Here is a 225852-nt window from a genome sequence, read left to right on the forward strand (position 1 = left end):
TCAGACTGCCTGGAGAAATTTCGAGCTTACCAGCCCCAGCCGCCCCAGCCGCCGCCCCAGCCAGCGCCCCAGCCGCCGCCCCATCCGACGTAGGGATCTCCCCATCCGCTATAGGCGCTCGGGTAATAGCCATAGCCATAGCCGTAGGGGTAGCCATAATAATCGCCGTAAGCGCTCGACGCCGCGAGGCCGGCGCCCAGCAGTCCGAGACCGACGCCCGCGGCGACGGCGGCGCCGGGGTTGTAGTAGCCCCGCCGATAGGCGTAGCCACGGCCGCCGCGATAGCCCCAGCCGCGACGATACCAAACATTTTCGACCGGGCTCGAAGGTGCGACAATTAACCGATCGGGCGCGCTCATCGGCCCGGCGATCGCTTCCGGAACGGCGGTCGCCAATGTCGCGCTGCAGAGCGCGCCGGACAGCGCCAATTTCAGGCCTTTTCGCATCGTTCATCCTCCTCCTGGCGCGGCGTCCCGCCGCGCTGCGCCGCAAGCTCCCCTGGAGCTCACGCCGCACTAACAACCTACTTAGGCGCAAATTGATCCGCTGCGAGAGGCTGAAACGTGACTTTTTTTGGCGTTTACCTTAAGCGCCCGACGTCGCCGTCGGACGCCGACGCCTCGGCGCCGATATCGTGGATGAAATCCAAGAGCCTGCATCGAAAGAAATCGCGCACGCGAGCGGCGGTCGCCGGATGCTGCTCCAAAATCAAATGAAACAATGGCCGCAGGATCTTAAGCACCGTAGCCGGCTCCTGCGCGATCGCGGCCGCGGGGCGCGTCGACGGCGCGAGGAGGGCGGTTTCGCCGATCAGCGTCCAGGGCCGAACGATCTTCGACTGAGGACGTCCGTCGTTTGCGGCGATCAGCGCGATCGACCCCAAGGTGAGCACATAGCCGCCGTCCGACATTTCGCCGCGTTGAAACAGGACGTCGCCGGCGCGCAGCAGGCGCGTTTCTGTGGAAAGCGCGAGCATACGCAGGGCGTTGGGCTCGAAGATCGAAAAGAGGGGGATGCGCGCGAGATTGTCGATATCGTCCAGCGTCATGTCACTTTGTTCGGCGTCCCCCACGCTATCTCTATATGCGCCGGCGGCGCGGCGTAAGCGTCAAGACGCGGGGTCCTCTTCGCTGGCGGCGAGCCGGTAGCCGTCGCCTTCGGTTTTGATCCAGCGCGGCCGTTCGGGCGACTGTTCGAGCTTGCGTCTCAGACGGTGAATGTGCGTTTCGAGCGTACGGGTCGACAAATTCGGACCATAGCCCCACACGTCGCGCAGCAGCGCCGCGCGAGACACCGTCGCGCCGTGCGCGCGCGCCAGCCGCGTGAGAATCGCCGTCTCCTTTTCGGTCAGTTTTAAGCGCGCGCCGGAAGGCGCCCGCAGTTCGCCGGCCTCGAAATGATAGGGGCCGACAGCCGCCCGAGACGGCGCCGCATCTAGCAGCGCGACCAATTCCGCAAAGCGGAAGGGGCGCGTCACGACGGCGTCCACCCCCTGCGGCGGCGATGTCGGCGCGTCGGCGATCAGCACGACGCGCGTCACGCAGCCCCGCGCGCGCGCCTCGGCGAGCGCCTCTGGGTCGCAATGGGCTTCGTCCAGGACCGCCGCATCCGGCCAATCCTCTCCGGGCGCGCCGATCCGGCCCTCGCGCAGCGCATAGCGGCCGAGCGCGGCGAATTGCTCGACGAGCGTCGCCCGCAACTGGGGTTCGGCGGCGATGACCAGAGCGCGCGGAAAGAACATCGGCCGGGGCCGCTCCTCGCTTCGAAGAGAATATTCCTGCTATAGGCGGTCAGACGCGCCGGCGCGCGGCAGCATATAACGCATCATGCCTCGACGAACGAACCGGACGAAATCTGCCGGACTGGCCTTGCTGCGCGTCACGCGGCGCATAGGCGGGCGCTCGCACGAAGGGCGGCTGATCGCAGGGACGCTCGTTCTCCCCTGCGCGCTGGGCCGCAGCGGCGTTGCGCGCAACAAGCGGGAAGGCGACGGCGCGAGTCCGGCCGGCCGCTGGCCGCTCCTCTATTTTTACCTGCGCGCGCCGGCGCCCCTGCGTCTGCCATGGCGGCGCACGCGGCCGCACGACCTCTGGTGCGACGATCCGCGCTCCTTTCTCTATAACAAACCGCTGCGGGCGCCCTCGCGCCTCGGCCATGAGGAAATGTGGCGAAAGGACGCGCTCTACGACGCCGTCGGCGTGATGGGCTACAATCTTCGTCCTCGGCTGCGCGGTCGCGGCAGCGCGATTTTCTTTCATATCGCCACGGAAGATCTTTCGCCCACAGCCGGCTGCGTCGCATTGCGCGCCCGCGACATGGCGCGGCTTCTGCCGAGGTTGCGGCGCGGCGCGATCATCGAGGTGCGCTAGCCGCATACGCGATTGTAAGAACTACTATCATTTAGCTGATGCAAGTCCCTGAACGGGCGCGTTTTGCAGCGATCCGCGACAGTCGGCGCATGAGCATACGCGGCGGTTAAGCAAGGCGCTGTGCGCTCTAGGAGGCAATTACGATCATTGGCTCCGCCGATAGAGGCGGAAATGTGTTTTTGAACCTTGTCGCCAATATCTCAAAAAACCACCATTACGTAGGCTTTCAGCCCTTGTCTGAGCGTTATGCGATCCCCACCTACGCTCCATCCAATAGATGGAGGCGAATTATGCCATTCGTTACGCTAACCCCCAGCGAAATAGCTGTCTTAATGAGGCAAGACCCGTCCAGGAAGAATCGCGGCGGGTGGCAACGCCTGATCGTTACGCTCCAAGAAAAACTGGATGCAGCGACAGGCGCGCTTTTCCTGGATCGCAAGGACCTTGAGCGGATACCGCGTTACGCCTTTGATTATAAGAACGGCGGATGGGAAAATTATTTGAAGGCCGTCTTTCGGCGAACGCTTGGCCCGAAGCTTGGGAGGCCGTAGGAGAGATAGGTCAACTCTCGCTACGGCACGACTTCATTAGTGCTGGGCAGGTAGTCGCCTAAAAATCGACACGCCACGGAAGCGATGGTTTGTGCTCTTCCACATTCCGATCGTCGCTTCCAGAGCAAAGGCGTCCTTCCGATACATTGGAAGTACTTGATCCAACCAAACGACATGCGCGCCTTCGGGCAAACGCTGTAAGGCGCGCATTACCGTGTTACGTTTTACCATGCTAGTCCCGTAGTGCTCGCAATCTTCAACGCTGTAAGGCGGGTCTGCGAGAACTAGATCATATTTCTGGAGCGGCACATTTTCGAGTCGCTGCGCATCGTCGATATAGGTCGGCTTGAGTTCCGGATTAATATCTACGGTGTCGCCGGGGAAAACGCTTAAATCAACCTTCCCGCTGAAAAGGTGCAAGACCTTTTCCTTTTCTGGGAAAAGCGCTTTGACGCGCTTCAAATATCCAGCCGGATATCCTCCGTAATATTCAGACTTTACCCGATAGTCGTTGCCCATGATCCAGGTGCCGACAACGCGGCCATCTCCTGATGCGAACAAACTGCGCGGGAAACCCGTCTTAGCGACATAGTTGTCTATTCGATTTTCCCACCGCATGGCGTGCTCCAAAAAAACTGATTCGGAGTTTCTGCCATCTTGATTGAGAAAAGTACAGCGCTGTCTTCAGCGTGGTGATTCAATTTGCGACAGATGGGCGCAATTTTCATTTGCGTCGTCCCAACCGTCAAACCACGCCTCCCAAAACGTTGTTCCGTAGTGGTCATCCTCATATGGATTTTCGTGACGCTGAATGCCAGCTTCAAAAGCTTGGCACCCGCGTAGGTATGGTTCGTTGTCGTTTGCTTCAATCTGCATCTGGACCTCAACGGTTCCGTTCAAATGGTGCAAGCGCTCCGCTACCAATATCTTTCCACTGGGACGATACCGGCCGGACAAGTCATGGATAATGGCCAGGCTCATTGGGCCGGCGCGTCGGGATAGTCGCGCTCGCCCATGATCGCCGAGCCGACCCGGACATAGGTCGCCCCTAACTGGATCGCGAGTTCGAAATCCGAACTCATCCCCATGGAGAGTTCGGCGATTCCGTTGCGCGCGGCGATGTCGGCGAGCAGCGCGAAATGCGGAGACGCCTGTTCGCCCACGGGCGGCACGCACATCAGCCCTTCGATGTTCAATCCATACGCGTCGCGGCAGGCGGCCAAAAAACTGTCGGCGTGTTCGGGAAGGACCCCGGCCTTTTGCGGCTCGGCGCCGGTGTTGACCTGAACGAAAAGCCGCGGGCGCTTGCCGGTCCTGGCGATTTCCTCGGACAGCGTCTTGGCGATCTTCTCGCGGTCGACGCTTTCGATGACGTCGAAGAGCTCCACCGCCTCACGCGTCTTATTCGACTGCAGCGGGCCGATGAGATGCAGCTCGATGTCCGGATATTTTTCGCGCAGCTGCGGCCATTTCGACAAAGCCTCCTGCACGCGGTTTTCCCCGAAGACGCGATGGCCCGCTTCCAGCAGCGGAATCATCTCCTCGGCCGGAAAGGTCTTGGTGACGCAGACGAGGCGAATGGAGCCAGGATCGCGGCCGCAGTCCACTGCAGCGCGGCGAATCGCTTCGCGTGTCGATTCAAGGCGATCGGCGGCTCCCATGGCGCGAAAATCGCGATTTCGGCGGCCGGGTCAAGCGCCGAATCTTTTACGTCTTCGCAGCGCGGAACTTCGCGCAGTCCGGCGCGTTAAGCTTCCGGCGGGGAAGGCGCGGGATTGTCGCGACGTTCATGATTGAGAAACGCGTCCCGTCTACCAAGATTGCTCCCACTGAATTGGAGGCCGACGATGGTCAATGACAGCCTGACTTACGACGGGCGCATGATGCATTTGCATCATCTGCGCCGCAAATGGGGATGGATCGTCGCGCTCGGCGCGCTCATGCTCGCCGGCGGACTGTTTGCGCTCTATGACGTGACGACCGCCACGCTCGTGACCGTGTTCTATGTCGGCGCGGCGATGCTCGTCGCGGGCGCGATGGAGATCATCACCGCCGTTCAGATCCGGCCCTGGACCAGGGCGCTGCTGTGGGGCGCGATCGGGATCATCACGATCGTCGCGGGCTTTCTGGTCTTCCGCGATCCTTTGCTCGCGGCGGTGTCGCTGACGGCGATCATCGGCGCCGCGCTGGTCGTCGCCGGCCTGTTCAAGCTGATCCTCGCCTGGCACATCCGCGACGTCGGCCCTTGGGGCCTCGTGGCGTTCTCGGGCGTGATCAGCATTGTGCTGGGCGGAATGATCCTGGCCCAGTGGCCGATGTCCGGCCTCTATATCCTTGGCCTCTTCCTCGCGATCAATCTGATCTTTGAGGGCGTCAGCTGGATCACCGTCGGGCTTTCGGCGAAGGCCTGAGTTCATGGGGAATTGTCGGGGGCCGCGCTTGCGGTCCTCGAGCTTTTTCGCGGCGCCGCGAACGGCTCCTGCCTTTGACATCGCTTGGGCCGCCCGGCATTAGAGGCGCAATCCCGCAAGCCTTTTGACCGGACGCGCCAGCCAGATGAGACCCGAACGCTATAATTTCGCCGAGGCGGAGCCGCGCTGGCAAAAGATTTGGGAAGAAAAACAGTCTTTTAAGGCAGGCGACCGCGCCGGCGCGCCCAAATATTACGTGCTCGAGATGTTTCCCTATCCCTCGGGCCGGCTGCACATGGGCCATGTGCGCAATTACTCGATGGGCGACGTCATCGCCCGCTTCATGCGCGCCAAGGGCTTCGACGTCCTGCATCCGATGGGGTGGGACGCCTTCGGCCTTCCCGCCGAAAACGCCGCGGCGCAGACCGGCGCGCCGCCCGCGCAATGGACCTACGCCAATATCGCGGCGATGCGCGCGCAGCTAAAAACGCTGGGCCTGTCGCTCGACTGGTCGCGCGAGATCGCGACCTGCGATCCCGACTATTACAGACATCAGCAGAAGCTCTTCCTCGATTTCCTCAAAGCCGGCATCGTCGACCGCAAGAAATCGAAGGTGAACTGGGACCCGGTAGATATGACCGTGCTCGCCAATGAGCAGGTCATCGACGGGCGCGGCTGGCGCTCGGGCGCGCTGGTCGAGCAGCGCGAGCTGACGCAGTGGTTCTTGAAGATCACCGACTATTCCGAAGAGCTGCTCGCCGCGCTCGACGAGCTTGAGCGCTGGCCCGACAAGGTGCGGCTGATGCAGCGCAACTGGATCGGGCGCTCGGAAGGCATGCTCGTGCGCTTCGCGCTCGCGCAGCCGCTCGGAGACATGCGCGAGATCGAGGTGTTCACCACCCGCGCCGACACGCTGTTTGGCGCGAAATTCGTCGCGCTTGCCGCGGACCATCCGCTGGCGAAAGCCGCCGCGCAGAAGGACCCGGCGCTCGCCGCCTTCGCCGACGAGTGCCGGCGCGGCGCGACATCCGCCGAAGCGATCGAGACCGCGGAAAAGATGGGCTACGACACGGGGCTGCGCGTCGTTCATCCGTTCGATCCGAATTGGACGCTGCCGGTCTATGTCGCGAATTTCATTCTGATGGACTACGGCACGGGCGCGATCTTCGGCTGCCCGGCGCATGACCAGCGCGACCTCGACTTCGCGACGAAATATGCGCTCGGCTTCAAGGTCGTGGTCTGTCCGCAGGAACTGGCCCCCGAAGAACTCGAAAAGCGGATCGCCGAAAACGGCGAAGCCTTCGAGGCCGAGGGCAGGCTGGTCAATTCCGCCTTTCTCGACGGCATGGCCGTGCAGCAGGCGAAGGAAGAGGTCGCCAACCGGCTGACGACGACGGCGCTGTTCGACCGGCCGCAAGGCGCGCGCAAGGTGAATTTCAAGCTGCGCGACTGGGGGATTTCGCGCCAGCGCTATTGGGGCTGCCCGATCCCGATCATCCATTGCGAGACCTGCGGGCCGGTCCCGGTTCCCGAGGCCGATCTGCCGGTCAGGCTGCCGGAAGACGTCTCCTTCGACCAGCCGGGCAATCCGCTCGATCGCCACGCAAGTTGGAAGAACGTCCCCTGTCCCTCCTGCGGCGCGCCGGCGCGGCGCGAGACCGACACGATGGACACGTTCGTCGACTCGTCCTGGTATTACGCGCGCTTCACCGACCCGCACAATGAGACGGCGCCGGCGGGCGCCGAGGCGCTCGCGCGCTGGCTGCCGGTCGATCAATATATCGGCGGCATCGAGCACGCGATTCTGCATCTTCTCTATTCGCGCTTCTTCGCGCGCGCCATGCGCGATAGCGGCCACGCCGCGGTCGCCGAGCCCTTCGCCGGACTCTTCACCCAGGGCATGGTCGTGCATGAGACCTATCGCGCGCCGGACGGCCAATGGGTCGCGCCCGACGCCATCCGCATCGAGTCCAGGGATGGCGGCCGCCGCGCCTTTCTCATCGACGGCGATGTGGAGATCGACATCGGCCCAATCGAGAAAATGTCGAAGTCGAAAAAGAACACGGTCGACCCCGACGACATCGTCGCGAGCTATGGCGCCGATACGGCGCGCCTGTTCGTTTTGTCCGACAGTCCGCCCGATCGCGACGTCGTCTGGTCGGACGAGGGCGCGCAGGGCGCCTGGCGCTTCGTCCAGCGCCTGTGGCGCCTGACCGGCGAACTCGGCCGGGTGGCGGCGCCCGTCGGGGCCGAGCCGCCGGCGGCGTTTCACGATCTCGCGCTCGTCGTGCGCAAGGCGACGCATCGTTCGATCGCCCAGGCGAGCGAGAATATCGAGCGGTTGCGCTTCAACAGCGCCATCGCCCGCATCCGCGAATTCGCCAATGAGCTGACGAGCGCGCTCGACGCCGTGACCGAAACGCCGGTTCCCGCCGATCTCGCCTTCGCCTTCCGCGAGGCGGCGGACGTCCTCGTTCGGCTTGTCGCGCCGATGACGCCGCATGTCGCCGAGGAATGCTGGGCCGATTTGGGCCACAAAGGTCTGGTTGCTGAAGCGCCTTGGCCGGCGGCCGATCCTACCCTGTTGGCCCAGGAGATGATAAGCCTGCCGGTGCAGGTCAACGGCAAAAAGCGCGCCGAAATTCTTGTCGCCCATGACGCCGACGAAGAAACGATTCGCAAAGAAGCTTTGGCGCAAGATGGCGTTCAGCGCGCCATGGAAGGCAGACCGCTGAGGAAGTTCATTCTCGTTCCGAAAAGGATCGTCAATGTGGTCGTCTAGCAAATCGGCAGTCGGCAGGTCGGCAGTCGGCGCGCGTCCTACTGCCGAAGACCGACCGCCGACCGCCCTCTTCCGGCAAGTGATGGTTGTCGTGGCGGCGCTGCTCGCCCTGCCGCTGGCCGGCTGCATCCAGCCGCTTTACGCGCCGGCAGGATTTGGGCTCGACTCCGCGCCGCTCGCGGCCGAACTGCAGTCGATCGCGGTTGACGAAATTCCGCAGCGGCTCGGCCACTATGTCCGAAACGAGTTGATCTTCGGTCTGAACGGCACCGGCTCGCAGCCGCCGCCGCGCTACCGTCTGATGGTTGTGCTCCGCGAGCGCGTGCAGACGCCGATTCTCGACACCGTGACTGGCCGCGCCACCTCGGCGACGGTGATCGTCGACGCCGAATATCGGCTGGTCACCTTGCCTGATGAGGTGGAGGTCACCAAAGGCGTCGCGTTCAACATCGCAAGCTACGATCGTTTCTCGAACCGCTTCTCCAATGTGCGCGCCGCGCGCGACGCGGAGATCCGCAACGCCCGGGTCATCGCCGAATCGATCCGCACCAGAATCGCCACCGTGCTCGCCACGCGCCTGTCGCCTGTCCCGCCGCCCGCCGTCGTTCGCTATTGACGGCGGAGACGGACAACAGCGCCTCATGACGGCGGTCAAGAATCGCGACGCCGAACGCTTCATCGCCGCCCCGCCGGAGGGCCTTTTCCTTTTTCTTGTCTTCGGTTCGGACGCCGGAATGGTGCGCGAGCGCGCGCTCGCGCTCGTCGAAAAACGCGTCGACGATCGCCGCGATCCGTTTCAATTCGTCGAGATGAGCGGCGATGGCGTCGCCGCCGATCCGCTTGCGCTGCTCGACGAGGCCAACACCACGCCGCTCTTTGGCGGACGGCGCGCCATCCTTGTCGAGACCGGCGCGAAATCCGTCATTCCGGCGCTGACGTCGCTGATCGGCGCGCCGCCGGCGCATTGCACGATCGTGCTGACGGCCGGCGCGCTGCGGCGCGACTCGCCGCTGCGCAAGCTGGTCGAGGGCGCCAAGCAGGGCGCGGCCATCGAGTGCCAGCCCGATGCGGAAGCGGATTTGCAGGCGCTGATCGATCGCAGCCTGCGCGAGGCTGGTCTGGTCGCCAGTCCCGAGGCCCGCAGCCTGCTCCTCGGCGCGCTGGGCGAGGACCGGCTGATGAGTCGCGGCGAGCTTTCAAAGCTCGCGCTCTATATGCACGGCCGCGAACATGTCGAGGCCAAGGACGTCGAAGCGATCGTCGCCCATGCCTCGAACATCGCGTCGGATCGCATGGTGACGGCGGCTTTCGCGGGCGCCGCCGATGTCGGCGCGGCGCTCGACGCGTATTTTGCGCAGGATGGCGACGCGCAGCAGCTTCTCATCGGCGCGCTGCGCTACGCCGTGGCGCTGCATCGCGCCCGTCTCGCCATGGAGCGCGAGGGCGGTCGACCCGACGCCGGCGTCTCGGCGCTGATGCGCGCCGGCTTCGGTTTCATGCACCGCGCGCAGATGGACGAGCAGCTCAAGAGCTGGTCGTCCGCGCGTCTTGGCGCGCTGATCGAGCCGCTGCGCGCCGCGCAGACGCGGGCGCGCGCCAACGCCGGCGTGGCGCAAATGGAGGCCGAGCGCGCGCTGTGGAACGTCGCGCGCGCGGCGCGGCGATAAAGGGCCGAGTCAGTCCCGGTCCGGCGCGCCGGGAGGAAAATAAGCGCGATAGGGTCTTGCTTCGTCGACGGCTCTCGCGAAGGAGGGGCGCGCGAGAAGCCGCGCGCGATAGGCCTTTGCATTGACGAGCGCGTTGTCGATGGGGTGCGTCCAATCGGCGTAGAAAAGCGCTGGGGCGGCCGCGCAATCGGCGAGCGAGAATTCCTCTCCCGCCGCCCATTCGCGGTCCTTCATCTTGTCGTTCAGCCAGCCATATGCCGTGTCCAGCGCCCGACGCGCTTCAGCGACGCCAAATGAATCGCGATCCTCTTCCGCACGCAGACGATCAAACACGATTTTTTGCATCGGCGTCATGATGTAATTGTCGAAGAACCGATCCAAGAAGCGGACCTCGACCGCCGCATGCCGGTCCGTCGGCAGGAGAGGGCTTCGGCCAGGATGATGGAGGTCGAGGTATTCGATGATGACGCTAGCCTCCATGACGCTGCGATCATCGTCGAGCAGAAGCGGAAAGCGCTTGATCGGCCAAAGGCCGATCCATTTGGCAGCCGCTTGCTTGTCCTCAAGCGACCGAAACTGGAAGGGCGTCTCGTTCTCGTAAAGCGCAATAAGCGCCTTTTGCGTATAGGACGAAAACGGATGCCCGTAGAGCTTCAGCGTCATCACGCTTTCTCATCGAGCAGAGGCTCGAAGCCGCCAAAGATCATCCGCTTGCCGTCGAAGGGCATGTCGCCGAGCGCCTTCATGCGCGGATCCTCATACATTTTCTTGTGGCTCGCGTCGCGTATGTCCTTCGACGGCCAGACAATCCATGAGAAAACCACCTGCTCGCCGGATTGCGCGGCAACCGCGCGTTTGAAGTCGGTGAGCTTGCCGTCAGGCAAATCGTCGCCCCAGCATTCCATCAGTTCCAGCGCGCCGAATTCCTTGAAGATCGGCCAGGCGAGTGCGGCCATTTTCCTGTAGGCCTCCTTGTTTTCCGCCGGTACGGGAATCACGAAACCGTCGACATAGCTCATTGCGCCGCTCCTTCTTTCTGACACGCCTTTGAGGCGGCCTCGGCGTCCATCCACATAATCTCCCAGATATGACCGTCGAGATCTTCGAAGCTGCGGCCATACATGAAGCCGAAATCTTGGGTCGGCGTCGGATCCGCCGCGCCGCCGGCGCGCGTCGCATTCTCGACGAGCGCGTCGACATCGGCGCGGCTGTCGGCCGAGATACAGATCAGGACTTCTGCGGTCCTATGCGCATCGGCGATCTGCTTCGTCGTGAACTGCCGAAATTTCTCATGCGTCAGAAGCATTGCGTGAATCGTATCGGAGAAAACCAGGCAGGATCCGGTGTGGTCGGAGAACTGCGGGTTCTTCCTGGCCCCGATCGCCTCGTAGAAAGCGGTCGCCTTGGGCAGATCGGCGACCGGAAGATTGACGAAGATAAGCTTGGACATGGACGCTCCTCTCGCAGCCGTTGCCGAAGCTACCGCATAAGTTATAAAATGCAACAATGAAGTTAGAAAAACTAACTAAAAGGCCGCGCGCGGCGCGCAAAGACCCTGCCGCGCGGCGTTACGACGACGCCTGCGGCGCCGCCCATGCGCTTGATCTGATTGGCGAACGCTGGGCGCTGCTGGTGATGCGCGAATTGATGTTCGGCCCGAAAAGATTCAGCGACCTGCGCGCCGATCTTCCCGGGATCAGCGCCAATGTGCTGACGCAGCGGCTGGAGCGACTGGAGGAGATCGGCGCGCTGAGCCGGCGCAAGCTGCCGCCGCCGGCGGCGAGCCATGTCTATGAACTGACGCCCTGGGGCTATGAGATCGAGCCGGCGTTAAGCGTGCTCGGCCGCTGGGCGGCGCGCTCGCCGCTGCACGACCCGACGCTGCCTCTCAGCGCCGCCTCGCTGATGCTGTCGTTCAAAACGATGTTCGACGCGAGCAGGGCGAAGGGGTTGAACGCGCGCATCGGCTTTCGCATCGGCGACGAGACGTTCCTCGTCCATATTCATGGCGGCAAATGCGACGCCGCGCGGCAAGCGCTAGATGGCGCCGACGTCGTCTTCGCCGGGCAGGCGAGGGCGATCGCCGCGGCGGTCTATGGCGGCGCGCCGCTCGAGGCGCTTGAAGCGGAGAAGGCGCTCGCCATCGAGGGCGACCGCGCGCTCGCGAAACGCTTCACCGGGCTCTTTCCGCTGCCGCCAAAAGCGTGAGGATTACGCCGCGCTGGCGAGGCTCTCGAAAAGCGCCGAGCCGTCTGTCCCGCCGACCAGCGGGTCGATGAGATTTTCGGGATGCGGCATCAGGCCGAGCACATTGCGCCTTTCCGAATAAATGCCGGCGATGTCGTTGCGCGAGCCGTTGGGATTGGCGTCGCCGCCGACAGCGCCAGCGGAATCGCAATAGCGAAAGGCGACGAGGCCTTCGCCCTCCAGACGCTCGATCGTGGCGTCGTCGGCTTCGTAATTGCCCTCGCCATGCGCAATGCAGACTTCGATCGTCTGGCCCTTGGCGTATTGCCGCGTAAAGGCGGTGTCGTTGCACTCCACCCGAAGATGCTGCATCCGACAGACGAAGCGCAGATTGGCGTTGCGCATCAGCACGCCGGGCAGCAGGCCGCTTTCGCAAAGAATCTGGAAGCCGTTGCAGACGCCGAGCACCAGTCCGCCGCGCGCGGCATGCGCGCGCACCGCGTCCATGATGGCGGCGCGGCCGGCGATCGCGCCGCAGCGCAGATAGTCGCCGTAGGAAAAGCCTCCGGGCAACACCACAAGGTCGGTTCCGGCGGGCAGCTCATGGTCGGCGTGCCACAGCATCGCCGGCGGGCGTCCGGTCGCCTGTGTCAGCGCGCGGGCCATGTCGCCTTCGCGATTGGAGCCGGGAAAAACGACGACGGCGGCTTTCATGGGCGTGTCCTGAGCGAAAACTCGGCAGATCGGCAGTCGCCAGATCGGCAGTCGTAAGAGCTGCTCCGACTGCCGACGCACGAAGCCCGATCGCCGCGCATACCCTCACACATCGATCTGATAATTCTCGATCACCGTATTGGCGAGCAGCTTCTCGCAGGCGGTCTGCAACTGCGCCTTGGCGGCGACGGCGTCGGCGCCGGCGAGCTCCACGTCGAACACCTTGCCTTGCCGCACGCTGGCGACGCCTTCGACGCCGAGCGACTTCAGCGCGCCCTCGATCGCCTTGCCTTGCGGATCGAGGACGCCGGATTTGAGGGTGACGACGACGCGGGCTTTCATGCGCTGTTCCGAGTTCAGAAGATGGCCGAACGGTTACTGGCTCGACGCGCGAAGCGCAAGCCGGCCTTAGAGCAGACCCGTGCCGCGGTAGATGTCGCGTAAAGGCAGTCGTGCGCCGATGACGGGCAGGTCGAGCTCGCTTTCAGCCGCCTCGAATCGGCGCTCGGCGAAACCATTGGCGCGATCGAAGGAGACGACTTCGACCGCGTCCTGCGCGATGACCACATATTGCAGGAGCGAGGGCAGCGTCGCATAGGCTTTCCGCTTCCAGCGCAGATCCTTGTTCGCTGTGGACGGTGAAAGAACCTCAAACGCGACAATCATATCATTGCATTCGACGCCAGTGAGCGTCGCGGGTCGAATCAGAACGTCAGGAACTGGCACGCTGATGTCGGAAATGCGAACGCCCAGCCCCGGCAGCACCTCCCAGGGAGCGCCGGTCTCGCGCGCCAGCGCATCGAGCAGCACCGTGAGATCGCGAATGATCGTCTGATGCAGACGGCTGGCGGAAGCGTTCAAGACCAGCTCCCCTTCGATCAGCTCCCATTTTTCGTCGTCGGGGCGCGTGGCCGTGAACGCGAAGAATTCCTCCGCGCGCATCGGACCTGGTTCGAGATGAGGAACGCCCATGGCGGCCCTTCGGGGATCTCCTACTGCACCAGTTTCGGCGCGCCGGTGCGGATCGTCTCGTTTTCCTGCATGATGCCGAGACGGCGCGCGACTTCGGTATAGGCCTCGACCAGCCCGCCCAGATCGCGGCGGAAGCGATCCTTGTCGAGCTTGTCGTTCGACTTGATATCCCACAGCCGGCAGCTGTCGGGCGAAATCTCGTCGGCGACGACGATTCGCATCATGTCGCCCTCCCAGAGCCGACCGCATTCCATCTTGAAGTCGACGAGGCGGATGCCGACGCCGAGGAAGAGCCCGGAAAGGAAATCATTGACGCGGATGGCGAGCGCCATGACGTCGTCGATCTCCTGGGGAGTCGCCCAGCCGAAGGCGGTGATATGCTCCTCGGACACCATCGGGTCGTCGAGCGCGTCGTTCTTATAGTAGAATTCGATGATCGAGCGGGGCAGCTGCGTGCCTTCTTCCATCCCGAGGCGCTTGGCCAGCGAGCCGGCCGCGACATTGCGCACGACGACTTCGAGCGGGATGATCTCCACCTCGCGGATGAGCTGCTCGCGCATGTTCAGCCGGCGGATGAAGTGGGTCGGCACGCCGATGCTGTTCAAATGCTGGAAGATATATTCGGAGATCCGGTTGTTGAGCACGCCCTTGCCGTCGATCACCTCATGTTTCTTCGCGTTGAAGGCTGTGGCGTCGTCCTTGAAATGCTGAATCAAGGTGCCGGGCTCCGGGCCCTCATAGAGGACCTTGGCCTTGCCCTCGTAGATGCGGCGTCGGCGGTTCATTGGGATCAACCGGGGCTTGAGGAAGTCCATCTGGCGGGTCGTCGCTCCTCCGAAGTGTGAACGCTTGCCGGCTTCTGGGCGGCTCTCAGGGAGCGGCGGCGGGCGAGCGCCCTGCCGCGAGCACCGGCGGTCGTAGCGTCTTTGGCGGCCAGTGACAAGCCGACAGGGCACTCTATCGCAAAGGGAAAGACGATACAATGAAACTGACAGGGCGGCGGCCCGGCGGCGGCGCCCCCGGGGGGCCTCTCGAACGCGCGGGCGCCCCCAATTTGAGCAATTGGCCGGCGATTTCCCGGCGCGCCCGCTCGCCCCTGCAACGCTCAGGGCGCAAACGGAAGCCGCCTTGGCTACTTCCAGCCGGCCTGTTTCTCGCAGTCCTGCCGGGCCTCGGGATTGGCCTTTTCCCATTGGGTGACGGACCGGGTTTCGTCGTCGTCCATCTTCTCGTTCATGCATATGCAATAGGCGCGGATAATGGCGGGCGTCCCGCCTTCCTCGCCCTTGTTATCGCTGATGCATTGATTGATCCATTTGATGTCGTCGCTCGTCATTTTCTGGGCGAAGGCCGGGCTCGTAAGGGCCAAGGCGGATAAAACAGCGCATGCAAATTTCTTCATGAAGCGCCCCTGCTTTGTCCGATCGCCGGACGAAAACTCCACCCACGACAAATAGCCGCATCGGCGCCTTTTGCAATTCGGCGCCTATCCGCGCGGGCGCGCGCTGCGTGGCGGGCAGGGGGCGGTTTCGTCGCGGCCAGGACCACGCTTTCCGGCATTGGCTTTGCGCGCGAATACGCATATATCGAGCCCACGCCGATGCGGCGCATGATCGCCGAGTCCTGATTTAAGAACAACCCGGCCGAGGATGGACATGAGCACGTTCGACCAGCGCGAAGATTCCTTCGAAAAACGCTTTGTCCATGAAGAGGAGCTGCAGTTTCGCGCCGAAGCGCGCCGCAACAAGCTGCTCGGCCTCTGGGCGGCCGAAAAGCTCGGCAAGACGGGCGCCGAGGCGCAGGCCTATGCGGACGCCTTGGTCGCAGCGGAAGTCGCCGCCGACGCCGATGAGCGGGTCGTGGCTTTGGTCAAGAAGGATTTCGAGGCGGCGGGCGTGAACCAGTCCGAACATCAGATCCGCCGCACCATGGATGAGATGCTGACCAAGGCGAAGGCCGAGATCAAGGCCGGCGAATAGCCGCGGCCGACGGCCTTTATTCATCTTTTTTGGCGATCGTCGCTTATGCGCGATTCGCCCGTCAGAGCGCCCCGACAGAAGCCGCTTCCCGACGCCTCCTGTTTTCAGGCGGCGCCGGCCATCGCCGAGGAAGCGGCGCTATGGCTGCGCTATCTTGCCGGCGAGCGGCGCGCCTCCCGGCATACGGTCGACGCCTATGGCCGGGACCTCGCCGCCTTTTTGGGATTTCTGGCGCAGCATACGGGTGAGCGGCCGGACGCGGCCGCGCTTAAGTCGCTTCAACCGGCCGACCTGCGCGCCTTCATGGCCAAGCGTCGCCGCGACGGCTTGGAAAGCCGGTCGCTGCTGCGGGCGCTCGCGGCGGTGCGCAATTTTCTGCGTTTTATCGAGAAGAAGGGCCTGGCCCGCTCAGATGTTTTTGGCGCGGTGCGTCCGCCCAAGCGCCCGCACAGCCTCCCCAAGGCGCTCACCGTGCCCGACGCCCGCGACATCGTCGACCCCGAGCAGAGGGCGGGCGAAGCGCGCGAGCCCTGGGTGATCGCGCGCGACGCCGCCGTGCTGGCGCTGCTCTACGGCGCCGGCCTGCGCATTTCAGAGGCGCTGTCGATCGGAAGCGCCCAGGCGCCGGTCGGCGCCGTCGACCGCGTCACGATCCTGGGGAAGGGCGGCAAGAGCCGCACCGTGCCGGTGATCGCGCCGGTGCGCGCGGCGATCGAATCCTATCTCGCGCTCTGCCCCTATGATCTCGCCGGCGGGCCGCTGTTTGTGGGCGCGCGCGGCGGGCCGCTCTCGCCGCGCATCATCCAGCTCGCCGTCCAGCGCCTGCGCGGGGCGCTCGGCCTGCCCGAAAGCGCGACGCCGCATGCGCTGCGTCATTCGTTTGCGACGCATCTTCTGGGTCGCGGCGGCGATCTGCGCACGATCCAGGAATTGCTCGGCCACGCCTCGCTGTCGACGACGCAGATTTACACCGCCGTCGACAAGACGCGGCTTCTCGACGCCTACCGTTCGGCGCATCCGCGCGCGAAGTGAGACTGAAGGCCGCGTGAAAGCCCTGAGGAGCCGCGAACGCCACCCTCCCCTTGATGAGGGGGAGGGTCGCATTGCGCAGCAATGCGGGGTGGGGTGACAGTTTTGATGACTCCGTCGATAGACGAGCCGTGCGCTTAAGGGCATCTTTGCGGCTTGGCTCCACCCCACCCCGGCGCTCCGCGCCGACCCCCCGCAAGGGGAGGGGGGAAGGTCGACGCTATGGGCCAAGGGGGCCGATCCGGGCGGCGAGAGGAAGTTCGAATGTTCAGCCGCGCGCCGATCGTCGCGCTGATATTGCTCTTCGCTGGCGCCGGCCTGATGGCGCGCGCCGCCGCGCCGGACGTCTGCAAGGGCGTGTTCGCGGTGGGCCCTTATCTAGCCGCTTTTTTCGCGACCCAAGCTCATGAAGAGGGAACGGCGCAGCGCTATTGCCGGGAAATCCCGAGTTTCGGGCCGACCCATTTGTATATCGAGATCGCCGCGCGCGAGGACGATCCGACCCGTCCGCCGCAATTCGAGGAGATCAAGGACCTCGACATCGAGGCGCGGCTCTATTGGGCGCGAAACGACCTCAAGACGCCCGAACTGTTAAAAACCTATCGGGCGCATGGCGTCGCCTCGATCTCCTTCGACTATGATTTTTCCGAGGACGGCAAATATGTCGTCGGCGTGAGCATTCGGAAGCCGGACGGCGCGGTGCATGAAGGCGAATATATTTTCTTCGTCATCGCCGCCGCCGAGTCGGGCCTTGTCCTCGCCGTCGTCGCCGCGCTTTTCCTTGTCGGTTTCGCCGTCCTTGTCTGGCGGCTGAGAAAGCCGCTTACTCCACCGGCTCCACCGCGCTGATCTCGATGCCAAAGCCCGAGAGCCCGACGAAAGCGCGGGGCTTGGACGACGAGGAGCGCAGACGGATCGAGGAAACGCCGAGATCCTTCAAAATCTGCGCGCCGAGACCGACGTCGAGCCATTGCCGCTTGCGCGTTTCCTCCGCTCTTTCCTCCTCGTCCTTCTGGCGTCCGACGATATTCGCCGGCACGCCGGCCGCGCCGTCGCGCAGATAGACGAGCACGCCGCGCCCTTCGCGGGCGAAGCGCGCCAAAGTCTTCTTGATCGTCGGCGCGCCGCACATCACATCGGAGATGATGTCGGCGCGATGCAGGCGCGTCGGCACGTCGCGCCCGTCGCCGATGGCGCCCAGAACGAAGGCGAAGTGCTGCACGCTGTCGAAGGGCGTCACATAGGCGTGGCCGATCATCGCGCCGGCCTCCGTCTCGACCGGGAACGTCGCGACGCGATCGACGAGCTTTTCGCGCGCCTGCCGGAAGGCGATAAGATCGGACACCGACACGAGTTTGAGGTTGTGCGCGCGCGCGAATTCCTCGATCTGACGTCCGGTCATCACCGTGCCGTCGTCATTGGCGAGTTCGCAAATGACGCCGACCGGCGGCAGGCCGGCAAGCTTGCACAGATCGACGGCGGCTTCCGTATGTCCGGAGCGCATCAGCACGCCGCCGTCCTTGGCGATCAGCGGGAAAACATGGCCGGGCCGCACGAAATCGCTCGCGCCCATATTGCCATTGGCGAGCGCGCGCACCGTATTGCAGCGCTGCTCGGCGGAAATGCCGGTGGTGAGCCCGTGGCGCGCGTCGACGGTGACGGTGAAGGCGGTGGCGAGCGGCGCGTCGTTTTCCGCCACCATGGGCGCAAGATGCAGACGGCGCGCCGCCTCGAGCGTGAGCGGCGCGCAGACGATGCCGCTCGTATGGCGGATGATGAAGGCCATTTTATCCGGCGTGCAGAGCGACGCGGCGACGACGAGGTCGCCTTCGTTTTCGCGATCGTCGTCATCGGTGACGACGACGATCTCGCCGCGCGCGACGGCCTCGACGGCTTCAGTGATGGAATGGGACAATGAGATCTCCGGAACCCGCCGCTTGCGGCGCCTGCGTCGCATATCTAGCCTTGCCGCGACGCCGTTTCAAACCAGCGGCCGCGCAGCTTTCGCAATTGTCATTCCCGACGCGCGGCGCGCGATCGGGAATCCTGTATAAAGCCGGCCATTCATGGCGTTGCTCTGGATTCCCGGTCAGGCCTGCGGCCTGCGGGGAATGACATCGTCCCCAAGTCGGCGCCTCCGGATGGTGGTTCCGACGATAGGAAGAAAGGAGGAGGCGTTTGCTCGTTGCGGAGCTGATGACGCGCATGATGCGCGTCTTTTCAAAAGCGCTCGCGGCGCTAGGACTGGCGCTTTTTGTCGCATCCGCGGCGACGGCCGAGCCCGGCCCCTGCGCCGACATCGATGACGCCGCCTACACAATATGCGACTTCGATGCGCGCAAGAGCGACATTCGGCTGTTTCTGCGCGACGAAAAAGGCGAGATCTATGGCGGGTTTGGGCGGCTTGCGGATGGGCTGGCGAATAAGGGCGAAACGCTCGTTTTCGCGATGAACGCCGGCATGTATGCGGAAGATCGCAGCCCGGTCGGCCTCTATGTCGAAAACGGGCGCACGCTGAGCGGCGCAAATACGCGCTCCGGCGCCGGCAATTTCCACCTGAAGCCGAATGGCGTGTTCTGGGTCGACGGCGCGCGGGCCGGCGTCGCCGAGACGGCGCGCTTCCTAAAAAGGCCGCAGCGGGCGCAATTCGCGACTCAATCAGGACCGATGCTCGTCATTGGCGGGCGCATACATCCCCGCATTCATGGGGACGGCATGTCGCAGAAATTCCGCAACGGCGTCTGCGTTCAAGACGGTCATCTCGTGCGCTTCGCGATCTCCAACCGGCCGGTGACATTCTATGAGTTCGCGCTGCTTTTTCGCGATCGCCTGCATTGCTCCGACGCGCTGTTTCTCGATGGCGGCTCGGCGTCGGCGCTTTATGCGCCGTCGCTCTCGCGTCACGACCGTTTCGCGCCGACGATGGGGCCGATCGTCGGCGTCGTCGAAAAGGCGAAGCGCTAGCTCAGTCGGAGAAGCGCCGCATTGAGCTTGTCGATGCGGGAAGCCGTCTCTTCGCGCCGTTCGCGGTGTTCGTCGATCACCTCTTCTTCGGCCTTGGCGAGGAAGCCCTCATTGGCGAGTTTGGCGTCGAGCTTCTTCAACTCGCCTTCGAGCTTAGCCGTCTCTTTCGCCAGTCGCGCTCGTTCGGCGCCAAGGTCGATCACGCCTTCGAGCGGCATGGCGGCGACGCCGCCGCGCACGAGAAGCTGCGCCGAGGATTTCGGCGCGGCGTCGGCGAAGCCCAGCCGCGAAAGCCGCGCCAGCTTGCGGATCGTCTCGTCCCAGCGCGTCGCGCGCGCTTTCAGCGCCTCGTCGGCGCCGATCAGCAGCAGCTCCGTCTCGCTGGTCAGATTCATTTCGGCGCGCAGCGAGCGCGTTTCCGAAATAAGGTCGACGACCCAGCCGATTTCCTGTTCGGCTTCTGCGTCTTCGAGTCCTTCGAGCGACGGCCAGGCGGCGAGCGCCAGCATCGTCTCGCGTTTGGGACCCTCGGCGCCCTTGATCGCCCAAAGCTCCTCGGTGAGGAAGGGCATGAAGGGATGCAGCAGCGCATAGATCTGGTCGAGCACGAAGGCGGTCGTCGCGCGCGTCTCGTCCTTGTCAGCGCCGTCGGCGCCTTGCAGCAGCGGCTTGGCCAGCTCGACATACCAGTCGCAGAAGACGCTCCAGACGAAGCGATAGGCGGCGTTGGCCGCGTCGTTGAAGCGATAGGCGTCGATCGCCGCGCTCACTTCCGCCGTCGTGCGCGCCGCCTCGCCGACGATCCAGCAGTTGAGCGTGATTCTGTTGGCGCGCGGATCATAATTTGCGACGCGCGCGCAGCCGTTGATCTCCGCGAAGCGCGAGGCGTTCCACAGCTTCGTCGCGAAATTGCGATAGCCCTCGACGCGCTGCGTGGAGAGCTTGATGTCGCGTCCCTGCGCCGCCATCGCGGCGAGGGTGAAGCGCAGCGCGTCGGCGCCATATTCATCAATGAGATGCAGCGGGTCGATGACATTGCCCTTCGACTTACTCATCTTCGCGCCCTTCTCGTCGCGAACGAGCGCGTGGATATAGACGTCGCTGAAAGGGACCTCATCCATGAAATGGAGGCCCATCATCATCATGCGGGCGACCCAGAAGAAGATGATGTCGAAGCCGGTGACGAGGGCGCTCGTCGGATAGTAGCGCGCGAGTTCGGGCGTCTTCTCGGGCCAGCCGAGCGTCGAGAAGGGCCAGAGCGCGGAAGAGAACCAAGTGTCGAGAACGTCTTCGTCGCGCCACAAATAGACGATGCTGCGTCCTTCGCGTCGAGCCGCGACCGAATGTAGGGCCGCGCTCGCGGGGTGAGACTCGAACCCGATTTCCTCACAACCATAATATTGTTTGGCTTCAGCCTGTACCGCCTCCTCAGATTCAGCGACGAATACCTTGTGCGGATTTAGTTCTGCTGCGAGTTCCTTGTTACGATCGTGGATGCCAACGTGATAAAGACGATTAATGCCATCAGGGTGGTCATTAGGTAGTTCCGGTCCATACCAGGCCGGGATGCGATGGCCCCACCAGAGCTGACGCGACACGCACCAGGGCTGAATGTTTTCGAGCCATTCGAAATAGGTCTTTTCCCAATTCTTCGGCACGAAAGTCGTGCGGCCGTCGCGCACCGCTGCGAGCGCCGGCTGCGCGAGAGTCTTGGCGTCGACATACCATTGATCGGTGAGTCGCGGTTCGAGCACCGCGCCCGAGCGGTCGCCATGCGGGACCATATGGGTATGGGGCTCTATCTTCGCGAGATAATTTTCTTCCTTCATCTTTGTAACGATGCGTGCCCGCGCCTCGAAGCGGTCACACCCGTCAAACTCTTCAATTCTTGAGTTCAGGCCTTGGTGTTCAGGCTCGCGGAGATCAAGCTCATCAATATCGATAATTTGTTCGTCGATTGCGTCTACAAATGCGTTGAAAGCAAGATTGCCTACCAAATGCATGCGTGCGTCTGCATACAGCACGTCAATGCGCTCCAACGAATGTCGCTTGCCAACTTCAAAATCATTGAAATCATGCGCCGGGGTAATCTTCACCGCGCCGGTACCCTTTTCGGGATCGGCATATTCGTCGCCCACGATCGGAATGGGTCGGCCGACAAGCGGAAGGATGACATGCCGCCCGATTAGGTGTTTGAGCTTGTCATTTTCGGGATGCACAGCGACGCCTGTATCGCCCAGCATCGTTTCCGGGCGCGTCGTCGCCACCTGAATGAATGTCGCCGCATTGTCCGGATCGTAGGTTTCGCCTTCGAGTGGATAGTTGAAATAGTAAAGGTGGCCGTTAGGGTTTTTGCTCAGGACTCTCGCGAGTGCTTCGGCATCGAAGGGCGTTTCGTCACCACGCGACCATTTGAATGACCCGCGACATTCCACCTGGACGACCTCCAGATCGGAGATCGCCGTGTGCAGCGCCGGGTCCCAATTGACGAGACGCTTGTCCTTGTAGAGCAGCCCGTCGCGATAGAGCTGCACGAAAACCTTCACCACCGCGCGCGACAGGCCTTCATCGAGCGTGAAGCGCTCGCGCGACCAGTCGCAAGAGGCGCCGAGCCGCTTCAGCTGTTCGACGATCTTGCCGCCCGATTCCGCCTTCCATTCCCAGACGCGCGCGACGAATTTCTCGCGTCCGAGTTCGCGGCGATGCTCCTGGCGCTCCATCAGCTGGCGCTCGACGACCATTTGCGTCGCGATGCCGGCGTGGTCGGTGCCCGGCTGCCAGAGCACGTCGTCGCCCTTCATGCGCCGGTAGCGAACGAGAATATCCTGCAGCGTGTTGTTGAGCGCATGGCCCATATGCAGGCTGCCGGTGACGTTCGGCGGCGGAATGACGATGGAATAGGGCTTAGCCTGCGCGCGTTCGGGCCGTCCGGCGCGAAAAGCTTGCGCCTCTTCCCATGCCTCGCGGATGCGCGATTCAATTGCGGCGGGAGCGAAGGTCTTTTCCATGGTCATTTGGCAGGAGCCTTTTGGCCCCCACCCTGTCCCTCCCCCGCTTCGCGGGAGAGGGGACGCTAACGATCGGCGTTTCGTCGCACGTCAGTGAAGGCTCGAATCTACTCCCTCTCCCGCGAAGCGGGGGAGGGTGGGGGGGTTACGCCAGCGCCTTGAGCGCGCCTTTGCCGGCGTAGATCGCCGCGTCGCCCAGCTCCTCCTCGATGCGGATGAGCTGGTTGTATTTGGCGGTGCGGTCGGAGCGGGCGAGCGAGCCGGTCTTGATCTGACCGCTGTTCGTCGCGACGACGAGATCGGCGATGGTGGAATCCTCGGTCTCGCCGGAGCGATGCGAGAAGACGGTGGTGTAGCCGGCGCGGTGTGCGGTCTCGACCGAAGCGAGCGTCTCGGTCAGCGTGCCGATCTGATTGACCTTGACGAGCAGCGAATTGGCGACGCCCATCTTGATGCCCTCGTTGAGGCGCACGACATTGGTGACGAAAAGATCGTCGCCGACGAGCTGAACTTTGTCGCCGATCGCGTCGGTGAGCTTCTTCCAGCCCTCCCAGTCGTCCTCGGCCATGCCATCCTCGATCGACACGATCGGATAGGCGCTGGCGAGCTTGGCGAGATAGGCGACCTGCTCGTCGATCGAGCGCGTCACGCCCTCGCCTTCATAGACATATTTGCCGTCCTTGAAGAATTCCGTCGCGGCGCAGTCGGAGGCGAGATGCACGTCGACGCCCGGCTTGAAGCCCGCCGTTTCGATCGCCTTCATGATGAAGTCGAGCGCCGCTTCGGCGGAAGGGAGATTCGGCGCGAAGCCGCCCTCGTCGCCGACCGAGGTGCTGAGGCCCGCCTTTTTCAGCGCCGACTTGAGCGTGTGGAAAATCTCCGCGCCCCAGCGGATGGCGTCGCGCACATTGGGCGCGCCGGTCGGCATGATCATGAATTCCTGGAAGTCGATCGGATTATCGGCATGCACGCCGCCGTTGACGATGTTCATCATCGGGGTGGGCAGAACTCGCGCCTGCACGCCGCCCACATAGCGATAGAGCGGCAGGGCCGAGGCCTCGGCCGCCGCCTTGGCGACCGCGAGCGACACGCCGAGAATGGCGTTGGCGCCGAGCCGCGCCTTGTTCGGCGTCCCGTCGAGCTTGATCATCGCCTCGTCCAGGCAGACCTGTTCCTCAGCTTCGAAGCCGAGCAGCGCCCCGGCGATTTCGTCGTTGACGTTGTCGACGGCCGCGAGCACGCCTTTGCCGAGATAGCGTGATGCGTCGCCATCGCGCTTTTCCGCCGCTTCATGCGCGCCGGTCGAGGCGCCGGACGGCACCGCCGCCCGTCCAGACGATCCATCCTCCAGGGTGACGTCGACCTCGACGGTCGGGTTCCCGCGAGAATCCAGAATTTCGCGGGCGTGGATGTCGACGATCTCGGTCATGGGTGCCTCTTCATGATGCGGCGCGGAGCGGCGCGACTTCTTAGACCTATTGCGCGGTCCCGAAAAGCCTCAGCCGCAAAAAGGTTCTGCGTCCGCTGCGCGCTTTTATGGGATCTGTGCTGCGCCGCGGCGACGGCGCGCCAGCGAAATCCGTTGACTGGGGAGGGGCCCTCCCTATCCTTGAGCTTGGAGAATGAGCGGGCGTTCGCCGCCAAGCGCGACGGGGTCGGCGGGAGATTCGGATGGCCCTCAGCACAACGCGATTCGCGCGCGGCGTCGTTTTCAGCCTTTGCCTGGGGCTTTGGAGTCCGGCCGGCGCCTGGGCGCAGTCGCCGGAGCATGTCGCCGCCGCCAAGGCGACGTTGGAGAAATCCCCCGTCCGCGGCGATTGCGCGCCGGCGCAGGAGGATTTCCTGGGCTGGCCGGCGAGCCTCGTGCAGCGGTGCGAATATCAGCATGAGGGCATGCCTGGCCTCGCCTATGTGCTCGACGTCAAGCCGGAAACTCTGGCGCGCTGGGTGGAGGCGGGATGCGGCGCGCTGATGGTCGGCGCCGGCCATTGTTTCGACCGGACGTTGAAATGCGCGCTCGACAGCACAGGCGCAAGCTTCGTGATCGGCGGCAATCTGATCGCGGCGCGCGGCGGCGTGAAGCAGAATCGCTTTTATCGCAACGGCGTCGCGATCGTTGCGCCCAAAAGCGGCACGCCGGGCGCCGTGCCGATCGCAGAGCAGGAGCAGATCGCGCATATGCCGGAAAAGGACGTCTCGGCGATGCTCGAGCGCGGCGGCGTCGCCTTGTGGAACACCATGCCCTATCAATTCGCCGTCAAGGCCCTCGAATTCGCCGTGCCGGCGGAGATGAACACGCCGGACCGGCGGGAGAAATGGCTGGAAATCGTGCGCGTCGAAATGCTGAAGGCGCTGGAGAGCCCGGAAAATCGCTTTCTCTCCGGCTGGATGTCGGCGCATCCGATCACGCTGCGCGCGGGGGAATGCCCGGACTCCCGCGACCCCTGAGCTGTTTGGCGCTTGACGCGACGGCGAATGCGCCTTTGTTAGCGCATGACTAGGTTACGCGCATGACCAAGACGCATCAGGGCGCCGCGCTGCTCGGCCGCATGGCCGCGCTGCCGGCTTCGCCGGACGAGGCCGAACTCGATCTCGTGCCCAATCCTCACAAGGACGCGACCTATCTCGTGCGCTTCACCGCGCCCGAGTTCACCTCGCTCTGCCCGGTGACCGGCCAACCGGATTTCGCGCATATCGTCATCGACTATGTCCCCGCCGAATGGCTGGTCGAGTCGAAGGCGCTGAAGCTTTACCTTGGAAGTTTCCGCAACCATGGCGCCTTTCACGAAGACTGCACGCTGCGGATCGCGCGCGATCTCGTTGCGGCGATGACGCCGAAATGGCTGCGCATCGGCGGCTATTGGTATCCGCGCGGCGGCATGCCGATCGACGTCTTCTGGCAGACCGGCGCCCCGCCCGAAGGGCTGTGGCTTCCTGGCCAGGGCGTGCCGCCCTACCGGGGGCGAGGCTAGGCTTGGGCGCGCCAAGGTCGAGCCTTGTGCGTCCGGCGGCAAATCACCTATGGGTCGCTGTGGTGGTCCTGACCAAGAGACCGTCCGATCGCGGGGCCCAGAGACGATGAAGCTTCGGACATTTTTCTCGATCTTCTTCCTGTCGCTCGTCGCGCTCGCCGGCGGCAATCTGGCGCTGGGCGTTTTTCTCGAAAACGCACAGAAGGATCTGGAGACGTCGCATCGCGAATTGCAATCATTGACCACGCTTGCCGAGGATTTGGTTTTTTCCTCGCAGTGGCAGACGCGCTTTGCGCGCGGTTATATCTCCAGCAACGATCCGAAACGAATCGAGTGGTACAACATCATCGGCGACATTCTCAACGGCGAGGTCGCCCGGCCGAAAGACTATAACTTTGGCTACTGGGATCTCGTGAACGGCGGAATCATTCCGCCGCCCGAGACGAAAAGCGAGGGCGCAGTTTCGATCGAAGAGCGCTTCTTAAGCCAAAATGTCACCGCGCATGAATTGAACAAGCTCAAGGAAGCGCAAAGCTTTTTGGACAAAGTGATTGCGATCGAACGCGCCGCAATGCATGCGGTGGATGGCGACTTCGACGACGGCGCTGGAACCTATTCCCGCAAGGGCAAGCCCGATCGCGCCTTGGCGACAAAGCTGTTGTTCAGCGACGAATACCGCAAGCTCAACGGAGATCTAACGCTGCGCATCGCGCAGATGCAGAACTTGATCCGGCAGCGATACGCCGGGCGAATTTCCCGGGAACAGGCGTTCGCCAACCGATTGTTCGCAGCCAATTCTTATTTGAACATCGGCTTGTTTGGGGTGGTCGTTCTGTCGCTGATCTTCTTGCGCAACCGCTTCGCGGTTCGAGCGTCGCACCTCATGTCGGTCGTTCGCGAGATTGGAGCGGGAAATCTCGCGGCTCAGGCCTCGGTTTTCGGGAGCGACGAGATCAGCGAACTCGCCACCACCGTCAATACGATGGCCGCGAATCTGAACGTCGCTTTCGACAGACTCGAAGACAAGATCAAGCTTTCTGGCAAAGCCTTGTCGGACCTTGAGATCGAACGCTCCCGTTCGGAAAAGCTGCTCCACAATATTCTTCCGGCCGCGATCGCCGAGCGACTGCGTGGCGGAGAGGAGACGATTGCGGAAGTTTTCCCTGAGGTCACGGTGTTTTTCTCCGACATCGTCGGATTTACGGGACTTTCGGCGAAGCTTGGTCCGCACGCCACCGTCAATATGCTCAACGTCCTCTTCGAGAAATTCGACGAGCTCGTCGAAAAACACGGCGTCGAAAAAATCAAGACGATTGGCGACAGCTACATGGTGGTCGGCGGAGTCCCGAACCGGGACCCCTTGCACTGTCAGCATATCGCGGATTTCGCGCTGGAAGCGCAAAGCTACATCATGAGCTACGCAGAAGAGGTTCCTTACCCGCTTCAAATGCGCATGGGCGTGCACACCGGCACGGTGGCGGCCGGCGTCGTGGGAAAAAAGCGATTTTCCTACGATCTGTGGGGCGACGTCGTGAATGTCGCGAGCCGATTTGAATCGACGTCCAAGCCCGACAAGATTCACGTGTCCGAAGCGGTGAAGGTGCGTCTCAGCGACGACTACCTGTTCCTGGATGGCGGAACCGTCGAAATGAAAGGCAAAGAGCCGGCGCGCTCTTTCTTCCTGATCGGCAAAAAGGCGCAGATGCCCAGCGTTCTGGAGTTCGCGGCCGCTAGCGACGCGGTCGAAACGCCAACCCGACTGCGCCGGGATAATCCTTCGTTTGCGCCTGGCTCCGATAAATGAGCATCGAGATAAGCCAACTCGCGATCAGGATCGCGGCGATGGCAAAGCCGAAATTGGCAAGATTGTCGTTAAGCCCTTGAACGAGGCGCCAAACGCCGCCTTCGAATCCGAGCTTGTCGCCGATCAGGCCGAGCGCTTCGATGCCGCCGATGAAAATGGCGACGATCACCGACATCGCGGTCATGACCAGATTGTACCAAAGTTTCCTCAGCGGATCGTCGAACGCCCAGCCGTAGGCTCCAGTCATCACGAGGCTGTCCGTGGTGTCCATTAGGGTCATGCCGGCGGTGAACAGCGCCGGAAACACCAGAATCGTCGAAAAAGACATGCCTTGCGCGGCCTGCGCCGCCGAAATGCCGAGCAGGCCGATCTCCGTCGCCGTGTCGAAGCCCAGCCCTAGCAGAAATCCAACGACATACATGTGCCATGACCGCGAAACGAAGCGGAACAGCGGGCGGAAAACCCGGGTGAACAGGCCGCGTCCGTTGAGCAGGCGGTCGAGGTCCTCTTCGATGACCGGTTCGCCAAGTCGGGCGCGGTTGTAGGCCGACCAGATGCCCCTGAGCAGGAGAAGATTTGCAAGGCCGATGACGATGAGGAACGAAGCCGACGCCATCGTGCCGATCGCGCCGCCGATGGCTTGGAAGTCATGCGCCTCGCCCTGCATGGCCACGGCCGCCGCCGCCATCGCGACCGACGCGAGCGCGACGAAGGTGGAGTGGCCGAGCGAGAAGAAGAATCCGACCGAATAGGGCGTCTTGCCGTCCTGCATCAATTTGCGGACGACATTGTCGATGGCGGCGATGTGGTCTGCGTCGAAGGCGTGGCGAAGGCCGAACATAAAGGCCAGAACGGCGGCCCCCATCAAACCCGGCCGATCGGAGAAGGCGGTCCACGCCCAAGTCCAGGCCAAGACATTGGCCGCGAGGATCACGCCATAGGTCGCCGCAGCCTTGGCTTTGAAATTGTCGCCTTGGTCATCGAAAGGATTGAGCGCCATGACCCCCGCCCGGCTGAGCAATAGAGATCTTTACCCGTAATCGCTTAATTATGAAAGTTCATACGGGCGACGCGCGGGCGAGGACGAATGGTTGACTGAGTGGCTACGAGTAGCCACTATCTGCCCCATGACGATTGTTTCGATCAAAGACGCCAAAAATCGCCTGACCGAACTTGCTCGACAGGTCGAGAAGGGCGAAACGATCGTCGTGACTCGGAATGGGAAACCGGTGTTCGATCTGGTTCCTCATCAACCCAAACGCGGGTTGCGGCTCGAAGCCGTCGACGAATTCAAGAAACGACACGGCCTCCGGTCCATCGTCACTTTCATCGCTGAGGATTTTGACGCGCCCTTGCCGGAAGATTTTCTGCTGCGCCCGCTGCCGGATGATGCATGAGGCTGCTGCTCGACACGCATATTCTGCTGGCGTTGATTGAAAACCGTGTCGCCGAGTTCGGATCGCACGTGCAGTCTTTGCTGACGAGTGAAGATGCGGAATTTCTGGTCAGCGTCGCGAGTCTTTGGGAGATCGCGATCAAGTGGCGGCTGGGCAAACTCGAACTAACGATAAATCTTGAGACGCTTCCAGAACTGCTGGAAGCGATGGGGATCGAGGTCCTTTCGATTAACGCGCGGCATGCGCTCGTCGCGGTCAAACCTGAGCCGCCTACGCGCGACCCGTTTGATCGCCTGTTGCTGGCGCAATGCAAAATCGAGGAGTTGCGCCTCCTGACCGTCGATCGCGCGCTTCTCGACCATCCGTTGGCTGCGCGCAAGGCTTAGCGGATCGCGCTCGCCAGTCGGTCTCTTGAGCAAGATGGTTTGCTCAGCTTCGATTTTGATAGAATGCGCGGTCAGGCGGAAGCGCCGGGGATCGACATGCTGTCGGAAGAGAAGATTGTCGAGTGGCGGCTCTGCGCCCCTTCGCTGCGGGAAGCGGAGCTCTCCGGCGGCGAAACGCTGTATCGGCAAGGCGAGGAGCCGAGCTTTCTCTATTGTTTGATGCGGGGCGTCGTCAGGCTTTCGCATCTTGCGGAAAGCGGCGCGCAGATCACGCTCGCCATCGCGGGCGCCGGCGAACTCTTCGGGCGCGTTTCGCCGGGGAGAGCCTCGGCGCATGCGGCGAGCGCCATCGGCGAAGCGCGCGTCCTGATGTTCGCCCCTTCGGACGTGGCCTGTCTCGTCGCGAACAGCCCATCCTTCTCGAGCTTCCTCAACGCCGGACTGGAGGCGTCGCGGGAACGCGCCGAGCGCAGGCTGATTGACCGCCAGACCAAGACGGTCGCGGCGCGGCTGATCGAGACGCTGGGAGAGCTTGCGCTCGCCTTTGGCGCGCCCTGTCCGCATGGCTATTCGCTCGAGATCAGGCTCACGCAGCAGGACATCGCCGATCTCGTCCATGCGAGCCGCCCGGTCGTGACGCGGATCATGAACGATCTGCGGCGCGACGGCGCGCTGGACTATCGGCGCGACCTCATCTGCGTCAATCACCTCGCGCTGAGATCCCTCGCGCAAGAAAAGCCCCTCAATCTGTCATCAAGGTGACAGACCGCCTCCGCGCCGCGCGCTAACGAGAGGCGGAGGCGGCCGAGCCGCGCCGCCCCAATGCGGAGAAACCACAATGAAACCACTCACGGCGCGCCTGCATGGCTATCTCGACTATCTGACGGTTGTGATTTTCCTCGCCGCGCCAAGCGTCCTTGGTTTCGGCGGCCTGCCGGCGCAGCTCTCCTGGCTGCTCGCGGGCGTGCATTTGGCGATGACGCTCGTGACGAAATTTCCGCTTGGGCTCTTTCGGCGGCTGGCATTCGCGCTGCATGGCTGGGTCGAACGGATCGTCGGCCCGGCGCTCATCGCCATCGCTTTTCTTCCCGATATCTTCAGCGTCAAGCCGGCCTTCGCCTTTTTCGCGGGCATGGGCCTTATCATTATCGCGGTCGGCTGGCTGACGGATTATGCGGAGGCGAGTTAGGCAGCGAATGGATCGGCCCGCTTTGATCAGCGGACCGCCTTCGCCAGCCGGTCGAACGCCATCAGCCCCCTGACCATCGTTTCAACTTCGCCGAGCGGGACTTGCGTCGCGCGGTCCGAGATCGCCGCGCCCGGATCGGGATGCGTCTCGATGAAAAGCCCCGCGACGCCGACGGCGACGGCGGCGCGGGCGAGAGTCGGGACGAAGCGGCGATCGCCGCCGGATGACGCGCCATGCCCGCCCGGCTGCTGCACGGCGTGCGTGGCGTCAAAGACGAGGGCCGCGCCGGTCGTTTCCCTCAGAATCGGCAGGGCCCGCATGTCGGCGACGAGCGCATTATAGCCGAAGCTTGTCCCGCGTTCGGTGACGAGGACGCCGGCGGCGCCGGCGTCGCGCGCTTTCTCGACGGCGTGGATCATGTCCCAGGGCGCGAGAAACTGCCCCTTCTTGATATTGACGGGACGTCCGGTTTTCGCCGCCGCGACGATGAGATCGGTCTGCCGGCAGAGAAAGGCGGGTATTTGCAGCAGGTCGACGGCCTCGGCGATTCGCGCGCATTGCCCTGCTTCATGCACGTCGGTCGTCACCGGCAGGCCGGTCTTCTCTCTGATTTCAGCGAAGATCGGCAGGGCGGCCTCAAGCCCGACGCCGCGCGCGGCGTCGCCGCTGGTGCGGTTCGCCTTGTCGAAGGACGCCTTGAAGACGATTCCGATATTCAGCCGTTCGCCGAGCCCGGCGAGTTCGCCGGCGATTGCGAGCGCCATGTCGGCGCTTTCCAGCGCGCAGGGGCCGGCGATCAAGGTCAGGGGCAGATCGTCGCCGATGGCGACGCGCCGCGCGCCATGTCCAATGAGAACTCTGGTCACGGCGCGCCTTGTCTCACATTTTGATCAGCCGCGCGACTTCGGCGCGCAGCGCCGGCAGGACCTCGGCCTCGAACCAGGGATTGCGCTTCAGCCAGCCGCTGTTGCGCCAGGACGGATGGGGGAGGGGGAAGATCAGCGGCGTCGTGTTCTGGAATTCGCGCCAGCGCGCGACAATCTGCGAAACGTTCGCGCCTTTCGGCAGCGCATGGCCGAGCCGTTCGAAATGATAATCCTGCGCATATCGGCCGATCGCGACGACCGTCTCGATCTGCGGCAGCGATGCGAACAGCGCGTCGTGCCAGCGCGGGCGACATTCGGCACGCGGCGGCAGGTCGCCGCCGGCGGCGTCGTAACCCGGAAAGCAGAAGCCCATGGGGACGATGGCGATGCGCGAGACGTCGTAGAAAGTCTCGCGATCCACGCCCAACCAGTCGCGCAGACGATCGCCGGAAGGATCGTTGAAGGGAACGCCGGTCTGATTGACGAGATTGCCGGGCGCCTGGCTCGCGAGCAGCAGCCGCGCGCTGGGCGAGACGCGCAGCACGGGACGCGGCTCATGCGGCAGTATCGCGCCCTCAGGCGTTTCCGCGCAGAGACGGCAGGCGCGGATGCGCGCCGTGATCTCCTCGAGTTTCCTGCCGGACATGCGTCGCGTCATTACGGCACGACGCTCGGACGCGCCGAGATGTCCGCGCGCCAGCGCGAAAGATGCGGCAGGTCTTGAGGAATATCGACCCGCGCGGCCTTGGTCAGGTCCATGGCGACGATGGCGGTGATGTCGGCGATGGTGAAGTCATCCGAGGCGATGAAGCGCCGCGAGGCGAGTTCCCCATCGAGGAAGCGCATCATCTGCTGCGCGCGCGGCCGCTGCAGTTCGGCCACTTGCGGCAGCTGCGGCGATTCGAGTTTCGCGAGCGCCGGGTGGCTGTGACGAAAAGCGAGGCCCACCGGCGTGAACAGGCGGAATTCCACTCGGCGCTGCCACATCTCGACGAACGCCTGTTCGCGCGCGTCGCGGCCAAGGAGCGGCGGTGCGGGGTAAAGCGACTCGATGTAGCGGCAGATGGCGACGGATTCGGTGAGCGTCGCGCCGTCGTCGAGAACGAGCGCCGGGACTTCCTCGAGCGCATTGACGGCCGCATAGGACTCCTGCTTGTGCTCATGCGTCATGAGGTTGACGTCGCGAACGGGAATCGTGACGTTCTTCTCAGCCAGGAAAATGCGAACCCGCCGGGGATTTGGCGCCAGTGGCGTATTATAGAGCAGCATCTCCGCCTCGGTATCGGCTCGAATATGGGTGGATCGGACGCGGTTGGTGAGGGCGCCGTCAAACTTTCAAGAGGCGCGCCCGCTGGGGGCTCGCAGTTTCGCAGCCGTAACGTAAGTTAGGCGCGATGACGAACGATCTCCCGACTCACGCCTCCGCCGCGCTCGTGCTGTTTTCCGGCGGGCAGGATTCCACGACCTGCCTCGCCTGGGCGCTCTCGCGCTTCGAGCGGGTCGAGACGGTCGGATTCGATTACGGCCAGCGCCACCGCGTCGAGCTTTCGCGTCGGGCCGGGTTGCGCGAGGGGCTCGCGCGGCTCTCGCCGCTGTGGGCCGAGCGGCTTGGCGAAGATTCCACGATTTCGATCGAAGCGCTGGGCGCGATCTCCGAGACGGCGCTGACGCGCAACGCCGAGATCGCCTTCGCCGCCGACGGGCTACCCAACACCTTCGTTCCGGGGCGCAATCTGCTGTTTCTGACCTTCGCCGCGGCGCTCGCCTATCGGCGCGGGATCGCCGATCTCGTCGGCGGCATGTGCGAGACCGACTATTCCGGCTATCCCGACTGCCGCGATGAGACGATCCGCGCCATGGCGCAGGCGCTCAGCCTCGGCATGGATCGCAGCATGAACATTCATACGCCGCTGATGTGGATCGACAAGGCGGCGACCTGGCGACTGGCGGAATCGCTCGGCGGCGAACCGCTGGTGGGGCTCATCGTCGAGGAAACCCACACTTGCTATCTCGGCGAGAGGGGCCGCCACTTCGATTGGGGCTATGGCTGCGGCGAATGCCCGGCCTGCAAGCTGCGCGCCCATGGCTGGGAGAAATTTCGCGCTGAAAGCGTTCGCGCGACCGCTTGAGACCTGCCCGACCCGCTCGACTGTGGCAGGAGGGCCACAGTCGGCGCTGACGTCATCACGCCGAACGAAGACGCATTGACAGGCTTCAGCCAGCTCTTGTTATGTTATAACATATTCACCGAGAGCGGGCGTCGATGAGAAAGAGCGTTTTGGTTGGCGCAGCGGCCGGCGGCGCAGTCGTCGGGATTTTCACCAGCGTCGCGGGCGCCGTGGCTCAGCAGGCCTTGCCGCCGATCGAAGTTGGCGCCGTGAGTCCGATTAAACGCGCCAAGATCGTCTCTCCGCCACAGACCCCCCCAGCGCCCGGCGGGCGCAGCCGCAGCGTCGCGGGCCCGAGCGGACCCGAGCCGCGCGAGCCGGCCGTGGCGCCGCAAGGCGTCCTTCCCATCGTCGCCGATCAGTTCGCGACGGTGACGGTCGTCACCAATGAGGAGCTGCGGCGCTCGCCGGGCGCGACGCTTGGCGACGTGCTCTTCGCCAAGCCGGGCGTCACCGGATCGACCTTCGCGCCCGGCGCGGCGAGCCGTCCGATCGTGCGCGGCCTCGACAACTACCGGGTGCGCATCCAGGAAAATGGCGTCAGCAACAGCGGCGTCTCGGAACTCGGCGAGGACCACGCCGTGCCGCTAGATCCGGTCGCCGCGAGCCAGGTCGAGGTGGTGCGCGGTCCGGCGACGCTGCGCTGGGGCTCGCAGGCGATCGGCGGCGTCGTCAACGTCGAGAACAACCGCATCCCCACGGCCTTGCCCTGCCGTCTTGCTTTCATCCCTACGGCTGAAACGCAAGGTTGCTCGGTCGTCGAGACTCGCGGCGCGGTGATGACCGTCGACAACTCGCTGGAAAACGCGACGCTGCTCGACGTCGGCCGCGGCAACGTCGCTTTCCACATGGATGTCCATGGCCGTCGCAGCAGCGACTACCTTATTCCCGGCTACCCCTATCTTTTTCCGCCGGATCCGCCGCCGCCGGTCTTCGGACGCCAGCCCAATTCGTCCATGCGCTCGGCCGGCGGTTCGGTCGGCGGCTCTTATTTCTTCGACGGCGGCTTCGTCGGCGTCGCCGTGACGCAGTTCAACTCGCGCTATCACATCCCCGGCATTGAGCCGACGGAAACCAATACGCGCATCGAACTTCGCCAGACGCGCGTGACGACCAAGGGCGAGTTCCGTCCGCAGTCGGCCTATGTTGAAGCCGTCCGCTTCTGGGCGGGTCTGACCGACTACAAGCACCACGAACTCGCCAATGAGGAGGGCTTCAACGGCGTTCAGCAGACCTTCACCAACAAGGATCTCGAGGCGCGAGTCGAAACGCAGCTTCGCCCGGTCGACCTGTCCTTCGCGACTCTGACAAGCGCCTTCGGCATTCAGGGCATGCATCAGATCCTGACCTCGCCAGGACGTGAGGGCGGGCTCTTCGACCCCAATCGGACGCGCAGCGTCGCCGGCTATTGGTTCAACGAATTCAGACTGACCGACACTTCGAGAATGCAGCTTGCGGGACGCATCGAACATGCGACCGTCTCCGGCGCATTTCCCGATCTCCTGATCGCGGGCGAAGCGCCCGAACTCTTCGTCGAGCCCGGGGCGCAAATCGCCCGCGTGCGCAATTTCACGCCGAAGAGTGGGGCCTTTGGGTTCCTCCAGGATCTGCCGGAAGGCGTCGTCGCCAGCCTGACGGCGCAATATGTCGAGCGCGCGCCGCGCGCGCCTGAACTTTTTTCGCGCGGGATCCATGAGGCGACGGGGACCTTCGACATCGGCAATCCCAATCTTGGCATCGAAGGGGCGAAGACGATCGAAATCGGCCTGCGGCGTCCGCTCGGCCCCTTCCGCTTCGAGGCGACGGCCTACCTCACGCGCTTTGACGGCTTCATCTTCCGAAATCTCACCGGCGCGGTCTGCGAGGGCGACATCGCCAGCTGCGCCTTCGACGGCGAGGGCGATCTGCGCCAGGCGTTCTATGCGCAGCGCAATGCGCTCTTCCGGGGCGGCGAGTTTCAAAGCCAGCTCGACGTCGCGCCGCTGGCGGGCGGCGTTTTTGGGGCGGAGCACCAGTTCGACGTGGTGCGGGCGACATTCGTGGGCGGCGGCAACGTCCCCCGCATTCCGCCCGTTCGGCTCGGCGGCGGATTGTTCTGGCGAGATTCGAATTGGCTCCTGCGGGTCAACCTCCTGCACGCCTTCGCGCAGCGCAACATCGACCCAACCAATGAAACGCCAACCAAGGGCTACAATTTGCTGAGGGCTGAAATCAGCTACCGCATGCTGCTCGATCCGGGCGATCCGCTGAGCCGCGAATTGAGGCTGGGACTCGTCGGCGACAATCTCCTCAACGAGGACATCCGCAACAGCGTCTCCTTCCGTAAGGATGAGGTGCTGCTGCCGGGCGCCAATCTGCGGTTTTTCGCGAATGCGCGCTTTTAAACGCCCGAGGCAGAGCGATCGGGGAAGGGCTTTCTCATCCTGAGGAGCGTGCGCAGCACGCGTCTCGAAGGACGAGGGAGCCCGTTTTCGCATATTTTTCCTCACCCTCGTCCTTCGAGACGCCGCCGTCGATCTCGGGCCTGCCCGAGATCGACATTAAATTCGCAAGTCTGGTAAACCCGACTTGCGGCGGCTCCTCACGATGAGGGTGAGGAAGACAATCCTTCGCCTGATTCCACTGGCGCCCGAGGCGTTTCGGCTTGATCGCCGGGGCGAAATAGGGCATAGGCGGGGCCAACGAAGCGCTGGGCGTATCCCGGCCAGTTCACTATTGCCGGGGTGAGATCGATGAAAGTCCGCAATTCCTTGAAATCTCTGCGTTCGCGCCATCGCGCCAACCAGATCGTGCGCCGCAAAGGCCGCGTCTACATCATCAACAAGGTGCAGCGGCGCTATAAGGCGCGCCAGGGCTGAGCGCCGCCACGCCTGTTGTCCAGACGCATGAAGAAGGGCCGGAGCGTCAGCTTGCGGCCCTTTTGCATTTCTAGAGCGCTTCCCGATCACATGGAATCATGTGATCGATAGGGAATCGCTCAAAATCAAAACGTTGGAGCAGGTTCTCATCGAAAAGTCCGTCAACTTTTCGATGAGAACCTGCTCCAAGGGCCGCGCCGCCGCGTTAAACGCCGCCGTCTTCCGCAACGCCCATGAGGGCCAGCACATGCGCGTTGACGCTGCGGCTGAGAGCGTCGACGTCATAGCCGCCTTCGAGCATTGAGACGATTCGGCCGCCGCAACGCCGGTCGGCGATATCCATCAGCCGTTTGGTCGCGTCGCCGAAGTCCGTCTCCCGGAGCCGCAGGCCGCCGAGCGGATCCCGCTCATGGGCGTCGAAGCCCGCCGATATCAGGATCAGATCGGGCGCGAAATCGCGCACCCGCGGCAGGATCCGGTCGGCGAGCGCTTCGCCGAAAGCGTCCCCCGTCGAGCCGGCGAGCAGCGGCGCATTGACGATGTTGTCATGGTCGCCCGTGTCATTGCGTCCGCCGGTGCCGGGATAAAAGGGCGCCTGATGCGTGGAGCAGAACAGCACCTTGTCGTCGGACCAGAAAATCTCTTGCGTGCCATTGCCGTGATGGACGTCGAAATCGACGATCGCCACCCGTTCCGCCCCATGCGCCGCCAGGGCGTGGCGCGCGGCCACCGCGACATTGTTGACGAAGCAGAAGCCCATCGGATTGTGCACGCCGGCATGGTGTCCCGGCGGCCGGACGGCGACGAAGGCGTTGTCGGCCCGTCCCGACATCACCTCATCCACGGCGGCGACAGCGCCGCCGGCGGCGCGCCAAACCGCTTCGATCGTCTTCGGACACATCAGCGTATCGCTGTCCAGCGCCGAATAGCCTTCGCGCGGCGCCGCGCGCTCGAGGGCCGTGAGATAGGCGCGCGGATGGACGCGCTCCAGGGATTCCGCTTGCGCTTCAGGCGCATTCATCCGGCTCAGGGACGCGAATCGCGCGTGCTCCAAGCCGCGCTGGATCGCCCGCAACCGCTCGGGGGCTTCAGGATGGCCGGGACCCATCTCATGAAGGAGCCCGCTTTCATGTGTGATGAGGAGGGTTTTCAATGCTGCGACGCAATCCGAGCGGGCGACGCTACGCCAGTCAACGTCATGATTTTCCGCCTTCTCCGGCTTTCTGTCCATGGAAAAGAAATCGTAAAGCTCGAGGGCGGCGCGCCGGTCAGCGTGGCGCCGGCGCAACAGTAAGGGAATAATTCGGAAGACGTGATCCCAGCGCCAAAGTTCATGATAAGAAAATCGTAACAACTGTTTTGCGGCGGGAAGGAGTGCCCGAAATGAGTTTCAGATATGTGACGGCGGCGTCAGCGCTTCTTGCTGTCTTTTTGGCTGGCTGCAACGGGGGGACGCCTCTTCCCGATCCGAGGCTTAACGGCCGCGACGCCGAATTCATGGCGCTCGCGCCTAAAGCTGGGGTCAGTTCGCAATACGAACGCTACCTCGTCGACTATAAGACGAACGAGCCCGTCGGTTCGATCATCGTCGATAACCGCTCGAAGTTCCTCTACTATGTCATGCCGGGCGGCAAGGCCGTGCGCTACGGCGTCGCCACCGGACAGGACGCCATGGCCTTCACCGGCCGGGCCTATGTCGGCGGCATGCAGGAATGGCCGCGGTGGATCCCGCCAAAGGACATGCTCGAGCGCTGGCCGCATCTGCAGCCGACCGCGGACGCCGGCGGTCTGCCAGGCGGTCCCGACAATCCGCTCGGCTCGCGGGCGCTCTACCTCTATCAGAACGGCAAGGATACGCTCTATCGTATCCACGGCACCAATGAGCCGGACAAGATCGGACAAGCGGTGTCCTCGGGCTGCATTCGCATGCGCGACATCGACGCGATCGATCTCTACAACCGCGTGAAGGTCGGCACGAAAGTCGTCGTGCTCTAAGCCTCTCGCCACACTTCGTTAAGCTTCCTGCGACGCCCTCCGCCCAGCGCGAGGGCGTCGTCTTTTTGCCGTCAGACGGCTCGCCCGTCGCTCGGCCTGACCGCAGCCCGAGCGAAACCGGCCGTAGACCGGTCGCGCATGTGCGCCGTCGCACTGCGCCAGGGTCAAGCGGACCTTAATGTCGCGAATGTTCGCAGGGTGCGGGCGACCAAAGTGGGGGATTGATTATGCGTCCGACGACAAGCATGGGCTGCTTAGTCCTGGTGGTCTGCGTTCTCTTGCTGGAATTCGCCGGCGCGGGCGCTTACCTCGCGTCGTCCGCGCAAGCGAAACCCTCGGATCCTTGCTACGGCTACGCGATTTGCCAGTAAAATTTTCGTTCGTTCCCGCGATGTGTGGAACGCGCGCCCGACATCTGCGTTTCTTTTCTGAAAGGCCGGCGCGCCCCAATCAACGCTCGAAAGAGCGGAGAGTCGGAGCGCCGCGCCTTTCAAGTTTTCATATGGAGCGAGAGGCGGAAGGCTGGGCCCGTCATGCGCAATTTGGTTTTATATGTGTTGATGTTGTTCCTGTTCGCGGCAAGCGTTGCAAGCGCCACGACGATTCTCTCTCGGCCGTCGCCCAGCGACGACGATTTCTGCTTTGGATACGCGATCTGCGAATAGTCACGCCGAAAGTTTCTGACGCGCGCGTTCACGCAAGCGCGCGACGCCGCGCGTCAGCGAGCCGGCGTCAACGCCGATAAGCGCTTCTATTCGCCTGCACATTGCGTCGGCGGTCTGACGGATGCGCTGTTTGAACGGCGCGACCAGTCGGGCCGCCCAGGCGCGAATCGCGATGACGACCGAATAGATCTGACGGAAGCGGTCGAGCTGCATCAGCTTGTCCCGGCAGATGTCGAAAAGAAACGACATGACGCCGAGCGCCAGCGTTTTGGCGAGAAGGATCGCCAAAAGCCCCGTGAACACATGTCCATGCGCGATTAACCCAAAAGCGATCAGCTTGGCCGGGAGAATCGCGAACGCTGGCGCGACAAATATCCCTAATGTTTTTAACGGCGTAAGCGTCGCAACGAAGTCCTTGAACCGCCGTTCGTAGCGTTCAAGCCCAAGCGCGCGTCCAAGAGCGTGCAGCCATTGGCTGAAATGATCCCACAGCCAGGTTTCGACCAGAAAGAGGAGGGCGAGCGTGAACCAGAACGCGTCCTTCAGACGCTGTTTCCAATTTTCCATACGTCTTCCTCTCACAGGCGGCGGGTGCGAAGCTCAAGCCCCGGCAATCGCGCGGGGCCGACACGGCTCAAATGTGGATGGCGCGTTTGGCGACGGCGAAGGCCGCCTCGCGCATCGCCTCGGAGAGCGTCGGATGGGCGTGGCAGGTGCGCGCGAGATCTTCCGCCGAGCCGGAAAATTCCATCAACACCGCAGCTTCAGCGATCAATTCGCCGGCCGCGGCGCCAAGAATATGGACGCCGACCACCCGGTCGGTCGCGGCGTCGGCGATGATCTTCACGAAGCCGTCGGTCGCGCGCATCGCGCGCGCGCGGCCATTGGCGGTAAAGGGAAATTTGCCGATCGCAACCTCGATCCCGCGGGATTTGGCCTCTTCCTCGGTCATGCCGACCGCGGCGACCTCCGGCATCGTATAGACGACGCTCGGAATGACGCCGTAATTCACATGCCCCGCCTGTCCGGCGAGGATTTCGGCGACGGCGATGCCTTCGTCCTCCGCCTTATGGGCGAGCATCGGTCCGCGCACGACGTCGCCGATCGCGTAGACTCCCGGAACATTGGTCGCGAAGCCTTCGTCGATGACGATGCGCCCGCGCTCCAGGGCGACGCCGGCGCCCTCTAATCCGAGGCCCTGCGTGAACGGAATGCGGCCCGTCGCGATGAGCACGGCGTCGGCCTCGATCGTGTCGGACGTCGCGCCGTCGACCGACGAATAGGAGACGACGGCGCGCTCGGCCTTGCCGGCTCCCTCGCGCCGCACGCCTGTCACCTTGGAGGCGAGGCGGAACGCGAAGCCCTGTTTTTCGAGGATCTTCTGGAAGCGCGCGGCGATCTCGAGATCGAAGCCCGGTAGAATGCGCTCGAGATATTCGATCGCAATCACTTCCGTCCCGAGCCGGCGCCAGACCGATCCAAGCTCGAGTCCGATGACGCCCGCGCCGACGACGGCCAGCCGCTTCGGCGTCTTCGCCAAGGCCAAGGCGCCGGTCGACGAAAGGATCAGCTTTTCGTCGACCGGAATCTGCGCGCCGGCGGCGTCGCGCAGCGGCGCGACGGCGGAGCCGGTGGCGAGGACAATGTTTTTCGTTTCCAGCGTCTGAACGGCGCCTTCCGCCCCGACGACCTCGACCCGCCCGACGCCCTTCAGCCGGCCGACGCCGCGAAACGACTCGATCTTGTGCTTTCGAAACAGGAAGGCGACGCCATTGACGTTCGCGCCGACGGTGTCGTCCTTGTGCTTCATCATCGCCGCAAGATCGAGACGCGGCGGATCGACCATGACGCCGAGCGGCGCCAATCCATGCGCCGCCTCCGCGAACATATGCGACGCGTGAAGCAGCGCCTTCGACGGAATGCAGCCGACATTGAGGCATGTGCCGCCGAATGTCGGGTCCTTCTCGACGACGGCCGTCTTCAATCCAAGTTGCGCCGCGCGGATCGCGCAAACGTAACCGCCTGGACCGGATCCGATCACGATGAGATCGTAGGTCATGTCATCCGCAATTCAAAAATGGCGACGCTTCCAAGACGCGCTTCTCAGATAAACGCATCCGCGATGAACTTTGGCTAAACGCGCCTCTCGGAAATCAGGCGGCGGCCCAGACGTAGATGAGCGTCGCGACCAGGCCGAGCGCGGTTTGACCCAGCTCCAGACGCCCCCAAAGGTCGATGACCTTGCGCGCCTCATGCGCCGCGTCGGCCTGGATCAGCGCCAGGATGCGGTTGTTGAGCGGCACGATGGCCAGATAGGTGTAGGGCCAGCTCGCGATGGCGAGCAGCGCGCCGAATAGCCATCTGACGTCATCGAGTTCGCGATAGGCGATGAAGCCGAAGAGGGCGGCAAGCGCGGCGAAACTTGCGAGCACGATGAAGCCGCGGTGATCGGAGGGCTCCCACTCCTTGATCAGCGCGTCGTCAGTAAGCGCAAGCCGCGCCGGCTGTTCGACATAGTTGACGTAGAGCGAAGCGCCGGTGAAAGCGCCAGCCGTCGCGAGCGCAAGCGAACCAATAATCATTGAAGCGTCCTTTGGCGGTCGGCGCATCATTCGGCGTTCCTGGCGAATCGACCCCGACCGCCGACCCGCCGCCGTCATTCTTTAAGCTGACTCGATCGCTTCCTCGTCGCAGACGACGCGGGAGTTGCTCTCGGCTTCAGCGGCGACGTCGATTTTCACCGCCTTCACCGCATCCTGCTCTTTTCGGCGATCGGTGAAATGGTCGAAGAACACCCTCATGGCGCGATCGACGCCATAAGGATTGATGCGTCGCGTATCTTCCCGATAGAACATCGGCACGTTCGGAGAAACCGTGGCGAGATCATAGGACGGGAGATAGGCGATGTTCGGCCTTGCCCGGACCACCTCGTCGGCAGCGGCGCGCAAAATCGCCTTCACGGCGCAGTTCGATTCGATGACGTGCCGATCTTCGTAGGTCGCGATAATGCCGACAGGCGACACGCTCAGCACGATGCGAACCTTGGGATTGACCTCGCGAATGAGGTCGACGGCGGCCATGAAGTCGCGCACGACTTCGCTGACCGTCATATTGTAGAACTCGTAGACGCCCGGATCCCAGGTTCCGCCGGCGACGCCCGGCGCAAGCTGCAGGATCGCGCCATCCGGCTTGTGGCGCCAGGTCTCGGTGTGGCCGAATGTGAAGACGAAGACGTCCATCGTCTCGAGCATGTGGCGGACCGCGGCGAGATGCCGCGCGCGATCGGCGCGCATCTCGTCGACAGTGGCGTATCCGTCCGGTTCGATGCGCGGCCGGAACGGATCGACGACGCGGCCGTCTTCCGGACGGTTCCAGAAATCGAGTTGCGGCGTGAAGCGTCCATAGGCGCGCTGGATCAATTGCAGCAGCTGCGCGGTCGTGTAGAGATTGCCGTAGCGGCAGGAATACATCGAGTAGTTGCGGCGCAGCGCTTCATCGGCGGACATGCCGGCCGGCGGCTGCTCGGCGAGATAATAATGGAATCCGCTCGCCTGCAGGCGCATCGCGATCTCCTGCGCGAAGCAGCTGCCGCCTGTGGCGACCTTGTCCTGCGGCGAAATCTTGAACGGCGTGCGAATGATCGGATCGAGCGCGAAGGGCGGCAGCGAGGTCACCGCCTTGCGCCAAAAGCGATGGTCGGGTAGGGAGCTATAGGGGTTCTCCGCCATGGTCGCACTCCTTTCTGATCCGCCCGATGGTCGCGGATCGAGATTTTCCCGCGTCGTTCGCGAGCCGCCTTCTGGCGTCGCAACATAGACGGCGCCCGCCCGCTTGTCACCCGGCGGCGCCGCTGAGAACGCCCGCGCCGTCGCCAATTCATGAAAGACCGCATGTTAACGCAGGTTGACAGACAGATTCTAAAATCCTGGCGTCAATACGCCATCGAGCCGAGGATCGCGAAATTCACCGGCCGCATCATGCGCAACACCGGGCCGCGGATCGCCATCATCGGCAACTGCCAGAGTTTCGGCGTCGCCTATGCGATGAAAGTGCTCGATCCGAGCGCGACGGTCGATCATTTCTCGATGATCGCCCGCGCCCGCTCGACGATGGGCCTCTTCGTCAAGACGCTGGAGACGTACGATTACGTCTTCTCGCATGACTTTCTTGACGGCCATGTGCGCGGCGGCGGATCGGAGGAACTACGCCAGCGTCTGCCGAAAACGATCATGTTTCCCGCGATCACCTTCGCGGCCTTCCATCCCGATCTCGTCTATATTCACGATCTGTCGCGCATGCATGGTTTCGTTTGCGGGCCGATCGGTCCCTACCATTCGGCGATCGCGCTTTTCGCCTATCGGAAGGGCCTGTCGATCGAGATGGCGAACGCGCTCTTTAACGAGAACGTCTTTGACGCGCTCGGCTATTTCGACATGTGGAACGACGCGTCGCGCGAATTGCTCGATGCGACGCGCGACAGATATGGACTAGACCTTTCGGCCGAGCTGATGAACTGGTCGCGCCGGGGCGTCTTCATGTACAGCACCGTGCATCCGATGAGCTTCGTGCTGTTCGATCTCTCCAAGAAGCTTTTCGAGAGGGTCTCACTCAAGCCGCGCGCGGTGAATTTCAACTATTACGCCATCCATGACCTCGCGCGCAGCGAGATCTTCCCGATCTATCCGCCGATCGCCAAGCGTTACGGGGCGCAGGGCGGCTACATGTTCAAGCTGCAGAACCACCATATCTCGACGACCGTCGGCGACTTCCTGACGCTGCCGCAGTACATCGCGTCCTGCTACAATATCTACGGCAAGCACGATCCGTCGCAGCTCAGCAATCCGCGCGTCGACGCCTGGCTCGCCGACGAGGCGACAAGCGGATTCCTGATGAGATTGGCGCGGGAGAATTTCGTCGCGGGCCTCGCGCCGACCCTGTGAGCTGCTTGCGTCATTCCCAACGCGCGCAACGCGCGCGATCGGGAATACAGAGCAAGATCAGCCTTCGTGGATCGATTCTGGATTCCCGGTCAGGCCTTCGGCCTGCCGGGAATGACAAGCTCCATGCGCGCGGATAACCGCGCTATTTCCAGCGCGTGTCGAATGTCGCGAGGTTGAAGGGCGGCTTGTAGGGATGCAGCGGATTTTCGCCGCTGAAGGGCGTCGCCACGGTGAGAATGCGCTCGCGATGTTTCAGGGGCGCGAAACCCGAAGGGTCAAGCGCGCCGGTGAAGCCGATAAGATGCGCCGGATCGACATTGAGCTTGAACCCCGGCGGCGGACGCATCCAGCTCTGCGCGGCCACATCCATATAGGCCGTCTTCAGCATATGGTTGAGGCCCCACTGCGTCGGCACGAAGCAGGATTTGGCCGAATCCGACATGTCCCAATAATAGGTGTCGGGTCGCAATTCGAGCGTCGCGTCGCCTTCGAAAATCGCGATTGATCCTTCGTGCATGAGATGCCGCACTTCGGCGAAACCCGCGAAGGGGTCGACGAGATGGTAATAGACGCCCAGGCAGAGGATGATGTCGAAAGTCTCGTTGAGCTTCGAGGCTTCGTAGATCGAGACGCTCTGATTGATCTCGACGTTTGATTTGAGGAGTTTCTTGGCGAGACGCAGTCCGGCGCCGCTCGCCCAATTCTGGCTCACGTCGTCCGTGGCAAGAACGCGCTTGGCGCCGCGCCGCTCGGCGTAAAAGCTCCAGAATCCGTCCCAGCAGCCGATTTCGAGCACGCTCTTGCCGGCGAAATCGATCTTGTCGAGTTCGCTCTCGATGAAGCGCCAGATGCGACGGTGATCGTCGGCTTGCGACACGCTGAGGGCGCGCAGCCCGTCTCCGAAATCGAACTCATGATACCAATGAATGGCGTCGATTTCTTTTTGCAGCGCTTCGCGCGAGGCTGCGTCCTGCACGTCCATCGAATGTCCTTTGGATAATTGCGTCAGGCGCGCGAAAGCGTCCACTCTGATCGCGCGGCGAGGGCGCGGAGTTTGCCTTTATTCCGCGCTCCATGCAAGGTGAGGACGCGCCGTCCCGACGCCGTCGAGACTCTCCATGTCCAGCGCGAAAGCGCGAATGCGCGGCGCGATCTCGTCGCGAAAGCGCGAGCCGTTGAAGACGCCGTAATGGCCGACGCCTTTCTGCACATAATGGCGCTTTCGGGCGGCAGGAATGTTGGCGCAGAGATCCAGCGCGGCTTCGGTCTGGCCGACGCCGGAAATGTCGTCTTTTTCGCCCTCGACGGCGAAGAGCGCCGTGCGGCTGATCGCTTTGAGGTCGATGAGATTGCCTCGGTGGCGCAACAGGCCGAGCGGCACCTGGTGGCGGACGAACACGCGATCGACGGTTTGAAGATAGAATTCCGCGGTCAGATCCATCACCGCGAGATATTCATCGTAAAAATCGCGATGCCTTTCGGCGGAGTCGCCGTCGCCCTCGACGAGATGGTTGAACATTTCGAGATGCGCCGAGATATGGCGCTCGAAATTCATCGACATGAAGCCGGAGAGCTGCAGAAAGCCCGGATAGACTTGGCGTCCCATCCCCGCGTGCGGAAACGGCACGGTGTGGATGCAGTGGCTGCGGAACCAATCCATGCCGCGCTGCTGCGCCAGCTTGTTGACGGCCGTCGGATTCACCCGGGGGTCGATGGGGCCGCCGATCAGCACCATCGATTCCGGAACGTCGGGATCGTTGTCCGCCTCCATCGCGGCGATCGCGCAGATGAGCGGCACCGAGGCCTGACAGACGCCAAGCGTATGCAACGGCGTTTGGGTCGCGTCCAATGCCAGGAAGCGCATGATTTCGCCGAGATAATCTATGTAATCGTCAAGATCGAAGGAGCCGTCGACGAGCGGCACCGTTCGCGCGTCGCTCCAGTCCGTGACGTAGACGTCGTGGGTTGGCAAGAACGCTTCGACCGTGCCGCGCAGCAGCGTCGCATAGTGGCCGGACATCGGCGCGACAATCAGCAATTTCGACTGTCGGGGCGCCGGACCAGTGAACAGCCGCTTGAAATGCAGCAGGCCGCAAAAGGGGCGGCTCCAGACGACTTCCTCGAGGATCTCGACCTCGGCGCCGTCGACAACCGTCGTGTCCAAGCCGAACAGCGGTTTCCCGTAGCGGCGAGTCATGCGCTCGAACAGCTCCGCCGAGGCGGCGACGTTGCGGCCGAACGACGTATGATGCAGCGGATTGAGCGGATTCTTCATCGCGTGCAACATCGCGTCCGACGCGGCCCGCGCCGGTGCGAAAGCCAAGTGCAACATTTCGTAGAGCTGGTAAGACATACGGTCCATCTTTACGCTTCTCCCCGCCACCCCCGTCGCAGCGCCGCGCTGCGGTTTCATGTTGCACTGCACAATCAGCTTATAACACATTCAAGATGGGCAAAGTTAGAAAACTGGCGAGCAGAGCTGTGGCCCACGGACCTGAAAATTTGCAGTTCTGTCATACTCTCGCAGTCAAGGCCCCGACTGCAAGCAAAAACCAGAGCGTGGCGGTTGAAATCTGATAGAGCGCCAAAGCGCGGCGAATATCCGCCGCATTGGCTTCGCGCCGACCGTCGCCAAGATTCGCGCCGTCCACCGCCTCAGCCCCGCCGTAGGCGCGTGGCCCGCCGAGCTTGAGGCCAAGCGCCCCCGCAGCCGCGGCTTCGGGCCAGCCGGCGTTGGGCGAGACGTGATGCGGCGCATCGCGCCAGGCCGTGGTCAGCGCTTTGGCCGGGGACGCGCCCTTCATCGCCAAGGCGCCGATCGCCAGCAGGCCCGCCGATGCGCGCGCGGGAAGAAAGTTCATCACATCGTCGCAGCGGGCCGCGGCCCAGCCGAAGGCGCGATGGCGCGGCGACTTGTGGCCGATCATGCTGTCGGCGGTGTTGACGATCTTATAGGCCAGCGCGCCCGGCAGGCCGAAGAATGCGAGCCAGAGCGCCGGCGCGACGACGCCGTCGGAGAAATTCTCGGCGAGGCTCTCGATGGCGGCGCGGGCGACGCCGGAGGCGTCCAGCGCCGATACGTCGCGGCCGACGATTTTCGCCACCGCCGCCCGGCCGTCTTGCACCGAAATCGCCAGACCCTCGGCGACCGCGGCGACATGCGCATGAAGGCTGCGCTGCGCCAGAAGGCTGGACGCAAGCACAGCGAGCGCAATCCAGCCGAGTGGAAGCGCGAGCGCCGCGCGTTGGATCAGCGCGCCGCTCCCAACGGCGACGACAAGAAGCATGGCGAGCGCGAGGGCGCCTGTCGATCGTCGACGCGCGAAGGACTCGCCCTCACGGTTCAGCCCCCGATCGAGCCCGGCGATCAGCGCGCCCATCCATGTCACCGGATGGCCGATCCTGCGAAAAAGCGCGTCCGGATAGCCGGCGCCCGCCTCGATGGCGAGCGCCAGAAGCGCAACGCCGAAATTCACCGTCCAAAAAGCGCGGTGATCGAGGCCTTGGCGAGCGCATTCTGATTAATGGTGAAGCCCGCGATGGCGGTGCGGCCATGAGCGGCGTCGCCGAGCGTTTCAGTCTTGAGCGCATAGACGGTGAAGACGTAACGGTGCGGCTTGCCGGGCGGCGGGCAGGGGCCGCCATAGGCCTTGTCGCCGAAGTCGGTCTCCAAATGATGCGCGCCGGGCGGCAGATTTTTGCCCGACGCGTCGCCGGCGCCCCGCTTCAAGCCGCGAGCGTCGGCCGGAATATCGACCACGAGCCAGTGCCAGAAGCCGGCGCCGCCCGTCGGCGCATCGGGATCGTGCACCGCGACGGCGAAGCTCTTGGTGCCGGGCGGCGGGTCGCTCCAATTGAGCTCCGGCGAGACGTTCTCGCCGGTGCAGCTCATGGAATCATAGACATGCGCCATATCGATCGTCTTGCCTTCGGCGATGTCGGGACTTGTGAGTTCGAACGCCTGGGCGCCGCTCGACTCGGAGGCGGCCAGCGCGATAAGGCCGAGAAAGGATGAAACGCTGCGCAACATGTAAGCGTGCTCCTCGAATCTGGAAAATCGCCGCATCTTTAGCGGATTGGCGCGCCGGTGTCGCGCGCTCGCGCTTCGCGGTAAAGAGGGCGCATGAGCGATGCGGGAAGCAGGCGTCCTTTGCGCCGCGGCTGGACGACGGGCGCCTGCGCCACCGCCGCGACGCGCGCCGCCTTCGAGGCGCTGATGACGCGCGCGCCGCCGCCCGACCCGGTCGAGATCGCGTTGCCGTCGGGAAAGCGCGTGGCTTTCGCGCTGGCGACCTTCGAACGGGACGCGGATGTCGCCCGCGCCGGCGTGGTCAAGGACGCCGGCGACGATCCGGACGTCACCCACGGCGCGCTTGTTTGCGCGCAAGTGCGCCGCGGCGCTGCCGGCGCCGGCGTGCGGTTTTTCGCGGGCGAGGGCGTCGGCGTGGTGACGCGTCCGGGGCTTCCGCTGGCGCCCGGCGAGCCGGCGATCAATCCGGTGCCGCGCAAGATGATGGTCGAGACGATTATCGAGGCGAGCGCGAAGATCGGCGTCGGCGCGGACGCGGACATCGAGATTTCGATCCCCGGCGGCGAGGAGCTCGCCAAACATACGCTCAACGGCCGACTGGGGATCGTCGGCGGACTCTCCATTCTCGGCACGACCGGAATCGTGACGCCCTTTTCCTGCGCCGCCTGGATCGACAGCATCCATCGCGGCGTCGATGTCGCGCGCGCCAGCGGTCTGGCGCATGTCGCCGGAACGACCGGCTCGACTTCCGAAGCCGCGGTGAAGCGACTTTATGATCTGCCGGAGACGGCGCTCATCGAAATGGGCGATTTCGTCGGCGGGCTGTTGAAATATCTTCGCACGCATCCGGTCGCGCGCGTGACGATCGGCGGCGGCTTCGCCAAAATGACCAAGCTCGCGCAAGGACGGCTCGATCTCCATTCGGGGCGCTCGAGCGTCGATTTTGCGCGGCTCGCCCAAACCGCGCGCGAGGTCGGCGCGGGCGAAGAGATCGCCGCGCTCATCGAGAGCGCCAACAGCGCGCTCGAAGCCTTGCAGGTCGCGCGGAGCGCCGGGGTCGACCTTCCGGTGCCGATCGCCCGCGCCGCGTGGAGAACCGCCGCGCGGGCGCTCGATGCGGCGGAGAGCGAATTGGAGGTCATCATATTCGATCGCGAGGGGGCTCTGCTTGCCCGCACGGCGCTCCAAAGAGCCCAGACATGAACGAAAATCCGCACCTTACCCTTGTGCTCGGCGGCGCGCGCTCAGGCAAAAGCGCTTACGCGGAAAGTCTCATCGTCACGCATCCGTCGCCCTGGACCTATATTGCGACGGCGGACATTCTCGATGAGGAAATGCGCGCGCGCGTCGACGCGCATCGCGCAAGACGCGGCGAGGATTGGCGCACGGTCGAAGCGGCGCAAGCGCTCGTCGAAGCGATTCGGGAGGCGCCAGTCGATGGGCCGCTGCTGATCGACTGTCTCACGCTCTGGCTGAGCAATCGGCTGCTCGGCGGCGCTGATCTTTCGCGCGATCGCGCCGCGCTTGTTGAAGCGCTGTCGTCCCGCTCGGCGCCGACCGTCGCCGTCTCGTCCGAGGTTGGATTGTCGATCGTGCCGGACAATGCGCTGGCGCGTTCTTTCCGTGATGCGGCAGGCGAATTGCATCAGGCTGTCTCACGGCGTGCGGGAAGCGTCGCGCTTGTCGTCGCGGGCAATCCGCTGATCGTGAAGGGTCATCGGAGCGTCTGATTTTTGGCGTTCTGTATAGATTTGGTCTTGGAGGCGGGTATCGATCTTGGCGCGTATTGAGCTTGGGGCGCGTAATTTGAAGGAGAGAATTCATGTGCAACAGTTTGCTTAAATCAAAAATCCTTGTCGCTGTCGCCATCGCGGCCCTTTTTGCGATCGAAGCTGCGTCGGGCGCCGAGCGCCTGCCGGCTTACGGCGCAAATCTGTCCGAGACTTCCGTGTCAGGGCTTTCATCGGGCGCGGCGATGGCCTTGCAGTTCCATGTGGCGCATTCCGGCGTTGTCAAAGGCGCGGGGATCATCGCTGGCGTGCCGTACGATTGCGCGGAGCAGAGCTCTAATCGCGCGACCGGCAATTGCATGAAGCCGGACGCCGCCCACCCTGTCCCGGATCCGGCGCATCTTACGGATATCACCGACTCGCTCGCACGCTCCGGGGCGATAGACGATGTCGCCAATTTGAACGATGCGCGCGTCTGGCTGTTTTCCGGCCGCAAGGACGGCGTGGTGCTTCCCGTCGTGATGGATGCGGCGCGCGATTACTATGCGTTTTATGTGCCGCCGGACCGCATCGTCTATCGAAACGACATCGGCGCCGGCCACGCCATGGTGACCGAGGACTATGGCGACAAGGACTGCGCCGCGACCAAGGCTCCGTTCATCGTCGATTGCGACTTCGACGCCGCGAAAGCCTTGCTCGAACAGATCTACGGTCCGCTCAATCCGCCGAGCGCAGAGCCCGCCGGAAAATATGTCGAGTTCGATCAGAAGGAATTTCTGCCCGACGGCAATCCCTACAATCACAGTTTAAGCGATGTCGGCTACGCCTATGTGCCGCATGTCTGCGCCTTGGAGACGTGCCGCGTGCATGTCGCGCTGCATGGCTGCAAACAGCAGGCCGCCCAGATCGGCGACGCCTTCTATAAGAACGCCGGCTACAATCGTTGGGCGGATACGAACCACATCATCGTCGTCTATCCGCAAACCATCAGCCGCTGGGGCTGGGGTTGGCCGTTCTATACGTTGAATTTCGTGTGGAACCCCAACGCCTGCTGGGACTGGTGGGGCTATGACAACGCCGAGCACCACACCAAGAAAGGTCCGCAGATCGCCGCCATTCGCGCGATCGTGGACCGGCTCGCGACGAAGCCGTGAGTTGGCGCATCCCTTCTCTTCACGGGAGAAGGGAGCGCCTTATGCGCCGGCCGCGTTCAGCCCTTTCTCCAGATCGGCGATGATGTCGTCGATATGTTCGATGCCGATTGAGAGCCGCACATAGCCGGGCGTGACGCCGCTCGCGAGCTGCGCCTCCTCGGCGAGCTGCGAATGCGTCGTCGTCGCCGGATGGATGGCGAGGCTGCGCGCGTCGCCGATATTGGCGACGTGATAGAACATCTGCAGCGCGTCGATAAATCTGCGGCCGGCGTCGAGACCGCCCTTCAGTTCGAAGCCGAGCAGCGCGCCATAGCCGCCCTTCAGATAGGCGTCGGCGCGCCGGCGCATCTCGCCTGTCTGCTGCGAAGGATGAATGACCCGCGTCACTTCGCTGCGCTTACTCAAGAAGTCGACGACCTTCTGCGCGTTCTGCACATGACGCTCCATGCGCAGCGTCACCGTCTCGACGCCCTGCAGCGTGAGAAAAGCGTTGAACGGCGAGGGCGCCGGACCGAGATCGCGCAACAGCGTCGCGCGCGCCTTGATGATATAGGCGACCGGCCCGATCGGCTTGACCGCCTCGACCCAGACGGCGCCGTGATAGCTCGGATCAGGCGTATTCAGCGCCGGCTGACGTTGCGGAAATTTCTCCCAGTCGAAATTGCCGGAGTCGATGATGGCGCCGCCGATCGACGTGCCGTGGCCGCCAAGATATTTTGTGGTCGAGTAAACGACGATCGCCGCGCCATGATCGATCGGCCGGCAGAGGATTGGCGCGGCGGTGTTGTCCATGATCAGCGGAACGCCGAGCTCCCGGCCGATCGCCGCCACTTCGGCGATCGGAAACACCGTGAGTTTCGGATTAGGCAGAGTCTCGGCGTAATAAGCGCGCGTGCGATCGTCGGTGGCGCGGCGGAAATTCTCGGGATCGGCCGGATCGACGAATCGCACTTCGAGGCCCTGGTCCTTCAGCGTATTGGCGAAGAGGTTCCAGGTGCCGCCGTAAAGGTCGGTGGACGAGACGACATTGTCGCCGACGCGCGCGAGATTTTGTAGCGATAGCGCTGACGCCGCCTGTCCAGAGGCGAGCGCCAGGGCCGCCACGCCGCCTTCGAGCGCCGCGAGCCGCGCCTCCAAGACGCCGGTCGTCGGATTGCCAATGCGCGTATAGATGTGGCCGAGTTCTTTGAGCGCGAAAAGATTGGCGGCGTGCTCGGTGTCGTGAAACTGATAGGAGGTCGTCTGATAGATTGGCGCGGCGACGGCGCCGTTGGTCGCATCAGCGCGCCAGCCGGCGTGGAGCGCAATCGTTTCGGCGTGCTTGCTGTCGACGGCCATCATCTTCCTCCTGGCGTGAGCGTAAGCTCCATAAATCAAAGAAAACGCCTGCGCTACACGGCGCGCCATCGCCATTGCTAGTTTTCCTCCCTCCTCCATTTACCCGCGGGCGAATATTGCGCATTGGCGCCTCTCCAGGGAGTTCGACATGAAGACGAGAATTGCCGTCATCGGAGGCCTTGCCCTCGCTTTTCTGGCGCCTGCGGCGTTGGCCGAGGAGGAGCCGCAAGGGCAGTCTCCGCAGCAACAGTCGGATCAGCAGCCGCAGCCGCAGCAACAGGAGCAGGGCGTGACGTCGGGGCCGGCCGCCGGCGCGCCAGTCGAGCCTTCGGGATCGGTGCAGAAGGACAATCCCAAAGCCGAGGAGGTCAATCCAAGCGGCGTTTCCGGCCCAAGTGGAACCTCGGCCGGCGCGCCCGCGGTGGAGGGCAAGAAAGGAACCCAGAGCGGGCAGGAGTGGACCCCGCCCGAAGAGATCCGGCGGAAGAAGGGGCCAAGTTCGTAGCGTCAGTTCGAACTGCGATCAGCGGCAAGAAAACACGAGTCTGGAATCGCCATGTGTGAATCGATCGGCGGCTTCGCGACGCATGGGCCGAACTCAGCGTCGTCAGAGTCGCCGATCGCCTTTTGCGCAATGAAGGCGAATCCAACACGCGAATTCAAGCTTGGCGTTATTCCTTGAGTCGAGGAACTCGCCGACTATAATCCGCCCGGGCCATAGATGAGCGCAACCCCGCGACTCGGGCCCAATCCAAAGGGGGATTCGCCATATGAAAAAACTACTGCTGTTGACGGTCGCAATCGCTGCGGGCGCAATGTTCGGCGCGCCGGTCCGCGCCGAAGATCAAAGCGAAACGCCCGCTGCGGTAAGCGAAGCGCCCGCTGCAGCGAGCGCAGCGCCTGCCGAAACGGCGGCGCCCAGCGCGCCCGCTGAAACGAGCGCTCCGGCCGCCGAGAGCAAGCCGGTCATACCCCCCGATTCGGAGTGGGTGCACCCCACGAAGTGACTTTCTAACGGACTTTCATTGCTGCATTTCCCGACTCTTGGGAGATGCAGCCCTCCGCCTCAGCATTCCACCAGGACATCTCTGTCGTCGTTGTATGCGCGTGCGGCGCAGGCGAGCGCGAAGGCATATTCCAGCGCCGTGTCTTCAAGCGCTTCGAAACGGCCCGAGGCGCCGGCGTGGCCCGCGCCCATATGGGTGAACAGCAGCACGGGGCCGCCGCCGCTCATCGTCGCGCGAAGCTTCGCGACCCATTTGAGCGGCTCCCAATAGGTGACGCGCGGATCGGTCACGCCGGCGATCGCGAGAATCGGCGGATAGTTCTGCGCGCGCACATTGTCGTAAGGCGAATAAGCGGCGATGCGATCATAGGCTTCGGCGCTGGCGATCGGATTGCCCCACTCCAGCCATTCGGGCGGCGTCAGCGGAAGGTCGTCGCGCAGCATGGTGTTCAGCGTATCGACGAAAGGCACGCTGGCGATGACGCCGGCGAACAGCTCCGGCGCCGCGTTGGCGACGGCGCCCATCAGCAGACCGCCCGCCGATCCTCCCTGCGCGACGACGCCGCCTTCGCGCGTGTAGCCGGCTGAGACCAGATGCCGCGCGCAATCGATGAAGTCCAAGAAGCTGTTTTGCTTCTTCTCGAGCTTGCCGTCCTCGTACCAGCGCCAGCCCTTGTCCGTTCCGCCGCGAATATGGGCGCGCGCATAGACGAAGCCTCGATCGACGAGCGATAGCGCGTCTTCGTTAAAGCTCGCCGCGAGCGCGTAGCCATAGGCGCCATAGCCATAGAGCAGCAGCGGCGCGCCGTCTCCGCCGGGCGTGAAGTCGGCGCGATGCAAGAGCGTGATCGGCACGATTTCGCCGTCGCGCGCCGTCGCGAACAGGCGCCGCGTCACATAGTTCTTTGGATCGTGTCCGGAGGGAATTTCCTGACGCTTGCGCAGGATGCGCGTGCGCGCAGCCATGTCGTAGTCGTAAGTCTCGTCGGGCGTCGTCATCGATGAATAGGTGAAACGGAGGACATCCGTATCGAATTCGAGCCCCGGGTCGAGCGACAGCGCATAGGCGTCTTCTTCGAAATGGATCGCATGTTCGTCGCCGGTCGCGAGCGCGCGGATGACGAGCTTCGGCAACGAGTTCTCGCGAAGCAGCCAGACGAGATAACGCGCATAAACGGTGAAGCCGTCGATCATCGCGCCGTCGCGATGGGCGACCACGTCCTTCCAGTTTTCGCGGCCCGGCTCGGCGAGCGGCGCGACGGAAATGCGAAAATCATCGGCGCCGTCGGCGTTGTTGCGAATATAGAGAAGGTCGCCATGCGGCTCGACGCCGTAGCGCAGTCGCGGTTCGCGCGGCGCGACAATGCGCGGCGCCGGATCGTCTTCGCGAAGGTCGATCAGCCAGCATTCCGTCGCGTCATGGCCGTGGATGGACACAATGGCGAAACGCTTGCAGCGGCTTTCATGCAGGCTGACGAACCAGGCGCTGTCGGTTTCCTCAATGATCAACGCGTCGTCGGCGGGATCGGCGCCCACCTCGTGTCGAAACACCTGCGCGGTGCGATGGTTCTCGTCGATCAGCACATAGTAAAATGCTTTCGAATTGGCCTGCCAGACAATGGCGCCGTCGCTGTCGCTCACGACGTCGGCGCGGTCGATTCCCTCGCTCAGCGCCCTGGTGCGGATGTCGTAAAGCTCCGATCCCGCGTCATCGACGCTCCAGGCAAGCTGCGCGTGATCGGGCGCATGCGCCGCGTCGCCGATGTCGAAGAAATCGTGGCCCTTGGCGAGCGCATCGCCGTCGAGGAGCACGGTTTCGGCGCCGCCTTCCCGCGGCGTCCGGCAGTAGAGCGGATGTTCCGCGCCTTCATGAAAACGTTCGTAATAGGCGAAAGGCCCGTCGGGTTCGGGCACGTCGCTGTCGTCCTCCTTGATGCGGCCGCGCATTTCGGCCACCAGCGCTCTCCGCAAATTCTCGAGCGGCGCCATGACGCAATCGCAGTAAATGTTTTCCGCCTTGATCAGTTCGGCGATGTCGACGGGAAGCGCATCGGGATCGCGCAGCACCTCGCGCCAGTTTTTGGCGGCCAGCCAGTCGTAGGGATCATCGAGCACGCGGCCATGAATGACTCTGCGCGTGTGGCGCTGCGCGGCGACGGGCGGCGCCGCGCCCGCGAGTTCGAATCGCCATTCCGATAATTTCGCCGCCGTGTCGCGGGCCATGGCATCCTCCGCCGATTTCGTCAGAGGCTTTTATCACCGCGTGGCCCGCTGCGCAGCGATCTCTCGGGCGGATGGGAGCGAAGCAATTTGTAAATCAATCGCGCCTTAGCCTTGCGGCAATGACCTGTCCGCTTTTGGATAAGGAGCGATTCATGCGTTACTCCCATGCTGCGCTCAGTCCGGTTTCCGTCGGCGAGCGAAGGATTTCCCGCCCCAGCGACATTCCGGCGCGCCGCGCGTCCATGCTGCGCCGGCTCGCATGGAAGATCGTCTATGTGAGCTTCATCGCCGGCGCCGCGATCTATGTGTGGTGGCGGCGCTAGGCGTTTTGGCGCTGCTGCGCTGCATCAAAGACAAACTGTCATAAATCGCCTAAGCTTGAGGCGTGGCCGACGAATATACGCGCTCGCGCGTGATGGAGTCGCGCCGCGACCTGGATCAACATGTGGCGTTGCGGCGCGCCTCGAAGCAAAGAAGAAACTTAAAATGTTCACCAATATGAAAAGCATTGCCGCTGGCGTTTTTTGCGTCAGTCTCTCCTTAGGCGCCGCCGCGCTCGCCGAGCCGAAGGCGTCCACGCCGACTGACGCGCCGACCGCCTGGGCGCCGCCCGCCGAGATCGCGCCGAAGAGCGCCGCGCCTGCGGAAGCGCCCGCGCCAAGCGCTGAAGCGCCCGCCGCCGCTGCGCAGCCTGCGAGCGCCGCGCCGGTCAGGACGCATGCGGAGAGAGAAAAAGACTGCCGCGCGCAAGCCGACGCCAAAGGGCTTCACGGCAAAGACCGCAAGCACTTCAAGACCGACTGTCTGAAGGGATGATCGGCGCGCCGGTCGCTTTCCGGCGGCCGGCGGCGCTAGAGCAGGTTCCGAAAAAGTTGACAGACTTTTTCGATGAGAACCTGCTCCAACGTTTTGATTTGGAGCGATTCCTTATCGATCACATGATTCCATGTGATCGGGAAGCGCTCTAGTCTAGTAGACGCGGTCGATGCAGAAGTCGACGACTTCGAGCAGCGCGCTCTTCCAGGGCGATGCGGGAAAAATCTCCATCGCGTCGCGTGCGATGGCGCCGTAATGCGTCGCGCGCTCGATCGTGTCGTCGAGCGCCTTGTGCTTCTTCATCAGACCGCAGGCGGTCTCGACGTCGCCGTCCTTGATCTCGGCCTGTTCCAGCGTGCGCCGCCAGAACTCGCGTTCTTTTTCATTGCCGCGACGGAAGGCGAGCACCACGGGGAGCGTGATCTTGCCCTCGCGGAAGTCGTCGCCAATGTTCTTGCCGAGCTTGGCCGACGAACCGCCGTAATCGAGCGCGTCGTCGATGAGCTGGAAGGCGATGCCGAGATTCATGCCGTAGCTGCGGGCGGCCGCCTCGTCGGCCTTCGGCTTGCCGCCGAGCATCACCCCGACTTCGGCCGCGGCGGCGAAAAGCTCGGCCGTCTTGCGGCGGATGACGCCCATATAGGCGTCCTCGGTCGTGGTCGTGTCCTTCGCGGCGTTGAGCTGCATGATCTCGCCTTCGGCGATCACCGCCGCCGCCTGCGAAACGACGGTGAGCGGCGCGATGACGCCGGGCTCCACCATCATCTTGAAGGCGTGGCCGAGCAGGAAGTCGCCGACCAGCACGCAGGTCTGATTGCCCCACAGCATGCGGGCGGCGATCTTGCCGCGGCGCATGTCGCTTTCGTCGACGACGTCGTCATGGAGCAGCGTCGCCGTATGCATGAATTCGATGCCGGCGGCGAATTTCAGATGCCCATCGCCCCTGTAGCCGCACATGCCGGCGGTGGCGAGAACGAGCATCGGCCGCAGACGCTTGCCGCCGGCGGAGATGAGATGGTTGGCGACCTCGGGAATCGTCGTGACGTCGGAGCCCATGCGCTGAATAATCAGCTGATTGGTGCGCTCCAGGTCGGGCTTGATGAGTTCGAGGAGGCTGTCGAGGCCGGCGTCCTTTTTCTCATCGAGCGGAATGACGATACCCACGGACCCCCCTTAAGCCTTGCGCTTTGTCGCGGGAACTTACGGCTTTGGGATGGAGGCGGCAAGTCACGGCGGAGGCGGCGCGCAACCACCTCCCTTGAAGGGGAGGGTGGGGCGGCCCCCTCCCTGTCCCTCGCCCGCTTTGCGGGAGAGGGGACGCTCACGAGCGGCGCTGAATGGCGATGAATGGCGCGAACGCAGCGCGAAGCCGGCGCGGATAAAGCAGCGTCGCGATTGATGAAGCGCCGAGTCTTGCTCCCTCTTCCGCGAAGCGGGGAAGGGGGCCCGGCGCGACGCTCTTGCCCGCCGCGCCGCATCATGTGAGATTTCACGCTCCTATGAAAGACGCGCGTTTGGACGATTTTCTCGACGGACGCCTGCGCCTGCGTCAAAGCGCCGCCGGGCATCGCGCCGGCACGGACGCCGTGCTGCTCGCCGCGGCGACCCCCGAAGACCAGGAGGGCTTCATTCTCGACGTCGGCGCCGGGGCGGGCGCGGTCGGGCTGATGGCGGCGCTGCGCGCCCCTCGCGCGACCATTGGACTTGTGGAGATCGACCCCGAGTCTTGCGCGTTCGCGCGTGAAAACATCGCCGCAAATGCGCTTGACGCAAGGGCGACAGTTTACGAAGCCGACGCGCTCGCCGCGAAATCGCGCCGCGCGGCTGGACTGATCGACGAAAAGGCGGCGCTCGTGCTCACCAATCCGCCGTTTCACGACGCCGGCAAAGTGCGCGTCACGCCCGACGCGGCCAAGGCGCGCGCCCATGTCGCCAGCGCGCCGCTCGTCGACTGGATGCGCGCCTGTCTCGCGCTGCTCGCGCCCGGCGGAAGTTTCGTGATGATTCACCGCGCCGACGCGCTCGCCGAATGTCTCGCGGCTGTCGAGGGCAGGCTAGGGGGCGTGTCGATCCAGCCCATTCACACCCGCGCCGAGGCGTCGGCGACGCGCATTCTTCTCGCCGGCGTCAAGGGCTCGAAAGCGCCGCTGTCGATCTTGAAGGCGATCGTTACGTAGCGGTTTTCACTACGATGCTGCCTCGCCTCACCCTCATCCTGAGGGTCCGCTTCGATCGGAAATCGAAGCGGCGTCTCGAAGGAGGAGGGTGAGGAAAGCTTATGGCTTCTCCTCCTTCGAGACGCGAGCTTCGCTCGCTCCTCGGGATGAGGAAGCCTGCGACGCGCTTGCGCGCTCGATAAGGGACTACGCCGCGCGCTGCGACGCCGCGGGCGGGTTTGAGAGCTGCGGCTCCCAATAGTCGCCCTTGGCGAACATGTGCCGCGCCTGCGCATATTGGAACATGATGCGCGCGACGATGGTGATGGTCTCGGGCTTGCGCACGGCGGCGCCCCAGACCTTGTTCCACATGCGGCCTTCCGCCTCGCCCATCTTGCGCACGTCCATGCCGACCTGCATCGCCTGCTGTTCGACCTCGCGCAGCGATTTGGGATCGAAAGGCTGCGGCGCCGGCGCCTTGCGGTGGCGGCCGAAGGTTTGGATCATGTGCAGCATGCGTTCGCCGAAGGCGGCCGGGGCGTAGATCGCGTTGCAGAGATTCTGCATGCCGTCATGCAGCTCCTCCATGCTCATCGTCTGGCACTGGATGTTGGAGCTCCACGGCACCGCCTGAGTCTCGACGCCGCCGGTGATGAGGCGGCCTTCGCGGGTGATGCGGTCGAAGAGCGGCGTGGCTTCCGACGCCATCAGCGCCCCGAGGCTGAAGATCGGGATCGGCGTCGCCATGGCGAATTCATATTGCTGGGCGAACACGCCGGGGCCGTCATGGTCGAAGCCGACGATCATGCCGCCCATCACCGACATGCCGTGGTCGATGAGCTTCTGGATTTCGTCGACGAGGCTGATCTTGAGATTCTGCCGTTTGCCGGTTTCGCGCAGGCTTTCGACATTGGGCGTCTCGATGCCGACGAAGACCTGCGTCAGGCCCGCCGCGACGCACATGTCGAGCAGCTCCTCGTCGCGCGTCGCGTCGATGGAGATCTGCGTGACGAACTCCATCGGACGATCGCGGCGCCAATGCGCGATCGCCGCGAGCAGCTCCTTGCAATGCGCGCGGTAGGCGGTGAAATTGTCGTCGGCGAGAAAAGCCGTGCGATAGCCCGCCGCCCAGAGCGCGTCGAGTTCGGCGAGGACGTTGGCGATCGGCTTGTGGCGCTGCTTGCGCCCCAGATATTGGATGACGTCGCAGAATTCGCATTCGAACGGACAGCCGCGCGAGGTCTGCACCGCGCCGAGAATCGCGCGGTCGTTGCGATACAGGTCCCAGCGCGGCGCCGGCGAAGCGGCGAGCGACGGCTTGTCGCCGACATAGCCGTCCTTCGGCTTGCCGGCGCGAAGATCGGCGAAGAGCTCGCCGGCGATTTCCTCGATCTCGCCGCTCACCAGCACGTCGCAGTGGTCGCGCAGCCGCGCCGGCGACAGGCTCGCATAGGGGCCGCCGATGATGACCTTCTTGCCGCGGCGGCGGAACTCGTCGGCGATGGCGATCATGCGCCCGCGCTGGCTGACCTTGCCGGTGATCGCGACATAGTCGGCGGGATGGTCGAAATTCACCGGTTCGACCTGCTCCTCGCAAAGTTCGAAGGCGAAGTCCTTCGGGGCGAGCGCGGCGACGGTCGCCGTGGCGAGGTCCGCCATCATCACGCCGCCCGGCGCGCCGGAGGCCGCGAGCGCCTCGCCGCCGAAATAGGTTGGAAAATCGCCGGCGGGATTGATGAGATAGATCGAAACGGTCATGAGTGAACTCAATGGCATGTTGTTGTAATGCTATTTGATCTCGATTGGCGCGACAAGACGGATGCAAAAGGGTTGGCTGGCGCCGTCCAACTGAGCGCCTCGGCGCCCGCAAACATAGGATTCAAGCCCAAAAATCAGTTAGATCGACCACGAACCACGAGGCTGGGCCGGGATCGCCCAACCTTGCGGCATGCCGTCCCGTCTCACTTCATGTCTCTTTTTTTGCAAGATGCGCGTCGCGGCCGGCTTAAAAATCGTCCAGCCCCAATTCCCGCCGCCGCCGCTTCGGCAAGTTTTGCGCGACGATGCAATGCGACTGGCGGACGTAGTCCTTCAGTTCGTTGTCGGAGAGGCCCGGCTTTGCGTAATGCTGAATCCACGTCATGCCGCGTGAGGCGAGGTAAGGCGCGCCGCGAAGACCGGGCCGCGCCTTCAGCATCTCGAAGGCGAGAGGGCTCACTTTGAAAGAATATGCGGGAGCGTCATGCGCCCAGCCGCCAATGGCGAAGACCTTGCCGCCAACTTTCCAGACATGCGAGCCGCCCCATTGCACGACATGCGTCGTCGCCGGCAATGCGCCGCAAAAAGCGTTGAATTCGTCATAAGTCATTCGCGCCTCTTATGGCGCGACGAACGCCGCGCTTAGAGATGCGCGACGACGGCGAGCCGGCGGACCTCCCCGCTCTTATAGGCGCGCAGGAAGGCCTGATAGTCCCGGAACGACACGCAGCCGTTCGAATCGCCGTTCGGGCCGAGCATGTAAGTATGCGCGAGAAGGCCGGCGCGGCCGAAGATCGCGCCCTCGCCGCCGACCGGCGTGAGGCGCAGCGCCTCGACGCCATGGAACAGCGCTTCGCGCGGCTTGAGATCGTAAAGATGCGGCGGCGTCGCGCCGCGCATGCGCAGATGGACGTAGCGCGGATCGTCGAGATGTTCGCGCAGGCCGGAATGCGCCTCGAGTTTCGCGCCGTTGGGCAGATAGACCGTATGCGACGAGATGTCGTAGACGGCGGTGTAGCGGTCGTAGCGCGCCGCAGGTCCGACCGCCGCGCCGGCCGCCCCGCCGAGGATGCCGGATTTCAGATCGGAAAGCGTGCCGCCGCCGTCGGTGGCCGCATAGGCGAGCGCCTGGCCGCGCGGCTGCTGCTGACGCGCCTCCTGCGCCGATTGCGCGGCGTCGCCGAGCCCGAAGAATTTCTCGAAGATCGAGCGGTCGTCCGGCCCCGAGCCCGGCACGACGGTGGTGCGCGCCATGCGGCGCAGCGATCCTTCATAAAGGCCGCGATTGGCTACGGTGAGCTCCACCGGGCGGCGCGGCGGCAGCGGCGTCTCCTCCGCCGCGGCGAGTTGCGCGCCGTCGAGGTCCTGGCGCTCGGGAACGATGGCGGGCGGCGTTTGCGCCGCGGGCTGGATGCTGGCGTCGAGCGCGCCGCGCAGCGTCGGTTCAGCGAACGCCTGCGTCCGCCGCCGGCCGCCGAGGCCGACGATGGCCCCGTAGGGGTTTTGCGCGCCGGAGGCGCTTTGCGTGAGGGACGCCGCGGCTGTCTCGGAGCTGACGGTCGCCGGGCGCTGCGACAGCGCCCACCATCCCGCCGAGAGGCTCACCGCGAGCGCGACGCCGGCGATGACCAGATGAGACGAGCTCTTGCGAGAATAAATACGGCGATCCAAAGAAAGAAAATCGATTGGCGCACCGATCCCTTGCATCATCCGCCCCTACCTCCGATTTACTCTTCCGTCGCAAGGCTCTGAGCTTCGCTGACATTTGCGCGAAATCGCGTCAAAGTTCGGCGAAAGCCAGAACTGCACGGAACGCCTTCACATATTCTCACCAGAACTAAGCGGCCTTGCTTTGGCTGCTTTAGGGCGAATTCTTGTCCGCCGTTTACGGTAAAGACGAATAGTTAAGGCTTTGAAAACGCCGGCTTTCGCGAAATGTCCCGGCAGGGCGCGCCCAAGTGTGCCGCCGCTTTGGCGCCCAGATTGGCGCTCCGCCGCAGGCGCGCTTTGGTTAAGCGCGAGGGCGAAAGCTTCGCAGCTTCAAAGTCTTTCTGAAAAGGGGACGCGGTCTGACTATTAGAAGCGCCAATCGGATGCAAGGTTGGCCGTAACGGGTGCGCCGAGAGGGGTCGGCGCAGTCGTGGGGTGCGACATGGCTGCGGGGGGAGATTTCGGAACGGCTACGCTGAGAAGGGCGGCCGCATCGCATGACGACATCAATGCCCAGCGCGGTTGGCGCCGAATTAAAGACCGGGACGTCCGACGCGGCGAGCCGAAAATTCGTCGGTCGATTTTCATAAGCGGGCAATTCCAGCCGATTCCATCGCCCGCGCGATTCGCTACGCGATCGAGCAACCGGCGGATGTGGATGTGAACCAGATCATGGTGTGCCCGACCGTGCAGGAGTTTTAAGGATTTTGGGCGATGGCCGCGAGGTTGTGTGTCCGACTAGTATTAGTCGTAACCGGTATCTTCTTCTGTATTACGCCCAGCGCGTTGTTTAGCAGTCATTTTTTTATATTTAGCGATCAGCTCCGGCGTTATCCACTCGTGCGATGAGTTATTATGATCCCATCGAATAAATTGGTGATAGCGCTTGGTAAACGCATGTAAAACCGTTTCGTACTGAACCATAACGAGCACAGCATCACTTGTTTGCGGCAGCTCTTGATCATCCAATAAATCCAAGAATTTTCCTTCCGGCTCTTTTTCGAGGAAGCCTTTCAAGTCTGTCAGAACACGGTTTATAATTTTTACCTTTCCCGTATTCAACGTCGCATCCGGCTTTTTTTTGGAAAGCTCACGAACCTCGCGAATCAGACCTTTGAATATTTCGTTAGTGGCAACGTAAGCGGAGACGGCCGAAGTCGTCGTGATGTGATTGAAATCAGTCACTTCTTTCCTACCTTCCTGGGCGGGCCTGAAGGAATTTCTGATGGCTCTCCATCCACAATATACTGCCACCTCCCGTCTAAAATTACATTGTCTGAACGATATCGCTCGACTTCTTCCATATATTGCGAAAGAATCATTGTCACGTCGCTTGTGGTTGGAACATCATCTGGATCAAACTGGTCGAAATGGTCAAATGGCTTGTAGCGGTCCCCTAGAACGGCGTTTGCAGCTGCGATAACCTTGTTTATCAGATTCAATTTGAAGGAGTTGAGCGAGTCGTTCGGTGACTTCTTCGCTAAAATTGAGATTTCGGTGTATGCTCCGTCAAGCTGCCCAATTACTTTCTATAGGTTTTCTACGTCCGCTTCCGTCTTCATTGTTTTCTCCACTATGGGCACAGCCGCCGATACTGAGCATAGCTTCTGATCATTACGTCAATCGGGTGTCGCTGCTTGCTATCAAATACCTCAACCATTTGCTCAAGGTCTGTGTCAGTTAATGCGATCAGCGCCTTGCGTTGCCCTGACCACAGATCAATCGTGCGTTGTTGCTCTGGCCTCTTCAGTGAGTTCCGTGTTACGAAAACTCCGAATTTACCCAGGCTTTCGTGCAGGTAGCGATTAAGTTGGTCGATGTGCTCGCGACTGATTTGAGCTACGTTTTTCATCTCAAATGTTATCTGTCGTGAGCCATAGTCGCTCATAATCTCGCGCAGAAACTCGTGAGACCGGCTGTTATAAAAAATCAGATCCCGAATGCTTACGCCGCTGTCCGTTCGAGCTTGCTCTTGCGCAAAATCAAGATGCGGGTATAGCAACGTTGGTAAAAGTTCGCCAATAGCACGCTCATATTTAATGTCTGCGCCCCCCTCTTTACCCGTGGGGAGTCTTTTAATTTCGTTCAATTTTCGGCGCGCTGAAATGACAGGAATCTGTGTGAAAAGCGGATCGACAGCACAGCTGTCAGCAGTGCGTTCTCGTTCCCTTACATATGCGTCCACAACACCGTAATTTTCTCTATTGTATGTTAAGACCTTTACGCGTGTCAGTTCCTCCCCCTCGTGCGCGATGTCGTCTTGAGGGCATGAATCCCGAAAATAGGCTTCATAATTTATCCAGGGGACATGTCTTAGCCACCGTTTTGGAACTAGCAATAGAGGCTTTCCGGTTTCGGGGTGAATGGGGACGGTGGTTCTAATCGTTTCGAAGGCTTTATTTTGGGGGTTGTAAACTGCGGGAACCTCTGTCTCCTGCATCGGAATTTCTAGGTTTGCGCACTCTTGATGCGTATAGTCGATTAAAAAGCTTTTCATAAATGAACATGCAATATCGCTCACACGATCCTTGCTAATGTCATCAATGAAAAGCTGTATCTCTTCAAAATGGCGGAACCCATGATCTCGGTAATAGGGAATGCGGTTGAACAGTGAAACCACTTCAGCAGCTCTGTCGCGGCCAATGCGCCGGCCATTTCTTGTCGCGGAATTTCCTAACCCGACTTCTTCGCACTCTGATGCTAAAACGATTTGGCTAATGGCCTCGTCCTCGCGCCCTTGCTTCGCTAGGACCCCAAGATGGTTGAATCCGGCCACCAGCATCTGATGCAGCCCTTTGTCCTGAAAGGAGGGCGACTTCCACAGAAGGAATGGATCGACGAAAAGAGGAATGTCCTCATTCAGAAAGGGGATTGCGAAATCGAGTTCATATTGCGGAATGTATACGTTGTGGAATTCGGTAAACCGAGGCCGAATAAGCAATGGGCTTGTATCCTGTTGGGTCACGACTCGACTTTAAGAGGCGCGACATACGCCCAAGTCGTAACAACTGCAAAGTAAGCAGTTGACCAGTTTGTGCCATACACCTAAGCGATTCGTCCACCTAACTTGGATCCCCATGCCGCTCTCCTCCCCCCACCTCTCCCCCATCCGCTCCTTCCAGGGGCTCATTCTGACGCTCCAAAACTTCTGGGCGGCGCAGGGCTGCGTGATTCTGCAGCCCTATGACATGGAGATGGGCGCGGGCACCTTTCACCCCGCCACGACGCTGCGCGCGCTCGGGCCGAAGCCGTGGCGCGCGGCCTATGCGCAGCCCTGCCGGCGCCCCAAGGACGGGCGCTATGGCGAGAACCCCAACCGCCTGCAGCACTATTATCAGTTCCAGGTGATCCTCAAACCCTCGCCCCCCGATCTGCAGGAGCTCTATCTTGCTTCGCTCGCGGCGATCGGCATCGATCCCAAGCTCCATGACATCCGCTTCGTCGAGGACGATTGGGAAAGCCCGACGCTCGGCGCCTGGGGGCTCGGGTGGGAATGCTGGTGCGACGGCATGGAGGTCTCGCAGTTCACTTACTTCCAGCAGGTCGCGGGCTTCGAATGCGCGCCGGTCGCCGGCGAACTCACCTATGGGCTGGAGCGACTCGCCTGCTATCTGCAGGGCGTCGACAGCATCATGGAATTGAATTTCAACGGCCGCGACGGCGACGAAAAAGTCACCTACGCCGACGTCTTCCTGCAGGCCGAGCAGGAATATTCGCGCCACAATTTCGAGGCCGCCGACACGGGAAAACTTTTCGAAGATTTCAAGGACGCCGAATCGGAATGCGAGCGCTTGCTGCATTTTGGCGCGGGCTCGGGCGACGAGATGCATCTCATGGCGCTGCCGGCCTATGACCAATGCATCAAGGCGAGCCACGCCTTCAATCTTCTCGACGCGCGCGGCGTGATCTCGGTGACCGAGCGCCAGAGCTATATTTTGCGCGTGCGCGAACTGGCGAAGGCCTGCGGCGCCGCCTGGCTGCGCACGGCGGGCGGCGGCGCGAACGGATAGTCGTTCGCGCTATTGCGAAAGCCAAAGACGACGCCCACTTCGTAAGCAGTAAGGCGTTCGTCATGCGCGTTGGCGCACATCTTCCAAGATCATCGCCATGCATAACTAAGCGCGAGACGGGAAACCGTCTTGCGCCGTTGGCGAGTAGCGGCGCGTGCGCGCCTGTCCTGTCTTTTGCCAGGAACCCAAGAGACATGGATGGGCGCGCGCTTCTTGACGATGTGCCTGTTTCGTTCTAGTGATGTTCCGTGTTCATCCCGATCAGCGGATCGCGCCATGTATCAGCCCCGTCATCCGTCTTTCAGCCTCTCGCGCAGCGCTTTTGGGCGAACGCTTGAGGATCCCGCGCCGCGCGGCCAGGCGCTGCAATCGCTCGCCGAGACGGATTCGCTGCGCGGCCGGTTCTTTTCCTGGCGCGGCGCTTCTGGCCGCCGCTATGTGTGCTCGGTGTTTCAGGCGGGCGAGGACTCTTTCGTCGCCGACGTGACGAATGGCGTCGTCATCGGCGTGGCGCGGGAGGGCGCGGCGACGCGGCCGGTCTGCGTCTTTCTGGCGCAGGAGCGCGTCGCGGGCGACCGTCAGGCGCTGCGCAGAATGGCGCGGGAGCTCGGCGTCGCCGAATGGCACGTGCATTTTTGCGCCGACGCCGCGTCGCTGCGCGACCTTTCCGCGTCGCTGCTCAACTGATCCGGCGGACCTGTTGGGCGGCATCGGTTTGAACGGCTCGCTGTCATTCCCGACGCGCGGAGCGCGATCGGGAATCCAGAGCAAAACCAGCGTTCTTGGATTGGCTCGGGATTCCCGGTCAGGCCTGCGGCCTGCTGGAATGACAAGGTCAGGGCGACGGATCAGGCGGACCGTCTGTAGCGTAAGCGTTGCGTCGCGAGTTTTGTGCGCGCAAGCGTTGCGTCGTTGCGCAAAAGCGTGGTGCAAAAGCGTTGCGTATGGCGTCGCGTCAAAGCGGCGTCGGCTCATCGCCGGCGCCGCCGGTCGCGGGCCCGGATCTGCACGACTGACGATCGAGCCGGCGGACGATTTCGGCGAGTTCGGCGTCATGGATGTCGAGCCGCAGCAGATGTTCGTAGGTGTTGCGCACATAGGCGGGATTGTCGCCATTGAGGCCGACGCCCTCGGCGATCAGGCGAATCATCTCGTCCTCCGGCAGCCGGCCGGCATATTGGATATGCGTGCGGTCGACCACATAGGCGAGGGCCTTGGCGCAGCCGCCGTCGACGAATCGCACGCCGAGCGTTTTCTCCAGATAGACCGAGGTGACGAGCTCGCGTTCGCGCAGATAGCGAATCGTTTCGGCGCGGTCGCGCCCCGCGATCTTGAAGGCGACGCCCTGGCAGGAGCCGCCGCGATCCAATCCGAGCACCAGTCCCGGCCGCTCCGGCGTGCCGCGGTGGACATGCGAGAAGATGCACAGCGCCCGGTGATAGCCGTGCACCCAGGCGAGCGCGCTGTCGATGAAGTCAAAGCCCGGCCGCCACATCAGCGACCCGTAGCCGAACACCCAGAAATCTTCGTCCCGCGGACTGGCTGAACCCATTCTTCGCCTTTTAAGCCTCGCGATTACGTATGCGGCCAAGCCGCAGCGTTTGGTCGAGCGTCGCTCCTTTGACCTCGTCCTTCGAGACGGCTCCTTCGGAGCCTCCTCAGGATGAGGTCAAAGGAGCGACGTTCCCCGTTCTTAGCGGAGCAATCGCCTTCTCATCCTGCGGCGACAATGGATTTCCTCATCCTGAGGAGCCTGCGCCCAAGTCGGGCTTGCCCGACTTGGGCGTCAAATGCCGATCTCGGTAAACCCGAGATCGGCGCAGGCGTCTAGAAGGACGAAGAAAGCCATTGGCCAAGCGCTCCTAAGAACGAGGTCTCTTTCCCATTTTTTCCGCCGCAATCCTGCGATGCAATGAAAATGTGATTCGGTGGCGAAATGCGACGCGCATCCGTCTCGGGAGCGCCTTTCGTTAGAGCCTACCCACAACATATCGCGTCGGTTTTCTTGCTTTCCCCTGCAGTTTGTGGCGGTCTTTAGGCAATGAAATTCGAGCGCCTGCGCCTTCTGGGCTTCAAGAGCTTCTGCGAGCCGACCGATTTCCTCATCGAGCCGGGCTTGACCGGCGTCGTCGGCCCCAATGGCTGCGGCAAGTCGAATCTCGTCGAGGCCCTGCGCTGGGTGATGGGCGAAAACTCCTATAAAAACATGCGCGCGTCGGGCATGGACGACGTGATTTTCTCCGGCGGCGGCTCGCGCCCGGCGCGCAATCTCGCCGAAGTCGGGCTTGTTCTCGACAATTCCGCGCGCACCGCGCCGGCGGCCTTCAATGACGCCGACGCAATCGAGGTGACGCGGCGAATCGAGCGCGAGCAGGGCTCGACCTATCGGATCAACGGCCGCGAGGTGCGCGCCCGCGACGTGCAGCTTCTCTTCGCCGACGCCGCCACCGGCGCGCGCTCGCCTTCGCTCGTGCGCCAGGGCCAGATCGGCGAGATCATTTCGGCGAAGCCGCAGGCGCGCCGCCGCATTCTCGAAGACGCCGCCGGCGTCGCCGGGCTGCATTCGCGCCGGCATGAGGCCGAGCTTCGCCTCAACGCCGCGTCGGAAAATCTCACGCGCCTCGAAGACGTGCTGAAGCAGGTCGACAGCCAGGCCGACAGTCTGAAGCGCCAGGCGCGACAGGCCACGAAATACCGCGGCCTTGCGGCGCAGATCCGCAAGAATGAGGCGCTGGCGGCGCTCGTCGCCTATCAGCTCGCCGCGCAGCAGCTGCAGGCGGCGGCGGCGAAGCTCGACGCCGGCCGGCGCAGCGTCCAGGAACGCACGCTGGAGCAGGCGGAGGCGGCGAAGTTCCAGGCCGTCGCCGCGCATGAGCTGCCGCCGCTGCGCGAGAAGGAGGCGGAAGCCGGCGCGGCGCTGCATCGGCTCGTCGTCGCGCGTCAGGCGCTCGAGGCCGACGAGCAGCGCGCTAAGCAGCGAATCGCCGAGCTTCAGCGCCATATCGAACAGTTCGGCCGCGATCTCGAGCGCGAACGCGCGCTGATCCAGGACGCGGCGGAGGTCGCGCAGCGGCTTGAGGACGAGCGCGCCGCGCTCCACGGCGGCGACGCCCACGACGCCGGCCGCGAGACCGAGGCGCAGGCGCGGCTCAGCGAGATAGAAGCGGCGCTGGCGGCGACCGAGGCCGAATTGTCGAACGCGCAGGAGCAGCTCGCCGGCGTCAACGCCAGGCGCGCGGCGCTAGAGGGAGCGCTGCGCGACGAAAATCAGCGGGTCGCGCGCTTCGAGGCGGAGCTGACCCGCATCGAGACGGAATTTGCGCTGATCGCCGGGCAGGGCGGCGGCGCCGAGGAGGTCGAGCGTCTCGCAAAGGCTTTCGAACAGGCGGCGCAGGACGCGCGCGCCGCCGAAGAAACGACGCAGGAGACCGAGGCCGCCACGCGGCGGGCGCGCGACGCCGAGACCGCCGCCCGCACGCCATTGGAGCCGGCGGCGCTGCGCGCCCAGCGGCTCGAGACCGAGATCCGCACGCTCGAACATCTGCTGCAAACCGGCTCCGGCGGCCTCTGGGCGCCGGTGGTCGAGAGCATGACCGTCGAGAAGGGCTATGAGACCGCGCTGGGCGCGGCGCTCGGCGACGATCTTGACGCCTCGGCTGATGATTCGGCGCCGGCGCATTGGTCGGTGACGTCCGGGGAGGGCGATCCTGCCCTGCCCAACGGCGTGCGCGCGCTCGCCGCGCTTGTCGACGCGCCGCCGGCGCTGCGCCGCCGCCTCGCGCAGATCGGCGTCGTGCTGCGCACAGAGGGCGAGAGCCTGCGCAAACTCTTGAAGCCTGGCCAGCGGCTCGTCTCCAAAGAGGGCGACCTGTGGCGCTGGGACGGCTTCACCCAGGCCGCCGAGGCGCCGACCGCCGCCGCGCGTCGCCTCGCCGAGAAGAACCGGCTCGCCGATCTGCGCGTCGAAGCCGCCGCCGCGCGCGCCGCGGCCGATGCGCTGACTCAAGCGCTGAACGGCGCGCGCGAGGCCGCGCGAGCGGCCGCCCAGGCCGAAGCGGAGGGGCGCGACGCGCATCGCCGCGCCCGCGTCCGCTTGGAGGAAGCGCGCGAACGCCATTCGACGGCGGAGCGTCGTCAGGCGCAGATCGCTCAGCGCCTGTCGGCGCTGCAGGAAGCCAAGGCGCGAACGCTCGCCAATCGCGACGAGGCCGCGCAAAAGCGCGCGAATGTGACGCAGGCGCTCGACCAGCTTGAGGAGCCGGCCTTTCTCGCCGGCGCGTTGGAGAACTTGCGCGGCCGCGCCATGGCCGAGCGCGCCCAGGCCGGCGAGGCGCGAGCCGCGGTCGCCTCCCTGCGCCACGAAAGAGCGGCGCGCGCGTCGCGGCTCGCGGCGATCGCGCGCGAGGCCGCGTCATGGGCGGAGCGTCGCGACCGCGCGCAGGACCGCATCGGCGAATTGGAAGAGCGGCTGGCGACGGCGCAGGAGGAACATGCCCGCATAGGCGACGCGCCCGACGCTTTTATCGGCCAGCGCCGCGCGCTGATGAATGCGCTCGAAGAGGCCGAGGCCGCCCGCCGCGACGCCTCCGACGCGCGCGCTGCCGCCGAAACGCGTCTCGCCGAAGCCGACCGCGCCGCCCGCGCCGCGCTCGAGGCGATGAGCGCCGCGCGTGAAGAGATGGCGCGCAGCGAGGCGCAGCTGGAGGCCGCGCGCCAGCGCGTCGCCGACGTCGAGCGCGCCATCGCGCATGATCTCGAATCGACGCCGCAGGCGCTCGCCCAACTCGCCGAGGTCGAGGACGGCGACGATCTGCCGGAGATCGCCGACATCGAACGGCGGCTGGAGAATTTGCGCGCCGACCGCGAACGGCTCGGCGCCGTCAATCTGCGCGCCGAGGACGAACTCGCCGAGGTTGAGGCGCAGCGCGAAAAGATGATCGCCGAACGCGACGATCTTTCGGAAGCGATCAAGAAATTGCGCGCCGCGATCGCCAGTCTCAACAAGGAGGGGCGCGAGCGCATGCTCGCCGCCTTCGACAAGGTCAACGCGCATTTCAAGGAGCTGTTCACGCTGCTCTTCGACGGCGGCGCGGCCGAATTGCAGCTTGTCGAAAGCGACGATCCGCTCGAAGCCGGCCTTGACATTCTCGCGCGCCCGCCGGGCAAGAAGCCGACGACGATGACGCTGCTGTCGGGCGGCGAGCAGGCGCTGACCGCCATGTCGCTCATTTTCGCGGTCTTTCTGACCAATCCGTCGCCGATCTGCGTGCTCGACGAGGTCGACGCGCCGCTCGACGACAGCAATGTCGAGCGCTTCTGCGATCTCTTGGAAGAGATGCGCAAGAAGACCGACACGCGCTTCGTCACCATCACCCATAATCCGATCACCATGGCGCGCATGGACCGGCTGTTCGGCGTGACGCAGGCCGAGCGCGGCATCTCGCAGCTCGTCTCGGTCGATCTCGAGCAGGCGGAGAAATTCGCGCTGGCGAGTTGAGGGTTTGAAAGCTTTGGTTTGGTCTGAGTTGCGAAAGCGGTCGCTCGAAGCCAAAAGCTTTCGCTTTGTCGCCGCTGGCGTGTTTCGGCGCTCGATGTCGCCACGTAAGCGCTTCGACCGTTCGCCGCGCTAAATGTCCCGAATATGCGCTCGGCTTGCGGCTTATGCGCGTTGACGATGTGACCGGGCGAAACTGACATGACCAGAAGCGAATTCGTTCTGCGTTCGGCGATTTTCATTGCGCTCGCCCTGGCGCCGTTTCTCATCTGGCTGCTCTTCGACGTCATCGTGCTTGCGACAGGCGCGGTGCTCGTCGCGACGCTCATTCATCTCGTCGCAACGCCGCTCCTGAAGATCCGCCTGCCGCGCGGCGTGGCGCTCACGCTGTCAGGCCTGCTGATCGCCTCGATCATCGGCGGAACCTTCTATCTCTTCGGTCGCACCATGGCTGGCGAGTTTCACGACGTGCTGCGCCGCGCCGAGCAGACGGCGGACGCGATCTCGCTCGAAATCGCCCGATCAGGACTCTCCGAATACCTGCCGTCCTCCTTCGGCGAAAATATTTCGCTGTCAGCTCTCATCGGGCGCTCGTTCACCGTCAGCATCGAGGCCGTTCTTGGCGCGCTCGTGGCTTTTTTCGCCGGCGTGTTCATCGCCGGCGAGCCGGCGCTCTACAGTGAAGGCTTCACGCTGCTGTTCGCGCCGCGCTGGCGCGAGAGAGCGCGCGAAACGCTCGGCCATGTCGCCACCGCGCTGCGCCGCTGGCTGCTCGGTCAGATGATTGAAATGGTCACCATGGGCGTCATGGCCGGCGTGGCGGTCTGGCTCATCGGCCTGCCGTCGCCCTTCGCGCTTGGCGCCATATCGGGACTCTCGGAATTCATCCCCTATATCGGGCCGATTCTGGCGATCTTTCCGTCCGTCGCGGTCGCGGCGACGATCGGCCCCTATACGATGCTTTGGACGATCCTCGCCTATCTCGCCATTCATCAGCTCGACGGCAACATGATCATGCCGCTCATCCAGCGGCAATTGGTGCGCGTGCCGCCGGCGCTGATGCTGATTTCGATCGCGACCTTCGGCACGCTGTTCGGGCTCGGCGCGACGATCTTCGCCGCGCCGCTGACGGTCGTCCTCTATGTCGCGGTGATCAAGCTCTATGTGCGGGATACGCTCGGCGAGTCGACGACGCTGCCGGGAGAGAAGGCGTAACACGCTCCACTTGAGGGGCATCGTTGCGCCGAACGCGCGGGGTGAAGCCCTTCTCCAATGATTGCCTATGACGTGCGGCCATTTCAGTGCGCAAGGCCGCCGCGTCCTGCGCGCGCCTCGCGCGCCGACGCATCCGGAATGATCGAAAGTAGGAATGTCGCAAACTTCGTCTGCTGGTCGCCTCATCCGGAGCGACGACGAACGCCTCCATCAGCGGGTGCGAAGCGCAATTTTGTCGGCGCTCCTGATCCAGGCGCCCGCGACCCACAGAGCCGCGCCTGTATAGAGGAGCCCGGCGGGAACCCACATGATCAGACCGGCGAGTTGCTGGTCTTCAATCGCCGTCAGTCCCCACGCGTCGGCGTTCGCGCTCTGACGCGCGGACCAGAGCCGTTCCGACAACGTCAACAGAACCCCAAGGAAACCGCTCTGCACGATGGTGAAGAACAAGCAGAAGAGGACGAGACCTTTTTGCGGCGAGAGAAGCATTGCGCGCCAGAAAATCAGCGCGGATGCGAGCAAGCAGGCATGTTGCACGACATGCGTGGCGCGATCTTGGAGCGCGAGCTCGTAGAGGCTCGACGCATGCCAGATCCAAACGACCATGGCGTGCTGAAGCGTTGCGAAGAGCGGCTGCATCGCCGCGCTCCAGGCGGCCTGGAGGCCTTTTCTCAACCTTGTCGACATCTTCAGCAGAGCGCGCGGCAAAGCCCAGGCGAAGGCCGCGAAGGGCCGTCCGAAAATCAGCAGGGGCGCGACAATCAGAATCGCCCATTCATGTTCGATCATGTGAGCGGCGAACAAGCCGGCCGAAAGTTCGCGCACGGCCGGCAAATAGAGCAAGGCGAGCGCTCCCCAACCAGCTGCGAACATGAGCGCTTGAGCGCGCGTAACGCCGCGGACTGCGCCGGCGCGCCGCCATAGCTTCGCGGCGCCGAATGCGTAAATCGCCGCAAAGGCCATCAGGACGGCGAGACTGGTGAACTCAAGAGCGTCATACTTCGCCCCGCTATGCGCCGCCGCGGGCGCGCAAGGCAAGAGGAAGACAAGACTCAAACGGGAGCGCTTCACCGCTCGCATCCAAGCAGCAGAACCGCCGAGCCTTGCAGCAGGATGACCGTGGCGAAGAGCGCGCCAAGAGCGGCGGCCACCCCGGCCAACAGCGCGTGCGGCGCGCCGTCCCGATCGGCGGCGAGCGCTTTGTAGGAGAGCGCCGAGAGACCGGCGCCGCAGATCGCCAAAACGGCGAGCGTCGCCGCCAGCGACAGAAGCGCAACCCAATGACGCGCGCAGACGGTGGACGCGATCGCGTAGCCCGCCAGCGTGTAGACGCCCCACGCGCCCGGCCCCAACGCGAGGCCCGCCCAACTCAATTGCGCCGCGGCGCGCTCGCGCATGCGCTCATTCCTTCTGAAACCAATAGATCACGAAATAGAGCGGGACCCAGGCTCCGACGACGAAATTCCAATAGAAAGCATTGTCGCTGACGTCGCTGAAGCGTTTGCCGCGGCCGTGTTTGGTGAACATGAGCGCGGAGAGAACGAGCGTATCGCCGACGTCGGTGATGAGATGCGTCGCATGCAGGCCGAGCAAGAACCACAACATCGAGCCGTAGGCGTTGACGTACCACTTTGTCGGCAAGTTGTAGAATTCATAAAAGCGAATCGCGATGGCGACGAGCCCGATCGCCGACATCAGCAATAGGCCTGCGCGCACGGCTTTGAGGTTTTCCGCTCTCGCCAGCCGTTCAATGCTCAGATTCGGCCAAAGACTGACGAGGAGGAGCGCGAACATCAATGAGCCTGGCCAATGGCCGGGGAGCGGGCTGGGAGGCCATCGCACGGCGAGCGCCGCGAGATAGAAATAAGCGCCGATCGCCATGGCGAAGGCCGAGCCTTCGATCGCTATGAAGGCGAGCGTCCCCCACCACGTCACAGCCTTTGCGCCAAATCCATAGGTCGGCAGCGGGCGCAGGTTGAGGGCGGGCCGCGTCTTCATCACTTGTCCTCCGCAATGTGCTTCGGCCAGAACCAGCCAATCAATGGCGCGGCGACGAGCGCGCCGCCCCAGACGACCGCCCAAGGCGTGAAGATCGAGCCCACGAATGTAATCGTGACGGCGATGGCGGCGATGAGGGGCCAGATGGAGGAGTCGGGCGAGCGTTCGCGCAGTTGCGGCGTCGCTTCCGACAGCGAGGTGACGACCAGCTCGCGATAGCCGACCGCGAGTCCTGTAACGACTGGCAAGGGATCGTCGCGCCACAGCGGCGTTCGACGATCAACGATCGGAATGCGATCGAAATTTTGCGGCGGCGGCGGCGAATCCGTCGCCCATTCCAACGTCGAAGCGTTCCAGGGGTTGGCTGGAGCGGGCGCGCCGTTGCGCCAGCTCATCGCGACGTTCCACAAAAAGATCAGAAAGCTCGCAAAAAATGCCAGCGCGCCAAGGCTTGAGAGCTGATTCAGCCCGTCCCATCCCAGCTCGGGCTGGTAGGTGTAGACGCGTCTCGGCATGCCCATGAGCCCGAGAATATGCATCGGGAAGAACGCGACGTTGAATCCGATGAACGCCGTCCAGAAGTGCCAGCGCGCCAAGCGCTCGCTCAGCATGACGCCGAGAAGCTTCGGAGCCCAATAATAGACGGCGCCGAGCAAGGGAAAGACCGCGCCGCCGATGAGCACATAGTGGAAATGCGCGACGACGAAATAGGTGTCGTGAACTTGCGTGTCGATCGGAACCGAAGCGACCATGACGCCGGTCATGCCGCCGATGACGAAAATGAAGAAGAAGCCGAGCACGAACAAAAGCGGCGCCGACAGGCGCGGCCGGCCGAGCCAGAGCGTTGCGATCCAGCAGAAGATTTGCACGCCGTTCGGCACCGCGATCAGCATGCTCGAGGCCGTGAAGAAGCTCGCGCCGAGCTGCGGCAGGCCCGTCGTGAACATGTGATGGACCCATAGTCCGAACGACAAAAAGCCGACGGCGATCAATGACAGCACCAGCGCCAGATAGCCGAACATCGGCCGGCCCGAGAACGTCTCGACGATCGCCGAGACCATGCCGGTCGCGGGCAGAAAGATGATGTAAACCTCGGGGTGGCCGAAGATCCAAAAAAGATGCTGCCAGAGCACCGCGTCGCCGCCGCCGGTCGGATCGAAAAAATGCGTCCCGATGAGACGATCCATGATCAGCATGGTCGAGGCCGTCACCACGGCGGGCATCGAGAACACCACAAGAAAGGACATGACCAGCATCGACCAGACGAACAAGGGTATGCGGTCGAGCGTCATGCCGGGCGCGCGCTGCTTGAAGACGGTGACGATGATCTCCACCGCGACGGCGAGCGCGGCGACCTCCGTGAAGGTGATCGTCTGCGCCCAGACGTCGCTGCGCTTGCCGGGCGTAAATTGCGGGCCGGAGAGCGGGACATAAGCGAACCAGCCGACGTCCGGGCCGACATTCATGACGAAGGCGATCCAAAGGAAGGCGCCGCCGGCGAGATAGATCCAGTAGCTGAAGGCGTTGAGACGCGGGAAGGCGATGTTGCGCGTGCCGACCATCAGCGGAACGAGGTAGACCGCGAAAGCCTCCATCACCGGCACGGCGAAGAGAAACATCATTGTCGTGCCGTGCATGGTGAAAATCTGATTATAAACGTCCGGCCCGATGACGCCGGCTTCCGCGCGCGAGAGCTGCAAGCGGATCAACACGGCGAGAAGTCCGCCAAGGCATAAGAACGCGAAGGCGGTGATGATGTAGCGCCGCCCGACGATTTTATGATCGACGCTCGATAAGGCCCCCAGGAGACCCCGCGGCGTGGACCACACGCGCGCGAGACGCGACGTCAGGGCCGCTCCGTCGACGTCGTCATCGCGCAGGTCGCGTTCTTCAAACTCGGCGAGGCTCACTCCAAACTCTCCAAATAAGCGACGAGGGCGTTGAGCTCTTGCGGCGATAGAGGAAGGAGCGGCATGTGCGACCCCGGCTTGAGGTGCTGCGGGTCGGCGATCCAGCCCGCGGTGGCGCCGCGCGTTCTCGGCAAGACGGCGGCGGCGAGCGTCCTGCGGCTGGCGAAATGGGTCAGATCGGGTCCAACCAGGCCATTGGCCTTGGTCCCGCGGATGGCGTGACAGGCGAAGCAGGCGCGCGTGTTAAAAACGTCCTGTCCGAATCTTTGCTCGTCAGTCTGGGGCGCGGAGGCAGAGTTTGCCTGGTCTATGCGCCAATCCTCGAAGCGCTCGGGAGTTTCGACCACGACGTCGAGGCCCATATGCGCGTGTTGCATTCCGCAAAACTCGGCGCATTGCGCGCGATAGACGCCTGCCTGGGGCGCGCGAATCCTAAGCTCGTTTACGCGTCCGGGGATCAGGTCTTTTTTCCCCGCAAGGCTTGGCGCCCAGAAACTATGGATAACGTCGGCGGACTCCAGATTCAAAGCCACGTCCCGACCGGCTGGAAGACGAAGCTCATTCGCCGTGACGAAGGATGGATTTGAACCATCATCGGCGTAGCGCAGCTCCCACCACCATTGATGTCCGATGATGCGGACGAGAAGAGGCGCATCGCGGCGCTGCATCTCGCGCTGTTCGGCGAAGCTTACAAATGTCAGACCGACGACGATGAGGCCTGTGAGTCCCGCGCAAACCGAAACGACGACGCTCGCGACGCGCTCGTTGGATTTCCTGTCGTCGTCTCGACGCCGCAACACGGCGATCGCCAAGGCGATCATGACGACCAGCCAGACGGCGCCGAGAAGGACCACAAACACCCAAATCAGCGAGAGCAAATGTTGCGCGTCAAGGGCGTGCGGCGAGAGCGCCGACTGTCGATCGCTACAGGCCGCGAGTGCGCCGGAGAGAGCAGCAAGAAAAACTTTGCGCGGCGCTCGCATCGTGTCTTTACCGACTTTGCAGCGCGGAGTGGCGAACGCGTCACTCCGACATTTTCGCCCTTGTCCCTGCTACGGGTAAGCTCATGGCGACTGGTAAATTCCGCTTGCCTCTGTCGCGTAACGCGCAGGCAACGCCTGTGTTCCATTCCGCAGCAACGACTGCACGGGAAGACTGCGCAAGCTCAAGTGTGGAACGCTCTGTTTCAGCGTCATGCGCGCAACGCGCTCTCGGTAAAAAAAGCATGCCCCTAAATGAATCAGGAACGAAGTCTCTTCCCGCAAGTTCATTGATACCGACGGGGCCGATGCGGCTGCGCCGTTTCCCACGAGCTTGAACCGTGAGCCTAGGAGCAATCATGTTCACGCATAACAAGAAACTCCAATATACGGTTCGGGTGTCCGAGCCTAATCCGGTGCTCGCCAGCCTGATGCTCGAACAATTCGGCGGTCCGCAGGGAGAACTCGCGGCGGCGATGCGATATTTCACGCAGGCGATCGCCGAAGACGATCCGGGCCGACGCGACATGCTTTTCGACATCGCCACCGAGGAGCTCAGCCATCTCGAGATCATCGGCAGCATCGTGTCTATGCTGAACAAGGGCGCCAAGGGCCAGCTTGCGGAGGCGACGCAGTCCGAGGCGGATCTGTATCGCTCCGTCACGCAGGGCGCCGACAGCCACACGCAGGCGATCTTGTACGGCGGCGGCGCGGGCCTGACCAATTCTTCGGGTGTTCCCTGGACCGCGGCTTATATCGACACGATCGGCGAGCCGACGGCGGACCTGCGATCCAACATCGCCGCCGAAGCGCGCGCCAAGATCGTGTATGAGCGGCTCATCAACGTCACCGACGACGCTGGGATAAAGGAGGCGCTCGGCTTCCTCATGACGCGTGAGATCGCCCATCAGATCTCCTTCGAGAAGGCGCTCTACGCCATTCAACCCAACTTCCCGCCCGGCAAGATGCCCGGCATGCCACAGTTCTCGCATCTCTATGTGAACACGTCGCAGGGGGCGACCGATCTCAAGGGTCCCTGGAACACAGGCGAGAATTGGCAGCGCATGGACGATGTGCTCGGAGGCATTCCGCTTGACGGCGGCGACGGCGCGGCGAGCGTGCATTTGGGATCGTCGCAAAGCGAGGACCTCGCCAATTACGCCGCGCGAACAAAATCCAACCCCGGGTCGAATCCTGTGACGGGCGCGGATCTGGGCAGCAGCGGCGGCGCCGAAGCGCGGCACTCGCCCGCCGAATGACCAAGCTTTGGACGCCGGCGGCGGCCGGCGTCCAACACGTCGACAGCACATGGCTGAGGCAGGCAATGACCGCTCTGGTGACGAAGGAAACGCGCTCTTCGAAGCTGGCCAATTTTCTCGGCTGGTTCTCGATCGCAATAGGACTCGCCGAACTCTTCGCGCCCCGCCGCGTCGGCCGAATGGTTGGCGTCGAAGGCGATGGGAGCCTCCTGCAGGCCTATGGCCTGCGCGAATTTCTTGCCGGCGTCGGCATACTTGCCGCACGCCAGAAAGCGCCGTGGCTTTGGGCGCGCGTTGCGGGCGATGTGCTGGATATGGCGACCCTCGCGCCAGGCCTCTACAGCATTCGTAGGAATCGCCAGCTGGCGAGCGGGCTCGCGGTGGCCGCCGTCGCCGCCATCGGGCTGCTTGATCTATACAGCGCAGCTCAGGCGCAGAGTCAGCGTTAAGCGACGACAGCGTCAAACGGGCCGCACGAGAGACATGCCGGCGCGAGCCGCGCTCGCGGCATGTAGGCGTGCGTCTTGATCTTTCCGCTTTCAGCAAGCAGAGGCCGCGACGCGATCGGCGGCCCCATAAGCTCAGACAAAGATAATACGCTTATCTGCTGTCGTTAAACTTGTCCTTTAGCTTTTCGCGTAAGCACAAGGTTAAGAAATACTGTCATTTTCCGATACGTTTGTGGGAACCTTCTCTGTAGCCACTGGTTCAGCTGCAATAGCAGCAGCTGGTTCAGGCGCAATTTGAGGAGACCCGTTCATGGCCGAAGGAAAAACCACCGTCGACCACGACGCTATTCGGAAATGGGTGGAGTCGCGAGGCGGCTCTCCCTCGCGCGTAAAGGGAACGGGAGGGAAGTCCGACGCCGGCCTGCTTCGCGTTGATTTCGGCCCCGCGGAGGAGGGACTGGAAAAGATTTCCTGGACGGAATTCTTTGAGACGTTCGAGCGCAACAAGCTTGCCTTCCTCTATCAGGACGAAGACGACAGTCGCTTCAATAAGCTCATCCGCCGCGACGGCAAGTGACGGGATAGAGCCTATGGCGAAAGTCCTCATCACCGGCGGAGCCGGCTTCATCGGCAGCCATGTCGCCCGCGCGTTGGTCGCCCGCGGCGACGACGTGCGGCTCTTCGACGGCCTCATTGATCAGGTGCACGGACGCGCGAGCGCCAGCCTGCCCGACGACGCCGAACTGATGGTGGGCGACATTCGCGACGCTCGGCGCGTCGCCGAAGCGCTCGAGGGCGTCGACGCGGTGATTCATCTCGCCGCCGAGGTGGGCGTCGGCCAAAGCATGTATGCGATCGAGCGCTACGTCGGCGTGAACGATCTCGGCACGGCGGTGTTGTTGCAAGCGCTCATTGAGCGGCCGGTGCGGCGCGTGGTGGTGGCCTCCTCCATGAGCATTTATGGAGAGGGGCTTTACCAGGACGCCGAAGGCCGAGCGGTCGAGGACGTCGAACGCTCGGCTGTGACGCCCGGAACTTGGGATCTGCTCGACGGCGCCGGAAAACCGCTGCGCCCGATGCCGACGCCGGAGTGGAAACGGCCGGCGCTGGCCTCGGTGTATGCGCTCACCAAATATGTGCAGGAGCGTCTGACTCTCAACGTATGCGGCGCCTACGGCATGGAGAGCGTCGCGCTGCGTCTGTTCAATGTTTACGGCCCCGGGCAGGCGCTCTCCAATCCCTATACGGGCGTGCTCGCCATCTTCGCCGCGCGGCTGCTCAATGGCCGGCCGCCGCTCGTGTTCGAGGACGGGCGCCAGCGGCGCGATTTCGTCCATGTTTCCGACGTCGCGCGCGCTTTCCTCCTGGCGCTCGATGCGCCCGCCGCCGATGGGGAAGTCTACAACATTGGCAGCGGCGAGGATCGGTCGGTGCTGGAGGTCGCGCAGTCGCTGGCGCAGGCGATGAACCGGCCGCAGATCGCGCCGGAAGTCACCGGCAAATTCCGCACGGGCGACATCCGTCATTGCTTCGCCGACATCTCCAAGGCGCGGGCCGAACTCTCCTTCGCGCCCGCTGTCGACTTCACGGCGGGACTCGCCGAACTGGCGGAGTGGCTGGCGCAGCAGCACGCCGTCGATCGTGCGGAAGAGGCGCGGCGGGAGCTGGAAGCGCGGGGGCTGGTCGCATGACGTTAGCGGCGCCCGCTCCGATTGGCCTTTCACCCGTTTTGATCACCGGAGGCGCGGGTTTCATTGGCGCCAACCTCGCCGATCGGCTCGCGCAGGACGGCGAACATGTGCTCCTGCTCGACAGCCTTGCCCGCCACGGCGTCGAACGCAATGTCGACTGGCTGAAGGCGCGACATCCCTCCAAGATTTCCATGGTGGCCGCGGATGTGCGCGACCTCGGAGCCTGCGCCGACGCCGCGAGCAGCGCGAGCGCGGTCTTCCACTTCGCCGCGCAAGTCGCCGTGACCACGAGCCTCGTCGAACCGCGCGAAGACTTCTCGGTCAACGCGGCGGGCACGCTTGGACTGCTCGAAGCCCTGCGCGCACGAGCGACTCGCACGCCGCTGATCTTCGCGAGCACCAACAAAGTGTACGGCGATCTCGCAAACATTCCCCTCGACCTCAAGGACGGTGCGTATCGTCCGGCCGACGAATTGTTGGCCAGGCGCGGCATCGCCGAAAGTCAGCCGCTCGATTTCCACACGCCCTATGGCTGCTCGAAGGGAGCCGCCGAGCAATATGTGCTCGATTACGCCCGGTCGTTCGGACTGCCGACGGCCGTGATGCGCATGAGCTGCATTTATGGCCCGCGTCAGATGGGCACCGAGGATCAGGGGTGGGTCGCGCATTTCCTGCTCAAGATCGCCGCCGGGGAGCCGATCACGATCTTCGGCGACGGCCATCAGGTGCGCGACATTCTGTTCGTGGACGACGCCGTCCAGACATATGTCGAGGCGCGGCGCCGGATCGGGCGCATCGCCGGACGCGCCTTCAACCTTGGCGGCGGCGCCGCCAACGCCGTCACTGTCCGAGATGTGATCGCGCGCGCCGAGGCTCTCCTGAACCGCCAGGCGGCGATTGACTTCCAGCCCTGGCGCGCGGGCGACCAGCGCTACTACGTCTCTGACACGCGGCAGGTTCGCGCTGCGCTCGGTCTCCCGGCGCCGCTCGGCTGGCGCGAAGGAATGGCGCGGCTCGCCGACTGGATCAGGTCGAACGAAAATGCGGAGCTTTCCGCGCCCACCGCCTTCGAACAGGTGGGGACGTGAGCATGCGCGTCGCTCTCGTCAATCCGCCCTGGAGTTTCGAACATTCGATCTATTTTGGCTGCCGCGCCCCGCATCTGCCTCTGGAGCTTGGCGCCTCCAAGGCGTTGCTGGAGCAGGCCGGGCATGACGTCGCGATGTACGACGGGCATCTCCTCGGGATGACCGATCGCCAGCTCGCAGACGACGTGAAGGCGTTCGGCGCCGACGTCATCGTGGTGACCACTGCGCCGTCCTATCTCTTCTGGCGCTGCGCGCCGCCGGAGCTGCGCGCGCCGCGCGCATTCCTGCTGGCTCTCGATGATTGCGGAGCGCGCACCGTCGCGGTCGGACCGCATGGCTCGGTCACCCCCGCCGCGGCGCTCGCCAAGCTCGGCGTCGACATCGTCGTGCGAGGCGAATGCGAGGAGGCGCTGACGGAGATCGCCGCCGGCGGGGAGCTTGCCGAAATCTCCGGCCTCGCGTTCAAGCAGGGCGACGCGATCCGGATCACCGGAGGTCCGCGCGCGACGTCGTTCACCGATCTGCCTGCGCTCGCTTGGCCCGACGCCTGGATCGACGCGCATCGCCATCACCATCATCGCTTCGACGCCGAGCCCGACGGCCCCGGCGCGGAGGTGGAGTCATCGCGCGGCTGTCCCTATCACTGCAGCTTCTGCGCCAAAATCGACTTCCGCGACGCCTACCGCCGGCGCGACCTCGCGCCGCTGCTCGCGGAGATCGATCGGCTGATTGGGCAGGGCGTCGCCTATTTCTATTTTATCGACGAGATTTTTCTGCCGCAGAAGGCCCTGCTGGAAGCGCTGGTGGAGCGGCGAACCCGCTTTGGCGTCCAGACCCGCATCGATCTGTGGAAACCCGAGATGCTGGATCTTCTCGGGGCGGCCGGCTGCGTTTCGATCGAGGCCGGTGTCGAGAGCCTGACGCCGGAAGGACGGGCGGCGCTGGACAAGAACTGCCGCATGTCCACCGACGAACTCGCCGAGCGCCTCATTTATGCGCGGCGCCGCGTTCCCTTCGTGCAGGCCAATCTCATCGAGACGCCGGCGGATGATGAATCCCTTGTCTCGCGTTGGCGGGAAAAGTTGCGGGGATCGGGCGTCTGGGCGAATGATCCCGTGCCGCTCTATCCCTATCCGTCTTCGCCAGATTACCGCCGCCTGTGGGGCGAGCCGGACGGAGACGCGTGGGAGCGCGCGCACGAATATTACCTGCGCCAGTTCGACCGTTTCAGCGACATCCAGGAAGAACATCCTCTCCCGCTGCGCGCATTGGAGGCGGCATGCGCGCATTGCCGTTGAACCTCTTCATGACGGCGGATGCGGTGGGCGGAGTCTTCACCTACGCGCTCGATCTCGCACGCGCCTTATCGTCGCTGCAGGTGCGCACCACGCTCGCGGTTCTCGGCCCCGCTATGTCCCAACGCCAGCGCGACGCCGCGGCGGCGACGCCGGGACTTTCCGTCATCTGGCTCGATCTTCCGCTCGATTGGCTTGCGCCGTCGGCGCACAGCATTGCGTCCGCGGCGGAGGGGCTCGCGGATCTCGCGCGCAGCGCAGGCGCCGACATCGTCCAGTTGCATGCGCCGTCCCTCGCGGTCGCCGACTATCCATCTCCCGTCGTTAGCGTCGCGCATTCCTGCCTCGCGAGCTGGTGGGCGGACGTCAAGGGCGGCCCGCTTCCGGCCGACTTCGTTTGGCGCACGCGCCTGTGGCGCGACGGCGTCGCCCGAACCGACGCTCTCGTCTGCCCGAGCCACGCCTACGCGCGCGCGGTCCGGCGTCTCTATGGCGCGCGGCCGCTCGTGATCCACAACGGACGCGAAGCGCCGCCCGCGCGACCCGATGCCGGCGCAACGGACGCTTCGCCTTTCGCCTTCACCGCCGGTCGGCTCTGGGATGAGGGCAAGAACGTCGCGACGCTCGATGCGGCGGCGCCCGACATGGCGTCGCCGCTTCTTCTCGCCGGTCCCGCCGAAGGGCCGCATGGCGAACGTTTTGCGCCTCGCCACGCAATGGCGCTTGGTCCCCTCGACGCGGACGCCATTCGCGATCGCCTCGCCCGCCGACCGGTCTTTGTCTCGGCGGCGCTCTATGAGCCCTTCGGCCTGTCGGCGCTGGAGGCGGCGCAAGCCGGATGCCCGCTCGTTCTCGCCGACATACCAACCTTCCGCGAGCTGTGGGAGGGCGCGGCGCTGTTCGTTCCGCCGCGCGACGCCAAGGGATTCGCCCAAGCCGTCAATCGGCTCGGCGCGCGTGCGGAGCTTCGTCAGCGGCTTGGCGCCGCGGCTGCGGAGCGCGCGCGCGTCTACAATCTCGACGCCATGGCCAGCGCCATGGCCAGTCTCTATCGCGCGCTCGTCATCCGCGTCGGACGGCAACGCGCGCGCCTGGGCGGAGCGGCCGCATGAAGATCGTCTATTTCAGTCATTCGCTGCTGTCCTGCTGGAATCACGGCAATGCGCATTTTCTGCGCGGCGTGCTGCGAGAGCTCGTCCACGCCGGCCACAAGGTGCTCCCGCTCGAGCCGGCGTCGTCCTGGAGCCTCGCGAACCTTCTCGCCGATCACGGCGACGTCGCGCTTCGTCCCTTCCGCGCCGCCTATCCCGAGCTGAAGCCGGCGCGTTGGTCGTTCATGGAGGAAATCGAGGCTGCCGTCAGCGACGCCGATCTCGTCGTCGTGCACGAATGGAATGACCCAGAACTCGTCGCCAGGCTCGGACGCATGCGCGCCGATGGCGGGCGCTTCCTCCTCCTGTTCCACGACACGCATCACCGGGCGGTCAGCGATCCCGACGCCATCCGCGCCTTCGATCTTTCGGGGTATGACGGCGTCCTTGCCTTTGGGGAGGCGCTGGCGGCCGTCTATCGCCGGTGGGGGTGGGGCGATCGTGTCTTCGTCTGGCATGAGGCGGCGGACGTGCGGCGCTTCCATCCGCCGCTGCAGGAGGCCGCTCGCCAGGGGCTGGTCTGGATCGGCAATTGGGGGGATGGCGAGCGCAGCCGCGAAATCGAGGAATTCCTGCTGAAGCCGGCGGCCGACGCAGGCCTGCCGTTGGACATCTATGGCGTGCGCTATCCTCAGGCCGCCCTCGAGCGGCTGCGCGGCTATGGCGCCAGCTACCGTGGCTGGCTCGCCAATGCGCAAGCGCCCGAAGTTTTCGCCAAGCACATCGCCACCGTCCATGTGCCGCGAAGATTTTATGCGACGGCGCTGCCCGGCATCCCCACGATCCGCGTCTTCGAGGCGCTCGCCTGCGGCGTCCCGCTGGTCAGCGCGCCCTGGGAGGACAGCGAAGGTCTCTTCGCGCCGGGCGAAGATTATCTCGTCGCGCGCGACGCGGCTGAATGCGCCGCGCATCTTGCGCGGCTGCGAGACGATGAAGACCTGCGGCGCGGCCTTGCGGCGCGAGGCCTCGAAACCGTCAGAGCGCGCCACACGTGCGAACGCCGCGCGACCGAGCTGATGGCGATCGTCGCGCGCCTCTCCCCCAAGCTCGAGGAGAGCGCGGCATGAAGATCGCCTTCTACGGATCGAGCCTGCTGTCCTCCTATTGGAACGGCGCCGCCACCTATTATCGCGGCCTCATCAAGAATCTCGCGGCGCTTGGGCACGCCGTCACCTTTTACGAACCAGACGCCTTCGATCGGCAACAGCATCGCGACTTGGATCCGCCGGACTGGGCCAATGTCGTGGTCTATCCGGCCACCACTGAGGGCGTGCGGCGCGTGATCGCCGAGGCCGCCGCGGCCGACGTGACGATCAAAGCGAGCGGCGTCGGCGTCTTCGACGACGCGCTCCTTGAAGGCGTCGTGTCGGCCTCGCGTCCCGGCGCTTTGCGGCTGTTCTGGGACGTGGACGCGCCCGCGACGCTCGCCGAACTTCGGCGCTCGCCCGCCCATCCGCTGCGGCGAATGCTGCCAGCCCTCGATATGGTGCTCACCTATGGGGGCGGCGCGCCCGTGGTCGAGAGCTATGAAAGCCTTGGGGCGGCGCGCTGCGAGCCGGTCTACAACGCGCTCGATCCGGACACCCATCGCCCTGTTCCTGCGGACGCCCGGTTCACATGCGATCTGGCGTTTCTCGGCAATCGCCTGCCGGACCGCGAGGAGCGCGTCACCCGCTTTTTCCTCATGCCGGCCGCGCGGCTGAAGGACCGGCTCTTTCTTCTCGGCGGCAACGGGTGGGATGACCGCGCGGTCCCCGCCAATGTGCGCAAGATCGGCCATGTCTATACGCGTGACCACAATGCTCTGAACTCGAGCGCGTTGGCCGTGCTCAACATCGCGCGGGACAGCATGGCCGAGATGGGCTTCTCGCCGGCGACTCGCGTGTTCGAGGCGGCCGGGGCCGACGCCTGCCTCATCACCGACGCCTGGGAAGGCGTCGACCTGTTCCTGAAGCCTGACGAGGAAATTCTGGTGGCGCGAGATGGCCTCGACGTCGCCAACCAGCTTGCCGAGCTGACTCCGGCGCGCGCGCGCGCCATTGGCGCGGCGGCGGGGCGGCGGATCCGCGCCGAGCATACCTATGCGCGCCGCGCCGCGCAGGTCGACGCCATCTTGCGGGACGCGATCGCCGAGAGGCGGGAAAGGGCTCTGGCATGAAGAGCTTCGATCTCGTGGTTCTCGGACTCAGCCTGTCCTCGTCCTGGGGAAACGGACACGCCACCACCTACCGCGCGCTTCTGAAAGCCTATGCGGCGAAGGGCCGGCGCATCCTGTTTCTTGAGCGGGATCAGCCTTGGTACGCTGCGAACCGCGATCTTCATGCGCCGGATTTCTGTGAACTCGCCCTCTACCGGAGCCTCGACGAACTCGCCGGCTTCCGCGATGTGATCGCGGCGTCGCGCGCGGTGATGGTGGGCTCCTACGTGCCCGATGGGGTTGACGTCTCGAAGTTCATACAGGCGGAGGCGCGCGGCGTCGTCGCCTTCTATGACATTGACACGCCGGTGACGCTCGCCCGGCTCGAAAATAATGATTGCCCCTATCTGTCGCCTGAGCTGATCCCCGGCTTCGATCTCTATCTGTCCTTCACCGGCGGACCGACGCTTGGCCGTATCGAACGCGATTACGGAGCGCAGGCGGCGCGCGCGCTCTATTGCGCCGTGGATCCGGCGGCCTATCGGCCGCTCGAGGTCGCGCCTCGCTTCGACCTCGGCTATCTCGGCACCTATGCGGAGGACCGGCAACCGATGCTGGAGGAATTGCTCATCGAGCCGGCGCGGCGCGCGCCGGACATGATTTTCGCCGTGGCCGGTCCGCTCTATCCAGCTGACATCGAGTGGCCGGAAAACGTCTTGCGGATCGACCACATTCCGCCGGATGAGCATGCGGCCTTCTACGGGGAGTGCCGGTTCACCCTGAACGTCACGCGTCAGGACATGGTGCGCGCCGGCTTTAGCCCGAGCGTTCGCCTGTTCGAAGCCGCCGCCTGTGGAACGCCCATCATCTCCGACGCTTGGGAGGGCCTTGAGACCCTGTTCGCGCCGGGCGACGAGATCCTCATCGGGCGCTGCGCCGACGACGTGCTGCATTCGCTTCGCACCCGTGAGACTCCCGAACGAATCGCAATGGCGCACCGCGCTCGTTCGCGCGTCCTTGGCGCCCACACGGCGGCTCACCGGGCGAGCGAACTCGCCCAATACATCGCGGCCGCGGCGCGACAGTACGCCGCCGCTCCCGCATGACCGGCGACCAGTGGAAGGAGTTGCCATGGCCTACGCAAACGAAAACATCGCGCTAGTCGCCGGGGGCGCGGGTTTCATCGGATCGCATCTGACCGATGCGCTGCTTGCGCGCGGATGGCGTGTCCTCGGGCTCGATAATTTCATCACCGGCCGCTATGAAAATTTGCGGCACCTCGAACGCGAACCGCGCTTCGACCTTATCGAGGCCGACGTCACCGATCCGCCGCCGGCGAGGCTGACCCGATCCGGCTGCCGACTGTCCTATATCTTCAATCTCGCTTGCGCCGCCTCGCCCCCGCACTACCAGGCCAATCCGGAACACACGCTGATGACCAGCGTCGTCGGGACGCATCATCTTCTCGCCCTCGCCCAGGCGCACGCGGCGAGGTTCCTGCTCGCCTCCACCAGCGAGGTCTATGGCGACCCGCAGGTGCATCCCCAGCAGGAGAGCTATTGGGGCCACGTCAATCCCACGGGTCCGCGCGCCTGCTACGACGAAGGCAAGCGCGCCGCCGAGACGCTGACCTTCGATTATTTCAGGGCGAAGCGCGGCGACGCGCGCGTGGCGCGCATCTTCAACACTTATGGTCCGCGCATGCGCGCCGACGATGGGCGCGTGGTCTCCAACGCCATCACCCAAGCCTTGTCGGGAGACGACATCACCATCTATGGCAGCGGGGAACAGACCCGCTCCTTCTGCTATGTCGACGATCTGGTGGAAGGCCTCATCCGGTTGATGTTGCACGAGGGCGATTATCGCGGGGCGATCAATCTGGGGAATCCGGCGGAGCTGAAAGTCAAGGAATTGGCCGAGCAAGTGGTGCGTCTCACCGGCACGCATTCGGCCATTTCCTATCGCCCGCTGCCGGTCGATGATCCCCGGCGACGCCGACCGGATATCTCGATCGCGCGCAAGGTGCTCGGATGGACGCCGCAAGTGCCGCTGCCGGTCGGGCTGAAGCGCACGATCGCCCATTTCGCGGAAGTCGCCGCGCGGGAAGCCGCGCAGCTGCCGCTCACCAAACGGCGCACGCGCAGGGAGAAGTCCGGCGCGCCCGCTGGCGAACTCCGGGGACCGGCGGCTGGGTGAGCCGTCATCGATCTCGCGTGTCTGCTACTGCCGCAAGGCGTCTCTCACCGCGGAGCCAATCTGCATAGAGAGATCACGATTGATCATCGACTGCGACGGTCGAATTGATGTAACCGGTAGGAAGTGCGACCGGTCTCCCTTCTCTTTTCTCGCGATCACTGTTTCCGTATCCGGGGAGCCGAGCGTAATGATCAACTCAAATGTGTCTTTACGCCTCGCCGCAAACAAAGGCGCTGATGACGTTGAGATGCGAACCAGGTTCCACGTGGGCGTCGCGCTCGCCGAAAATTCGACGATGAAGGATACGTCGTGCGAAAACGTCTTTATCGGATTGTCCTTAGAATATCCCAACTCCTTTATAAATTCTGGAGGACATAGGCCCTCATCATCACTGTCTGAGCCGATATCATAGCCTAGAATTGGAACGACGGTTGACTCTCGCCTCGCCGGCACGCCGATGAAGGCGCACCTCTTTATCGGCTCCAGCACATCGTCGAGCCATTCCCGCAACTTCAGATCGTTCCCAATCGTGAAGCCTCCGATGCGATAACAGCCTTCTCCTGAATCTCGCTCCGCCGTGAGCCAGAAATCCTTATTGAACGGATAGAAAAACTCAACGTCTTCGACACGCACTGCATCAGCAGAAACCCCCGCGCCCAAGCCAAAATCGTAGCTTTGCCCAACGTTTCGCGGCAATGTCATCGTCTGGTCCTCGAGCAAGTCAGGCGCGTGCCAGATATGTGCGAGGGGAAGATTGGGAGTGTGAAACGTGACGCCGGGATTGAAGGAACCCAGCGTGTCAAAAGTGAACTTAAAATGCATCAGCGACGACCAATTTCTAAGCCATTCCAGGCGACGCCCAAACACCGGGTCATTCACCTGACTGTAAACCGCTTTTCTTATCTCGCACTGCACGCCTCGAACGACTGCATAGAACAACGCCTTCTTGTTCGGATGGCCGATGAGCCCTTGAGCCTCTATCGGTATGCAGCCTGCGATGCTCCATGCTGCGATCGCCGTAGCGGTCAGAGCCGAGATGGACTTAAAAATCTCTTTGCGGTGCTGAAACATGGTTGGATCTCGAAAAAGAACTCTCGAAGAGAGTTAAATGTGCAAAGGCTCTTATGATCATCATTAGAGCTCCAACGCAACCAGCGAGACGAGAAGCGACGATATTCCTCAATCGCTGTGACTTTGATGATACACAGTCAATTCTAGGGCTCGGCCAGACATGCAGGCCATTGCAGACTCTCGGCCCGAGGTAGAGCGGCCTCCTGGAACGCATCGATGTGCGATGTCAGAGGCCGAATCGACTCCAAAATCTATCGCAACGCGAGCTGCGCCTCGCAGCTTTCCGTCGCGCGCGCCGACCCCGCATATCGTCGGACCATACGCGCGCAGAATTCCGCAAATTCCTCAGGCGCCGCGGGAGCGCTGGTGTGATGCGGCGCAAGCCCGCGATGCTCGGGCGTAAAGCAGAAGGTGACGGTCACGTTGAAATCTTCGAGCGACCGCATCATCCGGTCGAAAAAGGCGTCGGCGCCAGGCTGGAAGCTGTCCGCCCATGACAGGCCGGTGCGCAGATCGGTGACGCCGAGACGCTTCATCCAAGCGACGGCTTCGTCGAGGCGCGGGTCCTCGAAATGGAACCATTGGACGAGGCCGAAAGCCGGCGTATGCCGCGCGAAGACGTCGAGGGCCGGCTTTGGCGTTCCGTCGGCGCGGATGAGCCCCATGTGGAAGTGCCGATAGTATGAGGAGCCTTCCGCTTCCTTGTGGCGCGTCGTGGCGCCCCAGGCCTCGGGAAGATCGAACAGGCTGTACCAGTGAAGGCGGGGAGCGCGTCCCCTTAGAAGTTCGGCGGTGCGCGCCATGCCCCAGGCTTGAACCTCGTCGGCGCCGAAGCTCGAAACGCCAACCTCGCTCACCCAGACGGGCAAGTCGGTGATCGCCTTGATTTCCGCGATTTTCGTGGGCCACTCCTGGATCTGCCACAGGTTCCAATCCAGCGGAAAGCCGTGCACGGCCACAGCGTCCACGTGGTCCAGCACCCCGCGCGCCTTCATGTTCGCAATGAAACCCGGATCGATGGGCGAAATGCCGCCGAGCACTCGCGTCAGATCGGCGTTCTCGGCGCGGATCGCCTGACCGGCGAGGATCGCCATTTCGGCGAAGAGCGTCCAATCAGGATCGAGCTCGGGATCCCAATGCGACTTGTTGTTGGGTTCGTTCCAGATCATCGCCGCTTCGATCATGCGGACGCCCCCCGCGCCGGATAGACCGCGCCCTCTCCCGCGGGACGTCCCGCGCATTTGCACAAATAGACCTCCTCTTCCGGGTGACCGATCAGTTCGAATCCGGACGAGCGCAGCATCGCTTCGACGCAGGCGCGGTTCGGCGCCCACCAATTTGTCGGATCGTGCGCATAGCGATGTTCAATGAAGTGCAGCTTGGGATAGCTGGGCGCATCGAATGCATCCGTCGCGAAGAAGGCGGCGTCCTTAGGCGTCTCCTCCACCTGCATGCTCCCGCGCAACATGCACTGAAACACCATCATGCCGCCCACCACGTGTTCGCGCACGAGATCCAGCGCGAGAAGCGGATGGCGCAGATGGTAGAGCACGCCCATGAAGAGGACGACGTCGAAACGCTCCTGAAGGCCCGCGACGTCATAGACCGATAGTTTCTCGAACCGCACGTCGAGCCCGGAGACTTCGGCGGCAAATTTCGCCTGAGCGAGATAGGCGTCGTCAAAATCGATGCCGAGCACGCGATCGGCGCCGCGCCGCTTCATTTCGAGACTGTAGAATCCCGCGTTGCAGCCGATGTCGAGAACGGAGCAGCCGGTGAGATCCTGCGGAATGCTGTCGGCGAAGCGTCGCCACTTCGTCCGTGGATAATCTCCGAGAAAATGGTCGGGGGCCGTCTTTACTCCGCCGAGGTCGAGATTGTGAAACCAGGGGCCGAGCGCTGCGACCTGCGCCTGGATCTGTTCGGTCGAGAAATTCATGCGCGCCTCGCGGGATTAAGTCCCCTCACCACACGACTTCGTTCAGGCCGGCGAGCCGCATGCCTGTCGGACCAGCTCTGACTTTCGTGATCGAGGCGGGGTCGACGTCGAAGAGACGGTAAGCGTCGAGCGGCAGCCCGAGCACGTAACAGACCGCGGCCTTGATCACGTCGGCATGGCTGACGAGCGCGATGCATGCGGCGTTTGGCGCGCGCGTCAACACTTCCATGTGCCGCACGATCCGCGTCTGAACGTCGCTCATGCTCTCGCCGGCGGGCGTGCGCGCCGTCGCCCGCGCCTCATTCCATGCGCGAAAAAGCGGATCGGCGTCGAGTCGGGCGAACTCCTGGCCTGACCATCGGCCGAAATCGATCTCGTCAAGAGCGTCAACCGTCCGCGGCTCCGCGAGCCCGCTGGCGTCGGCGATCGCCCGCGCGGTTTCCTGCGTGCGCTCCCTGGGGCTCGCTTCGACCATATCGAGCCGTTCGCGCCGCAGGCGTGCGGCGAGTCGCGCCGCCTGGGCGCGCCCCGTCGCGCCAAGTCCAACGCCGGGCGAACGGCCGGCTAGAAATCCGCCTATGTCGTCATAGGCCGCATGTCGTACGAGAAGAATCACGCTCACGCCTGCAGTCTCAGGCGCGCTGGCGGCGCGTCGGCGCCGTCGATGAAGCGCTGTGTGCGCTCGCGCGCCTCCGCGTCGGTGAACTGCTGCGGCGGAGATTTCATGAAATAGCTCGAGGGTCCGATGAGCGCGCCGGCCTCGCCACGATCCATGGCGAGCTTTACGCACCGCGCCGCGTCGATGACGATGCCGGCGGAGTTGGGCGAATCCCAGACTTCCAGCTTCACTTCCGCCGATATGGGAACGCCGCCGAACGCCGTGCCCTCAAGTCGGATGAACGCAAGCTTCCGATCCGTGAGCCAAGGCACGAAGTCGCTGGGACCGATGTGGATGTCGCCGTCGGCTAGCGGTTCAGGACACTGGCTGATCACAGACTGCGTTTTGGAAATTTTCTTCGAAACGAGCCGCTCGCGCTCCAACATGTTCTGAAAGTCGGCATTTCCGCCGACGTTGAGCTGGTAGGTGCGATCGAGTTTGACGCCGCGTTCGGCGAAGAGGTTGGCGAGCACGCGGTGAACGATGGTCGCGCCGACCTGACTCTTAATATCGTCGCCGATGATCGGCAGGCCTTTCGCCTCGAATCTCGCCCGCCATTCGGGACGCGAGGCGATGAACACCGGCAAGCAGTTGACCACCCCGCAATGCGCCGCGAGCGCCTGCTCCATATACCATTCCGCCGCGCGCTGCGATCCGACCGGCAAATAGCAGATCAGCACATCGGTGCGCGTTTCCCGCAGCACGCGCGCGACATCGCAGACAGGCGCGTCGGATTCCTCGATGACATCCTCGAGGTATCGGCCGATCCCGTCGAGCGTCGGCCCCCGGAGGACCCTCACGCCGATCGGCGGCGCCTGAGCGAATATGTGGGTGTTGTTGGGCGCGGCGTGAATCGCCTCGCAAACGTCGCGCCCCACCTTTGTCGCGCTGACGTCGAAGGCCGCGGAGACCTCAATGTCCGCCACGCGATATCCGCCGAGGTTGGGCGTCATCAGGCCGGGCGCCTGCGCGTCGGCGGAGGCCCGGCCGTAATAAGCGATGCCCTGCACCAGCGAGGACGCGCAATTGCCCACGCCGACGATCGCTATGCGGAGTTTTCGCGCGCCCAGTTTCCGCTCCGCTGTTGCCGAGACCTAGAGCGCTTCCCGATCACATGGAATCATGTGATCGATAAGGAAGCGCTCAAAATCAAAACGTTGGAGCAGGTTCTCATCGAAAAAGTCTGTCAACTTTTTCGGAACCTGCTCTAAGGAACTACACAGGATCAAACCTCGGGCGCGTCATGTTGTTCCATTCGTCGCGACTTCGCTCGTGACGAAGGCGCGCCTGCGTCGCGCATGAGACCCAATGATCGGCTCAAGCGCTCAACTTGATCGAAGGCCGTTCCGAGCGGGCCTCGTCCGTAGGTCAGCGCACCATAGGCGGCGGCCGCGGCGCGCGCCCAAAGCAGATAGATCCAAAGCGCGTCGAGGCGCCGGGCGAGTAGGTAGACGCGATGACTCCACACGGCGATATGGCGTCGCGCGCGATAGACGAGTTTGCGCCGGAACGGGAGATTGCGATCGGGCGCAATCCGCTTTCGCGGCTGTATGGCTCGGCGGCCTTTGACTCGCAGAGCGAGCCGATAGGCGAGGCCCTCCCGCCGGTGCCGCAGGCCCGCATCCTGCGTGCGCACGACGAAGTCGGCGTCCACCTCCTGAAGCTCCACCCTGGCTTCCTTGATGGCGCGCTCGAGAAGGCTCTGGATCAAGGGCGATCGAACGACGACGACATTCACGCCGCGGCCATCCGAAGCGTAGGGCTCAAGCCAAGCGTCGCCGAAGGAGATGTCCGCGGTCTCCGCGACCACGTCGTCGCAGAATTCGCAAGCGGAATTCTGGAAGAATCCAGCGCCCCAGTCGCCGTCGACGAGATTCCACCAGTCCTCTTCGCGCGGCGCGCCGTCCAAATGCGAGATGTGGGCGCGATACCAATTGGCGGGGCGCTCGGGATTTTTGAGTCGATAGTCGATGCCCGTCATCCGCCCGGGCGGAACGCCGAGCTGCCAGGCGAAGCTCTCGCCGAGGCGCGCGCTTTTCATGTGGCCGCAGAACAATCCCAACAGGAAGGCGATGCGCGCGCGAAGCAGCGGATCGCGACGACGCAGCAGGTGGATCGCCTTGATGAAGCAAGGAACGCCGACCACGGCGTAGCGCCCTGGCGTCTCGCGTATCTCGGCGATCACCCGCGAAAGCTCCACCGGATGGTAGCGGGACTTCGCTCCCGCGCGCACATCCTCGACGTTGCGCGACAGGCGATAGTCGAACAATCGGCCGTCGGGCGGGGGACTTTGCACGGCGGCGATATGCGCCACGCCGTCGACAAGTCCCCTCCGCAACAGCTCGACGGCGACCCAGCTCACCAATCCGCCAGAGCTCCCCGCTGCGCGAAAGCCGTCCTCCGCCGCATGTCCGACATAGGCGGCTTCGAAACGGCCGATCAGCGGGTGGCTCGACGCAGCGTGTGCGAAACGCCGGGTCGAAATATCGTCCTCATCGGCTGCGTGCGGAGAAAATGGACAGATATGCGCGACGTTACGATTCGCGCCGGCGCGCGCTGCGCTTCGCGGCGCCAGCTCTCCATAGCGATCCAAAGTTAACGCGACGCCGTCGCCGGCGCAGGCCCCGCAGCCGACGCACAGTCCGGAGCGGCGCATCGCGTCGGCGGTGAGGCGTGGACCTTCGTCGTTCACTGCGCGCCCTCACGCCAGAATGCGATCGAGAAACGCCTCGGAACGCGCGCGCATCAGGGAAATCCGCGCATAGACCGAGGCGTCCGGCGGAGCCGCCATCGCCTCGTCGAGAGCGTGCGGCGCAGACTCCGGCACGAGGTGCCGATGAGCGCCAAGCAGAGCGGCGAGATCGCGCACCTTGTTGGCGCGATAGCGGGACGCGGCGCATGCAAAAGGCTTTCGGTCGAGCAGCGCGAAGACGCAGCCGTGAAAGAAATTGGTCGCCACCGCCGCGGCGCTCGACATGAGCGCGCGAAAGGCTTCGGGGCCCGCCTCAATCCTCTGCTCGTCCGCCCAGTCATTGCGGTAGCCGACGCTGACGAGACGCAAGCCCTGCCGACGCGCTAAGCCAATCACGCGCTGCGTGAACCACTCTGGAAAGCCGTGACCGTAAACAGCAAGGTAGCGACGCTCGGCGCCGGCCGGATCGCTGTCGCCGGGCGCCGGCGGGGAGAGCAGACAAGGGTCGAGCGCCAGCTCCGGCGCTGGCGAATCCACGTCTTCGAGAAGCCGTCTCCCGCTTTCCTCGCGCACCGATATGGCTTCGAAATTCGCGAGCCAATTTCGCCATGGGGCGCCAATATAGTCACGCTGATAATTTCCGAAGCTCGCCGCATAGGCGGCGCGCCGCAGACCAGGAACGCCTTCTCCAAAGAACAGCGGCCAGCCGCCGTACCAGGGGTGATCCAGGTTGAAGACTTCGTCGCTGCCCACAAGAACGATCTCGCAGGTTTCGCTCTTCTGAGGTTGATCAAGCGGAAAGCGCGCCGATCTCGGCAGGCGCTGCACAGCGCAGCGGAAGGCTCGAATTTTTTGAACATAGCGCGGGATATCCTCGCTGCGCGTCGCGGTCGGCAGCGCCGGCGACAGCGCGCATTGGAGCTCCGCGCGTCGTACGGCTTCGGACACATGGTCAAGGAGCACAGCGGCGTGGCCGCGCCGCTCCAGCCACTCAAGGAGGCATCGCGCCTGCCAGTAGGAGCCGTAGTTGACGCAGCGATGAAATGTCAGGACGCCGATCTTGTGCCGCACAGTTCAGCTCCCTCGTGAACGGCGCCCCGCGCGATCAACCGGCGGGTCAAGGCTTTGTTCCGGGGCCGGCGTTCGCGTGCGAAGACTGATCGAGGCGACGTTCATTCGCCGCGGCTCTCATGAAACTATTTCAGCGTGTAAAGATATGCCGTGATATTGCGACTTTGCTCTTCGCTCAGATTCATATTGGGCATGGCGTTCCCCGGCACGAATTTCTGAGGGTCCTGAAGCCACGCCATCATATTTTGCGGCGTGTTGCGGAGAACGCCGGCGAGATAGATTCTCCTGCTGATGAAGTCGAGCGGCGGACCCACGCGCCCGTCGGCCCCAGCGATACCAGGAATCTTGTGGCAGGAGCCGCAACCAACGTCTCGGATCTCGGCGGCGCCGCGCGCCGGATCGCCAGCGACCGGCCCGCTCAACGACTCCGAGGCTTCGCTCTGGCGCGCCGACAACGCCAAGCATAGTGCGAGAACTGCGCAGAACGTCGTAGACGCGGCGGCGCCTTTGCGCAGAGCGCTCTGTTCAGGCCAGGGGCAGTTCAGGGTGAGCGCCGTATAAGGCCGATGTCTCATGGACGGCGGCCGCCCGGCTTTTGGCCAAAGTTGAAACGCTGCGTGTAACTCCAGGGCTTAGCGGTCTCGATGAATTCGGCGGGAGTCTGTTCGATCTTCAGCGCATCGCGCGAGATCGTTCGCCCCCAACCTTTGCTCGGCGCCTGGCTGATGCTCTCCACATAGGCGACGAGGTCCCAGATGATCTCGTTGGACAGCATGGCGCCCCATGCAGGCATGCCATTGGGCCGGCCATGATAAATGCTGAGATAGATGTTCACCGGCTCGCCGCCGTAGATGAAGATGCGGTTGCTGAGCGCAGGCCCCATGCCGCCGCCGCCATTTGGCGCGTGGCAGCCGACGCAGTTGAAAGTGGTGAAATAGGACATGCCCCGCTGCAGGGCTTGCGGGTCGCCTTTCACAGGATTGTCGATCGGGGGCTGCGGCGGCGGATCGCCGGGCAGAAGGGTCGTCACAGGCGCGCGAAGATATGTCTCGTTCGCCTGATAAAGGCCGATCGCGGGCGCAGGTTTCTCATTGGTCGATTGCGCGGCGGATGTCTCCGGCGATTGCGGCGCCGGCCGTGGCGCCGGCTGAGGGGTTTGCGCCGGCTCCGCCTGCGTCGCGGGCGGCGCCGTGCGTCCGACAGGATGATGCGTGCGCGCGAATGCGGAGTCGGCCGATACGCCGCCCAGCGTCAGCGTGAGCGCAATGGCGGCGTAGGGTCGCAGGCGCATCGGCGTCGTCCTAATCTGCAGGCTCTCGCACGGACGGGACGCCGAAGCTCGCGAGCAGCGCCGCAATCTCGTCGCTCTTGCGTTGGAGAACGTCATCGAGTCGCCGCTTGAGCGCGTCGTCGCCTTTGCGCACGCCCATGGCGATGGCGAATGAGAAGCGCAGCGGCGCGAATCGCCGCGTCTCCGTGATCGGCGTCACGCGCAGCGGCGCGGCGGCGTGAAGCGCGGCGTAGCCGGCGAGCGGCCCCCATGCGGCCGCGACGTCGATATCGCCTGTCGCAACCGCCTCGATCAGACGCGCGGGCGGCGAGTCTTGCCGATAATCGCCATAGACCGTGAATCCCACGACATTGTCGACAATCCCAAGCTCGCCAAGCGCGTGCGCCGGCGGCGTGTTCATCCCGTCGTCGCCGATCAGGTGCACGCCGATTTTCAACGCGCGAAGACTGGGATCTTCCAGCGACGAGATGGAGATATCCCGGTCGGCGCGCGACACGAAGACATAGCTTGATCGATAGTAGGGACGCGTCGTTTCGACGAGATCATAGTGCGCGGGCACGCCGATGATTACGTCACAGACGCCGGCCTTGAGGGTGTTGCGGACGAAGCCGCGCCGCTGGGCCCACCAGACATAGGAAACCGATTTACCGAGTTCGCGCGCGACGAGCTGGGCAAGCTTGTTTTCAAATCCGCGCTCCTGCGAATCCGAGAAGGGCAAATTGTTCGGATCGGCGCAGACTCGCAGATCATCGGCGCGCGCGCGCCCTGCCCAGACTGCGAAAGCTAAGGCGAAGAGAACCCGCGCGGCATGGCGTTTCACGGCCGGCCTCCCGGCGCCGCCGGGGCTTCCGCAGGTCGCTGCGTCGCCTCCTTGCTGAGCGAGAAAACCAGCAGCGTTCCGCCGCCGACAGTGTAGAGCGGAAGGTCTTGCGAGGCGCCGGTAAACCCTAGCGCGCCATTGCGCACGCGGGGATCGACTTCAGCGTTGGCGACGACGCCAGGCCAGCCGCCAACGCCAGAAAGGATCGCGACATACTGGACGCCGTCATTGCCGACGAAGGTGACCGGCTGTCCTATCAGTCCCGAGGGCGCACGAATCTGCCAAAGCAATTTGCCCGACCGCGCATCGACGGCTTTGAACATCCTGTCCATCGTGCCGTAGAAGGCGACGTCGCCCGCCGTGACCAGCGCGCCGCTCCAGACAAGCTGATTTTCCGTAATGGACCAGACCTTGGCGCGTTTGACCGGGTCCCAGGCCATAAATTCGCCGCGGTGTCCGCCCGGGCCGGCGTACATATCCACGGTGGCGCCGACAAATGGCGTGCCGGCGATATAGCTCACGTCGCTTGTTTTGAAGTTGGCGCAAAGATGCTGGTGCGGCACATAGAGAAGCTTGGTGCGCGGCGACCAGGCTGTGGGCTGCCAATCCTTGGCGCCCGGCGGCGCGGGACAGATATTCTCGATCGTCTTATTTAACACCGGCTCCAAGGCATGGTTGGGTTTGATGCGGCCCGTCTTCAGATCGACGCCCTCGTAAACCGTTATCGTATCATATGGTTCGGCGAGAGAACTTCGCCTGTCTCGCGATCCATCACATACATGTAGCCGTTGCGGCCGGGGTGGATCAGCGCTTTGCGCTTTGCGCCGCTGATCTCCAGATCGACGAGCACATTCTCGTTGACCTCGTCGTGATCCCAAAGATCGTGCGGGCTCACCTGATACGCCCATTTCGCCATGCCCGTATCGGCGTCGCGCGCGAAGATCGTGCTTGTCCAAAGGTTGTCGCCGGGCCGTTGATTGGAGTTCCACGGCCCTGGATTCGCGGTGCCGTAATAAATGAGATTGACGCTCGGATCGTAAGACAGCCAACCCCAGACCGTGCCGCCGCCCGTCTTCCATCGATCGCGCGGCCAGGTATCGACGCCGCGGTCCTTTCCTTTCATCCAATCGTAAAAGGGCCTGAAATCGGCGCCGATCAGCACTTCGGAATCAGGGCCGGTCGAATGGGCGCGCCACACGATCTTGCCGGTGTTCTGATCGACGGCGGTCAGCCATCCGCGAACGCCCAGTTCGCCGCCGCTGTTGCCGGCGAGCACTTTTCCTTTGACCGCCAGCGGCGCCATGGTGATCGTCTCGCCGAGATTGATGTCGCCGAGTTTTGTCACCCATAATTCGACGCCCGTGCGCGCGTCGAGCGCGACCATGTGATTGTCGAGCGTGTTGAGAAAGATCTTGCCATTGTCATAGGCGAGGCCGCGCGTCACTACATCACAACAGGCGACGCCCTTCGCCGCGACGTCTGGTTTTGGCGCGTAGGACCATTTGAGCTCGCCGCTCGCGGCGTCGAGCGCAAAAACCTGATTGGGACGCGGGCCGTCATAGGGCGCCGCGACATATAAAACGCCATCGACGACAAGCGGCGCCGCTTCCTGTCCCCGATCAACGCCAACCGAAAACGACCACGCAAGCTTTAGCTGAGAGACATTCTCGGCGTTGATCTGGTCGAGAGCGCTGTAGCGGGTATTGGCGTAGTCGCGCGAAGCGATCGGCCAGTTCTTTTCATTGGCGACGAGATCGGAAAGATCGGGCTGGGCCGATGTCGTGGTGGGTGCGAATAGCCACAGCGCCACGCTGAAAAACCAGGAAAGGCGCCATGCCGCGCAAGAGCAGGGATGAAGCCGAAACGTCGCCCTTAATGAGCATAAAGGCGACATGGCTTGCTCCGCATCGCAACGCTATCGGAATTAGAGCGCACGCAAGATGCGGCAAGAGCGGACAAGGCGCATGCAAGCTGAGCCGGCGCCGGTCCAAGACGCATCAAATGCATTGGCGCGCCCACGCGCCCGATCATGGCCGCCGCGCGACGTTGATCTGTGACCCCGAACGATGTGTTGGATGCTTCGGTCATTTCGTTGCTCGCGCCTGAGCGGAGGCGGCCGGGCGGGGGCTTCGCGCGTGTCGCCGGCGCGATGTCGGATGCAGCGGTCGCCACCGGCGAGCGGCCCGGACTTGCGGTTGGTTTGATCGCCGCGACGGCGAAAGCGCACTCGGCGATAGTGCAGGTCCGCACAGCGGCATTTTGCCGCCGTCGTCGCGCCGTAGTAATTGAGTTGCAAGAACCGCTCATGGATTGGCGCACGCCGGTAATGGATTATTGCGAGAGGCAGAGTTCGGCCTTCTGGGCGGAGCCGGCGAATGCGTTGAGCAATTTCGCTTTCGTGATCGCCGCCGCCAGCGCCTTTCTGCTTTGGCGACGGCGGGGCGGGGCGGATTATCCCGCGCTCGCGCTGATCGTCGTGACCGCGTCGGTCGGCGTCGGCAGCTTCATCTTCCATACGATCGCGACGCGCGGCGCCATGCTGCTCGACGTCATTCCGATCGCGCTCTTCATCTACGGCTATTTTCTGCTGGCGCTTCGCCGTTACTTTCGTCTGTCGATCGTTTTGGCGACGGCGGTCACGCTCGCCTTCGCGGCCCTGTCCTTTTTCGCGACGACCGTGGACGCGCTGAACGGTTCGGTCGGCTATCTGCCGGCGCTCGCCGCGCTGGCGATCTTCGCCGCGCTGCTGTGGACGTCGAGAGGACAGCGCGAGACGGGACGCACACTTGCCGCCGCCGCGCTCATTTTCGCATTCTCGCTGGTCTTTCGCACGATCGACCGCGCGATCTGTCCCGCCTTTCCGCTCGGCGCTCATGTCCTGTGGCACATGCTGAACGCCTGCGTGTTGTGGCTGCTGCTGCGCGCGGCCATCTTCGCCGGACCGCGCCCGGACGATCAGGCGAGCCCGATCCAGAACGCGAAGGAGCCGACCGCCGCGTGAGAGGCGGTCAAAGGCCAGACGTTGCGCGTGAAAAGATAGGCCGTGCTCCACGCGACTCCGGCGAGAAACGTGTTGGCGAGCAGGACGGGATCGCCATAGGCGCCATGCATCAGCGAAAAGACCGCCGAGGAAAACAGCACGTAATGGCGTCCGCTCATCTGCAGCCGATCGGCGATGAGCTTGGGGACCGAGCGGCAGACGATCTCCTGGCAGGGGCTCGACACGAGCACATAGAAGGGCGCGAAGGCGATCCAGTTCGGCTCCGGGGCCGAATGGCTCAGGAACTGCGCTTCGACGACGACTCCCGCTAAAAGAAGACAGGTCAGCGCGCCGCAGATCAGCCAGACGCGCGCGCCTCGGGGGGCGCCCAGACCGAGTTCGGCGAAGGAATATCCGCCGAGCACGCAGGCTGCGATGCAAAGGCCGGAAACGACAAGCAGCGCCTCGAAGCGAATTTGAAACGACAGCGCGCCGGTGGCGATCGCGAGGCTCGGCGCGAGCAGCAGGACCAGGAAGGCGACGAGGGGCGCCAGGGATCGTAAGGGGAGCGTCATAAAAGCGTAACATACAAACCGCTGTCACAGTTCCGCGCCCACGCCCTCCGGCAATTTGCCGCGCCGCGGCGCCTCGTCGGAGAGCAGATGTGTCCGCTCCGACAAACATGCTTTCATTTCAATTGGTTATCAAAACGACCCTCGCCTTGACTAAATGAATGACCGGAAATATGTTGCGCGCGGCTCGAAAGGATTGGCCGCAAGCCGAGAGTTTCGCGCCGTCTCCCGAACGGTTCGACTTTTCCGTCGCGCGGCGTCGCGCCATCGTTCAATTTTTGCGCATGGCGCAATCTGCGAGGCGACAACGCCGATGAGCGACGAAAACGAGGAAGACGCGGAGCGCGCGGCGCTCAACGCGCGGCTCGAAAAGCTCAACGCGGCCTTGCGCAAGGTCGACGAAGAGCAGGCCGCCGAAGTCGCGCCGCGGGCGGAGCGCAAGGGCTTCACGCGCGCCATGCGCGTCGGCCTTAACGCTTTTTCCGAATTCGTCGGGGCGGTGTTGGTCAGCGCCGTTATCGGCTGGCAGGCGGATCAGTGGCTTGGCACGGCGCCATGGCTTCTGATCGTGATGCTGGGACTGGGCGTCGCGGCGGGATTTTGGAACGTCTATCGCGTGGCGAAGCCAAAAGCGCCGGGCGAAGACGAGAGCAGGTTCTGAAAAAGTCGATAGGCGTTTTCGATGCGAACCTGCTCCGGCGTTTTGATTGAGCGATTCCATCGATCGCATGAGTCCATGTGATCGATAGGCGCTCTAGGGAACACGACGGCGCATCCGAGCGCCAAGCGGGGCCGGGCGGCGACGCCCGGAAAAAGCGATGAATCCGGAAGAAGCAGCCACAAAGTCCAATCCCATCGAGCAGTTCGAACTGCATCGACTGTGGCCCTTCGAGATCAGCGGCGTCGAGACGTCCTTCACCAACGCCTCGCTGTTCATGCTGCTCGCCGCGCTCGGCGTCGTCGCGCTGATGATCCTCGCGACCTCCAAGAAGGCGATCGTGCCCGGCCGCGTGCAGGCCATGGCCGAGATGCTCTATGAATTCGTCGCCGGCATGGTGCGTCAGACCGCCGGGACGGAAGGGATGAAGTTCTTTCCCTTCGTCTTCACGCTCTTCGCCTTCATTCTCATCGCCAATCTGATCGGGCTTGTGCCCTACACCTATTCGGTGACGAGCCAGATCGTCGTCACCTTCGCCTTCGCGATCGTGGTGATCTCGCTCGTGGTCGTTTACGGCCTCTATCGCCACGGCTTCGGCTTCCTCAACCTTTTCGTGCCGCATGGCGTGCCGCTGCCCGTGCTCGTCGTGCTGGTGCCGATCGAGATCATCTCCTTCCTGTCGCGGCCGGTGTCGCTTTCCGTTCGTCTCTTCGCCAATATCCTTGCAGGCCACATCACCCTCGCCGTGTTCGGCGGCTTTGTGGTGATGCTGCTCGGGGCCGGCGTCTGGGCGGCGCTCGCGCCCGTGCCGATCCTGGCGATCGTCGCGCTCTATGCGCTCGAACTGCTCGTCGCCTGTCTGCAGGCGTTCGTCTTCAGCGTTCTCACATGCGTCTATCTGAACGACGCGATTCACCCGGGCCACTGATAAAAATCGAACAATAAACGTCGCCCCATTCAGCAGGAGAAAGATATGTCAGAAATGCAACTCGTCGGCGCCGGACTGGCGGCGATCGGCACCGGCGCCGCGGCGATCGGCGTCGGCATCATTTTCGGCAATTTCGTCAACGGCGCGCTGCGCAATCCGTCGGCGGCCGCCTCCCAGTTCACCAACGCCATCATCGGCGCGGCCCTCGCCGAAGGCCTGGGCATCTTCGCCTTTCTCATCGCCATCCTGCTGTTCCTGAAGCAGTGACGTTTTCGCGTCCGGCCTTGCGGCCGGGCGCGCTTTCTCATGCGCCGCGCGGCCGCCGCGCGGCCCTTGTCCGAGACTTGGATCATGTCCATGGCGATCATCTCTTCCGCTTTCGCCGCCGAGGGCGAGCAGACGACGCACGAGGCCGTCGGCGCCGGCGAGGCGCATCACGAGGGCGTCTTTCCGCCCTTCCAGACCGAAAATTTCGCGCCGCAGATTTTCTGGCTCGTCATCATTTTCGGCCTGCTCTACGTGCTGATGTCGCGCATCGCGCTGCCGCGCGTGGGCGGCATCATCGAGAACCGGGGGGCCAAGATCGCTTCGGATCTCGGCGCCGCGCGCGAGATGCAGTCGAAGGCGCAGGCCGCCGCCGCCGCGAATGACGAAAACCTTCGTCGCCGCCGTGACGAGGCGCAAGGCATCGGCCGCGAGGCGCAGCACAAGATCGCCGCTGAGAGCGCAAGGCAGCGCGCGCTCGCCGAATCGCAGGCCGCGGAGAAGCTCCGCGCCGCCGACGAACGCATCGCGAGCGCAAAGACTCAGGCGCTGGCCAATGTCGAGCAGATCGCCGTCGACGCCGCCGCCTCCATCGTCGAGAAGCTCACCGGCGCCAAAATCGACCAGGCCGCGCTCGCCAAGCACGCGACATCGTCGAACTGAGGAGAGGCTCAATGCATTTCGACGCGGAATTCTACGTCGCCGTCGGCTTCACGATTTTCATTCTCGTGATGGCTTGGGTCGGGGCGCATTCGAAGTTCGCCGCGTTCATTGATGCGCGCATCAACCGCATCAAGGGCGAGCTCGCCGAAGCCGAACGCCTGCGCAACGAAGCGGAGGCGCTTCTTGCGTCCTTCGAACAGAAGCGGGCGGAAGCGGAAGCGGAGGCCAAGTCCATCGTCGCGCAGGCGAAGGAAGAGGCGGAGTTGATCGCCGCCGAGGGGCGTCGTCGCCTCGGCGAATTCATGGACCGCAGCGTCAAGCAGGTCGAACAGAAGATCGCTCAGGCGGAGGCGCAGGCGTCAGCCGAAGTGCGCGCCGCCGCGGCCGACGCCGCCGTCAGAATCGCCGAGCGTGCGCTCTCCGCTGGCGCGGGCGCCGGCAAGGACTTCGTCGGCGACGGCATCAAGGAACTTAAGTCGCTCGCGCATTGATGAGACGGGCGGCTTAGAGCGCTTCCCGATCACATCGACTCATGTGATCGATAAGGAATCGCTGAAAATCAAAACGTTGGAGCAGGTTCTCATCGAAAAAGTCTGACTCCTTCGGAACCTGTTCTAGCCGCCCTTGCGCCTTTTGTCGGCCATGGGCTTTTCTGCGCCCTGGGTGAAGCCGACCAGAATTTCGTAATCGTCCTGGGCGCGCGGACTCATGAGAGGCACCGTGAACGGATCGGCGATGACTTGAAATTCGCCGCGCGTGCCGCCTTTGGGGATTGACGCGCTAACGCGATAGGTCTTCGAGGCGACGAGCGTATCGTCTTTCAGACGGCGAATCGCCACCCGCAGATTGGCGCCATAGGCGCCGGGCTGACCGAGCGCGCCAAGCACGGCGGAGCCTTCGAGACCCACTCTGATCGTCAGATGATCGCCGTCGACCACGCATTCGCGCGCCGTCTCGCCGAGCGAAAGCTGATAGCGCACATTGGCGCCGTCGGCGTCCGGCGGCGACCGCAGCATGGCCGCGCCGCTTTCGATGAAGACTTCGGGACAATCCGGCGTCGCGCCAGGCGGCGCTGGCTGTCCCTCCTTCGATTCGTCGCCGCCGAAGATGCCGGGCACGCGGAGCCTCGGCAGTTCGAACGCCGCCGCCACGGGCGTGAGCGCGATGGATGCGGAAACAGCAATGGCCAGGCGGCTCCGCGCAGTTCTAGAGGGCTTCCCCACCGGGCGCTTCGTGCAAACGTTACGGCAGCTTTGCGAATCCATCCTTGAATCCCTGCAGAGTCAGCGGCAATCCTATGCCTTCTTCCGGAACCTGGTGAATGATGAAGGTTGCGGTCTTGCCGCTCTTCAGTTGATCGATGAGCTTGTCGTCCATCATCACCTCGGCGACGCAGCCCGTCGGCAGACATTTGACGAAACCGGCGCGGCCGACGTCGACCTGGTCGATTTTCAAGCCGAGCCCATTCGGCAGGAGCACGCCGAGCGGCGCGATCACGCGCAGCAGACGGCTCTTGCCGTCGCTTGTCTTCAAGACGATGACGACGAGGTTGACGTTGCTCTTATCCTCGGCGACGACGCTCTGAATCAGCGCGCATTGTTCCGCGGCCGCGCCCGCCGGCCTCTCGCAGCGCATTTCCCAATCGCCGAATTTGGCCTTGGCGGGGCTTTGCGCATGGCTCGCGCCGGCGCTGAGTCCGAGCAACAGCAATGACGCCGCCGCCGCGACCTGATGTCGCAACAGGCGACGCGTTTTCGCAGCGCGCAAGGGCTTCATGATGGCTCCTGGCGGACGGCTCCGTGGCCGTTCCAATTTGGTGACGCTGGGAAAGTGGCCGCTCGCCTCGGGCCGTCCAGCGCGACAGGCCGTTGCCTATCAAATGGACTTCAACTGTCAAGGTCGTCGGCGTTCGCGCCGCATTGTTTGGCAAACCCTTTGACGCGACGATTTGTCTGTCGAATCTGGCGTTGCAACAATTGCGCGGACCGACGGTTTGTGATTGAACCGGCCGACTACCGAGCGGGGCGGGCTTTGGGCGGGCTGCGCACGGAAATCACAAAAAGAACAATGACTGTCTGGCGAAGGGTTCGAAAGGCGGCTTTAATGTTTAACGTCAATCGACAGATGCTGACACGTGGCGCATTGGCGGCCGTCGTGGCGATTCCTGTGAATTTGTTCGCCGGCTTCGCCCTCGCACAAGTTGAAGGGCAGCCCACGCCGGGCGGCCTTGGCCTGCCGAACATGGTCACGCCGGTCGGCTTGGGGACTCAGCAATTCTACAACATGGTGCTGATGCCGATCATTTCGTTCATCGCGCTCTTCGTTCTGGGCTTGCTGGTCTATGTCAGCTATCGGTTCAACGAACAGAAGAACCCCATTCCCTCGAAGCTGACGCACAATACGCCGCTCGAAATCGTCTGGACCTTGATTCCGGTCCTCATCCTTCTGTTTATCTCCGTCCCGTCGCTGCGGCTGCTGGCGGAGCAGGTTCAAGTCCCGGAGGCGTCGGTCACGCTCAAAGTGACCGGCAACCAGTGGTACTGGTCCTACAAATATCCCGAGGATCAGGGCGGCGGCTTTGGCTTCGATCAGATGCTGAAGCCGGAATCCGAACTCCAGCCCGGCGATCTTCGCCTGCTGACCGTCGACAATGAGGCGGTTGTGCCGGTCAATGAGGTCATCGCCGTGCACATCACGTCGAATGACGTCATCCACGCCTTCGGCGTCCCCGCGTTCGGCGTTCGCATGGACGCGATTCCCGGTCGTTTGAACCAGACTTGGTTCAAGATCGAGAAGGAAGGCGTCTACTACGGCCAGTGCTTCTTCATCTGCGGCAAGGATCACGCCTATATGCCGATCGTGATCCGCGCGGTCAGCCGCGAGAAATACAATGAGTGGCTCGCCGAGGCGAAGCAGAAGTTCGCCAGCGCCGACTCGCGGGTGCGGGTCGCCGCCCAGAGCCACTGAGAAGCCGCTGAAACGAGACGCAACGGAACACACTAGTCTTTCTAAGGAACATGACGATGGCGAGTTCGACGATGGCCGGGGCGCATGATCATCCGAGGGGTTTGCGCCGCTTTCTTTTCTCCACCAACCACAAAGACATCGGCACGCTCTACATCATCCTCGGTTCGATCGGCGGCGTCATCGGCTTCCTGCTGTCGCTCGGCATGCGCCTCGAGCTGGCCTATCCGGGCGTGCAGATTTTTCCGGGGCTTGCGGAAGCGCTCCAGGGCGCCGATCCATCGATGGCGCTGGACGCGGGCAAGAACCTCTATAACGTCTTCATCACGGTCCACGGCGTGCTCATGATCTTCTTCATGGCCATGCCGATCCTCATCGGCGGCTTCGGCAACTGGTTCGTGCCGATCATGATCGGCGCGCCGGACATGGCCTTCCCGCGCCTCAACAACATCTCATTCTGGCTGCTCGTCGCCTCGCTCGTGCTCGCCGTCATTTCGATGTTCGTCGAAGGCGCGCCGGGCATGAAGGGCTTCGGCGGCGGCTGGACCTTCTATCCGCCGCTGTCGTCGAACACCGGCTCGCCCGGCCCGGCGATGGATTTCGTGATCCTGGCGCTGCATCTCGCCGGCGCTTCGTCGATCCTTGGCGCGATCAACTTCATCACGACGATCTTCAACATGCGCGCGCCGGGCATGACGCTGCACAAGATGCCGCTGTTCGTGTGGTCGATCCTGGTGACCGCCTTCCTGCTGCTGCTCGTGCTGCCGGTGCTCGCCGGCTGCGTGACGATGCTGCTCACCGACCGCAATTTCGGCACGATGTTCTATGATCCGGCGGGTGGCGGCGATCCGCTGCTGTTCCAGCACCTGCTGTGGTTCTTCGGCCATCCGGAAGTCTACATCGTCATTCTTCCCGGCTTCGGCATCATCAGCCAGATCGTGTCGACCTTCTCCAAGAAGCCGGTGTTCGGCTATCTCGGCATGGCCTACGCCATGGTCTCCATCGGCGTGCTCGGCAGCATCGTGTGGGCGCACCACATGTATACGGTCGGCCTGTCGCTCAATGCGCAGCGCTACTTCACGCTGGCGACGATGGTGATCGCGGTGCCGACCGGCATCAAGATCTTCTCCTGGATCGCGACGATGTGGGGCGGGTCGATTTCATTCCGCGCGCCGATGGTCTGGGCGATCGGCTTCATCTTCGTGTTCACGATGGGCGGCATCACCGGCGTCGTGCTCGCCAACGCCAGCGCCGACAAGCAGTTCCACGAGGGCTACTATGTCGTCGCCCATTTCCACTACACGCTGTCGCTCGGCGCGGTCTTCGCGCTCTACGCGGGGTTCTATTACTGGTTCCCCAAAATGACCGGCTACATGTATTCGGAGACTTTGGCCAAGGCGAACTTCTGGCTGCTGTTCATCGGCGTCAACGTCGTCTTCTTCCCGCAGCACTTCCTTGGACTGGGCGGGATGCCGCGCCGCTACATCGACTATCCGGACGCTTACGCGCTGTGGAATTTGGTGTCGTCCTCCGGCATGATCTTCGTCACGCTCTCGCTGCTGGTCTGGTTCTACGCGATCATCGAGGCCTTCATGAAGAAGCGCCTTGCCGGCGCCAATCCCTGGGGCGTGGGCGCAACGACGCTGGAGTGGACTCTGTCGTCGCCGCCGCCCTTCCATCAGTTCCAGGTTCTGCCGCGGATCACCGGGGCGAGCCGGTAACACATGAAGCGTCGGCGCGAAGAGAATTCGCGCCGACGATGCAAGCCGGCGCCGGCGAGCAATGACGCGGCTCTTCTGCGCCCGCCTCAGCGGCCAAGGTTCTGAGTGAAACGCCATGAGCGACGCATCCTATCTGCACGATGAACCGGCTCCGCGCATCTCGGTCGCGTCGCCATCCGACTATTTCGCGCTGCTTAAGCCGCGCGTGATGTCGCTCGTGGTGTTCACCGCGCTCGCCGGCCTGTTGCTCGCGCCGACGCCGCCGCATCCGCTGATCGGCTTCGCCTCGCTCCTGGCGATCGCCGTCGGCGCCGGCGCCTCAGGCGCGCTCAATATGTGGTACGACGCCGACGTCGACGCGCTGATGACGCGCACGCGCAAGCGCCCGATCCCGGCCGGACGGCTCGATCCCGAGGCGGCGCTTGGCTTTGGTCTCGTGCTGGCGACGCTGTCGGTCTTCACGCTCGGCTATGTCGCGAACTGGTTCGCCGCCGCGCTGCTCGCCTTCACCATTTTCTTCTATGTCGTAATCTATACGATGTTGCTGAAGCGCTGGACGCCGATGAACATCGTCATCGGCGGCGCCGCCGGCGCGCTGCCGCCGATGGTCGGTTTCGCCGCCGCGACCGGCGAGATCAATCTCGCGAGCGTCGTGCTCTTTGCGATCATCTTCATTTGGACGCCGCCGCATTTCTGGTCGCTTGCATTGCTGAGAAGCGAGGACTACGCCCGCGCCGGCGTGCCGATGCTGCCCAATGTCGCCGGCGAAGACCGCACGCGTCTTGAAATTCTGATCTATGCGCTGGCGCTCGCGCCGCTCGGCGTCGCGCCTTGGCTGCTGGGTTTCGCCTCGCTCGCCTACGGCGTCGTCTCAATCGGCTGCGGGATCGCGCTCGTCGGCGGCGCTGCGGCGGTCTTCACGCAGCGCGAAGGCGACGCGGCCCGTCTGGCCGCCCGCCGGATGTTTTTGTTCTCCATCCTCTATCTCTTCCTGCTGTTCCTGGTCCTCGTCGTCGAGCAGACGGCGCATATCTTTGCGCTGATCTAGGCGGCCAAGCGGATGGTGAACGAAATGACCGATGCGGGAGACAAGATGAAAAAGGGCGCCAGCCTGTTCGATCGGCCCGGGATCGTGCTGACCGAAGAGCAGGCGCGCAGCCGCCGCGCGCGCAACGTCGCGATCGGCGTGACGATCGCGCTCCTGGCCGCGCTGTTCTACGCCGTCACGCTGGTGAAGTTTGGCGCGGCCATCGTCAATCGGACGATCTGATGATGAACGCGCCGGCGCCTCGTTCACGCAAACGCCCGCGGATGATCGCGGCGGCGCTGGTCGGGGGCGCGGCCGCGATGCTCGGCCTGTCTTTCGCATCGGCTCCGCTTTACCGCGCCTTTTGCGCAGCGACCGGCTTTGGCGGCACGCCGAGGACGGATCTGGCCGGCGCGCCGTCCCCCGGCGAGCGCGTGCTCACCGTGCGTTTCGACGCCAATGTCGCCCGCGATCTGCCGTGGCGCTTCGAGCCCGAGGTCGCCAAGATCTCCTTGCGCACCGGCGAGACGAAAACCGTCTATTACAAGGTCGCCAATCTTTCCGATCGCGAGACCAGCGGCCAGGCGGCCTACAATGTGACGCCCGGCCAGGCCGGGGCCTTCTTCGTCAAGGTCGCCTGCTTCTGCTTCGAGGAGAAGCGGCTCGGCCCGCATGAGGCCGAAGAATGGCCGGTGGTGTTCTATCTCGATCCCGCTCTCGAGCGCGAAGAAGGCATGCGCGGCGTTCGCGAGATCACGCTGTCCTACACGTTCTTCGCGATCAAGGATTCCACCGCGGCGAAGACGAGCGAGACGGCGACCGCAAAGCCGAAGGGTTGACGGCGCCGCGCGACTTGACCGCGCGGCAAACTAGGGGACTGGCCGGTACCGCCGGCCGATGACAAGGAAGAGCAAGATGGCGGACGGACACGCGAAACCCGAACACGACTATCATCTGGTCGATCCGAGTCCGTGGCCGATCGTGGGCGCGCTCGCCGCGCTCATCACGGCGATCGGCGCGGTGATGTGGATGGCGCAGCACAAGGGCGCGCCGATCGGCGGCATGACCTTCGGCGGCGCCATGTTCTTCGTCGGCATGGGCGGCATTCTGCTCGTGATGTACGCGTGGTGGAGCGACATCATCCACGAAGCGAGCGTCGGCGGATTCCACTCGCCGGTCGTGCGGCTGCATCATCGCTACGGCATGATCCTGTTCATCTTCTCGGAGGTGATGTTCTTCGTCGCCTGGTTCTGGGCGTTCTTCAATTCGGCGCTTTTCCCGGCCGATGCGGCTCAGGTCCTGCGCACCGAATTGTTCCAGGGCGTCTGGCCGCCCAAGGGCGTTGAAGTGCTGAGCCCCTGGAAACTGCCGCTGCTCAATACGCTCATTCTGCTCAGCTCCGGCGCGACTCTGACCTGGGCCCATCACGGCCTTCTGGAAAACAAGCGCGACGTGTTGAAGAAGGGCTTGATCGCGACGATCGCTCTCGGCCTGCTGTTCACGGCGATCCAGGCCTATGAATATCTCCACGCGCCCTTCGCCTTCGCCTTCGATCCGGCGAAGCCGGCGGCGACGAATTACGGCTCGACTTTCTTCATGGCGACCGGCTTTCACGGTTTCCACGTGATCGTCGGCACGATCTTCCTGATCGTTTGCCTGCTGCGCGTCTTCAAGGGCGCCTTCACGCCGGACCAGCATCTGGGCTTCGAATTCGCCGCCTGGTATTGGCACTTCGTCGACGTCGTCTGGCTGTTTCTGTTCGCCTGCATTTACGTGTGGGGGAACTGGGGCGGGACGATGGAATAGGCGCGCCGACGCCCTTTGAACATTGGACGGTCACGGGCGCGCCCGTGACCGTTTTCGTTGGAGGACCAACATGTCCCAAGAGCACGTCTATCCGCCCGTTTCGCTTTATGTCGACGGAATCCTCGGCAGATGTCCGCGCTGCGGTAAGGGCCATATGATCCGCGGGCTGCTGACGGTTGCGCCACGCTGCGAGGTTTGCGGGCTGGACTTCGCTTTTGCCGACGCGGGCGACGGTCCGGCGATCGTCGTCATGACCGTCGTCGGCTTCGTCGCGATCGCGGTGCTGTGGTACGTCGAGGTGACATATCAGCCGTCCTATTGGGTGCATGCCGCGATCCTCGCGCCCCTGTCGGCCGTTCTCTGCATTGGGCTGCTGCGGCCGACGAAAGGTCTGCTGATCGCCTTGCAATATTTCAACAAGGCTGAAGAAAGCCGCCATCAGCCGTGAGCGCCGCCGTCCGCGCGCTTCTGGGGCCGGCGGTTGCGACGACGCTGCTCTTTGCGCTGCTGGTCAGTCTGGGGTTTTGGCAGGTGCGGCGGCTCGGCGAGAAAGAGGCGCTGATCGCGCGCATCGAGCAGCGCTCCAAAGAGGCGCCGCAGCCGGTTCCGCCGCCTGAGCGATGGGCGAGCCTTCGCGCCGAAGATTACGACTTCATGCATGTGCGCGCGACGGGCAGTTTTATCGGCGGCCGCGACGCGCTCGTCTTCGCCCCGCCGTCGGACGGCGCGAGCCGGGAGCCGGGCTATGGGCTGCTCACGCCGTTCGCGCTGGCGGGCGGCGGCGTCGTGCTGGTCGACCGCGGATTTCTTCCGGCGTCAAAAGCCGGCGACGCCGGCGTGCGCGCCGCCCCATCCGGCGAAGCGACGCTCGTCGGATTGCTGCGCGCGCCGGAGCGCCGCAACTCCTTCACGCCAGCCGACCAGCCCGAGAAGGGCGTCTTCTTCGCGCGCGATCCCACGGCGATCGCCGGCGCTCTCGGGGTAGCCGACGCTGCGCCTTTTGCGCTCGTCCTCGACGCGGCTCCCGCAGCGGGGTCGGATTGGCCGCGCCCAGTGGGGGGCGTTCCAACCATCGTCAATAATCACTTCTCCTACGCCGTGACGTGGTTCGGCCTGTCGGTCGCGCTTCTCGTCGTTTTTGGGATCTACGCACGCGGCGTTCTTGCGCATGAGCGCATCTAGCGACCTCGGGCTTGCGGCGCTGTCGAATATGCTATGAAAAGCGCACTGACACGCGCGCGCGGCGCGCGCTCTTCCATCCATGGATTGACGGTTGCGCTATCTCTCAACCCGCGGCGAGGCCGCGCAGCTTGGCTTCGACGACGTTCTCCTCGCCGGTCTTGCGACTGACGGCGGGCTTTATACGCCGCTCGCCTATCCGCGTGTGGCGCCGTCCGACATCGCCGCGCTCGCGGGCCGGCCCTATGCCGAAGCGACGGCGCAGCTGATCGCGCCTTATCTCAGCGAGACGTTTTCGCGTGAGATTTTGCGATACCAGACAGTGAGCGCCTATAGCGGATTTCGTCACCGCGCGATCGCGCCGCTGACGCAGATCGCCGACAATCTCTTCGTGCTCGAACTGTTTCACGGGCCGACGCTCGCCTTCAAGGATCTGGCGATGCAGCTCCTCGGGCGCATGATGAATCATGTGCTCGAAGAGCGAAATCTGCGCGCCACCATCGTCGGCGCGACGTCCGGCGACACCGGCGCCGCGGCGATCGAGGCGTTCAAGGGATTGGAGCGCGTCGACGTCTTCATCCTGTTCCCGCACGGCCGGGTGTCCGACGTGCAGCGCAAGCAGATGACCACGGTCGCCGACGCCAATGTTCACACCATCGCGCTGCAGGGCTCGTTTGACGATGCGCAGGCGATTCTGAAACGGCTGTTTCGCGCCGCCGACTTTCGGGCGCGCGTCGGACTCGCCGGGGTCAATTCGATCAACTGGGCGCGCGTCGTCGCGCAGACCGTCTATTATTTCACGAGCGCGGTCGCTCTCGGCGCGCCGCATCGGCATATTTCCTTCGCCGTGCCGACGGGCAATTTCGGCGACGTGCTGGCCGGCTATGTCGCCAAGCGAATGGGTCTGCCGATCGAGAGACTGATCGTCGCGACCAACGCCAACGACATCCTTGCGCGCGCGCTCGCAAGCGGGCGTTATGAGCCGCGCGGCGTCACGCCGACTCAGTCGCCTTCGATGGATATTCAGGTTTCATCCAATTTCGAGCGCCTATTGTTTGATGCGACGGGGCGCGATCCGGCGGCGGTCCGCGCCGCTTTCGCCTCGCTCGATCAATCCGGCGCCTTCGAGATTCCGGCTGCGGCGCTCGCCGCCATTCGCGCCGAATTCGATGCCGAGTCCGTCGGCGAGACCGAGACGACGGCGGAGATTCGCCGCACCTGGCGCGAGACCGGCTATGTGCTCGATCCGCATACGGCGACCGGCGTCAGCGCGGCGCGCGCGCGGCTCGCGAAGGATCCATCGACCCCTGTCGTCGCGCTTTCGACCGCGCATCCGGCGAAGTTTCCCGACGCCATCGAGCGCGCCATCGGACTGCGTCCGCAGCCGCCCGAAAATATTGCGGCGCGGCTTGACGCGCCGGAACGATTCACGATTCTTGAAAATGACGGCGCGCGAGTCGCCGAATTCATCTCGTCGCACGCTCGGGCGGCGAAGAACTGACAAGGTTTGGCAAGGAGCACGATGGCGATCTTCAGCGTAATCGGGCGGCGCGACCTGCCGATAAGAGGCGACGGTCTTTATCTGCGCGCGTCCGAAATGCGTGATTACATGGAATGGGCCGAGCTGCGCGAAAAAAGCCGCTCCTTCCTGACGCCCTGGGAGCCGCTCTGGCCGATCGACGATCTCACACGGGCGAGCTTTCGCTATCGCGTGCGCCGCCACGCCGAGGAAATGGCCCGCGACGAGGCCTATTCTTTCTTCATCTTCCGTGAGGAGGACGACGCGCTGATGGGCGGCCTCTCCTTCGGCCATGTCCGGCGGGGCGTGTCGCAGGCGGCGACGCTCGGCTATTGGATGGGCGAACCCTATGCAGGCAAGGGCCACATGACCCGCGCCGCGCGCGCCGCTTGCGCCTATGCTTTCGAGAAGCGCGGATTCCATCGCATCGAGGCGGCGTGCCTGCCGACGAACGAGCCCTCGAAGCGCCTGCTGGAGCGCGTCGGTTTCAAGCAGGAGGGCTATGCGCGCTCCTATCTCAACATCAACGGCCAGTGGCGCGACCATTTGCTTTATGCGCTGTTGGAAACTGATCCTCAGCCGATCAATCCGCCATCGCCGGCGTAAGCGGCGCTGAAAGCAAAGCGCGCCCGGCGATCGATGCGGGGCGCGCGGCGCGTGACGAGTTTCCATGCGGCTTGAGCCGCGCCGTCTCTTCAAATCAGATCGAGGTCTTCCTGCTGCTGACGCGGAAGAATTCGCTCACGCGAGCGCCGCTTTCTGCAGCGCGACGAGATCGGCGACTCCCTGCTGGGCGAGCGCCAGCATGGCCGACAACTCCTCTTGGGAAAAAACCGCGACTTCGGCGGTCGCCTGAATTTCAACGAGGCCGCCCGACCCGGTGAGGACGAAATTGGCGTCGGTCGCCGCGGTTGAGTCTTCGGCGTAATCGAGGTCGATCACCGGGGTTGCGTTGAAGATGCCGCAGGACACCGCGGCGACATGATCGCGCAGCGGGCTTTCCTTGATGATGGAGCGCGAACGCATCCAATCAAGGCAATCATGCAGCGCCAGCCAGGCGCCGGTGATCGACGCCGTGCGCGTGCCGCCGTCTGCCTGGATGACGTCGCAGTCCACGACGATCTGCCGCTCGCCAAGCGCCGGCAGATTGGTGACGGCGCGCAGCGAACGTCCGATGAGGCGCTGAATTTCCTGCGTGCGTCCCGAGAGCCTGCCGGCGGCGGCCTCGCGACGCGTGCGCGTGTGGGTGGCGCGCGGCAGCATGGAATATTCCGCCGTCACCCAGCCTCGGCCCTGGCCGCGGAGCCACGGCGGCGGCTTGTCCTCGAGCGACGCCGCGCAGAGCACCTGCGTATTGCCGAATTTTACGAGGCAGGAGCCCTCGGCGTAGCGGGCGACGCCTCGCTCGAAACTCACCTGGCGCATCTCGTCGGGCGCGCGTTTGCTGGGGCGCATAATAGCTCCGTTGTCGTATGGGTTGCGCCTTCTATCGCGCTTTCCGCGAGCGTGGAAGCGCCGGGCGCGGATGGGCGTCTTGCGCTGGCGGCCGCATGGTGAAACCATGAGCTAACGGGGCCGGACGAAACCAGGCTCCGATAGATAAGGAGGGAGTGATGGGCCAAACGTCGTCCCAAGCGTCGTCCCAAGGAGCGCATTCTCACGAGGCGAGAGCCCAGGGCCCCCGGCTGATTGCGCTGGCGGGCCCTTTTCAATGCGGCAAGACCACTCTTCTCGAGGCTATACTGGCCCACGTCGGCGCGATCCCGCGGCAAGGCCCCGTCACGGCAGGCGCCAGCGTCGGCGACTCCAGTCCGGAAGCCCGCGCCCATCAGATGAGCGTCGAGTCCAATGTCGCGACGGTCGACTATATGGGCGACGGCTACACATTCGTCGATCTGCCAGGATCCGTCGAATTCGCCCATGACTCGCGCAATATCCTGCCGACGGTCGACGCCGCCGTCGTCGTCTGCGAGGCCGACCCCCGCAAGATACCGGCGTTGCAGCTCATTTTGCGCCAGCTCGAAGAGCTCGGCGTGCCGCATTTCATTTTCCTGAACAAGATCGACGCCGCGACCATCGATGTGCGCGAAGCGCTCGCCATTCTGCAGCAGGCCTCGCGCACGCCGCTGCTGCTGCGCCAGGTTCCGATCTGGAACAATGGCGTCGCGGTCGGCTTCATCGATCTCGCGCTGGAGCGCGCCTATGTCTATCGCGAGCATGCGCCGTCGGAAGTCGTCGACATTTCCGGGGGCGACGTCGCGACCGAGAAGGAAGCCCGCTATTCGATGCTCGAACGGCTCGCCGACTACGACGATGCGCTGATGGAGGAGCTGATTTCCGATATCGAGCCGCCGCGCGATCAGGTGTTCGACGACCTCACCAAGGAATTGCGCGCCGGACTGGTCGTGCCTTTGTTCATCGGCTCGGCCGAACGCGGCGCCGGGGTGACGCGGCTGTTGAAGGCGATGCGTCACGAGGCGCCGGGAGTCGAAGCGACCCGGGTGCGGCTTGGCGTTGGCGAGAGCGGCCCCGCGCTGGCGCGCATCATCCGTACGATCCACACGCCGCACGGCGGAAAAATGTCGGTCGCGCGCGTGCTGCGCGGCTCCCTTGCGGACGGGCAGGTCGTCGCTTCGCCGCAGGGAGAGGATCGCATTTCGGGCATGTCGCATTTGATGGGCGCGGCGACGAGCAAGACGACCGAGGCGAAGACCGGAGACGTCGTCGCTCTTGGGCGCCTGGATCACGCGCAGACCGGCGACACGATCGTCGCCGATGCGCGCTCTGGCGCGGCGGATCTGCAGAAGACGCGCGCGGAAGCTCCCGATCCGGTGCACGCCCTCGCGCTCAATGTGAAGGACCGCAAGGACGAGATGCGCCTCGCCGCGGCGATGGCGAAGCTCATCGAAGAGGATCCTTCGCTCGTTTTTGTCCATGATCAGGAACTGTCGCAGATCAAGCTCTTCGGCCAGGGAGAGATGCATTTGCGCGTCGCGCTCGAACGTCTCGCCGCGCGCTTCAACGTCGCGGTCGACTGCTCAAAGCCGACGGTCGCCTATCGCGAAACGATCCGTCATAAGGTCACCGTCCGCGGCCGGCACAAGAAGCAGTCGGGCGGACATGGCCAGTTCGGCGATGTGGTGATGGAGATCGCGCCGCGCGGCCGCGGCGAAGGATTCGACTTCAGCGAGCGCGTGCATGGCGGCGCGGTGCCGAAGCAATATTTCTCTTCCGTCGAGGCCGGCTGTCAGGACGCCTTGCTGCACGGCCCGTTAGGCTTCCCGGTGGTCGACGTCGAGGCGGTGCTGACCGACGGCTCGTACCATTCCGTCGATTCGTCCGACATGGCGTTCCGCACCGCGGCGCGCATCGGCATGAGCGAAGCTCTGGAAAAGGCCGAACCGATCCTGTTGGAGCCGGTGCTCGCGGTCGATATTTTCGTGCCGAGCGACGCCATGTCGCGGGCGACCGGCATCGTCTCGGCGCGCCGCGGCCAGATCATGGGCTTCGGTCCGCGCGAGGGGTGGGAAGGCTGGGACAAGCTCGAAACGCTGATTCCGGAGGCGGAGATGGACAATCTCATCGTCGAACTGCGCTCGGCGACGGCGGGGGCGGGGTTTTACCAGGCGCGCTTCGACCATCTCGCGGAAGTCGTCGGCAAGCAGGCGCGCGACATCGTCGCGGCGCATACGGCGAAGGCGAATGCGGGGTAGCGGGCTCAGCCTGGAAAGCAGCGCCCGAAGGCCAGCAGCAGGCGCGGATCGCCGCGCAGCCTGATCTTGCCGCGCAGCAGCGCCCAGACGAGGCTCGTCTCCTTGCGCACGAAGCGCAGCCAGGTTTCGGAGTCGGCGGTCACGGTCAGTCGCTTGTCGCCGACACGCCCGTCGTCGACGCTGAGCGTTTTGTTGGCGATGACGATGGTGGCGCTGCGACGGTCCGCGCCGGTGAAGATGAAGTGGTAGACGGCGTCGAGACCGGTCGACTTGCTGCGCTGAAAGCGCAGTCGCAGGCCGGAAAGGAAGCCCTCGATCGTCACGGGACGCGGCGTCGCGCCCACGCGTTTCGGCGTCTTGCCCGGAAACCGGCGCGCCACATAAGCTTCGGCGTCGGAGTCAGCGATGACATAGACCGTCTCGGCTTTCTTCTGCAGCGGATCGACGATCTCCTGAAGATAACGCTTCTTATCCGCCTGATAGGCCCCGATCACATCGGCGCCCGCCGGACAGACGGCCATGCAATAGGCCGCCTTATAGTTCGGACCGAAGGCGAGGCTCTGCCACATTGAGACGGTCTCGGCGTCGCCGACGTTCGCGCGATAGGCGCGCGCGCTTTTTGAATCCGCGATCGTCTCCACCCACTCGCCGAAACCGCCCATGAACTCGCGATAATTATGCGTGTAGCAGGCGGCGAAATCGAAATGGCCGTCCGGCGCGATGGCGCCCGTCGGACAGGCGGCGACGCAGAGCTTGCATTCGAAGCACGGATTGACGTCGAGCGGCTTCGCGTGCGCCTCAAGGTCGATGTCGACGGCGACCGTGCCAAGCAGAATGAAATTGCCGAACTTCGGATGGATCACATTGCGATGGAGTCCCATGCGCCCGAGACCCGCGGCGACGGCGACGGGCTTGTGCGAGAGGATCCACATCTTGTCCGGCCACCGTGACGCCTCCATTGGAAATCCCATCGACGGATAAGCGGCGCGCACGCCGCGCGCTTCGAGGGAGCGGGCGATCGCGCGCGCGACTTCGTCGCAATCATCGGCTGCATGATGGAATTCGAGATTGGCGGCGGATCGCGCGGGACTGCGGATGTTCTCGCGGTTCATGCGGAGGACGAAGGAGATGAGCGTGCGGGCGAAGGGAAAGGCCGCGAGAATGTCGCCCCGCTGATCGTCAAGCGTCGGATCGTCGAGCGAGACAAGGCCGACGTCGTCGGCGCCGGCCTCAAGAGCAATCTCGCGGAGCGCGTTCGCATCGAGAACTGTGGCGTCGCGTGCGAAGGAGAGGCTGTGATCTACCATCGTTGCATATACCCCTTTTAGCGCGGCGATCGTCTCGGCGCCGTTCACCTTAGATTGGCGAGGTCGCCTCCATCAGGACGCGCAGTTCGGAGAGAAGCTTTTGGAGGCGTTCGGCGCCGAATTTTGACTCCACTGCATTCTGCGCCTCGCGCCAATGCGGCATGGCGTTGGCGAGAGTCGCCTCGCCGAACGCCGTCAGCGCGATCTTGCGCGTGCGGCGGTCCTCGCCATGCTTCACTTTCACAAGTCCGCGCTTCTCCAAAACCGCGAGGTTTCGCGCAAGCGCGCTGCGATCAAGCGCGAAATATTCGGCCAGTTTGCTGACCGTCGCGCCTCCGGTGAGAGAGCAGGCGACGAGCAGCGAATATTGCGTCGGCTCCAGACCCGTCGTCGCCATAAACTGCCCATAGAGCCGCGTGATGGCGCGGCTGGCGCGGCGGATATTCGCGGCCGCGCAGCTTTGCGCGCAGAGCCTGACGTCGGCTTGGTTTAGCGAAGGCATAATATGTGTATATGCCCGTTTATTCGCGCCGTCAAGTGCGGCCGGCGCTCGCTTGTGCGCGAGAGCACAGCAAACCAGCTCGCTTCGGATGAGGGTCGTGATCTGCTTTCTCATTGTCAAAAGGGGAGTGATGAAATGCGAATGTTCATATTCCTGGTCGCCGCGGCTCTCGCCATGTCCTTCAGCCTCTATTCGAGCGCCAGCGGCTTGAAGCGCGCGCCGACCTCGGTGCCGCAGGCGACGAGTCTCGACGCCAATCCGCCGCCGCGTTGCGCGAATAGCAAGCGGGTGCGACAGGCGGCGAACGTCGGATGCGTCATGAAGGGCAAGCGCCGCAGCGCGTAACTGGGCGCTTGATTCGTCGACGGGCGGCGTTAGCTACTGCGCAACGCCTATGCGCGAGACAGGGCCTCGAAATGTCCATACTTGCAGGCGACGGCCCGGCGGCAGGAACAATTGAGTTGCGGATTGCGCCGCGCACGCGCGATCTCGGCGGCTTCAGCGTCAGGCGCGCCTTGCCCGACGACAGGCGCCAGATGGTCGGGCCGTTCGTCTTCTATGATCATTTCGGCCCAGTTCGATTTGCGCCGGGGCAGGGGATCGACGTGCGTCCGCATCCCCATATCGGCCTCGCGACCGTCACCTATCTTTTCGACGGGCGCATTCTGCATCGCGACAGTTTGGCGAATGTGCAGGAGATCGCGCCTGGCGCAATGAATTTGATGACCGCCGGGCGCGGCATCGTTCATTCCGAGCGCACGCCGCCGGGACCGCGCGCGGCGGGGCAGCGGATGCTGGGCGTGCAAAGCTGGCTGGCCTTGCCGCTGGCGCATGAAGAGACCGCGCCGAGCTTCCAGCATTTTAGCGCCGCCGTTCTTCCCGCCATTGAGGATCGAGGCCTGTTCGCGCACGTCATCGCCGGCGCCGCGTTCGGAGCCAAATCGCCGGTGGAGACCCTGTCGGATTGGTTCTATGTCGAGCTGCGTCTCTCGGCCGGCGCTTCGGCGCCGCTCGACGCCGACTATGAGCAGCGCGCGCTCTATCTCGTCGCGGGCGCCATCGAGATCGCCGGCGAACGTTTCGACGAGCCGCAATTGCTGATCTTCAGCCCCGGCGCCGCGATCACGATCCGCGCGCTTTCCGATGCGCGGATGATGCTGCTCGGCGGCGCGCCGGTCGACGGGCGCCGCTTCGTCTGGTGGAACCTCGTCTCTTCCAGCCAGGAGCGGATCGAACAGGCGAAGCGCGACTGGCGGGACGGGAAGTTCCCCACAGTGCCGGGCGACGCGGAGTTCATTCCGCTGCCGCAAGAGTAGCGGCGATCAGCCGCCGACCATCGGGCGCGGGGCGGCTTATAGTTCCAAAAACCGCGCCCAGCCAGATGAACAAATCATCGGACGCTATGCCTAAAGCGCCTCCGCCGGATGGCCATTGGCTTTAATTTCGGGAAGGTAGAGACTGTGGAGCGTGGCGCGGAGGCGCGGCGCGGCGAAGTCTGCTCCGCGACCCGCCATCATCCCTGCCTCTCGGGCCTCGGACTTTTAAGGCGCGAGTCTAGGCCTGCAGGAGAACGCAATGCCGCATCGTTACGCCGAGATCGCCTTCACCCCGACGGTGAAGGAGGCGCAGGAGCAATTTGGCAGCCGCAACGCATACGCGCGCATGGAAAAAGCGCCGGAGACCAGGAACCATCTGCTCGGCCAGGCGGAGGCTCAATTCATCGCCGCGCGAAATTCGTTCTACATGGCGACGACCGGCGAGACCGGCTGGCCCTACATCCAGCATCGCGGCGGTCCGACAGGATTCATGCGCGTGCTGAACGACTCCACGATCGGCTTTGCGGATTTCCGCGGCAACCGGCAATACATCAGTCTCGGCAACCTCGCGAACGACGATCGCGTGTCGCTGTTCTTCATGGACTATCCAAACAAGACGCGGCTAAAGCTCTTCGGGCGCGCGAAGGTCGTCGGTCTCGACGATGATTCGACCTTGTCTTTGCTTGAAACCCCGGACTACCGCGCCCGCGTCGAACGCGGCTTCCTGATCAAGGTCGAGGGGTTCGACTGGAATTGCCCGCAGCACATTACCGAACGCTACACGCTCGACGAAGTGCGCGCGATGACGGCGCCGCTTAGGGCGCGGATCGCCGAACTCGAGCGGCGCCTCGCCGAGGCGGCCGGCGCTGCGACCTCGATCTAGGATCATCGTGAAGGCTGACCCTTATCGGCGTCCAAAATCGAACGGCGCGTTCAAATCATAGGGCGCCAACCTCGACCATTGCGACAGCCCTGGCGCATCATTGCGGTTGCATTACGGCTCGACCACCACGGTCGCGCCGACGGCGACGCGGTCGTAAAGATCGACGACGTCCTCGTTGAGCATGCGGATGCAGCCATAGGAGGCGGCGGAGCCGATCGACTTGCGCATCTTCTGCGTCGTGCCGTGGATCGCGACCTGACCCTCGCTGAGCGTCATGGCGCGGGCGCCCATCGGGTTATTCGACGCGCCGCCGGGGATCACCTCCGGCAGCTCCGGATGATCGTGCTTGACGTCTTCCGGCGGCGTCCAGTCCGGCTCGACGAATTTGGCGTTGATCTGCACGACGCCGCTCCATTCCTTGCCGGCCTTCGGCACCGCGACCTTGTAGGCGATGGCGTCGTCCTGATCGACGATGAGATAGAGCTTGCGCTCATGCTCGCTGACGACGATCGAGCCGGGATCGAGTTCGGAGTGATAGTGAACGAATTCGCGCGCGGCGGCGGCCTGCGGGGCGACGGCGGCGCCGATGACGGCGGCGGCGAAAGCGATCTGGGCGATCTTGGAAGTCTGGCGTTTCATTTTCTTGCGCTCGGCGTTCGGTGTCTCGATGAGCGCGTTGTAGAAGAGGCGCCGCCCGCATGCCGTGCGCCGGCGCACGCGGGAGCGCCGTCAGGTGAGCGTCGAAGCGGAATCTTGCGCCTGCGCGGAACTCGATGCCGCGCCTTCGCGCGTCGAACGCTCCTTCAAAAACCGGAAGAGCGCCACGCCCAGAAAGCCGACGATGATCAGCGTGTGGGGCGCGGTGATCGAGAAATGATACGCCAAGGCCGCGGAAATGGCGCGTTCCTTCTGAACGCCGTAGCCGTTGACGAGATAGGCGACGATGCCGGCCTCGAACAGCCCCAGGCCGGCGGGGCTCGCCGGAACGGCGACCGCGAGCGCGCCGATCATCAATAAGGTCATCGCGTGGATGAAGGTGAAATCGATTTCGGGGAGCAGCGTTCGAAAGGCGACGTAGACTAGGCAGACATTAGTCGTCCATATCGAGGCCGTGAAGAAGGCCGTTCTCGCGGCGCGATGATGGGCGACCAAACCTCCCGCCTGTTTGAAAAATGCGTCCAGCCGCAAGGCGTCCAGGATGCGCCACTCCGGAAGGCGCCAGACGACCACTTTCCGCCGGAAGACGAACATGCCGCAAAAAACGATCGAAAGGGTCGCGGCGGCTGCGATCAACAGGCGCGGATCGATGATGCGCGAATCCGAGCTGGCCAGAATCAGCAATGACAAAATGACGATCGCCGTAACGTCGTAGAGCTTTTCCAGCAGGACCGCGGCGCTGATGCCGCCGATCGCATAATGATAATAGGAATGTCCAAAATAGATTTTCACGCCTTCGCCAGCCCTGAACGGAACTAAGCTGTTGAAGGTGAATCCCATCGTCGCGATCAGAAAACCGGAAAAGAGTCCGCCGCCAAGCAGCGTCGACAGGCGCGACCCATAGAACAGCAAGACGAACATATTCATCGTCATTGCGATCAGAATCGCGCTTGAGGGGATCTGCTTCAGCTCCTGCGACAAATGGGCGAATTCTATGTTCTGATAGAGCCAGTAAGCAATGTACGCAAAAAAAGCGGCGTTCAAAATCAGCGCAAAATATCCGCTACGCTGAGAGATGAATTTTATTGAATTGGCCGCGCGCTGCGGCCCAGCGTTCGCGTGCAAAGGCCGATGGCCGCCGACCGGCGAGACAATCTCGCTCAATCGCAGCTCGGGCGCGAGACGCGTCGGTCGAAGTCGATCGTCCTCTACGCTCATGGCCATCTCGCTCTGCGCGGCATAGCGCTTCGCCGTCGAGGCGGAAAAAGGACCGGCGCGGTAGTCGCCGGCCTCTCTCTATCCGAAACAGCGTCCGCTTAGGTCAGATATTGGCCGCCGTTGATCGTCAGCGTCGAGCCGGTGATGAAGCCGGCGTCGTCGGCGGCGAGAAATACGACGGCGCGCGCGATCTCCTCCGGCTCGCCGAGACGGCCGACCGCGATATAGGGAATGATGTGCTTGTCGAGCACGTCCTGCGGAACGGCCTTCACCATTTCGGTCGCGATATAGCCCGGCGCGATGGCGTTGACGGTGATGCCCTTAGAGGCGCTCTCCTGCGCCAGCGCCTTCACGAAGCCGATGTCGCCGGCCTTGGAGGCGGAATAATTGGTCTGGCCGGCCTGGCCCTTCTGGCCGTTGATCGACGAGATGACGATGATGCGGCCGAAGCCGCGATCGCGCATGCCGTTGATGACCGGGCGCGTGACGTTGAACAGCGAATTGAGATTGGTGTTGATCACCGCCTGCCACTGGGCAAGCTCCATCTTGTGGAACAGACGGTCCTTGGTGATGCCGGCGTTGTTGACGAGAATGTCGACCGGGCCGATCTCTTTCTCGATCTGCGCGATTCCGGCGGCGCAGGCGTCATAGTCGGAAACGTCGAACTTAAAGACCGGAATGCCCGTCTCCGCCTTGAATTTATTGGCGGCTTCGTCATTGCCGGCGTAAGTCGCCGCGACAGTGTAGCCCGCCGCCTTCAGCGCCTTGGAAATCGCTTCGCCGATGCCGCGCGTGCCGCCTGTCACAACTGCAGTTCTTGCCATTTAAAGAGTCTCCTCCAGAATTGTTGATCGTTTGAAACGGCAGTCGGCAATAGGCAGTCGGCAGTCGGAATAAACGAACTCCGACTGCCTCTCCACGACTGCCAACTGCCGCTCTTAACGCTCCACCGTCAGCGCGATGCCCATGCCGCCGCCGATGCAGAGCGTCGCGAGGCCCTTCTTGGAGCCGCGACGCGCCATCTCATGCAGCAGCGTCGTGAGCACGCGCGCGCCGGAGGCGCCGATCGGATGGCCGATGGCGATCGCGCCGCCATTGACGTTCACGATGGCGGGATCCCAGCCCATGTCCTTGTTGACCGCGAGCGCCTGCGCCGCGAAGGCTTCGTTCGCCTCGACGAGATCGAGGTCGGCGACTTTCCAGCCGGCCTTCTCCAGCGCTTTGCGCGACGCGGGGATCGGCCCGGAGCCCATCACCGACGGATCGACGCCGGCGGTCGCCCAGGAGGCGATGCGCGCCAGCGGCGTCAGGCCGCGCTTCTTCGCTTCTTCGGCGCTCATCACGATGAGCGCCGCGGCGCCGTCGTTGAGGCCGGAGGCGTTCGCCGCCGTCACCGTGCCGTCCTTGGCGAAGGCCGGGCGCAGCTTGCCGACGCCCTCCATCGTCACGCCATGCTTGATATATTCGTCCGAGTCGACGACGACGTCGCCCTTCTTGGTCGAGATCGTATAGGGGACGATTTCGTCCTTGAACTTGCCGGCCTTCTGCGCCGCCTCGGCCTTGTTCTGCGACTTGACGGCGAATTCGTCCTGCTGCTCGCGGGTGATCTGCCACTGTCGGGCGACGTTCTCGGCGGTGACGCCCATGTGATAATTGTTGAAGGCGTCGGTGAGCCCGTCAATGATCATGGTGTCGACGAATTTGACGTCGCCCATCTTGGTGCCCGTGCGCAGCTGCGACGCATGCGGCGCGAGCGACATCGACTCCTGACCGCCGGCGACGATGATGCTGGCGTCGCCCGCCTGGATCTGCTGGGCGGCGAGCGCCACGGCGCGCAGGCCCGAGCCGCAGACCTGATTAATCCCGAAGGCCGTGGCGCTGTCCGGAACGCCGGCCTTGATCGCCGCCTGACGCGCCGGATTCTGGCCCTGCGCGGAGTCGAGCACCTGTCCGAGAATGACCTCGTTGACCTCATTGGCCTGGATGTTGGCGCGCTCGAGAGCGGCCTTGATGGCGACGGCGCCGAGCTCGTGGGCCGGAACCGCTCCAAAGGCTCCGTTGAACGATCCGACGGCGGTGCGCGCCGCGGAAACGATCACGATATCGGTCATCTGTCGCTCTCCTTGCAAAATAGTCCAACCGCCCGACCGCCTTAGCCGGTCAGGGGGCGAAATGTTGGTCCTTTCGCGCTTGCGGTGGGCAAGCCGCGGCCCGTTTTGCACGGAATCGAGCGGTAGCGAAAGGCTTTCGGCATGAAAATATTGCCGCAGGCGCCAATTTGCGCGTATCGTCCGACGCTAGAGGACTGTTTTTAGGCGGGCGGCGGCCGTGCGGCGAGGGAGCGTGTCAGGCGTATGGCGACTGAGAAAAAACCCACCACGATCAAGAAATACGCCAATCGTCGGCTCTATGACACCGGAACGAGCACATATGTGACGCTTGAGGACCTTGCCGGGATGGTGAAGCGCGGCGAGGATTTCGTCGTGTGCGATGCAAAAACCGGCGATGACATCACGCGCCCGGTGCTGGCCCAGATCATCTTCGAGCAGGAGGGCAAGGAGGGCCAGAGCCTGCTGCCGATCGCCTTCCTGCGCCAGCTCATCCGCTTCTACGGCGACTCTATGCAGATGCTGGTGCCGAGCTATCTCGAATTCTCGATCGACAAGCTGACGAAAGAGCAGCAAAGATTCCGCGACCAATTCACCTCGGCGCTCGGCGTCGGGGGCGCGCCGTTCGCCGAGCCGACGCGCGCCGCTTTTCAGTCGCTCGAAGAGCAGGCGCGCAAGAACATGGCCGTGTTCCGCCAGGCGCTGACCATGTTCAATCCCTTCGGCGTGCCGACGGAAGGCATGATGACCACGGCCCCGTCGCTCGACGAGCATGAGGCCGGCGGCGCCAGCAAGGAAGCCGGCGACGTCGCCGACCTGAAGCGCCAGCTCGACGAGCTGAACAAGCGCATCGATAATCTGTCGAAGGGGTGAGGCGGCGTGCGAGGCGGTCAGTGAAAAAAGAGCTTCAGCACCACCGCCAACAGGAGCGCGATGACGAAGCCCACCATCCAGCGCAAAACAGCCAGTTCGCTTTCGATTTTGGAAAAGCGGTTTTCATGCATTGTGATGGCTTCCAAAAGCGACCCGCGCTTGCACGAATGGCCGTCGCTTGATGCAGTGAGAGCCGCGATCGTGGCCGAGGCAAAAAGCATCTATCCATAGCATCCTGTGTTAGAGGCGGCGATATGCTATACATGATACAAAGCATGATGCTTAATGTAATTTATATTACCTTGTCAATGTTGATTATATTTGCGATCTTAGCTATACTTTTTAAGTATTTCGGCAATATTAGTTTAAATGTCGAACTTCCTGATGATTATGGTCGCCACTTAGGACTACCGCGCTGGCCGTATGTTGAGGATGATGATTGCGATGACAATAATAGTACAGTTGACAACGATGAGAATGTCGGCTTATTTGTAGGTTTCTGTCGGAACCTTTTTTTCATAAGTGTGCTATCCATAGCACTTTTGCTATTAATATTTGCTGTAGCCGCTCTTGGAATTTTGGGGATTATTGTTTTGAACGGCATCAATGCAAATAAATATATTATGTGTGTTGTGTTTATAATAACAGGTATCGCGCTATATGGAGCGCGGACCAAATATCCATTTTTATATGGAGGCGTGGAGGTCATGGTTGGTGTAGCTGCTATATTTTATACAACGATATTTTCTACTATTGCATCGGCAAATTCGACATCATCACCGTTGCTATTATCGGTGTCTGCAGGTATGTATATTATAGTACGAGGGCTGGATAATATGAACAAATCAGTCCCGCCACCTCTCGAAAGGGCTTGGACAACATTGCGTTGGAATGTGCCGCGATAAAATTTCGAGAAGTCGAATTAGGAAACTACCCGCTTGGTCACGTATTAAACCTGAAATGCATCACGTCGCCGTCGGCGACCACATATTCCTTGCCTTCCAGCCTTAAGCGCCCGGCGTCGCGCGCGCCCGCCTCGCCCTTGTTCGACACATAATCGCCATAGGCGATCGTCTCGGCGCGAATGAAGCCTTTCTCGAAGTCCGTGTGGATCACGCCCGCCGCGGCCGGCGCGCGCACGCCTTTCTCGATGGTCCAGGCGCGCGCCTCCTTCGGGCCGACGGTGAAATAGGTGATGAGATGCAGAAGGTCGTAGCCGGCGCGGATGACGCGATTGAGCCCGGGCTCGGCGAGGCCGACCGCTTCGAGATAATCCTTCTGCTCGGCGGCCGGCAGCACCGCGATCTCGCTTTCGATTTTCGCGGAGACGACCACCGCGGCCGCGCCTTCCTCGGCGGCGCGAACAGCGACTTTCGCCGATTGGGCGTTGCCTTCGGACGCCGACGCTTCTTCGACATTGCAGACATAAAGCACGGGCTTCGACGAGAGGAGCCCGAGACCGGCGAAGGCGGCGCGTTCCTCCGCGCTCACCTTGGCGAGACGCGCGGGCTTGCCCTCGCGCAGCAGGACAAGGCAGCGGTTCATCAGATCGGCGAGTTCCTTCGCCTCCTTGTCGCCGCCCTTGGCCTTCTTCTCCATGGCGACGACGCGCTTTTCGAGGCTGTCGAGATCGGCCAGCATCAGCTCCGTCTCGATCGTCTCGATGTCGCGGATCGGATCGACGCCGCCTTCGACATGGGTCACGTCGCCGTCCTCGAAACAGCGCACGACATGGGCGATGGCGTCGCATTCGCGGATATTGGCGAGAAACTGGTTGCCGAGCCCTTCGCCTTTGGAGGCGCCGCGCACGAGGCCGGCGATGTCAACGAAGGTCAGGCGCGTCGGAATGATTTCCTTCGAACCCGCGATCCTGGCCAATTCCTCAAGCCTCGGGTCCGGAACGGCGACTTCGCCGACATTCGGCTCGATCGTGCAGAAGGGATAGTTCGCGGCCTGCGCCGCGGCGGTCTGCGTGAGGGCGTTGAAGAGGGTCGACTTGCCGACGTTGGGCAGGCCGACGATGCCACATTTGAACCCCATATCCGTCCCGGTTTTTTCGATTGCGCGTTGCGGCGCGGTATGCGGGGCGGCGCGAGAAAAGGCAAGGGGGACGCGCGTCCCCCCCTGTATTGCTGCGATCGTCACGCGCGGCCTTCGCGCTAGAGGCTCTTCAGATATTCGAGAAGCGCCCTCTTTTCGACGTCCGAAAGCGAAGTTCCGAAGTCATGGCCGCAGCGGCTGTTGCCGGAATCGCGTTTCGCGCAATCGTCGGCGTTGTAGGTCGAGCTGAATGCGCCCTGTTCCCTCGCCAAGCCGACGTTCTCAATGTCATAGGCCGGGCCGACCTTGAAGGTGGCCGGACGGTCGGCGGGCTTTTTCAAGAGATCGGCGAGAGTCGGCACCGAGCCATTGTGCAGATAAGGCGCCGCCGCCCAGATGCCTTGCATCACCCGCGACTCGAAGACGATCGAAGGCTGCGTGGCGCTGGGCTTCTTATAGAGGTTCTCCAGGTCCGTCGAGAGCTTGGCGGTAATGAGACTGGCGGCGGTCTCCGTCCTGGCTTCTCGTGACTCGGGGATGCACTGTTCAACGATGGGCTTGAACACGTCGAGACCGAAATGGAGCGGCGCTTCGACGATCGATCCAATTACCGAGAGGCCGAGAATGCTGATGATCTTGTCTCTTGGTTTCAGCGGCGTGTCGATCCCGGGGATAAAGGGGATCGCCGCGCCGTTGAGCACGCCGGTGTCCGCCTCGCGGCCGAGCACATTGTATTCACGGACGTCCGTTCCGACATCCTGAAGCGGCGTTTTCCACGTGTTGACGTTACACAGGCGGGGCGTTCCTTTCGTGACTGCGTGACAGCCCGTCGCGCAGCCGCCCTGCGAGGGATCGCGATTGAAAATTTCCTCGCCTTGCGCCACGAGTTTCGGATCGAGACTCCACGGCCATTTCGGCGGACCGATCTGCTGGATCAACGTTTCGAGACGCATGAGGCCCGGATAATTGAGCGAGGAATCATTGAGGAAGTTGATGAGTTTGGGGAGTCGGGAAGAATTGAATTGGACGAGTTGCGGCATTGGGAGCGTGAGCGGCGTCGGTCTGTAGATTCCGAAGACGCCGTAGACCTCGCCCACGTTTCTCGCCAGACCAAGAATGTCGTCGCCGTTGCGGGCGAATCCTGGCCATTGCGTCATATCCTGAATCGCCGCGTTCCAAAGGAACGGATAACGCACCGGCGCGTCGGCGAGGGCGATATTCTGCTCGATGATGCGGGACGAGGTCGTTCCGATGTCGAGCCCGGCGACTCGGTTGAAGATCATCGATACGGCGTCGGCGCGCGCCACGCCCCAGCCAGGCTTGGGAAGCGATTTGCGCATCAGGATGTCGTAGGGCTGGAACCAGACCTCGACCTCCTTGCGCAGTTTCCGAAGAGCGTTTTCGTTGGGGTCGCCCCCAAGCGCCTCTTTAGCGAATGCGTCGAAGGCGGCCTCGTCGGAAAGAATTTTTTGGAACGCCGTGTCGATGTCGGCGAGAAGGCTTTGAAAGTCGCTGAGCGCCGGCCCCCCATCGATCCGCCAGGAGACGCCGTTAACGTCGATCTGACGCGTATGGCAGGCGGAACATGTCATGCTGAAGAATTGTGCGCCGTGTTCGGAGGCGGCGAGGAAGCCGACCGGCAGTCCGGGAGTTGGGCTGTTTGGATTCGGCAGATAGCCGTAGCGCGTCAGCCCATCATCGAGGAAATGTTTGCCGTCGGGATGTCTCAGAGCCTTGAACCAGTTGAGCGGCATGATTCGCGCGCCCTGGTCGAGACTGTAGAAATCGTCGCGGTCCGCCTGCGCCCAACGGGCCCCCTGATCGGCGTATTTCACTTCGGCTGAGGCAGGATTCGCCGCGGCGAGCGCCAGCAGCGCGGCGGCGGCGAGATGCGCACGCAATGGCGCGCGCAGTGCTTTGTTTGCAATCATGGGTCCCCCAAAGCAATAGAATATGCGATGAAATTAGAGCATAGACGCGCGTGATTCACAACGGGCGGCGGCGCCCCCGCTGCGCGCTCTGCGCGCGCCGACACGGCATGAAAATGAAGAGAGCTCCTTCCGCCTCTGGTCTTCGCCTCCTGATTGGGGCGCTGTTGGCGATGCTTGCGACAGGCGCGCCGCTTCGCGCGGAGACCGCGACGCCCGAATCGACGCCGGCTCCCGCGCAGTCGGCGCCGACGCCCGTCGCGCCGCCGGCGCCCGCGGCGCCGGCCGAACCTGCGCCTGTGACGTCCGCGCCGCCTGTCAGCGCCGCGCCCGCCGCGCCGCAAGCGACAAATCCCGCGCCAGCTCAGGCCGCCGCGAAAAAGCCGAAGCCGAAACCCGCGCCCCCGCGCGAGACGGCGCTGTCCGACGATCCGACGCCCGCATTGCAGCCCCAGACATTTTTCACCACCTCGAAGGCGGCGGATCGCTATCGGCAGATCGTCGATCTCGGCGGATGGCCGAGAGTGGGCGTCTCGCTTCGGCCTGGCGCGAAGGGACCGGCGGTGTCGGCGCTGCGCCGGCGCCTCGCGGCCGAAGACGACAGCATCGTCGACACGGCGAAAGAGAAGTGGGACGCCGATCTCACGGCGGCGGTGAAGCGCTTTCAATATCGCCTGGGGCTGAAACAGACGGGCGTCGTCGCCGGCGCGACGCTACGCGAACTCGACGTGCCGGCGGAGACCCGCTTCCATCAGCTCGAGTCCACCGCACAGCGGCTCACCGCCTTCGATTTCGCCTTTGGCCCGCGCTACATTGTCGTCAACATTCCGTCGACGGCGGTCGATGCGGTGGAGGAAGATCGCGTCGTGCGCCGCTACGCCGCGATCGTCGGCGATCCCGAGCACCATTCGCCGGAGCTGCATGCGAAGGTCGTCGCGGTCAACATCAATCCGACATGGACGGTTCCGGTCTCGATCATCAAGAACGAGATCGCGCCGAAGATGCTGAAGGATCCGTCCTATCTGCGGCGCTCGCACATTCGCGTGCTCAACGGCCATGGCGAGGAGGTCGATCCGCGCTCGATCAACTGGGCGAGCGAGCGCGCCGCCCAATACACGCTGCGGCAGGATTCCGGCGCGGACAATTCGCTGGGCTCGATCCGCATTTCGATGCCCAATTCCCATTCCGTCTACATGCATGACACGCCGTCGCGAAATCTCTTCGCCAATGATTATCGCTTCCTGTCGCATGGCTGCGTGCGCGTGCAGGGCGTCGTCGATCTTGCAGCCTGGCTGCTCGACGGCGAATCCGGCCCGCAGATGAGCAAGGATGAGATCAACGCCAAAATCGCGTCGGGCGAACGCGAGGAGGTGCGGCTGACGCAGCATGTGCCTGTGGCGTGGGTCTATATGACGGGCTGGGCGTCGGCGGACGGCCTCGTGCATTTTCGCGACGACGTTTATCATCTCGACGAGGTGAGCGGCGTCGCCGAGCAGTAGGCCTCTGAGCGGATGTCATTCCCGGCGGACCGAAGGTCCGACCGGGAAACCAGGGCAAAATTCAAGTTCTTCTTAAAATTCTCAATTCCCGGTCACGCGCGTCGCGCGTGTCGGGAATGACACCCAAACGCATTGTCCGTATGAGCCCTACAGCGTCAGGCGGTAGCGAACGAAAGTGTCGGCTTCAACGAATGAATCATAGAGGCGTCGCGCGCGTTCATTGTTCGCTTGCGTGTGCCAATAGAGGCGCGCCCATCCGCGCGCGCGCCCAAGATCGATGAGGTCTTGAATGAGCGCGCGTCCCAGCCCTGCGCCCCGAACATTTGGATCGACGAACAGGTCTTCGAGGTAACACGAAGGCGAGGAGGTCCAACTGCTTTCATGCAGCACGGAGACCGAAAAGCCGACGATCCGCGCGTCCTTTTCTGCGATCCGTCCGATCATCGCGGATGTCGGATCGAGCAGACGGCGCAATGTGTGTTCCGTTACGTCGGCGGGCACAGCCGTTTCATAGAAATCATTATAGCCTGCCCAGAGTCTGCGCCAGTCCGCGGCGTCCGACTCGCGAATGTCCCGGATGAGCGTCATTCGTCTTGCGCTCTCGCGCTCTCGTGCCAGCCGCGCAGCAGAACATAGGAGAGCGCCGCGAGCGCGCCATAGATCGCCAGCCCGCTCAGCGAGATGAGCGCCAGCGCCGCGAACATGCGCGGAATGTCGAGTCGAAAGCCCGCCTCGACGATACGATAGGCGAGGCCGGTTCCCTGACCCGACGCGCCCGCGGCGAGCTCCGCGACGATGGCGCCGATGAGCGCCAGTCCGCCGCCGATGCGCAGGCCGGCGAGGAATTGCGGCAGCGCCGACGGCAGGCGCAGATAGATCAGCTTCTGCCACGGCGAAGCGCGATAAAGGTCGAAAAGCTCGCGCAAGCCGAAGTCGACGGAGGCGAGTCCGAGCGACGTATTCGAAAGAATCGGAAAGAAGGCGACGAGAAAGGCGCAGACCAGCACCGCATTGCCGGGCTGCAGATACACGAGCAGCAAGGGCGCGATGGCGATGATCGGCGTGACCTGCAAGGTGATGGCGAAGGGCAGCAGCGCGCGCTCCAGCCATTTCGATTGCGCGATAAGCAGCGCCAACGCCACGCCGCATATGGTGGCGACGACAAGCGCCTCGAAGGTGACGCCGAGCGTCACCAAAAGCGACGAGAACAGGAGTTCACGGTCCTCGATCAGCTTGGCGAGGATGACGCTTGGCGCCGGGAGAATATAGGGCGGGATGTTTTTCCAGCGCACGAGTCCTTCCCACAGCGCCAGCGCTGCGAAAAGCACGGCGAGCGGCACGCCGATGTCGCGCCAAGGGATCGCGCTTGGTTTCTGGATCACGGCGCCGCCTCTTCGATCGAGACGCGAAGCGCCTGCGACGCACGGCGGCACACGTCGGCGAAACTCTTGCTCGACCGATAGTCGTCGTCGCGTGGGATCGCCGGGTCGATTTCGATCTCGTCGATGAGTCTGCCGGCGCGTCGCGACATCACCACGATGCGCGTCGAGAGATAGGCGGCTTCGAACACCGAATGGGTGACGAAGACGATCGTCGCGCCGAACCGGCGTTTGAGCGCGAGCAGATCGTCGTTGAGCTTGAAGCGCGTCACTTCGTCAAGCGCCGCGAAAGGTTCGTCCATCATCATCAGCGTGGGCGCCGTCGCCAGGGCGCGGGCGATGGCGCAGCGCATTTTCATCCCGCCAGAGAGTTCTCGCGGCAGCGCGCGCGAAAAGTTGAGAAGACCGACATGCGCGAGCGCCTCTTCGATGCGCGGCGACGCCTCTTCGCGCGAAACGCCCTTAAGCCGCAGCGGCAGAAAGACATTGTCGAAGACGCTCGCCCAAGGCAGCAGCGTCGCGTCCTGGAACACGACGCCGATATTGTTCTTCACTTGAGGCGCGCGCCAATTGATCGCGCCCGCCGTCGGGCTCGCGAGCCCTGCGATGAGCCGCAGCGCCGTCGACTTGCCGCAGCCCGAAGGCCCGAGCAGCGTCAGGATCTCGCCTTCGCGCACGTCGAGATCATAGTCGGCGAGGGCGACGAGCCCGCTCGGGAATGTCTTGCCGACGGCGCGTAGAGAAACGAGCGCAGGCGCCGTCACTCGCGTCTCTTCGACCGCAGAAGCGCCGAGCGTCATTTCGGCCGCAGCTCCATGCCGACCTTCTTGCCGATGAAGCGCAGCGTGTAGCCGCGCGTGTAATCGATGTCGGCGGGAACCACGCCGGCCTTGGCCATTTTATCGAAAAAGCTCTTCATCCGCGCGTCGGTGATCACGCCGACGCCATGGGTCCGCGCGTCGCCGGAGTCGACGATCCCGCGCTCTTTCATCTTGGCGAGAGAATAGGCGATCTGGCCGTCGGTCATCTCGGGATTGTCGCGCTTGATCATGGCGTTCGCCTGAGCGTTATCGCCATAGAGATAATTGTACCAGCCGACGATCGAGGCGTCGACGAAGCGCTGCACGAGGTCGGGAGTCTTGGCGATCGTGTCGCCGCGCGTCTCGATCGTCGTCGAATAGCCGTCGTAGCCGTGGTCATGCAAAAGAAAGACGTTAGGCGTAAAGCCGCCTTGGCGTTCGATGGCGTAGGGCTCCGAGGTGAGAATCCCCTCCTGAATCGAGCTCTTATCGGCAAGGAAAGGCGCCGAGTTGAAATTATAGGGCTTGGCGTTTGCATCCTTGAAGCCATACGCCTGCGTCAGCCATTGCCAGACGGACGCGCGCATGTCGCTGGCGATGAAGGCCGTCGCCTTGGGCAGATCTTCGAAACGATCGAGGCCGACGCCCGGATGCGACATGAAGATCACCGGATCGACCTGAAACATGCTGGCGACGGTGACGACCGGCACGTTCTGCTGCACCGATTCGAACATCTGAATGGTGTTCGCGCCCATCGCGAAATCGACCCGGCCTGCGGCGAGCAGCAGCCGCGCGTTGAGCTGCGGCCCGCCTTGCAGAATGGTCACGTCGAGTCCGTAGCGCGCGTAAGTGCCGTCGGCGACGGCCTGATAGAAGCCGCCGTGCTCGGCCTGCGCCCGCCAATCGGTGGCGAAGCGCACCTTGTCGAGCGCGAGGGCGGGCGCCGCGATGAGGAGAGCGATGAGCAAGGCGACAAGGCGCATGGTGCGGGCTCCGGTTGCGAGGCGCGCATCATACATGAACGCGCGCGGGCGCTATATCCCGCTCGACTTCGACGAGAAATTGAAGCCTTCGACGAGCATCGCCGGCGCCGCGGGGGCGCCGCCTTCGCCCGCCGCGCGCCAGGTCCGACGCGTCGGACCGAGCGCTTTGACATTGCTGAAGAGATCGCCGAGCCGCTGATTGAAGCGCATGTTGCGCATGGGCGCGACGATGCGGCCGTTCTCGATGAGAAAATTGCCGTCGCGCGTGAGGCCGGTCAGCAGCAGGCTCTTAGGCTCCACAATATTTGTGTACCAGAACCTCGTCACCAGAACGCCGCGGCGCACCGAGCGGACCATGTCGTCGATCGACGCGTCGCCGCCGGACATGACGAAATTCTTCGCAAAGGGAATTGCTTCGGATTCGGTCTTTTGCGCCCAGGCGCGTGAACGGTAGAGCGTTCTCACAACGCCGTTCTCGACGAAGGCGCGGGCGCGATGCGGCACGCCCTCGAAGCCGAAGGCCGCCTCCGGCGCCAGCGGGTCGGCGGGATCGACGCGGATCGTGAGCTTTTCGTCGAACAGCCTTTCGCCGATCAGCGCGCCGCCGCCGGGACGGGCGAAGAAGCTTCTGCCTTCGTCGGCGGCGCGCGCCTCCATCGTTCTGATGAGCCAGAACATAAGTTCCGCCGTTGCGTCCGGTTCGAGAACGACGGTGTAGGCGCCGGGTTCGAGGTCGACGGGCGTCGCGTCATGCGCGCCCTTGGCGCAGGCGACGCGCGCGATCGCCTCGGCGTCGAGACGATCCGCAAAGAACTGATGCGCGCCCGCCCAGCCCGACCATGCGTCGGCGCGGTTGCGCGCCGTGGCGGAGAGATCGATTTCGCTGCGCCGCTCATAGGCGAAGAGGCCTGCGCTCGTCGCATAAGCGTCGAATCGCCTGGCCGTCGTCGCGCAGCCGAAGGTGTCGACGCCGATCCGCGCGCCTTCCTCGATGACGCGCGCCGCCGCGCCGGCAAGCGCGTCGAGGCGCAGATGGGCGGTCGCGTCGTCATAGCGGTCGGAGAAGCCGTAATTCTGCGGGCCGAGCGGCGCGACATAATCGGGATCGACGGGCAACATCCGCGCGATCTCTTCCGAGCGCGCCGCGGCGGCGGCCAACGCCGCGTCGTCGAAACGCGAGATGCTGCAGGAGCCGATGCGCCCGCCGATATGCGACGAGATGCGCAGATTGGCTTCGGCGCTCGCGAGATTGGTCGTGGCGCCGCCGCGCGCGAAGCGCAGACTCTGGTCCAAGCCGCCCTGGATATGCACGGCGCAGGCGTCGGCCTTGGAGCGCGCGAGGACCTTGTCGGCGATCGACTTTGCGTCGTCTGAAGAAAGGAACACTAAAACAACTCGCCTTGAGTTGTCTCATTGAGTCGAATTACGCCCAGCAATTGCCATGTCTGTGGTCGCTTGGCCATGTTGCCCAACGCGAAAGCCATTCCCTTCTTGGGGTAATCCTCGTTGAACACGTGGTTCATCCATTGCAGGGCATCGATTTCCGAAGTTTCTTGGCTTTGTCGCCAAAACATGGCGTGCGCTTCCCAATCTCCATTGTGATAGTGGTGAGCACCGTCCGCGTCATCGAACTTGAAGCTAAACTTATATGGAGTTGGCTCAAGTTCGGCGAGTTCTTCGTCGTCCAGCAGATCGTGCTGACGCGCGGCGAGACGGAACACCTCGCGTTCTTCAGAGATTTCTTCGGCTGTTTTCGCCTTCCATAGGAAGCGAGTGTTCCGAGGTCGAATCAGCGCAAGGGAATCACCTTGATGAGCCGCGACCTTCGCTGATCCTAAGAGCATGGGTGTTAGGAGTCTGGCCCGCTCGGCTTCCTTTAGTTTGCCCCCTATTGCGATTGACTCTTCGTGTACATGGCAACTTTCCTTTCGGGTGTCAGATTTCGGTCGACCATAGTTGAAGCTGACCCAGTCCCATCGCGAAAAGCTGCTCTCACCTTTCAGATGGCGAAATCGAATAGGGAAAAGCCGTTTCCATCGCCTGTCGGCGGTGACGCCCGCGCAACAGACGGTTTCTCCATATTTCTTACTCGGTTGCGGCAAGGCTTTGATCAGAATGACTATGCGCTCGGATGGGGGAGAAATCGTCATAACGCCTCGGGAGATCGCCGTAGAGATCAAGAGGTTTGAATCCCATGGGGATCAAATGATCGCTCACGATGGAGCGGTGACAGTGCTTCGGATCGCGCTCAAAACAGAGCAAGCACACCGATCGCTCAAGCGCTAATTCTGTCAGTTTCCTAAGGGATGCTTGTGCGTCGGCGCCACGGAGATGTTCGCTGTATATTCGACGGAATTCATCAATACGACCAGCGCGCGCCGCTTCTCTCCCTGGCTTGGGGTCGCCGAGTTCGTTCATATGCTGGTACGCGATGCCTTCCGAGTTCAATCTCGTTTTCAACGCAGTTTTCGAAAATCCCTTTTTACGCGATATTGCAATTGCTCTGACATCAACAAGCACCGCAATGCGCACGGCGTGAAGCGTCGCCATGAACCGATCTATGTCGGTTCCTTCGTATCCAATTGTGAAGACTGTGTTCATCGCAATCCAGCCGCGTTATTCGCTCGTGTTCAGGACGCGCACATTGCGAAAGAGCGCCGGCGGGCTGCCATGCGAGACCGGCGCCACCTGCACCGGCTCGGCCTTGCCGCAGGTGAAGGTGCCGTCGAGATGATAGGCGCTCTCGTCGCATAGACCTGCGAGAGAGTTCCAAAATTGCGTGGTGCGGCCCTGATAGGCGCCGTCGCGCAGCAGATCGCCGAGCTTGCCGTTCTTGATCTCATAAAACAGCTGTCCGCCGAACTGGAAATTGTCGCGCTGCTGATCGATGCTCCAGCTGCCGGCGCCGACGACATAGATGCCATTCTCGACGTCGCCGATGAGATCATTGAAGGAGCATTTCTGAGGATTAGGCTTGAGCGAAATATTCGGCATGCGCTGAATGGGAAAGGTCGTCGGACTGTCCGCATAGGCGCAGCCGTTCGAATGCGACAGGCCGATGAGATGCGCCTGTCCAAGCGCCATCTGGAAATTCCTGAACACGCCCTTTTCGACGATCGCGAAATCGGCGGCCTCCGCAGGGGCGCCGTCGTCGTCATAGCCGATGGTGGCGAGCGCGCCGGGCTGCGCGCGATCGGCGACGATCGTCATCAATTCGGAGCCGAACTGCAGTTCGTTGAGCATATGCGGTTTGACGAAGCTCGTTCCGGCGAAATTCGCCTCCCAGCCCAGCACGCGGTCGAGCTCGGTCGAATGGCCGACCGTCTCGTGAATCGTGAGCCACAGATTCGTCGGGTCGATCACGACGTCGTAGTCGCCAGGCGTCACCGGCTTAGCGTCGAGCTTCGCGCGCGCCTCTTCGCCGGCCTGCGCGGCCTCCTCGATCAGGCCGGCGCCGACGACATAGTCCCAGCCGGCGCCGCGCGCCGGCGCCAGGCAGTCGCGCGTCGCAAAACGGCCGCTGGCGCGGTCGATGGCGGTCGCTTGAAAGTTCGGCGCGACGCGCGTGCGCGTCTGATGAATGCGGCTGCCAAGACTATTGGCGAAGAATCGCTCTTCGCAGGTCGCCGAGAGCGAGGCTGAACAGAAATCCGCGCCGTGATCGCGCGCGCTGGCGATGATCGACAGCAGCAGGTCGGCCTTCTCGCCGGAGGATACTTCGAGGGGATCGATGCCCATGGGCATGATCCATTCGGCTTCATGCGCGGGCAGACGCTCGAGCGCGATCGGCTGGAACTGTATCCGCTTCACCGCGCGGGCGTTCTCCAGCGCGCGATCGACGCCGTCGCGCAGGCTCTGCGGATCGAGCCGCCGCGCGCCGTAAAATCCCCAGCAGCCGTCGAGCAGCACGCGCATGCCGAAGCCTTGCGAGGCGCGCTCGTCGAAATTCTCCAAGCGGTCGTCCTTGGCCAAGGCGTATTCGCGGCGGGTTTCGCCGATCCTGACGTCGGCGTAGCTGGCGCCGTTGCGCTTCGCGGCGGTCAGCGCGATATCGGCGAGATCGTAGAGCAGCGCGCGGTCCAACGCGAAGGCGTTGCCGCCCCTGGGGCGCGAGGCTTCGGTCGTCGAAGGCGTGGCCGCCATTGGTCGCTCCAAAATTCTCTCATATGGTGGTCGCTTCGGCGGCGATTTGCAATCGCCGTGTTACGATTGCGCTTCGCCGTTCCATCCGCATGCGGCGAGCGCCTCTTCCATATGCGCGGGCGGCGCGGCGACGGCTTGCACCGGCGGCTTGCCGTCCTGCATCGGCACGCGCACCGCGCGCGCATGAAGATGTAGCGGGGCTGAGTCCTCGCGGCGACCTGAGCCATAGATCGGATCGCCGAGAATGGGCCAGCCCATCGCCTGCGCATGCACGCGGATCTGATGCGTGCGGCCGGTGTGCGGCGTGAATTCGATGAATGTCAGCCTGTTGTCCGGACTTCCGCCAAGCACGCGCCAGGAGGTTCGGGCGGGCAGACCCAAAGGGTCCGGACGCATCCACCAGCCGCGCGTCGCATCGAGCCGCCCGAGCGGAAGATCGATTTCGCCTTCTTCGCCCGTGGGCGCGCCTTCGACGACCGCCCAATAGGTCTTGCCGATGCGGCCGGACTTGAACAGCGCGCCGAGCCGCTCGAGGGCTTTGCGGTGGCGCCCAAGAACAAGGCAGCCGGACGTGTCCTTGTCGAGCCGGTGGGCCAGCGCCGGCGGCCGCGGCAGGCCAAAGCGCAGCTGGTCGAAGGCGTCTTCAAGACTTGCGCCGCCCTTCGGCCCGCGATGCACGGCGACGCCGGCGGGCTTGTCGATGATCAGCATCAGCCCGTCGCGGTGGAGCAGGCGAGAGAGGAGGTCCATCAGCGGCTTATAGCAGCGACGCGCGCAAGACGGCGCTATTTCACGGCCGGCGCGAGCTTTCCGAGCGAAATCGCGCCGCCGACGAACTCACCATACTTGTGGAAATATTCGTCCGTCAGATGAACGCCGTCCCTCGTGTAACACCGCTCGTGTCCTTCGTAGCGACCGATGAAGGCGTCATATTCGAGAGTGTTGAGTTCGGGATGGTCGCGCCACAGCGCGACCCGATAGAGGTCGTTCACCTGTCGCTCGCAGTCATCATAGAAACAGCTCAATATCGAGCGCTTGAGCGCGCTGTAGAGATTCGGCGGCCTGAAATTGCGCTCGTTGACCCGTGGTATGGAGATGATTTCGACGTCGTCGACGTCAGCAAAATACTCGACGAGCTTTTTCGTATATTCGACATAGGCCGACGCGCCGACGTGCTGAATCGCGTCGTTGACGCCGTTCATCAGGACGACCTTGTCCGGCTTCTTGTCCCCGAACATGCGGTAGAGTTTGTATTTGGGGAATTTCTCGCGCAGTTCGGCGTAGAGCAACCGCGAGTTGCGGCCGGCAAAGCCGAGACTGCACGCCCGGACGCCGCGGCCGTCAAGCCTTTTCGCCACGGCGCGCGGCAGTTCGGGCAGGACCTTGCCGTCCGAGGCCCAGGATTCGCCGATGACGAGGATTCTATAGTCGTCCCCGGCGCCGTTCACATCGGCGCAGTAGAGCGTCGGCTCATCCGACCGCTTCAGGCTGAGAAGCGTCAGCCCGCTTGTGACGGCCAGAACAAACGCCAGTTTATGCGCCCCCGGGAACATGGCGAACCCATATCCCGGCGACCGGACTCAAGCAAATTTGTCGATGTGCGCGTCCCCGCGCGTTTGAACCGACCTTCGGCCATCTAGGCGAATGCGGACGCGGCGCGAGCCGGCGTCGCCGAGGGGATCGCGCCCGGCGCGACCATAAGCCGGCCATGCACCCAGGCGGCGCGCAATCTGTTGATCGGCCGATCGAACAGCCGCCAGATCAGGTAGGAGGCGACGAAGATGATGAGCAGCGCCTCGGAGCAGAGCAGGGCGCGATCGAGATAGGAGCCTTCGCCCGTCTTCAGGGCGCCAATCACCGACCAATGCAGCAGATAGAAGATGTAGGAGAGTTCGCCCAGCATTCGGTCCTTGGCGCCGCTCGCCTGCTGCGTCGTATAGAGCGCCCAGGGCGTCATCATCACCGCGATGACGAGATTCATCTTGTCGCTGAAGGCGAGCAGATCCTGTTTTTCGCCGAGCATCATATCCTTGGCGAAGATCAGCGCGCAGAGGAACAGCGTCGCGAGCGTCGTGAACAATGCGCGATAGGCGAAGGCGCGATTGGGCTTTAAATCGTGGCTCGCCGCCGCGACGCCGATTCCAAAAAACAAAAGGAAGGGCGCGACCGTGGCGGAGCCGCCGAGCCAGGGCGCACCGGCCGAAACGACAAGGCAGATCAGCAAGAGAGAGATGTTTTTCGAAATGAGAAAAATGATCGCCGGCGCGATAAGATAGAATTGCAATTCCATATCCAGCGACCAGCCGGGAACGTTGGCCTGGAAGGGCAGCGCGCTGTAGCCGAGGATCATGATGTTGGAGAAGAACTGATGCATCAGCCCGCCGAAGACGACGGGCGCGTCGCCGCGCCAGAGCAGCAGCGCCCAGGCGATCGCCGAGCACAGAGCAAAAACCGGCGCGATGCGCCACACGCGCGAAACGAGATAGGTGAAATAAGCCGACGTCGTTTTCGAATAGGTGTTCTTCCACATCGCCGCGACCCAGTAGCCGCTGAGCACGAAGAAGACCAGCACGGCGGACATGCCGAGGTTGAAACTGGTCGTATGGTGGAGGAAAACCGCAACGGCTAAGGTCAGCCGCAGCGCGCCAGGCGACGCGAATTTGTCTGTTCCCATCGCCATCGCTGCTCCACGGCTGGCAGGAGATTTCCTTTAAATGCGCGACGTCGACCCTAATCTTGATCAGCGCGTGGACTGCTGTGGCATGAGGTCGCGACGAGGGTCTTATGGCGCGGCATTGCGTCGCGTCGCATCGCTTGCCGCGGCGGTCGGCGCCCGGTTCGTCGCTTTGCGCATGTCGGCTTAGAGTGGTCGGCGAATGTGGTCCAAAACACGCCGACATGGCTCCGAGCGAGCGATCCGGCGCCGCTGAAAACTTTGCTTTCCGAGGAACGATGGCGATCATATCTGCGACCCCGAAGCTGCGCGTCACGATCGAATTCGGCGTGGCGCGCCTCTACATCGAAAATCCCGCCAAGCGGAACGCGTTCGACTTCGAGATGTGGCGCGCGCTGCCGTCGCTGCTCCGCGCCGTCGACGCGGCGGAGGACGCGCGCGTCCTCGTCATCAGCGGCGCGCCGGGTCTGCCGTTTTGCGCCGGCGCCGACATCAGCGAATTCTCCAACCTGCGCGCGACGAGCGAAGGCGGGCGCGCCTATGAACAGGCCAATGTCGAGGCGTTCGATGCGATTTCGAATCTTTCCAAGCCGACGATCGCGGCCGTGTCGGGCTTCTGCATGGGCGGCGGATTCGGAATCGCCGCGGCCTGCGACCTGCGCATCGCCGATGGGCAAGCGACGTTCGCGATTCCGGCGGCGAAACTCGGCGTCGGCTATCCGCCGGCGGCGATGGCCTATGTCGTCGCCGCGGTCGGCCCGCAGCTGGCGTTCGACCTCTTCTACACAGCGCGTCGCCTGACCGCTGATGAAGCCAAGGAGCGCGGCTTCGTCAGCCGCCTGTTCGCCACCGAGAGTTTCGAAGGCGCCGTGCATGCGCTCGCTGAAACGATCGCCGCCGGCGCGCCTTTGACCTTGCGCGCGGCCAAGGCGGCGATCCGCGCCGCCGCGCGCCTGCCCGGCGCGTCGTCGCATGAGCAGTGTGAAGCGCTGACGAGCGCCTGTTTCGACAGCGCGGATTACATGGAAGGCCGCGCCGCGTTCCTGGAGAAGCGGGAGCCGAATTTTTCGGGGCGGTGACGGCGAGCCGCCGGGACGGCGCGGGCCGTTGCGATGGGGTCGTCGCCAGCGTAACCGCGCGCTTTGCTTATGCCAGTGCTTCGAACTCGGGTTAATTCAGCTCGCTTTCAGCCGTCATGCCCGGCCTTGCGCCGGGCATCCACGCTGGGACATTGCGAAACGCATCGCGCGGGGACGGCGCGTGGATGGCCGCGACAAGCGCGGCCATGACGCGGTGAGATGACGCCTTGTTAATCTGGATTCGGAGCCCTGTTGCTTAGGCAGGTCGGCTTGACGGCGTAGGCATAGCGGTTACTGTTTCAGTGACTATTGGCGATGCCTATCCCCGTGTAGCGGCGAATTACGGGAAGGATTGTCTTGAGGCCTTTCAACAAGCGGTTGCGCAGATCATCGTCTGCCGCTGGAGGCAGGCTGCGCCTCGGCGCGCTTCTGTTTTCCGCGATGCTGGTCGGCAGCGCGGCGCCAGCCGGAGCGGCAGAGATCTACAGAGGCGATGATCCCGACTCCTATGAATGCAGTTCGGATTACCAGATTCTCAACCGGTTTTCCGCGCCGCCGGGCGTTTCGCTGGGTTCGACCAAATATGCGGATATCAAGTTCGCTCTCAAGAACAATGTCATTTCTGTAAAGGACGCATCAAACTCAAAGAATTTGGCTTACATCTCCGTGGACGAAAACACGAAATATTGCGCTTTCAAAGATGTGCAAGTTTTTGAGGAGAAAAAATTATGGCGCAAAGAATGTAATACGAAATACCACGCATTTCGCCTGAGAATCATTGTAGATCAGCAACTACCTGTAACGCCGTTTGGTTTCCCCGGCAGATTGCCGGCAGAGATACAACAACCATTCGATAAAATGAACCATTTCATTGATGTTAATATTTACCGTACGGCGGATGGCAGAAAAAAGTATTTATCGGCTCGATGCACAGACGCAAGCGGAACGCCAGAAGTCTCTTATAGGCTCCGTTATTTGGACCAGATTGCGACGGGCAATAAATCGGCTGTGTCGATAAGTGAAGTAGCGCCATCCTATCTCAGAGAAGCCGGCAGCTATACGAAGTATGAGCGTGAAGCTCTGAAGAAGGCGGGGCCGGGAGTTCCACGGCCAAAGTAGGAAGTTTCGTTCGTGTTTCAGGTCGAATAGAAGCCCGTGCCGCTAAATAAGTTCGCGCGCTCAGGCGCATCATCACCTGTCAGCGCTCGCCTCCACGTCGAGGCTTTCCAGAATTTCGCTGGGCTTTCGCGCTAACACGTCGATCGCGTTGACGCCCTTTGGCGCGGCGAAACGCAGACGCAGGCGCTTCGGCCTCTCGATATAGGCCGAAACCGCGTCGGCGATTCGCCTGGCGTTGGCGCCGGGGCCGCCAAGCGTCGTGATCGCCGCTGCGGCCGCCTTGGCGTAATCGGCGCGCGCCTTTTCGACGGACGTCTTCTGCTCCTTGGCTTCAAGCGCGAGCACGCGATCGACGAGGCCGTCGCCTTCGAGCGTCAGGTCGATCGACTTGATCGACGTCGTGAGCATGGCGGCGCGCGAGATGAGGGGCGAAGACGAGAACGCCGCGCTCGAGACATTGCCGAAGAGCGCCGTAAGATGCGCGACGCCCATGTTCTTCGCGTCGATCGCGACAGGCTCCAGCGCCGCTTCGGAGGTCTTCTCGCGCCATTCGCCGGCGGCGAGTCCGGAGACCGCAAGCTCGCGATAGCCGAGCGCCAGGAAATGCGAAGTCGTCTGCGTTTCGCCGCGCGCAGAAAGATCGACGACGAAATTGTCAACGTGGCCGGAGAATTTCGTCGGCGTCGATGCAAGAAAATTATCGAATGTCGCGCTGGCGTTCTCGACGCTGAATTTCATTCGTGACGGTTCGCTGGTCTTGGAGTCGGGCAGATCGGCGGCGACGCCGCGCGCCTCGATGCGCGCGAGCTTAGGATAGGCGGCGCCCTCTAAAACCGGCGCCAGCCGCAGTTCGTTCAGCGCGAATCGCTTGATCGACAGATGGCCGCCGTCCGACGCGGCGAGCGAGAAATCGTCGAAAAACATTTCGCCGGCGCCGGCGCCCGCGACTTTGCGCATGCCGGCGCGCGCGATCTTCGCCGTGAACGGTTTCCCTGCGGGTTCGCCCTTGCCGGCGGCGACGACGTCGTCGACCTCGATCGCCGCCGCCTCGAAGGATTGCAGCGCGTCGAGGACATCGCGCATCAGCGCGGGATCGTTTTCCGGTTTCGCCGGATCGAGCTTCTCGAATCTTTCAGCGAGTTTGCCGGCGGGAGTCCGCAGCGCTCGCCCCCGCACGCCCTCAATCTTCAGGCGGCCCGTCGTCAGAACGAGATCGCCGCTTGCGTCTTCGAGGCGCGACGATTCGACGATTTCCTCCTCGATCAATGGCTTCAGCGGTTCATTGGCCTCGCCGCGCGCGGAGAGCGCCAGACGCGCGAGTTCGGCGAGATCGACGCCTCTGGCGACAGAGGCGCCCCAGGAGACGCGCTGAACGCCGCCCTTCGTCGATTCGATCGTTTCCTCGCCGCCGTCGCCGCGCACGGTCGCCGCGCGTCCCGAAACGACATTCTCGAACAGCAGCTTGCGATATGCGGCGCGTTCAATGTTCGACTCATTGCGGCTCTCGCTCGACATGGCCGGCACGGCGATTCGCCGCGCCGAAATACGCGCAAGACGCGCCGCGACATTGCCGTCGCCGCTCAAAAACAGCGTGGTCAGTTCCGTCAGCGGCAGACTCGCGCCTTCGATTTCGATGTGCGGGATACGATAGGTCGTCGCGCCGAGCGTGATGACGAGATTGTCGAGCGTCAGCGGTTTTTCGCCGGCGCCCGGCGACGGCGCGGCGAAACTCATGAGCGAGAGCGACGTCGCGACGCCGACGGCGAGGGATTTGCGCATCAGGGAAACCTTGGGAAGACGAACGGAGAGAGCTTGCACGCCGCGCCTTTCGGGGTAAAGAGGCGCGTAGTTTCGTCGCAGCCGGCGTTTCGCGAGGGGCGGCGCGTGGCGGCGCGGCGGCGCCGTGATAGAGAGGCCGCATGCGTCGACTCCTGCTCCTGCGCCATGGCAAGGCTGACCGGCATTCGGCCGGCGGCGACCGCCAACGTCCGCTCACCCGTCGAGGGATGGAGGATGCGCGGCGCATGGGCGAGTATCTGCGAGACGCCAACATCGTTCCGGGCCTCGCCGTCGCCTCCGATGCGCGTCGCGCCAAGCAGACGCTCGACCAGGTGCTGGAGGCGTTTCCAGGCCATGTCACGCATCTGATCGAGAATACGATTTATCTTGCGACCGTCGACCATCTGGTCGAGATTTTGCGGCAGACGCCTGACAAGGTCGCGACGCTGCTCGCCGTCGGCCACAATCCCGGCTTTGCCGAACTCGCCTCATGGCTCGCCGGCTCGGGCGAGGCCGATGACTTGGCGCTGATGCGCTCTAAATTCCCAACGGCGGCGCTGGCGATGCTCGACTTTGAGACCGATCATTGGGCGGACGTCGGCAGGGGCGGGGCGCGACTTGCGCGCTTCGTTACGCCGGGCATTCTACGGGGCGAGGCGACGGAAGACCCCGACTAGAGCGCGCTGCGAAAAAGCGGGAACCGGTTTTTCGCGTTGAGCGCGCTCTAAACTTTTGGAATCGATCACGTTATCTGCATTTGGGCGATTCCGCCCAAATGCAGCGTGATCCAGCGCAGTTCGCAAACCCGCAAAGAGCGGCCATGCTGATCGAAGCGCTCCTGACGATGCTGGCCCTAGCCGCGCCGCACAAGGCGCCGGCGGCGCTCGTCGCGCCCTCGTCGATATTCGCCGCGACGCCGAGTCCCGCCTATCAGCCGCAAGCGCGCGCCGTGGACAATTGGCGCTTCGAAAGCGCGCTGGCGCTGGAGATGGCGCCTGTCGCCGCGATCCGCCGGGCGTTCGGCGCCGAAGCGGGCGAACCGGCCCGCTGCGTCAAGCTCAACAATTACTGGTGCATCAAGAGCGCGGGCTGGAACGGCGAGATCGCCGCCGACGCCGATGGCCATGTCGCCTTCGCATCGGCCGAGGAGGGCGCCGCCGTCGCGGCGCTGCTGCTGCGCCGATATTACGTCGACTATGGGCGGCGCACCGCGCGCGCCATCGTCGAGCGCTGGGCGCCGCCGCAATGTTCGCTCGTCCTCGCGCCGCCGACGTCGCGCGGCGGCGTGGCGCGGATGTCGCCGCAGCGCGTCGCGCCGATCGCGATCGCGCCGCGCGGCATTCAGAACACGCTTCGCGCGCGCTGGCTGGCGGCGCATGGGCGCGGCGGGGTCAATCCGAAGACGGCGCGGCGACCGCTCGCAAAGCCCGTCGACCTGCTGCCGGCGCCCTCGATCATGGCCGGCGTCTCCGAGCTTCCGGCGCGGCGGGAAAAGCTCGCCGAGCTGATTCAGCCGTCGCCCAGGACGGTCGTCGCCGACCTGCCGCCGTCGCCCGCGCCGCGGGCGCCCCCGGTTAGCGTTGCAAATTGCTCAGGGGAGCTGGCGCGGATCGCCACTTACGCGGCCAACGTGGCCCAGGGCGTCGTCGGCGGCGCCAATGAGGATCTGGCGCTGTTCACCGCCGACGGCGCGCCGACCGAAAATCTGGCCAAGGTGATGGCCAATATGGCGGCGGTCGAGATCGGGCCGGCGCGGCCGCGCGACGCGCTGATCCGGATCGCCGTCGCGCAACTGCGCCAGCTGCCGCCCGCCAAGTCCAAAGGCGACGCCGCGCCGGCGCGCCCGGCGCCGCCGCCGGCGCATGCGGGGCCATGACACGCCAAGCGCTTATCGATCACATGGAATCATGTGATCGATAAGGATTCACTCAATACGAAATGTTGGAGTTTTTCGGAAAGCTGCTCTAAGACCGCGCCATCAGCTCCAGCGCCAGCCCGTAGACTTTCGTGCGGGCGGGTTCGGGCAGGGTCTTCAGCACTTCAAAATAGGCCTGCCCGGCGCCGCACATGCGGGCGTCTTCCAGCGGCGGCGTGGGCATCTTGCCGTCGAGCAGCGCGTCGATCTCGACCTTGCTCAGACCCCGCGCGGCGAGCGCCGTCTCCAGCAGGCGAAAGTCGGCCTCCGTCGGCGCGGTCCTGTCGATCTTATTGGCTTGTCCGCTGACGATCGCCTCCAACCCCGCCAGCGCCATGTCGGAGACGATCGGGCGGCGGGAGGCGGCGAATCGCTGAAAGTCGAGATTGGTCGCGCCGTAAAGGAAGGCGACGCACATGCGCTTGTCCTCCCGCGCCACCGCCTGCAGCACTTCCAGCTGCTTTTCGAAGACGCGGGCGATCGGCTCTGGCTCGGCCTTCGCCGCGAGGGCGCCGCGCGAGGTTCGGATGCGGCGGACCGCCTCGGAAAGATAATAGTCGACGCTCTGCTCTTCTTTCGTCTGCGCGAGGCGGGTGGCGAAATCATTGATCGCCGCTTCGTAATCGGCCGTGAAGGTCTCGCGGAGCCGGGCGAAGTAGCGCGCATAATCCGGCGTCGAGGCGATAAGGGCCTCGATCTGCTGCCGCGCGCTTCCCTTGTCGACTTGCCCATTGGCGGGCGCGGCGATCCCCGATCCCGCATCGGCCATGCGCGGCGCGGGGTTAAGGGCCAGCCAGGTCAGGCCGATGCCGGCTCCGACCGCGACGAGCGTCGCAGCCAACAGCGCCAGAATTTTCTCCAGATACATCGCCGGCCTTTGCGTCTCTAACGGAAAGCGCGAAGCTTAAAGCATTGCGCGGGAGGGCGGAAGCGCGGCCGCGCTCAGGCGCGGTTCAACAGGCGATGAAGCCGCGCGGTCTCGGCGCGATGGGCGACGAGCAGGCTGATATGCCGGTTGAGATCATAGCTCCAATGGCCGCGCCGGGCGCGTTCGCCGCGCATCGCGCGCTCGATTTCCTTGAGCGCGGCGCGCGCCGCGTCGGGCGATTCGCTGGCGATCGTGTCGGGCGACAGGCGATGGAAACGCGCCAGCGCGTGCGTGCGATCATAGGCGTTGAGACCCGCGGCGAGGGCGGCTTGGAGCGCCGCGCCAGCTTCTGCGGCGAAGCGGGCGGGGCGGTCTTGCGGGGCGAGAACGGGCCGGTGCGTCATGGATCATCCTCCGTGACGCACAGAATGCGTTCCCGCGAACGGATGAGGATAAGTTTTTTGTCACAATTATATACGTGACGTAGCATAAAAAATGAGCTAGACCCGTGCCTGCGTGACAGGCCGGCGATATCTAATAAGATGAGGGAGGTTGGCGCGAGCGTTTTGGATGATGCACGCGGGGTTCTTTCTTTGGAAGAGGCTGCTGCGGCGGTTTATACCGCCATGGCCGCTCAAAAATCTCTTGAGGAAGCTCTTTCCAGACAGGGAGGCGCGGAAAAATTTCCCGGTCGAAGAATATTCTGATAACGAATAGATCAGCGCAAATTTTATCAAAATCTGCTGCGGTAATTATAAATTGTTTTGCTTTAGACGGTCGTGGCGACAAATGATTGTTGCTTATTATCATTTCATTGCTGACTAAATTAGCGCCCCAATGGACAGCATGGTTCCGAATAGTGTTTATTGTTCCAAATTGCTCGAAAGGACGTGCTAGTCGTTCTTTTTGTTCTTTTTTGCCGTATGTCTCTAAAATTCCATTTATCAAATCCTTTGCTGCGTCTGATCGTGTACCGCTAAATAAAACTCCAGCAACTTCTTTTGTAACTCCTGCTATTTGCCGTAGCAATACAAGAAGTGCCGCTTCAGTCCCAGAAAAATCATGGATAAATTTTCCGAGTTTATACCAATATTGTTGGTAGGGTTCAGGGTGGCTTGCATCCATGAGAGCTTGAGCGATTTGCTTGTCGCTGTCATCATCGACAAATGGCAAGGCTTCCCCCTATTGATATGTCATGACCGGTAAGGACTCTCAGCAGGTCGATATCGACCGCATGAACGCGACTCTGCGCCGTATGCTTAATACGCCGCCGAAGCCGCATAAGAAAACCGGTGCTAAGGTGAAGCCCGAATCAGGGGCTTCTGATGCCAAAGACAATACAGGTCATCGTCCACGACGACCAAGATGAGCGCCACATACAAACGTTGGCCGCGTGCCTGCGGGCTAACGATACATTTTCACTGCAAATCAGAGACTTTGCTGACACCATATCAAATGACCAGCATCCCCAAGGTATCCAATTCCAACCTAAGCCTGGGCAAATTTTGATTTGTCATTTTGGCTTGGCGTTCAAGCAGCCGGAAATAAATAAAACTAGGCCTGTTTTGGTAATATCCGCGCATCAAAGATCGTGGACAAGAGTGTGCACTGTAATGCCAATAAGCTCAAAGGCACCTCACACGGTAGAGCCATATCATTATCGTTTGCCTGATGGATTGTTGCCAAGGAGCAAATACCCTGAGTCTTGGCTAAAGGGTGATCTGATCGTTAGTGTTGCTGACCACAGACTAGACAGAATGAAAACTGGCTTTCGTAAATACGAGACACCAACTGTCTCGCCAGAAGTCCTAAGGGAGGCGCGACGATGCGCCCTTCACCGACTAGGGATGCACTCATTGACAATTCACTGGTAGCGGCTATCTCTTAGGGGTCACCGCGAAAGCGGGCTTGCAAGACCTCTTCGCGAGAGGAGGCAGGTTACAGCGAGGGCGATAACAAGTCTGCTGTAACCTCAAGAAGGCCCCGCCATAATTGGTGGGGCCTTTGCTTTTCAGCTTACGCCATCGCAAAAACTTTCGCGCCTGCTGCCTAAGCGTTCGCGGTTTCGTTAGTCCGCCGATAGGTCAAGCGCTTTCCCGCTATCTTCGCTAGTGCAATGTCGCGGCGCTCGCTGTCCTCGATGCCGAGCTCGGAACGGTTGTTGTAACGGAAATCAAACTCTTTGAGATAGCGGTGAAGGTGCTTCTCAGAGCAATGCTGATAGACGCCTTTCATGCCGCGCTTAAACACGCTGAAATAGCCTTCAATCGTGTTGGTGTGGACATCACCGCGCACATATTCCTTAGCCGAGTGTTTGACGGTCGCATGATCGGCGAACTCTCTGCCAACATCCGGGTATAGGCGGCTTTCGTCCGTATGCAGACGGGTTGAGCGGCGCACGTTCGTGACAAGAATTGCGCGAACGCTTTCCTTGGTGGCTTTGTCCACGTGGAAAGAGCGCACAGAGCCGCCGCGCTCAACGAGGGATACGACGCAGCGCTTGCCGGAAGGGCCTGTCTTTCCGTGTTTCGTGAACGGCCTTCCACTTGTCGTATGCGTCGGCTGCGTTTCGGTCTTTCCAAAATAGGTTTCGTCGGCTTCGACGACCTTGCCTTCTCCGCCCATTGGCTCCGCAACGCCGGGAACGTCGCCCATTGCTTCGCGGATACGGTGTGCCATGAACCAAGCAGTTTTATAGGTCACGCCAAGTATACGGTGTAGCTGATGGGCGCTCATGCCCTTCTTGCTTGCCGTCAAGAGATGCGTCGCGTGCAACCAAGTATGCAGCGGGATTTTGGAGCGCTCGAACACGGTGCCGACCGTGACTGAGAACGGCTTGCGGCATTCGTTGCACTGATAGACGCCGGGACGATGCGACTTGCCAGCCATCTTGCGGATACGGGCTTGAGCAGCGTTGCCGCAATGCGGACAAGCCGGGCCTTCCGGCCAGCGCTGCGCTTCAAGGTGCTCGCGGGCTTTGTCTTCGTCGGTGAAAATAGCGGGAAGAGACATGATCTTGACCTCAGTTGCCCAAGGTTTAGCATTCGAAGGCTACTACGTCAAGTATATAAATGTGTTTTTTATCCTTGAATAGGATTATTTTCCAGCTTACGGTTGCCCGCCACCCCAGCTGGAGACCTCGATGTTGCTCGATCCGACGCTCATTCCGGGGCTTAGCGCCGCCGCGGCCGCCGCCGCGCAGGGCGCGCCCTTCGCCGATCTCTTTTCTCCCCGCCGCTCCCGCGCCTCGGTCGCGCGGGCGCGTCAGCTCGCCGTCTATCTCCACCATGTCGCGCTCGGCGCCAGCGTTTCGGCCTGCGCCAGAGCCTTCGCGCGCGACCGCGCCACGGTCCGTCACGCCTGCGCGACGATCGAAGATTTGCGCGACGATCCGCTGTTCGACGCCGCCGCCCGCCGGCTCGAAACCGCGCTCGCCGCGCAGCGCGACATGATCTGCGCCCTCCTTTCCCAAGGGAGCGCGCAGTGAAGAAAAGATCCGGGACCCGGGAGGAAACCGGCCGCGCCATGCGCCGGCTGCTGCAGGCGCTCGCCGAGCCCGGCGCGTGCGGCGCGCTGAGCCCGCTCGAACCTTCGACGCTCGTCGTGCTCGCCGCGCGCAAAGGCGTCACCGTGGCGCGCGCGCGATTTGCGGCGGCCGCCGCCGACGCCGCGGTCGGCGAGGGACTCGCGCGATGGGCGCAGGACGGCGGCGAGCGGCGGCTGGCGCTCACCGACGCCGGCCGCGCGCATCTGCGTCGCTTGTCCGCGCCCGACGTCGATCAGGCGGAGCCCTTTCGCGCCCAGCACGCATCCTATGCGCTGCGTCAGCTCGAAAAGGCCGCGCGGCCGACGCTCGTCAATGACGCGGAAAGTCCGCTCGCTTGGCTCGCGCGGCGAAAGGACCGGGAGGGACGAACCTTTCTCGACGCCGCGCAGCTCGAAGCCGGCGAGCGCTTTCGCCGCGACATCGAACAGGCGCAGCTCCTGCAGCGCGTGACCGCGAATTGGGAGGCGTCGATCAACGCGGCGCGGCGCGGCGCCGACGCCGGCGCCGTCTCCGAGGTGGCGATCGACGCGCGCCGGCGTCTTGCGCGCGCTTTCGACGCCGTGGGGCCGGAACTGGCGGGCCTGTTGACCGACGTCTGCGGCTATCTCAAGGGCCTGGAGATTGTCGAAAGCGAACGCGGCTGGCCGCCCCGCTCGGCGAAAGTCGTGCTGAGAATCGCGCTCGATCGATTGGCGCGCCATTACGGGCTGGCGGTCGAAGCGCGCGGCCGCGACCGCGCCGAAGCGCTGCTGCATTGGGGCGCCGAGGATTACCGGCCGAGGGTGTGAGGAACAACCCCCTCCCTGACCCTCCCCCGCTTCGCGGGAGAGGGGACCCTAACGAGCAGCGCAGCGCAGCCAGCGCGGCATTGATACGCCGGCGCAATGTTGATGAAGCGCCGAGTCGGACTCCCTCTCCCGCGAAGCGGGGGAGGGTTGGGGTGGGGGCCTATGCCGCCATCGCCTCGCGCGCTTCTTTCTTGATGCGCTCGACCATCGATCGCAGGCCATTGGCGCGCTGCGGCGTCAGATGTTCGGAAAGGCCGAGCTCCTTGAAGAGCGGCGCCGCGTCGGTTTCGACGATCTCCTGCGCCGGCCGCCCGGAGTAAAGCGCCAGCACGAGCGCGACGAGGCCGCGCACGATATGCGCGTCGCTGTCGCCGCGAAACGCGAGCGCGGTGCGTCCGTCGGCGTCGCGCGTCGGCGTCGTTTCGAGCCACACCTGGCTGGCGCAGCCGCGCACTTTGTTGGCGTCGGTATAGGCGTCTTTCGGCAGCGGCTCGAGCGTGCGCCCAAGCTCGATGAGATAGCGGTAGCGGTCCTCCCACTCATCGAGCAGTTCGAAATTGCCGATGATCTCGTCGATCTGCATTTGCTCCGCATCCTTTAGGCGAAGGCGCATTCTACCTCATTTCGGCGCTAAGCCGCGCCCTTTCCTTGGCGAGGGCCACGCCTTACATTCCGCGCGACGATCGCTGGCGCGCCGCGCCGCTCTTTAGGAGTTTTATATGAGCGACTTTTCCCGCTGGCGCGCCGTCGCCGCCGCGATTTTTCTTAGCCTGGGCCTTGCAGGCTGTGGCTACAATACGATTCCGACGCTCGAAGAAAACGCCAAGGCGAAATGGTCGGACGTGCAGTCGCAATATCAGCGCCGCGCCGATCTCATCCCCAATCTCGTCGAGACCGTGAAGGGCTACGCCAGACAGGAAAAGGACGTGCTCACCTCCGTCGTCGAGGCCCGCGCCAAGGCGACGTCCGTCAAGGTCGACGCGGGTTCGCTGACCGATCCAGAAAAGATGAAGCAGTTCCAGGAGGCGCAAAACCAATTGACCGGCGCGCTGGGGCGACTGATCGCCGTGAGCGAAGCCTATCCGGATCTGAAATCCAACCAGAACTTCCTCGCCCTGCAGTCGCAGCTCGAAGGCACTGAGAACCGCATCAATGTCGCGCGGCGCGACTACATCGAGGCGGTGCGGGAGTTCAACACCTCGCTGCGCACCTTCCCGACGCTCCTCTGGGCGAAGACCTTCTTCGCCGGCACGAAGCCGATGGCGGAATTCTCCGCGGCCGGCGCGGCGCAATCGCCGCCGGAAGTGAAGTTCTAAATGATGAGCGCCGACGCGCCGACAGAAGAGCTGATCGCGCGCGCGGCGATGTGGGCGCACATGCGCGGCGAGGCCGAGGAGGCGCTGCGTCTCGATCCTTCGCTGGCCCCGCTGATGCAGGGCGCGATCCTCAACCGCGCGTCGCTCGAAGAGGCGGTGGTCCATCGCATCGCCGCGAGACTCGGCGCGTCAGCGCTGGACGCGGAGACGATCGCCGACGCCTTCCTGCAGGCGGCGCGCGACGACGCGGCGATCGCTGCGGCCTTCCGCGCCGATCTCGCCGCCTATGTCGAGCGCGATCCCGCCTGCGGGCGGATGATCGAGCCGCTGCTCTATTTCAAGGGCTTTCACGCGATCCAGTCGGCGCGGCTGGCGCATGCGCTGTGGCGCGCGCGGCGCCACGACTTCGCTTTCTATATCCAGAGCCGCGCCTCCGATGCGCTGGCGGCGGACATTCATCCGGCCGCGCGCTTCGGCAAAGGCCTGTTCCTCGATCATGGCGCCGGTTTCGTCGTCGGCGAGACGGCGGTCGTCGACGACGACGTCTCGATTCTGCATAATGTGACGCTGGGCGGCACGGGCAAGGTCGCGGGCGACCGTCATCCGAAGGTCAGGCGCGGCGTGATGATCGGCGCGGGCGCCAAAATTCTCGGCAATATCGAGATCGGCGCCTGTTCGCGGATCGCCGCGGGCTCGGTGGTGCTGCAGTCGGTTCCGCCCAATTCCATCGTCGCCGGCGTTCCGGCGAAGGTGGTCGGCGCCGAGTCCTGCGCTGAGCCGGCGCGCGACATGGACCAGATCCTGCGCGGCCTCGCCTATGATTCCTTCGATTATGTGATCTGACCCGCGCCGCCGCGTCCGCCGAGGGCCGGGGCGATTGAGGGTTGCGCAGGGTCACGGTTCTCCTGCTATGTGTCGCCCGCGCCGCGACGCCGTTCCCAAGGGCCGGCGCAGGGCGGCGGCGGCCGGGGCAGGGGGATCGATGCTCGAGATTGCGGTCCAGATGGACCCCTTGGAACGCATTAATTTTGCTGGCGATTCCACCTTCGCGCTGATGCTGGAGGCAAAGCGCAGGGGCCATCGCCTGTGGTTCTACACGCCGGATCAATTGTCGCTCGAAGGCGACAGGCTGACGGCGCGGGCGCGTCGCATCGACGTTTTCGACGATCCTTCGCGCTTTTACGCGCTTGGCGAGGCCACCGACCTTGAGCTCGGCGGCATGGACGTGGTGCTGCTGCGCCAGGACCCGCCGTTCGATCTCGCCTATATCACCTCCACGCATTTTCTGGAGCGGCTCGCGCCGAGCACGCTCGTCGTCAACGACCCCGCGCATGTGCGCAACGCGCCGGAAAAAATCTTCGTGATGGAATTCGCCGATCTGATGCCGCCGACGCTGATCACGCGCGACCGCGCGGCGATGGAGCGCTTTCGCGCCAAGCATGGCGAGATCGTCATGAAGCCGCTCTACGGCCATGGCGGCGCCGCGGTGTTCAAGGTCGGGCCGCGCGACCCGAATTTTGGTTCGCTTTTTGACATGTTCGCGACGACTTTTCGCGAACCCTGGGTCGTGCAGCGGTTCCTGCCGGAGATCGTGAAGGGCGACAAGCGCATTCTTCTCATCGACGGCGAGGCGATGGGCGCGATCAACCGCATTCCGGCCGAGGACGACATCCGCTCTAATCTGGTGCGCGGCGGGGCGCCTGCGGCCTCCGAACTCAACGCGCGCGAAAGAGACATTTGCGCGCGGCTCGGGCCGGAGCTGAAACGGCGCGGGCTGGTCTTCGTCGGCATTGACGTGATCGATGGCTGGCTCACCGAGATCAACGTGACCTCGCCGACCGGGCTGCGCGCGCTAAAACGCATCGGCGGGCCGGATCTTGCGCCGCCGCTCTTCGACGCCATCGAGGCGCGTCTGCGCGCCCTGCGCGAATCGGGCCGATCGTCGGAATTGACTCCATGAACGAAGCAGCGCCGCTCAGCGTTTTCGCCGGCCTCGATCCCAACGCGCAGTTTCGCGGTCTGCGGCAGGCGCTTGCGCCGGCGATCGCGACGATCTGCAAGAGGGAGCGCGGCCATGCGCGGCGCACGGCGATCGTCGAATTGTTTCGCTCGGCTTTGGCGGAAGGACGCGAGATCGCGCGCGCCCGGCTTGAGGCGCGCGGCTCGGGACTGGCCTGCGCCAGATTGATCTCAGCGCTCGAAGACGAGCTGATCGGCGCCATCTACGACTATGTCGTGCGCTATGTTTACGTCGTCGACAATCCGACCTTTGCTGAGCGTCTCGCGATTGTCGCCGTCGGCGGCTATGGGCGCGGGACGCTGGCGCCGGGCTCCGACATCGATCTTCTGTTTCTCGTGCCGTACAAGCAGACTCCATGGGGCGAAAGCGTCATCGAGGCGATCCTTTATATTCTTTGGGATCTGCGTCAGAAGGTTGGTCATGCGACGCGCTCCGTCGCCGAGTGCATGCGTCAGGCCCGCGCCGACATGACCATTCGAACCACGCTGCTCGAAGCGCGCTTCATTCTCGGCAACGCCGAGCTGTTCAGCGAGTTCCGCGAGAGCTTCGATCGCGAGATCGCACGCTCGGATGCGCGAGAATTCGTCTCCGCCAAGCTCGCCGAACGCGATTCGCGGGTGATGCGCGCCGGCGCCTCGCGCTATCTCGTCGAGCCCAATGTGAAGGAAGGCAAAGGCGGCCTGCGCGATCTCAACACGCTGTTCTGGATCGCCAAATATGTCTATCGCGTGCGCGAGGCGAAGGAACTCGTCGCCGCCGGCCTCTTCACCGCGGCGGAGCTCAGCCTGTTCGAGCGCTGCGAGGAGTTTTTGTGGCGCGTGCGCTGTCATCTGCATTTCGCGACGGGGCGCGCCGAAGAACGGCTGGCCTTCGACGTGCAAACGACGATCGCCAGGCGCCTTGGCTATCACGACCGTAGCGGGCTGTCGCCGGTCGAGCGCTTTATGAAGCACTATTTTCTCGTCGCCAAGGAAGTTGGCGACCTCACCGCGATCGTCTGCGCGGCGCTTGAAGAAAAGCAGGCGAAGCCGCGCGCCATTTTCGAGCGCTTTCTGCAGCCGTTTCGGCGCCGGCGCAGTCGCGGCCCGCAAGGCGACTTCATCGTCGATCACGACCGCATCAGCATCGTCGACGCCGATGTGTTCAAGCGCGATCCGGTCAACATCATCCGGCTGTTCTGGATGGCCGACCATCATGGCCTGCCGCTGCATCCGGACGCTCTGCGCGCGGTGACTCTGTCGCTGCGCCTGATCGACGCCAATCTGCGCGCGAACAAGGAAGCCAATCGGCTGTTTCTCGAAATCCTGCTCTCGCGCAACATGACCGAAATCACGCTGCGCCGGATGAATGAGACCGGCGTGCTCGGGCGCTTCATCCCGGAATTCGGCAAGGTCGTCGCGATGATGCAATTCAACATGTATCATCACTACACCGTCGACGAGCATCTGCTGCGCGCGGTCGGCGGACTGTCGGACCTCGAAGCCGGGCGCATGCCGGAGCATCAGCAGCTCGTTGACGAAATCCTGCCGACGATCGTCAACCGCAAGGTGCTTTATCTGGGCCTCTTCCTGCATGACATCGCCAAGGGCCGAAAGGAGGATCACTCCCGCGCCGGCATGGAGGTGGCGCGCAGCCTGTGTCCGCGTCTGGGCTTCACCCCCGGCGAGACCGAGTCCGTGGCCTGGCTCGTCGAGCATCATCTCACCATGTCGAGCTTCGCGCAGAGCCGCGATCTCTCCGACCGCGTCACGATCGAGAATTTCGCCGCCATCGTTCAGACGATGGAGCGGCTGAAGATGCTGTTCGTTCTCACCGTCTGCGACATCAACGCGGTCGGGCCCGGCGTGCTCGACGCCTGGAAGGCGCAGCTGCTGCGCGTGCTCTATTGGGAGACCGAGGTTGTGCTCGGCGGCGGCCATTCGGCGGTCGATCGCAAGAGTCGCGTCGCGGCCGCGAAAGCCGAGCTGCGCGCCGCGCTTCCGGAGTGGAGCGACGAGGCGTTCGACGCCTACGCCAAGCGTCACTATCCGGCCTACTGGCTCAAGGTCGACGTCGCCCGCAAGCTGCGTCACGCCGAGCTGCTTCGCCAGATGAACGGCGCATCGGCGCCGCTCGCGACCGCAGTCGAACTCGACAGGACGCGCGGCGCCGTTGAGCTGACCGTCGTCGCGCCGGACAACCCGCGTCTGCTGTCGATCATCGCCGGCGGCTGCGCGGCGGGCGGCGCCAATATCGTCGACGCGCATATTTTCACCACCGCGGATGGTCTCGCGCTCGACACGATCTTCTTCTCGCGCGCCTTTGATTTTGACGAGGATGAAATGCGTCGCGCCGGGCGCATCGCCGGGCTCATCGCCAGGGCGCTGCGCGGCGAGGTCGTCGTGTCCGAAGAGCTGCGGGCGCGCGCCAAAACGCATCTGCCGACCGACGCCTTTTCGGTCGCGCCCGAGGTCGTCGTCGATAACAGCCTGTCGAACGTCTATACCGTCATCGAGGTCTCCGGACTCGATCGCGAGGGCCTGCTGTTCGAACTCACCAACGCCATTTCGCGGCTCAATCTCAATATCGCCTCGGCGCATATCGTCACCTTTGGCGAGCGCGCCGTCGACGCCTTCTATGTCACGGATCTGACAGGGGCGAAGATCGCATCCCCGCAGCGACAGGCGGCCATCAAGCGCCAGCTCCTGGACGTGTTTGGCGGTCCCGGCGCGCGCGGGGCCAAAACGCCGGCCGCCGCCGCGACTTGATTTTGACGTTTCGCGCGCAGATATCGAAGCCTTTACGAAGAATGATGGTGACAGCATGAGCGATCCAACGAATGCGGACAAGAAGGCTGAGTCGACGGAAAATCCGGGGGGCGCAGAGCCCTCGTCCTTGTCGCAGCCGTCGGCCGAATCCGACATTGCGCAGCCGGAGCCGTTCACCGAGCTCGAAAATCTTTATGCCGAAAACGCAGGGTTAAAGGACAAGCTCCTGCGCGCGCTCGCCGAAGTCGAGAATGTGCGCCGTCGCGCCGAGCGCGAGATCGCCGATGCGAAAACCTATGGCGTGGCGAATTTCGCGCGGGAGATGCTGTCGTTCGCCGATAATCTACGCCGCGCGATCGAGAGCGTGCCCGAGCAGGCGCGCGCCGAGCCGGCGGTCGCGTCGCTGCTGGAGGGGGTTGACGTGATGGAGCGTGATTTTCTTGCCCGGCTCGCGCGCTTCGGCGTGAGGAAGATCGACGCCCAAGGCGCGCGCTTCGATCCCAATCAGCATGAAGCGCTGTTCGAAATTCCCGACGAGACGCAACCCGCGGGCACGGTGGCTCAGGTCGTTGAGCAAGGCTACATGATCGGCGAACGCGTGTTGCGCCCCGCAAAAGTCGGCGTGGCGCGCGGCGGATCGAAGCCGTCCTGACCGGTCGAGGATTCGCATGGACGAGCGAGCGACCGCGACAAAGCCTACGGAAGCCGGGGTCGTCGCGGCGGCGGTCTATCACGGGGGACGTAAGATCGCCGATATCGAGATCGATGCGGCCGGAGAGTGGACCAAGCGCGAAGGCTATGTCGTCTGGATCGGACTGCACGAGCCGTCACAAGAGCTGCTGGAGCGCGTCGGCGAACAGTTCGCGTTGCATCATCTTGCGATCGAGGACGCAGTCAAGGCGCATCAGTTTCCCAAGCTCGAAGAATATGAAGACAGCGTTTTCATCGTCGCGCGCACCGCGCAGATGGTCGACGGCCGCATCGCTTTTGGCGAGACGCATATTTTTATCGGCGCCGGCTATGTCGTGAGCGTGCGCCATGGCGCGTCGAGCTCCTATGCGCATGTGCGCGAACGCTGCGAAGCGCGCGCGGAACGGCTCTCGGAGGGCGAGGACTTCATCGTCTACGCCATTCTCGATTTCATCGTCGACAACTATTTTCCGGTGCTCGACGCGATCAACTGTCAGGTCGAGGACATCGAGGATCATGTTCTCGCGACGACGATGGGCACGCCGGAAATCGAGCAGCTCTATAGTTTACGGCGCGACCTCTTGCATTTGCGCAACGCCGTGACGCCGCTTTCGGACGTCTGCCGTCGCTTGGAGCGCAGCGACGTCGTCGCCATCGATCGGGAAATGCGGCCGCATTTTCGCGACGTTCGCGACCATCTGCGCCGCGTTCAGGAACGCATCGACACAATGCGGGAGACGCTCGCCTTCGCTTTCGAGTCGAGCCTGATGAACGCGCAGATCCAGCAGACCGACATTTCGCGCCGACTCGCCGCCTGGGCCGCGATTCTGGCGGTGCCCACCGCCATCGCCGGCATCTACGGCATGAACTTTCAGCACATGCCCGAACTCCAGTGGGAGTATGGCTATTACGTCGTGCTTGGCGTGACGATGTCGATCTGCGGCTATCTGTATTATCGGCTGCGCCGCGCCCGCTGGCTGTGAACGCCGCCCGCCGTCACGGCGAAGGCGCGTCGCCAAGGCTCTCGCGCCGCGCGCGTTTCGGGCGCAGCCGCCCGCCACCGTTTGCTTGGGCCTAGCGCCTTACGAAAGTTTCATCCCGCCGCCATTGGCCGGCAAAGCGGCAATCTCCATCTTTCATCCTGCGGCGACGTTGCGCTCCCTCCTCCACGCGGCGTCGTTCAAGATGGAGATTTTGAGAATGCCTATCGCAAACAATCCTCGCGACCGCGCCATTGCAGCGCCGCGCCGCGCGTCCCGTCTGGCGCTGATGGGCGCTGCGGCCGCATTCGCGCTGGGCGCCGCGATCGGTCCGGCGCCGCTGACGCCGGCTTATGCCGAAGCGCCGCTTTCAGGTTCTGTCACCGCCGCCGGACCCGCCTCCTTTGCTGACGTCGTCGAGCGGGTCAAGCCGGCGGTCGTCGCCATCAAGGTCAAAGCCGTCGATGATCAGCAGGGCGGCATCTTCGAGATGCCGGACGTATCGCCCGACGACCCGATGTACCGCTTTTTCAAGCGCTTCGGAGAAGGTCAAGGGGGCCGTCCGCAAAAGCACATGACGATGTCGCAGGGCTCTGGTTTCATCATCAGCCCGGACGGCTATGTCGTCACCAATAACCACGTTGTGGAGCACGCCAGCGAAGTCGAGGTTGCGCTCGACGACGGAAGAACGCTGCCCGCCAAGGTTGTCGGCACGGATAAGCGCACCGATTTGGCGCTGCTCAAGATCAGCGACGGCGCAAAACTGCCCTATGTCGACTGGGGCTCCGCGGCGCCGCGCGTCGGCGATTGGGTGATCGCGGTCGGAAACCCGTTCGGACTCGGAGGCTCGGTCACCGCCGGCATCGTTTCGGCGCGCGGGCGCGACATCGGCGCAGGCCCTTACGACGACTTCCTGCAGATCGACGCGCCGGTCAATCGCGGCAATTCCGGCGGTCCGGCGTTCGATTCGCGCGGCAATGTGATCGGCGTCAATACGGCGATCTATTCGCCTTCCGGCGGTTCGATCGGCATCGGCTTCGCCATTCCGGCCGAGGTGGCCAAGGACGTGGTCGCGGCGCTCAAGGATAAAGGCTCCGTGTCGCGCGGCTGGATTGGGGTCAAGATTCAAAACGTGACGCCGGAAATCGCCGACAGCATGGGGCTGAAGTCCGCGAAAGGCGCGCTGATCGCGCAGCCGCAGCGGGGCGCGCCGGCGGAAGAGGCCGGCCTGAAGTCTGGCGACGTCATCGTCGCCGTCAACGGCGACAAGATCGACACGTCGCGCGATCTCGCGCGCCGCATCGCCGCCCTCGGCCCGGGCAAGACGGCGGACATCACCTATCTGCGCTCGGGCGTCGAAAAGACGGTGAAGCTGAAACTCGGCGCGCTGCCCGACGAACGCGAAGCGCGCGCCGACGACGAAGGCTTTTCGGAGCACGGACCGGAACTGTCCGGCCTTGGGCTCGAGGTCGCCCCGGCGGCTGAGGTCCGCGGCGCAGGCCGGCAAGGGCTGTTCGTGACGGATCTCGATCCCTCCGGCGCCGCCGCGCAAAAGGGACTGCGCAGGGGCGACGTGATCGTCGAGGCCGCCGGGCAGCCGGTGAGCTCCCGTGGCGACCTCGCCTCGGCGCTCGAGGCGGCGCGCAAGGAAGGACGGCGTTCGGTGCTGCTGCGCGTGAAATCCGCGGACGGCGCGAAGTTCATCGCCGTTCCGGTGAAAGGCGGCGCCGGCTAGGGCGGCTTAAGGGACTTCTTGCGTTGAGGCCGTCGTCACTGCACCCGCCCGCAGCCGGTCTCCGCAACGAAGAGCGTCGGGCAGAGCCAGTCCCCTCCTGGCGCCCGAACGCGGGGCAGGCTGGCGCGCAATGCGCCGGCCTGCCGTTTTTTTGCAATCTCAGCTATAGTGAAACATGCGCATTCTGATCATTGAAGACGACAGCGAAGCGAGCGAATACCTCGTCAAGGCGTTCCGCGAACAAGGCCATGTCGCCGAACACGCCGCCGATGGGCTTGCCGGCTATGGACGCGCCAGCGAAGGCGGTTACGACGTGCTGATCGTCGACAGGATGCTGCCCAAGATGGATGGGCTGTCGCTGATCTCGGGCCTGCGCGAGCAGGGCGTTCAGACGCCGGCGCTCATTCTCTCCGCGCTCGGCCAGGTCGACGACCGGGTGAAGGGTCTGCGCGCCGGGGGCGACGACTATCTGCCAAAACCCTACGCCTTTTCGGAACTGCTGGCGCGGGTCGAGGCGCTGGCGCGCCGCCGCGTCGGGCCCAAGGGCGAAGAAACCCAGTATCGCGTCGGCGATCTGGAGCTCGATCGCTTGTCGCACAAGGTGACGGTCGGCAGCCAGGAGGTGGTGCTTCAGCCGCGCGAGTTCCGGCTGCTGGAATATCTGATGAAACACGCCGGCCAGGTGGTGACCCGCACCATGCTGCTCGAGAATGTCTGGGACTATCATTTCGATCCGCAGACCAATGTCATCGACGTGCATATTTCCCGTTTGCGCTCCAAGATCGACAAAGGCCGCGAGAACCCGCTTCTGCACACCATCCGCGGGGCTGGGTATATGATCCGTGACGGCGCTCGGTAAGCTTTTCCGCACGACGGCGTTCAAACTGTCGATCGCCTATCTCGTGCTGTTCTCGATTGGCGCGGGCCTCGTGCTCGCGCGCGTCGGCGCACGCGTCAAGGAAGTTCTCGACGAACAGATCGAGCAGACCGTCGACGCAGAAATACGGGCGCTGTCCGAACAATATGCGCAGGGCGGCCTGCGCCAGCTCGCCAATGCGGTGGAGCGCCGCGTGCGCGCGCCCGGCGGTTCGCTCTATCTGCTCTCGAGTCATGCCGGAGACGTCATCGTCGGCAACATCGAGCCGCCGAATTTCACGCCGTCGGGCGGCACGGAACTCGTCGAGACGACCTATGAGCGACGCGGCGAGCCGGGCGACAAGCATCCGGCCTTGCTGCGGCTGTTTCTGCTTCCCGGCGGCTTTCGCCTGCTTATCGGCCATGACATCGAAGATCATGAAGTGCTTCGCGGCATATTGCGTCGCGCGCTCGGCGTGTCGCTCTTCTGGCTCGCGCTCGTCGGCGCGCTTGGCGGCTTGTTCGTCTCGCACCGCATGCTGGAGCGCGTCGACGTGATGTCGGGCTCGGCCCGCCGCATCATGGCGGGCGATATGCACGAGCGACTCGCCATCTCGGGCGCCGGCGACGAGCTTGACCGGCTGGCGGAAAACTTCAACGCCATGCTCGAGCGCATCAGCGAGTTGATGGCCGGCTTGCGCGAAGTTTCCGATAATATCGCCCATGACCTCAAGACGCCGTTGACCCGATTGCGCAACCGCGCCGAGGCGGCGTTGCGGGCAGGCTCGAACGACAGCGAGCATCGCGCGGCGCTCGCCGCCGTGATCGAAGAATCCGACAACCTGATCCGCGTGTTCAACGCGCTATTGATGATCGCGCGCGCCGAGGCCGGCTATTCCAGCGACAATATGGCGAGCTTCGACGCCGACGCCGTCGTGCGCGACATCGCCGAGATGTACGAGCCCGTCGCCGAAGAGCAGGGCGTCCGCCTCGACGTGGCGGCGCAGGACGGACTTGCGGTCACCGGCAGCCGCGAACTGCTCGGGCAGGCGCTCGTGAATCTCGTCGACAATGCGCTGAAATATGGCGGGACAGGCGATGAGCCGCGCATCGCCATCGACGCGCGGCGCGTCGGCGATCGCGTGGAAATCATTGTCGCGGATCGCGGACCCGGCATTGCGCCATCGGATCGCGAGCGCGTGGTGGGACGTTTTGTGCGGCTTGAGAATTCCCGTTCGCGGCCAGGCTCAGGTCTCGGCCTGTCGCTGGCGGCGGCGGTTGCGCGGATGCATCACGGCGCGTTGCGGATAGAAGACAATGCGCCTGGATTGCGCGTGGCGCTATCGCTGCCGGCGATGCGCACAACGGTCGGTCCGGCGGCGCGGATGGAGCGCGCATAAGGCGCGGTCTGCGCGGTCGCGGCCGCTTCGACGGCGCGCGCCTTCAATGGGGTCACCGTCGCGGAGGCCGCCGGCAAGCGCATCATGACGACGGTGCCTTCTCCAAGACGGGAGCGGACGCGCAGCGCGCCGCCATGCAGCTCGATGAGGGCGCGGGCGATGGCGAGGCCGAGCCCGGATCCGCGCATGCCGTTTTCCATCAGATCGGCGCATTGTTCGAACGGCTTGCCGAGCTTGGGGATGGCGCGCGGGTCGATGCCGCGTCCCGAATCCTCGACATAGACGTCGATCGCGCCGCCGTGGGCGCGCGCGCGCACCCGCACGACGCGTCCGGATTCGCTGAATTTGACGGCGTTCGACAGAAAGATGCTCAGCGTCTTGACGATCGCCGCTTCGTCTCCGACGCAACGCAGGTTTTCGCGGGCGTCGGCGACAAGTTCGATGTTCTTTGCTTCGGCGCGCGCGCGCCAGGCTCCGACGGCTTTGCGCAGCGCCTCCGCGACGTTGATCTCCCGTTCGGCGAGGCGGATGAGGCCCGCTTCGAGACGCGACATGTCGAGAATGTCGGACAGCACTTCGTTGAGGTAATTGCCGCCCTGGCGTATGCCGCAGCAATATTCGCGATATTTTGGCGAACCGAGCGCGCCGAAAGGCTCCGCCTCCATCATTTCCGAAAAGCCGATGATGGCGTTGAGCGGCGTGCGCAGCTCATGGCTCATATTGGCGAGGAATTCCGATTTCGCCACATAGGCGGCCTCCGCCTCGGCCTTTTGATGATGATACTGCTCGGCGAGAATCGCGAGCTGCTGCGCCTGCATCTCCAGCGTCTGTCGCGAGCGGGTCAGATCGGCGACGCTTGCGGTGAGGCGGCGCTCCGATTCACGCAGCTTCTCCTCGTTGCGCTTCAGCGCCGTAATATCGGCGCCCACGGAAACATAGCCGCCGTCCTTGGTGCGGCGCTCGTTGATCTGAAGCCAGCGCCCGTCGATGAGCTGCGCCTCGTAGGTGCGGGCGTCCGGCGAAGGTCCGTCGGGCGAGGCGACCTGGGTGCGGATCAGCGGCGCGATGGCGCAGCTCATGATCTGCCGATAGTTCGCCCCGGCGGATGCGGCTTCCAGCGAAAGGCCATGCAGCGAGAGAAATTTCGAATTGCAGGTCACGAGTCGGTTTTTGGAGTCCCACAGCACGAAGGCTTCGGAAATGGCGTCGATCGCGTCGCGCAGGCGCAAATTGGCCATCTCCGTTTGTTCGGCGAGCGCGCGTTGCTCCGAAACGTCGATGGCGATTCCAATAAGATGTTTGCCGGCTTCTCGACTGTCTTCGACGATCTGCGCTCGCGCGCGCAGCCAGATCCATTCGCCCGTGGCGTTCTTCAGCCGAAACTCGTGATCGGCGCTATTCGTCCGCGCGCTCGCGACCATGTCGGCCATCGTCTGGAAATCGCCGTCGTCGGGATGCAGCAGCGCGCTCAATTCGGCGTAGGAGAGCGAGCGGCGCTCGGCCGGCAGGCCCAACATTTCATACATGGAGTCCGACCAGTAGATCCGGCCGCGCGCAATGTCCCATTCCCACAGGCCGCACCGGCCGCGCGACAGCGCCGCCTCGAGGCGCCTGCGGATCAGCGTGTTGGCGCGTTCGACTTCCTGACGGCGCCAACTCTGGCGGAAATAGGCGAGGACGATGACGAGCAGCAGCAGCGTGGTGCAGGCGAACAGCAGCGCATAGCGGGACGCGATCACGCGCCATTCGCCGAGCACATTGTCGACGGGATAAATCATCGCCACCTGGCCGAATGGCGTCGGAAGCTTCCTGACGCTCACGAGCGCCGGAACGCCATCGGGCAAAGTGACGCGCAAGACGCCGGCGTTGTCGGCGAAGTCGAGGAGCGCGTCTTCGGCGCCGATGGCTTGCGACAGCGTCAGATCCTTCGACGGCATCGGCGGAAAGGCGGCGGCGACGCGGCCGCGCTCGTCCGTCACCAGAACGCGTCGCCCTCGCGCGAGCGCGCCTTGCGGCACGAGCTGATCGAGCGGCGCGCCGAACGGCTTTTGCGCGTCGGTCTTGATTTTATCGCGCAGGTCCTGCGACACGGCGCGCACGAAAAGGTCGAGATCGTCGACGGCCTGCTCGACCAGCCGATCCTGCATCGCGCTGGTCAGCGACACGACAAAGGCGGCGAGAGAGACGAGGCAAACCGCGCAGGCGGCGAACGCCAAAGGGCGCAGCCAGGAGAAGTCCTTCGGCCGCTTTGCGCCGTCCTCGTCGAACCTGTACGCTCCCCACACAGTATGGGCGTGAGTCTTCACGCGGGCAGCGGGAGCGCGCGCCATCGATAGCCTCCGAAATGATTGTGATGCGAACGCGGCTTACGAGCGAATCACCTTCATTCGAATCTCTCGACGCGCGATTGTCCAGATCTTAACGCGACGTTAACGACTCTTTTTTAGGCGCCTCAGCCAAGCGCATCAGCCGAGCGCCCGCGTGGCGATGTCGCGCAAGTCCGCCGAAAGATTTTCCTGCGCGACGATATGCTTGAGCCGAGCTTCAATGAGGCCGCGGCGCCGCGACTCCATCGTGCGCCAGGACCGCAGCGCCGAGAGAAGCCGTGCGGACACCTGGGGATTCTTCGGATCGACTTCGAGAACCACGGCCGTCAGCAAATCATATCCTGATCCGTCGAGCGCATGAAAGCGCGTGAGATTGCCGTTCGCGAAGGCGCCGATCAAAGCGCGTACGCGGTTGGGGTTGCTCATCGAGAATTCCCGATGCGTCATCAGACCCAATACGCGCTGAGTGGTCGCCGCTTCCGGAATCATCGCCTGCAGCGAGAACCATTTGTCGATGACGAGCGCGTCTCCGGCATATTGGTCGTAGAACCGTGCGAAGGCCTCCTCGCGCGCATGGCCGCCCAGAAGCGCCAATGTCGCCAGCGCGGCGAGCTTGTCGGTCATATTCCCCGCGGCTTCAAACTGCGCCGTGGCCAAGGATCGGCCTTTTTCAGCGTCGCCCGCAGCCAGAAGATCGAGCGTCACGTTGCGCAAAGCGCGGCGTCCCGCGCTCGCGGCGTCGGGCGTAAAGGCGCCGGCGGCGGAAAAGCGCGCGTAGATCGCGTCGAGCTCTGAAGCGAGCGACCTGCCGATCTCCGCGCGCAACGCCATGCGGGCGTCGAAGAGCTGATCCGGGTCGACGTCGCTTCCCTTTTCGCGCGCAAGGTCGATGTCCGACGGCAGCGACAACGCCTGTGCGACCAGAGCCGGATCGTCCTCGGCCTTGGCGAGCAGCGTTCGCAGTGCTTCGCTCAGTCCTCGGGCTTCCAACGCGCCGGTTTCGAGCCGACCGAAGATCGCCCGCAAGGCGAGGCTTTGCGACGCCTGCCAGCGATTGAACGGATCGTCGTCACAGGCGAGCAGTCGTTCGAGATCCTCGCTCGTCGGCGCGGGCTCGAGGCGCACAGGCGCGGAAAAGCCGCGCAGCAGCGAGACCACGGGCCGTGACGGAATCTCGCGGAAACGGATGGCGCGCTCGGCGCGGTCGAGTTCGATCAGGCCACGGGCGAGTTCGGTCGGCGCGGCGTCTTCGCTGACGAGATCGAGCTTTTGCCCATTCTCGCCAAAGAGCGCCAGCGCCAGCGGAATGACGACGGGCTTCTTCTCGCTTTGGCCAGGCGTCGGGGGCGTCTGCTGACGCAGCTTCAAGGCGAACGTTCCGGCGGCGGGATCGTAGTCGCCTGACGTCGTCACCACAGGCGTTCCCGCCTGACTGTACCAAAGCGCAAAATGCGTCAGGTCGCGTCCGGATGCGGCGGCGAAGCAGGAGAGGAAATCTTCGATCGTCGCGGCCGTCCCGTCGAAGCGTTCGAAATAGAGATCCATGCCGCGGCGGAAGTTGTCTTCGCCGATCAACGTCCGCAACATGCGGATGATTTCAGCGCCCTTCTCGTAAACGGTCGACGTGTAGAAATTGTTGATTTCTTGATAGACGTCCGGACGCACGGGATGCGCGAGCGGACCGGCGTCTTCGGGAAATTGCGCGAGGCGCAGGCCGCGCACGTCGCCGATGCGCTCCACCGCGCGCGAACGCATGTCGGCGGAAAACTCCTGGTCGCGGAAAACCGTCAGCCCTTCCTTGAGGCAGAGCTGGAACCAGTCGCGGCAGGTGATGCGATTGCCCGTCCAATTGTGGAAATATTCATGCGCGATGACTCCTTCGATGCCGGCGTAATCGCCGTCGGTCGCGGTGTCGGGCGAGGCGAGCACATATTTGTCGTTGAAGATGTTGAGGCCCTTGTTCTCCATGGCGCCCATGTTGAAGTCCGAGACGGCGACGATGTTGAACACGTCGAGATCATATTCGCGGCCGAATTTCTCTTCGTCCCAGCGCATCGAGCGCTTCAGCGCGTCCATCGCATAGGCTGCGCGCGATTCCTTGCCATGTTCGACGTAGATGGCCAGTTCGACGCCACGGCCCGACATCGTCGTGAATCCGTCGCGCACAACGCCCAGATCGCCGCCCACGAGCGCGAACAGATAAGAGGGCTTCGGGAACGGATCGCGCCAGAGAGCGTAGTGGCGATTGCTTCCTGCGACGTCGCCATGCTCGACCGGATTGCCGTTCGACAGCAGGATCGGCGCTTCGCTTTTGTCGGCTTCGATGCGCGTGGTATAGACGCTGAGCACGTCGGGCCGGTCTAGGAAATAGGTGATGCGGCGAAAACCTTCCGCCTCGCACTGCGTGCAATAGGCCGAGCCGGAGCGATAGAGCCCGGAAAGCTGCGTATTGCCGCTCGGATTGAGCTCCGTGTCGATTTCCAGAGTGAAAGGCGCGTCGGGAATTTTGGCGAGAGTAAGGCGATCCTGCGTCGCCTCATATTCGCCGGGGCCGAGCGTGCGGCCGTCGAGCTTCACGCCCAGCAGCATCAACTCGTCGCCGTCGAGCACGAGTGGCGCTGAAGAATCCCCGGCTGGATTGCGGCGCAGCGCCAGTCGCGCGGAGACGCGGGTCTTGCTCGGATGCAGGCTGAAATCGAGTTCGACCGAATCGATCGCGAAATCCGCAGGACGGTAATCGGCCAGCCGAATGGCGGCGGTCGAAGGATGACGCATTGCGCTCCTCAGGGCTAGGGTGACGGTTTCTTGAATGATTATAGGACCTGCACGCTGATTTGCGACGGTCGGAGCGGCCGAAAACACGCACGCGCAAGCTATTTTTTCTGGAAAATCTCCGGCGAAGGGCCGAATTGCCTTGAGCCCGTCGCCGCGTCCGGGCAAGATAAACGTCATCGCGGCGCCGTAGGAATGCGGCGGCCGCTGTTGCGCGCGTCACTTCAGTGCGCACCGCTTCGCCTCTGGAACGCGTCCCGCTGCCCTCGACAGCGGAAGGCAGGCGGACGGCCTGTAAAGCGAAGGTTCATGATCACACACATGCGGCGGGCGCCTGCTCCTTTCTTTGGCCTTTGCATTCTCTCGGGCTTTTTCATTCTCGGCGGCCTTCTGAGCTTCAGCGCCCCACCAGCGCAAGCCGCCCCCGCCGAGACACAGAACCTGCAGCCGATCCTCGTCAAAATCAGCGAAGATCAGATGCGCGTCGCCGGCGTCGAGACTCAGCCCATCGAGCGGGAGTCGGGCATGGGCGAACTCGTCGTGCCGGGCGTCGTCGCCGTGCCGCCGCAACAGCTGCTGATCGTGGCGGCCCCCGCCGCCGGCCTGGTCGAGACTCTGCTCGTCGCAATCGACGAGGATGTCAAACAGGGCGCCCCGATCGCGACGCTGAAGTCGTCGGAGCTCATCGAGGCCCAGCGCGCCTTCCTGCACGCTGTCTCGGAGGCGAATCTCGCGGCCGAGAAGCTGCGGCGCGACGAGCAGCTGTTCAAGGAACATATCATCGCCGAGCGGCGGTTGATCGTCACGCGCGCCGAGGCGACTCAGGCGCGCTCGGCGCTGGATGAGCGCAGACAAATTCTGTCGCTGGCCGGCATGACCGATCAGGAGATCGATTCGCTTCAGCGCGAGCGCAAGCTGGCGAGCTCGCTCGTCGTGCGCGCGCCGGTCACCGGCACCGTCCTGCAGCGGCACGGCACGACGGGCGAACGCGTGCAGGCGTCGGCGCCGCTCATCACGATTGCGCGGCTCGACCCCATTTGGGTCAATCTGCAGGTGCCCCTTGGCCGCGCCGCTGCGCTCGACAACGTCGCCCGCGTGCATGTGCCCTTGGCGGGCATCGACGGCAGACTCATCCGCATCGGCCGCACCGTGGACGCGGCGACGCAGTCGGTCACGGCCGTCGCCGAATTTCGGACGGGAGCGAGTCCGCTGCGCCCTGGCCAAGCGGTCCAGGCGATCCTGCGCCTTAAAGGCGGCGGCGATACGCAGTGGCGGGTTTCCGCGGACGCTCTGGTGAACTTCAAAAATCACAATTGGGTGTTCGTGCGCTCGCCGGAAGGCTTTGTCGCGACCCCGGTGACGCTACTTTCCGAGACGCCGCAGTCCGCGTCCGTCCAGGGCGCGCTCAAGGCGGGCGAGCGCGTCGCGACCCGCGGCCTGCTGACCTTGCTGGCGGAACTCGCCGAGGCCGAAAGGTGATGATGCGCGATGCTTGAAAGACTGATCCGTGTCGCGCTCCAGCAGCGGCTGCTCGTCTTTCTCGGCGCGCTCGGCCTCGCCGCCTGGGGGGCCGTCAGCTATTTCAAACTGCCGATCGACGCATTCCCTGACGTCGCGCCGGTGCAGGTGCTGGTCGCGATGCGCGCCCCGGGCCTCACGCCAGAGGAGTTGGAGGCGCGCGTCACCGTCCCGATCGAGATCGCGGCGAAAGGCATTCCCAGCCTCGTTCGCATGCGCTCGACGACGCGTTATTCGGTGACGCTGATCACCTTCGAATTTTCCGAAGGGACCGACATCTATTGGGCGCGCGCGCAGGTCAACGAGCGTCTGGCGCAAGCGCAAAGCCAGTTGCCGGACGGCGTTTCCGGCGGCCTCGCGCCGATCGTCACGCCGCTTGGCGAGATGGTGATGTTCACCATCGTCGGCGGCGATCTCACGCCGACGGAGCAACGCACGCTGCTCGATTGGACGATACGCCCCGCCATCCGCGGCCTGCCCGGCGTCGCCGATCTCAACGTGCTCGGCGGCTTCGTGCGCACGTTTGAAGTCGCGCCTTCGCCTGCCGCGATGGCGTCTCGCGGCGTCACCGTGGAGATGCTCCAGTCGGCGCTCTCCAACAACAATAAGAATGACGGCGCGGGGCGCGTGCGCGATGGCGAGGAAGCGCTGCTGGTGCGCGCCGAAGGCCGCCTGCGGTCGCTCGATGAGATCCGATCCGTCGTCATCGCCGCGCGGGACACCGGCATCGTGCGCGTCGGCGACGTCGCCGACGTGCGCAACGGCGCGTTGCCACGCAACGGCGTTGTCGTGCGCAACGGCGAAGGCGAGGCGGTGTGGGGACTCGTTCTCGGCCTGCGCGGCGCGGACGCGCGCATGGTGGTTAATGGCGTGAAGGAGCGCCTGGCCGAAATCGAGCCGACGCTGCCGAACGGGGCCAAAATCGAAATCTTCTACGATCGCAGCGAATTGATCGGCAAAGCGGTATGGACCGTGCAGAAGGTGCTGATCGAGGCGATCGTCCTCGTCGTCATCTTGCTCGTCTTGTTCCTTGGCGATCTTCGCGCCGCGGTCGTCGTTTCGGTCATTTTGCCGCTCGCCGCGCTCTCGACATTTGGCGTCATGCGCTGGTGGGGCCTCTCGGCGAACATCATGTCGCTCGGCGGTCTGGCGATCGCGATCGGACTTCTGGTCGACTGCGCGGTCGTCGTCGTCGAAAACGTCGAACATCGCATGGCGCATGCGCATGACGTCAGCCTCTCCGACCGCATTTTCATGACTCTCGAAGCGACTCGCGAGGTCGCCGTCCCGCTCACGTCCGGCGTCATCATCATCGTCACGGTGTTCCTGCCGCTGCTGTCTCTCGAAGGACTCGAAGGTCGGCTGTTCGCGCCGGTGGCGCTGACCATCGCCTTTGCGCTCGGATCGGCGCTCCTGCTGTCCCTTACCGTCGTGCCGGCGCTCAGCGCGACGCTGCTGAAGCCGGGCCACGCCGACGAGCCGTGGCTGGTGCGCAAGATCGCCGCCGTCTACGAGCCCTTGCTCAAGCGCTCGCTCGACAAGCCCTTGATCGTCGGCGCCGCCGCCGTCATCGGCCTCGTCGTCGCCTTCACCGCCTATGCGGGCATCGGCCAGACCTTTATGCCGGTGATGAACGAAGGCACGCCCGTCATCACCATCCGCAAACATCCGACGATCAGCGTCAATATGGCCGCGGAGACCGACATGCGCATTCAGCGCGCGATCATGGAGCGGGTGCCGGAGGTCAAGGGCATGATGGCCCGGGCCGGCGCCGACGAACTCGGCATCGATCCGGTCGGCCTCAACGACACCGATAATTTCCTGACGCTGGCGCCGCAAAGCGAATGGCGCGGCAAGGATATAGATTGGCTGATGGGCGAGATTCGCGCCGTGCTCGACAGCATGCCGGGCATTTCCTACGCCTTTTCGCAGCCGATCGACATGCGCGTGCAGGAAATGATCATCGGCGCCCGCGGCGACGTCGTCGTCAAGATATTTGGCGATGATATCGATGAGCTCAATCGTCTCACGCGCGAGGTCGCGGCGACCTTGCGCAAGATCAGGGGGGCGCGCGACGTGTTTGGCCTGCAGAACGACGGCATGCGCTATCTCACGGCGCGCGTCGACCGGCTGGCCGCCGGGCGCTTTGGCCTCAACGCCGGCGAGATTCAGGACGCGCTGCGCGTATGGGTCGACGGTCAGCCGGTGGGCATCGTCCTCGAAGGGCCGATCCGCACGCCGCTCGTCATCCGCGGCTCTGAAGTCTCGCGCCGCTCGTCCGTCGACTTCGCGCGGCTGCCGATGGTTTCATCTGAAGGCAAAGTCGTCGAACTGTCGCAACTCGCCGACGTGCGCGTGGAGAACGGACCGATCCAGATCATTCGTGAGGAAGGCCGTCGCTTCGCCACGGTCCTCGCCAATGTGACGGGACGCGATCTTGTCGGATTCGTCGACGAGGCCAAGAAGGCCGTCGCCAAAAACGTAAAGACGCCGCCGGGATATCGCTATCAATGGGGCGGCCAATTCGAGAATCAGCAGCGCGCATCGGCGCGGCTCGCGATCGTCGTGCCGATCGCGATGGCGCTGATTTTCCTCTTGCTTTATCTAACCTTCAACTCGGTGCTGCAGGCGACGCTGGTGTTCTGCAATGTGCCCTTCGCGGCGATCGGCGGCATTTTGGGCCTGTGGCTGTCGGGAGAATTCATGTCAGTGCCCTCGTCGGTCGGCTTCATTGCGCTTGTCGGCATCGCCGTGCTCAACGGCGTCGTGCTCATCTCCTACATCAACAAGCTTGTGGCCGAAGGCACGCGCAGCACGCGCGAGGCGGTGTTGGAGGGCGCGCGTCGGCGCATGCGGCCCGTCTTGCTCACCGCGACCATCGCGGCCTTCGGCTTGATCCCGTTCCTGTTCGCGCATGGGCCCGGCGCCGAGATCCAGCGCCCGCTCGCCATCGTCGTCATCGGGGGGCTGATCTCGGCCACGGTGTTGACCTTGATCCTGCTGCCGATTCTTTACGATCGCACCGCCAATCTCGGCTTGGTCATTCGTCAGAAGTTCCGCGCGCGCGCGATGCGGCGACCAGCGCCAATGCGTGCGCGCGAGGACGCGCGCGCATGAGGATGGGCGCGGTCTACACGGCGTTTTTCTTGGTTGCGTTCGCTTCGCCTTTCGAGACGCGAGTCTTTGCGCAGGAGCAGGGCGAGCCGGCGGAGATGCAGATCAAAGCGTCTGTCAAAGCTGCGCCCAAGAAACCGCCCGCGACATCGCCCAAGAAAGCCCGTGTTCGGGCGCCGGCCAGGCGAAGCGGCGGCGTGTTGGCGAAACACCTTGAGATGGCCGTCCTGGTCGATGCGCAGAGCCGTTCGCTCGAGGCGCAGTTTCGCGCCATATCGGCGCGCTACGCGACGGCCAATTCGATCACCCCCGGATCGCCTTATTTCGCGGGCTATCAGCGTAACGCCGCCGCCGGCAATTTACGCAACTACAATGAAACCGAAATCGAGGCCGGCATGCCCTTGTGGTTGCCCGGACAGCGGGACGCCTTCGCGGGCACGGTGTCCACCGGTCTCGTCGAGGTTGAAGAGCGGCTGGCGCTTCGCCGACTGGAAGTCGCCGGCGTTTTGCGCGACGCATGGTGGAACGCGCAGCGCGCGGCGCGGGAAGTTTCCGTCGCACGCAATCGCGTCGCCACCGCGCGCGACATCGGCGCCGATATGACTCGCCGCGTGGAGCTTGGCGACGCCGCCCAGACCGATGCGCTGCTGGCGAAGAATGAAACGCTCGCCGCCGAAACGGAGCTGGCGCAGTCCGAGGGCGCGGTGAAAGTCGCGCGGATCACCTACATGGCCTTGACCGGCGGCGCGCCGCCTGATGGCGCGCTGGAGTCGGTCCGGCCGCCCATCGACATTGAGGATCACCCGGCGCTGCGCACGCCTCTCGCGGCGCTGGCGCGCGCGCGCGCCCAGGTGGAGCTTGTCGATGCGACGCCGATCGACAGCCCCGAGATCGGTATTTTCGGGCGGCAGGAACATAATGATCAATATGCGACCGACCGATCGCTCGATCCGTCTGAACGTATCACCAACCAACGCACCGATGCGACGACAGTTGGCGTCCGCTTACGCATTCCACTGCCGACCGCCGGACGAAATGAGCCGAGGCGCGCCGAGGCGCTCGCCGAGATGGATCGCGCCACGGCCGAATATGAGCGCGCGAAGCGAGTCGTTTTTGCGGAAATAAAGGCGGCGCGCGAAGCGCTGGCGGCGGCGCAGCGCGCGGCGAAACTGGCCAACAGCCGTCTTACCGTCGCCAACGACCAGTTCGAACTGTCGCGCAGAGCCTTCAAACTGGGCGAGATCAGCGCCTTCGATCTTTACCGCGTGCGCCAAATTCAACTCGAAGCGCAGCGCATGGAGGCGAACGCCGAGATCAATGTCGGCGTCGCGATCTCACGGCTCAATCAAGCGCAAGGCTACGCCCCTTAGAGCGCTTCCCGATCACATGGAATCATGTGATCGATCAGGAATCGCTCAAAATAGAAATCTTGTTCTAGTCGAAAAAGCCTATCAACTTTTTCGGAACGTGCTCCATCGATCGGCTGTGCGATTTACGGACATTGGCGCACGAAGTCCGCGATGCGCGAAATCGTCGGCTGATCGAGCAGCAGCGGCGCATGGCCCTGGCCTTCGACCCAGGCCCGCTCCAGGCGCGGCGCGCGCCGCGCCATCTCGTCAAAGACTTCGGGCGAGAGAATGTCGGAGTTCGCGCCGCGAAGGGCGAGAATCGGAACATCGGACAAGGCGGCGAAGTCGTCCCAATATTCGGCGGGCGCGACGTCGGGCTCAACGCCATCGAGCGTATGCGACAGGTCGGGATCGTAGCGCAGCTGAACCTTGCCGTCTTTTTCGACGAAGGTCAGGCGCGCATAGTCCTCCCACTCCTGCGGCGAAACGCCTGAAAAATCGACGCCGGCGGTCATTCGCATCAGCGCGATCGCTTCGCGCATAGACGGAATGGGCGGCAGCTTGCCGACATAGCGCTTGATGCGCAGCAGGCCGGCATGCTCGATCTTCGGTCCGATGTCGTTGAGCACCGCGCCGCGCACGACGCCGGGCCGGCGCGCCGCGATGCGCATCGTGTGAAGGCCGCCGCGCGACGTCCCGATGAAGATCGCTTCCCCGACGCCCGCGTCGGCGAGTTGAGCCTTGATGTCGTCCTGTTCGACGTTGAAGTCGTAGCGTCGCCAGTCCTGATCCCAGTCAGATCCGCCGCGGCCACGATAGTCGAGGGCGAGAACCCTCCGGCCGTCGGCTTGCAACGTCCTGGCGACGCGGTCGAAATCATCGGCCGAGCGCGCCAGCCCCGGCAGGCAGGCGACCGGGAGCGCACCCCCGCCGCCCGGCGGCGCCGGATAGTCGAAATAATGCAAGCGGAGCCCGTCGGGCGCGTGAATGTAGCGGCTAAACGGTTCTTGCGCAGACGCCATGGAACGATCATTCCCGCATCGGAAATCTGCCCTGTCGACCGCGACATTGAAGCTCTAATTCGAAATTCGCAACCGCGCCGCCGGCGCTTTGTGTTCCTTGACTTCAAAGCCGGTTGCGGCGAGTTTGCCCGCGCCCGCGAGGCGACCCTCGCCTAAAGGAAAACGCCGCCGCAATGCGCTCCTATCTCGACTTCGAAAAGCCCGTCGCGGAACTCGAAACCAAGGTCGACGAACTGCGCGCGCTGGCCGAAAACGGAGAGGCCGTGTCGATCGGCGAGGAGCTCAGCAAGCTCCAGGCCAAAGCCGCGAAGGCGCTCGCGGATCTCTACGCCGGCCTGACGCCCTGGCAGAAGATTCAGGTCGCGCGGCACCCGCAGCGGCCTCACTTTTCTGACTATGTGCGGCAGCTTGTCGACGAGTTCACGCCGCTCGCCGGAGACAGGCTGTTCGGCGAGGACTTCGCGATCGTCGGCGGTTTCGGGCGGTTCCGCGGCGAGCCGATCTGCGTCATCGGCCAGGAGAAGGGCTCGGACACGTCGAGCCGTCTTCATCACAATTTCGGCATGGCGCGGCCGGAAGGCTATCGCAAGGCGGTCCGCCTGATGGAGCTCGCCGACCGTTTCGGCCTGCCGGTCGTCTCGCTTGTCGATACGGCTGGCGCTTTTCCGGGCATCGACGCCGAAGAGCGCGGGCAGGCCGAGGCGATCGCCCGCTCCACTGACGTATCGCTCATGCTCGGCGTGCCCAATGTCGCCGTGGTGGTGGGCGAGGGCGGGTCCGGCGGGGCGATCGCGATCGCCGCCGCCAACAAAGTGCTGATGCTTGAGCACTCGGTCTACACCGTCGCGTCGCCCGAAGCCTCGGCCTCGATCCTGTGGCGCGATTCCGCCAAGGCGCAAGAGGCGGCGACGAGCATGAAAATCACCGCGCAGGATCTCTTAAAGTTCGGCATCATCGACCTGATTGTGACGGAGCCGCCGGGCGGCGCCCATCGCGATCCTCAGGCGGCCATTGGCGCGGTCGGAGAGGCGCTCGCCAAGGAACTTGCCGGCCTGGCGAATTTGTCGCGCGAACAGCTGAGACAATTCCGCGCCGAGAAGTTTTTGGCCATGGGCCGGAAACTTGAAGAGAAGCGTTAACGTAAATTCCAGAAAATTGGCCTAAAAGCGCGCAGACGCGCGATTCTCCGCTGATTTGGACACGTTCTCGTCCCATTATTTGTTTTTTCTGATCAGGCGCGGCGGCTCGCTTCCGAGACCTTCGCGAGGCGCCTGCGCCGCCAGAGGGGACATGATGAAGACTCGAGGCATTGCGCCGGCGCTGGGGCTTGCCGTCCTCGCCGCCTTCGCGCTCTCGGCCTGCGAGCAGAGCGGTCTCGCGCATCGCTCGCTTGCGCCGATCCCCTCCGAGACCGTCGCGCTGATGGAGCAGGCCGGCACGACCAAGGAAGCGCCGATGCTGATCCGCGCCTACAAAAAGGAAGCGGAGCTCGAAATCTGGAAGATGCGGTCCGATGGCCGTTACGTCCATCTGAAGACCTTTCCGATGTGCCGCTGGTCGGGTCAGCTCGGACCCAAGCGTCGCCAGGGCGACCGCCAGGTGCCGGAAGGCTTTTACGCCATCGGCCCGGCGCAGATGAATCCGAACTCAAGCTACTATCTGTCGTTCAACGTCGGCTATCCGAACGCGCTCGACCGCGCCCTTGGCCACACCGGCGGCGACATCATGGTGCATGGCGCCTGCTCGTCGGCCGGATGCTTTTCGATGACGGACAAGCAGATCGCCGAGATCTACGCGATCGCCCGCTCGTCGCTCGCCGGCGGTCAACGCGCGATCCAGATGCAATCCTTCCCCTTCAAGATGACGGCGGAAAATCTCGCCAAGCATCGTCTCGACCCGAACATCGACTTCTGGAAGCAGCTCAAGGAAGGCTCCGATCATTTCGAAGTGACCTTGCAGGAGCCGCAGGTCGCCTTCTGCAACCGGCGTTACGTGTTCAACGCCGAGGGCGCCGCAAACCTCGATCCGAACGCCGCCTGTCCGCCGCTGAAGCAGGATCCGCAGATCGCCCAGGCGGTGGCCGAGAAGAGCGCCAAGGACCAAGCCAAGATCGCCCAGCTCGCGCAAAGCGGCGTGAAGCCGGTGCGGATCGTTTATCAGGACGGCGGTCAGCATCCGGCCTTTGCGTCGCGGATTCCAGAGGTCAGCCGCCCGGAGACGATCGTTCCGCCGACCGAAATCACCCTCGACGAGAAGCCGACCCGAGTCGCTGGCTCAGCCGCCGCCAAATCGCCAGCCGGGACCCTGGCCGGGGCGAAGACCGCCGACGAAAGCCGGCAGACCCGCGTCGTCGCAATGGCGCCGATGCGCAGCGACCACCGCGACCTCTCGGCGCTGGCAGCCTCGGACCCAAGCCCCACCAACAGCGTGAAAAAATTGGCGCGTCCTAACAAGGAAGCGGGAAACATTCCGACGCCGCCGGCCTCTATCGGCGTCAGGAAATCCGCCGCCGTTCATTCGACCAAATCGTTTTAACTCTCGGATCCTTCGAGCGAACTTGAAGCCGCGCCTTAGCGCGGCTTTCTTTTTGTCCAAGGCGCGACGGGCGGCTACTCGCTGAAGCTTCGCCGTGTAGCGAAAAATATCTTGACTCTTGTGCGGCGCAGCAATATAACAGTGCGACGCAGCGAGAGTTCTCTTGCTTCGTAGCCCTCCTTGGGCGTTTCCTCCCTTGACTTGGGCCGCTGGTTCGTCCGGCGGCCCTTTTTTACGCCAGCAGGTGGAAAAACGAGCCGGAGACGCCGTTGGTCGCCAGTCCGGCTGGGCGTTCGTCATCGCTATAGGCGTCGCGCGCCAGCGCGAAGGGCGCGCCTTCTTCGCGAAGAACGGTCGCGTAGTGAAATTCATGCCCGCGCAGTCGAACTCCGACGGCGCCCAACGGATGATCGGCCGCCAATCGCGCCTGGCGATAGCCGAGATGCAATTTACGCCGGGCGAAGCTCGTTTCCAGTTCCAGCAGTCCGGCCATTTCATGCGCCTCGCCCGCCGCGTCGATCAGCGCGCGGCCGAGAACCATGTAGCCGCCGCATTCGCCGTGGAGCCATCCTCTCTGAGCGAAACGCCGCAACCCCTTCATGAAGCCTTGCGCCGCCGACAATCGGCCGGCGTGCAGCTCGGGATAGCCGCCCGGCAGCCAGCAGAGATCGCAGTCTTCGGGCGGCGCCGCGTCGGCGAGCGGCGAGAAGAAGAAGACCTCCGCGCCGGCGTCGCGCCAATTCTGCGCGAGATGCGGATAGAAGAAGGAGAAAGCGTCGTCGCGCGCGACGGCGATGCGCTGGGCGGGAGGCGCGGTCGCCACGACGCCTGTCATTCCCGACGCCCGCGGAGCGGGCGATCGGGAATCCACGGCCGCGACAGGCGCGTCTGGCGTCACGCTGGATTCCCGATCGCTTCGCTTGCGCGAAGCGTCGGGAATGACATTGCTCGTTGCGGCGATCGTCGCGCAAGCGACGATCACGTCCACATCCACATGCGCTTCGATGAAATCTGCGAGCGCCTCGAGACGCTCGTCGAGACCTTGCGTTTCGCCGGCCTGAACCAGGCCGAGATGGCGTTCGGGGAGAGAAACCCGCTCATTGCGGGGCAATGCGCCAAACACCGGGAGGCCCAGCGCCTCGATCGCTTCGCCGGCGAGCCTGCGATGACGCTCGGAGCCGACGCGGTTCAACACGACGCCGGCGACCTTTACGCGCGCATCGTGTCCGGCGACGCCGCGGACGATCGCCGCCGCCGTCTGCCCCTGGCCCGTAACGTCATGAATGAGCACGACCGGCCAGCCGAGCAGGGCGGCGATGTCGGCGCTCGCCCCAACGCCAGCTGCGCCGCCGGGCGCGCCGTCAAAGAGCCCCATGGCGCCTTCGGCCAGCACGATGTCCGCGCCGGCGCTCACCTTCGCGGCGAGACTCTCGATCAAATGCGCCTCCATCGCCCATGAATCGAGATTGACGCCGTCGCGGCCGGTCGCCGCCGCGTGAAAGGCGGGATCGATATAGTCCGGCCCGCATTTGACCGGGGCGACGCGCAGGCCGCGCCGCGTCAGCGCGCGCATCAGGCCGAGCGTCAGCGTCGTCTTACCCGAGGAGGAGCGGGCGGCGCCGATCAGCAGGCCTGGCGCGTTCACCTTTCGCCTCTCGGCCGGAAGCGCCGATCATAGTCCGCGTCGTATAGAGCGCTTTCGCGGAAGTCTTCGCTCGCCAGCGCCGGTCCGACGAGAATGAGCGCGGTGCGCTCCATCGGCGCCTCGGCGGCCTGAGCCTCGATGTCGGCGAGCGTTCCGCGCACGACGCGCTCATCCGGCCACGAGGCGCGATAAACGAGGGCCACGGGACAGCCGCCGCCATAATAGGGCGTCAGCTCCTCCACGACCTGCGCCAGCACATGGATCGAAAGATGGATCGCCAGCGTCGCGCCGGATTGCGCGAATGTCGCGAGCCTTTCGCGCTCAGGCATCGATGAGGCGCGCCCCGAGGTGCGCGTCAGCACCAGCGATTGCGCGACTTCGGGGAGCGTGAGTTCGCGCTTCAAGGCGGCGCTCGCCGCCGCGAAGGCCGGCACGCCGGGCGTCATCGTGTAGGGAATGCCGAGCGCGTCGAGGCGTCGCATCTGCTCGCCTACGGCGCTCCAGATCGAGAGGTCGCCGGAATGCAGCCGCGCGACGTCCAGGCCGGCGTCATGCGCCCGTTGCATCTCGCCGACGATGGCGTCGAGCGACAGCGGCGCCGTATCGACGATGCGCGCCTCTGGCGGACAATGCGCCAGCACGCCCGCAGGCACGAGCGAGCCGGCGTAAAGGCACACCGGACAGCGCGCGATGAGATCGCGACCCCGCAAGGTGAGGAGATCGGCGGCGCCGGGACCCGCGCCGATGAAATGCACGGTCATGCGTTGCTCTCTTCGACGCGTCTTGCGAGAGCGCAGGCGGCGACCGGCGTCGTCACGCGCGGCGCGACGAGGCGACTGTTCGGTCCGGCGCCGACGAGCGCCGCGGCTTCGGCGACGCTGCCGACTCCAAACATCGCCTGCACCCGCGGCGAATGCGTCGCCGCGGTCGCCTTGCGGGCGCGCAGCGCCGCGAGCGGCAGAAAGACGAGTTCAAGCCCAAGCTCGCGCGCCGCATCATGCAGGCCAGCTTCCTGCGCCTTGCTTTCCAGCGCGCAGAGCCTTGCATCGCTGAGCTCGACGTTATGCGCCTGCGCGACGCGGCGCACGAGTTCGACGATGTCATGCGCGGCGACGCCGCGTCTTGCGCCGAGCCCGAAGGCATATGTCGCATTCATCTCTTCGTCGCTCGCCATTGCGTGACCGCCATCGCCGGATCGAGCGCGTGGAAGCGGCCGATCGGCCGCGCATGCGCGATCTGCAGATGTAATAGTTCGCCGCCTTTCTCGCGATAGGCGTCGGCGAGCAGCGCTTGCGTCTCGATGGTGACGGCGTTGACGACGATGCGCCCGAAACGGGGCAGGGCGTCCCAAGCGGCGGCAAGCGTCGCCGCGTCGGCGCCGCCGCCGATGAAAGCCGCATGCGGCGCATCGAGTTCGGCGAGGGCTTGCGGGGCTTCGCCCTTGATGATGCGCAGATCCGGAACGCCGAGCGACAGCGCATTGCGCGCAATGCGCTCCGCGCGCACGGCGTCGCGCTCGATGGCGATCGCGCGGTTTGAGGGATCGCTCAGCATCCATTCGATGGCGATAGAGCCGGCGCCGGCGCCGACGTCCCACAGCAATTCGCCCTTGCGCGGCGCGAGCGCGGCGAGCGTCACGGCGCGGATGTCGCGCTTGGTGAGCTGCCCATCGTGCTCGAACCAATCGTCGGGAAGGCCCGGCGTAAGCGGAATGACCGGCGTGTCGCCGTCGGCTTCCACTTCGACGGCGACAGTGTTGAGCGGCGCAATGTCGTCGAGCGCGAATGCGTCGGCGCGCGCTTGGCGCACGCGCTCAAGCGGTCCGCCGAGACGTTCGAGCACATGGAGGCGCGATCCGCCCATGCCGCGCAGGGCGAGATGGCGCGCGAGGCGCGCCGGCGTCGTCTCGTCCCAGGAGAGCGCGATCATCCGCGCGTTCGGCTGCAGATGCGGCCTCACGCGTTCAAAGGCGCGGCCGTGCAGCGACAGGAGCGCGCAATCCTGCTGGCTCCATTTGAGCCGCGCCGCCGCGAGCGAAAACGCCGAAGGCGCCGGAACGCAGAAAATTTCGTCAGGCGCGACATGGCGCGCGATGAGATCGCCGACGCCGTAGAAGAAGGGATCGCCTGAGGCCAGAACGACCGTGGGTTTGCCGCGCTGCGCGAGAATGCGCGGCAATGCGTCGGCGAGCGGCGAGGGCCATTGCAGGCGTTCCGCCGGCGCGTCGATCATCGCGAGATGGCGCGCGCCGCCAATGATCAGCGAGGCCCGCGCCACGATCGCGCGCGCCGCCGGCGTCAGCGCGTTCGCGCCGTCTTCGCCGAGGCCGATCAGCGACAGCCATGGCGCGCTCATGTCGCCTTCCGCGACGTATAGACCCAGTCGCGCGCAGCTTGGCGCGCGATGCGCCGCGTGCCGCTGGCGCCGATCACGACAAGCGTCGACATATCGACCTTGTCGCCCTCGGCTTCATCAAGTCGCGTCAGAATGATCTCCTCATTCTCACGCCCGACGGATTTCGCCAGGGCGACGAAAGTCTCGCCGGGAAGATGGCGACGCAGCAGCGCGAAAGCGTCATCGATGCGCGTCGGCCGCGCGCGCGACGCGGGATTATAAAGCGCGATGACGAAATCGCCTTGCGCCGCATGCGCGAGCCGCTTGGCGATGACGTCCCACGGCTTCAGATTGTCGGAGAGCGAGATCGCGCAAAAGTCATGGCCGAGCGGCGCGCCGAGTCGCGCCGCCGCCGCCTGCATCGCCGAGACGCCGGGCAGCACGCGAATGTCGAGGTCGCGCCATTCGCGCGGGCCGCCGTCGACCGCTTCGAACACCGCCGCCGCCATCGCGAAGACGCCGGGATCGCCGCCGGAGACGACGGCCACGCGGCGCCCCTGCGCGGCGCGCGCCAGCGCCTCCCGCGCGCGGTCGATCTCGACGCGGTTGTCGCTTGCCAGCCGCGTCTGCCCTTCGCGTTCAGGAACGCGTGCGACGTAAGGCCCATAGCCGATGATGTCCTGCGCGGCGTCGAGCGCTTCTTGCGCCTCGTTCGTCAGCCATCGCGCGTCGGCCGGACCGAGGCCGACAATGTCAAGCGCGCCGCTCAAGGGCGCCTGCCTCGCCCCGGCACAAGCGCCATCGAGAAATAAGGCGCGTCATCGTCGCGCTTGTCGGAAAAGCGCATGATCTTCTCGCCGGGCATGGCGCCGCGTTCGACATAGATCGCGCGATCGATGACGCCGGCGCGAGTCATCGCCCGGCGCAGCTTGGCGAAATTGCCGCCGAGCTTCATCACCACCGCGGCGTCCGTGGCGGCAAGACGCGATGCAAGGCAGTCTTCATCGAGCGTCGCCGGCAGAACCGTGAGAATGTCGTCGCCCCAGGCCATCGGCTGGCGCGCCGCGGCGAAACAGCCGGACATGCCCGAGACGCCGGCGCAAATCTCGATGCGAAAGCGCGAGTCGAGCCGCGCGAACATATGCATGAAGGAGCCGTAGAGCAGCGGATCGCCTTCGCACAGCAGCGTCACGTCGCGACCGGCTTCGAGCACGGCGCGAATGCGCATCACGCAATCTTCATAGAAGCGCTGAAGCGAGGAGACATATTCCGGCTGATCGAAAGGAATCTCCGTCGTCACCGGATAGAGCAGCGCGATCTCTTCGCAGCCCGGCGCGAGATAGGGCGCGGCGATCGCGCGCGCGTGGCTCGCGCGTCCGCGCTTGGCGAAGAAGGCGACGACGTTCGCCGCGCCGATGAGGCGCGCGGCCTTCACCGTCACGAGCTCCGGATCGCCAGGACCGAGTCCGACGCCGATCAGCGCCCCGAGCGTCGCGACGGCTTCATGCGATGTCGAGGCGAGCGCGTTCATTCCTGCTCGCTCGCCAGCGCATTGATGGCGGCGGCGGCCATGGCGCTGCCGCCCTTGCGGCCTTTCACGATCACGAAGGGAATGCGGCCGTATTCGCGCAGCGCGCCCTTCGATTCCGCCGCGCCGACGAAACCGACCGGCATGCCGATGATGGCGGCCGGAGGCGCCGCGCCTTCGTCAATCATCTCGAGCAGGCGGAACAGCGCCGTCGGCGCATTGCCGATAGCGACGAGAGCGCCATCCAACCGGTTGCGCCACAGCTCCAGCGCCGCGGCGCTGCGCGTGGTTCCGATCTCGGCGGCGAGCGCCGGCACGCGCGGCTCGAGCAGCGTGCAGACGACCTGATTTTCGGCCGGCAGCCGCGAACGCGTCACGCCATGCGCGACCATGTTGGAGTCGCAGAGAATCGGCGCGCCCTTCTGCAGCGCGTCGCGCGCCGCTGCGACGAAATCCGGCGAGAACTCGATGTCGTCGGCAAGTTCCACCATGCCGCAGGCGTGGATCATGCGGACCGCGATTTTTTCCTGCTCCGGCGTAAAGCGCGAGAGATTCGACTCGGCGCGAATGGTCGCAAAGGAGCGCGCATAAATTTGCGCGCCTTCGTGGATATAGTCGAAGCGGCGGCTCATTGCGCACGACCGCTTGCGCGTGCGGAGAGTTCGCGCAGGACGGCCTCGAAGGTCAGCGATCTGAAGCGCGGCGCGCCGTCGGCGCCGCCGTTTTCGATGAGATCGAACCCTTCGGCGCAGGCGAGCAGCGTGATTGGCGAGGCGCTCTGCCGCGCGCAGCCTTTCGCGCAGCCGGAAAGATGAAGGCCGACGCCGTCAGCGCCGCCGATCATCTGCGCAAGCGGCGCGAGATCCATCACATGCGCGCGCGTCTCGGCGACCGCCTGCGGACATTCCGGCGCGCCGGGACAGGCGATGACGGCAAGGCGCTTGTCGTCGGCCGACGTGATAAGGTCGTGGTCTTGCGCGCGCGAGACGACGCGTCGCGCATTGTCTTCATCGGGCGTGACGATCAGCAAGGCGCGCCACGGCGTGAGGCGCAGTTCGCCGGTTCCCTCGCCTTCTGCAAAATCGGCGACCGCCGCGAGTTCCTCTGCGCGCCAGCGGCCGAAGGGCGCGCCAACGCCCGCGAAAGCGACGGCGCCGCGACGTTGCGCGCCAAAGATATGCGCCCATCGCGCAGGCGCGCGCGCTTCCCTGGAGACGCGCATGACGAGTCCGGCCGCGCGTGGCAGCGCGTCGGCGCCGAGCGCTTCGACCAGCGTGCGCACGCGCCTGAAGCTATTTGCATGACGATCGCGCAGCTCTATGAAGGCGCGCGCAAGGCGCAACGCTACGTCGAGCGCGTCATTGACGGCGGCGAAGACGGCGCGATCGGGGACATCGGCGATATGAATCGCGACCGCGCCGTTTGCAATCGCTTCGATCCGAATGTCGGCCTCGACGTCGGCAAGCGACAGCGCGCCGCCATCATCGAGAAGAAACAGAAATTTCGGCGGCAGCGCGCGCATCGCTGCGTCGCGCTGCAATTCCGCAGCAAGCTCCACGGCCATGGCGTTGGCGTCGAAAGCGCCGGCCGCGAGTCCGGCGAGCGGCGACGCGATGACATTCGTCACGCGTTCGGCGTCGGCGCTCGGCGCGAGCATGCCGATCGCATCGAGCCGGCGCAGCGCTTCGGCGATCGTCGCCTCGCTGATCCCGCGCAGCTGGAGCTGAGCGCGCTGCGACAGATCGATCAGCCCATTGCCGCAGCCGTCCGCAATTCTCGCGATCTCGCGCGCCTGCGCCGCGCTCATGCGAGAGCCGACCGCCTTGGCGCGGATCAGCAGGCCGTCGCCGCTCGGCATCGGCGCGAAGGCTCCGGGACACCAGCCCTTGATCTCAGGCCTCGGCTGCAAGACGCCCTCCCTCTTGGCGTTCGATATCGCTCAAGGCGCCGCGCACGCTGTTGCGTTGCGTATTCCACAAGCCGCGCGCAAGCGCTTCGCTAAAAACGCGCGCAAGCCCCTCCAGCGCGCGGGGATTTTCAGCGGCGAGAAAATCGCGCGTGGCATCATCGCCCAAGGTCGCGTCAAAAGCGAGATCAAATTGCGCGTCTGTGACAAGACCGCTTGTCGCGGCGAAAGCATAGAGATTATCGATCGTCTCGGCGATCTCGCCGGCGCCGCGATGGCCGTGACGCATCTGCCCTCGCAGCCATCGCGGATTGGCGAGCCGCATGCGCAGGACGCGCGCGATTTCGTCCTTCAGCGCGCGCGGCCGCAACCGTTCCGGCCGCGTCGCATCGATATGCACCAAATCGGCGTCGCCGCCAAGCATGGCGTTCGCGGCGGCGAAACCGCCCTCATAATCGGCGAAGGCGGGTCCGATCAGAACGTCGACGTCGGCCATGTCTTGCACATGGACATGCGCATCGGCGTCAGCGACGCGGGCGCTGAACGCCGCGACGGCCTCTTTGCTTTCGCCCGCGCGGTCAAAGGCGTGACCGGCGGCGCAAAGATAGGCGCGCGCAAGATCGTCGCGGTTCGACCATCGCCCGCGCGCCACGCGATCGCTGACGCCAATTCCGTAAGTTCCGTCAGCGGCGCCGAAGACGCGGCGCAGATCGTCGGCGGCTTTCAGCGGATTGACCTCGGCGCCTTCATCGAGCCAGGCGACGGCGCGAACCGCGTCGTCGAACAGCGCAATGAGATTTCCGAACATGTCGCGGAACAGACCCGAGACCTGCAGCGTCACGTCGACGCGCGGAAAGTCGAGCCGCGCCTGCGGCAGAATTTCGAAGCCGACGACGCGCGCGCTTGCCATATCCCAGCGCGGCGCGACGCCGAGAAGCGCGAGCGCTTGCGCAAAATCCTCGCCGCCGGTGCGGATCGTCGCGCTGCCCCACAGGTCGAGCATGATGCGGCGCGGGAATTCGCCATGCAGTTGCGCGTGGCGCGTCATCACCTCGGCGGCGGCGCGGCGGCCGATGTCATAGGCGGTTTGTGTGGGCGCATGGCGCGGATCGATGCAATAGAGATTGCGGCCCGTCGGCAGAACGTCGGCGCGTCCGCGCGACGGCGCGCCGGCCGGACCGGGCGCGACGAAGCGGCCCGCAAGCGCGGCGATCAGCGCCTTGCGTTCGGCGCGCGCGCAGGCGTCGCGCGCGGGATCGCTGTCGGAACGACCAAAAACATGTAGCCCGTCGCCGATCCGCATGTCCTTCAGGTCGCACATCCAGGCGTCGAGCCGCGTCAATGTCTCGGGGATGTCCATCCCGTGCGAGACGCCGCATTCCGCGGCAAGACCGCTGCGCTCGGATTCGTCGATGATCGCGCCGGCGATGAGTTTCGCGCGGCGCGCGTCGAGCGCGCTCGCCGTCGCATATTCGTCGAGCAGCGTTTCGACTTTCGCGGCGGCGTCGAAGAGTTCGGCGTCAACGAGCGGCGGGGTCAGATGGCCGATCGTCACGGCGCATGTGCGGCGCTTCGCCTGCGCCGCTTCGCCGGGATCATTGACGATGAAAGGATAGATGAGCGGCGTCGGGCCGAGCACGGCTTCCGGCGCGCAGGCCTCGGACAGCATGACCGATTTGCCGGGAAGCCATTCGAGCGTGCCATGCGCGCCAAGATGAATGAGCGCGTCGATCTTCCGCGCATGCCGCAGCCAGAGATAGAAGGCGACATAGGCGTGGCGCGGCGGGCGCTGCACGTCATGATAGGTCTCGTAACGCTCAGCGCGCGCGCCGCGATCGGGCTGCAGCGCGACGACGAGCTTGCCGGCTTCCAGACAAGGGAGGCGGAAGACGTCGTCGCGCGCCGCCGGATCGTCCTGCGGCGCGCCCCATGCGTCATTGACGCTCGCGACGAAGTCGGGGGGAAGCGCGGCGAGCCAAGTTTGGTAATCGCGGATTGGAATATCGATGACGCGCGCGGCGTCTTCGAGCGCGCGGATTACTCTCAAGAGTAAGGGTGAGACTATGCCGACGTCGTATCCCTCTTCGGCCAGTGAAAAGACGATCTCCTGCGCGCTCGCTTCCGCGTCGAGGCCGATGGCGTAGCCGCCGCGGCCGCGTCGCGCCGGATAGTTAGAAAGAATGAGCGCAAGGCTCTTTTCATGGTTCGCCTTGCGTCTCAGACGCGCCCAGTTCAGCGCGAGGTCGGCGACGAAGTCGATGCGCGAGCGTTCCGGCGCATGGCGGGTTTCGCTGAACTCCGCCGCAAGACGCAGCGGCGCCTCCTCCTTGAAGGAAATCGCGCGCGTGAAGATGCGCCCGTCGACTTCCGGAAGCACGACATTCATCGCGAGATCGGCGCCGTTCGCGCCGCGCGTTGAGCCTTCCCACGCCTCGCGCAAAGAAGTTGCAAGAGCGACTTGCAGCACCGGCGCGTCCGCGCGATCGAGCACGCTTCCCGCGTCGCGCCGCGCCGAAAAAGCGGTGGCGTTGAGGATCACATCTGGCGCGAACGTCTCAAGCGCGCGCGATACGAAAGCTTCGCTCTCCGGCTCTTTCAGGCTCGCGACATAGATCGTCTCGACCGCGAAGCCGCGCTCGGCCAGCGCCTCGGCGAGCACAATGATCGGCGCGACGTCGTCGGCAAGGAACATGGCGCGATAGAAGACGATGGTCGCGCGCAATTCGCCGCCGGCGCGGCATGCCGCGTCGAAACGCCCAGCGTTGGCGATGGGAAGGCTTTCCCGCCACGGCGCCGGACGCCCGACGAGAGTCGATGCGTAACCGAGAAACGAACGCAGATTGTCGGGACCGCCGTCCTGAAAGAAGCGCCAAATTCGATTGAGCGTCTCCATATCGAGCGTCGACGCCTGCTGCAGACGCGCGTCGTCATGGGCGTCGCCGGGCGTGATCGCGAGGGCGATTCCCTTCGCGCGCGCTAGCGCCTCGAGCTGCTCGACGCCATAGGGCCAATAGTCTTTGCCGCCGAGCAGCCGCACGACGATCAGCCGCGCATGTCGCGCCACAGAGTCGAGATAAAGATCGACGGAGTAGGGATGCTTCAGCTGCGCCAGCGATGCGCAGCGAAAGCTCGGGAGGCGCGCGCCGCTTTGCTCATAAAGCCGCGCCAGCAGCCGCAGCTCCGAATCCGAAAAGGACAGAAACACGATCTCGGCGGGAGATTGTCCAAGATCGATGGCGGCGCCGGCGTCATCGAGACTATGGAGATCGCGCGGGAGGAGATGCATGGCGTATCACGGCTGCGCCAGCGTCGCGATGACGGCGTCGCGATTGAGGCCTTTCTCGCCGATGATCACGACGCGACTCATGCGCTGCTCATCGGGCTTCCACGCCCGATCGAAATGATGTTCGATGCGCGCGCCGACGCCTTGCACGAGCAGGCGCATCGGCTTGCCGACGACCTCGACGAACCCCTTGATGCGCAGCACGTCATGCGCGCGCGCCGCTTCGGCGAGTCGCGCAACCAGCGCCGCCGGATCGGCGATCGCCGAGAGAGAGACGACGAAACTGTCGAAGTCGTCGTGATCATGTTCGGGCTCGGCGTCATGATGCGACGGACGGGTTGCGAGATCGTCCTCCGCCGCCGCCGACAGGCCGAGCAGCACAAGCGGATCGACTCGCCCGCCGCTGGCGCGCACGATCTTCGCGGCTTGACGCGCGCCTTGCGTCAGACGATTGGCGACCGCGCGTTCTTCGTCGGCGACCAGCAGATCGGTCTTGTTGAGGATGATGAGATCGGCGCAGGCGAGCTGATCGTCGAACACTTCTTCAAGCGGATTGTCGTGATCGATCGTCTGCGTGTCTTCGCGCTCCTTGGCGATCGCGTCGAGATCGTCGGCGAAACGCCCTTCCGCCACCGCCTTGCCGTCGATGACGGCGATGACGCCGTCGACGGTCAGCTTAGAGCGGATCGCCGGCCAGTCGAAGGCCTTCACCAGCGGCTTGGGCAGCGCCAGTCCCGAGGTTTCGATGATGATGTGATCGGGACGCTTCTCATGCGCGAGCAGCGCCTCGATCGCCGGGATGAAATCGTCCGCGACGGTGCAGCACAGACAGCCGTTCGCGAGTTCGACGATGTTTTCTTCCGGGCAGTTCTCGACGCCGCAGGCGCGCAGGATTTCGCCGTCGACGCCGACGTCGCCGAATTCATTGATGACGAGCGCCAGACGTCGGCCCTTGGCGTTTTCGAGAACGTGACGAATGAGCGTCGTCTTCCCCGCGCCAAGGAAGCCGGTGACGATCGTTGCAGGGATTTTGGCGCTCATGAGGATTCCTGTTGACGCGACTGAAGTCGCCAGACGAGGCCGGCGAGCGCGCCGGCGAGCGCCCAGCTGATCGCCTGAACGGCGAGCGAGGCGGCGGCGAAGCGCGCGGCGAGTTCGGCGGGCGCGGTGCTTTCGGGCGTCGCGGGCTGCGGCGCGAAGAAATGCGGCAGGGCGATCAGCGCGACGCCGGCGATCTTCGCCGCCGTCGAGTCAAGCCGCAACAAGGCAAACAGTCCGGCCCCGGTGGACAGCGCGGTCGCAAGCCACCAGATTTGACGCGCGGCGAGGTCGGTTTCCGCCATGCCGGGAAGCTGCGGCGCGAGGCCGAGACTCGTCGCGAGCCCGGTCGCGGCGAAGGCGCAGGCGCCCCACAACGCGGCGCGGCGCGGCGCGATGGCGTCGCCGGAGAGAAGCATCGCGGCGAGCAATATCAGCGCATAGCCGATCGAGACGGCGATCGTCGCCACGCTGGTCGCCGCCGTGCGGCTCAGGCCGGAAAGCGCTGCGCCCGCCTCGGCGCCGTCATGCGCATGCTGCGCCGCCTCATAGACCTCGGCGGCGAGGATGAGCGGCGTCGTGGTGAAGTGCTGCAGGGCCGCGACCGCAAGCCCGGCGACAAGGCCGGCGATGAGGCCGGTCGTCAAAACGCGCGCGATCAAGCGCGTTGCGGCCTAGTGACAGGGAAAGGAGAGCGCGTGGCGCGTATCATGCGCCGCGTCATGCACGCTTTCCGGATAGGCGAAGCCCGCGAGCCAAACGAGTCCGAAGCCAAGCGTGAGCGCGACGGCGGCGGCCTTCAGCGCCTCGAGTCTCGAAGAGGGGAGGGCGGCGGCGTTGGCGGATGATTTGACGTTCATATCGGTCTCCCTGCCGCCCCACCGGCGGCGATGCGATGCGCGCGGCGATCCAAAACAATCGCCCTGACGGCAGGTCTCCTGGCTTCCGGCTCGTCGGACCGCGCCGCCTTCCCAAGCGTTAAGGCTCAGTGGCGGATGGCGCGGGCCTCGCCGGCTACAGTTGCGGGGGCAGCCGCGGATACGGACACAAGTCCGCGCCGCGTTCCCTTTTCACTTCTTGCGAAGGACCGTCCCGAGTAGTCATATGCGCGGCTCACGCTTCCGTCAAACGGGGTGAGTCTCAAGCGAGCTCTCCTAGTGACTTAGCGTTATGAAATGTTGGTACGCTAGACCGGGGCGATCGGTGTAGGTAATCGCGACAAGCGTGGGCTTGCCCTTTTTGGGGGTAATGCGCCACGCGCGGAAGGTCGTTTTGTAACCTTGGACTTCTTGTGTCGACGCATCTTCCAGACTCGTTTCGCCCTTCAACGCCAGTCTGTGAATCGCAAGCGACATGTCGAAGATCAAATGGATTGAATTCTCGTCGGCCGCCTGGACGCGAACCCCGCAAATTCCGCGACTCTCATATTCGGCGAGGAGCTCGGCGCCGTTCGGAGAGATGATTGCATAAGCGACTCCGCCGGGCCGTCCCCCTTGAAGTCTCTGAACCGCGCTCGCCGGGAGCTGTTTGAAGCGACCGAAATTCCACGTCGCTGGATCGAACAGTACAACGATCTTGTCCTTGGAGCCGTCTGTTGCGAAACAGACCTTCTGAAATAATTCCAGCGCATCAATCGCGCGAAGGTCAAGCGATGGGGCTCCGAGCAGCGAGACCGGCACGAACAGTAACAAAACGACACACAGCGTCGCAATAAGCCTTGTCACAAGAAACATTCTCCGTGGAAAATACCGGTAACGCCACCGGACAATGGCAATAGGCGCCGATATTGGTCAAGAGTCGCAATCCTGTTACCCGAACGGGATCCGAGAACGGGAGATTCGATGCCGTCTCACGAGAATGACGAGTCTGATCGCCGTCATCGTCTCAAGATGGAGAAGCGCAAGGCGGTTCAGGACGCCGAGGTCGCTGGCAAGACCATCGCTCGCAAAGGCCTGCTGATGGTCCACACCGGCGCCGGCAAGGGCAAGTCGACGGCGGCCTTCGGGCTGGCGCTGCGCGCGCTCGGCCATGGCTGGAAGATCGGCGTCGTTCAGTTCGGCAAGGGCCAGTGGCGCACCGGCGAGCGCAACATGCTCGAAAAGCTTGGCCGAGAGTTCGGCCAAGTCGCCTGGCACACGCTTGGCGAGGGCTTCACCTGGGAGACGCAGGACCGCGCCCGCGACGAAGCGGCCGCCCGGCGCGCCTGGGAGAAGGCGCGCGAACTCATGGAGGACCCCGAGGTTCGCCTGCTGGTGCTCGACGAATTGAACATTTCGCTGCGCTATGAGCATTTGCCGCTGGAGGAGGTGCTTAGCGCGCTCGCCGCGCGGCGCGACGATCTCAATGTCGTCGTGACCGGACGCAACGCCAAGCCGGAGCTCATCGCCGCAGCCGATCTCGTCACCGAAATGACCCTCGTCAAGCATCATTTCGGCGCCGGCGTCAAAGCGCAGGAGGGAATCGAATTCTAACCTGAAAGCCGCTCCGAGATCCGCCGGCGTATCGCTCTTGGCAGCGGCTCGCGTAGCGAATACGCTTTGCGGGCAGGCAGTTCCGTGGCGGACGGGAACGCGCGCCAGCGACGCGAGCAGGCATCCCGAGGCGCGTCAGTCCTAGAGAGCAGGTTCCGAAAAAGTTGACAGACTTTTTGGATGAGAACCTGCTCCAACGTTTTGATTTTGAGCGATTCCTTTTCGATCACATGATTCCATGTGATCGGGAAGCGCTCTAGGCTGAACTCTCAACATCATCTGGACCCGAAAGCTCGATGGACGTTTACGGCGCGCTCCGCTTTTCCGCTGCGAAGATCTCCAACGAACTGTTTTCGACGGGATCGATTTTTTCGGTCTATTCCCTGGCGACGACGTTTGTCATCGCCGTTGGCGCGCTGGCCTATCAGCGCAAGATGCGCCGGGGGCGCGTCAATCCGCGGGCCATCGCGCGGGCCGTGTTCGACAAGCGACTCCTGCTCACCAAATCCTTTGCCGCGGACGTCAAGCTCTTCATTCTGAGCGTCGTTCTCATGCCGGTCGTGGTGGGCGCGCTCGTCATCTCGTCGAACGCCGTCGCGACGCTCGTGAGCGCCGCGCTGCGCGGTTCGTTTGGCGCTTTTGCGCCGGTCTCGTGCTGCGACCTGTCGATAAAGCTCTTCTCCACCGTCGTGCTCTTTCTGGCCTATGAGATCGGCTATTGGGTCGATCACTATCTCAAGCATCGAATCCCGTTTTTGTGGGAACTCCATAAGGTGCATCACACCGCCGAGGCGCTGACCCCGGTGACCAACTTTCGCAATCATCCGATCGACAACATCATTTTCGGCTACATGCTCGCGACGTTCATTGGCGGCGCGTCAGGCATATTGGCGTGGGTCTTTGGGCGAACCACGGAATCCTTCACGGTCGACGGGAAGAACATCCTTTTCATCTTCTTCCTTTGGACGATCGGGCATCTTCAACATTCGCAGTTCTGGATTCCCTTTCGCGGCGTTTTGGGACACATCGTCCTGAGCCCCGCGCATCACCAGATCCATCATTCGACAGATCCCCAGCACTTCAATCGCAACTTCGGCAGCGTTCTCGCCGTTTGGGACTGGATGTTCGGATCGCTCGAGATGCCTTCGACCAAGAACCCGCGCCTCAAATATGGCGTCGAGGAAGACGCCGCCGACCCGCATTCGTCGTTCGGATTATTGGCGACCCCGATTTATCGAGCCGCCCTCGCGCTCTGGCGCGCCCTCGCCGATGCGTGGAATGCAGGAACCGAACGACTGGCGCAGCGCCGTCAAAGGCTAAAGAGCACAGGCGTATTATGAGCCGCATTCGCGCTGATCTGCTGCTGGTGCTGGCGGCTTTTATCTGGGGGACGGCCTTCATCGCGCAAAAAAACGCCGGCGAGCTTATGGGGCCGATCACCTTCGTCGGCGTCCGTTTTCTCCTGTCGTGCGTCGCGCTCGCGCCGCTGGCGCTCTACGAAGGCCGGCACAGTGAAGCTGCGCTGAAAAAGGGCGATTTGCCTCTCGCCGGCCTGATCGGCTTTTGCGTCTTCGCCGCCGCCGCTCTGCAGCAAGTCGGCCTCGCCACGACGACGGCGACCAACGGCGGATTTCTCACGGCGCTATATGTCGTGCTCGTTCCAGCGTTCGTCTTCGCGCAGACCGGCGTAAGACCCCGGCAGGTCGTTCTCGTCGCAGGCCTCGCGTCCATCCTGGGAGCCTGGCTGCTGACGGACAGCGGGCGGCTCCAGAGCTGGACGTCGGGCGACGCCTTGGTTTTGATTGCGGATATTGCGTGGGCCGCCGGGATCAGTCTCGTTCCGACCTTTCTGGCGCGCACCGACCGGCCGTATTTCCTGGCTTTCGCGCAGTTCGGCGTCATCGGCGTTCTTGGAGCCGTTGTGGGCCTTGCCGGCGAGCCTTTTTCGCTCGATGGCCTGATCGCGGCCCTTCCGTCAATTCTCTATGCGGGGCTGTGCTCCGGGGGGATCGCCTTCACGATTCAAATCGTGGCGCTCAAATATACGCCAGCGGCCGAAGCCGCGCTCATCATGTCGCTGGAGAGCGTTTTCGCCGCCGTGTCGGGCGCCATCCTGCTGTCCGAGCGCCTGACCGGGCCCGCGATGCTGGGCGGCGCGCTGATCTTGCTCAGCGCCGTGCTCGTCGAAGCCGGACCGGCCGCGCAAACGATTTGGCTGACGCAATATTGGACTTGGTTGGCGCAAGTGTGGAGTCGGGCGCGTTAGAGCGGGCTCCGAAAAAGTGGAAGCCGACGCTCGATCACGTCGAGAACGTCGGCTCCAAAATGATCTGCGCGGTAACCGGCCGATCGCCCGCCAGAAAGACAAGGGCCGGGAGCTTGCGCGCCCGGCGAGTCTTTTCGGCAGGGGTATGTTTTACTGGATCATGCGGGCGGTAGAGCCAACGCCTTCGCCCTGGATGCCGTTGCGGTTGCCCGTGCCGTTGGTTCCTTCAGGAGAAATCCAATCCGGAACCCAGGTCAGAGCGACGACCACGAAGGCGACGAAGGCGGCGATCCAAAGCAGCATCTTGCCGATATCGCCGGTATTGTGAACGTTGACGGCCATGCGTTTTCCCCCTGTTCTTGATTTTACGTGAATGCTTGCCGCATCGAGAGGGAGCCTAGCTTGTTTCCGATCGGATGGCAATGCGCTCCTGCGCTGACTGGAACGTCCGCCAAAAAAGCAAGATTACTTTTTATTTTCAATCAATTAACGTGCGACAGAACGTCGCGGACGGCGCAAAAAATTACGCGCGTTTCTCTGTCCTCGCGTTCCCTTCCAACCCCGATCCGCCGGCGCGCATCGAATGGCGAAAGCGTCCGCGCGCGTCGGCCGGCGGCGGCCCTTGCCGGAAGTAGGCGCATCGCCTATAAGCGCGCCATTCCACAGGCGAGGGTTACGCGGCGTCTGCCTCAAGACGTCGCTCCGGTGGCCGGCTCTCCGGCCTCTTTACTCTCTCGCCGAGGTTCAACCGGAGAAAGACACTATGGCTCTGCCAGATTTCACCATGCGCGGCCTGCTGGAGGCCGGCGCGCACTTCGGCCATCAGTCCCATCGCTGGAACCCGAAGATGGCGCCTTATATCTTTGGCGCCCGCAACAACATCCATATCATCGATCTCGCCCAGACGGTGCCGCTGCTCCATCAGGCGCTGAAGACGATTTCGGACACTGTCTCCAAAGGCGGACGCGTGCTGTTCGTGGGCACCAAGCGCCAGGCGCAGGAGCAGATCGCCGACGCCGCCAAGCGGAGCGCTCAATATTACATCAATTCCCGCTGGCTGGGCGGCACGCTCACCAATTGGAAGACGATTTCCGGATCGATCACCCGTCTGCGCAAGCTCGACGAGCAGCTCTCGGCCGGCGCATCGGGCATCACCAAGAAAGAGCGCCTGCTGCTGACCCGCGAGCGCGACAAGCTCGAAAAGGCGCTCGGCGGCATCAAGGATATGGGCGGCACGCCGGATTTGATCTTCGTGATCGACACCAACAAAGAGCAGCTCGCGATCAAGGAGGCGAATCGCCTCAAGATTCCCGTCGTCGCCGTGCTCGACACCAATTGCGATCCGGATGGCGTCACCCATCCGATCCCCGGCAACGACGACGCCGGCCGCGCCATCGCGCTTTACTGCGATCTCGTGGCGAGAGCCGCCATCGACGGCATTTCGCGCAGCCAGGGCTCGGCGGGAATCGATATCGGCGCCGATGAGTCGCCGGCGCTTGAGCCCGCGCTCGAGGCGCGCCCGGTGGTCCGCGAGGATTTGCGTTCCGCCGAGGCCGCCGGCGCCGATGCGGAGACGCCGCTCGAGGCCTTCGAACTGCTTTCCGCGCCGCGCGGCGCGCCGGACGATCTCGCCAAGCTGCACGGCGTCGGCCCGCAGCTCGTCAAAAAGATGAACGACGCCGGCGTCTACCACTATTGGCAGATCGCTGCGATGACTCCGGCGGACGTCGAAAAGCTCGACGCCGAATTGAAGCTGAACGGCCGCATTGCGCGCGACGGCTGGGTCGATCAGGCGAAGGCGCTCCTCGCAGCCTGATCAATCCGTCAAGTCCGATGCTTAAGACGCGCGCGCCGGTCCAGTGGGCCGGCGTCGTCGCATGACTCCCTTAAGAAGGAATTTCAGCCATGGCTACGATCACCGCCGCCCTTGTGAAGGAACTGCGCGAGAGCACCGGCGCGGGCATGATGGATTGCAAGTCGGCGCTCACCCAGACCGAGGGAGACTTCGAAGCGGCGGTCGACTGGCTGCGCAAGAAGGGCCTCTCCAAGGCCGCGAAGAAAGCCGATCGCGTCGCCGCCGAAGGGCTTGTCGCCGCGCTCGTGTCGGACAAATCGGGCGTCGTCGTCGAGGTGAATTCGGAGACGGACTTCGTCGCCCGCAACGCCGATTTCCAGACGCTGGTGAAGAACATCGCCGAAGTGGCCTTAAAGAGCGGCAAGACCGACGTCGAGGCGCTCGGCAAGGAAGCCTATCCCGGCGGCGGAACGGTTGGCGAGGCGATCACCAACGCCATCGCCGGCATCGGCGAGAATTTGACGCTGCGCCGCGCCGCGTCCTTAAGCCTCGGCGACGGCGTCGTCGGCCGCTATGTGCATGCGCAGGTCGTCGACGGCCAGGGCAAGATCGCGGTGATCGTCGCGCTCGAATCGACAGGCGACAAGGACGTGCTGGCGACGCTCGCGCGCCAGCTCGCCATGCATGTCGCCTCGGCCAATCCGCTGGCGCTTGACGCTTCGGGCCTCGATCCGGCGACGGTCGAGCGCGAGAAGAAGCTTCTCATGGAGAAGAACGCCGGCAAGCCGGAGAATGTGCTGCAGAAGATCGTCGACTCCGGCATCAAGACCTACGCCAAGGAGGTCTGCATGCTCGATCAGGTCTCCAACCATCCGGACCATAACGGCAAGACCGTCGCGCAGGCGGTCAAGGAGCTCGAGGGCAAGGCCGGCGCGCCGATCGCGATCAAGGGCTTCGTGCGCTATGCGCTCGGCGAAGGCATCGAAAAGCAGACGAGCGACTTCGCCGCCGAGGTCGCGGCCGCTGCGAAGGGGTAAGTCATTCCCCCGCTGGTGGTGAAGGTTAGTGCGGGCCGGGGCGTTGACCCCGGCCTTTTTGTGTCCGCGACCTCTCCGCGTCATGCCGGCTAGTGCGGCGGCATCCGCGGGTCTACTCAGCGGCGCCGCGTGGATGGCCGGGACAAGCCCGGCCATGACGGCTGAAAGTCCGCGCCGTCACTCCACAGAGGCGACCTTCGCCTTCGCCTCATCCGTCTTGGGGCCGCGTGCGCAAATGGATGCAATCGCTGTTGGCGATGCTTTTAGTTGTCGCGCCCGCGCGAAACAATCGCGGGCGGGCGGCGTTTAGGCTCCGGAAGTTGTGGTTTTCGTCGCAGGGCGAAGATCGAGCAGAGGGAGCCGCTTATGCGCGCCAAGAAGACCGCCGCAGACGAAACGATCCGCGGGCCGCGCGTTGCGCGCGCGATCGACGCCGCCACCTCCGTGCTCGGCGTCGATGATGCGCCGTCCGCGCGCAAACTGCGCGATCCGCGCGAACTCTATCCCAAGCCGCCCTTCGAGAAGCAGACGCAGCCCTGGCCTGGGCTCGCCGGCCTCATGACGCCGCGTCCCGATCATGGCGAGGAGAGCTACCGCGGCTCAGGGCGTCTCCTTGGCCGCAAGGCGCTCATCACCGGCGGCGACAGCGGCATCGGCCGCGCCGCGGCGATCGCCTTCGCCCGCGAAGGCGCCGACGTCGCGATCAATTATCTGCCGGAAGAGGAGGCGGACGCGAAGGAGGTCATGGACCTCATGGGCGAGGCCGACGTCAATGCGGTGGCGCTTCCGGGCGACATTCGCGACGAAGCCTTCTGCCGCAAGCTCGTCGACGACGCGGCGCGCGATCTCGGCGGCCTGGATATTCTCGTCAACAACGCCGCGCGTCAGCACGCGCGCAGATCGATTCTCGACATTACGACCGAGGATCTCGACTGGACGTTCCGCACCAATCTCTATGCGCTGTTCTGGATCACCAAAGCGGCCCTGCCGCATCTGCGGCCGGGATCGTCGATCATCAATACGAGCTCGATCGTCGCCTTCGACCCTTCGCCGCAGCTTCTGGATTATTCGGCGACCAAGGCCGCCATTCTCAATTTCACCAGATGTCTGGCGAAGCAGCTCGCGGACAAAGGCGTCAGGGTCAACGCCGTCGCGCCGGGCCCGTTCTGGACGGCGTTGCAGCCGAGCGGCGGACAATTCCCGGATCACCTGCCTGAGTTTGGCGCCGATACGCCGCTCGGCCGGCCGGGACAGCCGGCGGAGATCGCACCGCTTTATGTGCTGCTCGCGTCCAATGAGGCGAGCTTCACGACGGGCCAGGTGTTCGGCGCGACGGGCGGGGAAGTCGGGCCGTAATCAAGCGTCCTGAATGAATCCCCGACCGGCGCGGGGCGGTTCGATCGCAATCGCGTGGGGCCCGCGAGAGCTGCTGCGTCGGCGGCTCCGCGGGCGCGCGACAATGGCCGCATCCAAAGCTTGGGTGAGGCGCCTCACTTGCCGGCGCCGCCCGGCCTCCGTATGAAGAACGCGCCCCGCCTCAGTCAGCGAGATCCGCCTCATGTCCGACCTCACGTCGACGCGACGATTCAAGCGTGTGGTCGTCAAACTGTCCGGGGAAGCCCTGCAGGGCGCGGCTCCGCATGGTCTCGACGCCGTCACGATCGCCCGAATCGCGGCCGACCTCGCGACCGCCGCCGAAGCGGGACATGAGATCGCCGTCGTCGTCGGCGGCGGCAATTTCTTTCGCGGCATCAAGGGCGCCGACACCGGCATCGAACGCGCGCGCGCCGATTCGATCGGCATGCTGGCGACGGTGATGAACGGGCTGGCGCTGGAGCAGGCGGTCGAGGGGCAGGGGCGGCAGGCGCGCTGCCTGTCCGCGGTCCCCATGCCGTCCATCTGCGAATCCTTTTCGCGCCGCGCCGCCCTGCATCATCTGGCCAAGGGACGCGTCGTCATCGCGGCCGGAGGCACCGGCAATCCCTTCTTCACGACCGACACCGGCGCGGTGCTGCGGGCCGCGGAACTCTCCGCCGACGCGGTGCTCAAGGCCACTCAGGTCGACGGCGTCTACACCGCCGATCCCAAGCGCGATCCCACCGCGCAGCGCTACGACCGGCTGAGCCATGACGAGGCGATCGCCAGAAACCTGGCGGTGATGGATACGGCGGCCTTCGCGCTCGCCCGCGAGAATAAGATCCCGATTCTCGTGTTTTCGATCGCCGAGGCGGGCGCCATCGACGGGGCGCTGTCCGGTCGGGCGCGCGCCACCCTCGTTGCGCCGTAAGCCCCTTTCGCGCCCGACGATAATTCGTGCAATAAATCTTGCGCCGCCGAGCCGGAGCGCTGGCGAAGGCGGCGGCGTGCGCCTTTTTGCCACGCCGCGTTCCAATTATAAGAAGCCGAGCCGCGCGAGTCTTCGTGAGAGCGGCGACAGATCAAAGACAGGTTGTTCACATGGCGGAAACTTTTGACCTTGCCGATATGAAGCGCCGCATGCAGGGCGCGGTCGCGACCCTCAAGCATGAATTCGGTGGGCTTCGCACGGGACGCGCCTCGACGAGCTTGCTCGATCCGATTCATGTTGAAGCTTACGGGCAGGTTTCGCCGCTCAATCAGGTCGCCACCGTCAGCGTGCCCGAGCCGCGCCTGCTTTCGGTGCAGGTGTGGGACAAGGCGTTGGTCATCGCCGTCGACAAGGCGATCCGGGAGGCCAATCTCGGTCTTCAACCGACGGTGGAAGGTCAAAATTTGCGCATCCGCATGCCGGAGCTGAACGAGCAGCGCCGCAAGGAACTCGTTAAGGTCGCGCATAAATACGCCGAGGAGGCGCGGGTCTCCGTGCGCCACGTGCGCCGCGACGGCCTCGACATTCTCAAGAAGTTGCTAAAGGATCACGCGATTCCCGAGGACGACGAGAAGCGCCACGAACAAGAGGTGCAGAAGGCGACGGACGAGACGGTGAAGGAGATCGACGCCGCGCTCGCCGCCAAGGAAAAGGAAATCATGCAGGTCTAGGAAGCTGCGGCGTCCTCTGGCGCAGGTCCTATGGCCGTTTGGAACCCGAGTATGACTGAAAGCGACATTCTGGAGGCGGAAACGAAGGCGCTGCGTGCGCGCGCGGCGCCGCGTCATGTCGCGCTGATCATGGACGGCAACGGCCGCTGGGCGGCCAAACGTGGCCTGCCGCGCTTCGAAGGACACCGGCGCGGCGTCGAGGCGCTGCGCCGCACGGTGCGGGCGGCGATCAAGCTGAATATCGGCTATTTGACCGTCTATTCCTTCTCGGCGGAAAACTGGTCGCGACCGCGCGAGGAGGTGGAAAGCCTGCTTTCGCTGCTGCACCGCTTCATCCGCAACGATCTGGCGGAATTGCACGCGAGCAATGTGCGCGTGCGCGTCATCGGCGCGCGCGCCGATCTCGCGCCCGACATTTCGGACCTGCTGCGCGAGGCCGAGCAAATGACGCAGGCGAATTCCGGGCTCACCCTCGTCGTCGCGTTCAACTACGGCGCGCGGCAGGAGATCGCGGCGGCGGCGCGCGCGCTCGCCGAAATGGTGGCGCAAGGCCGGCTCGCGCCCGAGGAGATCGACGCCGAGGCGATTGCGGGACAGCTCGATACGGCGGACATTCCCGATCCCGACCTGATCATCCGCACGTCGGGCGAACAGCGGCTGTCGAACTTCCTGCTCTGGCAGGCGGCTTACGCCGAATTCGTCTTCCTGCCGATTCTCTGGCCGGATTTCGACGAAGCGGCGCTTTCGGCGGCGATCGCCGAATACGCCCATCGGGATCGGCGGTTTGGCGGGCTTGAGGCCGCGGCGCGCAGCGCCAAGACCGCTTCATGACGGCGGATCGAAGCGACATCAGTCGCGCCGGGCAGTCTCCTGAAAAGCCGTCTGCCGGAGGCTTCGCCGACCTTGGGCCGCGCCTCGCATCCGCCGCGGCGATGGTCATCGCGGCGCTTGGCGCGCTCTATCTTGGCGGCGACGTCTTCGCGCTCTTCTGGCTGGCGGCCGCCTTCGCGGTGAATTGGGAGTGGCAGGGCCTGATCGGCGGCGAGGGGCGCGCCGCCAGAATCGCCGTCGGCGGCGCGGCGGTCGCCGCCGCAACGGCGTTCGGGCGCGTCTTCATGCCGGGCGCCGCCGCGCTCGCGATTGCCGTTTTCGCCCTTGCGGGCGCAGCGCTTGCGGGGGCCGAACGTCGCCTCTGGGCGGCGATGGGCGTTGTCTACGCCGGCGCGCTCGCCTTCTCCGTATGCCTTTTGCGCGAGTCGCCCGATTTCGGCGCGCTTGCGATCGTCTTCCTGTTCGCCGTGGTCTGGGGCACCGATGTCTTTGCCTATTTTGGCGGCAGGCTGATCGGCGGACCGAAGCTTTGGCCGCGCGTCTCGGCCGGCAAGACATGGTCGGGCACGATCACCGGCGTTCTCTGCGGCGCAGTTCTGGGCCTCGCCGCCGTGTATGTCGTCGCCGGCCCGCAACTTGCGAGCTGGCGCGTGTTCTTGGTCGGACTGGCCGCCGCCGCCTTCTCGCAAGTCGGCGATCTTTTCGAATCTTCGGTCAAGCGCCGCTTCGGCGTGAAGGACTCGAGCCAGCTCATTCCCGGGCATGGCGGCGCCATGGATCGGCTCGACGGCTTCATCTTCGCCAGCGCCTTCGCGGCGGCGGTGGGCCTGCTGCGCGGCGCGCCGTCGGTGGCGGCCGGTCTTTTCTTCTGGTAGGGCGGGACCCAATGGCTTTAGCAAACGGACAGTTTCACGCCCACGCTCCGGCCCAGCCGCCGGCGCCGGTCCCGCGCCGCATCGTGCTCTTGGGCGCGACGGGCTCGATCGGCCGCTCGACGGTCGACCTTCTCGAACGCGATCCGGAAGGATTCTCGGTGTCGGCGGTGGCGGGGGGCCGCGACGTCGAGGCGCTCGCGCGGGTCGCCCGCGCGGTCGGGGCCGAATTCGCCGCCATCCGCGACGAGAGCGCCTATGCGGCGCTCAAGGCGGCGCTCGCCGGGACCAACACTCAAGTCGCCGCGGGTCGCGAGGCGATCATCGAGGCCGCGCTGCGCGACGCCGATCTCGTGGTCTCGGCGATTGTCGGCGCCGCCGGCGTCGAGCCGACCTACGCCGCGCTCGCCGCCGGCCGCGACGTGGCGCTCGCCAATAAGGAATGTCTCGTCTGCGCCGGCGTTCCCTTCATGCGGACGGCGGCGGAAATGGGCGTGCGGCTGCTGCCGATGGACAGCGAGCACAACGCCATTTTCCAGGCGCTTGGCGGCGAGGACCCCTCCTGCATCGAACGCATGATCGTCACGGCGTCCGGCGGCCCCTTCCGCACCTGGAGCAAGGAGCGCATCGCCGCGGCGAGCGTCGAGGAGGCGCTCAATCATCCCAATTGGGCGATGGGCCCGAAAATAACCGTCGATTCGGCCGGCATGATGAACAAGGGGCTCGAACTGATCGAGGCTCATCATCTTTTCGGCATTCCGGCCGAAAAGCTCGAAGTCGTGGTCCATCCGCAGTCGATCGTCCACGGCCTCGTCGCGTTTTCCGACGGTTCGGTGACCGCCGGAATCGCCGTGCCGGACATGCGCACGCCGATCGCCCACTGTCTCGGCTATCCAGACCGGCTGACAACCCCGACGCCGCGCCTCGATCTGGCGAAAATCGCCACGCTGACATTCGAAGCGCCTGATTTTGAACGGTTTCCGGCGCTCAAACTGGCGCTCGAGGTCCTGCGCGCCGGCGGCGGCCTGCCCACCGTGCTCAACGCCGCCAATGAAATCGCCGTCGAGGCCTTCCTTGATCGCCGCATTTCCTTCGACGGGATCGCGCGCCATGTGGCCGAGGCCTGCGAGGCCGCGTTGCGCGACGGAACCGCAAATGCGCCCGCCACAGTTGAGGACGCCCTCGCGGTGGACCATATTGTCAGAGAAAGATCACGATCGGCCTTGGCCGGGCGTGCCGCATCGGGCATGCTGCTTCAGTGATCATGGCGCGCGCCGCCGGCAGGCTTGGCGCAAGCGAGACCTGCGAGACAGCGCTTTGTTAGACTTCCTGACGACCTTCGCCTTCTATCTCATCCCCTTCGTGCTCGTTCTCACGCTGGTCGTGTTTGTGCACGAATTTGGGCACTTCATCGTCGGCCGGTGGTGCGGCGTGAAGGTGGACGCCTTTTCCATCGGCTTCGGACCGGAGCTGTGGTCTCGGGTGGATCGTCTCGGCACGCGGTGGCGCATCGCCAGCATTCCGCTCGGCGGTTATGTCAGCTTCCATGGGGACGCCAACGCCGCAAGCGCGCCGAACCCCGAGGCCGTGCGCGCGATGCCGGAGGCCGAGCGCGCAGTGACTTTCGCCGCGCAGTCGGTATGGAAGCGCGCCGCCATCGTCTTCGCCGGCCCTTTTGCGAATTTTGTTCTGGCGATCGCGATTTTCGCCATTCTCTTTGGGGTTTACGGACGCACGACCTATGCGCCGCGCGTCGGCGCGCTGACGCCTGGCGGAGCCGGCGCCGCCGCCGGCTTCATGGCCGGCGACTTGGTGCTCACCGTCGACGGCGCGCCGGTCGACTCCTTTTCGAATCTGCAGGAAATCGTTTCGAGCTCGGCCGACAAGAAACTCATTTTCGTGATTCAACGCGGCGATCAGCAGCTGACGCTTCCGGTCGTTCCCGCCCTGCGCGAGGTCGAGAGCGCGATCGGCAAAATCCGGATCGGCATGCTGGGCATTCAGGCGTCGAAGGCCGCGGCCGACATCCGCCAGGAACGCTACGGACCCGCCGACGCGGTGGCGATGGGCGTGCAGGAAACATGGACGGTCGTGCGCCGCACGGGAAATTACATCGGCGGACTCATCACCGGACGGGAGAGCGCCGATCAGCTCTCCGGACCGATTGGCATCGCGCAAGTCTCGGGGCAAATGGCGCAGGCGGTCTCCAAGGTGGGCATAGCGCCGCTGTTGAGCCTCATCGCGATTCTCTCGGTGTCGATCGGTCTGCTCAATCTGATGCCGGTGCCGCTGCTTGACGGCGGACATTTGCTGTTCTTCGCGATCGAGGCGGCGCGCGGCCGCGCGCTCAACGAGCGCGCGCAGGAAGTCGCCTTCCGAGTGGGTCTCGCGATGGTCGGCGCGCTGATGATTTTCTCGACCTATAACGACATCGCGCGACTCATTCACAAGCTCACCGGCTCGGGCTCGTAGCGCAGGCTCCGAAAAAGCCGACAGACTTTTTCGATGCAGACCGCTCCATCATTTTGGCGTTGAGCGATTCCTTCCGATCACATCATTCCATGTGATCGGGCGGCGCTCTGGCGCGCATGCGGCCGTTGCAACGATGCGACGCGCATGGCGCCGCGACAGGGCGCGATTCTCGTCGTAATTTGGACATGATCGCGCCTGCGGCGCCACGTCTTAATCATGTGCTGACCATGAATCGTGGCTTTAACGTCACGCCTTCGACAAATTGCGGAAACACCATTTATTCTGCATTTGCAGGGTCGGGCAAACCTTGTAGAAGGAATCGCTCAACGCTGGCGAAGCGCCGATCGTCGGCGAATTTACATGAGTTTCGCGCCGCGGCCCGGGCGGCGACGTTGCGACGAGGACCTGCACTATATGCGCTCAATCAGCGGCATTTGGAAATCATCGTTCCTGTTCGCGGTTGTGGCCGCTCTGCTGGCGTTTAGCGTTCCGGCGTTCGCCGCGCCCGACATCAATCGCGTCGCGTTTGAGGGCAACAGCAAGGTCAAGACCGACATGTTGCAGGAGCAGGTGCGCTCGCGCGCCCACACGCCCTTCAACCCGCAGCTGGCCGAGGCCGACGTCGCGCGATTGACCGAAGTCTATCGCCGGTCGGGTCGCGCCGCGGCGAAATTGAGCTATCGGACGGTCGAGCTGCCGAACGGACGGGTCGACCTGGTCTTCACCATCGTTGAGGGCGACAAGACCGGCGTTAAGGAGATCCGATTCATCGGCAATGAGGTCTATTCCACACGCCGTCTCGTCGGCATGATGGAGACGACGGAAATGAACTTCCTGTCGTTCCTCAAGACGAGCGACGTTTATGATCCCGACCGCATCGCCGCGGACCTCGAGCTCATTCGTCGATTCTATCTTAAGAACGGCTATGCCGATTTCCGCGTGATCAGCTCCGACGCGCAGTTCGATCCGACGCTCGCCGGCTACATCATCACCATCGTCGTGAACGAAGGCCCGCAGTATCGCGTGTCCTCCGTCGGCGTCGAATCCCATCTGCCCGACGTCGACGGCGCCGCGTTGAATGATTTGCTGCGGCTTGCGCCAGGCGACGTCTACAACGGCGACGCGGTCGAGAAGACCGTCGAAGCGTTGACGCGCGAAATCGCCAAGCGGGGCTACGCCTTCACCCAGGCCCGCCCGCGCGGCGAACGCAATCCGGCCGATCAGACGGTCGCGATCCAGTTTCTGCTCGAGGAAGGACCCAGGGTCTACATCGAGCGCATCAACATTCGCGGCAATACGCGCACGCGCGACTATGTCATTCGCCGCGAGTTCGATATCGGCGAGGGCGACGCCTATAACCGCGTCCTGATCGACCGCGCCGAACGCCGGCTGAATGGCCTCGGCTATTTCAAGAAGGTGAAAATCACCAATGAGCCGGGCTCGGCGCCCGACCGCGTGATCTTGAACGTCGACGTCGAGGATCAGCCCACCGGCAACTTCGGCATCTCTGGCGGTTATTCGACCAACCAGGGCTTCATCGCCGAAGTGTCCGTGTCGGAAAGCAACTTCATGGGTCGCGGCCAAGCGGTGCGCCTTTCGGTGCAGGGCGGCCAGATCGCCCGCGGCGTGACGTTCAGCTTCACCGAGCCCTATTTCCTCGACCAGCGCATCGCCGCCGGCTTCGACGTCTTCGTGCGTCGGCAGGACGCTTATAACTACTCGATCTACAGTTCGACGTCCTACGGCGGCACGGTGCGCTTCGGCATACCGATCACCGAAGAGCTCAGCTTCTCGCCGCACTACTCGATCTATCAAACGACGATCTCCATCCCGAACGACAAGAATCGTCCTTACAATGACTGTTTGGTGCCGGTGTGGGGCTACACGCCTGGTTTCAGTCCGTTCTACCCGCAGTCCGCCGGCTATCCGAACCTGCTGGTCAACTGCCAAACGAACGGCGAAGCCTCGCTCGCGATCAAGGAGTCGCAGGGGGGGCTGCTGACGTCGCTCGTCGGCTATTCGCTGAACTACAGCACCATCGACAACTTCAAGAACCCGCATAATGGCTGGCTGGCCTCGCTCAATCAGGACGTGGCCGGTCTTGGCGGCGGCACGCGCTATCTGCGCACGACCGGCGACATTCGCTACTTCCGCGAGATTCCCTATCTCGACGATGTGGTCGGCATCGCCCGTCTGCAGGGCGGCGATCTGTCGACCTTCGGCGGCTACAAGCCGCGTATTCAGGACAACTTCAACCTCGGCCCCAGCCTGGTGCGCGGCTTCGCGCCGGGCGGCATCGGTCCGCGCGATTCGAATATTCTGACGAGCTTCAACAACAACCGCGGCAACTCGCTGGGCGGCTCCAACTATGTCGGCGGATCGCTCGAAGTTCAGTTCCCGTTCTGGTACCTGCCCAAGGATCTCGGGCTGAGAGGCGCGCTCTTCGCCGACGCCGGTTCGCTATGGAATTTCAGCGGCAAGACGAACTTCGCCAACAATCTGCCGACGATACCCGGCGTGACCTGCATCGGGGCCTATACGGAGCAGGCGGGCTTCGGCCAGGGCAATTGCGTCGTGCCGATCGCGAATAAATTCGCGATCCGCTCGTCGGTCGGCGCCTCGGTGCTGTGGAATTCGCCGATGGGACCGATCCGCTTCGATTACGCCGTCGTGACCTCGAAGGTCTATGGCGACATCACCCAGAACTTCCGCTTCAGCGGCGGCACCAACTTCTAATGATTGGAGACGATCGCCGGGCGAACCGCGCCCGGCGGACGGCTCAAGGGCCGGCTTGGGCAGCCGCACAGGCGCTGGCGGCATGAGCGCGGCGGCCTTCTTTCCATTGGCGCGGCCCGCGCCTTTGAGCGAGATCGCGCAGATCGCCGGCGCAGAAATTCGCGGCGGTCCTGACGGCGCGCCCGCGGCGGGCGAGGTCGCGCCGCCGCCCCTCATCATTGGCGTCGCGCCGCTCGATTGGAGCAGGCCGGGCGACCTCTGCTTCTACGACAATCCGCGCTATCGCAAGGCGCTCTCGGAATGCCGAGCGACCGCCTGCTTTCTGCGCGCGCGTCATCTTGATCTGCTGCCGAACGCCGTCGTCGCGCTTCTCGTCGACGATCCGCAGCGCGCGATGACGCTCGCGGCCGCGCATCTCTTTCCGGACGCGCTGCGGCCCGGCTCCTTATTCCAGTCCAGCGGCGTTTCTCCGGGAGCGGCGGTGCATCCGCAGGCGCGACTCGAACCGGGCGTGGTCGTTGATCCGGGCGCCGTGATCGGGCCGGGCGCCGAGATCGGCGCTGGAACGATCATCGGGCCGCAGGCGGTGATCGGTCCGAATGTGCGCATCGGCCGCGACTGTTCGATTGGCGCACATGCGAGCCTCACCCATGCGCTGATCGGCGACCGCGTCGTCATTCACCCGGGGGCGCGGCTTGGGCAGGACGGCTTCGGCTTCGCGCCGACGCGCGAGGGCTATCTCAAGACGCCGCAGGTCGGTCGCGTGATCGTGCAGGACGATGTCGAGATCGGCGCCAATACGACGATTGATCGCGGCGCGTCGCGCGACACGATCATCGGCGAGGGAACGAAAATCGATAATCTCGTGCAGATCGGCCACAATGTGGTGATCGGCCGTTTTTGCGCCATCGTCGCCCAATCGGGCGTCGCCGGCTCCTGCGAGATCGGCGATTTCGTCGCGCTTGGCGGACAATCCGCCGTCGCCGGCCACCTCACAATCGGCGAGGGCGCGGCGGTCGCGGCCAAATCCGGGGTGATGCGCGACCTGCCGGCCGGGGCGCGAGTCGGCGGCGCGCCAGCGCGACCGTTGCGGCGATTCCTGCGCGGCGCGGCGCTGCTCGACCGACTCGCGCGCAGGGACAAGCCGACGTAAGACAATCAAGAAACAAGGGATGGCGCTCGCCATGCCCTCGAGAGGGAGGAAGAAATGCCCGAGGCCGCGGCTGGCGCGACTCTGGAGAGCGCCGACATTTTGCAGATCATGAGCCAACTGCCGCATCGTTATCCGTTCTTGCTCGTCGATCGCATCTTCGACATCCGCGGCGACGAGTCTTGCGTCGGCGTGAAGAACGTCACGATCAACGAGCCGCAGTTTCAGGGGCACTTTCCCGAACGTCCCATCATGCCTGGCGTCCTGCTCATCGAGGCGATGGCGCAGACCGCCGGAGTCATCGCCATCCGCGCGCTGAAAGGCGCGGACCGTTCACGTCTCGTTTATTTCGTCACGATCGACAATGCGAAATTCCGCAAGCCGGTGACGCCCGGCGACCGCGTCGAATTCCACATGGCGAAGACGGCGCAAAAGCGAAACATCTGGTGGTATTCCGGGCGCGCGATGGTTGACGGCGGGCTGGTGTGCGAGGCGCAGATCAGCGTCATGATGGGCGCCTAGATCACGCTGCATTTGGACGGAATCGCCCAAATGCAGATAACGTGATCGATTCCCAAAGTTTAGAGCGCGCTCTATGCGAAAACCGGTTCCCTCTTTTTCGCAATGCGCTCTAGCGCCGGCGCGGCGAGTGCGACATTGAACCCTTCGGTTCATCCGTCCTGTGTGATCGAAGACGGCGCGCGGCTCGGCGCCGGCGTCGCCATCGGCCCGTTTTGCCATATCGGCGCCGGCGTCGAGATCGGCGACGGCGCGACTCTCCTCTCCCATGTCGTCGTCGGCGGGCGGACGCGGATCGGCGCGCGCGCCCGGATTTTCCCCTTCGCCGCGGTGGGACTGCCGTCGCAGGATATCAAGGCTGCGCTCGCGCAGGGCGCGCTGACGATCGGCGACGATTGCGTCATTCGCGAAGGCGTGACGATCAATGCAGGCGCGGGGGAGGGCACGCGCATTGGGGCGCGCTGCGTATTTCTTGCCGCTTCGCACGTCGCTCACGACTGTCGGCTGGGCGACGACGTGATACTGTCCAATCAGGTTCTGCTAGGCGGGCACGTCGAGATTGGGGACCATGCGATGATCGGCGGCGCGACGGCGGTGCATCAGCATGTGCGGATCGGCGCGCATGCCTTCGTCGGCGGCCTCTCGGGCGTCGAAGGCGACGTCATTCCCTTCGCGCTTGCGTCGGGCAATCGCGCCCATCTGTTCGGCCTCAACCGCATCGGCCTGCAGCGGCGCGGTTTCGCGCCGGAGCGCATCGAGCGGCTGCGCCGGGCCTATCGCCTGCTCTTCGCGCGAGAGGCGCGCGCGCTGAGCGAACGCATCGACTGTCTGTCACGGGATTTCGCCGGCGACGCAGACAGTGCGGCGATCGTCGAATTTCTGCGCGCGCCTTCGACGCGGCCGCTTTGCGCGCCTCGCGCGCGCGCTGAATCGCCATGAGCGCGCCGCGCATCTTCCTTGTCGCCGGCGAAGCCTCTGGCGATCAGCTCGGCGCAGCGCTGATGCGGGCTTTGCGCGCCGCGCGTCCGGAGACCGTTTTCGCCGGCGTCGGAGGCGAGGCGATGGCGCGCGAAGGCCTCGTTTCGCTGTTTCCGCTCGAAGACATCGCGGTGATGGGCCTCGTTCCGGTCTTGGCCCGGCTGCCGCGCCTTGTCCGGCGGATCGCACAGACGGCGCGCGCGGTCGTCGATCAGGCGCCGGATTGTCTCGTCATCATCGACGCGCCGGATTTTACCCATCGCGTCGCGCGCCGCGTGCGGGCCGCCCGACCTGACCTGCCGATCATTAATTACGTCAGCCCGACCGTATGGGCGTGGCGGCCTGGCCGCGCGCCCGCGATGCGCGAATACGTCGATTGCCTGTTGGCGCTGCTGCCCTTCGAGCCGCAGGCGCATGTTCGCCTCGGCGGCCCGCGATGCGTCTATGTCGGCCATCCGCTCGTCGAGCGTCTCGACGAGTTGACGCGGCCTTTTCAGGATCGCGGCGCGCGCTCGCTGCTTGTTCTGCCCGGGTCGCGACTGGCGGAAGTGCGGCGCATGACGCCGATCTACGGCGAGGCGGTCGAACTTCTCTTGCGCGAACGCGCCGACTTCGAGGTCGCCATTCCGGTCGCGCCGAATGTCGAGCAGACCTTGCTGCGTGAATTGCAGGGCTGGCCGCTGACGCCGCGTCTGGTCAGCCAGGCTGAGAAATTCGCCGCCTTCCGCAATGCGCGCGCCGCGCTCGTCACGTCCGGCGTCGCGACGCTGGAGCTGGCGCTCGCCGGCGTGCCGATGGCGGTCGCCTATAGGATCTCGCGCGCCGAATCGCTGCTGCGCTTTCTCGTCAAAGTCGAATCGATCGTGCTGCCCAATCTTATCATCGGCGAGAATATCGTGCCGGAATTCCTGCAGGAGGCGGCGACGCCGCGCGCGCTCGCCGAGGCCTTAAGGCCGCTCTTGCGCGAGAGCGCCGCGCGCGAAGCGCAGCTCGCGGCCTTCCAGCGCGTCCGCGCGCGCCTGCTCGAAGCAGGCCGGACGCCGAGCGCTCGGGCGGCGGACATCATCCTCGAATATGCGTCGCGCGGGCGCTCTTAGAGCGCTTCGCGATCACATGGGCCTGCTCTAGAGCGCTTCCCGATCACATGGAATCATGTGATCGATAAGGAATCGCTCCAAATCAAAACGTTGGAGCGGGTTCTCATCGAAAAAGTCTGTCAACTTTTTCGGAACCTGCTCTAAACGAGCGCGCGGCCGAGGTCAGAAGGGAATGTCGTCGTCGAGTTGGTCGGAAAGCTTGCCGGCCGGGGCGGGACGCCGTTCGGCGGGACCGCGCTCCATCGGCGAGGAGCGGCCGAAGGATCCGCCGCTCTGGCCATAGCCGCTGTCGTAGTCGCCCTCGCCGCGTCCGCCCTTGCTGTCGAGCAGAGTCAGCTCGCCGCGAAAACGCTGCAGCACGACATCGGTCGCCTTGCGCTGATTGCCGTCCTTGTCGGTATATTCGCGGGTCTGCAACTGGCCTTCGAGATAGATTTTCGATCCCTTGCGGCAGTATTGCTCGGCGATCTTCCCGAGATTTTCGTTGAAGATCGACACATTGTGCCACTCGGTCCGATCTTTGCGCTCGCCGGTGTTCTTATCGCGCCAGGACTCGGTCGTCGCGACCGAGAAGGAGACGACGCGATCGCCGGACGGCAGCGTCCGCACCTCCGGATCGCGGCCGAGATTGCCGATCAGGATCACCTTGTTGACGCTGCCCGCCATGTCGCTCTCCGCTTGCTTGACGCCTGGCACTCTAGTGCAAAGGCCGCTCCTGGGGCGCGCCGGCTCGGCTTGTCCACAGCTGATGTGGCGCCAGGAGACCCTTAATGTTCGTTTTTTGTTCTAGCATCTGCCGTAACTTCATGCAAGCACAGCGGAATTTTGTTCTCTTTCCAAGGCTTAATGGATGCGCGCGCCTGTGGGCTCCTGGCTTATTTCGTCGTGACGCCGATCGCGACGTCGGAAGGATCAATCTTGCGTGCGAGCCCCGCCGTCAGCCGCGCGCGATCCAGCTCGCCCTCCCAGGCGGAGACCACGATCACCGCGACGCCATTGCCGATGAAATTCGTCAAGGCGCGGCACTCGCTCATGAATTTATCGACGCCGAGCACGAGCGACATGCCTGGCGCCAGCTGCGGATCGACCGCCGTAAGCGTCGCCGCCAGCGTGATGAACCCCGCGCCGGAAACGCCGCTTGCGCCCTTCGACGTCAGCATTGTGACGATGAGGATGGTCGCCTGATGCGAAAGATCCAGCTCGACGCCCATCGCGCGCGCGATGAACAGCGTCGTCAGCGTCATATAGATGTTGGTGCCGTCGAGATTGAAGGAATAGCCGGTCGGCACGACGAGTCCGACGACCGACTTCGAACAGCCGAGCCATTGCAGCTTCTCCATCAGAGCGGGCAGGGCGCTTTCCGATGAGGACGTGCCGAGCACGATGAGCAGCTCGTCGCGCAAATAGGCGATAAGGCTGAAGATGTTAAAGCCGGCCGCGCGCGCAATGACGCCCAGCACCAAGACGACGAAGAGCCCGGCCGTGAGATAGAACAGCCCGACGAGTCCGGCGAGCGAGAGAAGCGCGGCTGAACCATATTTCGCCACCGTATAGGCCATGGCGCCGAAAGCGCCGATCGGCGCGGCTTTCATGATGATGGCGATGACGCCGAACATGGCTTGCCCGACGTCGTCGATGATCACCCGCAGCGCGCGGCCGCGTTCGCCGAGCGCCAAGAGCGCGAAGCCGAAAAGCAGCGAGAACAGCAGAACCTGCAGAATATCGCCCTTGGCGAAGGCGCCGATCGCGCTGTCGGGGATGATGTCGAGCAGAAAATCGACGCCGCCGCGCTTTTCGGCGAGCGCCGTATATTTCGCGATGGCGGCAGGGTCGGGCCTTCCGGCGAAGCCAGCGCCGACCTGAACAAAATTGCCAACCAGCAGGCCGAGCGCGAGGGCGAATGTGGAGACGATCTCGAAATAGAGGAGCGCCTTGAGTCCGACGCGGCCGACCTTGCGCGCGTCCTCGATATGGGCGACGCCCGACACCACCGTGCAGAAGATGATCGGGGCGATCGCCATTTTGATCAGCTTGACGAAACCGTCGCCGAGCGCCTTCACCCAGTCCTGCGCGCCGGCCTCCGGCGCCAGCCCGCCGAACAGCGCGCCCAGCGCAATAGCCGCGAGCACCTGGACATAGAGGTGGCGGTAGAGGGGTTTCCCCGCTTCAAGTCTAAGATGTTTCTTCGTCATGGATTTTTTGCGCTGATGGCGATAGGCGCCAGAATATGGCTGAGTTACCGCCATTCGACAAAGGCGCCTATTGTCTTGGCGGCGATCGGATGATCTCGCGAGCGCAAATGACGCCTTGGTCCAGAGGCGACGCCAGGTCCTGGATCGCTTCGCTTCGCTCGCAATGACGAGGAATTTGATCCGGAGAGCGGCAGCTTGTGATTTGCGCAGCGCAACAAGTGGCTTTCGCCCCCGCGAGCGCCTAAATTAGCGCTTCCCGTTCCCCACCAGCCCTCATCAATGGCGAGCAACAGCAAAAAATCCGTGGCCCTAGTGGTGGAGAAGGCTTTCGCTGACTCCAAATCCATCTCCATTCGCGGCGCGCGCGAACATAATCTCAAGAATGTCGATCTGACGATTCCGCGCGACAAGCTCGTGGTGTTCACGGGCCTCTCCGGCTCGGGCAAGTCGTCGCTCGCCTTCGACACCATCTATGCCGAAGGCCAGCGCCGCTATGTCGAGTCGCTGTCGGCCTATGCGCGGCAATTTCTGGAGATCATGCAGAAGCCCGACGTCGATCAGATCGACGGGCTGTCGCCGGCGATCTCCATCGAACAGAAGACGACATCGAAAAATCCGCGCTCGACCGTCGGCACGGTCACCGAGATTCACGATTATATGCGTCTGCTCTGGGCCCGCGTCGGCGTGCCCTATTCGCCGGCGACAGGGCTGCCGATCGAGAGCCAGACCGTCTCGCAGATGGTCGATCGCGTGCTGGCGCTGCCCGAAGGTTCGCGACTCTATCTGCTCGCGCCGGTCGTGCGCGGCCGCAAAGGCGAATACAAGAAGGAGATCGCCGAATATACGAAGAAGGGTTTTCAGCGCCTCAAGATCGACGGCGCCTATTATGAGATCGTCGACGCGCCGGCGCTCGACAAGAAATTGAAGCACGACATCGATGTCGTCGTCGATCGCATCGTCGTGCGTCCCGACATGAGCGCCAGGCTGGCCGACAGTTTTGAGACGGCGCTGGACTTGTCGGGCGGACTGGCGGTGGTGGAGTTCGCGGATGGGCAGTCGGCAGTCGGCGGTCGGCAGTCCGAAATCGGTCGACTGCCGATTGCCGATTTGCCGACCGCCGCGGCGAACGTCTCGACGCATTACGCGCCGCATCACATCTTGTTTTCTTCGAAATTCGCTTGCCCGGTGTCGGGCTTCACCATCCCGGAGATCGAGCCGCGGCTGTTTTCCTTTAACAATCCCTTCGGCGCCTGTCCGGTCTGCGGCGGCATCGGCCATGAGCAGAAGGTCGACGCCGACCTCGTCGCGCCCAATCCGAAGCTGACCTTGCGCAAAGGCGCGATCGCGCCCTGGGCGAAGTCGACCTCGCCCTATTACCAGCAGACGCTCGAAGCGCTCGGCAAGCACTACAAATTTCGGCTCGACGTCCCGTGGGAGACGCTTTCTGAAAAGGCGCGAAACGTCATCCTCTATGGTTCGGGCGAGGAGGAGATCCGCTTCTCCTATGACGACGGTTTTCGCGCCTATGACGTGAAGAAGCCGTTCGAAGGCGTCGTCATCAATCTCGAGCGGCGCTATCTCGAAACCGACAGCGAATGGGCGCGCGAAGAGATCGGCCGCTATATGTCGGCGACGCCCTGTCTCGCCTGCGAAGGCTTCCGTTTGAAGCCCGAAGCGCTCGCCGTCAAAGTCGCGGGCAAACATATCGGCGAAGTCTCGGAGCTTTCCGTGCGCGCGGCGCTCGACTGGTTCCGCGCGCTCCCCGACGCGCTCGACAAGAAGCGCAATGAAATCGCCTTCCGCATCTTGAAGGAGATTCGCGACCGGCTAAATTTTCTCGTCGACGTCGGTCTCGACTATCTGACGCTCTCGCGCAATTCGGGTTCGCTCTCGGGCGGCGAAAGCCAGCGCATCCGTCTCGCCTCGCAGATCGGCTCGGGGCTCACCGGCGTGCTCTATGTGCTGGACGAACCGTCGATCGGTCTGCATCAGCGCGACAATGATCGTCTGCTCGACACGCTGCGGCGGCTGCGCAATCTCGGCAACAGCGTGATCGTCGTCGAACACGACGAGGACGCGATTCTCGCCGCCGATTATGTCGTCGATGTCGGACCGGGCGCCGGCATTCACGGCGGCAAGATTGTCGCGCAAGGGACGCCGCAGGAGATCATGAACGATCCCGCGTCGCTCACCGGGCAATATCTGACCGGCGAGAAGCAGGTGATCCTGCGTCACAAGCTGCGCAAGCCGACGGCCGGCCGTTGGCTCAAGCTCTTCGGCGCGCGCGGCAATAACCTCAAGGACGTCGCCGCGGAAGTGCCGCTCGGCCTGTTTACGTGCGTGACCGGCGTTTCGGGCGGCGGCAAGTCGACGCTCGTCATCGAGACGCTCTACAAAGCCGTCGCGCGGCGGCTCTCCGGCGCGCATGAGCATCCGGCGCCCTTCGATCGCCTCGAAGGCCTGGAGCAGATCGACAAGATCATCGACATCGACCAATCGCCGATCGGCCGCACGCCGCGCTCCAATCCCGCGACCTACACCGGCGCCTTCACGCCCATTCGCGAATGGTTCGCGGGCCTCCCCGAGGCGAAGGCGCGCGGCTATGCGCCGGGACGCTTCTCCTTCAACGTCAAGGGCGGCCGCTGCGAAGCCTGCCAGGGCGACGGCGTCATCAAGATCGAGATGCACTTTCTCCCCGACGTTTACGTCACCTGCGACGTGTGCAAGGGCAAGCGTTACGATCGCGAGACGCTGGAAGTGAAATATCGCGAAAAATCCATCGCCGACGTCCTGGACATGACGGTCGAGGAGGCGGCGACTCTGTTCAAGGCGGTGCCATCGATTCGCGACAAGATGGAAACCTTAAAACGCGTCGGCCTCGATTACATCCATGTCGGCCAGCAGGCGACGACGCTGTCCGGCGGCGAGGCTCAGCGCGTCAAGCTCTCCAAGGAGCTGTCGCGCCGCTCCACAGGCCGCACGCTCTATATTCTCGACGAGCCGACGACAGGTCTGCACTTCCACGACGTCGCCAAGCTGCTCGAAGTGCTGCATGAACTCGTGGAGCAGGGGAACACGGTCCTGGTGATCGAGCACAATCTCGAAGTGATCAAGACGGCGGACTGGATCATCGACATGGGGCCGGAGGGCGGCGACGGGGGCGGCGAGATCGTCGCGGCGGGACCGCCGTCTCAGATCATCAAGGAGAAGCGCAGCCACACCGGCCGCTATCTCGCCGAAGCGATGGCGCGACGGCCGTCGGTCGCGAAGGAGCCGGAGCCGCAAGCGTCGAGAGCAAAGAAAGTTCGTTCGCGCTAAACCCCAAGCCCCTCACCTTACCTCTCCCCGCGAGACGAGAGGTAAGGTGAGGGGCTTGGCGATTTTCCGAAAAAACATCGCGCTTTGAGATGCGATGTCAGCTCTTCAACGGCGCCGGACGTTCGTCGCGTTCTGTATCCGCAGCGCGAATTGCGTCATCTCCCGACGCGGCTTCCTCCGCCGCGCGCTTCTTGCCGGCCTCGAAGATGTCGCGCTCGGGCCGCGGCAACACCGGACCCTCCGGGAAGACGAAGCCCAGCGACTTCGCGCCGCTGTCGTCGCCGACGACGACGACGCGCACGGCGCCGCCATTCTTGAGGCGGCCGAACAGCACCTCGTCGGCGAGCGGCGTCTTGATGTGCTGGTGAATGACCCGCGACATCGGCCGCGCGCCCATCGATTCGTCATAGCCATGCTCGACGAGCCAGCTGCGCGCTTCGTCGGTGAGCTCGATCGTGACATTGCGGTCGGCAAGCTGCGCTTCGAGCTGCATGATGAATTTGTCGACGACGCGCTTGATGACGTCGACCGGCAGATGACCGAAAGGCACGATGGCGTCGAGGCGGTTGCGGAACTCCGGCGCGAAGAGCCGGTTGATCGCTTCGCTGTCGTCGAGATCGCGGCGCGTGCGGGTAAAGCCGATCGGCGTGCGGGCGAGATCCTGCGCGCCCGCATTCGTCGTCATGATGAGGATGACGTTGCGGAAGTCGATGGTCTTGCCGTTATGGTCGGTCAGCTTCCCGTGGTCCATCACCTGCAGCAGGATGTTGTAGAGATCGGGATGCGCCTTCTCGATCTCGTCGAGCAGCAGCACGCAATGCGGATGCTGGTCGATGGCGTCGGTCAGCAGTCCGCCCTGATCGAAGCCGACATAGCCGGGAGGCGCGCCGATCAGCCGGCTCACGGTATGGCGCTCCATATATTCCGACATGTCGAAGCGCACGAGCTCGATGCCGAGCGATGTCGCGAGCTGGCGCGCGGCTTCCGTCTTGCCGACGCCGGTCGGTCCGGAGAAGAGATAGCAGCCGATCGGCTTCTCCTGATCGCGCAGACCGGCCCGCGCGAGCTTGATCGCCGAGGTCAGCGCCGAGATCGCCTTGTCCTGACCGTAGACGACGCGCCGCAGCGTCTCATCGAGATGCGCGAGAACTTCGGCGTCGTCCTTGGAGACGGTCTTCGGCGGCACGCGCGCCATGGTGGCGATCGTCGTTTCGATCTCCTTCAGTCCGATGGTCTTTTTGCGCTTGTTTTCCGCGACCAGCATCTGCGCCGCGCCGGTTTCGTCGATCACGTCGATCGCCTTGTCCGGCAGCTTGCGGTCATGAATGTAACGCGCCGAGAGCTCCACCGCCGCCTTCAGCGCGTCGTTGGTGTAGCGGATCTTGTGGAACTCCTCGAAATAAGGCTTGAGCCCCTTCACGATCTCTATCGCGTCGGGGATCGAGGGTTCGTTGACGTCGATCTTCTGGAAGCGGCGAACGAGCGCGCGGTCCTTCTCGAAATACTGCCGGTATTCCTTATAGGTCGTCGAGCCGATGCAGCGCAGAACGCCCTGCGCCAGCGCGGGTTTCAGAAGATTCGAGGCGTCCATCGCGCCGCCCGAGGTGGCGCCCGCGCCAATCACCGTATGGATCTCGTCGATAAAGAGGATCGCGTTCTTGTGGTTCTCGATTTCCTTCACGACCTGCTTGAGGCGTTCTTCGAAATCGCCGCGATAGCGCGTGCCGGCGAGCAGCGCGCCCATGTCGAGCGCGAACACCGTCGCCCCGGCGAGAACCTCCGGCACCTCATTGGAGACGATCTTGCGCGCGAGGCCTTCGGCGATCGCCGTCTTGCCGACGCCGGGATCGCCGACGAGCAGGGGATTGTTCTTTTGCCGGCGGCACAGAACCTGAATCGTGCGCAGCACTTCCGGCTCGCGGCCGATCAGCGGGTCGATGCGGCCGTCGCGCGCCTTCCTGTTGAGATTGACGCAATAGGCCTCGAGCGCGCCTTCCTTCTTGCGGCTCTCGCCGTCGCGCCCCTCGCGGCCTTCGCTGCGCTCGCCGTCTTCCTCGACGCCGCGCGGACTCCGGCTGGCGTCCGAAAGCCCGGGACGCTTGGCGATGCCATGGCTGATGAAATTGACGGCGTCATAGCGCGTCATGTCCTGCTCCTGCAGGAAATAGACGGCGTGGCTTTCGCGCTCGGCGAACAGCGCGACGAGAACATTGGCGCCGCTGACGTCTTCGCGGCCGGACGATTGGACGCTGATGATCGCCCGCTGCACGACCCGCTGAAACCCGGCGGTGGGCTTGCATTCATCCGCGTCTTCATTGACGAGGTTGTCGAGCTCGCGATCGATGTAGTCGCGCAAATTCTTGGTCAGGACGTCGAGATCCACGGAACAGGCGCGGAGCACCGCCGACGCGTCGACGTCCTCGACGAGACTCAGCAGGAGGTGCTCGAGCGTCGCATATTCATGGCGCCGTTCGCGGGCGGACGCGAGCGCACGGTCGAGAGTCTGCTTGAGATTGCGCGAGAAGGTCGGCATGCGCTCGTCCTATTTCTTTTCCATGATGCATTGCAGAGGATGCTGATGCTTCCTTGCAAAATCCATGACCTGGGTGACTTTGGTCTCAGCGACCTCGTAGGTGTAGACGCCGCATTCGCCGACGCCGTGATTGTGGACGTGGAGCATGATGCGCGTGGCCTCCTCCACCGACTTGTTGAAATATTTGCGCAGCACGATCACCACGAACTCCTGGGTCGTGTAGTCGTCATTCAACAAAAGCACCCGGTACATATTGGGCTTGCGCGTCTGAGGACGCGTTCGCGTGACGAGCGCGGTTCCGGCCCCGGGGCCGACGTCGCCTCCCCCCTTGCGCGGCTCCTTGGCCGCTCGCGGCGTCTTGGCCGCCATCGCTAGCGTTAAATCCTCCGCCGCCACGTCTTCACCCTTTCGATCCTTTTCATGTAGGTCGGCACAGTGGTTCTTTTAGGGTCGCCTCGCAGAATCTGGGCCATTTCCACGGTGAGGGAAATCAAGAACATCGCTAGTTTTGAGCTTTCCCTCCGGCTTGGCAAGGGGTCGCGCGACGCGCTCGGCGAGTTTTGTCGAAAGCCGCATCAATAAAAAATTTACCCACGCAAGATTAGCGTCACACCGCTAACCTTCAGGCATTCAAGTGCGTCGACCCGTCGAGCATCGTCGTTCAAGCCACCCCCGCGCCGGCCTTCCGGCCGGCGTCTGGAGTCTCGCGGCGTTGTCAATCGCCGCTTGTTTGTGCAGCGTGCTCGGCGCCAAGCTGCTCTCGAATATGTTTGAGCCTCCCGAAGCGCTGGCGCCCGTCGGCCTCTCCCAGGGCGCGGAAGCCGATCTGCGCCGCCTTGCCAGGGCGGCGCCGCAATCCGAGGCGCCGGCGTCGCCAGAACAGCGCGCGGCCGACGTCGACCGCTTGCCGACAGGCAAGATCCCGGACAGGCGCAATGGGCGGAAGGCGCTGACGCCTTGCGGCGAAGCTGGCGAAATCGCCGATCATTAGTTTTTTTGCGACCAGCCCTCGTGTGCGCGGCGCGATGCGCATATATTTATTGACAATCTGGCAATTGCCCTTAAAGCATTCCCGTGGCTATCGCCCGCGCTTCTTTGCGGCGGACCGTCGGCGGGCCAGATAGCCGGTGCGGCGACAACGGCGACTTCTCTCAACATCCCCGCGCGCTTCTTTACGGCTAGCGCGCAAGCGGAATTTCCGCACATGCGAGCCGTAATTCAGGATAATTAATGACATTCGAAGAACTGGGCCTTTCCCAAAAGGTTCTCGCAGCCGTCCAAACGTCCGGCTATACGACGCCCACGCCAATTCAGGCGCAGGCCATTCCACCCGCCTTGCAGGGGCGCGACATTCTCGGCATCGCCCAAACGGGCACCGGCAAGACAGCCGCCTTCACCCTGCCGATGCTGAGCCGTCTCGAAAGCGGCCGCGCCCGCGCCAGAATGCCCCGAACGCTAATTCTGGAGCCGACGCGCGAACTTGCCGCGCAAGTCGAAGCAAGCTTCGCCAAATACGGCAAGAACCATCGTCTCAACGTCGCGCTGCTGATCGGCGGCGTCGCCTTCGGCGAGCAGGAAACCAAAATCATGCGCGGGGCCGACGTGCTGATCGCCACGCCGGGCCGCCTGCTCGACTTCTTCGATCGCGGCAAGCTGCTGCTCACCGGGATCGAAATTCTCGTCATCGACGAGGCGGACCGTATGCTCGACATGGGTTTCATTCCCGACATCGAGCGCGTCTGCAAGCTGGTGCCGTTCACGCGGCAGACGCTCTTCTTCTCCGCGACGATGCCGCCTGAAATCACGCGGCTCACGGAAGCCTTTCTGCATAATCCGATCCGTTGTGAAGTCTCGCGCGCCGCGACGACGGCGACCACGATCAGGCAGGCTCTCGTCGCTTCGCGGGGCCACGCCGACAAGCGCGAGACGTTGCGCACGCTCATTCGCGAGGCCGAAAACTTCAAAAACGCGATCATCTTCTGCAACCGCAAGCGCGACGTCGCTACCCTTCATCGCTCGCTCGTCAAGCACGGCTTTTCCGCCGGCGCCCTGCACGGCGACATGGATCAGCTGGCGCGGATGGCCTCGCTCGACGCTTTCAAGACTGGCGATGTGTCGCTGATCGTGTGTTCGGATGTGGCGGCCCGCGGCCTCGACATTCCGGACGTGAGCCATGTGCTCAACTTCGACGTCCCGACGCACAGCGAAGATTACGTGCACCGGATCGGCCGCACCGGCCGCGCCGGCCGGTCGGGCGTGGCGATCACGCTCGTCACCGAAGACGACATGAAATATATCGACCAGATCCAGAGCCTCATCGGCAAGGCGATCGACTGGGAGGGACCGGGCTTCGACGCCTTGCCGCCGCCCATGGAGACGAGCCGCCCGCAGGAGCGCCGCGGCGAGCGCGCCGAACGCGGGCCGCGCCGGGAGCGCGGCCGCCGGCCGGCCGCCGCAGATCGCGAAGCGCCCGTCAGCCGCCGAACGACAGCCGCCGCCGCCGAGCGCGAGGCGCCCGTCCACCGCCGGCCGACGACCGCCGCCCCCGAACGCGAGGCGCCCGTGAGCATCGGCCGGTCGCGCGGCGGCCGCGTCAAGGCCGACGGAGAAGGCGTACGGCCCCCGGCCTATGGGGCGCCGGCCGCAGAGCGCCGTGAGCGCCGCCCGCGCCATCATGAAGAGGATGGGCCGCCCGTCATCGGGCTGGGCGACCACGTGCCGTCCTTCCTGCTGCGCCCGGTGGCGCTGAGGCCGGCCAAGGTCGGCGAAGAATAGGTTTTTCCAGCGAGGCTCGCCCGATCAGGCAAGCCGGCGCCGCAGCGGACTCATCCTGCGAACGGCGCCATCGCGGCGCGAATTTTCTCCGCCTGTTCCGCGAGCTTCGCGTCGTCCGCCATGGTCCCCGGAGGGCGCAAGGCGACGCCGTCCCAACGCGGCAGCAGATGGAAGTGCAGGTGATAAATCACCTGTCCGCCGGCGCTTTCGTTGAATTGATGCAGCGTCAGGCCGTCGGCGGCGAACGCCTTTTCGATCGCCTTCGCGACATGCTGCACGCGCTTCATCAATTCGCCGAGGGTTTCCGGCGAGACGTCGAGGAGTCCGCGCGCGCCTTCCTTCGGAATGACCAGAACATGGCCCTCGGCGCGCGGCATGATGTCCATAAACGCGAGGGAGACGTCATCCTCATAGACCTTATGCGCAGGGATTTCTCCGCGCAGAATCTTGCCGAAGATGTTATTGGGGTCATAGGCGACGGCCATGAGCTGTTCCCTTCGAGCGCTTGCTCCTTAAAATCATTTGGCCGTTCTGACGGGCGCTTGCGTCTCGAGGGACGTCGCTCATGGCGCGAACAAAGCGTCGCCTGGCGGCGACAGTCTCGTTCCCGCTGAAGAAGGCCGGCAAGGAAAGCAATTGCGCTTGAGGCCTGTCAATCCCCAAAGGCGAAGGCGCGGATATTGGTGAGGCGAAAATCGCTCGCAGGATAAACGCCGAGAATCTCCACTTCCTTTGAGAAGAACTGCAGTTCTTCCAGCGCGCGCGCCATCGCCGGCTGCTCGGGATGGCCGTCGGCGTCGGCGAGAAAGCGCGTCGCGGCGAATTCTCCGTCAACCATGTAGCTTTCGAGCTTGGTCATGTTGACGCCATTCGTGGCGAAGCCGCCGAGCGCCTTGTAGAGCGCGGCCGGCACGTTGCGCACGCGAAAGATGAAGGTGGTGATCGTCGACCCCGCGCTCGGCGCCGCCCAATGCCTGGTCTTCGACAGCACGATGAAACGCGTCGTGTTATGCGCCTCGTCCTCGATGTTCTCCGCCAGCACGTCGAGATCGTAGATGTCGGCGGCGAGCCGCGGCGCGATCGCGGCCTTCGTCGGATCGGCCCATTCGGCGACTTCCCGCGCGGCGCCGGCGGTGTCGCCGGCGGTATGCGCCTCAAGTCCAAATTGGCGGATGGCGCGGCGGCACTGACCCAGCGCATGGACATGGCTGTAGACGCTTTTGAGCCCCTGCCGCGTCGCGCCCCTGGGCGCCATCAGGTGAAAATGGATCGGCAGGAAGTGTTCGCCGACGATATGCAGACCCGAATGCGGCAGGAAATGATGAATATCCGCGACGCGTCCGGCGATCGAATTCTCGATGGGGATCATGCCGAGCGCGGCGCGCTCCTCGGTCACCGATGCGAAGGCGTCCTCGAAGCTTGCGCAAGGGAGCGGCGTCAGATGCGGATAGGCCTGACGGCAGACGAGGTCGGAATTCGCGCCGGGCTCTCCCTGATAGGCGATATATTGCGTCACATTGCGTCCTGTTCGCGCGCCGCGGCGCGCAGCGCCTCCAAATCGCGTTCCGTATCCACCGATGGGGCGCCCTTGTCCAGCAGCGCGGCGTCGATGCGCATGCCGGCCTCGAGCGCCCGCAACTGCTCGAGGCGCTCACGCAATTCGAGCGGAGAGGGCGCAAGCGCGACGAATCGTTCCAGCGCGGCGCGGCGAAAGGCGTAAACGCCGATGTGCTTCAATCGCGGCCCCGCGCCATAAGGCGCCGCGGCGCGCGTAAAGTAAAGCGCGCGAATCCGTCCAGGCGCGAGCGAGGCTCCGACGAGCTTGACGACGTTGGGATCGCCAGCGTCTTCGGCGCGAGCCGGGCAGGCGAGGGTGCCGATGTCGACGGCTGGATCGTCGAGAAGCGCGAGCGCCGCTGCGAGCGCCCCGTCAGGAAGCAACGGCTGGTCGCCCTGCAGATTGACGGCGGCGCCATGGCGGCCTTGCGGGTCGAGCGCCCGCAAGGCTTCGCCGATGCGATCGCTGCCGCAGGGGTGGGCGCCGCGCGTGAGCGCCGCGCGTCCGCCGAC

The 225852-nt window shown here is 63.9% G+C and carries 217 protein-coding genes, 1 pseudogene and 1 riboswitch (1 of these 219 only partly in view); of the genes and pseudogenes, 109 read left to right on the forward strand and 109 right to left on the reverse strand.

All coding sequences use genetic code 11. The features are described from left to right. Positions 1-26 precede the first annotated feature (26 nt). The 3 genes from BN69_RS14635 to BN69_RS14645 form a co-directional block, all read right to left on the reverse strand. The gene (locus BN69_RS14635) at positions 27-446 is read right to left on the reverse strand and encodes a hypothetical protein (protein WP_014892414.1); all 420 of its coding nucleotides are present in this window, start codon (positions 444-446) and stop codon (positions 27-29) included. Positions 447-580: 134 nt separating this feature from the next. Next, positions 581-1048: a cyclic nucleotide-binding domain-containing protein gene (locus BN69_RS14640; RefSeq protein ID WP_014892415.1), complete on the reverse strand. Its 468-nt coding sequence runs from the start codon at positions 1046-1048 to the stop codon at positions 581-583. Between the two features lie 60 nt (positions 1049-1108). Continuing rightward, a complete protein-coding gene (locus BN69_RS14645) occupies positions 1109-1741 on the reverse strand; it encodes a response regulator transcription factor (protein WP_014892416.1) in 633 nt (210 codons plus the stop codon). A gap of 85 nt (positions 1742-1826) precedes the next feature. Here BN69_RS14645 and BN69_RS14650 point away from each other — a divergent pair, with 85 nt between their 5' ends. Beyond that, positions 1827-2369 (forward strand): L,D-transpeptidase family protein, encoded by a 543-nt coding sequence (locus BN69_RS14650; protein WP_014892417.1) that lies wholly within the window; start codon positions 1827-1829, stop codon positions 2367-2369. A 587-nt stretch (positions 2370-2956) separates the two neighbouring features. Here BN69_RS14650 and BN69_RS19300 read toward each other — a convergent pair. The 3 genes from BN69_RS19300 to BN69_RS14665 all read right to left on the reverse strand — a co-directional run bounded on the left by BN69_RS19300 (position 2957) and on the right by BN69_RS14665 (position 4581). After that, a complete protein-coding gene (locus tag BN69_RS19300; RefSeq protein WP_148277133.1) occupies positions 2957-3538 on the reverse strand; it encodes a hypothetical protein in 582 nt (193 codons plus the stop codon). A 66-nt stretch (positions 3539-3604) separates the two neighbouring features. Further along, positions 3605-3901, reverse strand: coding sequence for a hypothetical protein (locus BN69_RS19305; protein WP_148277134.1), 297 nt, complete (start codon positions 3899-3901; stop codon positions 3605-3607). Further along, positions 3898-4581, reverse strand: a complete 684-nt coding sequence (locus BN69_RS14665) for a YggS family pyridoxal phosphate-dependent enzyme (RefSeq protein WP_014892420.1) — start codon at positions 4579-4581, stop codon at positions 3898-3900. The genes BN69_RS19305 and BN69_RS14665 overlap by 4 nt, the downstream gene beginning before the upstream one ends. Positions 4582-4767: 186 nt before the next feature. Here BN69_RS14665 and BN69_RS14670 point away from each other — a divergent pair, with 186 nt between their 5' ends. The 4 genes from BN69_RS14670 to holA all read left to right on the forward strand — a co-directional run bounded on the left by BN69_RS14670 (position 4768) and on the right by holA (position 9780). Further along, positions 4768-5331 (forward strand): HdeD family acid-resistance protein, encoded by a 564-nt coding sequence (locus BN69_RS14670; protein WP_014892421.1) that lies wholly within the window; start codon positions 4768-4770, stop codon positions 5329-5331. 145 nt (positions 5332-5476) lie between these two features. After that, entirely contained in the window at positions 5477-8113 is a 2637-nt protein-coding gene (gene leuS, locus BN69_RS14675) for a leucine--tRNA ligase (RefSeq protein ID WP_014892422.1), read from the forward strand. 82 nt (positions 8114-8195) lie between these two features. Beyond that, a complete protein-coding gene (locus BN69_RS14680; RefSeq protein ID WP_014892423.1) occupies positions 8196-8729 on the forward strand; it encodes an LPS assembly lipoprotein LptE in 534 nt (177 codons plus the stop codon). A 25-nt stretch (positions 8730-8754) separates the two neighbouring features. Next, positions 8755-9780 (forward strand): DNA polymerase III subunit delta, encoded by a 1026-nt coding sequence (holA, locus tag BN69_RS14685; protein WP_014892424.1) that lies wholly within the window; start codon positions 8755-8757, stop codon positions 9778-9780. Positions 9781-9789: 9 nt separating this feature from the next. Here the strand turns inward: holA and BN69_RS14690 are convergent, their stop codons facing one another. The 3 genes from BN69_RS14690 to BN69_RS14700 are packed head-to-tail and all read right to left on the reverse strand — an operon-like array spanning position 9790 to position 11230. Then, positions 9790-10443 carry a glutathione S-transferase family protein gene (locus BN69_RS14690; protein ID WP_014892425.1) on the reverse strand — a complete coding sequence of 218 codons (654 nt, stop codon included), beginning with the start codon at positions 10441-10443 and terminating at the stop codon, positions 9790-9792. Then, positions 10443-10799 carry a DUF1428 domain-containing protein gene (locus BN69_RS14695; protein WP_014892426.1) on the reverse strand — a complete coding sequence of 119 codons (357 nt, stop codon included), beginning with the start codon at positions 10797-10799 and terminating at the stop codon, positions 10443-10445. Before BN69_RS14695 ends, BN69_RS14690 begins: the two co-directional genes overlap by 1 nt. After that, the gene (locus BN69_RS14700; protein WP_014892427.1) at positions 10796-11230 is read right to left on the reverse strand and encodes a VOC family protein; all 435 of its coding nucleotides are present in this window, start codon (positions 11228-11230) and stop codon (positions 10796-10798) included. The genes BN69_RS14695 and BN69_RS14700 overlap by 4 nt, the downstream gene beginning before the upstream one ends. Before the next feature lie 56 nt (positions 11231-11286). On the opposite strand from BN69_RS14700, the gene BN69_RS14705 reads away from it, so the two are divergent. After that, entirely contained in the window at positions 11287-11988 is a 702-nt protein-coding gene (locus tag BN69_RS14705) for a winged helix-turn-helix transcriptional regulator (protein WP_014892428.1), read from the forward strand. Positions 11989-11991: 3 nt separating this feature from the next. Here BN69_RS14705 and purQ read toward each other — a convergent pair whose 3' ends face one another. From purQ to BN69_RS14730, 5 genes are all read right to left on the reverse strand, one after another. Beyond that, positions 11992-12681 carry a phosphoribosylformylglycinamidine synthase subunit PurQ gene (purQ, locus tag BN69_RS14710; RefSeq protein WP_014892429.1) on the reverse strand — a complete coding sequence of 230 codons (690 nt, stop codon included), beginning with the start codon at positions 12679-12681 and terminating at the stop codon, positions 11992-11994. 105 nt (positions 12682-12786) lie between these two features. Further along, positions 12787-13023, reverse strand: a complete 237-nt coding sequence (gene purS, locus BN69_RS14715; RefSeq protein WP_014892430.1) for a phosphoribosylformylglycinamidine synthase subunit PurS — start codon at positions 13021-13023, stop codon at positions 12787-12789. Positions 13024-13089: 66 nt separating this feature from the next. After that, complete coding sequence (locus BN69_RS14720) at positions 13090-13653, reverse strand: Uma2 family endonuclease (RefSeq protein WP_014892431.1); 564 nt, start codon at positions 13651-13653, stop codon at positions 13090-13092. Between the two features lie 20 nt (positions 13654-13673). Then, a complete protein-coding gene (gene purC, locus BN69_RS14725) occupies positions 13674-14468 on the reverse strand; it encodes a phosphoribosylaminoimidazolesuccinocarboxamide synthase (protein WP_014892432.1) in 795 nt (264 codons plus the stop codon). 317 nt (positions 14469-14785) lie between these two features. Further along, complete coding sequence (locus BN69_RS14730; protein WP_041927415.1) at positions 14786-15055, reverse strand: hypothetical protein; 270 nt, start codon at positions 15053-15055, stop codon at positions 14786-14788. A 253-nt stretch (positions 15056-15308) separates the two neighbouring features. Here BN69_RS14730 and BN69_RS14735 point away from each other — a divergent pair, with 253 nt between their 5' ends. From BN69_RS14735 to BN69_RS14745, 3 genes are all read left to right on the forward strand, one after another. Then, the gene (locus BN69_RS14735) at positions 15309-15632 is read left to right on the forward strand and encodes a DUF1476 domain-containing protein (RefSeq protein ID WP_014892434.1); all 324 of its coding nucleotides are present in this window, start codon (positions 15309-15311) and stop codon (positions 15630-15632) included. A 45-nt stretch (positions 15633-15677) separates the two neighbouring features. Continuing rightward, complete coding sequence (locus tag BN69_RS14740) at positions 15678-16664, forward strand: tyrosine recombinase XerC (RefSeq protein WP_014892435.1); 987 nt, start codon at positions 15678-15680, stop codon at positions 16662-16664. 261 nt (positions 16665-16925) lie between these two features. Further along, complete coding sequence (locus BN69_RS14745) at positions 16926-17510, forward strand: hypothetical protein (RefSeq protein WP_041926991.1); 585 nt, start codon at positions 16926-16928, stop codon at positions 17508-17510. On the opposite strand, the gene ribB is transcribed toward BN69_RS14745, so the two are convergent. Then, positions 17485-18618: a 3,4-dihydroxy-2-butanone-4-phosphate synthase gene (gene ribB / locus BN69_RS14750; RefSeq protein ID WP_014892437.1), complete on the reverse strand. Its 1134-nt coding sequence runs from the start codon at positions 18616-18618 to the stop codon at positions 17485-17487. The genes BN69_RS14745 and ribB overlap by 26 nt on opposite strands. Before the next feature lie 251 nt (positions 18619-18869). Between ribB and BN69_RS14755 the strand changes: the two genes are divergently transcribed. Further along, a complete protein-coding gene (locus BN69_RS14755; RefSeq protein ID WP_014892438.1) occupies positions 18870-19625 on the forward strand; it encodes a phosphodiester glycosidase family protein in 756 nt (251 codons plus the stop codon). On the opposite strand, the gene BN69_RS14760 is transcribed toward BN69_RS14755, so the two are convergent. Together BN69_RS14760 and eno are read right to left on the reverse strand one after the other, a co-directional pair. Beyond that, on the reverse strand, positions 19622-22639 hold the full coding sequence (locus BN69_RS14760) for a valine--tRNA ligase (RefSeq protein ID WP_014892439.1): 3018 nt from the start codon (positions 22637-22639) through the stop codon (positions 19622-19624). The two genes, BN69_RS14755 and BN69_RS14760, sit on opposite strands and share 4 nt — an antisense overlap. Positions 22640-22778: 139 nt before the next feature. Next, on the reverse strand, positions 22779-24062 hold the full coding sequence (eno, locus tag BN69_RS14765; RefSeq protein ID WP_014892440.1) for a phosphopyruvate hydratase: 1284 nt from the start codon (positions 24060-24062) through the stop codon (positions 22779-22781). Positions 24063-24304: 242 nt separating this feature from the next. Here eno and BN69_RS14770 point away from each other — a divergent pair, with 242 nt between their 5' ends. From BN69_RS14770 to BN69_RS14780, 3 genes are all read left to right on the forward strand, one after another. Then, complete coding sequence (locus BN69_RS14770) at positions 24305-25081, forward strand: hypothetical protein (protein ID WP_014892441.1); 777 nt, start codon at positions 24305-24307, stop codon at positions 25079-25081. Positions 25082-25143: 62 nt separating this feature from the next. Beyond that, complete coding sequence (queF, locus tag BN69_RS14775; protein WP_014892442.1) at positions 25144-25605, forward strand: preQ(1) synthase; 462 nt, start codon at positions 25144-25146, stop codon at positions 25603-25605. Between the two features lie 106 nt (positions 25606-25711). Continuing rightward, the gene (locus BN69_RS14780; protein ID WP_014892443.1) at positions 25712-27409 is read left to right on the forward strand and encodes an adenylate/guanylate cyclase domain-containing protein; all 1698 of its coding nucleotides are present in this window, start codon (positions 25712-25714) and stop codon (positions 27407-27409) included. On the opposite strand, the gene BN69_RS14785 is transcribed toward BN69_RS14780, so the two are convergent. Continuing rightward, positions 27336-28409 (reverse strand): HoxN/HupN/NixA family nickel/cobalt transporter, encoded by a 1074-nt coding sequence (locus BN69_RS14785; protein ID WP_014892444.1) that lies wholly within the window; start codon positions 28407-28409, stop codon positions 27336-27338. The genes BN69_RS14780 and BN69_RS14785 overlap by 74 nt on opposite strands. Before the next feature lie 127 nt (positions 28410-28536). Here BN69_RS14785 and BN69_RS14790 point away from each other — a divergent pair, with 127 nt between their 5' ends. From BN69_RS14790 to BN69_RS14805, 4 genes are all read left to right on the forward strand, one after another. Continuing rightward, positions 28537-28806: a type II toxin-antitoxin system Phd/YefM family antitoxin gene (locus tag BN69_RS14790; RefSeq protein ID WP_014892445.1), complete on the forward strand. Its 270-nt coding sequence runs from the start codon at positions 28537-28539 to the stop codon at positions 28804-28806. Next, positions 28803-29192, forward strand: coding sequence for a type II toxin-antitoxin system VapC family toxin (locus tag BN69_RS14795; protein ID WP_014892446.1), 390 nt, complete (start codon positions 28803-28805; stop codon positions 29190-29192). Before BN69_RS14790 ends, BN69_RS14795 begins: the two co-directional genes overlap by 4 nt. A 63-nt stretch (positions 29193-29255) precedes the next feature. Next, entirely contained in the window at positions 29256-29954 is a 699-nt protein-coding gene (locus tag BN69_RS14800) for a Crp/Fnr family transcriptional regulator (protein WP_148277135.1), read from the forward strand. A gap of 76 nt (positions 29955-30030) precedes the next feature. After that, positions 30031-30381, forward strand: a complete 351-nt coding sequence (locus BN69_RS14805; RefSeq protein WP_014892448.1) for a hypothetical protein — start codon at positions 30031-30033, stop codon at positions 30379-30381. Positions 30382-30407: 26 nt separating this feature from the next. Here BN69_RS14805 and kdsA read toward each other — a convergent pair whose 3' ends face one another. Genes kdsA through BN69_RS14820 form a run of 3 tightly spaced genes read right to left on the reverse strand, consistent with a single transcriptional unit; the run spans position 30408 to position 32516 of the window. Continuing rightward, positions 30408-31247: a 3-deoxy-8-phosphooctulonate synthase gene (gene kdsA / locus BN69_RS14810; protein ID WP_014892449.1), complete on the reverse strand. Its 840-nt coding sequence runs from the start codon at positions 31245-31247 to the stop codon at positions 30408-30410. Positions 31248-31260: 13 nt separating this feature from the next. Beyond that, the gene (locus BN69_RS14815) at positions 31261-31893 is read right to left on the reverse strand and encodes a uracil-DNA glycosylase family protein (protein WP_148277136.1); all 633 of its coding nucleotides are present in this window, start codon (positions 31891-31893) and stop codon (positions 31261-31263) included. Between the two features lie 11 nt (positions 31894-31904). Beyond that, positions 31905-32516, reverse strand: coding sequence for a glutathione S-transferase family protein (locus tag BN69_RS14820; RefSeq protein ID WP_014892451.1), 612 nt, complete (start codon positions 32514-32516; stop codon positions 31905-31907). Positions 32517-32641: 125 nt separating this feature from the next. Here BN69_RS14820 and queC point away from each other — a divergent pair, with 125 nt between their 5' ends. From queC to ykgO, 3 genes are all read left to right on the forward strand, one after another. Next, complete coding sequence (gene queC, locus BN69_RS14825) at positions 32642-33376, forward strand: 7-cyano-7-deazaguanine synthase QueC (RefSeq protein WP_014892452.1); 735 nt, start codon at positions 32642-32644, stop codon at positions 33374-33376. A 134-nt stretch (positions 33377-33510) separates the two neighbouring features. Further along, positions 33511-35799, forward strand: coding sequence for a TonB-dependent receptor (locus BN69_RS14830; RefSeq protein ID WP_014892453.1), 2289 nt, complete (start codon positions 33511-33513; stop codon positions 35797-35799). A gap of 348 nt (positions 35800-36147) precedes the next feature. Continuing rightward, positions 36148-36273, forward strand: coding sequence for a type B 50S ribosomal protein L36 (gene ykgO, locus BN69_RS14835; RefSeq protein ID WP_014892454.1), 126 nt, complete (start codon positions 36148-36150; stop codon positions 36271-36273). A 205-nt stretch (positions 36274-36478) separates the two neighbouring features. On the opposite strand, the gene BN69_RS14840 is transcribed toward ykgO, so the two are convergent. Continuing rightward, on the reverse strand, positions 36479-37381 hold the full coding sequence (locus BN69_RS14840) for a histone deacetylase family protein (protein ID WP_014892455.1): 903 nt from the start codon (positions 37379-37381) through the stop codon (positions 36479-36481). 275 nt (positions 37382-37656) lie between these two features. Here BN69_RS14840 and BN69_RS14845 point away from each other — a divergent pair, with 275 nt between their 5' ends. Continuing rightward, a complete protein-coding gene (locus tag BN69_RS14845; RefSeq protein WP_014892456.1) occupies positions 37657-38268 on the forward strand; it encodes a L,D-transpeptidase in 612 nt (203 codons plus the stop codon). 665 nt (positions 38269-38933) lie between these two features. On the opposite strand, the gene BN69_RS14855 is transcribed toward BN69_RS14845, so the two are convergent. The 4 genes from BN69_RS14855 to BN69_RS14870 all read right to left on the reverse strand — a co-directional run bounded on the left by BN69_RS14855 (position 38934) and on the right by BN69_RS14870 (position 42661). Then, positions 38934-39500, reverse strand: coding sequence for a hypothetical protein (locus BN69_RS14855; protein ID WP_014892458.1), 567 nt, complete (start codon positions 39498-39500; stop codon positions 38934-38936). A gap of 67 nt (positions 39501-39567) precedes the next feature. Beyond that, positions 39568-40992, reverse strand: coding sequence for a dihydrolipoyl dehydrogenase (gene lpdA, locus BN69_RS14860; RefSeq protein WP_014892459.1), 1425 nt, complete (start codon positions 40990-40992; stop codon positions 39568-39570). A gap of 94 nt (positions 40993-41086) precedes the next feature. Next, positions 41087-41515 (reverse strand): anthrone oxygenase family protein, encoded by a 429-nt coding sequence (locus BN69_RS14865; RefSeq protein WP_014892460.1) that lies wholly within the window; start codon positions 41513-41515, stop codon positions 41087-41089. 81 nt (positions 41516-41596) lie between these two features. Further along, positions 41597-42661 carry a GSCFA domain-containing protein gene (locus BN69_RS14870; RefSeq protein WP_014892461.1) on the reverse strand — a complete coding sequence of 355 codons (1065 nt, stop codon included), beginning with the start codon at positions 42659-42661 and terminating at the stop codon, positions 41597-41599. A 162-nt stretch (positions 42662-42823) separates the two neighbouring features. Here BN69_RS14870 and BN69_RS14875 point away from each other — a divergent pair, with 162 nt between their 5' ends. Continuing rightward, positions 42824-43873, forward strand: coding sequence for a WcbI family polysaccharide biosynthesis putative acetyltransferase (locus BN69_RS14875; RefSeq protein WP_014892462.1), 1050 nt, complete (start codon positions 42824-42826; stop codon positions 43871-43873). Between the two features lie 142 nt (positions 43874-44015). Here the strand turns inward: BN69_RS14875 and BN69_RS14880 are convergent, their stop codons facing one another. The 4 genes from BN69_RS14880 to BN69_RS14895 all read right to left on the reverse strand — a co-directional run bounded on the left by BN69_RS14880 (position 44016) and on the right by BN69_RS14895 (position 47903). Then, positions 44016-44855 carry a class I SAM-dependent methyltransferase gene (locus tag BN69_RS14880; protein ID WP_014892463.1) on the reverse strand — a complete coding sequence of 280 codons (840 nt, stop codon included), beginning with the start codon at positions 44853-44855 and terminating at the stop codon, positions 44016-44018. A 78-nt stretch (positions 44856-44933) separates the two neighbouring features. Next, positions 44934-46235, reverse strand: coding sequence for a polyhydroxyalkanoate depolymerase (locus BN69_RS14885; protein ID WP_014892464.1), 1302 nt, complete (start codon positions 46233-46235; stop codon positions 44934-44936). A gap of 151 nt (positions 46236-46386) precedes the next feature. Next, positions 46387-47349 (reverse strand): adenosylcobinamide-phosphate synthase CbiB, encoded by a 963-nt coding sequence (cbiB, locus tag BN69_RS14890; RefSeq protein WP_014892465.1) that lies wholly within the window; start codon positions 47347-47349, stop codon positions 46387-46389. Further along, positions 47346-47903 (reverse strand): YbhB/YbcL family Raf kinase inhibitor-like protein, encoded by a 558-nt coding sequence (locus tag BN69_RS14895; RefSeq protein WP_014892466.1) that lies wholly within the window; start codon positions 47901-47903, stop codon positions 47346-47348. The genes cbiB and BN69_RS14895 overlap by 4 nt, the downstream gene beginning before the upstream one ends. Before the next feature lie 93 nt (positions 47904-47996). Here BN69_RS14895 and BN69_RS14900 point away from each other — a divergent pair, with 93 nt between their 5' ends. The 3 genes from BN69_RS14900 (at position 47997) to BN69_RS14910 (ending at position 50787) form a co-directional block, all read left to right on the forward strand. Next, entirely contained in the window at positions 47997-49106 is a 1110-nt protein-coding gene (locus tag BN69_RS14900; protein WP_014892467.1) for a cobalt-precorrin-5B (C(1))-methyltransferase, read from the forward strand. Beyond that, a complete protein-coding gene (cobU, locus tag BN69_RS14905) occupies positions 49103-49633 on the forward strand; it encodes a bifunctional adenosylcobinamide kinase/adenosylcobinamide-phosphate guanylyltransferase (RefSeq protein ID WP_014892468.1) in 531 nt (176 codons plus the stop codon). Before BN69_RS14900 ends, cobU begins: the two co-directional genes overlap by 4 nt. A gap of 92 nt (positions 49634-49725) precedes the next feature. After that, a complete protein-coding gene (locus BN69_RS14910; RefSeq protein WP_014892469.1) occupies positions 49726-50787 on the forward strand; it encodes an extracellular catalytic domain type 2 short-chain-length polyhydroxyalkanoate depolymerase in 1062 nt (353 codons plus the stop codon). 39 nt (positions 50788-50826) lie between these two features. On the opposite strand, the gene BN69_RS14915 is transcribed toward BN69_RS14910, so the two are convergent. After that, positions 50827-52125: an O-acetylhomoserine aminocarboxypropyltransferase/cysteine synthase family protein gene (locus tag BN69_RS14915; RefSeq protein ID WP_014892470.1), complete on the reverse strand. Its 1299-nt coding sequence runs from the start codon at positions 52123-52125 to the stop codon at positions 50827-50829. Between the two features lie 148 nt (positions 52126-52273). On the opposite strand from BN69_RS14915, the gene BN69_RS14920 reads away from it, so the two are divergent. Then, the gene (locus tag BN69_RS14920) at positions 52274-52630 is read left to right on the forward strand and encodes a hypothetical protein (protein WP_014892471.1); all 357 of its coding nucleotides are present in this window, start codon (positions 52274-52276) and stop codon (positions 52628-52630) included. 265 nt (positions 52631-52895) lie between these two features. After that, positions 52896-53132, forward strand: coding sequence for a hypothetical protein (locus tag BN69_RS14925; RefSeq protein WP_041926993.1), 237 nt, complete (start codon positions 52896-52898; stop codon positions 53130-53132). Between the two features lie 59 nt (positions 53133-53191). Here the strand turns inward: BN69_RS14925 and BN69_RS14930 are convergent, their stop codons facing one another. Further along, the gene (locus BN69_RS14930; RefSeq protein WP_014892472.1) at positions 53192-55354 is read right to left on the reverse strand and encodes a S9 family peptidase; all 2163 of its coding nucleotides are present in this window, start codon (positions 55352-55354) and stop codon (positions 53192-53194) included. A 152-nt stretch (positions 55355-55506) separates the two neighbouring features. Here BN69_RS14930 and BN69_RS19505 point away from each other — a divergent pair, with 152 nt between their 5' ends. Next, positions 55507-55677, forward strand: coding sequence for a hypothetical protein (locus BN69_RS19505; protein ID WP_158491325.1), 171 nt, complete (start codon positions 55507-55509; stop codon positions 55675-55677). Between the two features lie 163 nt (positions 55678-55840). Continuing rightward, positions 55841-56170, forward strand: a complete 330-nt coding sequence (locus BN69_RS14940; protein WP_014892473.1) for a PsiF family protein — start codon at positions 55841-55843, stop codon at positions 56168-56170. 153 nt (positions 56171-56323) lie between these two features. Here the strand turns inward: BN69_RS14940 and BN69_RS14945 are convergent, their stop codons facing one another. Next, entirely contained in the window at positions 56324-57334 is a 1011-nt protein-coding gene (locus BN69_RS14945) for a polyprenyl synthetase family protein (protein ID WP_014892474.1), read from the reverse strand. 335 nt (positions 57335-57669) lie between these two features. Here BN69_RS14945 and BN69_RS14950 point away from each other — a divergent pair, with 335 nt between their 5' ends. Then, positions 57670-58347, forward strand: a complete 678-nt coding sequence (locus tag BN69_RS14950) for a tRNA1(Val) (adenine(37)-N6)-methyltransferase (protein WP_041926995.1) — start codon at positions 57670-57672, stop codon at positions 58345-58347. Between the two features lie 186 nt (positions 58348-58533). On the opposite strand, the gene BN69_RS14955 is transcribed toward BN69_RS14950, so the two are convergent. The 5 genes from BN69_RS14955 to BN69_RS19895 all read right to left on the reverse strand — a co-directional run bounded on the left by BN69_RS14955 (position 58534) and on the right by BN69_RS19895 (position 64759). After that, entirely contained in the window at positions 58534-60084 is a 1551-nt protein-coding gene (locus BN69_RS14955) for a B12-binding domain-containing radical SAM protein (RefSeq protein ID WP_041926996.1), read from the reverse strand. A gap of 247 nt (positions 60085-60331) precedes the next feature. Continuing rightward, on the reverse strand, positions 60332-60694 hold the full coding sequence (locus BN69_RS14960) for an MmcQ/YjbR family DNA-binding protein (RefSeq protein WP_014892477.1): 363 nt from the start codon (positions 60692-60694) through the stop codon (positions 60332-60334). A gap of 32 nt (positions 60695-60726) precedes the next feature. Next, a complete protein-coding gene (locus BN69_RS14965) occupies positions 60727-61794 on the reverse strand; it encodes a DUF2778 domain-containing protein (RefSeq protein WP_051013322.1) in 1068 nt (355 codons plus the stop codon). Positions 61795-62538: 744 nt separating this feature from the next. Further along, positions 62539-62979: a hypothetical protein gene (locus tag BN69_RS18565; RefSeq protein WP_014892479.1), complete on the reverse strand. Its 441-nt coding sequence runs from the start codon at positions 62977-62979 to the stop codon at positions 62539-62541. A gap of 388 nt (positions 62980-63367) precedes the next feature. After that, positions 63368-64759 (reverse strand): hypothetical protein, encoded by a 1392-nt coding sequence (locus BN69_RS19895; protein ID WP_014892480.1) that lies wholly within the window; start codon positions 64757-64759, stop codon positions 63368-63370. Positions 64760-64871: 112 nt separating this feature from the next. Between BN69_RS19895 and BN69_RS14980 the strand changes: the two genes are divergently transcribed. Both BN69_RS14980 and BN69_RS14985 read left to right on the forward strand, forming a co-directional pair. Continuing rightward, positions 64872-65804: a glycine--tRNA ligase subunit alpha gene (locus BN69_RS14980; protein ID WP_014892481.1), complete on the forward strand. Its 933-nt coding sequence runs from the start codon at positions 64872-64874 to the stop codon at positions 65802-65804. A 276-nt stretch (positions 65805-66080) separates the two neighbouring features. Further along, complete coding sequence (locus tag BN69_RS14985) at positions 66081-66491, forward strand: hypothetical protein (RefSeq protein WP_014892482.1); 411 nt, start codon at positions 66081-66083, stop codon at positions 66489-66491. Between the two features lie 268 nt (positions 66492-66759). On the opposite strand, the gene BN69_RS14990 is transcribed toward BN69_RS14985, so the two are convergent. Next, positions 66760-67356 carry a gamma-glutamylcyclotransferase gene (locus BN69_RS14990; protein ID WP_014892483.1) on the reverse strand — a complete coding sequence of 199 codons (597 nt, stop codon included), beginning with the start codon at positions 67354-67356 and terminating at the stop codon, positions 66760-66762. 489 nt (positions 67357-67845) lie between these two features. Here BN69_RS14990 and smc point away from each other — a divergent pair, with 489 nt between their 5' ends. Further along, on the forward strand, positions 67846-71301 hold the full coding sequence (gene smc / locus BN69_RS14995; RefSeq protein WP_014892485.1) for a chromosome segregation protein SMC: 3456 nt from the start codon (positions 67846-67848) through the stop codon (positions 71299-71301). A 198-nt stretch (positions 71302-71499) separates the two neighbouring features. After that, complete coding sequence (locus tag BN69_RS15000; protein ID WP_014892486.1) at positions 71500-72513, forward strand: AI-2E family transporter; 1014 nt, start codon at positions 71500-71502, stop codon at positions 72511-72513. A 210-nt stretch (positions 72514-72723) separates the two neighbouring features. Here BN69_RS15000 and BN69_RS15005 read toward each other — a convergent pair whose 3' ends face one another. From BN69_RS15005 to coxB (BN69_RS15025), 5 genes are read right to left on the reverse strand one after another with little or no spacing between them, the layout of a single operon-like run. Next, complete coding sequence (locus BN69_RS15005) at positions 72724-73584, reverse strand: cytochrome c oxidase assembly protein (RefSeq protein WP_014892487.1); 861 nt, start codon at positions 73582-73584, stop codon at positions 72724-72726. Then, positions 73581-73910 (reverse strand): hypothetical protein, encoded by a 330-nt coding sequence (locus BN69_RS15010; protein WP_014892488.1) that lies wholly within the window; start codon positions 73908-73910, stop codon positions 73581-73583. The genes BN69_RS15005 and BN69_RS15010 overlap by 4 nt, the downstream gene beginning before the upstream one ends. 4 nt (positions 73911-73914) lie before the next feature. Beyond that, a complete protein-coding gene (locus tag BN69_RS15015; RefSeq protein WP_014892489.1) occupies positions 73915-74511 on the reverse strand; it encodes a cytochrome c oxidase subunit 3 in 597 nt (198 codons plus the stop codon). Next, positions 74511-76421 (reverse strand): cytochrome c oxidase subunit I, encoded by a 1911-nt coding sequence (gene ctaD, locus BN69_RS15020; protein ID WP_014892490.1) that lies wholly within the window; start codon positions 76419-76421, stop codon positions 74511-74513. The genes BN69_RS15015 and ctaD (BN69_RS15020) overlap by 1 nt, the downstream gene beginning before the upstream one ends. Next, a complete protein-coding gene (coxB, locus tag BN69_RS15025) occupies positions 76418-77299 on the reverse strand; it encodes a cytochrome c oxidase subunit II (protein ID WP_244434970.1) in 882 nt (293 codons plus the stop codon). Before coxB (BN69_RS15025) ends, ctaD (BN69_RS15020) begins: the two co-directional genes overlap by 4 nt. Positions 77300-77760: 461 nt before the next feature. Here coxB (BN69_RS15025) and BN69_RS15030 point away from each other — a divergent pair, with 461 nt between their 5' ends. The 11 genes from BN69_RS15030 to BN69_RS15080 all read left to right on the forward strand — a co-directional run bounded on the left by BN69_RS15030 (position 77761) and on the right by BN69_RS15080 (position 88667). Beyond that, a complete protein-coding gene (locus tag BN69_RS15030; protein WP_014892492.1) occupies positions 77761-78660 on the forward strand; it encodes a manganese catalase family protein in 900 nt (299 codons plus the stop codon). Beyond that, positions 78657-79109: a hypothetical protein gene (locus BN69_RS15035; RefSeq protein ID WP_014892493.1), complete on the forward strand. Its 453-nt coding sequence runs from the start codon at positions 78657-78659 to the stop codon at positions 79107-79109. Before BN69_RS15030 ends, BN69_RS15035 begins: the two co-directional genes overlap by 4 nt. Before the next feature lie 310 nt (positions 79110-79419). Further along, positions 79420-79686, forward strand: coding sequence for a hypothetical protein (locus BN69_RS15040; RefSeq protein ID WP_014892494.1), 267 nt, complete (start codon positions 79420-79422; stop codon positions 79684-79686). Between the two features lie 13 nt (positions 79687-79699). Then, positions 79700-80800, forward strand: coding sequence for an NAD-dependent epimerase/dehydratase family protein (locus BN69_RS15045; RefSeq protein WP_014892495.1), 1101 nt, complete (start codon positions 79700-79702; stop codon positions 80798-80800). Then, positions 80797-81888 (forward strand): NAD-dependent epimerase/dehydratase family protein, encoded by a 1092-nt coding sequence (locus tag BN69_RS15050; RefSeq protein ID WP_014892496.1) that lies wholly within the window; start codon positions 80797-80799, stop codon positions 81886-81888. Before BN69_RS15045 ends, BN69_RS15050 begins: the two co-directional genes overlap by 4 nt. A 2-nt stretch (positions 81889-81890) precedes the next feature. Continuing rightward, complete coding sequence (locus BN69_RS15055; protein ID WP_014892497.1) at positions 81891-83186, forward strand: TIGR04295 family B12-binding domain-containing radical SAM protein; 1296 nt, start codon at positions 81891-81893, stop codon at positions 83184-83186. After that, the gene (locus BN69_RS15060; protein ID WP_041926997.1) at positions 83168-84295 is read left to right on the forward strand and encodes a glycosyltransferase family 4 protein; all 1128 of its coding nucleotides are present in this window, start codon (positions 83168-83170) and stop codon (positions 84293-84295) included. Before BN69_RS15055 ends, BN69_RS15060 begins: the two co-directional genes overlap by 19 nt. Next, positions 84292-85401 carry a CgeB family protein gene (locus BN69_RS15065; protein WP_014892499.1) on the forward strand — a complete coding sequence of 370 codons (1110 nt, stop codon included), beginning with the start codon at positions 84292-84294 and terminating at the stop codon, positions 85399-85401. The genes BN69_RS15060 and BN69_RS15065 overlap by 4 nt, the downstream gene beginning before the upstream one ends. Beyond that, on the forward strand, positions 85398-86492 hold the full coding sequence (locus BN69_RS15070) for a CgeB family protein (RefSeq protein ID WP_014892500.1): 1095 nt from the start codon (positions 85398-85400) through the stop codon (positions 86490-86492). The genes BN69_RS15065 and BN69_RS15070 overlap by 4 nt, the downstream gene beginning before the upstream one ends. Next, entirely contained in the window at positions 86489-87577 is a 1089-nt protein-coding gene (locus tag BN69_RS15075) for a CgeB family protein (protein WP_014892501.1), read from the forward strand. The genes BN69_RS15070 and BN69_RS15075 overlap by 4 nt, the downstream gene beginning before the upstream one ends. A 25-nt stretch (positions 87578-87602) precedes the next feature. Further along, positions 87603-88667: a UDP-glucuronic acid decarboxylase family protein gene (locus BN69_RS15080; protein WP_014892502.1), complete on the forward strand. Its 1065-nt coding sequence runs from the start codon at positions 87603-87605 to the stop codon at positions 88665-88667. Positions 88668-88691: 24 nt separating this feature from the next. On the opposite strand, the gene BN69_RS15085 is transcribed toward BN69_RS15080, so the two are convergent. The 11 genes and pseudogenes from BN69_RS15085 to BN69_RS15135 all read right to left on the reverse strand — a co-directional run bounded on the left by BN69_RS15085 (position 88692) and on the right by BN69_RS15135 (position 100103). Further along, entirely contained in the window at positions 88692-89738 is a 1047-nt protein-coding gene (locus tag BN69_RS15085) for a hypothetical protein (RefSeq protein WP_014892503.1), read from the reverse strand. Positions 89739-89989: 251 nt separating this feature from the next. Beyond that, the gene (locus BN69_RS15090; protein ID WP_014892504.1) at positions 89990-90922 is read right to left on the reverse strand and encodes a glycoside hydrolase 5 family protein; all 933 of its coding nucleotides are present in this window, start codon (positions 90920-90922) and stop codon (positions 89990-89992) included. Further along, on the reverse strand, positions 90919-91677 hold the full coding sequence (locus tag BN69_RS15095) for a TIGR04290 family methyltransferase (protein ID WP_014892505.1): 759 nt from the start codon (positions 91675-91677) through the stop codon (positions 90919-90921). Before BN69_RS15095 ends, BN69_RS15090 begins: the two co-directional genes overlap by 4 nt. A 25-nt stretch (positions 91678-91702) precedes the next feature. Further along, positions 91703-92293 carry a histidine phosphatase family protein gene (locus BN69_RS15100; RefSeq protein WP_014892506.1) on the reverse strand — a complete coding sequence of 197 codons (591 nt, stop codon included), beginning with the start codon at positions 92291-92293 and terminating at the stop codon, positions 91703-91705. Positions 92294-92295: 2 nt separating this feature from the next. Then, positions 92296-93369, reverse strand: coding sequence for an inositol-3-phosphate synthase (locus BN69_RS15105; protein WP_014892507.1), 1074 nt, complete (start codon positions 93367-93369; stop codon positions 92296-92298). 191 nt (positions 93370-93560) lie between these two features. Then, complete coding sequence (locus BN69_RS15110; protein WP_051013484.1) at positions 93561-94991, reverse strand: Coenzyme F420 hydrogenase/dehydrogenase, beta subunit C-terminal domain; 1431 nt, start codon at positions 94989-94991, stop codon at positions 93561-93563. A gap of 45 nt (positions 94992-95036) precedes the next feature. Continuing rightward, positions 95037-96098: a polysaccharide pyruvyl transferase family protein gene (locus BN69_RS15115; protein WP_014892509.1), complete on the reverse strand. Its 1062-nt coding sequence runs from the start codon at positions 96096-96098 to the stop codon at positions 95037-95039. Between the two features lie 125 nt (positions 96099-96223). Beyond that, positions 96224-96673 (reverse strand): c-type cytochrome, encoded by a 450-nt coding sequence (locus tag BN69_RS15120; protein WP_014892510.1) that lies wholly within the window; start codon positions 96671-96673, stop codon positions 96224-96226. Further along, the gene (locus BN69_RS15125; RefSeq protein ID WP_014892511.1) at positions 96670-97389 is read right to left on the reverse strand and encodes a c-type cytochrome; all 720 of its coding nucleotides are present in this window, start codon (positions 97387-97389) and stop codon (positions 96670-96672) included. The genes BN69_RS15120 and BN69_RS15125 overlap by 4 nt, the downstream gene beginning before the upstream one ends. A gap of 10 nt (positions 97390-97399) precedes the next feature. Then, positions 97400-98209, reverse strand: coding sequence for a substrate-binding domain-containing protein (locus tag BN69_RS15130; RefSeq protein WP_014892512.1), 810 nt, complete (start codon positions 98207-98209; stop codon positions 97400-97402). Further along, positions 98206-100103, reverse strand: a pseudogene (locus BN69_RS15135) (PQQ-dependent dehydrogenase, methanol/ethanol family). The gene BN69_RS15130 and the pseudogene BN69_RS15135 overlap by 4 nt, the downstream one beginning before the upstream one ends. Positions 100104-100514: 411 nt before the next feature. On the opposite strand from BN69_RS15135, the gene BN69_RS15140 reads away from it, so the two are divergent. Then, positions 100515-101210 carry a ceramidase domain-containing protein gene (locus BN69_RS15140; RefSeq protein ID WP_014892516.1) on the forward strand — a complete coding sequence of 232 codons (696 nt, stop codon included), beginning with the start codon at positions 100515-100517 and terminating at the stop codon, positions 101208-101210. Here the strand turns inward: BN69_RS15140 and BN69_RS15145 are convergent. Next, positions 101165-101764, reverse strand: a complete 600-nt coding sequence (locus tag BN69_RS15145; RefSeq protein WP_014892517.1) for a CPBP family intramembrane glutamic endopeptidase — start codon at positions 101762-101764, stop codon at positions 101165-101167. The genes BN69_RS15140 and BN69_RS15145 overlap by 46 nt on opposite strands. Before the next feature lie 310 nt (positions 101765-102074). On the opposite strand from BN69_RS15145, the gene BN69_RS15150 reads away from it, so the two are divergent. From BN69_RS15150 to BN69_RS15170, 5 genes are all read left to right on the forward strand, one after another. Further along, positions 102075-102422, forward strand: coding sequence for an AtpZ/AtpI family protein (locus tag BN69_RS15150; protein ID WP_014892518.1), 348 nt, complete (start codon positions 102075-102077; stop codon positions 102420-102422). Between the two features lie 157 nt (positions 102423-102579). After that, positions 102580-103347, forward strand: coding sequence for a F0F1 ATP synthase subunit A (locus tag BN69_RS15155; protein ID WP_014892519.1), 768 nt, complete (start codon positions 102580-102582; stop codon positions 103345-103347). Between the two features lie 45 nt (positions 103348-103392). After that, positions 103393-103614: a F0F1 ATP synthase subunit C gene (locus BN69_RS15160; protein ID WP_014892520.1), complete on the forward strand. Its 222-nt coding sequence runs from the start codon at positions 103393-103395 to the stop codon at positions 103612-103614. A gap of 90 nt (positions 103615-103704) precedes the next feature. Beyond that, positions 103705-104274 carry a F0F1 ATP synthase subunit B family protein gene (locus BN69_RS15165; RefSeq protein ID WP_041927438.1) on the forward strand — a complete coding sequence of 190 codons (570 nt, stop codon included), beginning with the start codon at positions 103705-103707 and terminating at the stop codon, positions 104272-104274. Between the two features lie 11 nt (positions 104275-104285). Next, on the forward strand, positions 104286-104765 hold the full coding sequence (locus BN69_RS15170) for a F0F1 ATP synthase subunit B family protein (RefSeq protein ID WP_014892522.1): 480 nt from the start codon (positions 104286-104288) through the stop codon (positions 104763-104765). Between the two features lie 123 nt (positions 104766-104888). Here the strand turns inward: BN69_RS15170 and BN69_RS15175 are convergent, their stop codons facing one another. Together BN69_RS15175 and BN69_RS15180 are read right to left on the reverse strand one after the other, a co-directional pair. After that, the gene (locus tag BN69_RS15175) at positions 104889-105425 is read right to left on the reverse strand and encodes a hypothetical protein (protein ID WP_244434971.1); all 537 of its coding nucleotides are present in this window, start codon (positions 105423-105425) and stop codon (positions 104889-104891) included. A 91-nt stretch (positions 105426-105516) separates the two neighbouring features. Beyond that, on the reverse strand, positions 105517-106050 hold the full coding sequence (locus BN69_RS15180) for an invasion associated locus B family protein (protein ID WP_014892524.1): 534 nt from the start codon (positions 106048-106050) through the stop codon (positions 105517-105519). A 327-nt stretch (positions 106051-106377) separates the two neighbouring features. Here BN69_RS15180 and coxB (BN69_RS15185) point away from each other — a divergent pair, with 327 nt between their 5' ends. From coxB (BN69_RS15185) to BN69_RS15230, 10 genes are all read left to right on the forward strand, one after another. Next, complete coding sequence (gene coxB, locus BN69_RS15185) at positions 106378-107241, forward strand: cytochrome c oxidase subunit II (protein WP_014892525.1); 864 nt, start codon at positions 106378-106380, stop codon at positions 107239-107241. 56 nt (positions 107242-107297) lie between these two features. After that, complete coding sequence (ctaD, locus tag BN69_RS15190; RefSeq protein ID WP_014892526.1) at positions 107298-108959, forward strand: cytochrome c oxidase subunit I; 1662 nt, start codon at positions 107298-107300, stop codon at positions 108957-108959. A gap of 115 nt (positions 108960-109074) precedes the next feature. Further along, positions 109075-110007, forward strand: coding sequence for a heme o synthase (locus BN69_RS15195; RefSeq protein WP_014892527.1), 933 nt, complete (start codon positions 109075-109077; stop codon positions 110005-110007). A gap of 12 nt (positions 110008-110019) precedes the next feature. Further along, positions 110020-110229 carry a hypothetical protein gene (locus tag BN69_RS15200; protein ID WP_014892528.1) on the forward strand — a complete coding sequence of 70 codons (210 nt, stop codon included), beginning with the start codon at positions 110020-110022 and terminating at the stop codon, positions 110227-110229. Continuing rightward, on the forward strand, positions 110229-110825 hold the full coding sequence (locus tag BN69_RS15205; RefSeq protein WP_041927000.1) for a cytochrome c oxidase assembly protein: 597 nt from the start codon (positions 110229-110231) through the stop codon (positions 110823-110825). The genes BN69_RS15200 and BN69_RS15205 overlap by 1 nt, the downstream gene beginning before the upstream one ends. A gap of 76 nt (positions 110826-110901) precedes the next feature. Next, positions 110902-111792, forward strand: coding sequence for a cytochrome c oxidase subunit 3 (locus tag BN69_RS15210; RefSeq protein WP_014892530.1), 891 nt, complete (start codon positions 110902-110904; stop codon positions 111790-111792). 70 nt (positions 111793-111862) lie between these two features. Next, on the forward strand, positions 111863-112240 hold the full coding sequence (locus BN69_RS15215; protein ID WP_014892531.1) for a DUF983 domain-containing protein: 378 nt from the start codon (positions 111863-111865) through the stop codon (positions 112238-112240). Then, positions 112237-112974 carry an SURF1 family protein gene (locus tag BN69_RS15220; RefSeq protein WP_014892532.1) on the forward strand — a complete coding sequence of 246 codons (738 nt, stop codon included), beginning with the start codon at positions 112237-112239 and terminating at the stop codon, positions 112972-112974. The genes BN69_RS15215 and BN69_RS15220 overlap by 4 nt, the downstream gene beginning before the upstream one ends. Positions 112975-113065: 91 nt before the next feature. Next, the gene (gene thrC / locus BN69_RS15225) at positions 113066-114472 is read left to right on the forward strand and encodes a threonine synthase (protein WP_014892533.1); all 1407 of its coding nucleotides are present in this window, start codon (positions 113066-113068) and stop codon (positions 114470-114472) included. A gap of 21 nt (positions 114473-114493) precedes the next feature. Next, a complete protein-coding gene (locus BN69_RS15230) occupies positions 114494-115096 on the forward strand; it encodes a GNAT family N-acetyltransferase (RefSeq protein WP_014892534.1) in 603 nt (200 codons plus the stop codon). A gap of 135 nt (positions 115097-115231) precedes the next feature. Here BN69_RS15230 and rph read toward each other — a convergent pair whose 3' ends face one another. After that, positions 115232-115945: a ribonuclease PH gene (gene rph / locus BN69_RS15235; RefSeq protein ID WP_041927001.1), complete on the reverse strand. Its 714-nt coding sequence runs from the start codon at positions 115943-115945 to the stop codon at positions 115232-115234. Positions 115946-116103: 158 nt separating this feature from the next. On the opposite strand from rph, the gene BN69_RS15240 reads away from it, so the two are divergent. Next, complete coding sequence (locus BN69_RS15240) at positions 116104-118203, forward strand: elongation factor G (protein WP_014892536.1); 2100 nt, start codon at positions 116104-116106, stop codon at positions 118201-118203. Positions 118204-118208: 5 nt separating this feature from the next. Here BN69_RS15240 and BN69_RS15245 read toward each other — a convergent pair whose 3' ends face one another. Together BN69_RS15245 and BN69_RS15250 are read right to left on the reverse strand one after the other, a co-directional pair. Next, the gene (locus tag BN69_RS15245; protein ID WP_014892537.1) at positions 118209-119510 is read right to left on the reverse strand and encodes an SCP2 sterol-binding domain-containing protein; all 1302 of its coding nucleotides are present in this window, start codon (positions 119508-119510) and stop codon (positions 118209-118211) included. Positions 119511-119559: 49 nt separating this feature from the next. Next, entirely contained in the window at positions 119560-120012 is a 453-nt protein-coding gene (locus BN69_RS15250; RefSeq protein ID WP_014892538.1) for a MarR family winged helix-turn-helix transcriptional regulator, read from the reverse strand. A 135-nt stretch (positions 120013-120147) separates the two neighbouring features. On the opposite strand from BN69_RS15250, the gene BN69_RS15255 reads away from it, so the two are divergent. The 3 genes from BN69_RS15255 (at position 120148) to BN69_RS15265 (ending at position 122211) form a co-directional block, all read left to right on the forward strand. Continuing rightward, a complete protein-coding gene (locus BN69_RS15255) occupies positions 120148-120357 on the forward strand; it encodes a hypothetical protein (protein WP_148277142.1) in 210 nt (69 codons plus the stop codon). 71 nt (positions 120358-120428) lie between these two features. Next, positions 120429-121328 carry a pirin family protein gene (locus BN69_RS15260; RefSeq protein WP_014892540.1) on the forward strand — a complete coding sequence of 300 codons (900 nt, stop codon included), beginning with the start codon at positions 120429-120431 and terminating at the stop codon, positions 121326-121328. A 259-nt stretch (positions 121329-121587) separates the two neighbouring features. Beyond that, a complete protein-coding gene (locus tag BN69_RS15265; protein WP_014892541.1) occupies positions 121588-122211 on the forward strand; it encodes a pyridoxamine 5'-phosphate oxidase family protein in 624 nt (207 codons plus the stop codon). A 111-nt stretch (positions 122212-122322) separates the two neighbouring features. Here BN69_RS15265 and BN69_RS15270 read toward each other — a convergent pair whose 3' ends face one another. The 4 genes from BN69_RS15270 to BN69_RS15285 form a co-directional block, all read right to left on the reverse strand. Further along, positions 122323-122928: a L,D-transpeptidase gene (locus BN69_RS15270; protein WP_014892542.1), complete on the reverse strand. Its 606-nt coding sequence runs from the start codon at positions 122926-122928 to the stop codon at positions 122323-122325. 12 nt (positions 122929-122940) lie between these two features. After that, positions 122941-124086, reverse strand: a complete 1146-nt coding sequence (locus tag BN69_RS15275; protein ID WP_244434972.1) for a lysylphosphatidylglycerol synthase transmembrane domain-containing protein — start codon at positions 124084-124086, stop codon at positions 122941-122943. A 98-nt stretch (positions 124087-124184) separates the two neighbouring features. Next, a complete protein-coding gene (gene phbB, locus BN69_RS15280) occupies positions 124185-124910 on the reverse strand; it encodes an acetoacetyl-CoA reductase (RefSeq protein WP_014892544.1) in 726 nt (241 codons plus the stop codon). Positions 124911-125024: 114 nt separating this feature from the next. Further along, on the reverse strand, positions 125025-126197 hold the full coding sequence (locus BN69_RS15285; protein ID WP_014892545.1) for an acetyl-CoA C-acetyltransferase: 1173 nt from the start codon (positions 126195-126197) through the stop codon (positions 125025-125027). Positions 126198-126440: 243 nt separating this feature from the next. Here BN69_RS15285 and phaR point away from each other — a divergent pair, with 243 nt between their 5' ends. Further along, positions 126441-127067 carry a polyhydroxyalkanoate synthesis repressor PhaR gene (gene phaR, locus BN69_RS15290; RefSeq protein ID WP_014892546.1) on the forward strand — a complete coding sequence of 209 codons (627 nt, stop codon included), beginning with the start codon at positions 126441-126443 and terminating at the stop codon, positions 127065-127067. 17 nt (positions 127068-127084) lie between these two features. Here the strand turns inward: phaR and BN69_RS15295 are convergent, their stop codons facing one another. Then, entirely contained in the window at positions 127085-127288 is a 204-nt protein-coding gene (locus BN69_RS15295) for a hypothetical protein (RefSeq protein WP_041927002.1), read from the reverse strand. A 54-nt stretch (positions 127289-127342) separates the two neighbouring features. On the opposite strand from BN69_RS15295, the gene BN69_RS19315 reads away from it, so the two are divergent. Further along, positions 127343-127972, forward strand: coding sequence for a hypothetical protein (locus tag BN69_RS19315; RefSeq protein ID WP_148277143.1), 630 nt, complete (start codon positions 127343-127345; stop codon positions 127970-127972). A 37-nt stretch (positions 127973-128009) separates the two neighbouring features. On the opposite strand, the gene ychF is transcribed toward BN69_RS19315, so the two are convergent. Both ychF and BN69_RS15305 read right to left on the reverse strand, forming a co-directional pair. Further along, positions 128010-129107, reverse strand: coding sequence for a redox-regulated ATPase YchF (ychF, locus tag BN69_RS15300; RefSeq protein ID WP_014892547.1), 1098 nt, complete (start codon positions 129105-129107; stop codon positions 128010-128012). A gap of 119 nt (positions 129108-129226) precedes the next feature. Then, the gene (locus BN69_RS15305; RefSeq protein ID WP_014892548.1) at positions 129227-131038 is read right to left on the reverse strand and encodes a di-heme-cytochrome C peroxidase; all 1812 of its coding nucleotides are present in this window, start codon (positions 131036-131038) and stop codon (positions 129227-129229) included. Positions 131039-131151: 113 nt separating this feature from the next. Between BN69_RS15305 and BN69_RS15310 the strand changes: the two genes are divergently transcribed. Then, positions 131152-132534 carry a L,D-transpeptidase family protein gene (locus tag BN69_RS15310; RefSeq protein ID WP_244434973.1) on the forward strand — a complete coding sequence of 461 codons (1383 nt, stop codon included), beginning with the start codon at positions 131152-131154 and terminating at the stop codon, positions 132532-132534. A 147-nt stretch (positions 132535-132681) separates the two neighbouring features. Here BN69_RS15310 and BN69_RS15315 read toward each other — a convergent pair whose 3' ends face one another. From BN69_RS15315 to BN69_RS15365, 11 genes are all read right to left on the reverse strand, one after another. Then, positions 132682-133122 carry a GNAT family N-acetyltransferase gene (locus tag BN69_RS15315; RefSeq protein WP_014892550.1) on the reverse strand — a complete coding sequence of 147 codons (441 nt, stop codon included), beginning with the start codon at positions 133120-133122 and terminating at the stop codon, positions 132682-132684. Next, positions 133119-133916: an ABC transporter permease gene (locus tag BN69_RS15320; protein ID WP_014892551.1), complete on the reverse strand. Its 798-nt coding sequence runs from the start codon at positions 133914-133916 to the stop codon at positions 133119-133121. Before BN69_RS15320 ends, BN69_RS15315 begins: the two co-directional genes overlap by 4 nt. Beyond that, positions 133913-134713 (reverse strand): ABC transporter ATP-binding protein, encoded by an 801-nt coding sequence (locus tag BN69_RS15325; RefSeq protein WP_014892552.1) that lies wholly within the window; start codon positions 134711-134713, stop codon positions 133913-133915. The genes BN69_RS15320 and BN69_RS15325 overlap by 4 nt, the downstream gene beginning before the upstream one ends. Then, positions 134710-135732 carry an ABC transporter substrate-binding protein gene (locus tag BN69_RS15330; protein ID WP_014892553.1) on the reverse strand — a complete coding sequence of 341 codons (1023 nt, stop codon included), beginning with the start codon at positions 135730-135732 and terminating at the stop codon, positions 134710-134712. Before BN69_RS15330 ends, BN69_RS15325 begins: the two co-directional genes overlap by 4 nt. 15 nt (positions 135733-135747) lie before the next feature. Continuing rightward, the gene (locus BN69_RS15335) at positions 135748-137082 is read right to left on the reverse strand and encodes a TldD/PmbA family protein (RefSeq protein WP_014892554.1); all 1335 of its coding nucleotides are present in this window, start codon (positions 137080-137082) and stop codon (positions 135748-135750) included. Next, positions 137082-137846, reverse strand: coding sequence for a hypothetical protein (locus BN69_RS15340; RefSeq protein ID WP_244434975.1), 765 nt, complete (start codon positions 137844-137846; stop codon positions 137082-137084). The genes BN69_RS15335 and BN69_RS15340 overlap by 1 nt, the downstream gene beginning before the upstream one ends. Continuing rightward, positions 137782-138246: a DUF488 domain-containing protein gene (locus BN69_RS15345; protein WP_371212370.1), complete on the reverse strand. Its 465-nt coding sequence runs from the start codon at positions 138244-138246 to the stop codon at positions 137782-137784. The genes BN69_RS15340 and BN69_RS15345 overlap by 65 nt, the downstream gene beginning before the upstream one ends. A gap of 66 nt (positions 138247-138312) precedes the next feature. Then, on the reverse strand, positions 138313-139839 hold the full coding sequence (locus tag BN69_RS15350) for a TldD/PmbA family protein (RefSeq protein WP_014892557.1): 1527 nt from the start codon (positions 139837-139839) through the stop codon (positions 138313-138315). 60 nt (positions 139840-139899) lie between these two features. Then, a complete protein-coding gene (locus BN69_RS15355; protein ID WP_014892558.1) occupies positions 139900-140589 on the reverse strand; it encodes an RluA family pseudouridine synthase in 690 nt (229 codons plus the stop codon). A gap of 35 nt (positions 140590-140624) precedes the next feature. Beyond that, complete coding sequence (locus tag BN69_RS15360; protein ID WP_014892559.1) at positions 140625-141392, reverse strand: SGNH/GDSL hydrolase family protein; 768 nt, start codon at positions 141390-141392, stop codon at positions 140625-140627. Positions 141393-141475: 83 nt separating this feature from the next. Next, on the reverse strand, positions 141476-142519 hold the full coding sequence (locus BN69_RS15365; protein WP_014892560.1) for an acyltransferase family protein: 1044 nt from the start codon (positions 142517-142519) through the stop codon (positions 141476-141478). A gap of 272 nt (positions 142520-142791) precedes the next feature. Here BN69_RS15365 and BN69_RS15370 point away from each other — a divergent pair, with 272 nt between their 5' ends. Then, positions 142792-143592 carry an enoyl-CoA hydratase gene (locus tag BN69_RS15370; RefSeq protein ID WP_014892561.1) on the forward strand — a complete coding sequence of 267 codons (801 nt, stop codon included), beginning with the start codon at positions 142792-142794 and terminating at the stop codon, positions 143590-143592. 357 nt (positions 143593-143949) lie between these two features. Beyond that, positions 143950-144711, forward strand: a complete 762-nt coding sequence (locus BN69_RS19320; RefSeq protein ID WP_014892562.1) for a hypothetical protein — start codon at positions 143950-143952, stop codon at positions 144709-144711. 72 nt (positions 144712-144783) lie between these two features. Here BN69_RS19320 and BN69_RS15375 read toward each other — a convergent pair whose 3' ends face one another. Beyond that, entirely contained in the window at positions 144784-146490 is a 1707-nt protein-coding gene (locus tag BN69_RS15375) for a hypothetical protein (RefSeq protein ID WP_051013489.1), read from the reverse strand. Positions 146491-146630: 140 nt separating this feature from the next. On the opposite strand from BN69_RS15375, the gene BN69_RS15380 reads away from it, so the two are divergent. Beyond that, positions 146631-147167 (forward strand): SixA phosphatase family protein, encoded by a 537-nt coding sequence (locus BN69_RS15380; RefSeq protein WP_014892564.1) that lies wholly within the window; start codon positions 146631-146633, stop codon positions 147165-147167. 143 nt (positions 147168-147310) lie between these two features. Beyond that, entirely contained in the window at positions 147311-148366 is a 1056-nt protein-coding gene (locus BN69_RS15385) for a hypothetical protein (RefSeq protein WP_014892565.1), read from the forward strand. A gap of 88 nt (positions 148367-148454) precedes the next feature. Here the strand turns inward: BN69_RS15385 and BN69_RS15390 are convergent, their stop codons facing one another. The 3 genes from BN69_RS15390 to BN69_RS19330 form a co-directional block, all read right to left on the reverse strand. Continuing rightward, on the reverse strand, positions 148455-149273 hold the full coding sequence (locus BN69_RS15390) for a hypothetical protein (protein WP_014892566.1): 819 nt from the start codon (positions 149271-149273) through the stop codon (positions 148455-148457). Positions 149274-149347: 74 nt separating this feature from the next. Beyond that, on the reverse strand, positions 149348-149677 hold the full coding sequence (locus BN69_RS15395) for a DUF6477 family protein (protein ID WP_014892567.1): 330 nt from the start codon (positions 149675-149677) through the stop codon (positions 149348-149350). Positions 149678-149807: 130 nt separating this feature from the next. Beyond that, positions 149808-150446, reverse strand: a complete 639-nt coding sequence (locus tag BN69_RS19330) for a hypothetical protein (protein ID WP_148277144.1) — start codon at positions 150444-150446, stop codon at positions 149808-149810. A 152-nt stretch (positions 150447-150598) separates the two neighbouring features. Between BN69_RS19330 and BN69_RS20120 the strand changes: the two genes are divergently transcribed. Beyond that, entirely contained in the window at positions 150599-151147 is a 549-nt protein-coding gene (locus tag BN69_RS20120) for a type II toxin-antitoxin system PemK/MazF family toxin (RefSeq protein WP_014892569.1), read from the forward strand. Positions 151148-151322: 175 nt separating this feature from the next. Here BN69_RS20120 and BN69_RS15400 read toward each other — a convergent pair whose 3' ends face one another. Beyond that, positions 151323-152285, reverse strand: coding sequence for an IS1595 family transposase (locus BN69_RS15400; protein ID WP_014892570.1), 963 nt, complete (start codon positions 152283-152285; stop codon positions 151323-151325). 130 nt (positions 152286-152415) lie between these two features. On the opposite strand from BN69_RS15400, the gene BN69_RS15405 reads away from it, so the two are divergent. Further along, a complete protein-coding gene (locus BN69_RS15405) occupies positions 152416-152760 on the forward strand; it encodes a helix-turn-helix domain-containing protein (RefSeq protein WP_014892571.1) in 345 nt (114 codons plus the stop codon). Continuing rightward, the gene (locus BN69_RS15410) at positions 152757-153608 is read left to right on the forward strand and encodes a DUF6456 domain-containing protein (protein ID WP_014892572.1); all 852 of its coding nucleotides are present in this window, start codon (positions 152757-152759) and stop codon (positions 153606-153608) included. The genes BN69_RS15405 and BN69_RS15410 overlap by 4 nt, the downstream gene beginning before the upstream one ends. Before the next feature lie 160 nt (positions 153609-153768). Here the strand turns inward: BN69_RS15410 and BN69_RS15415 are convergent, their stop codons facing one another. Continuing rightward, entirely contained in the window at positions 153769-154191 is a 423-nt protein-coding gene (locus BN69_RS15415; protein WP_014892573.1) for a SufE family protein, read from the reverse strand. Between the two features lie 136 nt (positions 154192-154327). Here BN69_RS15415 and BN69_RS15420 point away from each other — a divergent pair, with 136 nt between their 5' ends. The 9 genes from BN69_RS15420 to BN69_RS15460 all read left to right on the forward strand — a co-directional run bounded on the left by BN69_RS15420 (position 154328) and on the right by BN69_RS15460 (position 165351). Next, positions 154328-154924 carry a LemA family protein gene (locus BN69_RS15420; protein WP_014892574.1) on the forward strand — a complete coding sequence of 199 codons (597 nt, stop codon included), beginning with the start codon at positions 154328-154330 and terminating at the stop codon, positions 154922-154924. 3 nt (positions 154925-154927) lie between these two features. Further along, positions 154928-155767 carry a serine O-acetyltransferase gene (gene cysE, locus BN69_RS15425; RefSeq protein ID WP_014892575.1) on the forward strand — a complete coding sequence of 280 codons (840 nt, stop codon included), beginning with the start codon at positions 154928-154930 and terminating at the stop codon, positions 155765-155767. 139 nt (positions 155768-155906) lie between these two features. Further along, a complete protein-coding gene (gshB, locus tag BN69_RS15430) occupies positions 155907-156884 on the forward strand; it encodes a glutathione synthase (RefSeq protein WP_041927004.1) in 978 nt (325 codons plus the stop codon). Then, on the forward strand, positions 156881-159691 hold the full coding sequence (locus BN69_RS15435) for a [protein-PII] uridylyltransferase (protein WP_014892577.1): 2811 nt from the start codon (positions 156881-156883) through the stop codon (positions 159689-159691). The genes gshB and BN69_RS15435 overlap by 4 nt, the downstream gene beginning before the upstream one ends. Before the next feature lie 55 nt (positions 159692-159746). Beyond that, entirely contained in the window at positions 159747-160343 is a 597-nt protein-coding gene (grpE, locus tag BN69_RS15440) for a nucleotide exchange factor GrpE (protein ID WP_014892578.1), read from the forward strand. 16 nt (positions 160344-160359) lie between these two features. Next, positions 160360-161364 (forward strand): magnesium/cobalt transporter CorA, encoded by a 1005-nt coding sequence (corA, locus tag BN69_RS15445; RefSeq protein ID WP_014892579.1) that lies wholly within the window; start codon positions 160360-160362, stop codon positions 161362-161364. Positions 161365-161581: 217 nt separating this feature from the next. Further along, on the forward strand, positions 161582-163096 hold the full coding sequence (locus BN69_RS15450) for a Do family serine endopeptidase (protein WP_371212375.1): 1515 nt from the start codon (positions 161582-161584) through the stop codon (positions 163094-163096). Positions 163097-163271: 175 nt separating this feature from the next. Beyond that, entirely contained in the window at positions 163272-163955 is a 684-nt protein-coding gene (locus BN69_RS15455) for a response regulator transcription factor (RefSeq protein ID WP_014892581.1), read from the forward strand. Then, entirely contained in the window at positions 163939-165351 is a 1413-nt protein-coding gene (locus tag BN69_RS15460) for a sensor histidine kinase (protein ID WP_041927005.1), read from the forward strand. The genes BN69_RS15455 and BN69_RS15460 overlap by 17 nt, the downstream gene beginning before the upstream one ends. Here BN69_RS15460 and BN69_RS15465 read toward each other — a convergent pair. Then, on the reverse strand, positions 165243-167681 hold the full coding sequence (locus tag BN69_RS15465) for a PAS domain-containing sensor histidine kinase (RefSeq protein WP_014892583.1): 2439 nt from the start codon (positions 167679-167681) through the stop codon (positions 165243-165245). The genes BN69_RS15460 and BN69_RS15465 overlap by 109 nt on opposite strands. A 135-nt stretch (positions 167682-167816) precedes the next feature. Next, a complete protein-coding gene (gene pepN / locus BN69_RS15470) occupies positions 167817-170453 on the reverse strand; it encodes an aminopeptidase N (protein WP_014892584.1) in 2637 nt (878 codons plus the stop codon). Positions 170454-170759: 306 nt separating this feature from the next. Here pepN and BN69_RS15475 point away from each other — a divergent pair, with 306 nt between their 5' ends. Genes BN69_RS15475 through BN69_RS15485 form a run of 3 tightly spaced genes read left to right on the forward strand, consistent with a single transcriptional unit; the run spans position 170760 to position 176452 of the window. Then, positions 170760-171929 carry an efflux RND transporter periplasmic adaptor subunit gene (locus BN69_RS15475; protein ID WP_014892585.1) on the forward strand — a complete coding sequence of 390 codons (1170 nt, stop codon included), beginning with the start codon at positions 170760-170762 and terminating at the stop codon, positions 171927-171929. Between the two features lie 9 nt (positions 171930-171938). Beyond that, the gene (locus BN69_RS15480; RefSeq protein WP_014892586.1) at positions 171939-175085 is read left to right on the forward strand and encodes an efflux RND transporter permease subunit; all 3147 of its coding nucleotides are present in this window, start codon (positions 171939-171941) and stop codon (positions 175083-175085) included. Continuing rightward, positions 175082-176452 (forward strand): TolC family protein, encoded by a 1371-nt coding sequence (locus tag BN69_RS15485; RefSeq protein ID WP_014892587.1) that lies wholly within the window; start codon positions 175082-175084, stop codon positions 176450-176452. Before BN69_RS15480 ends, BN69_RS15485 begins: the two co-directional genes overlap by 4 nt. 122 nt (positions 176453-176574) lie before the next feature. Here the strand turns inward: BN69_RS15485 and BN69_RS15490 are convergent, their stop codons facing one another. Then, a complete protein-coding gene (locus BN69_RS15490) occupies positions 176575-177453 on the reverse strand; it encodes an alpha/beta fold hydrolase (RefSeq protein ID WP_014892588.1) in 879 nt (292 codons plus the stop codon). Positions 177454-177626: 173 nt separating this feature from the next. Here BN69_RS15490 and BN69_RS15495 point away from each other — a divergent pair, with 173 nt between their 5' ends. Both BN69_RS15495 and BN69_RS15500 read left to right on the forward strand, forming a co-directional pair. Continuing rightward, the gene (locus tag BN69_RS15495) at positions 177627-178592 is read left to right on the forward strand and encodes an acetyl-CoA carboxylase carboxyltransferase subunit alpha (protein WP_014892589.1); all 966 of its coding nucleotides are present in this window, start codon (positions 177627-177629) and stop codon (positions 178590-178592) included. Positions 178593-178743: 151 nt separating this feature from the next. Beyond that, positions 178744-179988, forward strand: a complete 1245-nt coding sequence (locus BN69_RS15500) for a L,D-transpeptidase family protein (RefSeq protein WP_244434976.1) — start codon at positions 178744-178746, stop codon at positions 179986-179988. 232 nt (positions 179989-180220) lie between these two features. On the opposite strand, the gene BN69_RS15505 is transcribed toward BN69_RS15500, so the two are convergent. The 13 genes from BN69_RS15505 to BN69_RS15565 form a co-directional block, all read right to left on the reverse strand. Beyond that, complete coding sequence (locus BN69_RS15505) at positions 180221-181633, reverse strand: cobyrinic acid a,c-diamide synthase CobB (RefSeq protein ID WP_014892591.1); 1413 nt, start codon at positions 181631-181633, stop codon at positions 180221-180223. Further along, positions 181630-182394 (reverse strand): precorrin-4 C(11)-methyltransferase, encoded by a 765-nt coding sequence (gene cobM, locus BN69_RS15510; RefSeq protein WP_014892592.1) that lies wholly within the window; start codon positions 182392-182394, stop codon positions 181630-181632. Before cobM ends, BN69_RS15505 begins: the two co-directional genes overlap by 4 nt. Further along, complete coding sequence (locus BN69_RS15515) at positions 182391-182807, reverse strand: cobalamin biosynthesis protein (protein ID WP_051013329.1); 417 nt, start codon at positions 182805-182807, stop codon at positions 182391-182393. The genes cobM and BN69_RS15515 overlap by 4 nt, the downstream gene beginning before the upstream one ends. Continuing rightward, positions 182786-183988: a bifunctional cobalt-precorrin-7 (C(5))-methyltransferase/cobalt-precorrin-6B (C(15))-methyltransferase gene (locus tag BN69_RS15520; protein WP_014892594.1), complete on the reverse strand. Its 1203-nt coding sequence runs from the start codon at positions 183986-183988 to the stop codon at positions 182786-182788. The genes BN69_RS15515 and BN69_RS15520 overlap by 22 nt, the downstream gene beginning before the upstream one ends. Further along, positions 183985-184737: a precorrin-3B C(17)-methyltransferase gene (gene cobJ, locus BN69_RS15525; protein ID WP_014892595.1), complete on the reverse strand. Its 753-nt coding sequence runs from the start codon at positions 184735-184737 to the stop codon at positions 183985-183987. Before cobJ ends, BN69_RS15520 begins: the two co-directional genes overlap by 4 nt. Next, a complete protein-coding gene (locus BN69_RS15530; protein WP_014892596.1) occupies positions 184734-185498 on the reverse strand; it encodes a precorrin-2 C(20)-methyltransferase in 765 nt (254 codons plus the stop codon). Before BN69_RS15530 ends, cobJ begins: the two co-directional genes overlap by 4 nt. Continuing rightward, on the reverse strand, positions 185495-186127 hold the full coding sequence (locus BN69_RS15535; protein ID WP_014892597.1) for a precorrin-8X methylmutase: 633 nt from the start codon (positions 186125-186127) through the stop codon (positions 185495-185497). The genes BN69_RS15530 and BN69_RS15535 overlap by 4 nt, the downstream gene beginning before the upstream one ends. Then, a complete protein-coding gene (cobG, locus tag BN69_RS15540) occupies positions 186124-187404 on the reverse strand; it encodes a precorrin-3B synthase (RefSeq protein WP_041927006.1) in 1281 nt (426 codons plus the stop codon). Before cobG ends, BN69_RS15535 begins: the two co-directional genes overlap by 4 nt. Then, positions 187388-190687 carry a cobaltochelatase subunit CobN gene (gene cobN / locus BN69_RS15545; protein ID WP_014892599.1) on the reverse strand — a complete coding sequence of 1100 codons (3300 nt, stop codon included), beginning with the start codon at positions 190685-190687 and terminating at the stop codon, positions 187388-187390. Before cobN ends, cobG begins: the two co-directional genes overlap by 17 nt. Positions 190688-190693: 6 nt before the next feature. Next, a complete protein-coding gene (cobW, locus tag BN69_RS15550) occupies positions 190694-191725 on the reverse strand; it encodes a cobalamin biosynthesis protein CobW (protein ID WP_014892600.1) in 1032 nt (343 codons plus the stop codon). Next, positions 191722-192384, reverse strand: a complete 663-nt coding sequence (locus BN69_RS15555) for a CbtA family protein (protein ID WP_014892601.1) — start codon at positions 192382-192384, stop codon at positions 191722-191724. The genes cobW and BN69_RS15555 overlap by 4 nt, the downstream gene beginning before the upstream one ends. Positions 192385-192396: 12 nt before the next feature. Further along, entirely contained in the window at positions 192397-192582 is a 186-nt protein-coding gene (locus tag BN69_RS15560) for a CbtB domain-containing protein (protein ID WP_014892602.1), read from the reverse strand. Positions 192583-192633: 51 nt separating this feature from the next. Beyond that, positions 192634-192829: riboswitch (cobalamin riboswitch) on the reverse strand. Between the two features lie 47 nt (positions 192830-192876). Beyond that, entirely contained in the window at positions 192877-193446 is a 570-nt protein-coding gene (locus BN69_RS15565; RefSeq protein ID WP_014892603.1) for an NMCC_0638 family (lipo)protein, read from the reverse strand. A gap of 117 nt (positions 193447-193563) precedes the next feature. On the opposite strand from BN69_RS15565, the gene cobO reads away from it, so the two are divergent. From cobO to BN69_RS15580, 3 genes are all read left to right on the forward strand, one after another. After that, positions 193564-194193 carry a cob(I)yrinic acid a,c-diamide adenosyltransferase gene (cobO, locus tag BN69_RS15570; protein WP_014892604.1) on the forward strand — a complete coding sequence of 210 codons (630 nt, stop codon included), beginning with the start codon at positions 193564-193566 and terminating at the stop codon, positions 194191-194193. A 296-nt stretch (positions 194194-194489) separates the two neighbouring features. Further along, positions 194490-195533 (forward strand): sterol desaturase family protein, encoded by a 1044-nt coding sequence (locus tag BN69_RS15575; RefSeq protein ID WP_014892605.1) that lies wholly within the window; start codon positions 194490-194492, stop codon positions 195531-195533. Continuing rightward, positions 195530-196459: a DMT family transporter gene (locus BN69_RS15580; protein WP_014892606.1), complete on the forward strand. Its 930-nt coding sequence runs from the start codon at positions 195530-195532 to the stop codon at positions 196457-196459. Before BN69_RS15575 ends, BN69_RS15580 begins: the two co-directional genes overlap by 4 nt. A gap of 150 nt (positions 196460-196609) precedes the next feature. On the opposite strand, the gene BN69_RS15585 is transcribed toward BN69_RS15580, so the two are convergent. Further along, positions 196610-196801 carry a hypothetical protein gene (locus tag BN69_RS15585; RefSeq protein ID WP_014892607.1) on the reverse strand — a complete coding sequence of 64 codons (192 nt, stop codon included), beginning with the start codon at positions 196799-196801 and terminating at the stop codon, positions 196610-196612. 421 nt (positions 196802-197222) lie between these two features. Between BN69_RS15585 and BN69_RS15595 the strand changes: the two genes are divergently transcribed. From BN69_RS15595 to lpxB, 14 genes are all read left to right on the forward strand, one after another. Continuing rightward, positions 197223-198275 carry a 30S ribosomal protein S2 gene (locus tag BN69_RS15595; protein WP_014892609.1) on the forward strand — a complete coding sequence of 351 codons (1053 nt, stop codon included), beginning with the start codon at positions 197223-197225 and terminating at the stop codon, positions 198273-198275. Positions 198276-198364: 89 nt separating this feature from the next. Continuing rightward, the gene (gene tsf, locus BN69_RS15600) at positions 198365-199291 is read left to right on the forward strand and encodes a translation elongation factor Ts (protein ID WP_014892610.1); all 927 of its coding nucleotides are present in this window, start codon (positions 198365-198367) and stop codon (positions 199289-199291) included. A gap of 366 nt (positions 199292-199657) precedes the next feature. After that, positions 199658-200647: an SDR family oxidoreductase gene (locus BN69_RS15605; protein WP_014892612.1), complete on the forward strand. Its 990-nt coding sequence runs from the start codon at positions 199658-199660 to the stop codon at positions 200645-200647. A gap of 202 nt (positions 200648-200849) precedes the next feature. Next, complete coding sequence (gene pyrH / locus BN69_RS15615) at positions 200850-201578, forward strand: UMP kinase (RefSeq protein ID WP_014892613.1); 729 nt, start codon at positions 200850-200852, stop codon at positions 201576-201578. Between the two features lie 170 nt (positions 201579-201748). Then, positions 201749-202309, forward strand: a complete 561-nt coding sequence (gene frr, locus BN69_RS15620) for a ribosome recycling factor (protein WP_014892614.1) — start codon at positions 201749-201751, stop codon at positions 202307-202309. Positions 202310-202360: 51 nt separating this feature from the next. Further along, positions 202361-203140 (forward strand): isoprenyl transferase, encoded by a 780-nt coding sequence (locus BN69_RS15625; protein WP_014892615.1) that lies wholly within the window; start codon positions 202361-202363, stop codon positions 203138-203140. Beyond that, complete coding sequence (locus tag BN69_RS15630; protein WP_014892616.1) at positions 203137-204015, forward strand: phosphatidate cytidylyltransferase; 879 nt, start codon at positions 203137-203139, stop codon at positions 204013-204015. The genes BN69_RS15625 and BN69_RS15630 overlap by 4 nt, the downstream gene beginning before the upstream one ends. 11 nt (positions 204016-204026) lie before the next feature. After that, positions 204027-205274 (forward strand): 1-deoxy-D-xylulose-5-phosphate reductoisomerase, encoded by a 1248-nt coding sequence (dxr, locus tag BN69_RS15635; protein WP_014892617.1) that lies wholly within the window; start codon positions 204027-204029, stop codon positions 205272-205274. Positions 205275-205329: 55 nt separating this feature from the next. Next, entirely contained in the window at positions 205330-206484 is a 1155-nt protein-coding gene (locus tag BN69_RS15640; protein ID WP_014892618.1) for a M50 family metallopeptidase, read from the forward strand. A gap of 414 nt (positions 206485-206898) precedes the next feature. After that, a complete protein-coding gene (gene bamA, locus BN69_RS15645) occupies positions 206899-209220 on the forward strand; it encodes an outer membrane protein assembly factor BamA (protein ID WP_014892619.1) in 2322 nt (773 codons plus the stop codon). Positions 209221-209302: 82 nt separating this feature from the next. Further along, entirely contained in the window at positions 209303-210373 is a 1071-nt protein-coding gene (gene lpxD / locus BN69_RS15650) for a UDP-3-O-(3-hydroxymyristoyl)glucosamine N-acyltransferase (protein ID WP_014892620.1), read from the forward strand. Between the two features lie 54 nt (positions 210374-210427). Then, complete coding sequence (fabZ, locus tag BN69_RS15655) at positions 210428-210892, forward strand: 3-hydroxyacyl-ACP dehydratase FabZ (RefSeq protein WP_014892621.1); 465 nt, start codon at positions 210428-210430, stop codon at positions 210890-210892. Between the two features lie 102 nt (positions 210893-210994). After that, entirely contained in the window at positions 210995-211828 is an 834-nt protein-coding gene (gene lpxA, locus BN69_RS15660; RefSeq protein ID WP_014892622.1) for an acyl-ACP--UDP-N-acetylglucosamine O-acyltransferase, read from the forward strand. Then, positions 211825-212964, forward strand: coding sequence for a lipid-A-disaccharide synthase (lpxB, locus tag BN69_RS15665; protein ID WP_014892623.1), 1140 nt, complete (start codon positions 211825-211827; stop codon positions 212962-212964). Before lpxA ends, lpxB begins: the two co-directional genes overlap by 4 nt. 162 nt (positions 212965-213126) lie before the next feature. On the opposite strand, the gene ssb is transcribed toward lpxB, so the two are convergent. Continuing rightward, positions 213127-213630, reverse strand: coding sequence for a single-stranded DNA-binding protein (gene ssb / locus BN69_RS15670; protein WP_014892624.1), 504 nt, complete (start codon positions 213628-213630; stop codon positions 213127-213129). Positions 213631-213839: 209 nt separating this feature from the next. Continuing rightward, on the reverse strand, positions 213840-215156 hold the full coding sequence (gene dctA / locus BN69_RS15675; RefSeq protein ID WP_014892625.1) for a C4-dicarboxylate transporter DctA: 1317 nt from the start codon (positions 215154-215156) through the stop codon (positions 213840-213842). Between the two features lie 279 nt (positions 215157-215435). On the opposite strand from dctA, the gene uvrA reads away from it, so the two are divergent. Continuing rightward, positions 215436-218474 (forward strand): excinuclease ABC subunit UvrA, encoded by a 3039-nt coding sequence (uvrA, locus tag BN69_RS15680; protein ID WP_051013331.1) that lies wholly within the window; start codon positions 215436-215438, stop codon positions 218472-218474. Between the two features lie 97 nt (positions 218475-218571). Here the strand turns inward: uvrA and clpA are convergent, their stop codons facing one another. Together clpA and clpS are read right to left on the reverse strand one after the other, a co-directional pair. Then, positions 218572-221007, reverse strand: coding sequence for an ATP-dependent Clp protease ATP-binding subunit ClpA (clpA, locus tag BN69_RS15685; protein ID WP_014892627.1), 2436 nt, complete (start codon positions 221005-221007; stop codon positions 218572-218574). A 9-nt stretch (positions 221008-221016) separates the two neighbouring features. After that, complete coding sequence (gene clpS, locus BN69_RS15690; RefSeq protein ID WP_014892628.1) at positions 221017-221376, reverse strand: ATP-dependent Clp protease adapter ClpS; 360 nt, start codon at positions 221374-221376, stop codon at positions 221017-221019. Positions 221377-221719: 343 nt separating this feature from the next. Between clpS and BN69_RS15695 the strand changes: the two genes are divergently transcribed. Both BN69_RS15695 and BN69_RS15700 read left to right on the forward strand, forming a co-directional pair. Next, positions 221720-221998 (forward strand): hypothetical protein, encoded by a 279-nt coding sequence (locus BN69_RS15695; RefSeq protein WP_244434977.1) that lies wholly within the window; start codon positions 221720-221722, stop codon positions 221996-221998. Positions 221999-222237: 239 nt separating this feature from the next. Beyond that, positions 222238-223782 (forward strand): DEAD/DEAH box helicase, encoded by a 1545-nt coding sequence (locus tag BN69_RS15700; protein WP_014892630.1) that lies wholly within the window; start codon positions 222238-222240, stop codon positions 223780-223782. 50 nt (positions 223783-223832) lie between these two features. On the opposite strand, the gene BN69_RS15705 is transcribed toward BN69_RS15700, so the two are convergent. From BN69_RS15705 to BN69_RS15715, 3 genes are all read right to left on the reverse strand, one after another. Continuing rightward, on the reverse strand, positions 223833-224267 hold the full coding sequence (locus BN69_RS15705) for an HIT family protein (RefSeq protein ID WP_014892631.1): 435 nt from the start codon (positions 224265-224267) through the stop codon (positions 223833-223835). A gap of 167 nt (positions 224268-224434) precedes the next feature. Beyond that, positions 224435-225298: a prephenate dehydratase gene (locus BN69_RS15710; RefSeq protein WP_014892632.1), complete on the reverse strand. Its 864-nt coding sequence runs from the start codon at positions 225296-225298 to the stop codon at positions 224435-224437. Then, positions 225295-225852, reverse strand: the 3' portion of a protein-coding gene (locus BN69_RS15715) for a 3-deoxy-manno-octulosonate cytidylyltransferase (protein ID WP_014892633.1). Its footprint extends 189 nt past the window's final position; only the last 558 of its 747 coding nucleotides appear in the window; the start codon falls outside the window, past its right edge; its stop codon occupies positions 225295-225297. The genes BN69_RS15710 and BN69_RS15715 overlap by 4 nt, the downstream gene beginning before the upstream one ends.

It is taken from the genome of Methylocystis sp. SC2 (assembly GCF_000304315.1).
GTDB lineage: Bacteria > Pseudomonadota > Alphaproteobacteria > Rhizobiales > Beijerinckiaceae > Methylocystis.

Excerpts from the sequence above, each read along its gene's own strand:
- BN69_RS14635 (WP_014892414.1), bottom strand. The coding sequence starts at position 446 with ATGCGAAAAGGCCTGAAATTGGCGCTGTCCGGCGCGCTCTGCAGCGCG.
- BN69_RS14640 (WP_014892415.1), bottom strand. The coding sequence starts at position 1,048 with ATGACGCTGGACGATATCGACAATCTCGCGCGCATCCCCCTCTTTTCG.
- BN69_RS14645 (WP_014892416.1), bottom strand. The coding sequence starts at position 1,741 with ATGTTCTTTCCGCGCGCTCTGGTCATCGCCGCCGAACCCCAGTTGCGG.
- BN69_RS14650 (WP_014892417.1), top strand. The coding sequence starts at position 1,827 with ATGCCTCGACGAACGAACCGGACGAAATCTGCCGGACTGGCCTTGCTG.
- BN69_RS19300 (WP_148277133.1), bottom strand. The coding sequence starts at position 3,538 with ATGCGGTGGGAAAATCGAATAGACAACTATGTCGCTAAGACGGGTTTC.
- BN69_RS19305 (WP_148277134.1), bottom strand. The coding sequence starts at position 3,901 with ATGAGCCTGGCCATTATCCATGACTTGTCCGGCCGGTATCGTCCCAGT.
- BN69_RS14665 (WP_014892420.1), bottom strand. The coding sequence starts at position 4,581 with ATGGGAGCCGCCGATCGCCTTGAATCGACACGCGAAGCGATTCGCCGC.
- BN69_RS14670 (WP_014892421.1), top strand. The coding sequence starts at position 4,768 with ATGGTCAATGACAGCCTGACTTACGACGGGCGCATGATGCATTTGCAT.
- leuS (WP_014892422.1), top strand. The coding sequence starts at position 5,477 with ATGAGACCCGAACGCTATAATTTCGCCGAGGCGGAGCCGCGCTGGCAA.
- BN69_RS14680 (WP_014892423.1), top strand. The coding sequence starts at position 8,196 with ATGGTTGTCGTGGCGGCGCTGCTCGCCCTGCCGCTGGCCGGCTGCATC.
- holA (WP_014892424.1), top strand. The coding sequence starts at position 8,755 with ATGACGGCGGTCAAGAATCGCGACGCCGAACGCTTCATCGCCGCCCCG.
- BN69_RS14690 (WP_014892425.1), bottom strand. The coding sequence starts at position 10,443 with ATGACGCTGAAGCTCTACGGGCATCCGTTTTCGTCCTATACGCAAAAG.
- BN69_RS14695 (WP_014892426.1), bottom strand. The coding sequence starts at position 10,799 with ATGAGCTATGTCGACGGTTTCGTGATTCCCGTACCGGCGGAAAACAAG.
- BN69_RS14700 (WP_014892427.1), bottom strand. The coding sequence starts at position 11,230 with ATGTCCAAGCTTATCTTCGTCAATCTTCCGGTCGCCGATCTGCCCAAG.
- BN69_RS14705 (WP_014892428.1), top strand. The coding sequence starts at position 11,287 with ATGAAGTTAGAAAAACTAACTAAAAGGCCGCGCGCGGCGCGCAAAGAC.
- purQ (WP_014892429.1), bottom strand. The coding sequence starts at position 12,681 with ATGAAAGCCGCCGTCGTCGTTTTTCCCGGCTCCAATCGCGAAGGCGAC.
- purS (WP_014892430.1), bottom strand. The coding sequence starts at position 13,023 with ATGAAAGCCCGCGTCGTCGTCACCCTCAAATCCGGCGTCCTCGATCCG.
- BN69_RS14720 (WP_014892431.1), bottom strand. The coding sequence starts at position 13,653 with ATGGGCGTTCCTCATCTCGAACCAGGTCCGATGCGCGCGGAGGAATTC.
- purC (WP_014892432.1), bottom strand. The coding sequence starts at position 14,468 with ATGGACTTCCTCAAGCCCCGGTTGATCCCAATGAACCGCCGACGCCGC.
- BN69_RS14730 (WP_041927415.1), bottom strand. The coding sequence starts at position 15,055 with ATGAAGAAATTTGCATGCGCTGTTTTATCCGCCTTGGCCCTTACGAGC.
- BN69_RS14735 (WP_014892434.1), top strand. The coding sequence starts at position 15,309 with ATGAGCACGTTCGACCAGCGCGAAGATTCCTTCGAAAAACGCTTTGTC.
- BN69_RS14740 (WP_014892435.1), top strand. The coding sequence starts at position 15,678 with ATGCGCGATTCGCCCGTCAGAGCGCCCCGACAGAAGCCGCTTCCCGAC.
- BN69_RS14745 (WP_041926991.1), top strand. The coding sequence starts at position 16,926 with ATGTTCAGCCGCGCGCCGATCGTCGCGCTGATATTGCTCTTCGCTGGC.
- ribB (WP_014892437.1), bottom strand. The coding sequence starts at position 18,618 with ATGCGACGCAGGCGCCGCAAGCGGCGGGTTCCGGAGATCTCATTGTCC.
- BN69_RS14755 (WP_014892438.1), top strand. The coding sequence starts at position 18,870 with ATGCGCGTCTTTTCAAAAGCGCTCGCGGCGCTAGGACTGGCGCTTTTT.
- BN69_RS14760 (WP_014892439.1), bottom strand. The coding sequence starts at position 22,639 with ATGACCATGGAAAAGACCTTCGCTCCCGCCGCAATTGAATCGCGCATC.
- eno (WP_014892440.1), bottom strand. The coding sequence starts at position 24,062 with ATGACCGAGATCGTCGACATCCACGCCCGCGAAATTCTGGATTCTCGC.
- BN69_RS14770 (WP_014892441.1), top strand. The coding sequence starts at position 24,305 with ATGGCCCTCAGCACAACGCGATTCGCGCGCGGCGTCGTTTTCAGCCTT.
- queF (WP_014892442.1), top strand. The coding sequence starts at position 25,144 with ATGACCAAGACGCATCAGGGCGCCGCGCTGCTCGGCCGCATGGCCGCG.
- BN69_RS14780 (WP_014892443.1), top strand. The coding sequence starts at position 25,712 with ATGAAGCTTCGGACATTTTTCTCGATCTTCTTCCTGTCGCTCGTCGCG.
- BN69_RS14785 (WP_014892444.1), bottom strand. The coding sequence starts at position 28,409 with ATGGCGCTCAATCCTTTCGATGACCAAGGCGACAATTTCAAAGCCAAG.
- BN69_RS14790 (WP_014892445.1), top strand. The coding sequence starts at position 28,537 with ATGACGATTGTTTCGATCAAAGACGCCAAAAATCGCCTGACCGAACTT.
- BN69_RS14795 (WP_014892446.1), top strand. The coding sequence starts at position 28,803 with ATGAGGCTGCTGCTCGACACGCATATTCTGCTGGCGTTGATTGAAAAC.
- BN69_RS14800 (WP_148277135.1), top strand. The coding sequence starts at position 29,256 with ATGCGCGGTCAGGCGGAAGCGCCGGGGATCGACATGCTGTCGGAAGAG.
- BN69_RS14805 (WP_014892448.1), top strand. The coding sequence starts at position 30,031 with ATGAAACCACTCACGGCGCGCCTGCATGGCTATCTCGACTATCTGACG.
- BN69_RS14815 (WP_148277136.1), bottom strand. The coding sequence starts at position 31,893 with ATGTCCGGCAGGAAACTCGAGGAGATCACGGCGCGCATCCGCGCCTGC.
- BN69_RS14820 (WP_014892451.1), bottom strand. The coding sequence starts at position 32,516 with ATGCTGCTCTATAATACGCCACTGGCGCCAAATCCCCGGCGGGTTCGC.
- queC (WP_014892452.1), top strand. The coding sequence starts at position 32,642 with ATGACGAACGATCTCCCGACTCACGCCTCCGCCGCGCTCGTGCTGTTT.
- BN69_RS14830 (WP_014892453.1), top strand. The coding sequence starts at position 33,511 with ATGAGAAAGAGCGTTTTGGTTGGCGCAGCGGCCGGCGGCGCAGTCGTC.
- ykgO (WP_014892454.1), top strand. The coding sequence starts at position 36,148 with ATGAAAGTCCGCAATTCCTTGAAATCTCTGCGTTCGCGCCATCGCGCC.
- BN69_RS14840 (WP_014892455.1), bottom strand. The coding sequence starts at position 37,381 with ATGGGTCCCGGCCATCCTGAAGCCCCCGAGCGGTTGCGGGCGATCCAG.
- BN69_RS14845 (WP_014892456.1), top strand. The coding sequence starts at position 37,657 with ATGAGTTTCAGATATGTGACGGCGGCGTCAGCGCTTCTTGCTGTCTTT.
- BN69_RS14855 (WP_014892458.1), bottom strand. The coding sequence starts at position 39,500 with ATGGAAAATTGGAAACAGCGTCTGAAGGACGCGTTCTGGTTCACGCTC.
- lpdA (WP_014892459.1), bottom strand. The coding sequence starts at position 40,992 with ATGACCTACGATCTCATCGTGATCGGATCCGGTCCAGGCGGTTACGTT.
- BN69_RS14865 (WP_014892460.1), bottom strand. The coding sequence starts at position 41,515 with ATGATTATTGGTTCGCTTGCGCTCGCGACGGCTGGCGCTTTCACCGGC.
- BN69_RS14870 (WP_014892461.1), bottom strand. The coding sequence starts at position 42,661 with ATGGCGGAGAACCCCTATAGCTCCCTACCCGACCATCGCTTTTGGCGC.
- BN69_RS14875 (WP_014892462.1), top strand. The coding sequence starts at position 42,824 with ATGTTAACGCAGGTTGACAGACAGATTCTAAAATCCTGGCGTCAATAC.
- BN69_RS14880 (WP_014892463.1), bottom strand. The coding sequence starts at position 44,855 with ATGGACGTGCAGGACGCAGCCTCGCGCGAAGCGCTGCAAAAAGAAATC.
- BN69_RS14885 (WP_014892464.1), bottom strand. The coding sequence starts at position 46,235 with ATGGACCGTATGTCTTACCAGCTCTACGAAATGTTGCACTTGGCTTTC.
- BN69_RS14895 (WP_014892466.1), bottom strand. The coding sequence starts at position 47,903 with ATGTTGCGCAGCGTTTCATCCTTTCTCGGCCTTATCGCGCTGGCCGCC.
- BN69_RS14900 (WP_014892467.1), top strand. The coding sequence starts at position 47,997 with ATGAGCGATGCGGGAAGCAGGCGTCCTTTGCGCCGCGGCTGGACGACG.
- cobU (WP_014892468.1), top strand. The coding sequence starts at position 49,103 with ATGAACGAAAATCCGCACCTTACCCTTGTGCTCGGCGGCGCGCGCTCA.
- BN69_RS14910 (WP_014892469.1), top strand. The coding sequence starts at position 49,726 with ATGTGCAACAGTTTGCTTAAATCAAAAATCCTTGTCGCTGTCGCCATC.
- BN69_RS14915 (WP_014892470.1), bottom strand. The coding sequence starts at position 52,125 with ATGGCCGTCGACAGCAAGCACGCCGAAACGATTGCGCTCCACGCCGGC.
- BN69_RS14920 (WP_014892471.1), top strand. The coding sequence starts at position 52,274 with ATGAAGACGAGAATTGCCGTCATCGGAGGCCTTGCCCTCGCTTTTCTG.
- BN69_RS14925 (WP_041926993.1), top strand. The coding sequence starts at position 52,896 with ATGAAAAAACTACTGCTGTTGACGGTCGCAATCGCTGCGGGCGCAATG.
- BN69_RS14930 (WP_014892472.1), bottom strand. The coding sequence starts at position 55,354 with ATGGCCCGCGACACGGCGGCGAAATTATCGGAATGGCGATTCGAACTC.
- BN69_RS19505 (WP_158491325.1), top strand. The coding sequence starts at position 55,507 with ATGCGTTACTCCCATGCTGCGCTCAGTCCGGTTTCCGTCGGCGAGCGA.
- BN69_RS14940 (WP_014892473.1), top strand. The coding sequence starts at position 55,841 with ATGTTCACCAATATGAAAAGCATTGCCGCTGGCGTTTTTTGCGTCAGT.
- BN69_RS14950 (WP_041926995.1), top strand. The coding sequence starts at position 57,670 with ATGAAAGACGCGCGTTTGGACGATTTTCTCGACGGACGCCTGCGCCTG.
- BN69_RS14955 (WP_041926996.1), bottom strand. The coding sequence starts at position 60,084 with ATGACCGTTTCGATCTATCTCATCAATCCCGCCGGCGATTTTCCAACC.
- BN69_RS14960 (WP_014892477.1), bottom strand. The coding sequence starts at position 60,694 with ATGACTTATGACGAATTCAACGCTTTTTGCGGCGCATTGCCGGCGACG.
- BN69_RS14965 (WP_051013322.1), bottom strand. The coding sequence starts at position 61,794 with ATGATGCAAGGGATCGGTGCGCCAATCGATTTTCTTTCTTTGGATCGC.
- BN69_RS14980 (WP_014892481.1), top strand. The coding sequence starts at position 64,872 with ATGCCGCTCTCCTCCCCCCACCTCTCCCCCATCCGCTCCTTCCAGGGG.
- BN69_RS14985 (WP_014892482.1), top strand. The coding sequence starts at position 66,081 with ATGTATCAGCCCCGTCATCCGTCTTTCAGCCTCTCGCGCAGCGCTTTT.
- BN69_RS14990 (WP_014892483.1), bottom strand. The coding sequence starts at position 67,356 with ATGGGTTCAGCCAGTCCGCGGGACGAAGATTTCTGGGTGTTCGGCTAC.
- smc (WP_014892485.1), top strand. The coding sequence starts at position 67,846 with ATGAAATTCGAGCGCCTGCGCCTTCTGGGCTTCAAGAGCTTCTGCGAG.
- BN69_RS15000 (WP_014892486.1), top strand. The coding sequence starts at position 71,500 with ATGACCAGAAGCGAATTCGTTCTGCGTTCGGCGATTTTCATTGCGCTC.
- BN69_RS15010 (WP_014892488.1), bottom strand. The coding sequence starts at position 73,910 with ATGCGCGAGCGCGCCGCGGCGCAATTGAGTTGGGCGGGCCTCGCGTTG.
- BN69_RS15015 (WP_014892489.1), bottom strand. The coding sequence starts at position 74,511 with ATGAAGACGCGGCCCGCCCTCAACCTGCGCCCGCTGCCGACCTATGGA.
- BN69_RS15030 (WP_014892492.1), top strand. The coding sequence starts at position 77,761 with ATGTTCACGCATAACAAGAAACTCCAATATACGGTTCGGGTGTCCGAG.
- BN69_RS15035 (WP_014892493.1), top strand. The coding sequence starts at position 78,657 with ATGACCAAGCTTTGGACGCCGGCGGCGGCCGGCGTCCAACACGTCGAC.
- BN69_RS15040 (WP_014892494.1), top strand. The coding sequence starts at position 79,420 with ATGGCCGAAGGAAAAACCACCGTCGACCACGACGCTATTCGGAAATGG.
- BN69_RS15045 (WP_014892495.1), top strand. The coding sequence starts at position 79,700 with ATGGCGAAAGTCCTCATCACCGGCGGAGCCGGCTTCATCGGCAGCCAT.
- BN69_RS15050 (WP_014892496.1), top strand. The coding sequence starts at position 80,797 with ATGACGTTAGCGGCGCCCGCTCCGATTGGCCTTTCACCCGTTTTGATC.
- BN69_RS15055 (WP_014892497.1), top strand. The coding sequence starts at position 81,891 with ATGCGCGTCGCTCTCGTCAATCCGCCCTGGAGTTTCGAACATTCGATC.
- BN69_RS15060 (WP_041926997.1), top strand. The coding sequence starts at position 83,168 with ATGCGCGCATTGCCGTTGAACCTCTTCATGACGGCGGATGCGGTGGGC.
- BN69_RS15065 (WP_014892499.1), top strand. The coding sequence starts at position 84,292 with ATGAAGATCGTCTATTTCAGTCATTCGCTGCTGTCCTGCTGGAATCAC.
- BN69_RS15070 (WP_014892500.1), top strand. The coding sequence starts at position 85,398 with ATGAAGATCGCCTTCTACGGATCGAGCCTGCTGTCCTCCTATTGGAAC.
- BN69_RS15075 (WP_014892501.1), top strand. The coding sequence starts at position 86,489 with ATGAAGAGCTTCGATCTCGTGGTTCTCGGACTCAGCCTGTCCTCGTCC.
- BN69_RS15080 (WP_014892502.1), top strand. The coding sequence starts at position 87,603 with ATGGCCTACGCAAACGAAAACATCGCGCTAGTCGCCGGGGGCGCGGGT.
- BN69_RS15085 (WP_014892503.1), bottom strand. The coding sequence starts at position 89,738 with ATGTTTCAGCACCGCAAAGAGATTTTTAAGTCCATCTCGGCTCTGACC.
- BN69_RS15090 (WP_014892504.1), bottom strand. The coding sequence starts at position 90,922 with ATGATCGAAGCGGCGATGATCTGGAACGAACCCAACAACAAGTCGCAT.
- BN69_RS15095 (WP_014892505.1), bottom strand. The coding sequence starts at position 91,677 with ATGAATTTCTCGACCGAACAGATCCAGGCGCAGGTCGCAGCGCTCGGC.
- BN69_RS15110 (WP_051013484.1), bottom strand. The coding sequence starts at position 94,991 with ATGCGCCGCTCCGGACTGTGCGTCGGCTGCGGGGCCTGCGCCGGCGAC.
- BN69_RS15120 (WP_014892510.1), bottom strand. The coding sequence starts at position 96,673 with ATGAGACATCGGCCTTATACGGCGCTCACCCTGAACTGCCCCTGGCCT.
- BN69_RS15125 (WP_014892511.1), bottom strand. The coding sequence starts at position 97,389 with ATGCGCCTGCGACCCTACGCCGCCATTGCGCTCACGCTGACGCTGGGC.
- BN69_RS15140 (WP_014892516.1), top strand. The coding sequence starts at position 100,515 with ATGGATTGGCGCACGCCGGTAATGGATTATTGCGAGAGGCAGAGTTCG.
- BN69_RS15145 (WP_014892517.1), bottom strand. The coding sequence starts at position 101,764 with ATGACGCTCCCCTTACGATCCCTGGCGCCCCTCGTCGCCTTCCTGGTC.
- BN69_RS15150 (WP_014892518.1), top strand. The coding sequence starts at position 102,075 with ATGAGCGACGAAAACGAGGAAGACGCGGAGCGCGCGGCGCTCAACGCG.
- BN69_RS15155 (WP_014892519.1), top strand. The coding sequence starts at position 102,580 with ATGAATCCGGAAGAAGCAGCCACAAAGTCCAATCCCATCGAGCAGTTC.
- BN69_RS15160 (WP_014892520.1), top strand. The coding sequence starts at position 103,393 with ATGTCAGAAATGCAACTCGTCGGCGCCGGACTGGCGGCGATCGGCACC.
- BN69_RS15165 (WP_041927438.1), top strand. The coding sequence starts at position 103,705 with ATGGCGATCATCTCTTCCGCTTTCGCCGCCGAGGGCGAGCAGACGACG.
- BN69_RS15170 (WP_014892522.1), top strand. The coding sequence starts at position 104,286 with ATGCATTTCGACGCGGAATTCTACGTCGCCGTCGGCTTCACGATTTTC.
- BN69_RS15180 (WP_014892524.1), bottom strand. The coding sequence starts at position 106,050 with ATGAAGCCCTTGCGCGCTGCGAAAACGCGTCGCCTGTTGCGACATCAG.
- coxB (WP_014892525.1), top strand. The coding sequence starts at position 106,378 with ATGTTTAACGTCAATCGACAGATGCTGACACGTGGCGCATTGGCGGCC.
- ctaD (WP_014892526.1), top strand. The coding sequence starts at position 107,298 with ATGGCGAGTTCGACGATGGCCGGGGCGCATGATCATCCGAGGGGTTTG.
- BN69_RS15195 (WP_014892527.1), top strand. The coding sequence starts at position 109,075 with ATGAGCGACGCATCCTATCTGCACGATGAACCGGCTCCGCGCATCTCG.
- BN69_RS15200 (WP_014892528.1), top strand. The coding sequence starts at position 110,020 with ATGGTGAACGAAATGACCGATGCGGGAGACAAGATGAAAAAGGGCGCC.
- BN69_RS15205 (WP_041927000.1), top strand. The coding sequence starts at position 110,229 with ATGATGAACGCGCCGGCGCCTCGTTCACGCAAACGCCCGCGGATGATC.
- BN69_RS15210 (WP_014892530.1), top strand. The coding sequence starts at position 110,902 with ATGGCGGACGGACACGCGAAACCCGAACACGACTATCATCTGGTCGAT.
- BN69_RS15215 (WP_014892531.1), top strand. The coding sequence starts at position 111,863 with ATGTCCCAAGAGCACGTCTATCCGCCCGTTTCGCTTTATGTCGACGGA.
- BN69_RS15230 (WP_014892534.1), top strand. The coding sequence starts at position 114,494 with ATGGCGATCTTCAGCGTAATCGGGCGGCGCGACCTGCCGATAAGAGGC.
- rph (WP_041927001.1), bottom strand. The coding sequence starts at position 115,945 with ATGCGCCCCAGCAAACGCGCGCCCGACGAGATGCGCCAGGTGAGTTTC.
- BN69_RS15240 (WP_014892536.1), top strand. The coding sequence starts at position 116,104 with ATGGGCCAAACGTCGTCCCAAGCGTCGTCCCAAGGAGCGCATTCTCAC.
- BN69_RS15245 (WP_014892537.1), bottom strand. The coding sequence starts at position 119,510 with ATGGTAGATCACAGCCTCTCCTTCGCACGCGACGCCACAGTTCTCGAT.
- BN69_RS15250 (WP_014892538.1), bottom strand. The coding sequence starts at position 120,012 with ATGCCTTCGCTAAACCAAGCCGACGTCAGGCTCTGCGCGCAAAGCTGC.
- BN69_RS15255 (WP_148277142.1), top strand. The coding sequence starts at position 120,148 with ATGCGAATGTTCATATTCCTGGTCGCCGCGGCTCTCGCCATGTCCTTC.
- BN69_RS15260 (WP_014892540.1), top strand. The coding sequence starts at position 120,429 with ATGTCCATACTTGCAGGCGACGGCCCGGCGGCAGGAACAATTGAGTTG.
- BN69_RS15265 (WP_014892541.1), top strand. The coding sequence starts at position 121,588 with ATGCCGCATCGTTACGCCGAGATCGCCTTCACCCCGACGGTGAAGGAG.
- BN69_RS15275 (WP_244434972.1), bottom strand. The coding sequence starts at position 124,086 with ATGAGCGTAGAGGACGATCGACTTCGACCGACGCGTCTCGCGCCCGAG.
- phbB (WP_014892544.1), bottom strand. The coding sequence starts at position 124,910 with ATGGCAAGAACTGCAGTTGTGACAGGCGGCACGCGCGGCATCGGCGAA.
- BN69_RS15285 (WP_014892545.1), bottom strand. The coding sequence starts at position 126,197 with ATGACCGATATCGTGATCGTTTCCGCGGCGCGCACCGCCGTCGGATCG.
- phaR (WP_014892546.1), top strand. The coding sequence starts at position 126,441 with ATGGCGACTGAGAAAAAACCCACCACGATCAAGAAATACGCCAATCGT.
- BN69_RS15295 (WP_041927002.1), bottom strand. The coding sequence starts at position 127,288 with ATGCTTTTTGCCTCGGCCACGATCGCGGCTCTCACTGCATCAAGCGAC.
- BN69_RS19315 (WP_148277143.1), top strand. The coding sequence starts at position 127,343 with ATGATGCTTAATGTAATTTATATTACCTTGTCAATGTTGATTATATTT.
- ychF (WP_014892547.1), bottom strand. The coding sequence starts at position 129,107 with ATGGGGTTCAAATGTGGCATCGTCGGCCTGCCCAACGTCGGCAAGTCG.
- BN69_RS15305 (WP_014892548.1), bottom strand. The coding sequence starts at position 131,038 with ATGATTGCAAACAAAGCACTGCGCGCGCCATTGCGTGCGCATCTCGCC.
- BN69_RS15310 (WP_244434973.1), top strand. The coding sequence starts at position 131,152 with ATGAAGAGAGCTCCTTCCGCCTCTGGTCTTCGCCTCCTGATTGGGGCG.
- BN69_RS15315 (WP_014892550.1), bottom strand. The coding sequence starts at position 133,122 with ATGACGCTCATCCGGGACATTCGCGAGTCGGACGCCGCGGACTGGCGC.
- BN69_RS15325 (WP_014892552.1), bottom strand. The coding sequence starts at position 134,713 with ATGACGCTCGGCGCTTCTGCGGTCGAAGAGACGCGAGTGACGGCGCCT.
- BN69_RS15330 (WP_014892553.1), bottom strand. The coding sequence starts at position 135,732 with ATGTATGATGCGCGCCTCGCAACCGGAGCCCGCACCATGCGCCTTGTC.
- BN69_RS15340 (WP_244434975.1), bottom strand. The coding sequence starts at position 137,846 with ATGACGATTTCTCCCCCATCCGAGCGCATAGTCATTCTGATCAAAGCC.
- BN69_RS15345 (WP_371212370.1), bottom strand. The coding sequence starts at position 138,246 with ATGGCGACGCTTCACGCCGTGCGCATTGCGGTGCTTGTTGATGTCAGA.
- BN69_RS15350 (WP_014892557.1), bottom strand. The coding sequence starts at position 139,839 with ATGGCGGCCACGCCTTCGACGACCGAAGCCTCGCGCCCCAGGGGCGGC.
- BN69_RS15355 (WP_014892558.1), bottom strand. The coding sequence starts at position 140,589 with ATGGACCTCCTCTCTCGCCTGCTCCACCGCGACGGGCTGATGCTGATC.
- BN69_RS15360 (WP_014892559.1), bottom strand. The coding sequence starts at position 141,392 with ATGTTCCCGGGGGCGCATAAACTGGCGTTTGTTCTGGCCGTCACAAGC.
- BN69_RS15365 (WP_014892560.1), bottom strand. The coding sequence starts at position 142,519 with ATGGCGATGGGAACAGACAAATTCGCGTCGCCTGGCGCGCTGCGGCTG.
- BN69_RS15370 (WP_014892561.1), top strand. The coding sequence starts at position 142,792 with ATGGCGATCATATCTGCGACCCCGAAGCTGCGCGTCACGATCGAATTC.
- BN69_RS15375 (WP_051013489.1), bottom strand. The coding sequence starts at position 146,490 with ATGCGCAAATCCCTCGCCGTCGGCGTCGCGACGTCGCTCTCGCTCATG.
- BN69_RS15380 (WP_014892564.1), top strand. The coding sequence starts at position 146,631 with ATGCGTCGACTCCTGCTCCTGCGCCATGGCAAGGCTGACCGGCATTCG.
- BN69_RS15385 (WP_014892565.1), top strand. The coding sequence starts at position 147,311 with ATGCTGATCGAAGCGCTCCTGACGATGCTGGCCCTAGCCGCGCCGCAC.
- BN69_RS15390 (WP_014892566.1), bottom strand. The coding sequence starts at position 149,273 with ATGTATCTGGAGAAAATTCTGGCGCTGTTGGCTGCGACGCTCGTCGCG.
- BN69_RS15395 (WP_014892567.1), bottom strand. The coding sequence starts at position 149,677 with ATGACGCACCGGCCCGTTCTCGCCCCGCAAGACCGCCCCGCCCGCTTC.
- BN69_RS20120 (WP_014892569.1), top strand. The coding sequence starts at position 150,599 with ATGCCAAAGACAATACAGGTCATCGTCCACGACGACCAAGATGAGCGC.
- BN69_RS15400 (WP_014892570.1), bottom strand. The coding sequence starts at position 152,285 with ATGTCTCTTCCCGCTATTTTCACCGACGAAGACAAAGCCCGCGAGCAC.
- BN69_RS15405 (WP_014892571.1), top strand. The coding sequence starts at position 152,416 with ATGTTGCTCGATCCGACGCTCATTCCGGGGCTTAGCGCCGCCGCGGCC.
- BN69_RS15415 (WP_014892573.1), bottom strand. The coding sequence starts at position 154,191 with ATGCAGATCGACGAGATCATCGGCAATTTCGAACTGCTCGATGAGTGG.
- BN69_RS15420 (WP_014892574.1), top strand. The coding sequence starts at position 154,328 with ATGAGCGACTTTTCCCGCTGGCGCGCCGTCGCCGCCGCGATTTTTCTT.
- cysE (WP_014892575.1), top strand. The coding sequence starts at position 154,928 with ATGAGCGCCGACGCGCCGACAGAAGAGCTGATCGCGCGCGCGGCGATG.
- gshB (WP_041927004.1), top strand. The coding sequence starts at position 155,907 with ATGCTCGAGATTGCGGTCCAGATGGACCCCTTGGAACGCATTAATTTT.
- BN69_RS15435 (WP_014892577.1), top strand. The coding sequence starts at position 156,881 with ATGAACGAAGCAGCGCCGCTCAGCGTTTTCGCCGGCCTCGATCCCAAC.
- grpE (WP_014892578.1), top strand. The coding sequence starts at position 159,747 with ATGAGCGATCCAACGAATGCGGACAAGAAGGCTGAGTCGACGGAAAAT.
- corA (WP_014892579.1), top strand. The coding sequence starts at position 160,360 with ATGGACGAGCGAGCGACCGCGACAAAGCCTACGGAAGCCGGGGTCGTC.
- BN69_RS15450 (WP_371212375.1), top strand. The coding sequence starts at position 161,582 with ATGCCTATCGCAAACAATCCTCGCGACCGCGCCATTGCAGCGCCGCGC.
- BN69_RS15455 (WP_014892581.1), top strand. The coding sequence starts at position 163,272 with ATGCGCATTCTGATCATTGAAGACGACAGCGAAGCGAGCGAATACCTC.
- BN69_RS15465 (WP_014892583.1), bottom strand. The coding sequence starts at position 167,681 with ATGGCGCGCGCTCCCGCTGCCCGCGTGAAGACTCACGCCCATACTGTG.
- pepN (WP_014892584.1), bottom strand. The coding sequence starts at position 170,453 with ATGCGTCATCCTTCGACCGCCGCCATTCGGCTGGCCGATTACCGTCCT.
- BN69_RS15475 (WP_014892585.1), top strand. The coding sequence starts at position 170,760 with ATGATCACACACATGCGGCGGGCGCCTGCTCCTTTCTTTGGCCTTTGC.
- BN69_RS15480 (WP_014892586.1), top strand. The coding sequence starts at position 171,939 with ATGCTTGAAAGACTGATCCGTGTCGCGCTCCAGCAGCGGCTGCTCGTC.
- BN69_RS15485 (WP_014892587.1), top strand. The coding sequence starts at position 175,082 with ATGAGGATGGGCGCGGTCTACACGGCGTTTTTCTTGGTTGCGTTCGCT.
- BN69_RS15490 (WP_014892588.1), bottom strand. The coding sequence starts at position 177,453 with ATGGCGTCTGCGCAAGAACCGTTTAGCCGCTACATTCACGCGCCCGAC.
- BN69_RS15495 (WP_014892589.1), top strand. The coding sequence starts at position 177,627 with ATGCGCTCCTATCTCGACTTCGAAAAGCCCGTCGCGGAACTCGAAACC.
- BN69_RS15500 (WP_244434976.1), top strand. The coding sequence starts at position 178,744 with ATGATGAAGACTCGAGGCATTGCGCCGGCGCTGGGGCTTGCCGTCCTC.
- cobM (WP_014892592.1), bottom strand. The coding sequence starts at position 182,394 with ATGACCGTGCATTTCATCGGCGCGGGTCCCGGCGCCGCCGATCTCCTC.
- BN69_RS15515 (WP_051013329.1), bottom strand. The coding sequence starts at position 182,807 with ATGGCGAGCGACGAAGAGATGAATGCGACATATGCCTTCGGGCTCGGC.
- BN69_RS15520 (WP_014892594.1), bottom strand. The coding sequence starts at position 183,988 with ATGAGCGCGCCATGGCTGTCGCTGATCGGCCTCGGCGAAGACGGCGCG.
- BN69_RS15530 (WP_014892596.1), bottom strand. The coding sequence starts at position 185,498 with ATGAACGCGCTCGCCTCGACATCGCATGAAGCCGTCGCGACGCTCGGG.
- BN69_RS15535 (WP_014892597.1), bottom strand. The coding sequence starts at position 186,127 with ATGAGCCGCCGCTTCGACTATATCCACGAAGGCGCGCAAATTTATGCG.
- cobN (WP_014892599.1), bottom strand. The coding sequence starts at position 190,687 with ATGCATCTCCTCCCGCGCGATCTCCATAGTCTCGATGACGCCGGCGCC.
- cobW (WP_014892600.1), bottom strand. The coding sequence starts at position 191,725 with ATGAGCGCCAAAATCCCTGCAACGATCGTCACCGGCTTCCTTGGCGCG.
- BN69_RS15560 (WP_014892602.1), bottom strand. The coding sequence starts at position 192,582 with ATGAACGTCAAATCATCCGCCAACGCCGCCGCCCTCCCCTCTTCGAGA.
- cobO (WP_014892604.1), top strand. The coding sequence starts at position 193,564 with ATGCCGTCTCACGAGAATGACGAGTCTGATCGCCGTCATCGTCTCAAG.
- BN69_RS15575 (WP_014892605.1), top strand. The coding sequence starts at position 194,490 with ATGGACGTTTACGGCGCGCTCCGCTTTTCCGCTGCGAAGATCTCCAAC.
- BN69_RS15580 (WP_014892606.1), top strand. The coding sequence starts at position 195,530 with ATGAGCCGCATTCGCGCTGATCTGCTGCTGGTGCTGGCGGCTTTTATC.
- BN69_RS15585 (WP_014892607.1), bottom strand. The coding sequence starts at position 196,801 with ATGGCCGTCAACGTTCACAATACCGGCGATATCGGCAAGATGCTGCTT.
- BN69_RS15595 (WP_014892609.1), top strand. The coding sequence starts at position 197,223 with ATGGCTCTGCCAGATTTCACCATGCGCGGCCTGCTGGAGGCCGGCGCG.
- tsf (WP_014892610.1), top strand. The coding sequence starts at position 198,365 with ATGGCTACGATCACCGCCGCCCTTGTGAAGGAACTGCGCGAGAGCACC.
- BN69_RS15605 (WP_014892612.1), top strand. The coding sequence starts at position 199,658 with ATGCGCGCCAAGAAGACCGCCGCAGACGAAACGATCCGCGGGCCGCGC.
- pyrH (WP_014892613.1), top strand. The coding sequence starts at position 200,850 with ATGTCCGACCTCACGTCGACGCGACGATTCAAGCGTGTGGTCGTCAAA.
- frr (WP_014892614.1), top strand. The coding sequence starts at position 201,749 with ATGGCGGAAACTTTTGACCTTGCCGATATGAAGCGCCGCATGCAGGGC.
- BN69_RS15625 (WP_014892615.1), top strand. The coding sequence starts at position 202,361 with ATGACTGAAAGCGACATTCTGGAGGCGGAAACGAAGGCGCTGCGTGCG.
- BN69_RS15630 (WP_014892616.1), top strand. The coding sequence starts at position 203,137 with ATGACGGCGGATCGAAGCGACATCAGTCGCGCCGGGCAGTCTCCTGAA.
- dxr (WP_014892617.1), top strand. The coding sequence starts at position 204,027 with ATGGCTTTAGCAAACGGACAGTTTCACGCCCACGCTCCGGCCCAGCCG.
- bamA (WP_014892619.1), top strand. The coding sequence starts at position 206,899 with ATGCGCTCAATCAGCGGCATTTGGAAATCATCGTTCCTGTTCGCGGTT.
- lpxD (WP_014892620.1), top strand. The coding sequence starts at position 209,303 with ATGAGCGCGGCGGCCTTCTTTCCATTGGCGCGGCCCGCGCCTTTGAGC.
- fabZ (WP_014892621.1), top strand. The coding sequence starts at position 210,428 with ATGCCCGAGGCCGCGGCTGGCGCGACTCTGGAGAGCGCCGACATTTTG.
- lpxA (WP_014892622.1), top strand. The coding sequence starts at position 210,995 with ATGCGCTCTAGCGCCGGCGCGGCGAGTGCGACATTGAACCCTTCGGTT.
- lpxB (WP_014892623.1), top strand. The coding sequence starts at position 211,825 with ATGAGCGCGCCGCGCATCTTCCTTGTCGCCGGCGAAGCCTCTGGCGAT.
- ssb (WP_014892624.1), bottom strand. The coding sequence starts at position 213,630 with ATGGCGGGCAGCGTCAACAAGGTGATCCTGATCGGCAATCTCGGCCGC.
- dctA (WP_014892625.1), bottom strand. The coding sequence starts at position 215,156 with ATGACGAAGAAACATCTTAGACTTGAAGCGGGGAAACCCCTCTACCGC.
- uvrA (WP_051013331.1), top strand. The coding sequence starts at position 215,436 with ATGGCGAGCAACAGCAAAAAATCCGTGGCCCTAGTGGTGGAGAAGGCT.
- clpA (WP_014892627.1), bottom strand. The coding sequence starts at position 221,007 with ATGCCGACCTTCTCGCGCAATCTCAAGCAGACTCTCGACCGTGCGCTC.
- clpS (WP_014892628.1), bottom strand. The coding sequence starts at position 221,376 with ATGGCGGCCAAGACGCCGCGAGCGGCCAAGGAGCCGCGCAAGGGGGGA.
- BN69_RS15700 (WP_014892630.1), top strand. The coding sequence starts at position 222,238 with ATGACATTCGAAGAACTGGGCCTTTCCCAAAAGGTTCTCGCAGCCGTC.
- BN69_RS15705 (WP_014892631.1), bottom strand. The coding sequence starts at position 224,267 with ATGGCCGTCGCCTATGACCCCAATAACATCTTCGGCAAGATTCTGCGC.